Source organism: Frondihabitans sucicola (assembly GCF_030296615.1).
Lineage (GTDB): Bacteria > Actinomycetota > Actinomycetes > Actinomycetales > Microbacteriaceae > Frondihabitans > Frondihabitans sucicola.
On the sequence record NZ_AP027732.1, the window covers coordinates 2,031,504 to 2,257,037 of the forward strand.

Annotated in this window: 216 protein-coding genes, 5 tRNA genes, 26 pseudogenes and 1 riboswitch (1 of these 248 cut by a window edge); of the genes and pseudogenes, 164 read left to right on the forward strand and 83 right to left on the reverse strand. The window is 69.5% G+C overall.

From position 1 onward, the window contains the following. The 4 genes in view from QUE79_RS10480 to QUE79_RS10495 are tightly spaced (at most 23 nt apart) and all read left to right on the forward strand, a layout consistent with a single transcriptional unit that may run on beyond the window. On the forward strand, nt 1-409 hold the final stretch of the coding sequence (locus QUE79_RS10480; RefSeq protein ID WP_286346602.1) for a DUF4397 domain-containing protein. The gene continues 443 nt to the left of window position 1, outside the view; the window shows 409 of its 852 coding nt (coding positions 444-852); its start codon lies beyond the left edge, outside the window; its stop codon occupies nt 407-409. 7 nt (nt 410-416) lie between these two features. Next, nucleotides 417-1,910 (forward strand): family 8 glycosyl hydrolase, encoded by a 1,494-nt coding sequence (locus QUE79_RS10485; RefSeq protein ID WP_286346603.1) that lies wholly within the window; start codon nt 417-419, stop codon nt 1,908-1,910. Next, nucleotides 1,868-2,254: a sortase domain-containing protein gene (locus QUE79_RS10490; protein WP_286346690.1), complete on the forward strand. Its 387-nt coding sequence runs from the start codon at nt 1,868-1,870 to the stop codon at nt 2,252-2,254. Before QUE79_RS10485 ends, QUE79_RS10490 begins: the two co-directional genes overlap by 43 nt. Before the next feature lie 23 nt (nt 2,255-2,277). Beyond that, nucleotides 2,278-2,892 carry a lysophospholipid acyltransferase family protein gene (locus QUE79_RS10495; protein ID WP_286346604.1) on the forward strand — a complete coding sequence of 205 codons (615 nt, stop codon included), beginning with the start codon at nt 2,278-2,280 and terminating at the stop codon, nt 2,890-2,892. Nucleotides 2,893-3,029: 137 nt separating this feature from the next. On the opposite strand, the gene QUE79_RS10500 is transcribed toward QUE79_RS10495, so the two are convergent. Further along, entirely contained in the window at nt 3,030-3,278 is a 249-nt protein-coding gene (locus QUE79_RS10500; RefSeq protein ID WP_286346605.1) for a hypothetical protein, read from the reverse strand. Between the two features lie 144 nt (nt 3,279-3,422). Here QUE79_RS10500 and QUE79_RS10505 point away from each other — a divergent pair, with 144 nt between their 5' ends. Then, on the forward strand, nt 3,423-3,947 hold the full coding sequence (locus tag QUE79_RS10505; protein ID WP_286346606.1) for a hypothetical protein: 525 nt from the start codon (nt 3,423-3,425) through the stop codon (nt 3,945-3,947). Between the two features lie 61 nt (nt 3,948-4,008). Here QUE79_RS10505 and treZ read toward each other — a convergent pair. From treZ to glgX, 3 genes and pseudogenes are all read right to left on the reverse strand, one after another. Then, nucleotides 4,009-5,753: pseudogene (treZ, locus tag QUE79_RS10510) on the reverse strand (malto-oligosyltrehalose trehalohydrolase). Next, nucleotides 5,753-8,106, reverse strand: a pseudogene (gene treY, locus QUE79_RS10515) (malto-oligosyltrehalose synthase). The pseudogenes treZ and treY overlap by 1 nt, the downstream one beginning before the upstream one ends. Further along, on the reverse strand, nt 8,103-10,220 hold the full coding sequence (glgX, locus tag QUE79_RS10520) for a glycogen debranching protein GlgX (protein ID WP_286346607.1): 2,118 nt from the start codon (nt 10,218-10,220) through the stop codon (nt 8,103-8,105). Before glgX ends, treY begins: the two are co-directional and overlap by 4 nt. A gap of 94 nt (nt 10,221-10,314) precedes the next feature. Between glgX and QUE79_RS10525 the strand changes: the two genes are divergently transcribed. After that, the gene (locus tag QUE79_RS10525; protein WP_286346608.1) at nt 10,315-11,277 is read left to right on the forward strand and encodes an NAD-dependent epimerase/dehydratase family protein; all 963 of its coding nucleotides are present in this window, start codon (nt 10,315-10,317) and stop codon (nt 11,275-11,277) included. 39 nt (nt 11,278-11,316) lie between these two features. Beyond that, nucleotides 11,317-11,913, forward strand: a complete 597-nt coding sequence (locus QUE79_RS10530; RefSeq protein WP_286346609.1) for a DJ-1/PfpI family protein — start codon at nt 11,317-11,319, stop codon at nt 11,911-11,913. 30 nt (nt 11,914-11,943) lie between these two features. Here QUE79_RS10530 and QUE79_RS10535 read toward each other — a convergent pair whose 3' ends face one another. Continuing rightward, nucleotides 11,944-13,197: a BPSS1187 family protein gene (locus QUE79_RS10535; RefSeq protein WP_286346610.1), complete on the reverse strand. Its 1,254-nt coding sequence runs from the start codon at nt 13,195-13,197 to the stop codon at nt 11,944-11,946. A 61-nt stretch (nt 13,198-13,258) separates the two neighbouring features. Then, nucleotides 13,259-14,344, reverse strand: a complete 1,086-nt coding sequence (locus QUE79_RS10540) for a uroporphyrinogen decarboxylase/cobalamine-independent methonine synthase family protein (protein ID WP_286346611.1) — start codon at nt 14,342-14,344, stop codon at nt 13,259-13,261. Between the two features lie 98 nt (nt 14,345-14,442). Continuing rightward, a riboswitch (TPP riboswitch) is annotated at nt 14,443-14,551 on the forward strand. On the opposite strand from QUE79_RS10540, the gene QUE79_RS10545 reads away from it, so the two are divergent. The 4 genes and pseudogenes from QUE79_RS10545 (at nt 14,545) to QUE79_RS10560 (ending at nt 18,110) form a co-directional block, all read left to right on the forward strand. Beyond that, the gene (locus QUE79_RS10545) at nt 14,545-15,192 is read left to right on the forward strand and encodes an ECF transporter S component (protein ID WP_286346612.1); all 648 of its coding nucleotides are present in this window, start codon (nt 14,545-14,547) and stop codon (nt 15,190-15,192) included. Its footprint overlaps the riboswitch before it by 7 nt. A 102-nt stretch (nt 15,193-15,294) precedes the next feature. Beyond that, nucleotides 15,295-16,766: pseudogene (locus QUE79_RS10550) on the forward strand (ABC transporter ATP-binding protein). Continuing rightward, nucleotides 16,763-17,557 (forward strand): energy-coupling factor transporter transmembrane component T family protein, encoded by a 795-nt coding sequence (locus QUE79_RS10555; RefSeq protein WP_286346613.1) that lies wholly within the window; start codon nt 16,763-16,765, stop codon nt 17,555-17,557. The pseudogene QUE79_RS10550 and the gene QUE79_RS10555 overlap by 4 nt, the downstream one beginning before the upstream one ends. Next, a complete protein-coding gene (locus QUE79_RS10560) occupies nt 17,550-18,110 on the forward strand; it encodes a nucleoside/nucleotide kinase family protein (protein ID WP_286346614.1) in 561 nt (186 codons plus the stop codon). Before QUE79_RS10555 ends, QUE79_RS10560 begins: the two co-directional genes overlap by 8 nt. Here the strand turns inward: QUE79_RS10560 and QUE79_RS10565 are convergent. The 3 genes from QUE79_RS10565 to orn form a co-directional block, all read right to left on the reverse strand. Then, the gene (locus QUE79_RS10565; RefSeq protein WP_286346615.1) at nt 18,065-18,415 is read right to left on the reverse strand and encodes a metallopeptidase family protein; all 351 of its coding nucleotides are present in this window, start codon (nt 18,413-18,415) and stop codon (nt 18,065-18,067) included. The genes QUE79_RS10560 and QUE79_RS10565 overlap by 46 nt on opposite strands. Nucleotides 18,416-18,595: 180 nt before the next feature. Further along, a tRNA-His gene (locus QUE79_RS10570) sits at nt 18,596-18,668 on the reverse strand. Nucleotides 18,669-18,729: 61 nt separating this feature from the next. Further along, a complete protein-coding gene (gene orn / locus QUE79_RS10575; RefSeq protein WP_286346616.1) occupies nt 18,730-19,350 on the reverse strand; it encodes an oligoribonuclease in 621 nt (206 codons plus the stop codon). Between the two features lie 109 nt (nt 19,351-19,459). On the opposite strand from orn, the gene QUE79_RS10580 reads away from it, so the two are divergent. From QUE79_RS10580 to QUE79_RS26310, 5 genes are all read left to right on the forward strand, one after another. Then, nucleotides 19,460-19,741, forward strand: coding sequence for an oligoribonuclease (locus QUE79_RS10580; protein WP_286346617.1), 282 nt, complete (start codon nt 19,460-19,462; stop codon nt 19,739-19,741). A gap of 73 nt (nt 19,742-19,814) precedes the next feature. Next, entirely contained in the window at nt 19,815-20,081 is a 267-nt protein-coding gene (locus QUE79_RS10585; protein ID WP_286346618.1) for a thioredoxin domain-containing protein, read from the forward strand. A 104-nt stretch (nt 20,082-20,185) separates the two neighbouring features. Next, complete coding sequence (locus QUE79_RS10590; protein ID WP_286346619.1) at nt 20,186-21,427, forward strand: bifunctional glycosyltransferase family 2/GtrA family protein; 1,242 nt, start codon at nt 20,186-20,188, stop codon at nt 21,425-21,427. Between the two features lie 16 nt (nt 21,428-21,443). Next, nucleotides 21,444-22,328 (forward strand): ArnT family glycosyltransferase, encoded by an 885-nt coding sequence (locus QUE79_RS10595; protein ID WP_286346620.1) that lies wholly within the window; start codon nt 21,444-21,446, stop codon nt 22,326-22,328. A gap of 142 nt (nt 22,329-22,470) precedes the next feature. Then, entirely contained in the window at nt 22,471-23,538 is a 1,068-nt protein-coding gene (locus QUE79_RS26310) for a mannosyltransferase YkcB-related protein (protein ID WP_491018489.1), read from the forward strand. Nucleotides 23,539-23,638: 100 nt separating this feature from the next. On the opposite strand, the gene QUE79_RS10600 is transcribed toward QUE79_RS26310, so the two are convergent. Next, nucleotides 23,639-24,730: an acyltransferase family protein gene (locus QUE79_RS10600; RefSeq protein ID WP_286346621.1), complete on the reverse strand. Its 1,092-nt coding sequence runs from the start codon at nt 24,728-24,730 to the stop codon at nt 23,639-23,641. Nucleotides 24,731-24,802: 72 nt separating this feature from the next. On the opposite strand from QUE79_RS10600, the gene QUE79_RS10605 reads away from it, so the two are divergent. Further along, nucleotides 24,803-24,875, forward strand: a tRNA-Arg gene (locus tag QUE79_RS10605). Between the two features lie 459 nt (nt 24,876-25,334). On the opposite strand, the gene QUE79_RS10610 is transcribed toward QUE79_RS10605, so the two are convergent. The 3 genes from QUE79_RS10610 to QUE79_RS10620 form a co-directional block, all read right to left on the reverse strand. Continuing rightward, entirely contained in the window at nt 25,335-26,384 is a 1,050-nt protein-coding gene (locus tag QUE79_RS10610) for a hypothetical protein (protein ID WP_286346622.1), read from the reverse strand. Nucleotides 26,385-26,438: 54 nt separating this feature from the next. Further along, nucleotides 26,439-26,801, reverse strand: a complete 363-nt coding sequence (locus tag QUE79_RS10615; RefSeq protein WP_286346623.1) for a hypothetical protein — start codon at nt 26,799-26,801, stop codon at nt 26,439-26,441. Nucleotides 26,802-26,869: 68 nt separating this feature from the next. Further along, on the reverse strand, nt 26,870-27,316 hold the full coding sequence (locus QUE79_RS10620; RefSeq protein ID WP_286346624.1) for an Lrp/AsnC family transcriptional regulator: 447 nt from the start codon (nt 27,314-27,316) through the stop codon (nt 26,870-26,872). Nucleotides 27,317-27,423: 107 nt separating this feature from the next. On the opposite strand from QUE79_RS10620, the gene QUE79_RS10625 reads away from it, so the two are divergent. Further along, entirely contained in the window at nt 27,424-29,112 is a 1,689-nt protein-coding gene (locus tag QUE79_RS10625) for an alpha-keto acid decarboxylase family protein (protein WP_286346625.1), read from the forward strand. Nucleotides 29,113-29,231: 119 nt separating this feature from the next. Here QUE79_RS10625 and QUE79_RS10630 read toward each other — a convergent pair. After that, nucleotides 29,232-30,250 (reverse strand): annotated as a pseudogene (locus QUE79_RS10630) (aldo/keto reductase). Nucleotides 30,251-30,304: 54 nt separating this feature from the next. On the opposite strand from QUE79_RS10630, the gene msrA reads away from it, so the two are divergent. From msrA to QUE79_RS10660, 6 genes and pseudogenes are all read left to right on the forward strand, one after another. Next, on the forward strand, nt 30,305-30,832 hold the full coding sequence (gene msrA / locus QUE79_RS10635) for a peptide-methionine (S)-S-oxide reductase MsrA (protein WP_286346626.1): 528 nt from the start codon (nt 30,305-30,307) through the stop codon (nt 30,830-30,832). A 34-nt stretch (nt 30,833-30,866) separates the two neighbouring features. Continuing rightward, a complete protein-coding gene (locus QUE79_RS10640) occupies nt 30,867-31,079 on the forward strand; it encodes a methyltransferase (RefSeq protein ID WP_286346627.1) in 213 nt (70 codons plus the stop codon). Between the two features lie 102 nt (nt 31,080-31,181). Next, nucleotides 31,182-31,787 carry a single-stranded DNA-binding protein gene (locus tag QUE79_RS10645; RefSeq protein ID WP_286346628.1) on the forward strand — a complete coding sequence of 202 codons (606 nt, stop codon included), beginning with the start codon at nt 31,182-31,184 and terminating at the stop codon, nt 31,785-31,787. 43 nt (nt 31,788-31,830) lie between these two features. Further along, the gene (locus QUE79_RS10650) at nt 31,831-32,331 is read left to right on the forward strand and encodes a DUF6993 domain-containing protein (RefSeq protein ID WP_286346629.1); all 501 of its coding nucleotides are present in this window, start codon (nt 31,831-31,833) and stop codon (nt 32,329-32,331) included. A gap of 72 nt (nt 32,332-32,403) precedes the next feature. After that, nucleotides 32,404-34,085 (forward strand): annotated as a pseudogene (gene ettA / locus QUE79_RS10655) (energy-dependent translational throttle protein EttA). 3 nt (nt 34,086-34,088) lie between these two features. Then, on the forward strand, nt 34,089-34,562 hold the full coding sequence (locus tag QUE79_RS10660) for an acyl-CoA thioesterase (protein ID WP_286346630.1): 474 nt from the start codon (nt 34,089-34,091) through the stop codon (nt 34,560-34,562). Between the two features lie 185 nt (nt 34,563-34,747). Here the strand turns inward: QUE79_RS10660 and QUE79_RS10665 are convergent, their stop codons facing one another. Continuing rightward, complete coding sequence (locus tag QUE79_RS10665) at nt 34,748-35,644, reverse strand: acyl-CoA thioesterase (protein WP_286346631.1); 897 nt, start codon at nt 35,642-35,644, stop codon at nt 34,748-34,750. Between the two features lie 21 nt (nt 35,645-35,665). On the opposite strand from QUE79_RS10665, the gene QUE79_RS10670 reads away from it, so the two are divergent. Then, on the forward strand, nt 35,666-36,355 hold the full coding sequence (locus tag QUE79_RS10670) for a DUF8185 domain-containing protein (protein ID WP_286346632.1): 690 nt from the start codon (nt 35,666-35,668) through the stop codon (nt 36,353-36,355). Between the two features lie 44 nt (nt 36,356-36,399). Next, a complete protein-coding gene (locus tag QUE79_RS10675; RefSeq protein ID WP_286346633.1) occupies nt 36,400-37,266 on the forward strand; it encodes an NAD-dependent epimerase/dehydratase family protein in 867 nt (288 codons plus the stop codon). A 72-nt stretch (nt 37,267-37,338) separates the two neighbouring features. Here the strand turns inward: QUE79_RS10675 and QUE79_RS10680 are convergent, their stop codons facing one another. The 5 genes and pseudogenes from QUE79_RS10680 to QUE79_RS10700 all read right to left on the reverse strand — a co-directional run bounded on the left by QUE79_RS10680 (nt 37,339) and on the right by QUE79_RS10700 (nt 43,823). Continuing rightward, nucleotides 37,339-37,809: a globin gene (locus tag QUE79_RS10680; RefSeq protein ID WP_286346634.1), complete on the reverse strand. Its 471-nt coding sequence runs from the start codon at nt 37,807-37,809 to the stop codon at nt 37,339-37,341. Further along, entirely contained in the window at nt 37,806-38,909 is a 1,104-nt protein-coding gene (locus tag QUE79_RS10685; protein WP_286346635.1) for a mechanosensitive ion channel family protein, read from the reverse strand. The genes QUE79_RS10680 and QUE79_RS10685 overlap by 4 nt, the downstream gene beginning before the upstream one ends. 198 nt (nt 38,910-39,107) lie before the next feature. Next, nucleotides 39,108-41,659, reverse strand: a pseudogene (gene pepN / locus QUE79_RS10690) (aminopeptidase N). Nucleotides 41,660-41,772: 113 nt separating this feature from the next. Beyond that, on the reverse strand, nt 41,773-42,333 hold the full coding sequence (locus tag QUE79_RS10695) for a cysteine hydrolase family protein (protein ID WP_286346636.1): 561 nt from the start codon (nt 42,331-42,333) through the stop codon (nt 41,773-41,775). Continuing rightward, nucleotides 42,330-43,823 (reverse strand): purine-cytosine permease family protein, encoded by a 1,494-nt coding sequence (locus QUE79_RS10700; protein ID WP_286346637.1) that lies wholly within the window; start codon nt 43,821-43,823, stop codon nt 42,330-42,332. The genes QUE79_RS10695 and QUE79_RS10700 overlap by 4 nt, the downstream gene beginning before the upstream one ends. Before the next feature lie 57 nt (nt 43,824-43,880). On the opposite strand from QUE79_RS10700, the gene QUE79_RS10705 reads away from it, so the two are divergent. From QUE79_RS10705 to QUE79_RS10725, 5 genes and pseudogenes are all read left to right on the forward strand, one after another. Then, nucleotides 43,881-44,501, forward strand: coding sequence for a mycothiol-dependent nitroreductase Rv2466c family protein (locus tag QUE79_RS10705; protein ID WP_286346638.1), 621 nt, complete (start codon nt 43,881-43,883; stop codon nt 44,499-44,501). Between the two features lie 55 nt (nt 44,502-44,556). Next, a pseudogene (locus tag QUE79_RS10710) lies at nt 44,557-45,041 on the forward strand (ribose-5-phosphate isomerase). Further along, nucleotides 45,041-46,073 (forward strand): annotated as a pseudogene (locus QUE79_RS10715) (Fpg/Nei family DNA glycosylase). The pseudogenes QUE79_RS10710 and QUE79_RS10715 overlap by 1 nt, the downstream one beginning before the upstream one ends. A 49-nt stretch (nt 46,074-46,122) precedes the next feature. Then, nucleotides 46,123-46,737 (forward strand): FMN-binding negative transcriptional regulator, encoded by a 615-nt coding sequence (locus tag QUE79_RS10720; RefSeq protein WP_286346639.1) that lies wholly within the window; start codon nt 46,123-46,125, stop codon nt 46,735-46,737. Beyond that, the gene (locus QUE79_RS10725; protein ID WP_286346640.1) at nt 46,734-48,194 is read left to right on the forward strand and encodes an amidohydrolase; all 1,461 of its coding nucleotides are present in this window, start codon (nt 46,734-46,736) and stop codon (nt 48,192-48,194) included. Before QUE79_RS10720 ends, QUE79_RS10725 begins: the two co-directional genes overlap by 4 nt. Before the next feature lie 263 nt (nt 48,195-48,457). Here the strand turns inward: QUE79_RS10725 and QUE79_RS10730 are convergent, their stop codons facing one another. Next, on the reverse strand, nt 48,458-48,943 hold the full coding sequence (locus tag QUE79_RS10730) for a Dps family protein (RefSeq protein ID WP_286346641.1): 486 nt from the start codon (nt 48,941-48,943) through the stop codon (nt 48,458-48,460). Nucleotides 48,944-49,186: 243 nt separating this feature from the next. On the opposite strand from QUE79_RS10730, the gene QUE79_RS10735 reads away from it, so the two are divergent. Next, entirely contained in the window at nt 49,187-50,830 is a 1,644-nt protein-coding gene (locus QUE79_RS10735; protein WP_286346642.1) for a sensor histidine kinase, read from the forward strand. A 45-nt stretch (nt 50,831-50,875) separates the two neighbouring features. Next, a pseudogene (locus QUE79_RS10740) lies at nt 50,876-51,513 on the forward strand (response regulator transcription factor). 76 nt (nt 51,514-51,589) lie between these two features. Here the strand turns inward: QUE79_RS10740 and QUE79_RS10745 are convergent. Continuing rightward, nucleotides 51,590-52,315: an SGNH/GDSL hydrolase family protein gene (locus tag QUE79_RS10745; RefSeq protein WP_286346643.1), complete on the reverse strand. Its 726-nt coding sequence runs from the start codon at nt 52,313-52,315 to the stop codon at nt 51,590-51,592. A gap of 67 nt (nt 52,316-52,382) precedes the next feature. On the opposite strand from QUE79_RS10745, the gene QUE79_RS10750 reads away from it, so the two are divergent. Together QUE79_RS10750 and QUE79_RS10755 are read left to right on the forward strand one after the other, a co-directional pair. Beyond that, on the forward strand, nt 52,383-53,576 hold the full coding sequence (locus tag QUE79_RS10750; RefSeq protein WP_286346644.1) for a low temperature requirement protein A: 1,194 nt from the start codon (nt 52,383-52,385) through the stop codon (nt 53,574-53,576). 9 nt (nt 53,577-53,585) lie between these two features. Next, on the forward strand, nt 53,586-53,849 hold the full coding sequence (locus tag QUE79_RS10755; protein ID WP_286346645.1) for a hypothetical protein: 264 nt from the start codon (nt 53,586-53,588) through the stop codon (nt 53,847-53,849). A 172-nt stretch (nt 53,850-54,021) separates the two neighbouring features. Here the strand turns inward: QUE79_RS10755 and QUE79_RS10760 are convergent, their stop codons facing one another. After that, nucleotides 54,022-54,471 carry a hypothetical protein gene (locus QUE79_RS10760; protein ID WP_286346646.1) on the reverse strand — a complete coding sequence of 150 codons (450 nt, stop codon included), beginning with the start codon at nt 54,469-54,471 and terminating at the stop codon, nt 54,022-54,024. Between the two features lie 646 nt (nt 54,472-55,117). Further along, nucleotides 55,118-55,188: transfer RNA gene (locus tag QUE79_RS10765), tRNA-Gly, on the reverse strand. Nucleotides 55,189-55,348: 160 nt separating this feature from the next. Here QUE79_RS10765 and QUE79_RS10770 point away from each other — a divergent pair. The 9 genes and pseudogenes from QUE79_RS10770 to QUE79_RS10810 all read left to right on the forward strand — a co-directional run bounded on the left by QUE79_RS10770 (nt 55,349) and on the right by QUE79_RS10810 (nt 63,404). Continuing rightward, a tRNA-Pro gene (locus tag QUE79_RS10770) sits at nt 55,349-55,421 on the forward strand. A gap of 219 nt (nt 55,422-55,640) precedes the next feature. Further along, nucleotides 55,641-56,962, forward strand: a pseudogene (gene tig / locus QUE79_RS10775) (trigger factor). Nucleotides 56,963-57,317: 355 nt separating this feature from the next. After that, nucleotides 57,318-57,905, forward strand: a complete 588-nt coding sequence (locus QUE79_RS10780; protein ID WP_123506077.1) for an ATP-dependent Clp protease proteolytic subunit — start codon at nt 57,318-57,320, stop codon at nt 57,903-57,905. A 28-nt stretch (nt 57,906-57,933) separates the two neighbouring features. Continuing rightward, nucleotides 57,934-58,593 (forward strand): ATP-dependent Clp protease proteolytic subunit, encoded by a 660-nt coding sequence (locus tag QUE79_RS10785; RefSeq protein ID WP_286346647.1) that lies wholly within the window; start codon nt 57,934-57,936, stop codon nt 58,591-58,593. A 236-nt stretch (nt 58,594-58,829) separates the two neighbouring features. Further along, nucleotides 58,830-60,110: an ATP-dependent Clp protease ATP-binding subunit ClpX gene (gene clpX, locus QUE79_RS10790; protein WP_286346648.1), complete on the forward strand. Its 1,281-nt coding sequence runs from the start codon at nt 58,830-58,832 to the stop codon at nt 60,108-60,110. A gap of 222 nt (nt 60,111-60,332) precedes the next feature. Next, a complete protein-coding gene (locus QUE79_RS10795; RefSeq protein WP_286346649.1) occupies nt 60,333-60,779 on the forward strand; it encodes a hypothetical protein in 447 nt (148 codons plus the stop codon). Next, nucleotides 60,776-61,024 (forward strand): hypothetical protein, encoded by a 249-nt coding sequence (locus QUE79_RS10800; protein WP_286346650.1) that lies wholly within the window; start codon nt 60,776-60,778, stop codon nt 61,022-61,024. Before QUE79_RS10795 ends, QUE79_RS10800 begins: the two co-directional genes overlap by 4 nt. Next, on the forward strand, nt 61,021-62,997 hold the full coding sequence (locus QUE79_RS10805; protein ID WP_286346651.1) for a DUF5979 domain-containing protein: 1,977 nt from the start codon (nt 61,021-61,023) through the stop codon (nt 62,995-62,997). Before QUE79_RS10800 ends, QUE79_RS10805 begins: the two co-directional genes overlap by 4 nt. A gap of 14 nt (nt 62,998-63,011) precedes the next feature. Further along, nucleotides 63,012-63,404 carry a DUF5979 domain-containing protein gene (locus QUE79_RS10810; protein ID WP_286346691.1) on the forward strand — a complete coding sequence of 131 codons (393 nt, stop codon included), beginning with the start codon at nt 63,012-63,014 and terminating at the stop codon, nt 63,402-63,404. 105 nt (nt 63,405-63,509) lie between these two features. Here the strand turns inward: QUE79_RS10810 and QUE79_RS10815 are convergent. Then, nucleotides 63,510-65,572 (reverse strand): annotated as a pseudogene (locus tag QUE79_RS10815) (M3 family metallopeptidase). Between the two features lie 101 nt (nt 65,573-65,673). Between QUE79_RS10815 and QUE79_RS10820 the strand changes: the two are divergent. From QUE79_RS10820 to QUE79_RS10835, 4 genes are read left to right on the forward strand one after another with little or no spacing between them, the layout of a single operon-like run. Then, nucleotides 65,674-66,303, forward strand: coding sequence for an ArsR/SmtB family transcription factor (locus QUE79_RS10820; protein ID WP_286346652.1), 630 nt, complete (start codon nt 65,674-65,676; stop codon nt 66,301-66,303). A 1-nt stretch (nt 66,304) separates the two neighbouring features. Beyond that, nucleotides 66,305-66,529, forward strand: coding sequence for a hypothetical protein (locus QUE79_RS10825; RefSeq protein WP_286346653.1), 225 nt, complete (start codon nt 66,305-66,307; stop codon nt 66,527-66,529). A gap of 56 nt (nt 66,530-66,585) precedes the next feature. After that, nucleotides 66,586-67,410, forward strand: a complete 825-nt coding sequence (locus QUE79_RS10830; protein WP_286346654.1) for a methyltransferase domain-containing protein — start codon at nt 66,586-66,588, stop codon at nt 67,408-67,410. Nucleotides 67,411-67,436: 26 nt separating this feature from the next. Beyond that, nucleotides 67,437-67,838: a VOC family protein gene (locus QUE79_RS10835; RefSeq protein ID WP_286346655.1), complete on the forward strand. Its 402-nt coding sequence runs from the start codon at nt 67,437-67,439 to the stop codon at nt 67,836-67,838. Between the two features lie 8 nt (nt 67,839-67,846). Here QUE79_RS10835 and QUE79_RS10840 read toward each other — a convergent pair whose 3' ends face one another. Together QUE79_RS10840 and valS are read right to left on the reverse strand one after the other, a co-directional pair. Beyond that, nucleotides 67,847-67,975: a hypothetical protein gene (locus tag QUE79_RS10840; protein ID WP_286346656.1), complete on the reverse strand. Its 129-nt coding sequence runs from the start codon at nt 67,973-67,975 to the stop codon at nt 67,847-67,849. Between the two features lie 133 nt (nt 67,976-68,108). Beyond that, entirely contained in the window at nt 68,109-70,703 is a 2,595-nt protein-coding gene (gene valS, locus QUE79_RS10845; RefSeq protein WP_286346657.1) for a valine--tRNA ligase, read from the reverse strand. Between the two features lie 189 nt (nt 70,704-70,892). Here valS and QUE79_RS10850 point away from each other — a divergent pair, with 189 nt between their 5' ends. Next, entirely contained in the window at nt 70,893-71,243 is a 351-nt protein-coding gene (locus QUE79_RS10850) for a hypothetical protein (protein ID WP_286346658.1), read from the forward strand. A gap of 142 nt (nt 71,244-71,385) precedes the next feature. Continuing rightward, nucleotides 71,386-72,462, forward strand: a complete 1,077-nt coding sequence (locus QUE79_RS10855; protein WP_286346692.1) for an MFS transporter — start codon at nt 71,386-71,388, stop codon at nt 72,460-72,462. An 82-nt stretch (nt 72,463-72,544) separates the two neighbouring features. On the opposite strand, the gene QUE79_RS10860 is transcribed toward QUE79_RS10855, so the two are convergent. From QUE79_RS10860 to QUE79_RS26160, 6 genes and pseudogenes are all read right to left on the reverse strand, one after another. Then, nucleotides 72,545-74,125, reverse strand: coding sequence for a dipeptide ABC transporter ATP-binding protein (locus QUE79_RS10860; RefSeq protein WP_286346659.1), 1,581 nt, complete (start codon nt 74,123-74,125; stop codon nt 72,545-72,547). Between the two features lie 31 nt (nt 74,126-74,156). After that, nucleotides 74,157-75,008, reverse strand: coding sequence for an ABC transporter permease (locus tag QUE79_RS10865; protein WP_434011054.1), 852 nt, complete (start codon nt 75,006-75,008; stop codon nt 74,157-74,159). Nucleotides 75,009-75,099: 91 nt separating this feature from the next. Then, nucleotides 75,100-75,585 (reverse strand): annotated as a pseudogene (locus QUE79_RS25495) (ABC transporter permease); the annotation flags it as partial. After that, a complete protein-coding gene (locus QUE79_RS25500) occupies nt 75,489-75,959 on the reverse strand; it encodes an ABC transporter permease family protein (protein ID WP_350271683.1) in 471 nt (156 codons plus the stop codon). The pseudogene QUE79_RS25495 and the gene QUE79_RS25500, both read right to left, overlap by 97 nt. A gap of 13 nt (nt 75,960-75,972) precedes the next feature. Beyond that, nucleotides 75,973-77,040: an ABC transporter substrate-binding protein gene (locus tag QUE79_RS10875; protein WP_434011047.1), complete on the reverse strand. Its 1,068-nt coding sequence runs from the start codon at nt 77,038-77,040 to the stop codon at nt 75,973-75,975. Further along, the gene (locus QUE79_RS26160) at nt 76,992-77,615 is read right to left on the reverse strand and encodes an ABC transporter substrate-binding protein (protein ID WP_434011048.1); all 624 of its coding nucleotides are present in this window, start codon (nt 77,613-77,615) and stop codon (nt 76,992-76,994) included. Before QUE79_RS26160 ends, QUE79_RS10875 begins: the two co-directional genes overlap by 49 nt. Before the next feature lie 75 nt (nt 77,616-77,690). On the opposite strand from QUE79_RS26160, the gene QUE79_RS10880 reads away from it, so the two are divergent. Both QUE79_RS10880 and QUE79_RS10885 read left to right on the forward strand, forming a co-directional pair. Continuing rightward, the gene (locus tag QUE79_RS10880; protein WP_286346660.1) at nt 77,691-78,308 is read left to right on the forward strand and encodes a TetR/AcrR family transcriptional regulator; all 618 of its coding nucleotides are present in this window, start codon (nt 77,691-77,693) and stop codon (nt 78,306-78,308) included. Nucleotides 78,309-78,532: 224 nt separating this feature from the next. Continuing rightward, entirely contained in the window at nt 78,533-80,320 is a 1,788-nt protein-coding gene (locus tag QUE79_RS10885) for a hypothetical protein (RefSeq protein WP_286346661.1), read from the forward strand. A gap of 73 nt (nt 80,321-80,393) precedes the next feature. Here QUE79_RS10885 and QUE79_RS10890 read toward each other — a convergent pair whose 3' ends face one another. Continuing rightward, complete coding sequence (locus tag QUE79_RS10890) at nt 80,394-81,326, reverse strand: cation diffusion facilitator family transporter (protein ID WP_286346694.1); 933 nt, start codon at nt 81,324-81,326, stop codon at nt 80,394-80,396. Between the two features lie 313 nt (nt 81,327-81,639). Here QUE79_RS10890 and QUE79_RS25505 point away from each other — a divergent pair, with 313 nt between their 5' ends. Genes QUE79_RS25505 through ndk form a run of 5 tightly spaced genes read left to right on the forward strand, consistent with a single transcriptional unit; the run spans nt 81,640 to nt 87,261 of the window. Next, a complete protein-coding gene (locus QUE79_RS25505; protein ID WP_350271684.1) occupies nt 81,640-82,935 on the forward strand; it encodes a class I tRNA ligase family protein in 1,296 nt (431 codons plus the stop codon). Next, nucleotides 82,920-84,854 (forward strand): class I tRNA ligase family protein, encoded by a 1,935-nt coding sequence (locus QUE79_RS25510; protein ID WP_350271695.1) that lies wholly within the window; start codon nt 82,920-82,922, stop codon nt 84,852-84,854. Before QUE79_RS25505 ends, QUE79_RS25510 begins: the two co-directional genes overlap by 16 nt. Continuing rightward, complete coding sequence (locus QUE79_RS10900) at nt 84,847-86,373, forward strand: bifunctional folylpolyglutamate synthase/dihydrofolate synthase (RefSeq protein WP_286343147.1); 1,527 nt, start codon at nt 84,847-84,849, stop codon at nt 86,371-86,373. The genes QUE79_RS25510 and QUE79_RS10900 overlap by 8 nt, the downstream gene beginning before the upstream one ends. 5 nt (nt 86,374-86,378) lie before the next feature. Further along, nucleotides 86,379-86,801: a DUF4233 domain-containing protein gene (locus QUE79_RS10905; protein ID WP_286343148.1), complete on the forward strand. Its 423-nt coding sequence runs from the start codon at nt 86,379-86,381 to the stop codon at nt 86,799-86,801. 37 nt (nt 86,802-86,838) lie between these two features. Then, the gene (gene ndk / locus QUE79_RS10910; RefSeq protein ID WP_286346695.1) at nt 86,839-87,261 is read left to right on the forward strand and encodes a nucleoside-diphosphate kinase; all 423 of its coding nucleotides are present in this window, start codon (nt 86,839-86,841) and stop codon (nt 87,259-87,261) included. Between the two features lie 93 nt (nt 87,262-87,354). Here the strand turns inward: ndk and QUE79_RS10915 are convergent, their stop codons facing one another. Both QUE79_RS10915 and QUE79_RS10920 read right to left on the reverse strand, forming a co-directional pair. After that, nucleotides 87,355-88,227, reverse strand: a complete 873-nt coding sequence (locus QUE79_RS10915; RefSeq protein ID WP_286343149.1) for a DsbA family protein — start codon at nt 88,225-88,227, stop codon at nt 87,355-87,357. A 116-nt stretch (nt 88,228-88,343) separates the two neighbouring features. Then, nucleotides 88,344-88,985 carry a vitamin K epoxide reductase family protein gene (locus QUE79_RS10920; RefSeq protein ID WP_286343150.1) on the reverse strand — a complete coding sequence of 214 codons (642 nt, stop codon included), beginning with the start codon at nt 88,983-88,985 and terminating at the stop codon, nt 88,344-88,346. Between the two features lie 300 nt (nt 88,986-89,285). On the opposite strand from QUE79_RS10920, the gene QUE79_RS10925 reads away from it, so the two are divergent. Both QUE79_RS10925 and QUE79_RS10930 read left to right on the forward strand, forming a co-directional pair. Further along, complete coding sequence (locus tag QUE79_RS10925) at nt 89,286-92,042, forward strand: Rne/Rng family ribonuclease (protein WP_286343151.1); 2,757 nt, start codon at nt 89,286-89,288, stop codon at nt 92,040-92,042. Nucleotides 92,043-92,186: 144 nt separating this feature from the next. After that, the gene (locus tag QUE79_RS10930; RefSeq protein WP_286343152.1) at nt 92,187-92,807 is read left to right on the forward strand and encodes a hypothetical protein; all 621 of its coding nucleotides are present in this window, start codon (nt 92,187-92,189) and stop codon (nt 92,805-92,807) included. Nucleotides 92,808-92,820: 13 nt separating this feature from the next. On the opposite strand, the gene QUE79_RS10935 is transcribed toward QUE79_RS10930, so the two are convergent. After that, nucleotides 92,821-93,102, reverse strand: a complete 282-nt coding sequence (locus QUE79_RS10935) for a DUF4031 domain-containing protein (protein WP_286343153.1) — start codon at nt 93,100-93,102, stop codon at nt 92,821-92,823. A 224-nt stretch (nt 93,103-93,326) separates the two neighbouring features. On the opposite strand from QUE79_RS10935, the gene rplU reads away from it, so the two are divergent. The 13 genes and pseudogenes from rplU to QUE79_RS11000 all read left to right on the forward strand — a co-directional run bounded on the left by rplU (nt 93,327) and on the right by QUE79_RS11000 (nt 103,029). Further along, the gene (gene rplU, locus QUE79_RS10940) at nt 93,327-93,638 is read left to right on the forward strand and encodes a 50S ribosomal protein L21 (protein ID WP_286343154.1); all 312 of its coding nucleotides are present in this window, start codon (nt 93,327-93,329) and stop codon (nt 93,636-93,638) included. Between the two features lie 15 nt (nt 93,639-93,653). Further along, nucleotides 93,654-93,911, forward strand: a complete 258-nt coding sequence (rpmA, locus tag QUE79_RS10945) for a 50S ribosomal protein L27 (RefSeq protein ID WP_286343155.1) — start codon at nt 93,654-93,656, stop codon at nt 93,909-93,911. A gap of 73 nt (nt 93,912-93,984) precedes the next feature. Next, nucleotides 93,985-95,558, forward strand: a pseudogene (gene obgE, locus QUE79_RS10950) (GTPase ObgE). Nucleotides 95,559-95,617: 59 nt separating this feature from the next. Beyond that, a complete protein-coding gene (proB, locus tag QUE79_RS10955; RefSeq protein ID WP_286346696.1) occupies nt 95,618-96,421 on the forward strand; it encodes a glutamate 5-kinase in 804 nt (267 codons plus the stop codon). A gap of 139 nt (nt 96,422-96,560) precedes the next feature. Further along, nucleotides 96,561-97,849: pseudogene (locus tag QUE79_RS10960) on the forward strand (glutamate-5-semialdehyde dehydrogenase). Nucleotides 97,850-97,903: 54 nt separating this feature from the next. Further along, entirely contained in the window at nt 97,904-98,131 is a 228-nt protein-coding gene (locus QUE79_RS10965) for a hypothetical protein (RefSeq protein WP_286343156.1), read from the forward strand. A gap of 42 nt (nt 98,132-98,173) precedes the next feature. Further along, nucleotides 98,174-98,863: a nicotinate-nucleotide adenylyltransferase gene (nadD, locus tag QUE79_RS10970; protein ID WP_286346697.1), complete on the forward strand. Its 690-nt coding sequence runs from the start codon at nt 98,174-98,176 to the stop codon at nt 98,861-98,863. Then, on the forward strand, nt 98,860-100,515 hold the full coding sequence (locus tag QUE79_RS10975; RefSeq protein WP_286343157.1) for a hypothetical protein: 1,656 nt from the start codon (nt 98,860-98,862) through the stop codon (nt 100,513-100,515). Before nadD ends, QUE79_RS10975 begins: the two co-directional genes overlap by 4 nt. Before the next feature lie 63 nt (nt 100,516-100,578). Beyond that, the gene (gene rsfS / locus QUE79_RS10980; RefSeq protein ID WP_286343158.1) at nt 100,579-100,956 is read left to right on the forward strand and encodes a ribosome silencing factor; all 378 of its coding nucleotides are present in this window, start codon (nt 100,579-100,581) and stop codon (nt 100,954-100,956) included. A 122-nt stretch (nt 100,957-101,078) separates the two neighbouring features. Next, complete coding sequence (locus tag QUE79_RS10985) at nt 101,079-101,456, forward strand: TFIIB-type zinc ribbon-containing protein (RefSeq protein WP_286343159.1); 378 nt, start codon at nt 101,079-101,081, stop codon at nt 101,454-101,456. Between the two features lie 101 nt (nt 101,457-101,557). Further along, the gene (locus tag QUE79_RS10990) at nt 101,558-102,256 is read left to right on the forward strand and encodes an AAA family ATPase (protein ID WP_286343160.1); all 699 of its coding nucleotides are present in this window, start codon (nt 101,558-101,560) and stop codon (nt 102,254-102,256) included. A 104-nt stretch (nt 102,257-102,360) separates the two neighbouring features. Further along, nucleotides 102,361-102,433 (forward strand) — tRNA-Ala (locus QUE79_RS10995). A gap of 98 nt (nt 102,434-102,531) precedes the next feature. Continuing rightward, the gene (locus QUE79_RS11000; RefSeq protein ID WP_286343161.1) at nt 102,532-103,029 is read left to right on the forward strand and encodes a VanZ family protein; all 498 of its coding nucleotides are present in this window, start codon (nt 102,532-102,534) and stop codon (nt 103,027-103,029) included. Here the strand turns inward: QUE79_RS11000 and QUE79_RS11005 are convergent. Both QUE79_RS11005 and QUE79_RS11010 read right to left on the reverse strand, forming a co-directional pair. After that, nucleotides 103,022-103,441, reverse strand: coding sequence for a LytR C-terminal domain-containing protein (locus QUE79_RS11005; RefSeq protein WP_286343162.1), 420 nt, complete (start codon nt 103,439-103,441; stop codon nt 103,022-103,024). The genes QUE79_RS11000 and QUE79_RS11005 overlap by 8 nt on opposite strands. Further along, entirely contained in the window at nt 103,438-104,475 is a 1,038-nt protein-coding gene (locus QUE79_RS11010) for an LCP family protein (RefSeq protein WP_286343163.1), read from the reverse strand. Before QUE79_RS11010 ends, QUE79_RS11005 begins: the two co-directional genes overlap by 4 nt. 158 nt (nt 104,476-104,633) lie before the next feature. Between QUE79_RS11010 and QUE79_RS11015 the strand changes: the two genes are divergently transcribed. The 9 genes and pseudogenes from QUE79_RS11015 to QUE79_RS25515 form a co-directional block, all read left to right on the forward strand. After that, entirely contained in the window at nt 104,634-105,149 is a 516-nt protein-coding gene (locus tag QUE79_RS11015; protein ID WP_286343164.1) for a class I SAM-dependent methyltransferase, read from the forward strand. Beyond that, nucleotides 105,116-105,241, forward strand: coding sequence for a hypothetical protein (locus QUE79_RS11020; RefSeq protein ID WP_286343165.1), 126 nt, complete (start codon nt 105,116-105,118; stop codon nt 105,239-105,241). Before QUE79_RS11015 ends, QUE79_RS11020 begins: the two co-directional genes overlap by 34 nt. Continuing rightward, nucleotides 105,238-105,948 (forward strand): glycosyltransferase family 2 protein, encoded by a 711-nt coding sequence (locus QUE79_RS11025; protein WP_286343166.1) that lies wholly within the window; start codon nt 105,238-105,240, stop codon nt 105,946-105,948. Before QUE79_RS11020 ends, QUE79_RS11025 begins: the two co-directional genes overlap by 4 nt. Beyond that, a complete protein-coding gene (locus QUE79_RS11030; protein WP_286343167.1) occupies nt 105,945-106,964 on the forward strand; it encodes an acyl-CoA dehydrogenase family protein in 1,020 nt (339 codons plus the stop codon). Before QUE79_RS11025 ends, QUE79_RS11030 begins: the two co-directional genes overlap by 4 nt. Then, nucleotides 106,961-107,149 (forward strand): hypothetical protein, encoded by a 189-nt coding sequence (locus tag QUE79_RS11035; RefSeq protein ID WP_286343168.1) that lies wholly within the window; start codon nt 106,961-106,963, stop codon nt 107,147-107,149. Before QUE79_RS11030 ends, QUE79_RS11035 begins: the two co-directional genes overlap by 4 nt. Beyond that, nucleotides 107,146-107,697, forward strand: a complete 552-nt coding sequence (locus tag QUE79_RS11040) for a PIG-L deacetylase family protein (protein ID WP_286343169.1) — start codon at nt 107,146-107,148, stop codon at nt 107,695-107,697. The genes QUE79_RS11035 and QUE79_RS11040 overlap by 4 nt, the downstream gene beginning before the upstream one ends. 9 nt (nt 107,698-107,706) lie before the next feature. After that, nucleotides 107,707-109,062, forward strand: coding sequence for a phospholipase D-like domain-containing protein (locus QUE79_RS11045; protein ID WP_286343170.1), 1,356 nt, complete (start codon nt 107,707-107,709; stop codon nt 109,060-109,062). Beyond that, complete coding sequence (locus tag QUE79_RS11050; RefSeq protein ID WP_286343171.1) at nt 109,047-109,337, forward strand: phospholipase D-like domain-containing protein; 291 nt, start codon at nt 109,047-109,049, stop codon at nt 109,335-109,337. Before QUE79_RS11045 ends, QUE79_RS11050 begins: the two co-directional genes overlap by 16 nt. A gap of 162 nt (nt 109,338-109,499) precedes the next feature. Next, a pseudogene (locus QUE79_RS25515) lies at nt 109,500-109,637 on the forward strand (histidine phosphatase family protein); the annotation flags it as partial. 2 nt (nt 109,638-109,639) lie between these two features. Here the strand turns inward: QUE79_RS25515 and QUE79_RS25520 are convergent. Next, on the reverse strand, nt 109,640-109,789 hold the full coding sequence (locus tag QUE79_RS25520; protein WP_350271527.1) for a hypothetical protein: 150 nt from the start codon (nt 109,787-109,789) through the stop codon (nt 109,640-109,642). On the opposite strand from QUE79_RS25520, the gene QUE79_RS25525 reads away from it, so the two are divergent. Genes QUE79_RS25525 through QUE79_RS11065 form a run of 3 tightly spaced genes read left to right on the forward strand, consistent with a single transcriptional unit; the run spans nt 109,778 to nt 111,491 of the window. Then, nucleotides 109,778-110,047: a hypothetical protein gene (locus tag QUE79_RS25525; protein WP_350271528.1), complete on the forward strand. Its 270-nt coding sequence runs from the start codon at nt 109,778-109,780 to the stop codon at nt 110,045-110,047. The genes QUE79_RS25520 and QUE79_RS25525 overlap by 12 nt on opposite strands. Continuing rightward, nucleotides 110,044-111,093, forward strand: a complete 1,050-nt coding sequence (locus tag QUE79_RS11060) for an MFS transporter (RefSeq protein WP_286343172.1) — start codon at nt 110,044-110,046, stop codon at nt 111,091-111,093. The genes QUE79_RS25525 and QUE79_RS11060 overlap by 4 nt, the downstream gene beginning before the upstream one ends. Further along, nucleotides 111,090-111,491, forward strand: coding sequence for an MFS transporter (locus QUE79_RS11065; protein WP_286343173.1), 402 nt, complete (start codon nt 111,090-111,092; stop codon nt 111,489-111,491). The genes QUE79_RS11060 and QUE79_RS11065 overlap by 4 nt, the downstream gene beginning before the upstream one ends. Nucleotides 111,492-111,574: 83 nt before the next feature. Here the strand turns inward: QUE79_RS11065 and QUE79_RS11070 are convergent, their stop codons facing one another. After that, nucleotides 111,575-111,700, reverse strand: a complete 126-nt coding sequence (locus tag QUE79_RS11070) for a hypothetical protein (protein WP_286343174.1) — start codon at nt 111,698-111,700, stop codon at nt 111,575-111,577. A gap of 397 nt (nt 111,701-112,097) precedes the next feature. Between QUE79_RS11070 and QUE79_RS11075 the strand changes: the two genes are divergently transcribed. Then, nucleotides 112,098-112,325 carry a hypothetical protein gene (locus tag QUE79_RS11075; protein WP_286343175.1) on the forward strand — a complete coding sequence of 76 codons (228 nt, stop codon included), beginning with the start codon at nt 112,098-112,100 and terminating at the stop codon, nt 112,323-112,325. A gap of 117 nt (nt 112,326-112,442) precedes the next feature. On the opposite strand, the gene QUE79_RS11080 is transcribed toward QUE79_RS11075, so the two are convergent. Then, complete coding sequence (locus tag QUE79_RS11080) at nt 112,443-113,159, reverse strand: NmrA family NAD(P)-binding protein (protein ID WP_350271529.1); 717 nt, start codon at nt 113,157-113,159, stop codon at nt 112,443-112,445. Nucleotides 113,160-113,388: 229 nt separating this feature from the next. Here QUE79_RS11080 and QUE79_RS11085 point away from each other — a divergent pair, with 229 nt between their 5' ends. Further along, complete coding sequence (locus tag QUE79_RS11085; protein ID WP_286343176.1) at nt 113,389-113,763, forward strand: winged helix-turn-helix transcriptional regulator; 375 nt, start codon at nt 113,389-113,391, stop codon at nt 113,761-113,763. Between the two features lie 57 nt (nt 113,764-113,820). On the opposite strand, the gene QUE79_RS11090 is transcribed toward QUE79_RS11085, so the two are convergent. Both QUE79_RS11090 and QUE79_RS11095 read right to left on the reverse strand, forming a co-directional pair. Then, the gene (locus QUE79_RS11090; RefSeq protein WP_286343177.1) at nt 113,821-114,276 is read right to left on the reverse strand and encodes a MaoC/PaaZ C-terminal domain-containing protein; all 456 of its coding nucleotides are present in this window, start codon (nt 114,274-114,276) and stop codon (nt 113,821-113,823) included. Nucleotides 114,277-114,343: 67 nt separating this feature from the next. Continuing rightward, the gene (locus QUE79_RS11095) at nt 114,344-114,919 is read right to left on the reverse strand and encodes a phosphatase PAP2 family protein (protein WP_286343178.1); all 576 of its coding nucleotides are present in this window, start codon (nt 114,917-114,919) and stop codon (nt 114,344-114,346) included. A gap of 63 nt (nt 114,920-114,982) precedes the next feature. Here QUE79_RS11095 and QUE79_RS11100 point away from each other — a divergent pair, with 63 nt between their 5' ends. After that, nucleotides 114,983-116,125 (forward strand): TIGR03364 family FAD-dependent oxidoreductase, encoded by a 1,143-nt coding sequence (locus tag QUE79_RS11100; protein ID WP_286343179.1) that lies wholly within the window; start codon nt 114,983-114,985, stop codon nt 116,123-116,125. A gap of 181 nt (nt 116,126-116,306) precedes the next feature. Then, nucleotides 116,307-117,494 (forward strand): winged helix DNA-binding domain-containing protein, encoded by a 1,188-nt coding sequence (locus QUE79_RS11105; protein WP_286343180.1) that lies wholly within the window; start codon nt 116,307-116,309, stop codon nt 117,492-117,494. Between the two features lie 153 nt (nt 117,495-117,647). Here the strand turns inward: QUE79_RS11105 and QUE79_RS11110 are convergent, their stop codons facing one another. Further along, nucleotides 117,648-119,198, reverse strand: coding sequence for an MFS transporter (locus QUE79_RS11110; protein ID WP_286343181.1), 1,551 nt, complete (start codon nt 119,196-119,198; stop codon nt 117,648-117,650). 102 nt (nt 119,199-119,300) lie between these two features. Here QUE79_RS11110 and QUE79_RS11115 point away from each other — a divergent pair, with 102 nt between their 5' ends. The 4 genes from QUE79_RS11115 (at nt 119,301) to QUE79_RS11130 (ending at nt 121,710) form a co-directional block, all read left to right on the forward strand. Continuing rightward, nucleotides 119,301-119,948: a TetR/AcrR family transcriptional regulator gene (locus tag QUE79_RS11115; protein ID WP_286343182.1), complete on the forward strand. Its 648-nt coding sequence runs from the start codon at nt 119,301-119,303 to the stop codon at nt 119,946-119,948. Nucleotides 119,949-120,055: 107 nt separating this feature from the next. After that, nucleotides 120,056-120,733 (forward strand): VOC family protein, encoded by a 678-nt coding sequence (locus QUE79_RS11120; RefSeq protein WP_286343183.1) that lies wholly within the window; start codon nt 120,056-120,058, stop codon nt 120,731-120,733. Then, nucleotides 120,730-121,254: a GNAT family N-acetyltransferase gene (locus QUE79_RS11125; RefSeq protein ID WP_286343184.1), complete on the forward strand. Its 525-nt coding sequence runs from the start codon at nt 120,730-120,732 to the stop codon at nt 121,252-121,254. Before QUE79_RS11120 ends, QUE79_RS11125 begins: the two co-directional genes overlap by 4 nt. A gap of 318 nt (nt 121,255-121,572) precedes the next feature. After that, nucleotides 121,573-121,710, forward strand: coding sequence for a hypothetical protein (locus tag QUE79_RS11130; protein WP_286343185.1), 138 nt, complete (start codon nt 121,573-121,575; stop codon nt 121,708-121,710). Between the two features lie 139 nt (nt 121,711-121,849). On the opposite strand, the gene QUE79_RS11135 is transcribed toward QUE79_RS11130, so the two are convergent. After that, on the reverse strand, nt 121,850-122,959 hold the full coding sequence (locus QUE79_RS11135) for an ABC transporter permease (RefSeq protein WP_286343186.1): 1,110 nt from the start codon (nt 122,957-122,959) through the stop codon (nt 121,850-121,852). Nucleotides 122,960-123,162: 203 nt separating this feature from the next. Between QUE79_RS11135 and QUE79_RS25530 the strand changes: the two genes are divergently transcribed. Further along, a complete protein-coding gene (locus QUE79_RS25530; RefSeq protein WP_350271696.1) occupies nt 123,163-123,657 on the forward strand; it encodes a TetR/AcrR family transcriptional regulator in 495 nt (164 codons plus the stop codon). A gap of 453 nt (nt 123,658-124,110) precedes the next feature. Here QUE79_RS25530 and QUE79_RS25535 read toward each other — a convergent pair. The 3 genes and pseudogenes from QUE79_RS25535 to QUE79_RS11150 form a co-directional block, all read right to left on the reverse strand. Continuing rightward, nucleotides 124,111-125,430, reverse strand: a pseudogene (locus tag QUE79_RS25535) (MFS transporter); the annotation flags it as partial. An 88-nt stretch (nt 125,431-125,518) separates the two neighbouring features. Then, nucleotides 125,519-126,700: an NAD(P)/FAD-dependent oxidoreductase gene (locus QUE79_RS11145; protein ID WP_286343188.1), complete on the reverse strand. Its 1,182-nt coding sequence runs from the start codon at nt 126,698-126,700 to the stop codon at nt 125,519-125,521. Between the two features lie 26 nt (nt 126,701-126,726). Further along, on the reverse strand, nt 126,727-127,266 hold the full coding sequence (locus QUE79_RS11150) for a Dps family protein (RefSeq protein ID WP_286343189.1): 540 nt from the start codon (nt 127,264-127,266) through the stop codon (nt 126,727-126,729). 141 nt (nt 127,267-127,407) lie between these two features. On the opposite strand from QUE79_RS11150, the gene QUE79_RS11155 reads away from it, so the two are divergent. From QUE79_RS11155 to QUE79_RS11165, 3 genes are read left to right on the forward strand one after another with little or no spacing between them, the layout of a single operon-like run. Beyond that, nucleotides 127,408-127,749 (forward strand): hypothetical protein, encoded by a 342-nt coding sequence (locus tag QUE79_RS11155; RefSeq protein ID WP_286343190.1) that lies wholly within the window; start codon nt 127,408-127,410, stop codon nt 127,747-127,749. A gap of 35 nt (nt 127,750-127,784) precedes the next feature. Next, the gene (locus QUE79_RS11160) at nt 127,785-128,153 is read left to right on the forward strand and encodes a hypothetical protein (RefSeq protein ID WP_286343191.1); all 369 of its coding nucleotides are present in this window, start codon (nt 127,785-127,787) and stop codon (nt 128,151-128,153) included. Further along, nucleotides 128,150-128,515 carry a lipase family protein gene (locus tag QUE79_RS11165; protein WP_286343192.1) on the forward strand — a complete coding sequence of 122 codons (366 nt, stop codon included), beginning with the start codon at nt 128,150-128,152 and terminating at the stop codon, nt 128,513-128,515. The genes QUE79_RS11160 and QUE79_RS11165 overlap by 4 nt, the downstream gene beginning before the upstream one ends. Before the next feature lie 7 nt (nt 128,516-128,522). Here the strand turns inward: QUE79_RS11165 and QUE79_RS11170 are convergent, their stop codons facing one another. The 3 genes from QUE79_RS11170 to QUE79_RS11180 form a co-directional block, all read right to left on the reverse strand. Next, on the reverse strand, nt 128,523-129,011 hold the full coding sequence (locus tag QUE79_RS11170) for an SRPBCC family protein (RefSeq protein ID WP_286343193.1): 489 nt from the start codon (nt 129,009-129,011) through the stop codon (nt 128,523-128,525). Continuing rightward, nucleotides 129,008-129,358, reverse strand: a complete 351-nt coding sequence (locus QUE79_RS11175) for an ArsR/SmtB family transcription factor (protein ID WP_286343194.1) — start codon at nt 129,356-129,358, stop codon at nt 129,008-129,010. The genes QUE79_RS11170 and QUE79_RS11175 overlap by 4 nt, the downstream gene beginning before the upstream one ends. A gap of 68 nt (nt 129,359-129,426) precedes the next feature. Continuing rightward, the gene (locus QUE79_RS11180) at nt 129,427-130,491 is read right to left on the reverse strand and encodes an FUSC family protein (RefSeq protein ID WP_286343195.1); all 1,065 of its coding nucleotides are present in this window, start codon (nt 130,489-130,491) and stop codon (nt 129,427-129,429) included. 71 nt (nt 130,492-130,562) lie between these two features. Here QUE79_RS11180 and QUE79_RS11185 point away from each other — a divergent pair, with 71 nt between their 5' ends. The 4 genes from QUE79_RS11185 to QUE79_RS11200 all read left to right on the forward strand — a co-directional run bounded on the left by QUE79_RS11185 (nt 130,563) and on the right by QUE79_RS11200 (nt 135,896). Beyond that, a complete protein-coding gene (locus QUE79_RS11185; RefSeq protein ID WP_286343196.1) occupies nt 130,563-131,858 on the forward strand; it encodes an aminoglycoside phosphotransferase family protein in 1,296 nt (431 codons plus the stop codon). Nucleotides 131,859-131,879: 21 nt separating this feature from the next. Continuing rightward, complete coding sequence (locus QUE79_RS11190; protein WP_286343197.1) at nt 131,880-132,929, forward strand: NAD(P)/FAD-dependent oxidoreductase; 1,050 nt, start codon at nt 131,880-131,882, stop codon at nt 132,927-132,929. Then, nucleotides 132,926-133,360: a Rieske 2Fe-2S domain-containing protein gene (locus QUE79_RS11195; protein WP_286343198.1), complete on the forward strand. Its 435-nt coding sequence runs from the start codon at nt 132,926-132,928 to the stop codon at nt 133,358-133,360. The genes QUE79_RS11190 and QUE79_RS11195 overlap by 4 nt, the downstream gene beginning before the upstream one ends. 361 nt (nt 133,361-133,721) lie before the next feature. After that, nucleotides 133,722-135,896, forward strand: a complete 2,175-nt coding sequence (locus QUE79_RS11200) for a DEAD/DEAH box helicase (protein WP_434010989.1) — start codon at nt 133,722-133,724, stop codon at nt 135,894-135,896. Between the two features lie 42 nt (nt 135,897-135,938). Here QUE79_RS11200 and QUE79_RS11205 read toward each other — a convergent pair whose 3' ends face one another. Next, nucleotides 135,939-136,886 (reverse strand): type IV toxin-antitoxin system AbiEi family antitoxin, encoded by a 948-nt coding sequence (locus tag QUE79_RS11205; protein WP_286343200.1) that lies wholly within the window; start codon nt 136,884-136,886, stop codon nt 135,939-135,941. Between the two features lie 135 nt (nt 136,887-137,021). Here QUE79_RS11205 and QUE79_RS11210 point away from each other — a divergent pair, with 135 nt between their 5' ends. Genes QUE79_RS11210 through QUE79_RS11225 form a run of 4 tightly spaced genes read left to right on the forward strand, consistent with a single transcriptional unit; the run spans nt 137,022 to nt 138,411 of the window. Further along, nucleotides 137,022-137,414, forward strand: coding sequence for a VOC family protein (locus QUE79_RS11210; protein WP_286343201.1), 393 nt, complete (start codon nt 137,022-137,024; stop codon nt 137,412-137,414). Between the two features lie 34 nt (nt 137,415-137,448). Further along, nucleotides 137,449-137,721 (forward strand): hypothetical protein, encoded by a 273-nt coding sequence (locus tag QUE79_RS11215; RefSeq protein ID WP_286343202.1) that lies wholly within the window; start codon nt 137,449-137,451, stop codon nt 137,719-137,721. Beyond that, nucleotides 137,718-137,972 carry a hypothetical protein gene (locus QUE79_RS11220; protein ID WP_286343203.1) on the forward strand — a complete coding sequence of 85 codons (255 nt, stop codon included), beginning with the start codon at nt 137,718-137,720 and terminating at the stop codon, nt 137,970-137,972. The genes QUE79_RS11215 and QUE79_RS11220 overlap by 4 nt, the downstream gene beginning before the upstream one ends. A gap of 31 nt (nt 137,973-138,003) precedes the next feature. Next, nucleotides 138,004-138,411, forward strand: a complete 408-nt coding sequence (locus QUE79_RS11225) for a hypothetical protein (RefSeq protein ID WP_286343204.1) — start codon at nt 138,004-138,006, stop codon at nt 138,409-138,411. 4 nt (nt 138,412-138,415) lie between these two features. Here QUE79_RS11225 and QUE79_RS11230 read toward each other — a convergent pair whose 3' ends face one another. Beyond that, nucleotides 138,416-138,688, reverse strand: coding sequence for a mycoredoxin (locus tag QUE79_RS11230; RefSeq protein ID WP_286343205.1), 273 nt, complete (start codon nt 138,686-138,688; stop codon nt 138,416-138,418). Nucleotides 138,689-138,772: 84 nt separating this feature from the next. On the opposite strand from QUE79_RS11230, the gene QUE79_RS11235 reads away from it, so the two are divergent. After that, nucleotides 138,773-140,530, forward strand: a complete 1,758-nt coding sequence (locus QUE79_RS11235; protein WP_286343206.1) for a pyruvate dehydrogenase — start codon at nt 138,773-138,775, stop codon at nt 140,528-140,530. Between the two features lie 224 nt (nt 140,531-140,754). Here QUE79_RS11235 and QUE79_RS11240 read toward each other — a convergent pair whose 3' ends face one another. Further along, entirely contained in the window at nt 140,755-142,107 is a 1,353-nt protein-coding gene (locus QUE79_RS11240) for a maltokinase N-terminal cap-like domain-containing protein (protein ID WP_286343207.1), read from the reverse strand. 102 nt (nt 142,108-142,209) lie between these two features. On the opposite strand from QUE79_RS11240, the gene QUE79_RS11245 reads away from it, so the two are divergent. Continuing rightward, the gene (locus tag QUE79_RS11245) at nt 142,210-143,742 is read left to right on the forward strand and encodes a CYTH and CHAD domain-containing protein (protein WP_286343208.1); all 1,533 of its coding nucleotides are present in this window, start codon (nt 142,210-142,212) and stop codon (nt 143,740-143,742) included. A 1-nt stretch (nt 143,743) separates the two neighbouring features. Here the strand turns inward: QUE79_RS11245 and QUE79_RS11250 are convergent, their stop codons facing one another. The 5 genes and pseudogenes from QUE79_RS11250 to QUE79_RS11270 form a co-directional block, all read right to left on the reverse strand. Then, nucleotides 143,744-144,286, reverse strand: a complete 543-nt coding sequence (locus QUE79_RS11250; RefSeq protein WP_286343209.1) for a DUF1697 domain-containing protein — start codon at nt 144,284-144,286, stop codon at nt 143,744-143,746. Nucleotides 144,287-144,296: 10 nt separating this feature from the next. Further along, nucleotides 144,297-146,461, reverse strand: a pseudogene (locus QUE79_RS11255) (S9 family peptidase). A 43-nt stretch (nt 146,462-146,504) separates the two neighbouring features. Beyond that, entirely contained in the window at nt 146,505-146,756 is a 252-nt protein-coding gene (locus tag QUE79_RS11260; RefSeq protein ID WP_286343210.1) for a hypothetical protein, read from the reverse strand. A gap of 23 nt (nt 146,757-146,779) precedes the next feature. After that, nucleotides 146,780-147,313 (reverse strand): hypothetical protein, encoded by a 534-nt coding sequence (locus QUE79_RS11265; protein WP_286343211.1) that lies wholly within the window; start codon nt 147,311-147,313, stop codon nt 146,780-146,782. 116 nt (nt 147,314-147,429) lie between these two features. Further along, the gene (locus tag QUE79_RS11270) at nt 147,430-147,660 is read right to left on the reverse strand and encodes a hypothetical protein (RefSeq protein WP_434010990.1); all 231 of its coding nucleotides are present in this window, start codon (nt 147,658-147,660) and stop codon (nt 147,430-147,432) included. A gap of 81 nt (nt 147,661-147,741) precedes the next feature. Here QUE79_RS11270 and QUE79_RS11275 point away from each other — a divergent pair, with 81 nt between their 5' ends. From QUE79_RS11275 to QUE79_RS11285, 3 genes are all read left to right on the forward strand, one after another. Beyond that, complete coding sequence (locus tag QUE79_RS11275) at nt 147,742-148,029, forward strand: NUDIX domain-containing protein (RefSeq protein ID WP_286343212.1); 288 nt, start codon at nt 147,742-147,744, stop codon at nt 148,027-148,029. Beyond that, entirely contained in the window at nt 148,026-148,229 is a 204-nt protein-coding gene (locus tag QUE79_RS11280) for an NUDIX hydrolase (protein WP_286343213.1), read from the forward strand. The genes QUE79_RS11275 and QUE79_RS11280 overlap by 4 nt, the downstream gene beginning before the upstream one ends. Before the next feature lie 126 nt (nt 148,230-148,355). Further along, complete coding sequence (locus QUE79_RS11285; protein WP_286343214.1) at nt 148,356-148,661, forward strand: hypothetical protein; 306 nt, start codon at nt 148,356-148,358, stop codon at nt 148,659-148,661. 87 nt (nt 148,662-148,748) lie between these two features. Here the strand turns inward: QUE79_RS11285 and QUE79_RS11290 are convergent, their stop codons facing one another. Together QUE79_RS11290 and QUE79_RS11295 are read right to left on the reverse strand one after the other, a co-directional pair. After that, a complete protein-coding gene (locus QUE79_RS11290; protein WP_286343215.1) occupies nt 148,749-150,296 on the reverse strand; it encodes an ABC transporter permease in 1,548 nt (515 codons plus the stop codon). 73 nt (nt 150,297-150,369) lie between these two features. Beyond that, complete coding sequence (locus QUE79_RS11295) at nt 150,370-152,169, reverse strand: cation:proton antiporter (RefSeq protein WP_286343216.1); 1,800 nt, start codon at nt 152,167-152,169, stop codon at nt 150,370-150,372. Between the two features lie 98 nt (nt 152,170-152,267). Between QUE79_RS11295 and QUE79_RS11300 the strand changes: the two genes are divergently transcribed. The 4 genes and pseudogenes from QUE79_RS11300 to QUE79_RS11315 all read left to right on the forward strand — a co-directional run bounded on the left by QUE79_RS11300 (nt 152,268) and on the right by QUE79_RS11315 (nt 155,349). Continuing rightward, the gene (locus tag QUE79_RS11300; protein ID WP_286343217.1) at nt 152,268-152,660 is read left to right on the forward strand and encodes a carboxylesterase family protein; all 393 of its coding nucleotides are present in this window, start codon (nt 152,268-152,270) and stop codon (nt 152,658-152,660) included. After that, nucleotides 152,657-153,790, forward strand: coding sequence for a carboxylesterase family protein (locus QUE79_RS11305; RefSeq protein ID WP_286343218.1), 1,134 nt, complete (start codon nt 152,657-152,659; stop codon nt 153,788-153,790). Before QUE79_RS11300 ends, QUE79_RS11305 begins: the two co-directional genes overlap by 4 nt. A gap of 97 nt (nt 153,791-153,887) precedes the next feature. Beyond that, a pseudogene (locus tag QUE79_RS11310) lies at nt 153,888-155,140 on the forward strand (inorganic phosphate transporter). After that, nucleotides 155,137-155,349 carry a hypothetical protein gene (locus tag QUE79_RS11315; protein WP_286343219.1) on the forward strand — a complete coding sequence of 71 codons (213 nt, stop codon included), beginning with the start codon at nt 155,137-155,139 and terminating at the stop codon, nt 155,347-155,349. Before QUE79_RS11310 ends, QUE79_RS11315 begins: the two are co-directional and overlap by 4 nt. 10 nt (nt 155,350-155,359) lie before the next feature. On the opposite strand, the gene QUE79_RS11320 is transcribed toward QUE79_RS11315, so the two are convergent. Further along, complete coding sequence (locus QUE79_RS11320) at nt 155,360-156,199, reverse strand: hypothetical protein (protein WP_286343220.1); 840 nt, start codon at nt 156,197-156,199, stop codon at nt 155,360-155,362. A 93-nt stretch (nt 156,200-156,292) separates the two neighbouring features. On the opposite strand from QUE79_RS11320, the pseudogene QUE79_RS11325 reads away from it, so the two are divergent. Further along, nucleotides 156,293-157,129 (forward strand): annotated as a pseudogene (locus QUE79_RS11325) (diacylglycerol/lipid kinase family protein); the annotation flags it as partial. 99 nt (nt 157,130-157,228) lie between these two features. Here QUE79_RS11325 and QUE79_RS11330 read toward each other — a convergent pair. Beyond that, entirely contained in the window at nt 157,229-158,161 is a 933-nt protein-coding gene (locus tag QUE79_RS11330; RefSeq protein ID WP_286343221.1) for an aggregation-promoting factor C-terminal-like domain-containing protein, read from the reverse strand. 388 nt (nt 158,162-158,549) lie between these two features. Between QUE79_RS11330 and QUE79_RS11335 the strand changes: the two genes are divergently transcribed. Genes QUE79_RS11335 through QUE79_RS11345 form a run of 3 tightly spaced genes read left to right on the forward strand, consistent with a single transcriptional unit; the run spans nt 158,550 to nt 161,871 of the window. Continuing rightward, a complete protein-coding gene (locus tag QUE79_RS11335) occupies nt 158,550-159,203 on the forward strand; it encodes a PadR family transcriptional regulator (protein WP_286343222.1) in 654 nt (217 codons plus the stop codon). After that, on the forward strand, nt 159,200-159,997 hold the full coding sequence (locus QUE79_RS11340; protein ID WP_286343223.1) for an ABC transporter ATP-binding protein: 798 nt from the start codon (nt 159,200-159,202) through the stop codon (nt 159,995-159,997). Before QUE79_RS11335 ends, QUE79_RS11340 begins: the two co-directional genes overlap by 4 nt. Continuing rightward, complete coding sequence (locus QUE79_RS11345; protein ID WP_286343224.1) at nt 159,994-161,871, forward strand: ABC transporter permease; 1,878 nt, start codon at nt 159,994-159,996, stop codon at nt 161,869-161,871. Before QUE79_RS11340 ends, QUE79_RS11345 begins: the two co-directional genes overlap by 4 nt. Nucleotides 161,872-162,691: 820 nt before the next feature. On the opposite strand, the gene QUE79_RS11350 is transcribed toward QUE79_RS11345, so the two are convergent. From QUE79_RS11350 to QUE79_RS11360, 4 genes are all read right to left on the reverse strand, one after another. Next, nucleotides 162,692-163,279 carry a phosphotransferase gene (locus QUE79_RS11350; protein WP_350271530.1) on the reverse strand — a complete coding sequence of 196 codons (588 nt, stop codon included), beginning with the start codon at nt 163,277-163,279 and terminating at the stop codon, nt 162,692-162,694. 259 nt (nt 163,280-163,538) lie between these two features. Further along, the gene (locus QUE79_RS25540; protein WP_350271531.1) at nt 163,539-163,916 is read right to left on the reverse strand and encodes a hypothetical protein; all 378 of its coding nucleotides are present in this window, start codon (nt 163,914-163,916) and stop codon (nt 163,539-163,541) included. A 17-nt stretch (nt 163,917-163,933) separates the two neighbouring features. Beyond that, on the reverse strand, nt 163,934-164,923 hold the full coding sequence (locus QUE79_RS11355; RefSeq protein WP_286343226.1) for a 3-keto-alpha-glucoside-1,2-lyase-like domain-containing protein: 990 nt from the start codon (nt 164,921-164,923) through the stop codon (nt 163,934-163,936). 74 nt (nt 164,924-164,997) lie between these two features. After that, complete coding sequence (locus QUE79_RS11360; protein ID WP_286343227.1) at nt 164,998-165,480, reverse strand: GNAT family N-acetyltransferase; 483 nt, start codon at nt 165,478-165,480, stop codon at nt 164,998-165,000. Between the two features lie 70 nt (nt 165,481-165,550). Between QUE79_RS11360 and QUE79_RS11365 the strand changes: the two are divergent. Continuing rightward, nucleotides 165,551-167,097 (forward strand): annotated as a pseudogene (locus QUE79_RS11365) (aspartate ammonia-lyase). A gap of 30 nt (nt 167,098-167,127) precedes the next feature. Here QUE79_RS11365 and QUE79_RS11370 read toward each other — a convergent pair. Beyond that, on the reverse strand, nt 167,128-168,441 hold the full coding sequence (locus QUE79_RS11370) for a YihY/virulence factor BrkB family protein (RefSeq protein WP_286343228.1): 1,314 nt from the start codon (nt 168,439-168,441) through the stop codon (nt 167,128-167,130). Nucleotides 168,442-168,575: 134 nt separating this feature from the next. On the opposite strand from QUE79_RS11370, the gene QUE79_RS11375 reads away from it, so the two are divergent. After that, entirely contained in the window at nt 168,576-170,012 is a 1,437-nt protein-coding gene (locus QUE79_RS11375) for a PrsW family intramembrane metalloprotease (protein WP_286343229.1), read from the forward strand. A gap of 172 nt (nt 170,013-170,184) precedes the next feature. Here the strand turns inward: QUE79_RS11375 and QUE79_RS25545 are convergent, their stop codons facing one another. Both QUE79_RS25545 and QUE79_RS11380 read right to left on the reverse strand, forming a co-directional pair. Further along, nucleotides 170,185-170,589, reverse strand: a complete 405-nt coding sequence (locus tag QUE79_RS25545) for a hypothetical protein (protein ID WP_350271532.1) — start codon at nt 170,587-170,589, stop codon at nt 170,185-170,187. Further along, entirely contained in the window at nt 170,520-171,524 is a 1,005-nt protein-coding gene (locus QUE79_RS11380) for an MFS transporter (RefSeq protein WP_350271533.1), read from the reverse strand. The genes QUE79_RS25545 and QUE79_RS11380 overlap by 70 nt, the downstream gene beginning before the upstream one ends. Before the next feature lie 259 nt (nt 171,525-171,783). Between QUE79_RS11380 and QUE79_RS11385 the strand changes: the two genes are divergently transcribed. Beyond that, on the forward strand, nt 171,784-172,158 hold the full coding sequence (locus QUE79_RS11385) for an FKBP-type peptidyl-prolyl cis-trans isomerase (protein WP_286343230.1): 375 nt from the start codon (nt 171,784-171,786) through the stop codon (nt 172,156-172,158). Further along, a complete protein-coding gene (locus QUE79_RS11390; RefSeq protein WP_286343231.1) occupies nt 172,158-173,000 on the forward strand; it encodes an aldo/keto reductase in 843 nt (280 codons plus the stop codon). The genes QUE79_RS11385 and QUE79_RS11390 overlap by 1 nt, the downstream gene beginning before the upstream one ends. 119 nt (nt 173,001-173,119) lie before the next feature. Here QUE79_RS11390 and QUE79_RS11395 read toward each other — a convergent pair whose 3' ends face one another. Then, nucleotides 173,120-174,250, reverse strand: coding sequence for a phosphatase PAP2 family protein (locus QUE79_RS11395; protein ID WP_434011055.1), 1,131 nt, complete (start codon nt 174,248-174,250; stop codon nt 173,120-173,122). Further along, a complete protein-coding gene (locus QUE79_RS11400; protein ID WP_286343233.1) occupies nt 174,136-174,558 on the reverse strand; it encodes a hypothetical protein in 423 nt (140 codons plus the stop codon). Before QUE79_RS11400 ends, QUE79_RS11395 begins: the two co-directional genes overlap by 115 nt. 202 nt (nt 174,559-174,760) lie before the next feature. Between QUE79_RS11400 and QUE79_RS11405 the strand changes: the two are divergent. Next, nucleotides 174,761-177,053: pseudogene (locus tag QUE79_RS11405) on the forward strand (UvrD-helicase domain-containing protein). Between the two features lie 76 nt (nt 177,054-177,129). Beyond that, on the forward strand, nt 177,130-177,456 hold the full coding sequence (locus QUE79_RS11410; RefSeq protein ID WP_286343234.1) for a nuclear transport factor 2 family protein: 327 nt from the start codon (nt 177,130-177,132) through the stop codon (nt 177,454-177,456). A 67-nt stretch (nt 177,457-177,523) separates the two neighbouring features. Here QUE79_RS11410 and QUE79_RS11415 read toward each other — a convergent pair whose 3' ends face one another. Beyond that, entirely contained in the window at nt 177,524-178,558 is a 1,035-nt protein-coding gene (locus tag QUE79_RS11415) for a glycoside hydrolase family 6 protein (protein WP_286343235.1), read from the reverse strand. Nucleotides 178,559-178,742: 184 nt separating this feature from the next. Between QUE79_RS11415 and QUE79_RS11420 the strand changes: the two genes are divergently transcribed. After that, nucleotides 178,743-179,282, forward strand: a complete 540-nt coding sequence (locus tag QUE79_RS11420; protein WP_286343236.1) for an adenine phosphoribosyltransferase — start codon at nt 178,743-178,745, stop codon at nt 179,280-179,282. A 30-nt stretch (nt 179,283-179,312) separates the two neighbouring features. Here the strand turns inward: QUE79_RS11420 and QUE79_RS11425 are convergent, their stop codons facing one another. Further along, complete coding sequence (locus QUE79_RS11425) at nt 179,313-180,038, reverse strand: M50 family metallopeptidase (protein WP_286343237.1); 726 nt, start codon at nt 180,036-180,038, stop codon at nt 179,313-179,315. A gap of 172 nt (nt 180,039-180,210) precedes the next feature. Between QUE79_RS11425 and QUE79_RS11430 the strand changes: the two genes are divergently transcribed. The 5 genes from QUE79_RS11430 (at nt 180,211) to QUE79_RS11450 (ending at nt 183,416) form a co-directional block, all read left to right on the forward strand. Beyond that, on the forward strand, nt 180,211-180,642 hold the full coding sequence (locus tag QUE79_RS11430) for a nuclease-related domain-containing protein (RefSeq protein ID WP_286343238.1): 432 nt from the start codon (nt 180,211-180,213) through the stop codon (nt 180,640-180,642). Then, nucleotides 180,639-181,031, forward strand: a complete 393-nt coding sequence (locus QUE79_RS11435; protein WP_286343239.1) for a hypothetical protein — start codon at nt 180,639-180,641, stop codon at nt 181,029-181,031. Before QUE79_RS11430 ends, QUE79_RS11435 begins: the two co-directional genes overlap by 4 nt. Nucleotides 181,032-181,082: 51 nt before the next feature. After that, nucleotides 181,083-181,592 (forward strand): VanZ family protein, encoded by a 510-nt coding sequence (locus tag QUE79_RS11440; RefSeq protein WP_286343240.1) that lies wholly within the window; start codon nt 181,083-181,085, stop codon nt 181,590-181,592. 57 nt (nt 181,593-181,649) lie between these two features. Then, complete coding sequence (rpsO, locus tag QUE79_RS11445) at nt 181,650-181,919, forward strand: 30S ribosomal protein S15 (RefSeq protein ID WP_286343241.1); 270 nt, start codon at nt 181,650-181,652, stop codon at nt 181,917-181,919. 186 nt (nt 181,920-182,105) lie between these two features. Continuing rightward, nucleotides 182,106-183,416, forward strand: a complete 1,311-nt coding sequence (locus QUE79_RS11450) for an MFS transporter (protein WP_286343242.1) — start codon at nt 182,106-182,108, stop codon at nt 183,414-183,416. A gap of 6 nt (nt 183,417-183,422) precedes the next feature. Here the strand turns inward: QUE79_RS11450 and QUE79_RS11455 are convergent, their stop codons facing one another. Beyond that, on the reverse strand, nt 183,423-184,931 hold the full coding sequence (locus QUE79_RS11455; protein ID WP_286343243.1) for a class I adenylate-forming enzyme family protein: 1,509 nt from the start codon (nt 184,929-184,931) through the stop codon (nt 183,423-183,425). A gap of 68 nt (nt 184,932-184,999) precedes the next feature. Beyond that, nucleotides 185,000-186,244 (reverse strand): coiled-coil domain-containing protein, encoded by a 1,245-nt coding sequence (locus QUE79_RS11460; RefSeq protein ID WP_286343244.1) that lies wholly within the window; start codon nt 186,242-186,244, stop codon nt 185,000-185,002. Nucleotides 186,245-186,705: 461 nt separating this feature from the next. On the opposite strand from QUE79_RS11460, the gene QUE79_RS11465 reads away from it, so the two are divergent. The 4 genes and pseudogenes from QUE79_RS11465 (at nt 186,706) to QUE79_RS11480 (ending at nt 190,531) form a co-directional block, all read left to right on the forward strand. Beyond that, a complete protein-coding gene (locus QUE79_RS11465; protein ID WP_286343245.1) occupies nt 186,706-188,979 on the forward strand; it encodes a polyribonucleotide nucleotidyltransferase in 2,274 nt (757 codons plus the stop codon). A 75-nt stretch (nt 188,980-189,054) separates the two neighbouring features. Next, nucleotides 189,055-189,231 carry a hypothetical protein gene (locus QUE79_RS11470; RefSeq protein WP_286343246.1) on the forward strand — a complete coding sequence of 59 codons (177 nt, stop codon included), beginning with the start codon at nt 189,055-189,057 and terminating at the stop codon, nt 189,229-189,231. Between the two features lie 425 nt (nt 189,232-189,656). Continuing rightward, nucleotides 189,657-190,298: pseudogene (locus QUE79_RS11475) on the forward strand (aldo/keto reductase); the annotation flags it as partial. 83 nt (nt 190,299-190,381) lie between these two features. Next, entirely contained in the window at nt 190,382-190,531 is a 150-nt protein-coding gene (locus QUE79_RS11480; RefSeq protein ID WP_491018478.1) for an aldo/keto reductase, read from the forward strand. Nucleotides 190,532-190,573: 42 nt separating this feature from the next. On the opposite strand, the gene QUE79_RS11485 is transcribed toward QUE79_RS11480, so the two are convergent. Beyond that, nucleotides 190,574-191,257 carry a TetR/AcrR family transcriptional regulator gene (locus QUE79_RS11485; RefSeq protein ID WP_286343248.1) on the reverse strand — a complete coding sequence of 228 codons (684 nt, stop codon included), beginning with the start codon at nt 191,255-191,257 and terminating at the stop codon, nt 190,574-190,576. Between the two features lie 270 nt (nt 191,258-191,527). On the opposite strand from QUE79_RS11485, the gene QUE79_RS11490 reads away from it, so the two are divergent. Further along, entirely contained in the window at nt 191,528-192,778 is a 1,251-nt protein-coding gene (locus QUE79_RS11490; RefSeq protein WP_286343249.1) for a M16 family metallopeptidase, read from the forward strand. A gap of 17 nt (nt 192,779-192,795) precedes the next feature. Further along, on the forward strand, nt 192,796-193,398 hold the full coding sequence (locus QUE79_RS11495; protein WP_286343250.1) for a histidine phosphatase family protein: 603 nt from the start codon (nt 192,796-192,798) through the stop codon (nt 193,396-193,398). Here QUE79_RS11495 and QUE79_RS11500 read toward each other — a convergent pair. Next, nucleotides 193,395-193,883 (reverse strand): GNAT family N-acetyltransferase, encoded by a 489-nt coding sequence (locus QUE79_RS11500; protein WP_286343251.1) that lies wholly within the window; start codon nt 193,881-193,883, stop codon nt 193,395-193,397. The two genes, QUE79_RS11495 and QUE79_RS11500, sit on opposite strands and share 4 nt — an antisense overlap. A 37-nt stretch (nt 193,884-193,920) precedes the next feature. Between QUE79_RS11500 and dapB the strand changes: the two genes are divergently transcribed. Both dapB and QUE79_RS11510 read left to right on the forward strand, forming a co-directional pair. Beyond that, entirely contained in the window at nt 193,921-194,664 is a 744-nt protein-coding gene (dapB, locus tag QUE79_RS11505; RefSeq protein ID WP_350271534.1) for a 4-hydroxy-tetrahydrodipicolinate reductase, read from the forward strand. Beyond that, nucleotides 194,661-195,104, forward strand: a complete 444-nt coding sequence (locus tag QUE79_RS11510; protein WP_286343252.1) for a hypothetical protein — start codon at nt 194,661-194,663, stop codon at nt 195,102-195,104. Before dapB ends, QUE79_RS11510 begins: the two co-directional genes overlap by 4 nt. 6 nt (nt 195,105-195,110) lie before the next feature. On the opposite strand, the gene QUE79_RS11515 is transcribed toward QUE79_RS11510, so the two are convergent. Beyond that, nucleotides 195,111-196,019: a TIGR01777 family oxidoreductase gene (locus QUE79_RS11515; protein ID WP_286343253.1), complete on the reverse strand. Its 909-nt coding sequence runs from the start codon at nt 196,017-196,019 to the stop codon at nt 195,111-195,113. Between the two features lie 103 nt (nt 196,020-196,122). Between QUE79_RS11515 and thyX the strand changes: the two genes are divergently transcribed. From thyX to dapF, 14 genes and pseudogenes are all read left to right on the forward strand, one after another. Then, nucleotides 196,123-196,890: an FAD-dependent thymidylate synthase gene (gene thyX / locus QUE79_RS11520; RefSeq protein ID WP_286343254.1), complete on the forward strand. Its 768-nt coding sequence runs from the start codon at nt 196,123-196,125 to the stop codon at nt 196,888-196,890. Between the two features lie 51 nt (nt 196,891-196,941). Next, entirely contained in the window at nt 196,942-197,919 is a 978-nt protein-coding gene (gene dapA / locus QUE79_RS11525) for a 4-hydroxy-tetrahydrodipicolinate synthase (RefSeq protein ID WP_286343255.1), read from the forward strand. Nucleotides 197,920-197,996: 77 nt separating this feature from the next. Then, nucleotides 197,997-199,672, forward strand: a pseudogene (locus QUE79_RS11530) (ribonuclease J). Nucleotides 199,673-199,851: 179 nt separating this feature from the next. Next, nucleotides 199,852-202,761 (forward strand): FtsK/SpoIIIE family DNA translocase, encoded by a 2,910-nt coding sequence (locus QUE79_RS11535; RefSeq protein ID WP_286343256.1) that lies wholly within the window; start codon nt 199,852-199,854, stop codon nt 202,759-202,761. 4 nt (nt 202,762-202,765) lie between these two features. Next, nucleotides 202,766-203,422: a CDP-diacylglycerol--glycerol-3-phosphate 3-phosphatidyltransferase gene (gene pgsA / locus QUE79_RS11540; RefSeq protein WP_286343257.1), complete on the forward strand. Its 657-nt coding sequence runs from the start codon at nt 202,766-202,768 to the stop codon at nt 203,420-203,422. Beyond that, nucleotides 203,419-203,910 (forward strand): CinA family protein, encoded by a 492-nt coding sequence (locus tag QUE79_RS11545; protein ID WP_286343258.1) that lies wholly within the window; start codon nt 203,419-203,421, stop codon nt 203,908-203,910. The genes pgsA and QUE79_RS11545 overlap by 4 nt, the downstream gene beginning before the upstream one ends. Nucleotides 203,911-204,054: 144 nt before the next feature. Continuing rightward, nucleotides 204,055-204,363, forward strand: a complete 309-nt coding sequence (locus QUE79_RS11550) for a helix-turn-helix domain-containing protein (RefSeq protein ID WP_123505971.1) — start codon at nt 204,055-204,057, stop codon at nt 204,361-204,363. 98 nt (nt 204,364-204,461) lie between these two features. Continuing rightward, nucleotides 204,462-204,686, forward strand: a complete 225-nt coding sequence (locus QUE79_RS11555; RefSeq protein WP_286343259.1) for a DUF3046 domain-containing protein — start codon at nt 204,462-204,464, stop codon at nt 204,684-204,686. 283 nt (nt 204,687-204,969) lie between these two features. Continuing rightward, nucleotides 204,970-206,088, forward strand: coding sequence for a recombinase RecA (recA, locus tag QUE79_RS11560; RefSeq protein WP_286343260.1), 1,119 nt, complete (start codon nt 204,970-204,972; stop codon nt 206,086-206,088). Next, nucleotides 206,085-206,342, forward strand: a complete 258-nt coding sequence (locus tag QUE79_RS11565; RefSeq protein WP_286343261.1) for a hypothetical protein — start codon at nt 206,085-206,087, stop codon at nt 206,340-206,342. Before recA ends, QUE79_RS11565 begins: the two co-directional genes overlap by 4 nt. A gap of 92 nt (nt 206,343-206,434) precedes the next feature. Continuing rightward, nucleotides 206,435-207,049 (forward strand): regulatory protein RecX, encoded by a 615-nt coding sequence (locus QUE79_RS11570; protein ID WP_286343262.1) that lies wholly within the window; start codon nt 206,435-206,437, stop codon nt 207,047-207,049. Between the two features lie 127 nt (nt 207,050-207,176). Further along, entirely contained in the window at nt 207,177-208,745 is a 1,569-nt protein-coding gene (gene miaB / locus QUE79_RS11575; RefSeq protein ID WP_286343263.1) for a tRNA (N6-isopentenyl adenosine(37)-C2)-methylthiotransferase MiaB, read from the forward strand. Between the two features lie 3 nt (nt 208,746-208,748). Then, entirely contained in the window at nt 208,749-209,684 is a 936-nt protein-coding gene (gene miaA, locus QUE79_RS11580; RefSeq protein WP_286343264.1) for a tRNA (adenosine(37)-N6)-dimethylallyltransferase MiaA, read from the forward strand. Between the two features lie 23 nt (nt 209,685-209,707). Then, a pseudogene (dapF, locus tag QUE79_RS11585) lies at nt 209,708-210,572 on the forward strand (diaminopimelate epimerase). Between the two features lie 241 nt (nt 210,573-210,813). Here dapF and QUE79_RS11590 read toward each other — a convergent pair. After that, nucleotides 210,814-211,422, reverse strand: a complete 609-nt coding sequence (locus tag QUE79_RS11590; protein WP_286343265.1) for a class I SAM-dependent methyltransferase — start codon at nt 211,420-211,422, stop codon at nt 210,814-210,816. 41 nt (nt 211,423-211,463) lie between these two features. Here QUE79_RS11590 and hflX point away from each other — a divergent pair. From hflX to metE, 3 genes and pseudogenes are all read left to right on the forward strand, one after another. Then, nucleotides 211,464-212,994 (forward strand): annotated as a pseudogene (gene hflX, locus QUE79_RS11595) (GTPase HflX). A 317-nt stretch (nt 212,995-213,311) separates the two neighbouring features. Then, nucleotides 213,312-214,274 carry a methylenetetrahydrofolate reductase gene (locus QUE79_RS11600; RefSeq protein WP_286343266.1) on the forward strand — a complete coding sequence of 321 codons (963 nt, stop codon included), beginning with the start codon at nt 213,312-213,314 and terminating at the stop codon, nt 214,272-214,274. After that, nucleotides 214,271-216,594: pseudogene (gene metE, locus QUE79_RS11605) on the forward strand (5-methyltetrahydropteroyltriglutamate--homocysteine S-methyltransferase). The gene QUE79_RS11600 and the pseudogene metE overlap by 4 nt, the downstream one beginning before the upstream one ends. Before the next feature lie 76 nt (nt 216,595-216,670). Here metE and lexA read toward each other — a convergent pair. Continuing rightward, nucleotides 216,671-217,354, reverse strand: a complete 684-nt coding sequence (gene lexA / locus QUE79_RS11610) for a transcriptional repressor LexA (RefSeq protein WP_286343267.1) — start codon at nt 217,352-217,354, stop codon at nt 216,671-216,673. Between the two features lie 366 nt (nt 217,355-217,720). On the opposite strand from lexA, the gene QUE79_RS11615 reads away from it, so the two are divergent. The 6 genes from QUE79_RS11615 to QUE79_RS11640 all read left to right on the forward strand — a co-directional run bounded on the left by QUE79_RS11615 (nt 217,721) and on the right by QUE79_RS11640 (nt 222,351). After that, a complete protein-coding gene (locus QUE79_RS11615) occupies nt 217,721-218,134 on the forward strand; it encodes a LysM peptidoglycan-binding domain-containing protein (RefSeq protein ID WP_286343268.1) in 414 nt (137 codons plus the stop codon). Between the two features lie 160 nt (nt 218,135-218,294). After that, complete coding sequence (locus QUE79_RS11620) at nt 218,295-219,380, forward strand: histidinol-phosphate transaminase (protein WP_286343269.1); 1,086 nt, start codon at nt 218,295-218,297, stop codon at nt 219,378-219,380. Beyond that, entirely contained in the window at nt 219,377-220,009 is a 633-nt protein-coding gene (gene hisB / locus QUE79_RS11625) for an imidazoleglycerol-phosphate dehydratase HisB (RefSeq protein WP_286343270.1), read from the forward strand. The genes QUE79_RS11620 and hisB overlap by 4 nt, the downstream gene beginning before the upstream one ends. Continuing rightward, nucleotides 220,006-220,683, forward strand: coding sequence for an imidazole glycerol phosphate synthase subunit HisH (hisH, locus tag QUE79_RS11630; RefSeq protein ID WP_286343271.1), 678 nt, complete (start codon nt 220,006-220,008; stop codon nt 220,681-220,683). Before hisB ends, hisH begins: the two co-directional genes overlap by 4 nt. A 64-nt stretch (nt 220,684-220,747) precedes the next feature. Next, the gene (gene priA, locus QUE79_RS11635; RefSeq protein ID WP_286343272.1) at nt 220,748-221,494 is read left to right on the forward strand and encodes a bifunctional 1-(5-phosphoribosyl)-5-((5-phosphoribosylamino)methylideneamino)imidazole-4-carboxamide isomerase/phosphoribosylanthranilate isomerase PriA; all 747 of its coding nucleotides are present in this window, start codon (nt 220,748-220,750) and stop codon (nt 221,492-221,494) included. Further along, on the forward strand, nt 221,494-222,351 hold the full coding sequence (locus QUE79_RS11640; RefSeq protein ID WP_286343273.1) for an SseB family protein: 858 nt from the start codon (nt 221,494-221,496) through the stop codon (nt 222,349-222,351). The genes priA and QUE79_RS11640 overlap by 1 nt, the downstream gene beginning before the upstream one ends. Nucleotides 222,352-222,611: 260 nt before the next feature. Here the strand turns inward: QUE79_RS11640 and QUE79_RS11645 are convergent, their stop codons facing one another. Then, nucleotides 222,612-222,989 carry a DUF1844 domain-containing protein gene (locus QUE79_RS11645; RefSeq protein WP_434010991.1) on the reverse strand — a complete coding sequence of 126 codons (378 nt, stop codon included), beginning with the start codon at nt 222,987-222,989 and terminating at the stop codon, nt 222,612-222,614. Between the two features lie 237 nt (nt 222,990-223,226). Between QUE79_RS11645 and infC the strand changes: the two genes are divergently transcribed. The 4 genes from infC (at nt 223,227) to QUE79_RS11665 (ending at nt 225,437) form a co-directional block, all read left to right on the forward strand. Beyond that, nucleotides 223,227-223,880 carry a translation initiation factor IF-3 gene (gene infC / locus QUE79_RS11650; RefSeq protein ID WP_434010992.1) on the forward strand — a complete coding sequence of 218 codons (654 nt, stop codon included), beginning with the start codon at nt 223,227-223,229 and terminating at the stop codon, nt 223,878-223,880. Between the two features lie 69 nt (nt 223,881-223,949). Then, on the forward strand, nt 223,950-224,144 hold the full coding sequence (gene rpmI / locus QUE79_RS11655; RefSeq protein ID WP_286343274.1) for a 50S ribosomal protein L35: 195 nt from the start codon (nt 223,950-223,952) through the stop codon (nt 224,142-224,144). A gap of 45 nt (nt 224,145-224,189) precedes the next feature. Continuing rightward, nucleotides 224,190-224,579 (forward strand): 50S ribosomal protein L20, encoded by a 390-nt coding sequence (rplT, locus tag QUE79_RS11660; RefSeq protein ID WP_286343275.1) that lies wholly within the window; start codon nt 224,190-224,192, stop codon nt 224,577-224,579. A 45-nt stretch (nt 224,580-224,624) separates the two neighbouring features. Further along, nucleotides 224,625-225,437, forward strand: a complete 813-nt coding sequence (locus QUE79_RS11665) for a TrmH family RNA methyltransferase (RefSeq protein WP_286346700.1) — start codon at nt 224,625-224,627, stop codon at nt 225,435-225,437. The last annotated feature ends 97 nt before the right edge of the window (nt 225,438-225,534 follow it).

Below are 225,534 nucleotides of genomic sequence, written 5' to 3' on the forward strand. Positions count from 1 at the left end.
CACGAAGCCCGCGGCCGATACGGCGCGCATCCGACTCGTGCAGGCCGCCACCGTGTCGAAGTCGGTCAGCGTCGCCACCTCCACCGGCACCTGGGTCGCCCAGAACGCCCCCTACGGAAGCGCCTCCGGCTACGCGTCGGTCGGGGCCGGCAAGTGGACCCTCGACCTCACCGGCAAGAAGAAGGCCGCCACGGCGACCGCCAGCGTCAACCTCGCCTCGGGCAGCATCAACACCCTCTTCGTCCTCGACAACGCCAAGGGCGGCATCACGATCGTTCCGGCCGTCGACAGCGCCGCAACGACCACCACGCCCAAGGGCGGCGTCCAGACGGGCGGCGGCTACGAGGCCACTCACGAAGCACCGACGTTCTTCGGCGGATTCCGCACCTTCGCCGAGGCGAACCACTAGGGGCCGCGTGGCAGCCAGGACACGAGCCCTCGTCGCCTCCGGGGTGGTGCTGGCCGTCCTCGTGACGGCCGGCATCGCCACCCTGGCGGTCGGCGGCCTCCCGTCCGGATCGTCGGCGGAGACGCCCTCGACCAGTTCGGCGACGACCACCGCGGGAGCCACTTCGCCGCGATCGGCCACGACGATCGGGAAGGCTTTCCTCAGCGACTACGTCGACCACGACGGTGCCGACGCGGGACGCGTCATCCGGCGAGACCAGGGCGGCGACACCGTCAGCGAAGGGCAGGCCTACGGGCTGCTCGTCGCGGCCGGCGTCGGCGATCGGAAGACCTTCGCCGAGATCTGGTCGTGGACGAAGACGAACCTCGAGCGCCCCGACGGCCTCCTCGCCTGGCGCTGGGACAAGGGGAAGGTCGTCGACGACATGCCGGCGTCCGACGCCGACCTCGACACGGCACGGGCGCTCGTCCTGGCCGGCAAGACGTTCGACGATCCGGCCTACACGGCCGCCGGATCCACGCTGGGAGGCCACATCCTCGATCATCTGACCGAGGAGACCCCGGACGGCAGGATCCTGCTCCCGGGGCCGTGGGCGTCCGGGCCCGGCCCGTGGTCGTACAACCCGTCGTACGCGGCTCCCGCCACGTTCGCCCTGATGGCGAGCACGACGAAGGACTCCCGCTGGAAGGAGCTCGAGACCGGCTCGCGGGCCGTCACCCAGAAGATCCTGCAGGCGTCCGCTCTCCCGAGCGACTGGGCGCAGGTCAGGACCGACGGCTCGGTGGTGCCGCTCCCGAGTGCGACGGGCACGGCCGGAACCGTGCAGTACGGCTACGACGCCGGGCGCCTGGCCGTCCGCTACGCCGAATCGTGTTCAGCGAGCGACGTGGCCCTCGCCGCGAAGCTCGCCGCACCGCTCGCCGACAAGAACCCGCTGCCCATGCAGCTCGACCTGGGCGGGACTGCCATGAACACCGACCAGAGCCCGCTCGGCTACGTCGCGCGAGCCGCAGCCCGGGCGGCTGCCGGACAACAGGGGGCGCCACCTCCGACCTCCGGATCGCCGACGACCTGGCACGGTCGACTCCCACGTACTACGGGTCCGCCTGGGACGCCCTCGGCGCCCTGCACCTCGAGACGGGCGCCCTGGGATCCTGCTCGCCCCTCGCCTCGGCGTCGCCTTCGAAAGGACAGTGACATGGTCTCCCGCTTCAGGGCCGCCCTCGCGGTCACGGCCGTCGCCGCCCTCGCTGTGGCCGGGCTGGCCGGCTGCTCCGGCAGCTCGGGGACGGCGGCAGGGCCGACCGCGACGGCGACGGCCACGCCTCACCCCGGTGCAGCGGGGGCGATCCAGGATCCCGACACCGAATCGCTCTCGTACACGCCGGCGGCGGGGACTACCCCACGCGGATCGCGATCCCGGCGATCGACGTCGACAGCGGGCTCGAGCACCTCGCGATCGGCGCTCAGGGCGAGCTCGATCCGCCCGACGCGGCCATGAGCGCCGGCTGGTACGCCAAGGGCGTCGTACCCGGAGGCGTCGGACCGGCGATCATCGCGGGCCACATCGACTCCGCAACCGGCCCCGGCGTCTTCCTCCACCTCAACCGCCTGGCCGCCGGCGATCGGGTCACGGTCACGATGAAGTCGGGCGTCGTCGAGACCTGGCAGGTGACCGGCTCCGACCAGTCGCCGAAGAGCAACTTCCCGACCAGCAGCGTCTACGGGACCACCCCCACGCCGGCGCTGCGACTGATCACCTGCCAGGGCACCTTCAATCCGGCCATCGGCCACTACGACGACAACCTCATCGTCTTCGCCGACCTCGTGTCGGTGAAGGGCTGAGCGAGCGCCGTACTCTGGGTCTCGTGTATCGCTTTCTTCGCGCGCTCATCGTGCGTCCCGTCATCCTCGGCTGGTTTCGCGTTCGCGTGACGGGGCTGGAGAACGTGCCGCGCCGAGGCCCCGTGATCCTGGCCAGCAATCACCTGGCCTTCATCGACTCGATCTTCCTTCCCGCCGTCGTGAAGCGTCGCATGACCTACCTCGTCGCGAGCACGTACTACGAGAAATCAGGTGCGCTCGGCCGGTTGATGGGCTGGTTCCTCACGCAGGTCGGACAGCTGCCCCTCGATCGCTCGGGTGGCTCCGCCTCGAAGGTCGCTCTCGAGACCGGGCTCCAGGTGCTCTCGGAGAACGGCCTGATCGGCATCTACCCCGAGGGCACTCGCTCGAAGGACGGCAAGATGCATCGCGGCCGCACCGGCGTCGCCCGGCTGGTCCTGGCCTCCGGCGTGCCCGTCGTCCCCATCGCGCTCGCCGGAACGGATCACCTCTTCGGCCGGGGAAGCGCCTGCCGCGTCGATCGGTGGTCACGATCCACTTCGGCCGCCCGCTCACCTTCGAGACCGTCGAGGGCGATTACGACGCCCGCCGTCTCCGCGCCGTCACCGACGAGATCATGCACACGATCCGCGGCATGACCGACCAGGAGTACGTCGACGCCTACGCCGCGACACGCAACTAGCGTAAGGACCGGCCGGAGTAGGCGGGTGCGCGCAGGTGCCGGCGGGTCGGCGCCGACCCGCAGAGAGCCGCGACGACCCGCCCACGCTCCCGCTCAGGAAGGCGGCATGAACTTCGTCGACCCGCGCGCCGCCGACTCGTTGTCCTGGATCTGCTTCTGGACGCTCGCGGCGTCGCAGGCCGCCCGGCGCTGGTTCTCGAGGTCGTCGCGCGACTCGTCCGGTGCGGGCCGCGAGCTCCGTGTCAGGACGGTGCGTCGCAGGCGGGCATACGCGAATCCCGCCGCGACCAGGACGACGAGCGCGCCCACCGACCAGATCACGTTCAGTGCGGTCGGACTCATGATCTTCTTTCCCCCGGATGCAGTCGATCTCCACACGGCATCTCAGTGTGCACCCCCTGCCCCGGCGCCCGCCAGTGGTGGGCGACGCCCTTCCCTCCTGCGCGGGGCCTTCCCGAGGGAGGCCGAACGTGTCAGTCTCGGAGCATGACGAGCAGGAAGCCCCGGCCACCCGTGTGGCAGCAGGGTGCCTCGCGGTCGTACATCGAGAATCCGGACCAGGAACCGCGCGGGTTCGGGCCGGTCCGGCGGCGGACCCTGGTGCTCGTCCGAGTGGCTCAAGCCGTTCTCCTCGGCTGTTCCCTGACGGCTCTCGCAGTCGCCGGCATCGCGCGACAGGACATGCCGGTCCTCACCTTCGTCTTCCTCTGGGCGGCCGTGCTGCTGGACTATGCGGTGCGATCGCGAATCCGCCTGCAACCGTCGCCGTCGCCGTCCAGGCGGGTCCAGGCGGTGGTCGCCTGCGGAATCCTGATCCTGTGGCTCGCCTGGCTCGTCGTCCTCGAGGTCAGGGGCGCGCCGTCGGGACGGTCCGGGGTCACCTGGGTCGCCACCGGAGTGGTCGGTTACGTCGTCATCCTGGCCGCCGTGGCCGCAGCGCAGCGCGCGCGGTACTTCCAGTGGCGCGAGCCGAAGGCCCCGACAGGCGACACGAGGCCCCAGGAGGGCTAGTCGAAGCCCGCCCGGGTCGGCGCGCGACGCGTCGGCGCACGACGGGTCAGCGCACGACGGGTCAGCGCACGACAGCGACCGAGTGCGGCGGCAGCTCGAGCGACGCTCCCGCGGTGACCGAGGGGTCGCTCGCGAACAGCACCTCCGCCGACGAGACATCGAGGCTCCGGGCCGCGTCCGCGAAGTTGACCGCGACGCGGAGGGTTCCCCGGGTCAGGACGAGCCAGCGTTCCTCCTCGGAGTGGCTCACCGTCACCGACGAGAGCGCAGGATCGAGAAGCTCGGGCTCGCTCCGCCGAAGCGCGATCAGCCGGCGGTAGGCGTCGAGCAGCACCGCGTGGCGGCCCTCGGTCACCTCGCTCCAGTCGAGCTTCGACCGCGTGAAGGTCTCGGGGTCTTGCGGGTCGGGGACGACGGCAGGATCCCAGCCCATCTTGGCGAACTCGGCGATGCGCCCGGTGGCCGTCGCCTCGCCGAGTTCGGGCTCCGGATGCGAGGTGAAGAACTGCCAGGGGGTCGAGGCGGCCCACTCCTCACCCATGAAGAGCATCGGGGTGAACGGCGCCGTCAGCGTGAGCGCCGCGGCGATGGCCAGCTGACCGTCGTCGAGGGAGGCGGCCAGTCGGTCGCCGACTGCGCGGTTGCCGATCTGATCGTGGTTCTGGTTGGCGACCACGAGCCGCCAGCCGGGCATCCGGGCCGTGTCGATGGGCCGGCCGTGGTAGCGCTCGCGGAACGACGACCAGGTGCCGTCGTGGAAGAAACCGCGGGTGAGCACCTTCGCGAGGGCGTCCAGGTGGGCGAAGTCGGCGTAGTAGCCGCTGACCTCGCCGGTCAGCGCGACGTGCACCGAGTGGTGGAAGTCGTCGCTCCACTGCCCGTCGATTCCGAAGGCGCTTCCGCCGTGCGACGCTGCTTCTCGCGGGGTGACGAGGGAGGTGTCGTTCTTGTCGCTTTCGGCGATGAGCGTCTTGGGCAGACCGGCCGCGGCCGAGAGGCGAGCCGCTCGGATCGCCATCTCCTCGAGCAGGTGCACGGGAGAGTCGTCGACCAGGGCGTGCACCGCGTCGAGCCGGAGGGCGTCCACGTGGTACGAGTCGAGCCAGAGCAGGACGTTGTCGAGAATGAACGACCGCACCTCGCTCGATCCTGCGTCGTCGAGGTTCACCCCGGTGCCCCAGGTGCTGGCGTGCTTGTCGGTGAGGTAGGGCCCGAACCGGGGCAGGTAGTTGCCCGATGGTCCGAGGTGGTTGTAGACGACGTCCTGCACGATGGCGAGGCCGCGCGCGTGGCAGGCGTCGACGAAGCGCTGGTAGGCCCGGGGCCCGCCGTACTTGTCGGTGACCGTGAACCAGTCGACCCCGTCGTAGCCCCAGTTGTGCGTGCCGTTGACCCCGTTGACCGGCAGGATCTCGACGAAGTCGACGCCGAGGCCGACCAGGTGGTCGAGACGCTCGATGGCCGAGTCGAGGGTTCCGGTCGGCGTGAACGTTCCGATGTGCAGCTCGTAGATCACGGCGCCGGCCAGGGGCGGCCGCGCCAGGCGTCGTCGGTCCAGGCGAACTCCGCCGGGTCGTAGGTCTCGCTGAGCGCGTGGACGCCGTCCGGCTGCCGCAGGGACCGCGGGTCGGGAAGGGGAGTCGCGTCGTCGTCGAGCACGAAGCCGTACCGGTGACCTGGCCCGCGATCGAGCCCTTCGGGTGCCCGCCACCAGCCGTCGTGATCGCGTGTCAGCTCGTGGCGCTCGTCGTCGAGAACGAGTCGGACGCGCTCCGGGAGGGGAGCCCAGACGTCGTAGAGGGCCATCAGTCGCCTTCGGGGGAGAGGTGGTCGGGATCGGAGGTGGCCGGCACGAGCAGTGCCACCGGGTAGGTGTCGAGCAGGTCGGCCAGACGCAGTCGGGAGCCGTCGAACCGGCGCCCGGTCAGCACGTCGAGGCGTGCGCCGTCGCTGAGGTGGAGTTCGGTACCCCGCCAGCCGCCGGACTCGGCCAGCCCCACCGGCAGTCGCGTCGCGATGGCGATCGCGCCTCCGCGGTCGATGGCGACGGCTGAGACGGCCGCTTCGCCGAACACCGGCAGCGGCGCGTACCGGGTGAACAGCTCGGGCCGGTCGCGGCGGAGCGTGAGCGCGCGTTTCGTCAGGAGGAGTTTGGCCGCGCCCGTCTCGTCGACGTCGGGAACAGCGCCGTCCTGGATCGCGGACAGGTACAGGCGCCGCAGATCGAAATCGACCGGGCGACGATTGTCGGGATCGACCAGCGAGTAATCCCACAGGTCGGTGCCCTGGTAGACGTCGGGAGCGCCCGGACCGGTGAGCTGCAGGAGCGCGAGCGAGAGCGAGTTCGACCATCCGGCCGCGCGCACCACGTCGACGATGCGCTCGAGTTCGCTCGACACGGCGTCGTCGTCGAAGCAGGCGTCGACGAGGGCGTGCATCTTCGACTCGAAGGCCTCGTCGGGCTCGGTCCACGTCGTCGAGGTGCCGGCCTCGCGGGACGCTTTCTCGGCGTAGGCGTGCAGGCGCTCGCGGGAGGCCGGCCACGCGCCGACGATGCTCTGCCAGAGGAGGTTCTCGAACGGTCCGTCGCCCAGGGGCGCGAGCTCGCGGAGGCGACCCAGGGCCGCGGCCCACTCGTCCGCCACCTCGGACAGGACCGCGATGCGGGCTCGAACGTCGGAGGATCGCTTCGTGTCGTGCGTCGACAGGGTCGTCATGGCGTCCGGGAACGTCGCGAGGCGCCGCTGCTGCCGGGCGTGGAACTCGGCCGCGGTGAGGGAGAACTGACTGGGCTCCGCACCCACCTCGTTGAGCGACACGAGTCTGCTGGAGCGATAGAACGCCGTGTCTTCGACCCCTTTCGCCATCACCATCCCGCTGGTCTGCTGGAATCGGACAGCCGCAGGATTCTCCGGGTCGCCGAGCGCCGCGACGACGGTCGCGATCTCGTCCCTCAGTTCGGGGCGGGCTCCGTCTGCCGCGGCGGCAGCCCGGGCGAGCTGTTCACCGCCCTGCGGCAGATAGCTGCGGTACACGGGGAACGCCGTCAGGAGTTCGGCCAGGGCGTCGACGGTCTCGGCCCGCGGCTCGCCGCCGGACGGAGTGAGCAGCCGAGCCAGGCGACGGACCTCGCTGCCGAGGATCCCGTCGGCGATCCCCCGCTTGGTGCCGTGGATCATGCGTTGCCAGTCGAGGAGCTCGGCGCTGCCGCGGAGACGGGCGTCGAGGAGACCGAGCGCCTCGGCTCCGTCGGGGTCGACCAGCACGCGGTCGAACTCGCCGAGAGCGTCGTAGCCGGTCGTGCCGTCGGCCGCCCAGTCGTGGGGGAGCTCTTCATCGCCTTCGAGGATCTTCTCGACCAGGACGTGCGCCCCGCCGGTCAGGACGTGCAGACGATCGAGATAGCCGGCAGGATCGGCGAGCCCGTCGGGGTGGTCCACCCGCAGTCCGTCAGCGATTCCGTCTCGGAACCAGCGGCCGATCTCGGCGTGCGACTCGTCGAAGACCCACGGCTCTTCGACGCGGAGGCCGGCCAGGGTGTTCACGGCGAAGAAGCGCCGGTAGTTCAACTCGTGGTCGGCGCGTTGCCAGTGGACGAGCTCGTAGTGCTGTCGGGCGTGGACGTCGACGGCGGAGTCCCCGGGCGTCAGCGTCCCCGGAGCGATCGGGTACCGGTTGTCGAAGTACCGCAGCTCGGAGCCCTCGATCCGCAGGTCGTCGAACCGACCGTCGCCGTCGGAGCCGAGCACCGGGATCCTGATCTTGCCGCCGCCCGCCGCCCAGTCGACGTCGAAGGCCTCGGCGAACCGGGAGTCGCGGCCGTGCTGCAGAAGGTCCCACCACCAGGCGTTCGAGTGCGGCGACGCCACGCCCATGTGGTTCGGCACGATGTCGATGAGGACGCCGAGCCCGAACAGGTGCGCCCGGTCGGCCAAGGTCTGGAGGCCCACCGCACCGCCGCGCGCGGGATCCACGCGGGAGTGGTCGACGACGTCGTAGCCGTGGTCGCTTCCCGCCTCCGCCTCGAGGACGGGGAGAGGTAGACCCAGTCGACTCCGAGGTCGCGCAGATACTGCACGACGTCGGCGGCGGCGTTCAGATCGAAGGCCTGCCGGATCTGCAGGCGGTACGTGGAGCGGGGATGGTGTCGCTCGGTCATGATTCTTCTTCGGCCGCGGCGCGGAGGACGACCATCGAGCGGCCCGCCACGGGGAGGAGCTCTCCGGCATGAAGCACGTCAGCGGGCTTCGGCGCGTCGGTGGAGTCGATCACGACCTCCCAGCACTCGGCGTACTCGTCGGGCGGAAGGGTGAAGGTGACCGTGTCGTCGTGGGCGTTGAAGTAGAGGACGAAGTTGACGTCCGTGATCCGGCCGCCGCGAGCATCCCGCCCGTGGATGCCGTTGCCGTTGAGGAACATGCCGATCGAGCGGCCGAATCCCGAGTCCCACTCCTCTGGCGACATGGCGTCGCCCTCGGGCGTGAGCCAGACGATGTCGGGCAGCGGGTCGCCCTCGCCACGGCGGACGTTGCGGCCGTCGAAGTAGCGCTGACGCCGGAAGGTCGGGTGCTTGCGGCGAAGGTCGATCAGGGCCGTCGTGAACGCGATCAGCTCGGCGTCGGCTGTCGACCAGTCGATCCAGCTGATCTCGTTGTCTTGAGCGTACGTGTTGTTGTTGCCGCGCTGCGTGCGACCCAGTTCGTCGCCGTGCAGGATCATCGGCACGCCCTGGCTGAGGAGGAGCGTCGCGAGGAAGTTGCGCACCCGCTGCCGGCGGAGCTCCGTGATCGCCTTGTCTTTGGTCGGGCCTTCGGCGCCGGAGTTCCACGAGCGGTTGTGGCTCTCGCCGTCGTTGCCGTTCTCGCCGTTGGCCTGATTGCGCTTCTCGTTGTAGCTGACGAGGTCGCGCATCGTGAAGCCGTCGTGCGCCGTGACGAAGTTGATGCTGGCGACCGGGCGGCGGCCGTCGCGTTCGTAGAGGTCGGCGGACCCCGTGATCCTCGACGCGAACTCGCCCATGGTCGCGGGCTCGCCGCGCCAGAAGTCGCGGACCGTGTCGCGGTACTTGCCGTTCCACTCGGTCCACTGCGGCGGGAAGTTGCCGACCTGGTAGCCACCGGGGCCGACGTCCCACGGCTCGGCGATGAGCTTCACCTGGGACACGATCGGGTCTTGCTGGACGAGCTCGAAGAAGGTCGACAGTCGGTCGACCTCGTAGAACTCGCGAGCGAGGCTGGCCGCGAGGTCGAAGCGGAAGCCGTCGACGTGCATCTCGGTGACCCAGTAGCGCAGGGAGTCCATGAGCAGCTGAAGCGAGTGCGGGTGGCGGACGTTCAGCGAGTTGCCGGTGCCGGTGTAGTCCATGTAGTACTGCTGGTCGTCTTCGACGAGCCGGTAGTAGGCGGCGTTGTCGATGCCCTTGAACGACAGCGTCGGGCCGAGGTGGTTCCCTTCGGCGGTGTGGTTGTAGACCACGTCGATGATGACCTCGATGCCGGCTTCGTGCAGCACACGCACCATCGTCTTGAACTCCTGCACCTGCTGGCCGTGGTCGGTGACCGAGGCGTACTGCTGGTGGGGCGCGAAGAAGCCGATCGTGTTGTAGCCCCAGTAGTTGCGGAGGCCCTTCTCGAGCAGCGTGTTGTCTTGCACGAACTGGTGGACCGGCATCAGCTCGATCGCGGTCACCCCGAGGCCCTTGAGGTGCTCGATGATCGCCGGATGCGCCACCCCCGCGTAGGTGCCGCGCTCAACCTCGGGGATGTCGGGGTGCGTCTCGGTCAGACCCTTGACGTGGGCTTCGTAGATGATCGACTCGTCGTAGCTGTACTTCGGCGGCCGGTCGCCCTGCCAGTCGAAGAACGGGTTGATGACGACGCTCATCATCATGTGCGGCGCGGAGTCTTTGTCGTTGCGCGAATCGGGCGCGCCGAAGTTGTAGGCGAAGAGCGCTTCGTCCCAGTCGATCTCGCCGCTGGTGGCTTTCGCGTACGGATCGAGCAGCAGCTTGTTCGGGTTCGCGCGGCGGCCGGACGCCGGGTCGTAGGCGCCGTGCACGCGGTACCCGTAGCGCTGTCCGGGCTGCACGCTCGGGAGATACCCGTGCCACACGTAGGCGTCGACCTCGAGCAGGTCGACGCGGGTCTCGACTCCGGCGTCGTCGAACAGGCACAACTGCACGAGCTCGGCCGCCTCGCTGTAGATCGCGAAGTTCGTTCCGCTTCCGTCGTAGTTGGCTCCGAGGGGATACGGGTTGCCGGGCCAGGTGATCATCGAACCTCCGTCAAGACTCCGCCCAGCCTAGGGGCGAACGCCTGGGGGTGTCCGGCGTAGCGTGGGTGCCGTTCGCCCATCGAAGGAGAAGCCCGTGAAGATCGTCGTCATCGGAGCCACCGGACACGTGGGCGGATACCTCGTCCCGCGCCTGGTGAGAGCAGGCCACGAGGTCGTCGCCGTGACGCGTGGGGCGAGCGAGCCGTATCACTCGGATCCCGCCTGGAACCGCGTCGAAAGGGTCTTCCTCGACCGCGAGGCCGGAGACGCCGCCGGCACTTTCGCCGGGGCCGTCGCCGGGCTCGGAGCCGACGTCGTCGTCGACATGGTCTGCTTCACCCCCGAGTCCGCGAGCCAGCTGGTCGAGGCCCTGCGGGGTCGCGTCGAGTTGCTCGTGCACTGCGGCACGATCTGGGTGCACGGGCCGAGCGCCGAGGTCCCGATCACGGAGGACGTGGCTCGGACCCCCTTCGGGGAGTACGGGACCGGCAAAGCCGCGATCGAAGAGCTGCTGCTCCGCGAGGCGAGGCGCCCGGGCGGCCTGCGCTCCGTGATCCTGCACCCGGGTCACATCACCGGCCCGGGCTGGCCCATGATCAATCCGCAGGGCAACCTCGACCTGTCGGTGTGGGAGGCACTGGCCACCGGAGGCGAGGTGCTGCTACCGAACTCCGGGCTCGAGACGGTCCACCACGTGCACGCCGACGACGTCGCTCAGGCGTTCGAGCGGGCCATCGCCCGGCAGGCGGAAGCCGCGGGGAACAGCTTCCACGTGGTGTCGGAGCGGGCTATCACGCTGCGCGGTTTCGCGACGGCCATCGCGCGGCACTACTGCCAGGAGCCGAACCTGCGCTTCGTCCCGTTCGACGAGCTGCGCACGCTCATCCCCGCCGACAGCGCGGAGGCCTCGTTCCAGCACGCGTCGCGCAGTCACTCGGTCTCGATCGAGAGGGCGCGCCGGGTGCTCGGCTACGCCCCGCGGTTCACGACGCTCGAGGCGGTTCTCGACGGTCTGGCCTGGCTTCGCGCCGAAGGGCGTGTCGATCTGCCCGCCTGACCTTCCCACGGGCGCGGCCGACCCCCTAACGTTTCGACCATGACCACATCCAAGACCATCGGCATCCTCCTGTTCGACGGCGTCGAAGAGCTCGACGCCGTCGGCCCGTGGGAGGTGTTGGCCTGGTGGACCCTCCACCACCCCGAGGACGGGTACGAGGTCGTGACCCTGGCCGAGACCGACGCGCGCGTCACCTGCGCGAAGGGACTCCGGATCCTGCCGGATCTCGCCCTGGCCGACGCACCCCAGCTCGACGTCGTCGTCTACCCGGGTGGGCAGGGCACCCGCGCGCATCTGAACGACCCGACTCGTCTCGAGTGGGTGCGCCGCCAGCGCGACACCGCGAGCATCATGGCCAGCGTGTGCACCGGGGCGCTCGTCTACGCCGCCGCCGGGCTCCTCGCCGGGCGCCCGGCCACGACGCACTGGAGCGCCTTCGACGAACTGGCGGCGCAGGATCCGACCGTCGTCATCGAACGAGACGTCCGGTTCGTCGACGACGGCGACGTCATCACGTCCGCCGGCGTCTCGGCCGGGATCGACATGGCCCTCCACCTCGTCGACCGTCTCGCCGGGCGCGAGCGCGCCGTCGAGGTGCGGCGCGGCATCCAGTACGACCCGGAACCGCCGGTCTGAGCCGACCCGCGCTGGTCGCGGCGACCGGGCTCAGCCCTTGCCGGCCGCCTCGAGCGGAGTCGAGGGGCTCTTGTAGACCGCCTTCAGCATCCACTTCCACACCGGGCGGAAGAGCGGTTTTCCGTCTTTCGTCATCGGCGTCCGGTCGGTGATGGTTCGCAGGTGCGAAAGGCCCGGGCGACCCAGGTCGACGGTGGTGACCAGGGTGTGCTGGTTCGTGGACGTCGGAACGGGGACCCTGGCCATCAGGGCGTGCCGACCCATGCCCAACTCTCGCCAGGACGTGACGATGCGCGGGTAGTAGACGTCGTGGAGGTCGTCGAATCCGTACATCACGCTCGTCGGGGTCTGGCCCTTCTTGCGCAGCCAGGACGCCCGGGTGTCGTCGTCGGTGATGATCGGCGAGGCGAACGTCAGCTGCCCGAGGACGCGCGTGCGGTGCGCGATGTAGGCGGCCTCGCCGCCGCCCTGAGAGTGCCCCGCGACGACGATGTCGCGCCAGTTGATCGTCTCGTTCGACGTGTACTGGTTCCAGCCGCCGTCGGGGTCGTGCACGACGAGGTAGTCGAGGGCCGCGTGGAGACGGGCCAGCACCGAGTTGGCCTCGTCGACCTTGCTGAACCTCGAGGGGCGGGTGCCGTTGAAGCGGTTGCGCTGCACCTGCGTGTAGCAACGGGCGTCGACGCCGCAGGTCTTCGCGACGGACTTGCCCTGGTTCCAGAAGTCGAGGCCCAGAACGTGATAACCCGACTCGGCCGCGACCGTGAGGAACTTGCGGTAGTCGTTCGGCACGTGCCCGGTGGCGGGCAGGAACACCAGCAGCGGCCCTTTCTCGACCGTCCGCGCCGCCCAGTCGCGGGCGTCGGGCTTCACCACCGTGCCGTTGATGAGGCCGAGCCGGAAGTTGAACGGGTTCGCCGTGAGGTCGCGGGTCGCAGGATCACCGCCACCGGCTGCCACGCTGCCCTCCGAGCCGGTCGCGGCGTCCCCGGACGAGGTCGATCCCGACGTGCCCGCTCCCGAAGGCGTGGTGCCGGGCGGTGCTGACGGAGGCGCGGTCGCACTGCCCCTCGGAGTCGGGCTGCCGTGCCGGTGCCGCGCTCCCGGGCCCACGTCGTAGCCGGGACCGCGTGCCGGTTGGACCTCCAGCCCGCTCAGGGGACGGCTCGACGAGATCGCCGCCTCCCGCGTGGTGGAACCGGTCTCGACGGACACGAGGACGAGCACGCCGACGCACAGGGCGACGAGCGCGACGAGACCGTGCGGCCACCTCCGGAACTTCATGCGTCGTGCTTAGCACAGCGAAATCAACGATCCGCTCATCCGGCCCACACGGGGCCAGGCGTCACCAGGACTGCGAGACGGCCCCGTGCAGGTCGAGGAGGGGGCCGGTCCGCTCGGCGGGGCCGCGACCGAAGCCGCACTCGGTTGCGACGCCGAAGTGCGGCAGAGCCGTCGACGCCGCGCGGATGCGGCGCTCGGCGCCCTCGACGCCGTCCTCCGGGTGGATGAGGCCGAGGAAGATCTCGGTCGTCGCGGGGATCCTGCTCGCGATCCGGGCGAGCGGCGCGAAGTAGGCGTCGTCGTCGCGCTCGATCGGGACCGGCAGGTGCACGAAGTCGATGGCGCGCGGTGACCCCGTCACGATCCCGTCGAGCACGGCTGCGAGGTTGCCGGTGTCCTTCGGCTGCACGAAGTGCGCCTCCTCGACGTCGCCGTAGCAGAGGTGGAAGCCCACCTGGACATCGGTCGGGACCGCCGCGGCCTGCTGCACGGCGCGGTCGACGATGCCGCCGAGCACGTCGTCGAACCAGGCCCGCGCGCCGAACACGTTGTCGGGTTCGAGGAGCGCGAACTCCAGGGCCGTGTCCCACTGGATGGCGAGGTCGGCGTGCGGGATCGCCTCCAGGATGCGATCGAGCTCGGCGAACAGCGCCCGCGCGTACGACGGCTCCACGGTGGCGACGTCGGACGGCTGGATGAACGAGCCGACCACGGCGACGGGGGTCGGCAGCGACACCTGGAACCGGACGCCGTGGCCGATGACGCCCTCCTCGACCAGCCTGGCGAAGGTGGCGTACGACTCGATGGCGGCGTCGGCGTACCCGAGATCGGGATAGACCAGCTCCTCTGCGGCGACCGTCCCGTCGAGAGCGAAGGGGCGGACGTCGAAGGTGTCGCGGATCTTGAAGCCGGGGTCGCCCACGCGGACCAGACCCGGGGTCTCGTCGAAGCGGAAGCTCTGGAACTGGATCCAGTAGTAGCGCTCGCCGACCTCACCGTCGGGGATGCGCGACAGGTGGTCGCCGAGGTGCTTCGCGGCGATGCGGAAGACGGCCTCGGCGTCGGGTTGGTTGACGCTGCCCACCAGGTGCGCGCCCTGAACGACGGAGTCGGCGGCGGAAACGGGGGTCGTTGGTTCTTTACTCACCCGGAGAGCCTGACACGCGTGACCCCGGTGAGCCAGTGGCGCGTCACGCGACGTCACTCGGGTCGCGCCCGCCCCGCCGGGTCCGGGCTACAATCAACGCACAACACACGGGAGTCCGGTGAGCCGGGCTGAGAGGAAGCGAACCACGCTTCGACCGTCGAACCTGATCTGGGTCATGCCAGCGCAGGGAGGAGATCATCTTGTCCACGTCCGTCGACCACTCCGGAACCTCCACGTCGCCGCGATCGCGAACCAGCGACCGACCCGCTCCGCGGCGCTGGCGCGTCGTCGACATCGTCGTCGCCTCCGTGCTCGGTGTCGCGTCCGGAGTCATCTTCTGGCTCTGGGACGGCGCCTGGACGCCCCTGAGCGGCCTGCTCAGCTTCACGCCCGGCTTCGAGGGTCTCCTGACCGGAGGGTGGCTGTTCGCCGGCGTGCTCGGCGGACTCGTGATCCGGAAGCCCGGCGCCGCGCTCTACACCGAGATCCTCGCCGCGGTCGTCGAGATGCTCGCGGGCAACCAGTTCGGCTTCTCGTCGCTGCCCTGGGGCATCCTCGAGGGGCTCGGGGCAGAGATCGTCTTCGCGATCTTCCTCTACCGCCGGTTCAACCTCGGCGTGGCCCTCCTCGCCGGTGCCGTCGCGGGGCTGGCGGCCGGTCTCCTCGACACCAGCTTCTCCGGTCAGGCGGGCTACGCCGTCGAGTTCAAGCTCGTCTACATCGTGAGCGCCATCGTCTCGGGTGCGGTGATCGGCGGGCTGCTCTCCTGGCTGGCCGTCCGCGGCCTGGCCGGCACGGGCGCCCTGTCCCGGTTTGCGTCGGGGCGCGCCACCCAGAATCGAGTCTGACGTGGCCGCCCTGCAGCAGCGGGGGCTCGTGTCACGGCGCGGGGCTGGTCGTGGCGGCACGCCGGCCGTCTCCATCCGGCCGTCTCCGACCTCGACCTCGACATCGCCCCGGGCGAGCGCGTCCTGTTGCTCGGGGCCTCCGGCGCCGGCAAGTCGACCCTCCTGGCCGGCCTGGCCGGCGTGCTCGGCGGTGACGAAGAGGGCGACGACACCGGCGAACTCCTGGTCGACGGCGGGCACCCCGCCGACCAGCGAGGGCGCGTCGGCCTGGTGCTCCAAGACCCCGACTCCCAGGTGGTCCTCGCGCGCGTCGGGGACGACGTGGCATTCGGCCCGGAGAACCTCGGCGTGCCACGAGACGAGATCTGGGATCGCGTCGGATCGTCGCTCGAAGCGGTCGGCCTCCAGCTGCCCCTCGACGCCTCGACGTCCGAACTGAGCGGCGGGCAGAAGCAGCGGCTCGCACTCGCGGGAGCCCTCGCCATGCGGCCCGGCCTGCTGCTCCTCGACGAGCCGACAGCCAATCTCGATCCGGCGGGAGTCCAGGAGGTGCGCGACTCGGTGGCGCGTGTCGTCGACGAGACCGGCGCCACCCTCGTCGTCGTCGAGCATCGGGTGTCGGTCTGGCTTCCGCTCGTCGACCGGGTCATCGTCCTCGCCGCCTCGGGGGCGTCCTCGCCGACGGGAGTCCCGATCGCGTGCTCGCCCAGCAGGCCGACACGCTGTCGGAGGCAGGCGTCTGGGTTCCGGGGCGAGCACCCGTCCTGCCGGCCCGGGCCGGACGCACGGCTCGCGACGGAGCCCTTCTCGACGCGGTCGAGCTCGGCGTGGGTCGCCGTCGGGGCGTGCCGGTCGCTGACGGCATCGGCGCGCGGATCGTCGCGGGCCGGGCCCTCGCCGTCACCGGCCCGAACGGCGCGGGCAAGTCGACCCTGGCGCTGACGCTGGCCGGCCTCCTTCCCGAGGTCTCGGGCGAGCTCACGGCATCGAGGGTCCTGGCGGACGGCGCGGCGTCATCGCCGATCCGCTGGCGCTCGCGCGAACTGCTGACCAGGATCGGGACGGTCTTCCAAGATCCGGAGCATCAGTTCCTGGCGGGCACCGTCCGCGACGAACTCGCCGTCGGCCCGCGAGCACTTCGGCTCGGCAGCCGCGAGACCGCGGACCGCGTCGACGAGCTCCTGGAGAGGCTGCGCCTCGACCACCTCGCCGGAGCCAACCCGTTCACTCTCTCCGGCGGTGAGAAACGGCGTCTCTCCGTGGCGACAGTGCTCGTCGCCCGACCGAGCATCCTGGTGCTCGACGAACCCACGTTCGGGCAGGACGCCCGCACCTGGCGCGAGCTCGTGGCGCTCGCCGCTGAGCTGCTCGACGACGGCAGCGCCGTCGTCGCGGTGACGCACGACGCCGACTTCGTCGACGTGCTCGCGGACGACGTCCTCGAGCTGGGAACAGCACGGGCACACGTGGCCGCCCGGCGCCTCTCGGCTTCGCGGGCGGCGCGGAATCCCGCGACCCGGCTGCAGCAGACAGCGGCCTCGGCCGTCTCGGGCACGGCGGGAGCCAGATCGTGACGCTGCTCGTTCCGGTCGCCACGACTCGCGCGGTGGGCCGCGTCAACCCCGTCGCGAAACTGCTGGCGGCCGTGATCCTGAGCCTGAGTCTCCTGCTCTCGATCGACTGGGTGTCCGCCGGCGTCGCGCTCGTGCTCGAGGCCGTTCTGCTCGGCTGGGCCGGCCTGCCGTGGCGGGCCTTCTGGCGCAGGACACTGCCCCTCTGGATCGCCGCGCCGGTGTCGGTGATCGCGACGTCCCTCTATGGTCAGGACGCCGGTGCCGTGATCGGGCGAGCCGGGTTCATCACCGTCACGGAGGGGTCGGTGGCGCTGGCCTTCGCCATCGGGCTGCGCATCCTGGCGGTGGGAATCCCCGGCATCGTCCTGTTCGCCACCACCGACCCGACCGACCTCGCCGACGGCCTCGGCCAGGTCCTGCGCCTGCCGGCCCGATTCGTACTCGGCGGTCTCGCCGGGATCCGGCTCGTCGGCCTGTTCGTCGACGACTGGCGCCAGCTGGGCCTGGCGCGCCGCGCGCGTGGCGTCGCGGACGTGGGCGGCCCGATCGGCGCGCTGAAGCGCACAGCGGGAATGGCATTCGCCCTGCTCGTGCTCTCGGTGCGCCGAGGCAGCAAACTCGCCACGGCGATGGAGGCCAAGGGCTTCGGCGCCGACACCCCGCGGACGTGGGCTCGCCCGTCGACTTTCGGTCGGCCCGAGTATTTCCTCGTCGCACTCGGCACAGCGATCGCGGCCGTGTCGATCGCGACGGCGATCGCCGCCGGAACCTGGTCGTTCGTCCTTGCCTGATCAGCTCGTCGAACTCGCCCTCCGCGCTCGCGCGTCCGCCGAGCGACCGGTCGTCATCATCGACGGTCGCTCCGGCTCGGGCAAGACGACGCTCGCGGCTGCCCTCGCTCCGCTGATCGACGGGGCCCAGGTGGTCGGGCTCGACGACGTCTACCCGGGCTGGAGCGGGCTGGCGGCGGCATCGCAGATCGTGGTGGAGACCATCCTGCGGCCCGTCGACCCGGGCTACCATCGCTGGGACTGGGAGCTCTCGCGACCGTCGGCGTGGCGGCGTCTCGACCCTCATCGGCCTCTCGTCATCGAGGGCGCAGGATCGCTGACGCCCGCTTCGGCGGCGCAGGCCACGCTCCGGGTCTGGGTGGAACTCGACGAGGCGACGCGTCGCGCCCGCGTCGCCGGCCGCTCCGACGCCGTGGCCTACGCGCCCTGGTGGTCGATGTGGGCCCGGCAGGAAGCGGCCCACCTCGCAGCCGCCGATCCGCGATCGCTGGCCGACGTGGTGCTCGATCAGGCCCAGCCGAGCTCGTGGAGTTTCTCGTCGTCGAAGCCGTAGTAGTGACCGATCTCGTGGACGAGCGTCACGTGGATCTCGTCCCTGAGATCGTCCACGGTGTCGCAGGCTTCGAGGTGCGGCTCCCGGTAGAGGATGATCCGATCGGGGAGCTCGCCGAAGCCGTACTGACCGCGCTCCGTGAGGTTGACGCCGTCGTAGAGACCGAGGAGGTCGAGGGAGCCGTCCTCGGGGCGGTCCTCGGTGACGAACGCCACGTTCTCGAGGCCGTCGACCATCTCGTCCGGCAGGAGGTCGAGCTCGTCGATCACGAGCCGCTCGAACTCGTCTGCATCGACTCCGTCCATGCCCCACCCTCCCACAGCCTCGCCGGAGGCGCCCTGAGTCGCGCGCGACGATCCGTCCTGTCGACTCGCCGCCCCGGCATTTTCGCGTCAGAGGCGCACGCGCTTCGGACACAAAACAGGCACGACGAGCAAAAAGGCCTCGCCCCCGAAGGGGCGAGGCACAGTTCTTGCATTTGCGAGGGTGAGTAACGGGGCTTGAACCCGCGGCCTCCTAGACCACAACCAGGCGCTCTACCAGCTGAGCTATACCCACCATGCGACCCCGTGTGATTCTGCCCGGAAGCAGTTTCGAACGAAGCAACTCAAGAAGTGTATTACAGTCTGGGCGCCCACTTGTCCACGACGCTCTTCGAGATCTCCTGGACGTCTTCGGTGCTGGGCCCGGGCTCGGTCACGAAGCCGGCGTAGCGGTAGTACTCGAGCTCGCGGATGGACTCGAGGATGTCTGCGAGGGCGCGGTGACCGCCGTTCTTGGTCGGGGCGTTGTAGTACACGCGGGGGAACCATCGGCGGGCGAGCTCTTTGATGCTCGAGACGTCGACGCTGCGGTAGTGCAGGTGGCCGTCGACGCGCGGCATGTACTTCGCGAGGAAGGTGCGGTCGGTGCCGATGGTGTTGCCGGCGATCGGGGCCTGACCACCTTCCGGGACGTACTCGATGATGTAGTTGAGCACCTCGAATTCGGCTTCGGCGAGGCTCTTGCCGTGCGGGATCTCGGTGATGAGCCCGGAGTGCGTGTGCATCTGCGTGACGAACTCGCCCATGTTGTCGAGGGCGGCCTGGTCGGGCTTGATGACGATGTCGAAGCCGGGATGGACCGGAACGAGGTCGAAGTCGGTGATGACGACGGCCACTTCGACCAGTTCGTCGATGCCGAGATCGAGCCCGGTCATCTCGCAGTCGATCCAGACCAGTCTGTCAGCGCTTGATGCCATGCGGCGAGTCTAGCGATCGGAGGCGACAGCACCCCGCTTACTCGGTGCCGCGGGCCTCGCGGGGGACACCGCAGGGCATCGCCCATCGGCGACTGGTAGACATGGGCGCATGACTGACGAAAAACCCACCGTGGCCGAGGGCGCCGAGTACGTCGTGTTCTTCGAGGGCGGCCCGAGCGACGGCCGTACCGACAAGCGCGTGTCGACCGACGGCTCCTACGACGACGAGATCACCGACTTCGTTCTGATCGACGGAACCGAGACCGGCTTCGTCTACACGGCGACGAAGGCCCACCTCGTGAACGACCAGCTCCAGGTGCACTACTCGCTCGACGCGAAAGACAGCGACCCGGTCGAGGCGCCCGAAGACCGCCGCGAGAGCACCAACTAGCTTTTCCTCGGCGCAGGATGCCACGCGACCGCCTTCCGGGGAATGGCCGCGTGGCATCCTGCGTTTCCCCTCCATGAAGCTCGAGCTGTACACGTCGGCGTTCTGCGGAGCGTGCCACGCGGCCCGCCTCGCCGTCGAGGAGGCGACCCGCCTGGTTCCGCAGCTCGTGGCGACCGATCTCGACGTCGCCCGTCACGAGGCCGAAGCCGAGGCGCGCGACATCGTGTCGACCCCGACGATCGTCCTGACCGACGACGCGGGCCTCGAGCTGTTCCGGGCGGCGGGCGCGCCGAACGTTCCGCAGTTGCTCACCGCCGTGGCCGCACACCTCTCCGCGTAATCCGCGGCGCTCTCACGAGGCCCTCGCGTCCGGCCCGCCGAAGACATAGCCGGCTCATCGGAGTCGCCTCGAGCCCTCATTGATCGACGGCTCATCCTCGTTGCATGCCCGACCCGACCGACATCCTCGACCTCGACCTCGTCGTGCCCGTCTACAACGAGCAGGCGACTCTCGTGGCCAGCATCACGGCCCTGCACGACTTCCTCACCCGGTCGATGCGCGAGACCTGGCGCATCACCATCGCGGACAACGCCTCGACGGACGCCACCGCGGCACTCGCCGATCAGCTCTCCGCCGAGCTCGACGGCGTGCTGGCCGTGCACCTCGAGGAGAAGGGCCGCGGTCGCGCGCTGAAACAGGTCTGGTCGGCGTCGCCGGCTCGCGTGCTCGCGTACGTCGACGAGGACCTCTCCACGGATCTCTCAGCCCTGGGTCCCCTCGTCGCCCCGCTGTTCTCGGGGCACTCCGATCTCGCGATCGGAACCCGCCTCGACCGCTCGTCGCGGGTCACCCGCGGCGGCAAGCGCGAGTTCATCTCGCGCACGTACAACCTTCTGCTCCGTCGCACGATGGGGGTGTCGTTCAGCGACGCCCAGTGCGGCTTCAAGGCCCTTGGCCGTGACGTCGCCGACCGTCTGCTGCCTCTCGTCGAGGACACCGGCTGGTTCTTCGACACCGAGCTGTTGATCCTGGCCGAGCGGTCGGGTCTCCGTATCCACGAGGTGCCCGTCGACTGGGTCGACGACCCGCAGTCATCGGTCGACATCGTGGCCACGGCCCGCGCCGACCTGCGGGGAATGGTGCGAGTCGCCTCGGGGATCACCAGGGGCAGGATCCCGGTCGCCGCGATCTACGAGGAGATCGGGCGTCGGCCGTACGCGCCCGCGCCGAGCCCCACGTTCTTCGGCCAGGTCGTCCGCTTCGGTGGTGTCGGGGTTCTCTCGACGGCCGCCTTCGCACTCGTCTACCTGCTCTTCCAGCAGGTCGCACCCGCGCAGGTCGCGAACTTCCTCGCGCTCCTCCTCACGACGATCGCCAACACGGCCGCCAATCGCCGGTTCACCTTCGGGGTGCGCGGTTCCCGCGGCGCCGCGAAGCATCAGGCGAAGGGGCTGATCGTCTTCGGAATCGCCTGGCTGATCACGTCGGGGTCGCTCGTCGTGCTGCACGGGGTGTCGCCCGGAGCGGGAGCACACGTCGAACTGGTCGTCCTGACCGTCGCGAACCTCGTCGCGACGGTGGTGCGTTTCGTCCTCCTGCGCATCTGGGTGTTCCGGCGGCAGGCGCGCTCGGAATCGGTCACTCCCGGCGCCGGCGAGTCACACCCCCGACCACGGAGATCCTGACGAAAGCGAACTCGCGATGACCACTGCAACGATTCCCCGGTCCGCCTCGGACGCTGCCGACCCGGGCTCGCCCCTCCGCCGCGCCGTGCGCTGGCTGGTCCTCGGCCCGGCGAGAGCTCCCCGGTGGGAACGTCCCGCGCTGTGGGGCCTCCTGGTCCTCTCCGGGGTCCTCTACATCGCGAATCTGTCGATCTCCGGATACGCCAACTCGTTCTACTCGGCGGCGGTCCAGGCGGGTTCGACCAACTGGGAGGCGTTCTTCTTCGGGTCGTCCGACGCGGCGAACTCGATCACAGTCGACAAGCCGCCGGCATCGCTCTGGATCATGGAGCTGTCGGTGCGGCTCTTCGGCCTCTCGTCGTGGAGCATCCTGCTGCCGGAGGCGCTCATGGGCGTCGCCACGGTGTTCCTCGTCCACCGGATCGTCCGGCGTCACTTCTCGGCCGGAGCGGCTCTCCTCGCCGGCGGCGCGCTGGCCCTCACTCCCGTCGCCGTCATGATGTTCCGCTTCAACAACCCCGACGCCCTGCTGCTCCTCCTCATGACTCTGGCGGTCGCCTTCACGCTGCGGGGCATCGAGAGCGGCAGGATCCGCTGGGTGATCTGGGCCGGTGTGGCCGTCGGATTCGGATTCCTCACCAAGCAACTGCAGGCCTTCGTGATCCTGCCAGAACTCGCGGTCGTGTACTTCTTCTGCGCTCCTCCGCTGGCGCGCGCGCCTGGGCCACCTCCTCGCGGCGGTCGGCGGGGTCGTCGTGGGCGCCGGATGGTGGGTCGCGATCGTTTCGCTCTGGCCGGCGTCGTCGCGTCCCTACATCGGCGGCTCCCAGAACAACTCGTTCCTCGAACTCACCTTCGGGTACAACGGCTTCGGTCGGCTCACCGGCAACGAGACCGGTAGCGTCACGGGCGGGACGGGGACGGCGGGGGCAGGATCCTGGGGTTCGACCGGTCTGACACGCCTGTTCGGTTCCGAGATGGGCGGCCAGATCGCCTGGTTGCTGCCGGCCGCGCTCATCGTGATGATCGGCGCGTTCGTCCTGATGGGTCGGCGTCACCGCGTCGACCTCCGCCGCGCGACGCTGCTGCTCTTCTCGACCTGGCTCGTCGTCACGGGGCTCGTCTTCAGCTTCGCCGGTGGCATCTTCCACCCGTACTACACGGTCGCGCTCGCGGCCCCGCTGGCCGGAACGCTCGCGATCGGCGCTTCCGTGCTCTGGGAGGCCCGTGAGCGTCGGTGGCCGCGGATCGTTCTCGCCGCGGCCGTGCTCTTGACCGGGATCTGGGCGTGGGTGCTTCTGGACCGCGCCACCGACTGGCTGCCGTGGCTGAAGGTCGTCGTGGTGATCGTCGCCCTTGTCGCGGCCGGCCTGGTGCTCGCGCTGCCGCTGATCCCGTGGAGGTCACGCGCTCTGGCGGCGACGACCGTCGCCGTGCTCGTCGTCGCCGGGCTGCTCGCGCCGGCCGCGTACTCGATCGAAACGGCGGCGACAGCACACACCGGGTCGATCCCGTCGGCCGGACCCGCCGTCAGCAGCGGGACGAGCGGATTCGGTGGGGGCCGGGGCGGTGGGTTCGGCGGCGGGACTCGTCCGGGAGGGGCCGGGGCCGCGCAGGGCAGCGGCGGTGCTGGCGCCGGCTTCGGCGGCCAGGGCGGGTTCGGCGGGACGCGTCCCGGTGGCGCGGGGGCCGGGACGGGCGCGGGAACGGGCGCGCGCGGTGGTTTCGGTGGTGGCGGTAGTGGCCTTTTCGGCCGCACGTCCACGGTCAGCTCCGCGCTGAAGAAGCTCCTCCTGACCGACTCGAGCAAGTACACCTGGGTCGCAGCCGCTGTCGGCTCCGACACCGCGGCCACCTACCAGCTGGCCACGCTCGAGCCGGTCATGCCGGTGGGCGGGTTCAACGGGAGCGATCCCTCGCCCACCCTCGCGCAGTTCACGGCGGAGGCGAAGGCCGGCGAGATCCACTACTTCATCGGCGGGACCGTCGGAACGTCGAACGGCGGAAGCGACACCTCGTCGAAGATCGCCGCGTGGGTGACGGCGAACTACTCGTCACAGACCGTCGGCGGTGTCACCGTCTACGACCTGACGAGTCCGCTCACCAGCTAGGTTCGGCCGGCTCGGGGGCGGCCCGGTCCGCGGCGGCGAGAGCGCGGGTGTCGCGGCGGCGAACGCCCGGGCGACGCCGGGCGGCGGATGAAGCGTCAGGCTAGCGCGCCGCCTCGACCAGAGACGGCGTGCGGTTGCGCCGACCCAGGAGGCCACGGCCCCACCGCATCGCAGGGCGCTCGACGAGGAGCCAGCTCGCCCACGCACACGGAACCGTGATCACCAGAACGACGGCCAGGTAGACGGGCAGGGGCACGGGCGTCGCGATCAGAGCCGTGGCGACGAGTTGTTGCACAGGAAACCCGTAGATGTAGAGACCGTAGGAGACATCGTTACGCGAGCCGATTCGAGCCAGCGGCAAGCGCACCGCGAGGTACATCAGGAGGTAGGCGACGGGGATGCCCGCGACGATCTGGAAGATGCCGAGGAACATCGATGCGGCAAGGCAGGCCGCGGCGGCCAGGGCCAAGCCGGCGTGGAGCGGAACACGCTTCTGATAGACGTGGAGCACCGCGCCGGCGAAGAAGAACGTCAGGAGACGGACACCGCGGATGGCGAAGTGCCCATCACTCGCGAGATCGAAGACGACATGCGTGGTGGTCGCGGCCGTGCCGAGGAGACCGAGAACGATGAGCGTGCGCCCGAGGAAGCGTCGCGGCACGATCGACACGAGAACGCCGATCACGAGATAGCAGAGGGCCTCGTACGCGATGGTCCAGAGAGCTCCGTTCCAGCGCCCGGGGAGAGGAACGTCGGTCAGGGTGCCGGCGATGGAAGGCTGGGTGATGACGAGCCCGACGTTGTGGATCACGTAGCCGAATCCGCTGGCCCAGTCGTACGGTATGCCCGTCATTGCCGACGAAACGGGCGCGATCGCCACTGCGGTGACGAGCAGCACGGCGACGAAGCCGGGGACGATCCGAAGAAGGCGTTTCACGGCGAAGTCGGTCACCGTGGCAGAGTTCTGCCTGCTCGCCGAGATCAAATAGCCCGAAATCGCGAAGAACCCGGCTACAGCCCAAGCGCCCAGATTCTGGTCGCCGAGCTGGGGATCGTCGCCGTAGCCACCGATCGGCCAGCTGTGCGAGACGATGACGATGAGGGCCAGCATCAGCCGTATCGCGTTCAGGCTGTTGTGACGGCTGGAGAAGCTCGCGTCGAGGCGGGAGGACTCACGAGGACCAGCGGGCATAATACGAGTATGACATAACAGTATATCGAATGGAAGAGTGGATTGAAGCCGTCCCTGTATCCTGTTCGTGTCGCCCTCGTAGCTCAGCGGATAGAGCAGGAGCCTTCTAATCTCTTGGTCGCAGGTTCGATTCCTGCCGAGGGCACCCCTCCCAGATGTCCGGTCGTGCTCGTGACCCGCGAGCGCGCACCGCGCCAGTAGCTGTCGCAGCTGTGTTCCGTGTGAAACCGCACGCCACGGAGGGTGCCACGCGACGGTCCCGTGACCGCGCTGGCTGGCACGACACGCGTGCCCGGGATGACCACGACTGACTGCGCCTGACATCGACTGTGCCCGACACCGACTGCTCGTGACGCTGGCTGCGCGTGCACCGACTGCGCGTGCACCGACTGCGCGTGACGCTGGCTGCGCCCGACATCGACTGCGCGTGACGCTGGCTGCGCCCGACATCGACTGCGCCTGACATCGACCGCGCCCGACATCGACCGCGCCTGACATCGACCGCGCCTGACACGGGCTGCCCGCCACCGACACGGCCGTCGCTGGGGCTGTCACCGGCCCGCGTGAAGAGCGGCCAGCGCCCGCGTCTCCTCAGCGACCCCGTCTACTGCGAATCCGCCGCGTCGGGGCTCGTGCGGCGGCGCACCTGTTGAGCACTGACCGGAGCGCTGTAGGCGGGCTCGCGGTCGTCGTCGTCGCGAGCCTCGGAGTCGGGGGCGTCGGACGGGCTCGACGGCGCAATCGACGGTGACGGCTGGACGACCGGAGGCGTCACCATGCCGGTCTGCGCTCGTGCGGTGGGAGCCGCGGCGGCGGCTTCCGGGGCCGCGGTACCCGAGGCAGGCGACTCGGTGGTGCCGGCGTCGCTCGGCGCAGCGGCAGCGGCAGCGGCAGCGGCAGGCGCCGGCTCAGCGAGCCCGCCGGACAAGGTAGGCGTCGCCTCGCCGCTCGGAGCGCTCCCGCTGGCAGTCGCCGTCGGCACCGCCGCGGTCGTCGGAGTGGCAGTGGTCGTCTCGCTGACAACCGGGATGGCTGCTGACGCGGCGGCCGGAGCAGCCGTCGCCGAGCCGTCCTCGGCGACGAAAGCCGTCGGCGCGGGGCCACTCGGCCGAGAGATCGGCGCAGCACCGGCGGCGTCGGCGCTCTCGACCGCTGCGTCTCCCTCGACCTTCCAGCGGTCGAGGTCGTAACGGAACAGCTTTCTCGCGCGCGCCGGCTTGGCCTGCCATTCGACGAGGCGGTCGCGGACGTCGGAGAAGGTCTGCTCGGCCTGGAACCGGAACGTCGCGGAGTTCGCCTTGATCGTGCTGATCTCGTGCTCCGCCCATGATGCGGCCATGCCGGCGCCGGCGACGGGAAGGAGGCGCAGCCGGACGCTGGCCTCGTCGGCCAGGTGGGTCGCGTGTGCGCGTTCGTCGGCGTACAGCTCGCTCCAGTCCACGGCGCGCCGGGCGGACCCGATCAGTGACGTGACGGCCGAGGCCTTGGCCTCGCGCTCGCAGAGCTCGAGGACGCGAAGGATCATTCCGCGGGCGATGAGAGCGGCGAGGACACCGGCCAGGAGGACGGCGACGAACGGCAGGATCGCGTCGGTGACTATACGCGACCCTTCGCTCGACGAGAGCCAATCAACGAATGCGTTCCACCATTTCATGCGGCGCAGACTACCGGCGTGTACCCCGCTCGGGGGAACGACAGGCCGACGAACTCAGGCGAAGCGGAAGCAGTCGGTGGCATCGGACCTGCTCCAGAACTCGCCGATCTCGATGAATCGCCGCTGCCGGGGAAGGAAGCGTTTCGCGCGGAACCGCTCGCCCTGCGGGTCGTCGAAGCGCTCGACGTAGCCGAGCACTTCGCCGGAGGGAAGCGTCACCCGCGCGAGGTCGTCGTGGAGTTGTACGAGGCGGAGACCGCCGCGCACTTCGTCGACGGGCTGGGCCGTCGCGTAGGAGCCGGGAACGGTGGGGCTGAAGCGCACCGCCGTGGAGGTCGCCGCCGTGCGGGTGGCAGGCTCGGAGGGCGCGGCTCCCGAGGGCGCGTCTCCCGAAGTCGCAGTCGCGGACGTCGTCATGGTGGTCTCCTTTGCATCGCCGGCCGAACGGGTGGGAACGGTTCGAACATACGTGCGACCACCGACATTCAGAGGAGTTGGGCCACCCGGTACTCGAGCGGCTCCTCGAGGACGACCGAGGTCGAGGTGCGCTGGATGCCCGGGATCGCCAGGATCGCCAGGCCCACCTCGCGGAGGTGCTCGGTGTCGCGGGCGACCACGTGACAGAGCAGATCGTCGGACCCGGTCACGGCCAGGCACTCGACCACCTGCGGGATCGCGGCGAGGCCCGACATGGTTCGCAGCCGCTCCGACTGCAGGATCGTCGCGGTGACGACGGCGCGGAGCGGAAGCCCCAGCGCGGCGGGCCTGACCCGGGTCGAGTTCGCCCGGACATCGGGCGACTGCCCGAAGCGCTCGAGGCGGTGGTGAACGGTGCCGCGTGCCAACCCGACGAGGTCGGCGAGGGACGCGATCGCTGCACGCGGATTGACGTCGAGCGCGGTCAGCAGCCGGCGGTCTGTGGGATCGAGCACGTCGTTTCGTCCGTTTCTCGTGCATCCTGCACGTACGAAATGAGCATATCGACCAACGTGTCACGGCCGAATTGATCGAATCGGAATTGTCTGCTCTGCTTCAGAGCATGAATGAGATCGCGGACGTCGTCACCGTCGGGCAGTACCTCGCACACCGTCTGGTCGAGCTGGGTGGTCCGCACGTCTTCGGGCTTCCCGGCGACTTCAACCTCACCCTCCTCGATGAGATGCTCACGGTGCCCGGGATCGACTGGGTCGGCAACACCAACGAGCTGAACGCGGCCTACGCGACCGACGCCTACGCACGGACCTCGCGAGGCGTCGCCGGCCTCGTCACCACCTACGGCGTCGGCGAGTTGTCTGCCATCAACGGCATCGCCGGGAGCTTCGCGGAGGACGTCCCCGTGGTCCAGATCACCGGAATGCCGACGACCGCGGCCCGCAACTCGGGGGCGCTTTCGCACCACACGCTGGTGGACGGCGACTACGACCACTTCTTCCGCGCGTACAAGGAGGTCACGGTGGCGGGCGCGATCCTGCGCGCCGCCGACGCCTCGCGCGAGATCGACCGGGTGCTGCGGGCGGCGCTCGACGAGTCGAAGCCGGTCTATCTCGGGATCCCGATGGACGTCGCGGCGGCGCCGGTGTCGTCGGCCCCGCTGAAGCGGCCTCTACGCGCGACACCGAGCGACGCCGTGGCGCTCGACGACCTGCGCACCGCCCTGCGCGACGTCTTGTTCGGACTCGACACCGTGACGATCCTGGCCGGCCCGCGGATCCACCGTCGGCGAGCAGAGAGCCTGCTGGAGCGGATCGCGGGCCACGCGGGTGTCCGCGTCGCGACCCAGGCGAGCGCGAAGTCGATGCTGCCGGAGACCCACCCAGCGAGCATCGGCGTCTACATGGGGCAGATGACGCCGTCGCCTGCGACCCGGGCCGCCGTCGACGACGCGCCACTGGTGATCCTGGCCGGAACGGTCCTCAGCGACGTGCTGACCGGGTTCTACAGCCAGGGATTCGACCTGGAGAACGGCGTCGAGCTCGGGATCTCCAGCGCTCGAGTGGGTGCGGTCACCTTCCACGACGTCCGGCTGGAGGACAGCCTCACGGTTCTCGACGAGGTCGTCGCCGACCTCGCGCTGTCCTCCGCTGCTCCCGTCGAAGCCCGCTGGCCGTACCGGACACCGCTCGAAGCGACTGCCGCCGACGCGCCCCTCAGCCAGAACGAGCTCTGGACCATCGTTCAGGAGTGGCTGCCGACGAACGCCATCGCGATCGCCGACGCCGGCACGGCGATGTACGGAGCGCTCGAGCTGCAGATGCCCGTCGGCACCGACCTGCTCGCCTCACCGATCTGGTCGTCGATCGGCTACACGCTGCCCGCGACGCTGGGCACCTCGCTCGCGTCGGAGCGTCGCAGCATCCTGTTCATCGGAGACGGCGCCGCGCAGCTGACGGCGCAGGAGCTCAGCACGATCCTGCACCGGGGCCTGACACCGATCATCGTGCTCATCAACAACGACGGCTACACGATCGAACGGGTGATCCAGAGCCCGCGGGCCGTCTATCAAGACATCACGCGCTGGAACTGGGCCGCCCTGCCCGCAGCGCTCGCGCCGGACGTGCCGGTGCTGACAGCGCAGGTGCGCACGGCGGGTGATCTGCGCGACGCGCTCGGTCGAGCCGCGGCCGCCAGCGACCGCGCGGTGATCGTCGAAGCGCACCTGCACCCCGACGACGCCCCGCCGCTGCTCGCAAAGCTCGGCGCGATCGCCGGAGGCAAGCCGGCCGAGTGACGCGGTCGACCGGCTGGGTGATGCCGGTCGGCTCAGCAGGAAAACCCGTGATTCCGACCCGAAAAGGGGCAGGATCACGGGTTTCTCCTGACACAGCGACGTCGAGGGCCGCGTGACGGTCAGCGGGCCGTGCCGTCGACGGCGTGCGGTTCGATGGCTGCGAGCTCGTCGTCGCCGAGCGCGGCACCGTTCAGGGCATCGAGGTTGTCGTCGAGCTGCGCGACGCTGGAGGCGCCGATGAGAGCCGAGGTGACGGCCTCCTGCCGGAGCACCCACAGGAGGGACAGCTGGGCGAGCGACTGGCCACGCGCCGAGGCGATCTCGTTCAGGGCGTGCGCCCGAGACAGGTAGGTGTCGGAGAGGACGTCTTCGGTGAACCAGCGACCCTCGGCAGCGCGTGATCCTGCCGGAGCGGTGCCGTCGAGGTAGCGCCCGGTGAGGAGTCCGCCCGCGAGCGGTGAGAACACGATCGATCCGACGCCGTTCGCGAGCAACGTCTCGAAGAGGCCCTGCTCGGGCTTGCGGTCGAACATGTTGTAGCGCGGCTGGTGGATGAGCAGCGGTACGCCTTCGGCCGCCAGCGCCTCGATCGCGGCTTCGGTCTGCTCGGGGAGTAGTTGGAGATGCCCGCGTAGAGCGCCTTGCCCTGGCGCACGGCGGTGGCGAGTGCACCCATGGTCTCTTCGATCGGTGTCTCCGGATCGGGCCGGTGCGAGTAGAAGATGTCGACGTAGTCGAGGCCCATCCGCGACAGGGATGCGTCGAGCGACGACAGCAGGTACTTGCGCGACCCGCCGTCACCGTAGGGGCCCGGCCACATGTCGTAGCCCGCCTTCGAGGAGATCAGGATCTCGTTGCGGTACGGCTTCAGGTTCGCCGCGAACACGCGCCCGAACTGCTCTTCGGCGGAACCGTAGGGCGGGCCGTAGTTGTTGGCCAGGTCGAAGTGCGTGACACCGCGATCGAACGCGCGCAGGATGATGTCGCGCTGGGTCTCGAGGGGGCGGTCGGACCCGAAGTTGTTCCAGAGACCGAGAGAGATGCGGGGGAGTCGAAGTCCGCTGCGGCCGATCCTGTCGTAGGGGATCTTTTCGTACCGTGCGGCGTCGGCGACGTAGGGCGTGAAGGGCGAGGTCATGCATTCAGCGTAGCGTGAGCGTTCACGCGGAGGGGCCCGGCGTACAGTGATCGCATGACGACTTTCACGATCGCGGGCGGCTGTTTCTGGTGTCTCGACGCGGTGTATCGCACGCTTCAGGGTGTGTCCGAGGTCGTCTCCGGTTACACGGGCGGAACCGTGTCGAATCCGAGCTACGAAGCCGTCTGCACCGGCACGACCGGGCACGCTGAAGCCGTCCAGGTGACCTTCGACCCCGCGATCATTCCGGCCGAGGTCGTCCTCGACGTGTTCTTCACTCTTCACGACCCGCGCCAGCTCAACCGCCAGGGCGCAGACGTCGGCACGCAGTACCGCTCGGCGATGTTCTTCGCCGACGACGAACAGCGAGTCGCGTTCGAAGCGGCGCGTGATCGAGCCGCCGACTACTGGGACGGCACCATCGTCACCACGATCGAGCCGCTCGGAGCCTGGTTCGATGCCGAGGAGTACCACCAGGACTTCTTCGCGAAGAACCCCGGCCAGGGCTACTGCCTCGCCGTCGCCCTTCCGAAGGTCAACAAGATCCGGAAGTCGTACGCGAAGTACGTGCTCGCCTCCTGATCCACCGTTCCATCCACAAGTAAGGAGCTCGATGATGAGCAACCAGACAACTGTCAACAAGATCTGGGTCGCCAGCGGCCCCGCCGGCGTCGTCGGCGCCATTCACCGCACCGGTGAGGGATTCGCCATCCGCGTCGGCCACGAGGCCGACTACCACGGCGATTTCCCGACGCTCGACGTCGCGAAGAGCGCTTTGCACGCCGCCCTCGGGCCGGGCGCCGACCGTCCCGAGTTCACCGAGCACTAGAGAGACGCGGCTGTTCTCCCCAGGGAGGCCGGTGTCCGGATCCATCCACAGAGGGCAGGATCCCGGGCTCCGGCCTTTCGCTTTCGGCGGCACACTCGCCGCATGACAGACAACATCACCCTCGTCGGCGTCGTCGCCACGCCCCCGAAGAGCATGCAGACCGCCTCCGGCCTCTCGATCGTGAGCTTCCGTCTCGCGTCTTCGCAGCGCCGCTACGACCGCACCCGCAACGCCTGGGTCGACGCCGATACGAACTGGTATTCCGTGACCGCATTCCGGCAGCTGGCCGACAACGCGAGCGCCTCCCTCGCGAAGGGCGACCGAGTGATCGTTGCCGGGCGGCTCCGAGTGAGGTCGTGGGAGAACGGCGAGAAATCCGGCACGGCGGTCGAGGTCGACGCCGACGCGCTCGGTCCCGACCTGCTCTTCGGCACGACGAGCTTCACTCGTGTCGCCGGTCGCACCCCAGAACCCGACGCCGCAGGGGCGCAGGATCCCCAGGGGCCGGCCGACACCGGGTCGTCGCCTTCGCCCACCGCAGAGACGTCAGCGGCAGGCGCCCTCCCCGCGGAGCCGGCGCCCGCGGCAGATCCGGGCACCGTCCCATCCGTGGCCGCAGCCGCACCCGCGGCAGTCGGCAAGCCGGTGGCGGCGCCCGCCTCGGTCGCGCCGCAGTGGCATCCCGCCTCCGACGAAGCGCCGTTCTGAGCCGCCTGCCTGTCGTCTCGGCGACGGACCGTAGACTCGACCCGTGCTGCTCCGACCGCTCCGACCCCGCCGCGTGGTCGCTCTCACGCTCGTCGCGATCACGGGTGTCGTCGTCCTCGCCGGCTGCACGAACGCGTCGCCGACGCCCTCTCCCGCGGTGTCGAACAGTGCGTCCGCCGGCAGTCCCTCCGCCGCGGCGACGCCGACACCGGCGCCGTCGTACGACGCGAACGCCTCCACACCGGAGGCCCTCGCGGAGTTCACGGCGGTCGTCACCAAGAAGCTCGCCGGCGATCCGCAGCCGCACGGTCGTGACATCGTCGATGCTCTCGCAGCGGCCGGCTTCGACAAGAAGGCGATGCAGCTGACTCCCGACGACACCACGATCGGTCGCAACGTCGACTCCATCGAGTTCTCGGTGCTCTGGAAGAACAACGACTGCCTGATCGGGCAGGTCGGCAGTGCCGGATTCTCCAGCGAGTCGTCGCCGGTGCTCAGCACCGGCAAATGCCTCATCGGCACGACGCGCACGATCGACTGGTAACACCCACGGCTTCGGCCGACGGCCGTCGCCTCGCGCGCGATCCCCTTCCAACCCCCGAATAGACTGGTGCCCATGGCCGAATTCATTTACTCAATGGTCCGCGCGCGAAAGACGGTCGGCGACAAGCTGATCCTCGACGACGTGACCATGTCGTTCATTCCGGGCGCCAAGATCGGCGTCGTCGGGCCGAACGGCGCCGGCAAGTCCACGATCCTGAAGATCATGGCGGGGCTCGACACCCCGTCGAACGGTGAGGCCAAGCTCTCACCGGGCTACAGCGTCGGCATCCTGATGCAGGAGCCCGAGCTCGACGAGTCGAAGACGGTGCTCGAGAACGTCCAGGAGGAGTCGGCCCGATCAAGGGAAAGATCGACCGCTTCAACGAGATCTCCGCGGCGATGGCCGAGCCCGATGCCGACTTCGACGCGCTGCTCGAAGAGATGGGTGGTCTCCAGGAGGAGATCGACGCCGCCGACGCCTGGGATCTCGACTCCCAGCTCGAGCAGGCGATGGACGCCCTGCGCACGCCCCCGGGCGACGCCCAGATCGCGAACCTCTCCGGTGGTGAGAAGCGGCGCGTGGCACTCTGCAAGCTCCTCTTGCAGAAGCCCGACCTGCTCCTCCTCGACGAGCCCACCAACCACCTCGACGCCGAGAGCGTGCTCTGGCTCGAGCAGCACCTGAAGCAGTACCACGGCGCCGTGCTCGCCGTGACCCACGACCGGTACTTCCTCGACCACGTCGCCGAGTGGATCGCCGAGGTCGACCGCGGTCGCCTGTACCCGTACGAGGGCAACTACTCGACCTACCTCGAGAAGAAGGGCGAGCGCCTCAACATCCAGGGCAAGAAAGACGCCAAGCTGGCCAAGCGGCTCTCGTCCGAGCTCGACTGGGTCCGGAGCAACACGAAGGGTCGCCAGGCGAAGTCGAAGGCCCGCCTCGCGCGCTACGAAGAGATGGTCACCGAGGCGGAGCGCACCAAGAAGCTCGACTTCGAAGAGATCGTGATCCCGGTCGGCCCGCGCCTCGGCCAGCAGGTCATCGACGCGAAGAAACTCGAGAAGGGTTTCGACGGGCGCATGCTCATCGACAACCTGTCCTTCACCCTGCCGCGCAACGGCATCGTCGGCGTCATCGGGCCGAACGGCGTCGGTAAGACGACGCTGTTCAAGACGATCACGGGCCTCGAGCCGCTCGACGGCGGCGACCTCAAGGTCGGCGAGACGGTCGACATCTCGTACGTCGACCAGAACCGCGGCGGCATCGATCCCAACAAGAACCTCTGGGAGGTCGTCTCCGAGGGCCTCGACTACATCCAGGTCGGCAAGACCGAGATCCCGTCGCGCGCCTACGTGTCCCAGTTCGGATTCAAGGGCCCCGACCAGCAGAAGAAGGCCGGTGTCCTCTCCGGCGGGGAGCGCAACCGCCTCAACCTGGCGCTGACGCTCAAGCAGGGCGGCAACCTCCTTCTGCTCGACGAGCCCACGAACGACCTCGACGTCGAGACCCTCGGCAGCCTCGAGAACGCGCTCCTCGAGTTTCCCGGCTGCGCCGTGGTGATCACACACGACCGGTGGTTCCTCGACCGGATCGCGACGCACATCCTGGCCTACGAGGGCACTCCCGACAACCCGGCCAACTGGTACTGGTTCGAGGGCAACTTCGAAGCCTACGAAGAGAACAAGATCGAGCGCCTCGGTGCCGACGCGGCCAAGCCGAGCCGGGTCACCTACCGCAAGCTCACGAGAGACTAGGGCGTGGCCCGGCTGCACGTACCCACCGTCCTGCGGTGGGGCGATCTCGATGCCTACGGGCACGTGAACAACGCCGAGATGCTGCATCTCCTCGAAGAGGCGCGCATCCAGGCGTTCTGGTCGGCGGGCGAAGAGTCGGGCGACGCATCGACGACGGCCATCCTCGATTCGCGCCCCGACACGCAGACCTGGTCGCTCATCGCCCGCCAGGAGGTCGAGTACCTCGCCCCGATCGCCTACACGCGGCAGCCGCTCGACATTCAACTGTGGATCGGGCAGATGGGCGGAGCGAGCCTCGAGATCTTCTACGAGGTGTTCTCGCCGGTCGGGGTCGAGCCGCGCGTGCTCCACACGCGGGCCGCTTCGACGCTCGTGCTGGTCGACGCGACCACCCAGCGCCCCCGCCGCATCTCGGAGGCCGAGCGCGCCGCCTGGACCCCGTACGTCGACGAACCCCTGGCGTTCCGCCGCAGATAGCTCGCCTCGGGTGTCGGCCGGCTCACCCGCGCCGCGGAGCGGCTGCCTGCCCGGGCCCGTCGTCCCGCCGACGAACGACGTGCATCGGTCATCGTGCCGCGGCGCCGTGACGTCGGCCGCTCGGCCTCAGAGCGACACGCCGAACCTGCCCCGAGCCCACGACGACTGGCCAGGCCGGCAGCGCTCTACTCGCCCACCCCGGGAACGCGGGTCATGCCCTCCTGCGCGACGCTCGCGAGCAGACGTCCGTCGCGGTCGTAGAAACGGCCCGTGGCCAGACCGCGGCCACCCTGCGCCGACGGCGACTCCATCGCGTAGAGGAGCCACTCGTCGGCGCGCCCGGCACGGTGCCACCACATGGCGTGGTCCAGGCTGGCGATCTTCATTCCGGGTCGAGAGAGTTCGACACCGTGGCGCCGAAGGATCGGCTCCAGGATGCCGAGGTCGCTGGCATAGGCGAGCGCGGCCCGGTGGATCGCGGGGTCGTCCGGCAGGGGTCCGACGGTTTTCATCCACAGGGCCTGGTGCGCCACGCGGGCGCCGTCGACCCGGAGGAACAGCGAGGACGGCACGTGCCTGATGTCGAAGGGGCGCCCGTGCGCCCAGAACTGCGCGGCAGGATGCGGGATCCCGGCCAGCACGTCGGCCATCGTCGGCAGCGATTCGGGACTCGGCAGGTCGGCGGGCATGGCTGCCTGGTGATCGATTCCGTCGTCGGCGGTCTGGAACGACGCCATCGTCGTCATGATCGGCACGCCGTTCTGCAGCGCCTCCGTTCGGCGAGACGCGAACGAGCGACCGTCGTGGCTTCGATCGACGCGGATGTCGATGGGCAGCTCGATCTTCCCGGCTCGGAGGAAGTACGCGTGCATCGAGTGGACGGTCTTCTCGGAGGGCACCGTCCGCTCGGCGGCCACGAGCGACTGGGCGAGCACCTGGCCGCCGAAGACCCGACCGTTCGGCATCCACTGGCTCGGCCCCTCGAACTCGTCGGGGTCGGAACCGGGAGTCAGCGCGAGGGCACGCAGGAAGTCGTCGAGGGGATCTTCGGGGGCGGCGTCGCGAGCTGGGTCGTGGTTCATCAGCGGTAGTTTAGAGGGCCGATGACTACCGCATTCCGCCTCCCCGATTCCCTCTCGCTCGACGACCTCCACACGTTCCTCGGGCGCGCGGCCGCCGTCGACGACGGGGCCACCCGCCTCATCGGCAGCACCGGAGAAGGCGGGGGAGTCCTCGCGGCCTACGTGGGCGTCCTGTCTCCCGCCGGCATCCTCGACTCCACCCCGACCGTCCTCGGGCTCCGCACGTATGCGCTTGCGGAAGACGACGCTGCGACCAGCTTCGACGAGGTGGTTCCGCTCCGCGCCGTGATCGAACGCACGACGAAGCTGCGCAACGAGGTCGTCGACCCGACCGCCTCGGTGACGGTGCCGGTGCCGCCGGCCGTCGTCGCGGCGTCCTGGGCGGCCATCTCCCCTCCACGAGGTGGCTGGGTCGCGCGTCCGTCCCTCGACGCGTCGATGCTGGAGGCGGTTGCGAAAGCGGGCATCGCAGAAGTGGCCGAGGTGATTCCGAGCGGCACGGGCGAGCAGATCGTCCAGCGGGTGCGGTCCGGTGTCTGGTCACGGGAGGTCGACGGCGCGCCCGATGTCTCCTCCGGGGCCGCCTTCGCCGCGCTCACCCTGGGCTTCCTCACCCCCGACGAGCCCGTCCGCGTCTTCTCCGTGGGGGCGTGGACGAGGATCAGCACCAGTCGCGGCCACGTCCTCGTCAAACGTCGCGGTCTCCTGTAGGCCTCCTTCGAAGCGGGTGGGACCCGACGCGTAACGTCGAGGTCATGTCGATTCTTCTCACCGGTGCCACCGGCTTCATCGGTTCCCGCGTCCTCCGCTCACTCGTCGCGAAAGGGTACGACGTCACCGCCCTCGTCCGGACGGACGCCAAGGCGGCGGCCGTCTCCGAACTCGGAGCCCGTTCCGTGGTCGGTGACATCACCGACCTCGACCTCCTCGAGTCGCTCGTCGTGGGGGCCGACGGTGTCATCCACACCGCGTCGCCCGGTGACGAGACCAACGGGGCGGTCGATTCGGGGGTCGTCGACGTCGTCCTCAGAAGCCTCGACGGAACCGACACCCCCTACGTGCACACCGGCGGCGTCTGGATCTACGGCAGCGGTGCGGACCTGGTCGAGGACGGTCCGTTGCAGCCCCTCCCGATCACGGGCTGGCGGGTCGACATCGAGCGCCGCGTCCGCGAATCCGGTGTCCGGACGACCGTCATCGCTCCGGCCATCGTCTACGGGCACGGTGCCGGGATCCCCGCCGGGCTTCTGGGCGAGGGCGAGATCCTCCTCGTCGGCGACGGGTCGCAGCACTGGACCACCGTGCACGTCGACGACCTCGCCGACCTCTACGTCCTGGCCCTGCAGGCGGCGGCGGCCGACGAGTACTACCTCGGTGCCTCCGGCCAGAACCCGACGGTGCTCGAACTCGGCGAGGCGGCCGCACGAGGGCGAAGCTGGCCCGTCGTCGCCGAGACACCCGATTCGGCCCGGGACCGCCTCAGCGCGGCCTTTGCCGACGCCCTGCTGCTCGATCAGCAGGCGTCCGGGAAGCACGCGCGCGAAGCGCTCGGCTGGAATCCGTCGCAGCCGTCCCTGGTCGACGAGCTCGAGTCGGGGAGCTACCTCAGCCTGCGGGCCTAGCGGCGACCCCCACGTCACCACGGGCCTGGCGCGCCCCGGACCCTGTGACGTGCGGCCACGTGACAGCCTCGCTCAAGTGCCGAACGTGTTGACCATCGCGTGCGCTGCGCGGTCGAGATAGCCCCAGAGAGTCGCGTCGTCGAGCGGTGAGAGTTCGAGCGAGTCGACGGCGGTGCGCATGTGCCCGAGCCAGCGGTCGCGGGCATCGGGGGTGACCGCGAACGGCAGGTGACGCATGCGGAGCCGGGGGTGTCCACGTTGCTCGCTGTAGGTGCCCGGCCCGCCCCAATACTGCTCGAGGAACCCGGTCAGCCGCTGGATCGCGCCTTCGAGGTCGTCGGACGGATACATCGGCCAGAGCACAGGATCCGCCCGGACGCCCTCGTAGAAGCGGCGCACGAGGCGCTCGAAGGTTTCACGACCGCCCACCTGCTCCCAGAAGTTACCTTGAGCGGCGTCGTCACCCAGCCCGCGGCGCACCGTGATCGGCTGGAGGTTGCCGGCAGGCGCCGGCGCAGGATCTGGGGTGGGCGAGTCGGTCATGATCTATCCTCTCCCGAGTCGCCCGGTGTCGTTCCGCGGCTGGAGTCGCGCGGAGCCCGCGGCTGGCGCGGTGTGCGCGGCCCGGGAGCCCCGGGCGGCGGCACGTTGATGCGGCTTCCGGCTTCGGTGGCGTCTGCCGCGGGGGTGGCACCGGCGTCGGACTTTTTCGCCTTCGGCGCGCGCGGGGCGCGGTTCTTCGGCACGGGAACCGGCGCGGTCTCGACCGGGCGTGCTCCTTTGATCGAGTTGGCTTCGTCGAAGCCCTGGAGGACGACGCTGTTCAGCGACGGCAACGTGAGGCCCATCTCGTCGAGAGCCTTCTTGAGTCGCACGCGGAGTTCTCGCGACACGTTGTCTTTCTCCGCGGAACGGGTCCGGACCGCCAGACGGATCACCATGGCGGAGTCGGAGATCGACTGGAGACCCCAGACCTCGGGCTTTTCGAGCATGCGGGTGCGCCAGCGAGGTTGGGCCTGGAGATCGGACGCGACCTTCAAGATGGTCGCTTCGACGGCGTCGATGTCGGCCTCGTAGGGAACGGCCGTGTCGATGATGGCGCGCGCCCATCCCTGCGACATGTTTCCGACTCGGAGGATCTCGCCGTTTCGGACGAACCACAGGGTCCCGTTCACGTCGCGGACCTGCGTGACGCGGATGCCGACGTTCTCGACGACTCCGGTCGCGAGTTGGACGTCGACGATGTCTCCGACCCCGAGCTGATCTTCGAGGACGATGAACATGCCGCTCAGAATGTCTTTGACGATGTTCTGCGCGCCGAAGGCCAGACCGGCCGCGATCACGCTGGCACCGCTGACGATTCCGACGGTGTTGACGTCGAGGACGCTCAGGATGACAGCGGCGGCGATGACGATGATGACCACCGACGACACGTTGTTCAGGACGCTGCCGAGCGTTCGCGTTCTCTGGACGATGCGGACGGCCTGCAGTGGCGAATTGAGCGCCTGGGTGTCTTGGACGTTCTGCTTCTTCTTGACGCCGTTGACGATCTGATCGACGACGCGGCGGATGACGAAGTGGATGATGACCCGGAGCAGGATCGCACCGAGGATGACGGCGACGACTCCGATGGGCTTCCCCACATGCCCCAGAAGGCGTCAGCGCCCTTCGCGATGTCCGCTGCCGCACCCGTCGGGGCGGGAGTTGCTGCTGCGAGGAGGGTTGAGATCATCCGAGCCATGCTAGAGGCCGTGTCGCAGAGGTTTCTGAAGGCGCGGCGGCGAGCCCGAGGGGCCCGCCGCCGCCGGCTTCACGCCACGGCCGGGGCTGCGGCGGCCGGCTCAGGCGTCTGCGGCCTGAACGCGCAGCGCGCGCTCGGTGCCGGCCACGCTCTCGGACACGATGCGGCGCAGAGCCGGCGTCTCGGGGTTCGCCTCGAGCCAGGCCGTGGACGCGGAGACGAGCGAGGCGTCGGCGAGGCCGGCCGGGTAGAGGCCTGAGACGAGGGTGTCGGCGATGTGGTAGCTGCGCGACTCCCAGATACCGGTGAGGGAGGCGAAATAACGCTCGACGACCGGCGCCAGGATCGCGGGGTCGTTCGCGTGCTGGAAGCCCAGCGCCGTTGCCCGGACGATGGCGTTGGGCAGCTCGTCGGAGTCGACGACCGACGCGAACGCGGCGAGCTTGGCCTCGCTCGTCGGGATCGTCGCCCGTGCGCGCGCCGCCGCCTGGGCCCCGTTGGCGGTGTTGTCCGCCGCGAGCGCGGCGTCGATGTCGCTCGAGCCGGCGCGGCCGACGAGGACGAGCCCCTCGAGGATCTCCCAGCGCAGGTCGGTGTCGATCTCGAGCCCGGCCAGGGCGATGCTGCCGTCGACGAGCCCCTGGAGCGCGTCGCCGTGTGCTGCGCTCGAAGCGATGTTGGCGAAGAACTTCACGAACTGGAACTGCGCGTCGGCGCCGGCCTCGGCGGACTGGGCGAGCGACCAGAGCTCGTCGCCGACGCGCTCGATCGTCGCCGCGCGACGCTCGGGGGCGACGTACGACCGGGCAACCTGCGTGAGCTGCGTCAGCGTCGTGCGGATCGTGGTCGACTCGGTCTCGCTGGCGATGTTCGCCAGCACGAGGTCGACGTAGCTGGACGCAGGCGTCTCGGCGTCGCGCGTGGCGTCCCAGACCGAGCCCCAGACGATGGCGCGGGCCAGCGGGTCGTGGATCTTCGAGAGGTGCTCGATCGCGGTCGCGAGAGACGCGTCGTCGAGGCGCACCTTGGCGTAAGCGAGGTCGTCGTCGTTGGTCAGGACGAGCGCCGCCTTCTTCACGCCGACGAGCTCAGGCACCTCGGTGCGCTCGCCGTCGACATCGATCTCGACGCGGTGGACGCGAACGAGGTCGCCGCCGTCGAGGTCGTAGAACCCGATGGCGAGGCGGTGCGGGCGGATGGTCGGGTACTCGGCGACGGCCGTCTGCAGGATCGCGAACGACGTGATGACACCGTCGGCGTCGGTCTCGATCTCGGGGCGCAGCGTGTTGACGCCGGCCGTCTCGAGCCAGAGCTTCGACCAGCTGGTCAGCTCGCGGCCCGAGGTGATCTCGAGCTCGGCGAGGAGGTCGGCGAGCGTGGTGTTCGAGTGGTGGTGCTTCTTGAAGTAGGCCGCGACGCCGGCATAGAAGGCGTCGATGCCGACCCAGGCGACGAGCTGCTTGAGGACCGAGCCGCCCTTCGCGTAGGTGATGCCGTCGAAGTTGACCTGGACGTCTTCGAGGTCGTTGATCGTGGCCACGACCGGGTGGGTCGAAGGAAGCTGGTCTTGGCGGTAGGCCCAGCTCTTCTCCATCGCCTGGAAGGTGGTCCAGGCCTCGGTCCACTCGGTGGCCTCCGCCGTGGAGATGGTCGACGCCCACTCGGCGAACGACTCGTTCAGCCAGAGGTCGTTCCACCACTTCATGGTGACGAGGTCGCCGAACCACATGTGGGCGAGCTCGTGCAGGATCGTGACGACCCGGCGCTCCTTGATGGCGTCGGTCACCTTGCTGCGGAACACGTAGGTCTCGGTGAAGGTGACGGCGCCGGCGTTCTCCATCGCGCCCGCGTTGAACTCGGGGACGAACAGCTGGTCGTACTTGTCGAAGGGGTACGGGTAGTCGAACTTCTCTTCGTAGTAGGCGAAGCCCTGACGGGTCTTGTCTAAGATGTAGTCGGAGTCCATGTGCTCGGAAAGCGACTTGCGCGTGAAGATGCCCAGGGGGATCTCGCGGCCGTCGGAAGACGTGAGCGACGACCGGACGACGTCGTAGGGACCGGCGACGATCGCCGTGATGTAGCTCGACATGACGGCCGTCGGTGCGAAGGACCAGGTGGCGACCGCGGTGGAGGGGTCGGTGCCGTCGACGACGGGCGTCGGTGTGATCGAGTTGGAGACGACCTCCCAGCGGGCGGGCGCGGTGATCGTGAACTGGAAGGTCGCCTTGAGGTCGGGCTGCTCGAAGACGGCGAAGACGCGGCGGCTGTCTGGCACCTCGAACTGCGAGTAGAGGTAGACCTCGTCGTCGACCGGATCGACGAAGCGGTGCAGGCCCTCGCCCGTGTTGGTGTATTCGGCGTCGGCGACGACGGTCAGCACGTTGGAGGCGGCCAGGGAGTCGAGCTGGATGCGGACGCCGTCGCTGACAGCTGCGGGATCGAGCTCGGACCCGTTGAGCGTGACCGAGTGCACGGTGCGGGTGAACGCGTCGATGAAGGTCGAAGCCCCTTCGGTCGCGGTGAAGGTGACGGTCGTCGTGCTGCCGAAGATCTCGGCCCCCGAGTCAGGTCGAGATCGACCACGTACGACTGCACGTCGAGAATGTCTTTGCGCTCTTGCGCCTCGACTCGGGTGAGGTTCTCTCCTGGCACAACGGCTCCGTTCTTCGTTGACTGCGCGCTAGCTGAACGCTGCTGGGCTCGTGGCCCAAAGACACCCTACCGGCGCGCCAATCAGCGCTTCGAGTTATCCACAGGGAGCTCGCTCAGAGCGCGGCGAGCACCTCGTCGACCGTCGTGATCTCGATCAGCGGCGCGTACAGCGCCATGACGTCGAGGGCCCGCTGATGGTCGAGGTCGCTGAGCCCGGCGCACGCGTCGGCCACCACCCGCACCCGGACGCCCGCGTCCGCGGCGGCCAGTGCCGTCGACAGCACGCAGCAGTCGGTGGAGACCCCGCAGAGCACGATGTCGAGCGGGCCGCCGAGAGCGCTGGCGGTTGCCGCGTCCCACTTGCCGAACGTCTCTCGAGTCACGACGACGGCGTCGCCCACGGGAAAAGCGGGCACGAGGTCGTACAGCGGGTCGGTCTGGGGGACCAGCGCGAAGGGCCAGTCGCGGTAGTAGGGCACCCAGGCTCCGGTGGGCTCGATCGGGGCGACGAAGCGGGTGAGCGCGGTCCGCGAGCCGAACGCCTGCCTGAGGCGCTGTGATCCTGCGCTCGCCGTGTCGAAGTGGGGTGTGTACCAGTCGCTTCCCGGGTCGCCGAAGACGCTCTGCATGTCGATCACGACCAGCCACGGCGCCGAGTCGAAGTCGAGCGTCATACGACGTCGCGGTCGAGGAAGACCGCCCCCTCCTGCTGCCGGATGACGGGGCGCATGAACAGCAGCGTGCCGAGGTACCCGATGGCGAGCGAGGCGAGCACTCCGAGGTTGGCGCCTCCCCAGGTGGTGCGGAAGGCGCTCTTCGCGTCACCGAAGAAGTAGCCCTGCCAGCCGAGCCAACTGGCGTACGTGTTCGTCACGAGGCCCCAGCCGATCGCCGTGCCGAGCACGATCAGGCCGATGGTGATCCACTGCACGCTTCCGTAGCGCCCCTTCGGATCGAACAGATCAGCCGTGGAGTAGTCCTTCTTCCGGAGTTGGACGTCGGCGAGGAAGATCCCGGCCCAGGCCGCGATCGGCACTCCGAGCGTGATGAGGAAGCCCTGGAAGGGCACCACGAAGCTGGTTGCGAAGAAGGCGACGTAGATGGTGCCCAGGATCATGACGACGCCGTCGACCGACGCCGCCGCATAGCGCGGGACCTTCAGGCCCGCGTTCATCAGCGAGAACCCGGAGGAGTAGATGTTCATCACGGACCCGCCGACGAGGCCGAGGATCGCGACCACCGCGAACGGGATGAGGAACCAGGTCGGCACGATCTTCGCGAGGGCGCCGATCGGGTCGTTGTTGATGTCGGCGAACAGCTTCGTCGAGCTTCCCGCGAGGAGAAGACCGAAGACCAACAGGATCACCGGGGCCACCGCGGCCCCGAAGGTGGTCCACCAGATCACGCCGCCGCTCGACGAGTTGCGCGGGAGGTACCGCGAGTAGTCGGCGGCCGCATTGACCCAGCCCAGGCCGAAGCCGGTCATCATGAAGACGAAACCGCCGATGACGGCGGGCAGGGCGCCGGAGGGCAGCGCCGAGACGGCGTGGAAGTCGACGCGGTGGAAGGTCAGGACGATGTAGACGACGGTCAGGACGCCCGTGGCGATGGTGATCCACTTCTGGAGTCGCATGATGAAGTCGAAGCCGAGGATCCCGCCGAACACGACGAGCAGGGCCACCACGAGCAGCGCGACGATCTTCGTCACGACGCCGCCGTGGAAGCCGAGGGTCTCGAAGACCGTCGCGGTGGCCAGCACCGCGAGCGACGTCAGCGCCGTCTCCCAGCCGACGGTGAGCACCCAGGAGATGATCGACGGCACCTTGTTGCCGTTGACCCCGAAGGCAGCTCGACCGAGGGTCATCGTCGGGGCATTGCCGCGCTTGCCGGCGAGAGCGATGAAACCGCAGAACAGGAACGAGATGGTGATGCCCAGGATCCCGACGATCACCGCCTGCCAGAAGGACACGCCGAAGAAGAGCAAGTAGGCCCCGTAGCCGATGCCGAGCACCGACACGTTGGCCGCGAACCACGGCCAGAACAGCTGGCGCGGCGTGCCCTTGCGCTCGCTCTCGTCGATGGCGTTGACGCCGTTGAGCTCGACGCCGCGCGGGACGGCGTCGGCCGTGACGTACGACGGTTCGGAAGGAGCTTCGGTCGACATGACTTCTCTTCTCGCTCAGCTGGGTCGCGTGGGGCCGCGTGGTTCTAGGCTCAACCCATGACCGACACAGTAGCTTCCGGAGCGCCCACCCCCGTCGATTTCTGGTTCGACCCGTCCTGCCCCTGGGCGTGGATGACGAGTCGCTGGGTGGACGAGGTGTCAGCGCACCGAGACCTCGACGTCACGTTCCACGTGATGAGCCTCGCGCTCCTGAACGAGCACAACGAGGGGTTCTCCGAGGAGGCGTTCACGCGGCTTCGCCGCTACACGCGGCTCGTGACGGCCGCGAAGGAGCTCCACGGCCAGGAGGTGGTCAAACCTCTCTACGACGCTCTCGGCACGAGGATCCACGTGCAGGCGGAGAAAGACCAGGACGCCGTCATCGCCGGTGCGCTCGCAGAGGTCCTCCTCCCCGACGACTTCGCCGCGTACGCCGACAGCGACGAGTACGACGAGCAGATGAAGGCGAGCCACGAAAACGGCATCGGCCGGGTCGGGCAAGACGTCGGCACCCCGGTGATCGCCGTTCACGGCACCGCCTTCTTCGGCCCCGTGATCTCGCCGGCCCCCAAGGGCGAGATCGCGCTGACGCTCTGGGACGGCGTCGTCGCGGCGGCGTCGTACGACGGCTTCTTCGAACTCAAGCGCAGCCGCACCCGAGGCCCCGTCTTCGACTGATCGACGTGGGGCCGCAGGCGATCCGGTGTCGGTGGCCGTCCATAGAATGAGAGCCATGCGCATCCACGTTGCGACCGACCACGCCGGCCTCGAATTCGCCCAGACTCTCATCAAGCACCTCACCGACCAGGGGCACGACGTGACCGACCACGGTCCGAAGACGTACGAGCCGCTCGACGACTACCCGTCGTTCTGCATCTCGGCGGCGCGCGCCGTCGTCCGCGATCAGAGCGCAGGTCTCGCTAGCCTCGGAGTCGTCTTCGGCGGGTCCGGCAACGGCGAACAGATCGCTGCGAACAAGGTCGAGGGCGTTCGCGCCGCCCTCGCCTGGAACACCTCGACGGCGCAGCTCGCGCGTCAGCACAACGACGCCAACGTCGTCGCCATCGGTGCCCGCCAGCACACCGAAGACGAGGCGATCTCCTCATCGACGAATTCATCGCGACGCCGTTCTCCTTCGAAGAGCGTCACGAGCGCCGGATCGCCCAGCTCGCCGAGTACGAGACGACCGGCCAGATCAAGGGCCACCCGGTCGACTGATGCCTGAGGGTCATTCCGTCCACCGAATCGCCAACCAGTTCGAGGCCAGTTTCGTCGGCAAGGCCGTCGAGGTGTCGTCGCCGCAGGGCCGTTTCTCAACGGGCGCCTCCCGTCTCGACGGCGCCGTGCTCGTCGACGCGAAGGCCGTCGGCAAGCAGATGTTCCTCGAGTTCGACAACGGCCTCTTCCTGCAGGTCCACCTGGGCCTCTACGGCTCGTGGGACTTCGCGGGCGACTTCTCCCTCGACCCCACGACGAAGAGCGCGAACGGCCGCATGGGTCAGACGAACCAGCGGGGCACCGACCTGCACGACACCGAGCTGATCGATGCTGCTGGCGAAGACTCCTGGAAGAGCATCGGCGCACCGCGCAAGGCGCGCCTGATGCGGGTGGGCAAACCGATCAGTGCCGCCCGCCTGCGCATGGCTGAGTCGGAGAAGCGCGAAGACGACGTCGACCTCGAGGCGTTCCCGCCCGAGCCGGTCGGCGCCGTACGCGTCCGACTCCTGGCACCCGACGTCGTGGCCGACCTCCGCGGTCCGACCAAGTGCGAGGTGCGCGATGCGGCCGAGGTCGACGCCATCATCGCGAAGCTCGGCCCCGACCCGCTGGTCGATTCGCCGAAGAAGGAGCCGACCGCTTCTACGAGCGGGTCCACAAGACGAAGACCATGATCGGTCTCCTGCTGATGGATCAGTCCGTCGTGAGCGGCATCGGCAACGTCTACCGTGCTGAGATGCTGTTCCGCGCCAAGCTCGATCCGCACACTCCGGGGTCGAGGTGCCGGAGGAGACCGTGCGCGCCCTCTGGAAGGATTGGACCAAGCTGCTCAAGAGCGGTGTGCAGCTCGGCCAGATGATGACCATGGACGGCCTCTCGAAGAAGGCCTATGCCGAGGCGATGAAGAGCCGCGACGATCGTCACTGGGTCTACCACCGCGAGGGCCTGCCCTGCCGGGTCTGCGGCACCAACATCCTGATGGAGGAGGCTGCCGGCAGAAAGCTGTACTGGTGTCCGGTCTGCCAGGCGTGATCCTGCTGTTCCTCCGACGCGGCCGGTTCCTTTCTGGCAAGGTTGGGCAATGCGGTACACCCCTCACTTCCTTCTCGAAGACGTCGCCGAGGTCAAGCGCCTGATCGCCGAGAACCCGTGGGCGACGATCGTGTCGAACACGGCTGCCGGGCTGGTCGCCTCGCACTACCCGGTCGTTCTCGAACCCACCGCCGACGACGAGATCAGCATCGTCAGCCACGTCGGGCGCCCCGACGAAACCGCGCACGAACTGGGCGAACACGAGATCCTGGTCATCATCCAGGGGCCACACGGCTACATCTCGCCCAACTGGTACCCGGCCGAGCAGATCATCCCCACCTGGAACCATGTGACCGCCCACCTCTACGGCACTCCCGAGATCCTGGGCGACGACGAGAACTTCCGGGTGCTCGGCGACCTGGTCGACCATTTCGAGAAGCGCATGCCGGCACCGGTGTCCCTCGAGCTCGACGAAGAGGGATCCCGTCGGGTCGCTCGCGGGACGGTCGGGCTGCGACTTCGCGTGACCCGGTTCGACGCCCGCGCCAAGCTCAGCCAGAACAAGCCGCCCGAGGTTGTCGACCGCATCGTCGACGCTCTCGAGAACGGGCCGGAGTTCGCGAACCCCGCGCTCGCTGCCGAGATGCGGCGCGTCCGCGAGTGAGCACCGCGCTGCTCCTGCGCGATGCCCGCCTCGTGGGTCGCGACGGGACCCCCACCGATCTCCTCATCGAGGACGGCGTCGTCTCGGCGATCGTCGCGGGCGTCGCACCGGGGCGAGCCGAAGTCGTCGACCTCGACGGCCGCTGGGTCGCGCCCGGTCTCTGGGACAACCACGTGCACATGGAGCAGTGGGCCCTCGTCCGCCAACGTCTCGACGTCTCGCAGGCCTCGTCGGCCGCGTCGGCCGTAGAGCTGGTCAGGCGCAGGATCGCCGAGGGTCGCCCCGCAGATCGCGACCTGCTGGTCGGCTACGGCTTCCGCGACGCGCTCTGGCCGGACGAGCCCTCGGCGATCCTGCTCGACTCCGCCGGCGACATCCCCGTCGCGCTGGTCAGCGGTGACCTGCACGCCGTCTGGCTCAACAGCTCCGGCCTCGCGCTCGTGAATCAGCAGGATCACCCGACCGGGCTCCTCCGGGAACAGGCGGCCTTCGACGCGAACGGCATCATCACCGCGATCGACAGTTCGCGGATCGACGAGTGGGTCGTCGATGCCACGAGGGCTGCTGCTCAGCGCGGCGTCGTCGGAGTCGTCGACCTCGAGATGTCGCTGTCGCTCGACGCGTGGGTGGCGCGGGTCGAGCAGGGCGCCGACTCACTTCGTGTGCGGTGCGGCGTGTATCCGCGCGACCTCGATTCCGTCGTCGAGCGCGGCCTGGAGACCGGTCAGCCGATCCCCGGTGGCGCCGGGCTCGTCACGATGGGGCCGGCCAAGGTCATCACCGACGGGTCGCTCAACACCCGGACCGCCTACTGCCACGATCCCTACCCGGGCCACGGGGGTGTCGGCGTCGCGTCGTTCACGCCCGAGGAACTCGTCGGGCTGCTGCGGAAAGCGTCGGCGGCGGGCCTCGTTCCCGCGGTCCACGCGATCGGAGACCACGCCAACTCGCTCGCCCTCGACGCCTTCGAGGCGGTCGGCTGCGGAGGGTCCATCGAGCACGCCCAGCTGGTGCGATTCGCGGACATCGCCCGGTTCGCTCGCCTCGGCCTGATCGCCAGCGTCCAGCCCGAACACGCGATGGACGACCGCGACATCGCGGAGGTCTACTGGGAGGGACGGACCGATCGGGCCTTCCCGCTCGAGACGCTGTCGGCCGCCGGGGTGCAGCTCCGGCTCGGCTCGGACGCACCCGTCGCGCCGCTCGACCCGTGGATCGCGATGGCGGCAGCCGTGACGCGCTCGCGCGACGGGCGCGAGCCGTGGCATCCCGAGCAGCGCCTGCCGGCCGCGGTCGCCCTCGAGGCATCGGCAGACGGCCGCGCGTCGGTGGTCGCCGACAGCGTCGCCGACCTCGTCGTGCTCGACGCCGATCCACTCGCCCCCGGCGTCGACCTCCGGGCGATGCCCGTCGCCGCGACCCTGCTCGCCGGTCGCTTCACGCACCGCGGCTTCTGACCTGCGCGGGCTCGCGCGTGCCCGCTCGCGCGTGCGCGCTCGCGCGTGCCCGCTCGCGCGTGCCGTCGAGATCCTGCCCCTCTCCCGAAATCGAAGGGGATTTTCGGCCGACGCCCTGCGATCCCACTCAAGCTGCCCCGGGGGAAGAATCCCCTTCGATTTCGGGAGGAGAGGGCGGGCGCAGGCGGGCTGGGGGTCGGTGCGGAACGCAGCGAAGCCGCCACCCCGAGGGGCGGCGGCTTCGCGGCAGAGAAGACGGGCGACTACTGGCTGACGTGCGCGGAGAGGAACCAGCGGTCTTTGTCGAGGCCGCGGGCGATCTCGATTGCGACGTCCTGGCTGGAGGCGTCGATCTCGCCGAGCTCGTCGATGGCGGTCTGGACCGAGGCGCGAGCCGAGTCGATCTGCGCGACGATACCGGCGATGGTGGCGTCGACCTGCTGGAAGCCGGCCTTGAGCGGCGGGTTGGTGGTCGTGGCGGCGACGGTCTCGAGTCGGCCGTCGACGGGCAGGCCGAGGGCGACGATACGCTCCGCGGCGGTGTCGGCGTACTCCTGGGCGTGGTCCACGACCTCGTCGAGCAGCTCGTGCACGGCGATGAAGCTGATGCCACGGACGTGCCAGTGCGCTTGCTTGCCGTTGACGGCGAGGGCGGTGAGGTTGGTCACGACGGGGGTGAGGAACTGGGCGGTGGCGGCTGCGACGTCGGGGTCGACGGAGCTCTGGGTGACGGTGACTGTTTCGGACATGACGGTGGTCCTTTCCCTCTGCGAGGCCCCGAGGGGCGACTTGATGCACCCAACGCTAGACGTCTGGGAATATTCCGCAAGCAAGCTGAGGCTCGGCTAATTGAGGTGAGCCTGCGCTTGCTCGCCTCTTCTCCCCAGGCGTCGGTCGCAGGATCACGAGCTCCCGCGAGTGGGGATAACCCCCGTCCGCATCCGGTCGGTGGCACCATAGGCGTCGGCTGTCGGTCCCGGCACGCTGGAGTCATGATCACAGAAACGAGCCCCGTGCCAGACAAGTCGCGATCCCTCTACGGGCGGCTCTGGCGTGCGTTCCCTCGCGACTTCGGCTACCTGGCGCTGACCGGGGTGCTCGTCGTCGTGGCAGGGAGCCTCTACGGCGTCGCCGGAACGATCCTCAGCAGCTTCGGCGACGCGCTCGGGTCTCTCATCCTCTTCGCGATCCTCCTGCTCGCGGCCCTCTACTTCGCCAGACTGTTCGGGCGCCTCGAGCTGCTCCGGCTGCGCTGGGCGGGTGAACCCGCCGTTCAGCCCGTGGTGTGGCGGGGGCTGACCGCGAAGAACCGCTTCATCCGGCTGCTCGAGGTCGCCGCCGACCCGCACTACTGGCTCTACCTGCTGTACACGGCGGTCGTGTTTCCTCTCCTCGGGGGCGCAGTGGTCGCCTTCATCGGCTTCGTCATCGCTGCCGGCTTCGGGGGAGTGATCTTCGGCATCGTGCTCATGGTCATCCACCCGGTGGTCGGATCCGACCTCTGGTACTCGCTGGTCGGCGTGCACTGGTTCTACGACCACCTGCCCTGGTGGGGCGTCCTGAGCCTGGTCCTCGGGCTGGGGCTGCTGGCGCTCGTCCCCTTCCTCACCCGTGGGGGCGTGATCCTGATGAACGCTGTCGCGACGCCGCTTCTGGGCGGCTTCCGATCGGAGCAGCTCGAAGCCGAGGTCGCCGGGCTCCAGGTCTCGCGGAGCGCTGCCGTATCGGCCGAAGGCACGGCGCTGCGGCGGCTCGAGCGCGACATCCACGATGGTCCGCAGCAGCGTCTGATCCGGATCCAGATGGACCTCGCCGCGGCGGCGCGCGCCGTCGACACCGACACCGCCCGCGGCAAGCATCTCATCGACGAGGCTCTGCAGCAGTCGCGTGACGCCCTCGAAGAGCTGCGCGCCCTGTCTCGCGGCTTCGCTCCGCCCCTGCTCCTCGACCGCGGGCTCGCCGCCGCCCTCGACGCCGTCGTCGATCGCTCGACGACTCCGACGCGATTCACGAACGAGTTGCCTGAGGGGCTGGCTGTGCCCGTCGAGATCGAGCGCAACGCCTACTTCATCGCGGCGGAGCTCCTCACCAACGTCGCCAAGCATGCGGAGGCGTCACGAGCCGAGCTGATCCTGTCGGCGCCGTCGCCGCTCGGCGCACGAGAACTCCGCGTCGACGTGACCGACGACGGTCACGGCGGGGCGGCTCTCCAGACCGGGCACGGCCTCGCCGGCGTCGAGCAGCGGCTCGTCGGGCTCGGCGGCCGACTTTCGCTGCGCAGCCCCGCGGGAGGCCCGACGCACGTGTCGGTGCACATCCCCGTCGAGAGTCCCGTGGCAGATCCTGCCTCGTCCGCGGCCACCGCTTCCGCGACAGCGCCGGCCGCTTCGGCGCCGGCCGCCGATGCACCGGCACCGGCACAGGCAGCAGCGCCGCCGGCCGATAGAGCGGCACCGGCACCGGTACCACCTGTCGCCAACGACACGACGCCACTCCCGAAGGCCGACACGACGCCGACCCCGGAGGCGAACCCGACCCCGACGCTGGCCTACCCGACCGAGGAACTTCCTCGAGAGTCGGCTTCGCCGCAGAAGACCAAGCGACAGAAGCCGGATGCACCGCGGTCGGCGCCCTAGGCTCGACGCGTGACCTTCAGCCTCGACGCCGCGAACGGCGGGCGGATGCGGGTCGTCGTGGCCGACGACTCCGTCCTGCTCCGCGAGGGGCTGGTGCGCCTCCTCGACGAACTGGGTGCCGAGGTCGTCGGGTCGTACGGCGACGCCGACTCCCTGCTCGCAGAGGTCGAGGCCGTCCGCCCCGACCTGGCTGTGCTCGACGTGCGGATGCCACCGACGCATCGCGACGAGGAGTGCGCGCGGCGATCGAGTTGCGGCGTCGGGTGCCGGGAACCGGGATCCTGCTGCTCTCCCAGTACGTCGAGGTCGCCTACGCGCGCGAGTTGTTCAGCGCCGGATCCGACGGCGTCGGATACCTGCTGAAAGACCGGGTGACCTCACTCGACGAGCTGGGCGCCGCGCTGGCGCGGATCCGCGAGGGCGCGACCGTCCTCGACCCCGACGTCGTCGCCGCGTTGCTCGGGCGCCGCAGCGACCCGCTGGTCGCGCTGACGCCCCGCGAACGCGAGGTCCTCGCTCTGATGGCCGAGGGTCGCACGAACTCCGCGATCGCCGCAGAACTGTTCATCGGAACGGGCGCCGTCGAGAAGAACGTCACAGCCATCTTCCAGAAGCTCGGCCTGGACGACTCCGGCAGCGATCACCGCCGCGTGCTGGCGGTCCTGGCGTTCCTGCAGAGCTGAACCACTGCCGCCGGCGTGGCCGTTGCGACCCCGCCGGCGTGGGCACCGCCGACGGCGGTGCCGCTGCGCGCGCGACTCAGCCGGCGATCGGACGCGAGACGACGCGCAGAATGGCGGCGCGATAGTTCTCGCCCAACTGCTTGTACCCGGCCGTGGTCGGGTGCGTGCCGTCGAGCGAGACACCCGCCTTGTAGACGAGCCCGTGACGAGCGAACCCCCAGGGATCGATGAAGTCCCAGCCCTTGGTGGCCACGTAGGCCCGCAGCTGCTTCTCGTAGACGGCCGCGGCGCGCGGGTTGTGATCGTACGGCGGGATGGCTCCGACGATGACGTGCTTGGGGTGGATGGTGTCGACGATCGAGTCGTAGCTCGAGGCCGCCTGGGCGAACGGCAGGTGCAGTCGCACGTCGTTCGTGCCGGCCATCAGCACGAGCACGTCGACGTCTTTCACGGGCCGGACGTTGGCGGCCATGATCTGCACCGTCGTCCCGCCTTTCGCCCATCCTCCGACGTAGCGGATCCCGTTGCCTTTGGCGTAGGTGATCCAGGTGTCCGGCGTGAGACCCCACGAGAGCATGCGTCCGCCGCCCGCCGTCAGGGAGTCACCGACGACAGCGACGCGAGCAGGATCGGCCGTGGTGCCGAGCGCACCGTCGACGGGCGTGGACGTGCGGCTGGGCGCGCTGACCTGCGATCCGGAGACGGCCTCCGGCTGGGAACGGGGCGCCGTGGCGCACCCGGCGAGCGCGACGACGGCGGCGGCCGCGAGGCCACCCACGAGTGCTTTGACAACGGAGCGCATCCGAGAATTATCACTCGCGAAATCTGTGAGTACTCACCCCCGTTCGGGTGCTCGGTACTGTCGTCGCATGACCGAGACGATTCACCGCTCCGCTCTGCGGAGGATGACGATGCGAAGCCCGTCCGAGCCGCACCGCGCGGCGAGCTCGCTGGAGCTGTTGTTCGACCTCGTGTTCGTCGTCGCGGTCTCGTTCGCATCGGTCTCCCTGCACCACAACCTGCAGGAGGGCCACGTGTTCCTGGGGGTCGTCCACTACCTGATGGCGTTCTTCGCGATCTGGTGGGCCTGGATGAACTTCACCTGGTTCGGCACCTCCTTCGACACCGACGATTGGCTGTACCGGATCGCGACGGTGGTGCAGATGGGAGGCGCGCTCACGTTCGCGGCCGGTGTCTCGGGCATCTCGAACGTCGACCACCCCGACTTCACGCTCGGGGTGACCGGCTACATCATCATGCGGCTGGCGATGGCGTTCCAGTGGTTCCGGGCGGCGCACGACGAGCCGCGCACCCGGAAGACGACCCTGCGCTACGGCTTCGGGATCCTGGTGGTCCAGTGCTTCTGGCTCCTGCTCTACGTGCTGCCCGACGACCTGAAGCTGCCCGCCTTCCTGGTCGGCATCGTGCTCGAGATCTCGGTACCGATCTTCGCGGAGGCGGCCGGCACGACGTCCTGGCACCTGCACCACATGACCGAGCGCTACGGGCTCTTCACCCTGATCGTTCTGGGCGAGTCGATCCTGGCCTCCACGAACGCCGTGGTCGAGGTGGGCACGTCGACCGAACACCTCGCCGACCTGGTGCTGCTCGCCGCGTCGTCGCTCGTGATCATCGTGTGTTTCTGGTGGATCTACTTCGCCTTCCCGCAGCACGGACTCCTCACCTCGATCCGCACCGCGCTCGGCTGGGGCTACGGCCACTACGCGATCTTCGCCTCGGCCGCCGCGCTCTCCGCCGGCATCGAGATCTCCCTGAACGTGGAGTCCGGCGACCTGCACCTCTCGCACGTGGCCGCCGCAGCGACCCTCGCCGTCCCTTGTGCGGTGTACCTGTTCTTCGTCTGGTTCCTGGTACTACGTCGCCAGTCGTCGGGCCGGGTCAACGTCGTCGTCCCTCTCCTGGCGGTGCTCGTGGCACTCGCCTCGTTCGCGCCGTTCTCGCTGCAGGTGGTGGCGGTGCTGATGGTGCTGGCAGTCGTCGTCGTGGTCGCGGGACGCGACCGCTCCTTCCGGGCGCTGCAGGATCACGGCACCTGGGCCTAGTCTCACGGTATGAGCACGGGGCCATCGCGCAGGATCACGACGTTCCGGTCGTTCGCTCGCGTCGCGCGGGCGGAGGCCTGGCTAGCGCTCGTCGAGCCCGTGTGGCCTCGAGGCTTCGTGCGGCTCCTGGGCCTCGTCGGCATCGTGGAGGGCGTCTTCCTGCTGCTGATCTCGGGCACGGCTCCGGTTGGAGAGGTCGGCACGCTCACGCTTCTCGCGGGTGAGACCGCCTTCGTGGCGTCGTTCGCCCCTGCTGGTCGTCCGTCCGGCTGATCCTGCTTTCCTCGGCCTCGCTCGTCGGCCCTGCGCCGTGAACGGCGCTCGGTGCCGCTGCCGCTCGGCTCCGGAGGACGTCGTGCGAGATGGGCAGCATTATCGTTGCAGCCATTGGAAAGGTTCCGGGCTGGATTCGGGTGCTTGCAGGCGACCTCTCTGCCGCGGCCATCTACGATCTGATCAAAGGTCTCTTTTGATCGCGCATCGCCGCCGCTGCAGGAAGATCGCCTTCGAGATGAGGCTTCGTGGGGCCGACGAAAACACGATTGCGGCAGAGCTCCACCGAATCGAGAGGTCGCTCGAGAGCGGTGACTCGCGTGTCGAGCTCGCGTCGCCGTCGGACATCGCCGCGCAGTTCGCACCGTCGAAGCCTCACGGTCTGAGTCGCGGCCTGATCGTCGGTGGTGGCGTGCTCATGGCGGTCGCCGCTGCTGCGCAGCTCGTCGGGTTCGTCGTGTTCCATCTCGACTTCCGAATCGGGCCCGTCCCGATGTTCATCCTCGGCCTGCCGATGTTTCTGGTCCTGTTCGGGGTTGCCGTTGTCGTCGATTTCAGGCTTCCGGCAGGGTTCGCTCGGCGACAGCCGTCGACACAGCCTCGGTGACCTCACGCAGGTCATCGCCGTCTCCCTCACGAGCGGCGGCGATGCCTGTCGTTCTCGGCGAGTCGGTGTCGACCCGCCGTGTTCCCTCTCGTTCCGTCCCGTGCCGCGCGAAGCACCGGCCCCGGACGACGCGAGGTGCCGTCGAAACGTCTGTTCGCACGACCGATGGCGCAGGAGCAGACGCAGACGACCGAGTCCGCTGCGAGGCGAAGCCGATCACAGGTCCGGTGCGCCCGTTCCGTGCCGCGCGAAGCACCGGCCCCGGACGACGCGAGGTGCCGTCGAAACGTCTGTTCGCACGACCGATGGCGCAGGAGCAGACGCAGACGACCGATTGCCGGTGCGAGGGGAAGCAGAGCACAGGTCCGGTGCGCCCGTTCCGTGCCGCGCGAAGCGCCGGCCCCGGACGACGCGAGGTGCCGTCGAAACGTCTGTTCGCACGACCGATGGCGCAGGAGCAGACGCGGACGACCGATTCCGGTGCGAGGGGAAGGCGAGCACAGGTCCGGTGCGCCCGTTCCGTGCCGCGCGAAGCGCCGGCCCCGGACGACGCGAGGTGCCGTCGAAGCGTCTGTCCGCACGACCGATGGCGCAGGAGCAGACGCGGACGACCGAGTCCGCTGCGAGGCGAAGCCGAGCACAGGGAACGCCCGAGGAAGGGAGGGGATGACGGGAATCGAACCCGCGCCATCAGTTTGGAAAACTGAGGCTCTACCATTGAGCTACATCCCCGTGAGGATCAGGGCGAGGCCCCGAACGCGCAGAAATAAGCATAGGGCATTGTTTTGCCCGATCAGGTTCGGACGCCGCAGACGGGCTAGACTTCACGAGGCCATTTCGCCCCGACCTCAACGGGGAGCATCGTGATGGTCGCCAGCAAGACCAGCTTGACCGGGGCGTAGCGTAGTGGCTAGCGCGTCCGTTTTGGGGGCGGAAGATCGCAGGTTCGAGTCCTGTCGCCCCGACGCTGTGCTTGTCACACGACAGATGGCTTGTCAGACGACAGGTTGCTTGTCACACGACAGATGGCTTGTCAGACGACAGGTTGCTTGTCACACGACAGGTTGCCTGTCACACGACAGACGGCTTGTCGCACGGCGAGCGATGGTGAGCACCGGCCGCAGTCGCGGGTGCCGAACCAGGACGAAACCACCAAGATCCACCGACACAGGAGAAACACGACATTGGTCAAGACCACGGTTGAGCAGCTCAGCCCTACGCGCGTCAAGCTCAACATCGCGGTGAGCCCCGACGACCTCAAGCCCGGCATCACTCACGCCTACGGCCACATCGCCGAGCAGGTGCAGATCCCCGGGTTCCGCAAGGGCAAGGTTCCGCCGCCCATCATCGACCAGCGCGTCGGTCGCGAAGAGGTTCTGAACCACGCGGTCAACGAGAGCATGGACACCTTCTACCGTGCCGCGGTCGAAGAGGTCGAGCTTCGCCCCCTGGGTCGTCCCGAGGCCGACGTCGTCGAGTGGCCGGACGTGAAAGACTTTTCCGGTGACCTGCTGATCGCCGTCGAGGTCGACGTGCGCCCCGAGTTCACGCTCCCCGAGTACGACGGCCTCGAGCTCACGGTCGACTCGGTCGAGATCACCGACGACGAGGTCGAGGAGGAGCTCACCAACCTCCGCACCCGCTTCGGCACGCTGATCACTGTCGACCGCCCCGCCGCCACCGGCGACTTCGCGCAGATCGACCTGATCGCCACCATCGACGACACCGAGGTCGACAACGCCAAGGGCATCTCGTACGAGATCGGCTCCGGCGACCTCATCGAGGGCATCGACGAGGCCCTCGACTCCTCACCGCGGGCGAGTCGACCACCTTCGAGTCGAAGCTGCTCGGCGGCGACCGCGAGGGCGAGACCGCCCTCATCGCCGTCACGCTGACCGCCGTCAAGGAGCGCGAGCTTCCCGAGGCCGACGACGACTTCGCTCAGATCGCCAGCCAGTTCGACACTCTCGACGAGCTCAAGGCCGACCTGAAAGAGCAGCTCGCCAAGTCGAAGACCTTCGGTCAGGGCGCACAGGCGCGCGACCAGGTCGTCGAGAAGCTCCTCGAGGGCGTCGAGATCCCGATCCCCGAGAAGCTCGTCGAAGACGAGGTCCACCGTCACCTCGAGCAGGAGAACCGTCTCGAAGACGACGTCCACCGCGCCGAGGTCAAGGAGTCCAGCGAGGTCGCCTTCCGCAACCAGATCCTTCTCGACGCCATCGCCGAGAAAGAAGAGGTCAAGGTCGAGCAGGACGAACTGACTCAGTACCTCATTCAGGGCGCAGCCCAGTACGGCATGGAGCCTGGCGAGTTCATCAAGGTCCTCGACCAGAACGGTCAGATCCCCTCGATGGTCGGTGAGGTCGCTCGCTCGAAGGCTCTGGCGGTCGTGCTGTCCAAGGCCACGGTGAAAGACGACAAGGGCAACGACGTCGACCTCTCCGCTTTCACGGCCACGGCCGGAGTCGGCGACGAGGAAGACCACTCGGGGCACGACCACGCCTAAACAGCGTGAGAAACTCCCACGAGAGCGCAGGATCCGCGGATCCTGCGCTCTCGTTGCGTTTCGGGGCGCCCCGGCGGCCTTCCCTCCAGAAATCGAAGGGGATATTCGCCCGACGCCCCTCCGATCCCCCTGAAAACCGGGGGAGAGGCAAAATCCCCTTCGATTTCGGGAGGGACGCCTGGGCGTCGGCGGCACCGCGCCGATCCGCGTCGGAGCGACGGGTGGCCGAGCTCGTCGAGGTCCGGCGCCGCTACGCCGACCGGCGCCGAAAATACAGCCGTGGGCGAACAGCCCGGAAAGCGCGCGTTGCACCCTCTAAGTTCGTACTCAAGCGACAACTGAATGGGAGCACCACATGGCCGACGTAACACTGCCCAACAGTGTTTTTGACCGACTTCTCAAAGACCGCATCATCTGGCTCGGTTCCGAGGTGCGCGACGACAACGCCAACGAGATCGCTGCCAAGCTTCTCCTGCTTGCCGCCGAGGACTCCGAAAAAGACATCTACCTCTACATCAACTCGCCCGGCGGTTCGATCACCGCGGGCATGGCGATCTACGACGCCATGGAGTTCGTGCCGAACGACATCGTGACCGTCGGCATCGGCATGGCGGCCTCGATGGGCCAGCTGCTCCTCACCGCAGGCACCAAGGGCAAGCGCTACATCACGCCCAACGCCCGTGTGCTGCTCCACCAGCCGCACGGTGGCTTCGGCGGCACCTCGTCCGACATCCAGACGCAGGCTCAACTGATCCTGTCGATGAAGCAGCGCCTGGCCGAGATCACGGCCGCTCAGACGGGCAAGACCGTCGAGCAGGTCAACGAAGACGGCGACCGCGACCGCTGGTTCACCGCAGAAGAGGCCCTCGAGTACGGCTTCGTCGACCACATCCGTTCGTCGGCATCCGACGTCATCGGTGGCGCCGGAACCGACCAGGAATAACTCCACCTACTTACCAGAAGGAACAAAAATGGAATCGCCACTGATGGGTGGAGCCCCCAAGTTCGAGGCCCCGAGCTCCCGCTACGTCCTGCCCTCGTTCGAAGAGCGCACGGCCTACGGCTACAAGCGTCAAGACCCGTACGCCAAGCTGTTCGAAGACCGCATCATCTTCATGGGCGTGCAGGTCGACGACGCGTCGGCCGACGACGTCATGGCCCAGCTGCTCGTGCTCGAGAGCATGGATCCGGATCGCGACATCACGCTCTACATCAACTCGCCCGGTGGGTCGTTCACGGCCATGACGGCGATCTACGACACGATGCAGTACATCCGCCCCGACATCCAGACGGTCTGCCTCGGTCAGGCCGCTTCGGCCGCAGCGGTGCTGCTCGCCGCCGGAACCCCCGGCAAGCGTCTCGCCCTGCCGAACGCCCGCGTCCTCATCCACCAGCCGTCCACCGGTGGTCAGGGTGGCGGTCAGGCGTCCGACATCGAGATCCAGGCGCAGGAGGTCCTCCGCATGCGCACCTGGCTCGAGGAGACCCTCTCGAAGCACTCCAACAAGACGCCCGAGCAGGTCAACCGCGACATCGAGCGCGACAACATCCTCGGTGCCCAGGCCGCCCTCGAGTACGGCCTGATCGATCAGGTTCTCACCTCGCGCAAGAACCTGGCGCTCACGAAGTAGAGCCTTACCCCAGAAGCCCCGCGCCCGCCCGGTGCGGGGCTTCTGGCGTGCGAGGCGGCGCAGCCCGTGAGAAGCGCGCAGGATCATCGCCCAAGCGTTTCGTGCGTCGGGAACGAACCACGGGTGGGCACGCCACCGACGGCGATTCCCGAGTCACGATGCTCTGAGTGTCGGCGGTTCGGGTTAGGCTCGTTCAACGACGACCGTCAGGTCACAACGCCTTAGGGAGGCCGAGCATGGCACGCATTGGTGAAAGTGCCGACCTGCTCAAGTGCTCGTTCTGCGGTAAGAGCCAGAAGCAGGTTCAGCAACTGATCGCCGGCCCCGGCGTCTACATCTGCGACGAGTGCGTCGAGCTGTGCAACGAGATCATCGAAGAGCGCCTCGCCGAGGCGGGCGAAGAGCCCTCGAGCGAGTTCGACCTGCCGAAGCCGCGCGAGATCTACGACTTCCTCGAGGAGTACGTGATCGGTCAGGCGCCTGCGAAGCGCGCGCTGTCCGTTGCCGTGTACAACCACTACAAGCGCATCCGGTCGCTCAACACGCTGGCCTCGGCCGACTCGCTCGGTGACGACATCGAGATCGCCAAGTCCAACATCCTCCTGATCGGCCCGACCGGCTGCGGCAAGACCTATCTCGCGCAGACGCTGGCGAAGCGGCTCAATGTGCCGTTCGCGGTCGCCGACGCGACGGCCCTCACCGAGGCGGGCTACGTCGGCGAAGACGTCGAGAACATCCTGCTGAAGCTCATCCAGGCCGCCGACTACGACGTCAAGCGGGCCGAGACCGGCATCATCTACATCGACGAGGTCGACAAGATCGCCCGCAAGGCCGAGAACCCCTCCATCACGCGCGACGTCTCGGGCGAGGGCGTGCAACAGGCCCTGCTCAAGATCCTCGAAGGCACCGTGGCCTCCGTCCCGCCGCAGGGCGGCCGCAAGCATCCCCACCAGGAGTTCATCCAGATCGACACGACGAACGTCCTGTTCATCGTCGCCGGTGCTTTCGCCGGGCTCGAAGAGATCATCTCCTCGCGAGCCGGCAAGCGCGGCATCGGGTTCGGCGCCCCGCTCTACAACAAGGGCAACGACGCCAACCTGTTCAGCGAGGTCCTGCCCGAAGATCTCCACAAGTTCGGGCTCATCCCCGAGTTCATCGGTCGCCTCCCCGTCGTGACGACCGTCACGCAGCTCGACCAAGAGGCGCTGATGGAGATCCTCACCAAGCCGAAGAACGCCCTCGTGCGCCAGTACCAGCGCATGTTCGAGCTCGACGGCGTCGAACTCGAGTTCGAGGAGCCGGCGCTGGAGGCCATCGCCGACCTCGCGGTCCTGCGCCAGACCGGTGCGCGCGGCCTTCGCGCCATCATGGAGGAGGTGCTCGGCCCGATCATGTTCGACGTGCCCTCCAATGACGAGGTGGGGCGAGTAGTCGTCACCAAGGCCTCCGTCCTCGAGAACGCGGCGCCGACCATCGTGCCGCGCTCCATCACCGAGCGCACCGAGAAGTCCGCCTAGCCCCCGTTAGTCGGCGTTACGTCGAAGGTTTCGCGCTCTGCGCGAGGCCTTCGATGCCGTGCCGACAGCCTGGGCGACACGCCGTGGCTCGGCCGATGCGCCGGCGCCGCGGACACGGCAGCTCGGCCGAAACGCATCGTCTTGCTGCAGGCGGACACTCTCGGGTGCAGGATGTGAGGAGTGCGGCCGATCAGGCGGCCGGCACATCGGACGGGGAACTCCGTGGACAGAGCCGACGGTCGACGGTCGAAACCGGGGGCGTTCGCGCGCGGGCCACGGTGGGTGGCGGGCCTTGCGGCTGCGAGCAGCCTCGCGCTGATCGTCGGGGCCGTCGCGCTGCCGGCGTCGGCGGCGGAGGCGGCGGCGCGCGCGGCGGTCAGCCCTGCCGCGGTGGGTCCCGTGGCGTCGAGCCCGGCGGCAGCAGGACAGGCGGCGGCGGTGACCCCGCCGGCGGCTCCCGCAGGATCCTGCCCCGTCTATGGTTCTCCCGGCAGCGGCGAGATCGCCGGCACCGACGCGAACGTCAGTGTGTACGTCGGCGGCGACTACGCCGCGACGGCCGGCGCCGCCGAGAGCGAGGAATCCTCGCCGTCGGGGAGAACGCCAGGTTCGACAAGCGTCCGGGTGGCACGTTCAACGTGGGTGTGGTCGGTGTCGGTTCGCAGGTGACTCCGCCGCCCGGCAGCGACATGCTCGTGGCCGGCGGCGACGTCTCGGTCGGCGACGCGACGACGCTGGACGTCGGGCACGGCATCGGCGGCAACGTCGTCGCAGGCGGGACCGCCGCTCCGCTCGACCGCATCACCACCTCGGGTGGCAGCGTGGCATCCGATGCCGCCGATCCGCTGGGCGCCTTCTCGGGGTTCGGCTCCGTGATCGCCCAGCGGTCGGCTTCTACGCGGCACTGCCGGTGACCGGGACCACCAGTGAGCTCTACGGCACGCGCACCTTCCGCGGCGACGGCACCTCGTCGCCGCAGGTGTTCCACGTGTCCGGACGCGAGCTGGGCAGCCCGACGCAGGCCGTCGCGATCCGCTTCGCGAACATCCCCACCGGCGCGCCCGTCATCATCACCGTCGAGGGTGCGGCGCCCGAGGCGTATCCGGCGGGCTTCTTCACCGACGCCGAACCCGGCCAGATCGCGTTCGGCGATCCGCGCTTCGCCGAGGTCGCTACGCACACGATGTGGAACTTCGCCGACGCCGCCAGCCTCACGATCGGAACGGGCGACCAGTTCCTCGGCTCGGTCCTGGTGCCCAGGGCGACGGCCCACTCCACGATCACCGCGAGCACCAACGGGCGCGTCCTCATCGGCGGCGACCTCGACTTCTCCGGCGACGGCAACGAGGCGCACTCGTACCCGTTCCCCGATCCCGACTTCGAGTGCAAGCCCGAGATCCTCCCTCCTCCCGCGACGGGTCGTCTGGCGGTGCAGAAGGTGGTCGTCGATTCCGCGGGCGTCGTCGATCCTGCTCGAACGTACGCGGGCACGTATTCCTGCCGAAGCGCGCAGGGGGACCCCATTCCCGGCAGTTTCTGGACGGTTCGCTCGGGCGGAGCGCCCCAGATCATCGCCTCGAACCTCGCTGTCGGGTCGGTGTGCACGCTGGCCGAACTCCCGCCCCCTCCACCCGACGCCGACGACCCGTCGTCCGTGTGGCAGCCGGTGTCCATCACGCCGTCGACCGTGACGATCGGTACCGACACGACCTCCGTCGTCACCGTGACGAACACGGTGGCGCGCGCGACGGGATCGTTCCGGATCCAGAAGACGCTGTCCGACCCCGGATCAGCGGTGCCGCCCGGTCGGGTCTTCACCGGGACGTCCAGCTGTCAGTTGCTCGGCCGTGACGTCACGCCCGCCGACAACACCTGGTCGGTGACGGCGGGCGGGCCGGCTGCCGTCGTGGGGCCGGTTCCGGTCGGAGCGGTGTGCGAGGTCCGCGAAACCCTGGGCAGCGCGCCCGATCCCGCTGCTCCCGGGCTCGGGTGGGGACCGACGCTGGTGTCGCCCAGCAGCATCGTCGTCGGGAGCGGTGCCACGCCGACCGTGACGGTTCAGAACTCGGTCGTTCCGGTCGCGGGCAGCTTCAGCATCGTCAAGACGTTCTCCGGAGTCGGCTCCGGCTACGACCCGGCGGCGCTCTTCGATTTCAGCTACAGCTGCAAGGCGCCCGGTCAACCGGCCGGCGCCCCGGTCGACGTGCGACTCGCCGCGGGGCAGCAGCGGACCGTGTCCGGGGTGGCGGCGGGAAGCACCTGCGCGGTGACGGAGGGCATCGAGCCGCCGACGAGCGACCCGTCGTACGAGTGGCAGGACCCCGAGGTCTCCGTCTCCGATCCTGCAGCGACGGTGTCGGGTCGAACCGCGACGTTCACGGTGGCGCCCGGTACCAGCCCCGCCGTGCAGGTGTCTTTCGTCGACACCCTCCTTCGGCAGACGGGCGACTTCGCGGTGCAGAAAGTGACGATCGATCCGCGCAGGATCGTCGATCCGACGCGCGCGTTCACCGGAGACTGGAACTGCGAATACGCAGGATCGCAGGTGGCCGGCGGCCGCTGGACCGTGCGTGCCAACGAGGGGGCCGCCCTGCTCGCCACGCAGTTGCCGCTCGGCACCACGTGCGTCGCCAACGAAGACCTTCAGATCTCCCCACCAGACCCTGCTGAGCCGCGCTTCACGTGGGCCGCGTCGAGTTCGACGAGGTCGTCGACGCCGGTGGCACCAGGCGCCGTCGCCGTGGTGACCCTCACCAACGTCGTCACCGAGCGGCTCGCTGCGGCGTCCATCGTGAAGGTCGTCGACGATGCCGCCGGAACGGCGCCGGCCGGTGCCCGCTACAGCGGCACGGTCGTCTGCTCGCCCCCGGCGGCGGCCCTGCGCTGACGGCACCGTGGTCGATCGAGGCGGGCCGGGCGCCGTCGCTCCTGATCGACGGCGTCGCGGAGGGGAGCAGTTGCGTCGTGCACGAGAACCCGGCTCCCGCTCCGGGGGCCGGATCCCAGTGGTCGCCGCCCGTGATCAGCCCCGAGTCGTTCGTGGCCTACCAGGCCGACCCCGTGACCGTCACCGTGCGCAACATCATCGTGCCCTCCGGCGCCGTCGATCCGGGCGGCGTCGGCCCGGGCGGAGGAGGCCCTGTCGATCCGGGTGGCATCGCGCCTGCTGTCACGCCGCCCCAGCTCGCCTTCACCGGCTCTGCGCCTACGCCCCTCGGGTTGGCAGGCCTGGCGGCTCTGCTCGCGGGGTGGCTGGTCGTCTTCGCTTCCCGTCGTCGGCGGCGGGCCACCTGACCGACACGCCCGGCGACGCGACGCGGTTCGGACGACGGCGGAGGGTCGCCGCGCGTCAGGTCGGGCGATCCACGTCGGCGTGCGGCCGCAGAAGCGACGGCGCCCCTACGCCAGCCGCCGGCGTGCGAGCAGCGGCGCGACCTCGGCGTCGCGACCGCGGAAGTCGCGGTAGGCCTCGAGAGGGTCCTTCGAGCCGCCGACGCCGAGCAGGCGCTGCCGGAACCGCGAACCGCCCTCGCGCGACAGCCCACCGTTCGCTCCGAACCACTCGACGGTGTCGGCGTCGAGCACCTCGCTCCAGATGTACGAGTAGTAGCCCGCGTCGTAGCCGCCCGAGAAGGTGTGCGCGAAGTACGTGCTCGAGTAGCGGGTGGGGACGGCCGGGTGGTCGAGGCCGACGGCTGCCAGCGCCGACGCTTCGAACGCGGCCACGTCGTCCACCGACGTGAGCCCCGCTGCCTCGTCGAACGTGAGTGAGTGCCACGCCTGGTCGAGGAGCGCCGCGGCGAGGTACTCCGACGTCTCGAAGCCCTGGTTGAAGCCTTCGGCTGCGAGGAGCTTCTCGACCAGGGCGGCGGGCATCGGCTCACCGGTCGCGTAGTGCCGCGCGTAGTTCGACAGGACCGAGGGCCACAGGATCCACATCTCGTTCACCTGACTCGGGAACTCCACGAAGTCGCGGAACACGTTGGTCCCGGAGAAGTGCGGGTACTGAACGCGTGCGACGAGGCCGTGCAGGGCGTGCCCGAACTCGTGGAACATCGTGGTGACCTCGTCGAGCGTCAGGAGGGTCGGCGATCCTGCCGGAGGCTTGGCCACGTTGAGGTTGTTGACGACGACGGGCAGAGGCTCGAGCAGCGCGGACTGCGAGACGAGCGGATTCATCCACGCGCCGCCGCGCTTGGAGTCGGGCGTGTACAGGTCGAAGACGAACAGGCCGACCGGCGAGCCGTCTGCGTCGCTCACCTCGAAGACGCGGGCGTCCGGGTGGTAGGCGACGAGGTCGCCACGCTCTGCGAAGGTCAGGCCGTAGAGCGACGTGGCCGCGAAGAAGACGCCGTCGTGAAGCACGCGTTCGGACTCGAAGTACGGTCGCATCTCGGAGGCGTCGAAGTCGTACTTCTCCGCCCGGACCTTCTCGGTGTAGAAGGCCCAGTCGTGTGCTTGGATCTCGCCGTCGAACGCCGGATCGTCGGAGGCGACGGCCTGCAGATCGGCCCACTCGGCGCGTGCGTTCGACGCGGCGGGGGAGCGAGACGCTCGAGCAGCGCGCTCACGGCCTCGGGGGATCCTGCCGTCTCACCGGCCGTGACGTAGGCGGCGTGCGTGGCGAAGCCGAGCAGAGCGGCGCGCTCCGCCCTGAGGCGGACGATGTCGAGCAGCACCTGTCGGTTGTCGAACTCGCCGCCGTGACTGCCACGGGACTTCGAGGCCGTCATGATGCGTGCCCTCAGGTCGCGGTTCGTCAGTGACGCGAGCAGGGGGTGGCCCGTGAAGAGGGTGAGCGCGATCAGATAGCCGCCGTCGAGACCCCGCTCGGCGGCAGCCGCAGCCAGGGAGGCGATCGTGTCGTCGTCGAGGCCGTCGAGCTCGTCGACGTCGTCGACGACCACGGCCAGGGCGTTCGTGTCGGCGAGAAGGTTCTTCTCGAAGCGGGTGGTGAGCGTCGACAGGTCGCTGTTGAGTTCGCGGAGGTGCTCTTTGTCGACGTCGCCGAGACCGGCGCCGGCGCGGCTGAATTCGGAGTGGTATCGCTCGACGAGGTAGATCTCTTCCGGGGTGAGGTCTGCCGCCTCGGCGGTCCCGAGTGAGTCGTAGACCGCCTGGATCCGCGCGAAAAGGACGGGGTCGAGCCGGATCGCGTCCGCGTGCGCGGCGAACGCCGGGGCCAGCTCGAGTTCGAGCGCGTTCGTCTGATCGGACGAGTCGCTCGACGACTTGTTGCCGAAGACGTACTCGACGCGGGCGAGCAACTGGCCCGAGCGTTCGAGCGCCACGATGGTGTTCTCGAACGAGGCGGGGGCAGGATCACCGGTGATCGCGTCGATCTCGGCCCTCTGTGCCGCGAAGCCCGCTTCGAATCCCGGTAGGTAGTCGTCGTCGGCGATGTCGGCGAAGGGCGGCAGGGAGAACGGGAGAGTGCTCGGTTCGAAGAACGGATTCGTCATCGTGTCAGCCTATTCCCGGCCACGCGCAAAGAAATCTCTGCAAACGAACATGTGCAAAGAATCTGTTGCAAAGATTTCTTTGCACGCGTAGAGTCGTCATCATGGTCGACGACAGCAAGCAGACGAACTCCCGGATTCTCGAGGCAGGCGCTCTCCGCGCCATGGCCCACCCGGTCCGGGCCGACCTCTACGAAGCGCTGTCGGCCTTCGGCCCCGCGACGGCGACCCAGCTCGGCCAACGGCTGGGGGAGTCGAGCGGTTCGACGAGCTACCACCTGCGTCAGCTCGCCAAGCACGGCCTCGTCCGCGAGGTGGAGGGTCGCGGCACCACGCGCGAGCGCTGGTGGGAACGCGTGCCCGGCGGCATCGACGTCTCGTACTACGACCATGACGACGAAGCCTCTCGGGTCTCGGCCCAGATGGTCGCTCGCCTGTGGGAACGCAGTCGGGCCGCCCTCCTGGACGACTTCCAGAACAATCCGGAGACCGTCGGTCCCGAGTGGTACCGGGCCTCCACCCTCGATACGGCCAACTTCAACGCCACCGTCGACGAGCTCAGGAATGTCGTCCGTGCGTGGCACGATTTCGACCACACGTACCTGCAGCCTCTTCGCGGCCGCGAGGCAGAACCGGGTGCACGTCGCATCCAGGTTCACTTCAACGCCTTCCCCCTCATCGACACGCAAGCACCTGCTCCCGACACGCAGGCCACCGCCTCCCAAGGAGACTGACATGTCCGCCGCAACCATCGCCCGCACCCGCCGCCCCGCCGCCCGCGGCGTCGACCGCCTCACCCTCGTCGTCGGGCTGGCGCTCGTCGACTGGTCGCACGCCAGGGCCGCCCGCCGCGCCCTCGCCGACCGCACCCCGCGCCGTTCCCGCATCCAGATCGACGAAGCCCGGCTGCAGGCCGCGCGCCTCGAGCACGATGCGCTCGGCATGACGCGCTTCCGCTGAGGCACGGCGCTCCCGCTCGACATGACGCGCTTCCGCTGACGCGCTACGGTCGAGACATGGCCAGCGACGACGAGAACCCCGTGTCCGAGACGTACACCCACGGTCACCACGAGAGTGTGCTCCGCAGCCACAGCTGGCGCACGGTCGAGAACTCGGCGGCCTACCTGCTTCCACACCTGGTTCCCGGGCTCTCCCTGCTCGACGTCGGAGCCGGCCCGGGCACCATCACCGCCGACTTCGCCGCGCGGCTCGCCCCGGGGCGGGTCGTCGGGATCGACTCCTCGGCCGAGATCGTCGCGCAGGCCGCGGCGCTTGCCGAGTCGCAGGATCTCGACAACGTCGTCTTCGAGACGGCCGACGTCTACGCCCTCCCGTACCCCGACGACTCGTTCGACGTCGTCCACGCCCACCAGGTGCTGCAGCACCTCGCCGACCCCGTCGCGGCACTCGTCGAGATGCGCCGGGTCGCCAAGCCGGGCGGGCTCCTCGCCGTGCGTGACGTCGACTACCGGGGCACCATCTGGGCGCCCGAGAACGCCGGGCTCGACCACTGGATGACCGTCTACCAGCTCGTGCACCGCGGCAACGGCGGCGAGCCCGACGCCGGGCGCCACCTCAAGGGCTGGGCGCGAGAGGCCGGGTTGACCGACATCGCGTCGTCGGCGTCGATCTGGTGCTTCGCCTCCGACGCCGAGCGGGTCTGGTGGGGCGAGAGCTGGGCGACCCGGGCACTCGAGTCGAAGTTCTACGCCGACGCGATCGAGAAGCAGGCCGCCACCGACCTCGACCTGCACGCGATCTCCGACGCCTGGCTGGCGTGGCGAGACGCTCCGGACGGCTGGTTCGCGATGCCGCACGGCGAGCTGCTCGCTCGGGTCTGATCGCGCTCGGCTGCTACGGTCGAGCCATGGTCAGCAGGATCTCCCACACCACGATCGACTGCCGCGACGCGTATGCGCTCTCGGAGTGGTGGCGTCAGGTTCTCGGGTACGTCGACGATCCCGACGACCCGAATGAGCCGGGTCACGAAGAGTGCCTCATCCTCGATCCTGCCGGTCCGCATCGCGTGCTCTTCATCGAGGTTCCCGAAGCGAAGTCCGTGAAGAACCGGATCCACTTCGACCTTCGGCCGCAGGATCGCACGCAGGCGGAAGAGATCGAGCGTCTCGTCTCGATCGGCGCGACCGCCTTGGCCGACCTCCGCCGTGACGACGGCGGCTGGGTGACCCTCGCCGACCCCGAGGGCAACGAGTTCTGTGTGCTCATGTCGCCGGCCGAGCGCGACGCCGTCCTGGCGGCTCGGGCGTAGCGCCGGCGCTAGAAGTCGTCGTCGTCGGGCTCCGACTCGGACGGCTCCGAGACGTGAGCGGTGTCGGACGCCGGGTCGTAGCGGATGAGCGTGCCGTCGTCGAGTTCGACGACCGGGCGGCGCTCCAGCCAGGTCACGGTCCAGCGCCAGGTCGACGCGTCGACCCCTGCACCGCGAGCTCCTGTTCGACGCGCGCGACGGCGGACACGACGGCCGCGGGGAGACGGTCGGGGACTGCGCCGCCCACGGGCCAACGGGTTCCGAGCTGCATCAGACGGCCGGCTGTTCGGCGAGCACGATGTCGGTCACGGCGAGCTCGTCGCCCTCGACGAAGGTCAGCGTCTCGATGCGGCCGACGGCTGCGAGGTCGTCGCCGGCGGATCGAAGCAGGGCGAGCGCGGCGGCGGGGGCCGACACGACCGCCGAGGTGACGGGGGTCTTCTGCGAGGCCTTGGCGTCTGTCTTGGCGCGGCGGATACCGATCAGCGCCTGGCCGACGAGGTCGACCAGACCGGAGGCAGGATCGGAGACACCCAGCTCCGTGACGGTCGGCCAGGCCGCCGTGTGGACCGAGGAGTCGTGGGTCCACGACCAGACCTCCTCGGTGGCGAAGGGAAGGTAGGGCGCGAGCAGTCGCAGCAGGCCGTCGACCGCGGTCTGCAGCGTGAGCACCGCGCTCGCCTGACCCGCCGTCGATCCTGCGCCGTACGCCCGCTCTTTGACGAGTTCGAGGTAGTCGTCGCAGAAGGTCCAGAAGAACTTCTCGATGGTCTCGAGCGCCTTGGCGTGGTCGTAGCCGTCGAGCGAGGTCGTCGCCGACTCGATGACCGCCGCGAAGTTCGCCAGCAGATCGCGGTCGAGGGGAGCGGTCACGCCGGCGGCGTCGACCGAGACGCCCGCGGGCAGCTCGAACGAGTACACGAACTTGGCCGCGTTCAGCACTTTGATCGCCAGGCGGCGGCCGACCTTGATCTGCTTCGGGTTCTGCGGGTCGAAGGCCGCGTCGGTGCCGAGGCGCGACGAGGCCGCCCAGTAGCGCACCGCGTCGGAGCCGTGGTCGTCGAGCATGGCGGCCGGCGTGACCACGTTGCCCTTCGACTTCGACATCTTCTTGCGGTCGGGGTCGACGATGAAGCCGGAGATGGAGGCGTTCGTCCACGGCACCGTGTCGCCTTCGAGCTGCGCGCGGAGCATCGTCGAGAAGAGCCAGGTGCGAATGATGTCTTGACCCTGGGGGCGCAGCGAGTACGGGTACACGAGGTCGAAGAGCTCGGGGTCGGTCTCCCATTTGCCGGCGAGCTGCGGCGTCAGCGACGAGGTCGCCCAGGTGTCCATGACGTCGACCTCGCCCTGGAATCCGCCCGCGACGCCGCGCTGCGACTCGTCGTAGCCGGGAGCCGTGTCGGACGACGGGTCGACCGGCAGAGCGTCTTCGGACGGGACGATCGGCCGGTCGAAGACGGGGTTGCCATCGGCGTCGAGCGGGTACCAGACCGGGATCGGCACCCCGAAGAAGCGCTGGCGCGAGATGAGCCAGTCGCCCGAGAGGCCCTTGACCCAGTTCTCGTAGCGGACGCGCATGAAGTCGGGGTGGAAGGCCACCTCTTCGCCGCGCTTCAGCAGCGTCGCACGCAGCTCCTCGTCGCGAGCGCCGTTGACGATGTACCACTGGCGGGTCGACACGATCTCGAGGGGCTTGTCGCCCTTCTCGAAGAACTTGACGGGGTGGGTGATCTTCTCGATCTCGCCCACGAGCTCGCCGGTCTCCTGGAGCAGCGCGACGATCTCGGCCTTGGCGCTGAACACGGTCTTGCCGGCCAGCTTCGCGTAGGCCTCTCGGCCCGCTGACGACTCGATGGCGGCGGGGGCCTCGCTGATGAAGCGGCCGTCGAAGCCGAGGACGGAGCGGTTCGGGAGATCGAGCTCGCGCCACCAGATCACGTCGGTCGTGTCGCCGAACGTGCAGATCATCGCGATCCCGGAACCCTTGTCTTTCTGGGCCAGGTGGTGCGCCAGCACGGGCACCTCGACATCGAACAGCGGAGTCGTCACGGTGGTGCCGAAGAGGTGCTGGTAGCGCTCGTCGTCGGGGTGCGCGACGAGAGCCACGCAGGCGGGGAGGAGCTCGGGCCGCGTGGTCTTGATCAGGATGTCGTCGCCGTCGGGCACGTGGAAAGCCAGCGTGTGGTAGGCACCGGGCATGTCTTTGTCTTCGAGCTCGGCCTGGGCCACGGCGGTGCGAAACGTGATGTCCCACAGCGTCGGCGCCTGAGCCTGGTAGGCCTCGCCGCGGGCGACGTTGCGGAGGAACGCCTTCTGCGCGATGGCCTGCGAGTCGTCGCCGATCGTGCGGTACGACTGGGTCCAGTCGACGCTGAGTCCGAGCTTGCGCCAGACGTCTTCGAACTGCTTCTCGTCTTCGACGGTGAGGCGTTCGCAGAGCTCGACGAAGTTGCGGCGCGAGATCGGCAGCTGGTCGGCGGCCTTGGACGACTTGTTGTCGCCGCCTTCGAACGGCGGGGTGAAGTCGGGGTCGTAGGGGAGGGACGGGTCGCAGCGGACGCCGTAGAAGTTCTGCACGCGGCGCTCGGTGGGCAGGCCGTTGTCGTCCCAGCCCATCGGGTAGAAGACGCTCTTGCCGCGCATGCGCTCGAAGCGGGCCTTGACGTCGGTGTGGGTGTAGCTGAACACGTGGCCGATGTGGAGGCTGCCGGAGGCCGTCGGGGGCGGCGTGTCGATCGAGTAGATGTTGTCGCTGGTGGCGCCGGCGCGATCGAAGAGATAGGTGCCGTCGGTCTCCCACTGCGGGCCCCAGTGCGCTTCGAGCCCTTCGAGGGCCGGCTTCTCGGGCATGGGACGAGTCATGGCAGTACTCCTTCGGTATGGACGGCACCGTGTCGGTGGTGAGGTGCCTGAATGTTCTGTGCCGAGTTTACGCGCTGAGGCCAATCGACTGAAATTTTGCCGTCTGGTAGGCTTGACGGGTTTTGCCGCGGGATCCCTCGCGATCCTGCACCCCCGACCCTTGCCACGAAACCAGGAGTGAATGCGTATATGAGCGATCTTTCGTCACGTCCCACAGCACCGAAGAAAATCCGTACACCCCGGCAAGGACGCCGACGACTGACCACGGACGACGTCACCGTCGTCGAAGAATCACAGCTCAAGCGCGCGGTCGCCGCGGCCGCTCTCGGCAACGGCATGGAATGGTTCGACTTCGGCGTCTTCGCCTACCTCACCACCACCCTGGCGCGCGTCTTCTACCCCTCGCTCAGCCCGACGCTCAGCGTCATCCTCACCTTCGCGACCTTCACCGCAGCGTTCGTCGTCCGTCCCATCGGCGGCGCCGTGTTCGGCCCCTCGGCGACAGGATCGGCCGCCAGAAGGTGCTGGCCGTCACGATGATCATGATGGCCGCCGGCACCTTCGCCATCGGCTTCCTGCCCGACTTCAACACCATCGGCGTCTGGTCGCCGATGCTGCTCCTGCTGGCCCGCCTCGTCCAGGGCTTCTCGACGGGGGAGAATACGGCGGGGCGGCGACCTTCATCGCCGAGTACTCGCCCGACAAGCGCCGAGGCTTCATGGGCTCGTGGCTCGAGTTCGGCACGCTGGGCGGTTACGTCCTCGGTGCCTCGCTCGTCACGATCCTGCAGTTCGCCATGCCGGAGGACACGCTCCTCAGCTGGGGCTGGCGGATCCCGTTCCTCATCGCCGGGCCGCTCGGCATCGTCGGCCTCTACCTGCGCCTCAAGCTCGAAGAGACGCCGGCGTTCCAGAGGCAGCAGGAGGAGGCGTCCAAGCGCGAGGCGGTCAAGACGCCCGTCCTTCGCCTCTTCGGCGAGAACTGGCGCGCGCTGCTCATCTGCATCGGCCTCGTCCTGGTGTTCAACGTCACCGACTACATGCTGCTGTCGTACATGCCGACCTACCTGACGACGACGCTGGGCCGCGACGCGACCAACGGGCTCGTCCTGGTGATCGTCGTCATGGTGCTGATGATGGCCGTGATCGGCCTCGGCGGACGTCTCTCCGACCGCTTCGGCCGGCGTCCTGTCCTGTTCGCAGGATGCCTCGGATTCCTGTTCCTGTCGTGGCCGGCCCTCAAGCTGGTGCAGACCGACTCGGCCGTCCTCGTCTTCGTGGGCCTGCTGATCCTGGGCCTCGTCCTCGTCACGTTCACGTCGACGATGCCCTCGACGCTGCCGGCGCTCTTCCCGACGATCATCCGCTACGGCGCGCTGGCGATCGCCTTCAACGTGTCGGTCTCGCTCTTCGGAGGCACGACGCCGCTCGTCACCGAGTCGCTGGTCGCCTGGGCCACCAGGAGCGGCTTCGCGTGGGCGAACGACATCCCCGCGTTCTACCTCATGATCGCCGCCGTGATCGGCCTGATCGCGGTCTGGTTCACGAAGGAGACCGCGAACGCGCCCCTGCTCGGCTCCGGCCCTGCCGTGGCCAGCGAGGAGGAGGCTCGCGAGCTCGTCGAGGCGTACGCCGACGAGTCGAGCGAGGTGGCGCAGTCGGAGTGGGCCGTCGAGTACGCCCAGTCCGGGCCGATCGACATCGTGCCGCCCACCTCTTCGAAGCTCGCCCCGGAGCCCGAGCCCCTCGCCGCGAAGTAGCCAGCTGCTGCCGTAACGCGTTTTGCGGACATCCGGACCTGCCGCGGCAGGGTGAAATGTCCGCAAAACGCGTCGCGGCGAACTACGCCTCCGGCAGGGCGGCGGCGAGCAGGGCGCGCGTGTACGGGTGCGTCGGCTCGGTGAAGACCTGCTCCGTGTCGCCGTGCTCGACGATCCTGCCGCCCTGCATCACGGCCACGCGGTCGCTCTGGTGGCGCACGACGTCGAGATCGTGCGAGATGAACAGAGAGGCGAGTCCGCGCCGCCGTTGGAGGTCGTCGAGGAGGTCGAGCACCTGCGCCTGCACGGTCACGTCCAGCGACGACACCGGCTCGTCGCAGATCAGCACGCGTGGCCCGGGCGCGAGGGCTCGTGCGATCGCGACGCGCTGGCGCTGCCCGCCGCTCAGGGTCGCCGGGAAGCGCTCCGCCACGTCGGCCGGCAGATCGACTTCGTCGAGCAGACGAGCGACGTCGGCGGCACGACCGCCGCGCCCGGCACGGCGCCCTGCCCCCAGGGCGTCGTCGAGGATCCTGCCCACCGTCAAGCGGGGGTCGAACGAGCTGAGCGCGTCCTGGTAGATCGCGCCGAGGTCTTTGCGGCGCTGTCGACGCTCACGCTCGGGGAGCGGGTTCCACGGTTCGCCGAGGAGCTCCACGGTGCCGTCGTCGGGCGAATCGAGGCCGAGCAGGATCCGCGCCGTGGTCGTCTTGCCCGACCCCGACGCGCCGACGAGCCCCAGCGTCTCGCCGCCGCGGAGCTCGAGCGACACCCCGTCGACGGCGAGCGTGGCGCCGAATCGGCGGGTCAGGCCCTCTGCACGCAACAGGGGGTGCGACGTCAGGAGAATCTCGTCATCCGGTGCGGGCACCGGGGAGGACTCACGGGTTTCCCCTGATCTGTCGACTGCCGACAGGCGCGAGCCGCGCGGCTTGCCCGCGGGCAGCGCCGCGACCAACCGCCGCGTGTAGTCCTGCTCGGGCGTGTCCAGGATCTGCGCGACCGTGCCCTGCTCGACGACCCTCCCACCGCGCATCACGAGCACCCGGTCGGCCAGCCGTCGCACGGCGCCGAGGTCGTGGCTGATGGCGAGCACGGCCGTCCCGTCGTCTCGCAGGGCCGCCAGCCGGTCGATGACCACGCGCTGGACCTCCGCGTCGAGGGCCGTCGTCGGCTCGTCGGCGATGATCAGCCCCGGGTTCGCGACCAGGGCCGCCGCGATGAGGGCCCGCTGACGGAGCCCGCCCGAGAGTTCACCGGACCGCTGTGCCCTCCGGGCCGCAGGATCGGGCATACCCACCTGCGCGAGGACCTCCAGCACGCGTGCACGACGCTCACGGGCGGTGAGCTTCGTGTGCAGGCGCAGCACGTCGTCGATCTCGCGGCCGATCGGGCGAAGCGGGTCGAGGGAGACGAGGGCATCCTGCAGGATCAGGCCGAGCCGCGCACCGCGCAGGCGCCGAAGGGCCCGCTCCGAGAGCCCGAGCAGAGACGCGCCGTCGAGCTCGAGGCGATCTGCGGTGACCGTGCCGCCGGTGAGCCCGAGGAGTGCGCGCGCGGTGACGCTCTTGCCTGAGCCCGACTCGCCGACGAGCGCGACGCACTCGCCGGGGGCCAGGGTGAACGAGACGTCGTCGACGACGCCTACCCCGCCGAACGCCACGCGGAGCCCTCGACCGCGAGCCCAGTGGAGTTCATCGCCGACCTCGGCGCGACAGGCGGCGGCCGAGCACCGTCGTCGAGGCGGCGGTCGCGACGATGGCGAGGCCCGGGAAGACCGTCATCCACCACGCCACCGAGAGGTACGTTCGGCCGGCCTCCAGCATGGCACCCCACTCGGGCGCGGGTGGTGGGGAGCCGAGGCCGAGATAGCTCAGCGACGAGGCCCAGACGACCGCCTGCCCGACGCCGAGGGTCGCCAGGACCAGGACGGGGGCCAGCGCGTTGGGCAGGACGTGCCGAGTCAGGACGAAGGACGGCGAGCGCCCCAGGACCCGCGCCGCCTCGACCATCTCGGACGACCGAACGCGCCGGATCTGCGTGCGGAAGATCCGCGCGTAACCCGGAGCCGTCGCGAGCCCGACGGCGAGGGTCGCCGGGATCGGCCCCGGGCCGGTGAATGCGATGATCACGAGGGCGAGGAGGAGCCCCGGCAGGGCGAAGAGGACCTCGAGCAGCCGCGAGACGGCGGCGTCGGTCGCGCGAGAGCCGATCCCCGCGGCGACACCGAGGACGAGCCCCAAGGCCGTGCCGATCGCCGTCGCCGCGAGTCCGATCAGCAGCGAGGCCCCGGCACCGTGCACGACGCGCGAGAAGAGGTCGCGCCCCGAGTCGTCGGTGCCGAAGGGGTGCGCGAGAGAGGGCGCCGCGAACGCGTCGGCGGGGGAGATGGCGAGCGGATCGCGCGGGGCGAGCAGGCCGGGCGCCGTGGCGGCCACGACGACGAGCAGCAGGATCACGGCGGCGACGGTCTCGGCTGCGGTCAGTGGCCGGCGACGCTTCCGGCTGCGCCGCGGGAGAGTGACCGTGCTCGGCAGCTCGGGCAGGACGGTCACGACGCCGCCGCCCGGGTGCCTCGGGGTCCACCAGGCGTTCCGCCAGATCGCCGAGCGCGACCACGACGACGTACGCGAGCGCCGAGACCAGGGCGACGCCGGTGACGAGCGGGATGTCGCGCAGCGTCACGGCGTCGAGCAGGGTGCGTCCGAGGCCGGGGCGCGCGAAGACCGACTCGACGACGACGGCACCGCTCAGGAGGGAGCCGAAGGCCCATCCCGACAGGGCCAGTCCGGGCAGGGCGGCGTGCCGCAGCAGGTGCCGGCCGAAGACGCCGGAGGGCCCTTCGCCGCGAGCCCGCGCCGAGAGGGCGAACGGCGCCGACGCCGCGTCGAGCAGCGATTCGCGGGTCACCTGGCCGAGGAAACCCGCCACCGGCACCGCCAGGGTGACGACCGGAAGCACCAGCCCGGCGGGAGTTCCCGAGCTCACCGGCGGGAACCAGTCGAGCTGCACGGCGAAGACGACGATCAGGATGCTCGCGAGCAGGAAGTGGGGAACGGCCGAGGCGACGACTTCGAGGGCCGAAGCGAGGAGTTCGCGATCCTGCCGCCGCCGGAACTCCACCAGGCCACGGCGATCGCGAGCAGCCAGGCGACCACCAGCGAGACCGCTGCCAGCAGCATCGTCGGCGGCAGCTGGGCCCCGAGCACAGACGCGACGCTCTGCTTGAGCGAGTACGACGTGCCGAGGTTTCCGGTGGCGAGGCGCCCCAGCTGCTGGCCGTACTGCACGACGAGCGGCTGGTCGAGGCCGTACTGCTCGCGGACCAGCGCCAGGGCCGCCGCGCTGGCCTGCGATCCGGGGCCGCCCAGGATCGCCTCCGCCGGATCACCGGGCACCAGCCGGATCGCGAAGAAGATCAGCGTCGCCACGGCCCAGAGCACGATGACCGCGCCCACGACCCGGCCGGCCAGCCAGCGGAGAGCGGCGAGTGTCATGCCCTGAAGGATGTCACTTCGACAGCCACGTGTCGTAGAGCGTCGGCGTCGACACGGTCGGCGTCGCTCGCAGCCCGTGCACCGAGGTCCGGTACAGGTAGTGGTTCTGCTGGTCGTAGAGCGGCAGGACGTAGTAGCCGGCAAGCACGATCTTCTGCGCCTGGTCGTAGAGGTCCTTGCGTTTCGACTGGTTCGACTCCTCGCCCGCCTGCTTCAGGAGCGCGTCGAGCTTCGGGTCGTTCACCTGCGCGTTGTTGGCGAAGTAGCCGGACGGCGCGGGCTTGATGCTCGAGGAGTCGTAGAGGATGTCGAGGACGCCCGGGCCGACCTTCGTGTACGGCGCGCTCACGATCTCGTACTTATGGGCGGCGAGGGCGCCGTACCAGCTCGACAGGTCGAGCTGCGAGATCTCGACGTCGAAGCCGAGGGTCTTGGCCTCCGCCTGGATCTGCTCGAAGAGGGAACGCTCGGCGGGGATCGACTGGTTGGTGCTCACCGGGAAGCGGACGGTGAGGCGCTTGCCGTCTTTGGTGCGGTAGCCGCTCGAGTCGCGTGTCGTCCAGCCGGCCTCATTCAGGAGGTCGTTCGAGCGCTTCTTGTCGATCGAGAAGAGGCTCTTGTCGCTGTAGCCGTCTTTCTCGATGCTGGAGAGCAGGGAGTACGACCGCTTGGCGGTACCGAAGAACAGGCTCGTGATCCCCGCGTTGACGTCGACACCCGTGATGAAGGCCTCGCGGACGCGTTCGTCGTTGAACGGCGCCTGCGAGGAGTTGAGTTCGAGCCGGTCCGAGGCGCCGGGCCTCGGGGCGTCGATGGCTTTGAGCTGGCTGCTCTTCGCCGCGGCGACGAGAGTGTCGGGCTGCGCGTTGTCGATCACGTCGACCTGCCCGGCCTGGAGTGCGGCGTAGCGCGACGCCGAGTCGGGGATGAAGCGCCAGGTGATCTTCGACAGGTAAGCGGTGCCCTTGTGAGCGGCGTCCTGCGGAGGCGAGGTGTATTTCGTGTTGCGCACCATCGTGATGGCGCTCTGCTTCACCCACTTGGTGACCTTGAACGGCCCGGTGCCGACGGGGACTCGCAATTCACGGCCTGGCTGCGCTTCAGCGCCGTGGGCGACTCGATCGCGAGCCAGGGCATCGACAGGGAATCGAGCAGCGACGAGTCGGGGCTCGACAGGTCGATCTTCACGGTGTGGGCGTCGACGGCCTCGGCCTTCGTCACCTTGCCGAGCGCGAGGTACCCGGTGGACGAGAGCGTCGCGGGGTCTTTCACGTGGTCGATGTTCGCGACGACGGCCGACGCGTCGAACGGCGTTCCGTCGGTGAACGTGACGCCCTTCTTCAGCGTGAAGGTCCAGCTGAGGCCGTCGGCGGCCTGCTTCCACGAGGTTGCGAGCCACGGGATGACGTCGCCACGGACGTTCTTCGAGACGAGCTCCTCCAGATACTGCGATGCGACCAGAGCCTGCGGGTAGTTGCCTCCGACGTGCGGGTCGAGGCAGGTCGGCTCGGCGTCGCCGGAGGCGTAGGTCACGGTTCCGCCGCGCTGCGGCGACGCACTGTCGCCGCCGTTCGAACGGGACCCGGACGTGCATCCGGAGAGGACGAGGGCGGACGCGACGGCGAGGCCGAGGACAGCGAGAAGCGGGGTGCGCATGAGGCTCCGAGGGAGGGGATGTTTTTGGACCCGGTACAATAACGAGCCTGACGAGTCTAGCGGGAGAATGCTGACGTGACATCCACTTCCAGCAGAGCGGGCAGGCCCCGGCGCTCGTCCGCCGAGATCCTGGCCGACGCCGCCTCCGAGCTCTTTCTCGAGAACGGCTACTCGGGCACCACCGTCGACCAGATCGCTCAGCGGGCCGGCGTCAGCCGGGCCACCTTCTTCAACTACTTCCAGGGAAAGGCCGATCTGCTGTGGCTCGACCTGGATCGCAGCCTGGAGCTTCTGCCCGAGGCGCTGCGTCACGTGGCCGCGGAGCCGGGCGGCCGTGATCCTGCGTCGCTCGTCGCGGCCGCTCTGACAGCGGTGGCCGATGCGCACGACGACGCCCGCGTGCCCTGGGCGCTCTCGCAGGGCGAAGCGATGCGCATCGGTGACGACCTCACCGCGTCCGCGGCCAGCAGGTTCGTCGCGCAGCAGACGCGCGTCGCGGCGTACGTCGCCGAGTGCCGCGGAGAGCGGCACGACGCCCCGTGGCCCCAGGTGGTCGCCGCGGCGCTCCTCGCGGCTGCGGGCGCCGCGACCGTGGCCTGGGCGCGCGCCGGAATCGGCCGCGGTCGCCTCGCGGACTACGTGGGGCCCGCCGTCGATCCGGTGGCGCGCGGCCTGGCTTCTTCCGTGCAGTAGATCGTCGCGTCGGTCGCGCGTCCGATCGTCGCGTCGGCCTGTCCCTCGGGCGAGGATCCCGAGGCGCCCGAATCGCCCCGATCGGGGGCCGCGGGCGCATGGTCTCGGGCCCGCGGCGATGCTAGCGTCATCGGACCACCCGAGATCACCGGGTGGATTCCTCGCTCGGGGGTGGGTCGGAGCGCTGGACAACCCGAAGACTCACGCCGAAAGACCGTTCACCTGTGAAGAACTCTGCCTTGCGTCGGGCCCTCGTGGTTCCGGCCGTACTCTTGCTGGGTCTGGGCGGCACCGCCCTCGTCGCGACGCCCGCTTTCGCGGCGCCTGCGGCGACTCCCGCGCCGATCGCCACGCCCGGCCCGACCGGAGCGCCCGCGGTTGCGCCGACCGCGAAGCCCACCGCCACTCCGAGCCCGACGGACGCGCCCACTCCCCAGCCCGCGGTCAGGGCTGCTGAGCCGCGCGACCTCACGATCACGTCGCCGAACCTCACCTCGGGCAGCGTCACCATTAGGGGAACGCGGACTCTCACTCTCAAGGGCACGGCCCCGGCCGGTTCGACGCTCGAGCTCGCCGACGAGTGGAACGGGACCCGTCTCACCACCGTCCACACGACGGGCACCACGTTCACCCTCTCGTACACGTTCGCCGATGACGCGCCCTACGACCAGTGGCTCGAGGTCACCGGCACCCACGGCACGACCGTGCTCAGCGAGTACGACTTCGACGCCGTCTTCGACCACGACACGAGCGCGACTCCGACTCTCGACACGCCCGTCGACGGCACGACGTTCGAGACCGCCCCGCTGCCCCTCGGCCTCTCGACGCTGGCCAAGCCCGTGACCTTCTCGGGCACCGGAACCCCGGGCGACGACATCACGCTCTCGTTCTCGACCCCTGGATCGACGCCCGACCCGGACGCCTTCGGCCTCGACGACTTCGGCGGGTTCCAAGCCGACGAGATCGTCGTCGACGACGACAACTCGTGGACCGGCAGCGCGTACGTCTTCTACGGCGACGTCTCCGTCTCCGCCTCGCAGGTGCAGCTCGGCGGGAAGGACTCCGACCAGGAGGTCACGCAGGAGTCCGACCTCACCGACCCGATCGACATCACGATGAAGGCCCCGAAGGGAACCGTGCTGCCTCCGGAGATCACGAAGCCGGCCTACCCGGTCGACGACTCCTTCGGCTTCTCGATCGGTGCCGGTGTGACGCAGTCGTCCTCGACGACCGCGGGCTCAGCGACGTCCTTCGAGAACAGCTCGCGCGTCGCCGCCCGGCTCCTCGGCCGCACGACGGCCACCTCGGCGAACCCGGCGGCGTCCGGCCTGGTGCACACCAACGAGCTCCGCGCCAGGGTGCAGGCCAAGGCCGCTCCGAGCGACGACGCCGTCGTGGCGACCGACGACTCCGACGACGGCGACATCACTGACGATCAGGCCGTGAAGCTGTACGGGATCCAGGTGAAGGGCACCGCCAGCGCGGACGCCCCCGGCTCCCTGACGACGACGGTCTCCGGCACCGGCACGCCCGGCGACGGCGTCGTCCTGTACCTCGACAGCCCGACGGCCTCGCAGGCCTACTTCGAGAAGCTCTACCCGAAGCTCTTCGCAGGGCTCTCCGCCGAACCGACCGACGACTCCGTGCTCTTCCCGGGGCTGTCCGACGACCCCGGAACCGTCGCCTCGCTGCTCCCGGCCGACGACCACAGCATCACGGTCGGCGCCGACGGCACGTGGACGACGACGGTGACGCTCAAGCCCGGCCCGTACTACTTCGCGGCGTTCCAGACCTCGACGGTCGGCGCGGCGAAGCCGGTGTACTCGGTGGCGAGCGGTCTCCTGCCCGTCAACCTGACGGGCACGCCGCTCGCCGCCGCGACGGTCGACCCTGCGAACCAGCTGGCCTTCACCGGTTCGAACTCGGGCCCGGCGCTCGCGCTCGGTCTCTCCGTCCTCGCAGCCGGAGGCGCACTCCTGGTGATCGCCCGCCGTCGCCGCCCGACCGTGTAGCGCTCGACGAGACGGCGCAGACGGCTCCGCCCACCGGTTCTCACCGGTGGGCGAAGCCGTCTGCCGTCACACCTCAGCCGAGAGCGTCCGGTTTCACGTCGGAGTGCGTCGGGGCGAGGCTCACCTCGTCGGGCGTCGACAGGGTGAGCACGGCCTCCTCGACCAGGTCGTTCTCCTCGATCTCCCGCTCGACCCGGCGCAGGGCGACCGCGACATGCTCCTCGTCCGCGTTGCCCTGCATGTCGACGGCCGCGACGAGATAGATGCGCCCCGGCCCGACGAACTCGGTGTGCAGGTACGTGACGCGGGCGATGTCGTCGCGCGCGAGCAGTCGGCGAAGCACCGTCGACTCCACCTCGTCGGAGGGGCTCTCGCCGATGAGGAACCTCCGGTTGCGGTCGATGAGCACCAGCGCCACCAGGGCGAGCAGGATCCCGACCAGGATCGACCCGATCGCATCGAACACGGCGAGACCGGTGATCTCGTGCAGCAGGATCCCGAGGAAGGCGATGACGAGGCCGACGAGAGCCGCGCTGTCTTCCGCGAAGACCGCGCGAAGCGTCGAGTTCGACGAGCCGAGCACCGACTTGAGGAGCGGGATCCTGCGTTTCTTCGCTGTTCCGCGCGCCTGTCGGAACGCCTGCAGGAACGAGGTCCCCTCGAGCACGAACGACAGGGCGAGGACGATGTAGTTGACCAGGTAGTCGGTGTCTTCGGCGGTCGAGGAGAGCTCCTGGATGCCGTGGTAGATCGACACCACCGCACCGACGGTGAACAGCCCGAAGGCGGCGAACATCGACCACACGTAGGTCTCTTTGCCGTAGCCGAGCGGGTGGTCGGTGTCGCGCGTGCGGTTGCCCCGGCGGTCGGCGACGAACAGGAAGATCTCGTTCCCGGTGTCCGCCCACGAGTGCGCCGACTCGGCGACCATCGACGCCGAACCGGTCAGGAAGGCCGCGATCGTCTTCGCGAGGGCGACGAGGAGGTTAGCGCTGAAGGCGACGATGACGGTGAGCGAGCTCTCGGGTTTGGCGGGAGCTGCGGGGAGTCAGACGTCATGACTCCAGTCTGCTCCACGCCGGTTAGGATGGGGACTGCATCGATCCGGCCATCACCGGGGAGCACCCGGAAGAACGCAGTCGCCCCCGCGGGTGATCGCCAGTAGAACCGGGCGGGGCAGGCCCGACACAGCCGCAGAAGAAGAGAGGTCCTCCGGCAACGAGGGAGGACAAGCGGGGTGGTACCGCGACTCCCGAAGACATTCGGTGGCCGTCCTCGTGCAAGAAGCGTGCGATAGCGGCACCTGCACTGGAGAACTGATGGTCACTCGAAGCGTTCCCGCCTCACCGAATTTTCCCGACGTCGAGACGGGCATCCTCGCGTTCTGGAGGGGCGACGACACCTTCCGCGAGTCGATCCGCAACCGCGAGGGCTGCGACGAGTGGGTCTTCTACGACGGCCCGCCCTTCGCGAACGGCCTGCCGCACTACGGTCATCTGCTGACCGGCTACGCCAAAGACGTCTTCCCGCGCTTCCAGACGATGCGGGGCAAGCAGGTGCACCGCCGCTTCGGCTGGGACACCCACGGCCTTCCCGCCGAGCTCGAGGCGATGCGCCAGCTCGGCATCACCGAGAAGCACGAGATCGACGACATGGGCATCGCCGAGTTCAACGCGGCGGCCCGGAAGTCGGTGCTGGAGTACACCGGCGAGTGGCAGGAGTACGTCACCCGCCAGGCGCGCTGGGTCGACTTCGAGAACGACTACAAGACGCTCGACACGACCTTCATGGAGAGCGTCCTCTGGGCCTTCAAGACGCTCTACGACAAGGGCCTCGCCTACGAGGGGTTCCGCGTGCTGCCCTACTGCTGGCACGACGAGACACCGCTGTCGAACCATGAGCTCCGCATGGACGACGACGTCTACAAGATGCGCCAAGACCAGACGGTGACCGTCACCTTCCCGCTCGACGGGGCGAAGGCCGAGGCGCTCGGCCTCACCGCCGTCAAGGCGCTGGCCTGGACGACGACGCCGTGGACCCTTCCGACGAACCTCGCGCTCGCCGTCGGACCCGACATCGAGTACTCCGTCGTGCCGTCCGGCCCGCTCGGCGCCTCGGACGGCTCCGAAGAGGGCGTCGCGTCGTACCTGCTGGCCACCGACACCCTCGCGGCCTACGCGAAAGACCTGGGCTACGCCGATCCTGCCGAGGCTCTTGCCGCGGTGACCTCGACGATCACAGGCCGCGAGCTGGAGGGCGTCGAGTACGCCCGCCTCTGGGACCACTACGCCGACACCGAGAAGTGGGGCACCGAGAACGCCTGGCGCCTGCTCGTCGCCGAGTACGTCGCCACCGGCGAGGGCACCGGCATCGTGCACCAGGCTCCCGCCTACGGCGAGGACGACCAACTGGTCTGCGCCGCGGCCGGCATCCCGGTGCTGATCTCCGTCGACGACGGCGGCCGGTTCCTGCCGATGTTCGGAGACGTCGCCGGCCTGCAGGTCTTCGACGCCAACAAGCCGCTCACGCAGAAGCTCCGCGACGACGGACGCCTCCTGCGCCAGGCGAGCTACGAGCACAGCTACCCGCACTGCTGGCGCTGCCGGAACCCCTGATCTACAAGGCCGTGTCGAGCTGGTTCGTCCGCGTCACCGAGTACCGCGACCGCATGGTCGAGCTGAACCAGGAGATCACCTGGGTCCCCGAGAACGTGAAGGACGGCCAGTTCGGCAAGTGGGTCCAGAACGCCCGCGACTGGTCTGTCTCGCGCAACCGGTACTGGGGATCGCCGATCCCGGTCTGGCGGAGCGACGACCCCGAGTACCCGCGTGTCGACGTGTACGGCTCCCTGGCCGAACTCGAGCGTGACTTCGGCCGCCTCCCCGTGAACGCCGACGGCGAGACCGACCTGCATCGCCCGTTCATCGACGAGCTCACACGCCCGAACCCGGACGACCCGACCGGGCGCTCGACCATGAAGCGGATCGAAGACGTGTTCGACGTCTGGTTCGACTCCGGGTCGATGCCGTTCGCTCAGGTCCACTACCCGTTCGAGAACGAGGAGTGGTTCGACAGTCACAGCCCCGCCGACTTCATCGTCGAGTACATCGGTCAGACACGCGGCTGGTTCTATGTGATGCACGCCCTCTCGACGCCGCTCTTCGACCGGCCGGCCTTCTCGAACGTCATCAGTCACGGCATCGTCCTGGGCTCCGACGGCCAGAAGATGTCGAAGAGCCTGCGTAACTACCCGAACGTCAACGAGGTCTTCGACCGCGACGGCGCCGACGCGATGCGCTGGTTCCTGATGTCGTCCAGCGTGATCCGCGGCGGCAATCTCATCGTCACCGAGGAGGGTATCCGCGAGTCGGTGCGCCAGTTCCTGCTGCCTCTGTGGAGCACGTACTACTTCTTCACGCTGTACAGCAAGGGCTACGAGGCCACCTGGCGCACCGACTCGGCCGACGTCCTCGACCGCTACCTGCTCGCCAGGACGCGTCAGCTGGTCGACGACGTCGCCGCCGACCTCGAGGCGCTCGACTCGCCGCTCGCCACCGCGAAGCTCCGCGACTTCGCCGACGTGCTGACGAACTGGTACGTCCGTCGGTCGCGCGACCGCTTCTGGGAAGGCTCCGACCGCGACGCCTTCGACACGCTGTACACGGTGCTCGAGACCGTGACGCGCGTCGCAGCGCCGCTGGCGCCGCTCGTCACCGAAGAGGTCTGGCAGGGCCTCACGGGCGGCCGCAGCGTGCACCTGACCGACTGGCCCGACGCGCAGGCCTTCCCGGCCGACGACGCGCTCGTCGACGCCATGGACCGCGTGCGCGACATCGCGTCGTCCGGCCTCGCCCTGCGCAAGGCCACCGGCAACCGGGTGCGGCTGCCGCTCGCCTCGATCACGGTCGTGTCCGCGGATCCTGCCGGCCTGGTTCCGTTCCAGGGCATCCTGCGCGACGAGCTCAACGTGAAAGACGTGACGTTCGCCGAGCTCACCGAGGAGAGCCTCGGAGACTACGGCGTGACCCGCAAGCTGACCGTCAACGCGCGCGCCGCCGGCCCGCGCATCGGCAAGCAGGTCCAGCAGGTCATCCCCGCCTCGAAGAAGGGCGACTGGACCGCGGCGGGCGACAACGTGATCGTCGGCGGCATCGAGCTGCTGCCCGGTGAGTTCTCGCTCGAATTGACCGTGGCCGACGACACCAGCGCCATCGCGTTCGTCGGCGACGGCGGCTTCGTGCTGCTCGATACGGCGACCACGCCCGAGCTCGAGGCGGAGGGTCTGGCCCGCGACGTGATCCGCGCCGTCCAGCAGGCTCGCAAGACAGCCGATCTCGACGTCAGCGACCGGATCCGACTCGCCCTGGGCGTCGACCCCGTGGCCGAGGCCGCCGTCGAGACCCACCGCGACCTCATCATGAGCGAGACGCTCACCACCCACCTCGAGGTGGACCTCGCGACCGAAGCGGCGGCCGACGCCGTCGCGGTCGGCTCCGGGTCCGCCGTGACAGTTCAGGTACAGCGCCATGAGTGACCCCACCGACAACCGGCCCGACAACGACGGCGACGACGACTTCGACCCGGGCGCCCTGCCCGACGTCTTCGGAACCCGTGACGACTTCGGCGACTTCGCCGCGATGGGCGACGACGACGAGCGCGATCGCGACGACCGCGACGACGAGAAGCCGGTCGCCCGAGAAGACCTCTCCGCGGACGCCCTCGCCGCGCGCACGGTCTACGAGGAGCTCTTGAGCAGGATCGGCGAGAACGCCCCTCAGCCGCGCCTCGGGGCGACCCGTCGGGCCGTCGAGCTCCTCGGCGACCCGCACCACAGCTACCCCGTGATCCACATCACCGGCACGAACGGCAAGACGTCGACGAGCCGCATGATCGAGAGCATCCTGCGCGCCTACGGGCTCCGCACCGGCCTCATGACCAGCCCGCACCTCGTCACGGTCAACGAGCGGATCGTCATCGACGGGGCGCCGATCTCCGACGCCGCGCTCGCCGCCAACTGGGCCGACATCCAGCCGTACCTGCTGATGGTCGACACCGAACTGCTGGCCGCAGCCGAAGAGCCCCTCACCTACTTCGAGGCGCTCACGGTGCTGGCGTTCGCGTCGTTCGCCGACGCTCCCGTCGACGTCGTGGTCCTCGAGGTGGGCATGGGCGGTGAATGGGACTCGACGAACGTCGCCGACGGTCAGGTCGCCGTCTTCACTCCGATCGCGCTCGATCACACCAAGCGCCTCGGCTCGACCGTGCAAGAGATCGCGAAGACCAAGTCGGGCATCATCAAGCCCGCGGCCAACGTCGTCTCGGCGAAGCAGGTGCCCGAGGCGCTGACCGAACTGCGGCGCGCCGCCGAGCTCACCGAGTCGACTCTGGTCGTCGAGGGGGAGGGCTTCAGCGTCACCGAGTACGCCGTGGCGGTCGGCGGGCAGCTCATCTCCGTGCGCGGCATCGCCGGCCAGTACGACGATCTCCCGCTTCCGCTGTTCGGCCGCCACCAGGCGGAGAACGCCGCTGTCGCGATCGCCGCCGTCGAGTCGTTCCTCGGCAACGGCAGCCAGACGCTCGACGTCGACATCCTGACGGCAGGGCTCGCCGATGCCTCGTCACCTGGCCGCCTGCAGATCCTGAGCACCGATCCCACGATCCTGGTCGATGCCGCGCACAACCCGCACGGAGCCCACTCGCTGGCGACGGCCCTCGGCGAGTTCTTCGACTTCGACCGCGTCGTCGCCGTGATCGCGATTCTCGCCGACAAAGACGCGGCCGGGATCATCCGGGCGCTCGCCGGCTCGGTGGAGCAGTTCGTCATCACGCAGTCCGACTCCGAGCGCGCCATCGACGCCGACGAGCTCGCAGCCATCGCCGTCGGTCTCGTGGGGCCCGATCGGGTCACCGTCGAGACCAATGTCGTCTCCGCGCTGTCGATCGCTCGCGATCTGGCCGACGAGGCCGAGAAGGGTGCCGTCGTCGTGACGGGCTCCATCACGCTCGTGGGCGAGGTCATCGCCCTCGGCCGCGAGAACGACGAAGAGGAATGAACAGCATGTCCACCGCCGCGCCGCGCACGCGCAGGCCCCGACGTCAGCGTGGCCTGACCGAGAGCCTGCTGTCGATCATGCTGCTGCTCGAGGCCTGCGTCCTGTTCTTCGTGGTCCTCAACGTGGCCGGCGCGCACATCGTCTCCTGGCCCGTCGCGCTGATCGGCGGGGCCGGATTCGTCGTGCTCATGGTCATCGCCGCCCTGGGGCTCGGCAAGCGCTGGGGCGTCGTCCTCGGCTGCGCCATCCAGGTGCTGCTGGCCCTGACCGGGATCCTCGTCGTCCTCATGTACGTCGTCGCAGCCATCTTCATCGCCATCTGGATCTTCTGCCTGTACAAGGGCGTCACGATCGACCGCCGCAACGCGGCGATCCGCGCCTGGATGGACGAGAACCCGGGGCTCGATCCCCGCGACTACCAGTCCTGAACCCCTTCCGAACGACCCTCACCCCCACAAAGGAGCCATCGTGTCCGAACTCGAAGAAACCCTGGTCCTCGTCAAGCCCGACGGCGTCGCCCGCAACCTGACCGGCGAGATCCTGCGCCGCATCGAGGCCAAAGGGTACGGCCTCGTCGACATCAAGCTCGTCGAAGCCGATCGCGCCCTGCTCGCCGCTCACTACGAGGAGCACGCGGGCAAGCCGTTCTACGAGCCGCTCGTCGAGTTCATGGAGTCGGGCCCGATCGTCGCCATCCGCGTCGAGGGCAACGGCGTGATCGCCGGATTCCGCTCCTTGGCCGGCGCCACCGACCCGACGGCCGCCGCGCCCGGCACCATCCGCGGCGACCTCGGCCGCGACTGGGGGCTCAAGGTGCAGCAGAACCTCGTGCACGGAAGCGACTCGGTCGAGAGCGCGACCCGCGAGCTGGGTCTCTGGTTCAGCTGACGCTGACGCCGCACGGTTCGATCCGCGCCTGACGTGAATTCGCCGCCCACCTTCGACGGTGGGCGGCGATTTCGTCTTGTCCAGAAAGACGGGTCAGCTGCTGGCCTGGCTGGCGACGAACGACTGGAAAGCCGTGGCGTCGGTGGGAGCACCGGTGAACTGCTTGCCGTTGACGATCACCGTGGGCGTGCTGCTGAGTTTGCCGATCGTCGAGTTCGGCAGCTTCGAGGAGAGCGCCCTGCTCGTCTCGCTGCTCACGAACGACTCGAACTTCTTGTCGGTGATGCACGACGGGATCTTCGAGTTCGTCGCACCGGCCGCCTTGACCAGGCTGATGAGTTTCTGGTCGGTCAGGCCGTCCGTGCCCTCCGCCGGTTGGTTCTTGTAGAACGAGGCGTTCACGGCGAGGAAGGCGGTCGGCTGGTAGTTCGCCACGCACATGGCGGCGTTGGCCGAGCGAGTCGAATACTTCTTTCCGTTCGACGACCTGTCGAGGATCGCGATCGGGTGCACCTCGAGCGTGACGGCGCCCTTTTCGAGCCATGTCTTGATCTGCGCCTCGTTCGTGGTCTCGAACTGGTTGCAGTACGGGCACTGGTAGTCGATGTAGGTGGTGATGTTGACGGTTTTCGTCAGCTTCTTCTGGTCGGTCGCCTTCGGCGTCCCGCCGGCCTTGACCGCAGCGGTCTTCACCGCGGTGATCTTGCTCGTGGTGGCGTTGCCCTGGAGCAGGATCCCGCCGCTGGCCATGTTCTTGGGGCCGGGAGCCGCCGGTGCGATCGACGAGACGATCACGAGGACGACCACGGCCGCGACGGCGAGGATGCCGACACCGATCCCGCCCTGGATCAGGAACCTGTTGCGGCGGTGCTTGCGGGCAGCCGCCTCGCGCGCGATTCTGGCCTTCTCACGGGCTTCCTCGCGCCGGTCGCGCTTGCTCTGGCCGTTGTCTGGGGGCGGGGTCATTTGTCCTCGGATCTGCTGGGCATCGACTGTCGTCTACGAGCGTAGCCGCGGCCCCGCTCCGGCTGGACCCTACGATGACGTGTCATGGATTTCCTGGGAAGACACCCCGGTGACCTTCAGGATCGCCGCGCCGGGCTTCGTCGGTCGGGATCAGCCGAAGAGGGCCGAGATGAGCAGGGGAAGTGCTTCAGGATGATGATCACGATGATCAGGTAGTTGATCAACACGATCACCCAGGAATAGGGAAGGAACGCGCGCATGCGCCGCTGGAGCGTCGCGTTGCGCGTGACGTGGCCGTTGGCCAGGTTCCACACGGTGAAGATCCAGAACAGCGGGATCGTGGCCGACCACACGAGCATGCACCAGGGGCAGAGCGCGCCGATGGCGAACACGGTCTGGGTGAACAGCCAGGTGACGAACACCCAGGCCAGGAACAGGCCGGCGTTGAAGGCGATCCAGTACCAGCGGGCGAAGCGCGCACCGGCCAGGATCGAGATGCCCACCGCGATCGGGGCAACGAAACCCGCGACGCCGAGGATCGGGTTCGGGAAGCCGAACAGGTGCGACTGCCAGCTGTCGATGACGGTCGAGCAGGACACGAACGGGTTGATGTCGCAGCTCAGAGCCTTCGTCGGGTGCTCGAGCAGATCGTACTTCTCGACCACGAGCTTGAACGAACCGTAGAAGCCGATCACTCCCGCCACAATCAGCAGGACCGCGGTGAGGACAGGCTTCTTACCGGTGGTTTGTAACGACACCCCCGGATTATGACACGCTCCGAATCAGCGTCCGGGGGCAACCCGTGCGATAATCGGAACAGTCCCAGGGTGAGAGCCGGGCAAGCTTTCCGGACGAAGCGCATACAAGGCGCTGCGGATCGGTGATCGGACAGATTTTCCACGGGGCCAGACGGCCGCACGTGGCAGCACAGATTTCGCGAGTCGGCGAGGTCGCGCAGGCAGGGCCTGCGCACCCGTGATCCGCGCACATGATTTCCCGGCGGTGGCCCGGTTTCTTAGGGGCCCAGCCGCAGGCCGGGGCGAGGAGTTGCACCAGCGATGGTGGAGAAGAACGAAAACAGTCCCAAGAGAAGAAGCCGCTTGTTCGCCGGATTCCGGTCGCGTCAGCAGGCACCGCAGCCCGAGGCCGCAGCTTCTCCCATCCTTCCGCGAGCCGAAGAGGCGCCTGCCGCCCCGGCCGCCGAACCAGTCGTGCCTCAGGAGGCCCCCGCCGTGACGAACGAGAACGGCACCCCGGTGCCCGCTTCAACCACCCCCGAAAGCTTGATCGACACGGAGGCGCTCGAGCGCGACGAGGCCGATTCGACGCCCGTCGCCCCGTCGGCTCCGACATCGCCGTTCGAGTCGCCCCTCACGACGACGAGCCTGATCTTCCACGCACCCGAGATCGCACCCCTGCCGGCCCGCTCCGAGCGCGACGACGACGACGAAGACGGCGATCACGACGGCGGCTCGCAGCGCCGTCGCTCGCGTCAGCGCTCCGGCCGCTCCGACGACTCCTCGGGCGAGGTCACCTCGTCGCGCACGCGGAGCCGAGCCGGTCGCGAGCCGCGCGAGCGCCCCGAGCCCGAACTCATCACCGAGCCGCAGAGGGTCAAGGGCTCCACGCGCCTCGAGGCGAAGAAGCAGCGCCGCCGCGACGGCCGCGACGCGGGGCGCCGTCGTCCCGTCGTCACCGAGGCCGAGTTCCTGGCCCGCCGTGAGAGCGTCGACCGCAAGATGATCGTCCGCTCGCAGGGCGACAGCATCCAGATCGGTGTCCTCGAAGACGGAATCCTCGCAGAGCACTACGTCGCCAAGTCGCAGAACGTCTCGCTGATCGGCAACGTCTACCTCGGTCGCGTGCAGAACGTCCTTCCCTCGATGGAGGCCGCCTTCGTCGACATCGGGCGCGGGCGAAACGCCGTCCTCTACTCCGGCGAGGTCGACTGGGACAACGTCGAGCACGGCAACCAGCCGCGCCGCATCGAGCTGGCGCTGAAGCCGGGCGACCGCGTGCTGGTCCAGGTCACCAAAGATCCGGTCGGCCACAAGGGCGCCCGCCTCACCAGCCAGATCTCGCTCCCCGGCCGCTTCCTCGTCTACGTGCCGAACGGTTCGATGAACGGCATCAGTCGCAAGCTCCCCGACACCGAGCGCGCGCGCCTGAAGAAGATCCTCAAAGAGGCTCTGCCCGAGAACACCGGCGTGATCGTCCGCACCGCGGCCGAGGGCGCCACCGAAGAGCAGCTGACCCTCGACGTCAAGCGCCTGCTCAACCAGTGGGCCGACATCTCGAAGAAGGTCGAGGCGTGCAACGCCCCGGCGCTGCTCCACTCGGAGCCCGACCTGCTCATCAAGATCGTCCGCGACGTCTTCAACGAAGACTTCCACCAGCTGGTCATCGACGGCGACGAGGCTCGCGAGACCATCGAGCAGTACCTCACCGCCGTCGCCCCCGACCTCCTCGACCGCGTCAGCGCGTACGAGGGCGACAAAGACTCGTTCGACGAATTCCGTCTCAACGAACAGATCGACAAAGCGCTCGACCGCAAGGTCTGGCTGCCGTCGGGCGGTTCGCTGATCATCGACCGCACCGAGGCGATGACGGTCGTCGACGTCAACACGGGCAAGTTCGTCGGCTCGGGCGGAAACCTCGAAGAGACGGTCACCAAGAACAACCTCGAGGCGGCCGAAGAACTGGTCCGTCAGCTCCGCCTCCGCGACATCGGCGGCATCATCGTCGTCGACTTCATCGACATGGTGCTCGAGTCGAACCGCGACCTCGTGCTCCGCCGCCTCGTCGAGTGCCTGAGTCGCGACCGCACCAAGCACCAGGTCGCCGAGGTCACCTCGCTCGGCCTGATCCAGATGACCCGCAAGAAGCTCGGCCTCGGCCTCATGGAATCCTTCCAAGAGATCGGTGTCGACCGTCAGCAGGCGCAAGAGCAGCAGCAGCAGAACCGCCAGAAGTCGCAGGAGCGCCGCCGCGCCAAGGCGTCGAACGGCAACGGGGGCGGCAACGGTCGACCTCAGTCGCCGCGCAGCAACGAGGCGCACCCCGCCACCGGCACGATCCACGCGATCACCGACGACGTCAAGAACGCCCTGGCCAAGATCGCGGCCTCGACGGTCCCGCACGCCGACGGCACCGCGCCCAACGCGTCCGAGACCGCCGCCGCCGTCGAGGCCGCCATCGACGCGGTCGCCGCGTCCGCCGACTCCGCGCCGGCTTCCGCCGAGACCGCCTCCCCGTCCGACGACGCTCCGGCGTCCGGGCGCTCGCGTCGAGGTCGCGGTCGCCGCGCGTCGGCCTCGACGGCCTCGACGGCCGCCGAGAACGTCACGGAGGCGCCCGACACCGTCACGCTGATCGACATCCCGGTGTCGGCACCCGCGAAGGCCACGGCGAAGACTCCGGCCGAGAAGCGCGCCGCTTCGGCTGCAGAGGCTCCGGCCGCCGCAGAGTCCGCGGCCGTCGCCCCGGCGGAGGCGCCTGCCGAGGCCGCGTCGTCGAAGACCTCCCGCCGGTCGCAGGCCACCGTGACGCAGCCCGAGGCCACCGTCGCGATCCTCGACATCCCCGTCGCCAAGGTCGAGCGCGCTCCGCGCCGGCTGAGCACCCACGACGCCGAGCAGATCCTCGACTCCGTGCTGGGGGCGCTCCCCGAACCCAAGCAGCCCGGTCAAGGACGCAATCGGTCCCGCCGCGCCTCGTCCACCGGGACGGCCTCGGCTCCCGCCGCTGCGACCGACGGCGATGCCGAGGCGGGCCCCTTCATCCTCGGCGTGGGAGTATCGTCCGACGACCTCTAGCCACGAGGACGCCCCGCGGGGCCAGCGACAGAGAAGAGCAGCCGTGACGACGAAGACGCCGCCCGCGGGGTCTTCCGTGCCGCACGCCCCGCGTGGGCCGAAGAAACCCCGAGGTTCTTCTCCGCCCGGCCGAGTCGCGACACCGTGGTCACCGCCGCGATCGCGGTCGGCGGACTCATCGTCGTGAAGTTCGCTGTCGCATTCGTCCAACTGCTCGGCAACGCGATCGACTACGACCCGGCGTTCTACTCCAACGGATTCCTGTCGTCGCCGATCGGCCTCTTCGTCGGCTCGCTGGTGCTGTACCCGTTCCCGTTCTATCTGGCCGCGTTCGTCGCGCTGGCGCTGGTGTTCCCGATCCTGCGCCAGTCGCCGCTGTCGACGATCCTGGGGCGGGCAGCGCTCGCCGGGGCCGCCGCCACCGTCGTGCTCGCACTCGTCGGAATCGTGACGGGCACGGCGAACGCCATGTCGAGCGGCGACGGCGTCGTGATCCTGCTCTGGGTGGTCTTCATCCCGCTGGCCGCAGGAGTGCAGCTCACCGCGGTCCTCGTCGCGGGATCCGTCGTGGCGTGGCTCTGGCTCGGTCGGCAGAGCCCTTCGGGCGACCAGGATCGCGCGGTCGACGCGCCCGCGGGCGATCCGGTCGCCGAGACTCCCGCCGAAACCACCCCGACGGTACCGGAAGACGACCCCGTCGCGCCCGTCGTGCCACCGCTGGAACCACCGATCTCGATCTACGCACCGCCTGGCGAGCGCGACTAGGGTGTGTCTCCCGTCAGGGGGCGGTGGGAGAGCGTTTGCGCCACTGCGGGACGCGGAGTCCGCTCGCCTCGAGGCGAACGGCCAGCTCCTTGCCGCCGACCGGCGTCGCCCCCGCGGCCACGAGCTCGTCGTAGCGGGCTGCCGGGACGTCGTAGTGGTCGTGGTCGAATGCGCGACGGGGGAGACCCTGCCGGGCTGCGAACGCATGGAGCTCGTCGTAGGACGAATCGCTGACGAGGTGCGACCACACGGTGTCGTGAGCCGGCCAGATGGGCTCGTCGATGAGGACAGTCACGGGCGAAGCCTACCCGCAGACGTTTGACTGGGCTCGAGCGGCCCGGTAGTCTCGTGCTTTGGTGCGCGCACATTCGGCGCGCGATCCAGACTTCCCTCTCGGGCTGCGAACAGCGGCCGGGAGAGCATTCACACCAGGCAGTGCATTCACACCAGGCAGAGCATTCACACCAGTCAGGCCCTTTCCGTCGAGAAGTCGCGAGCAGGCCACCGAAGGAGTTACCCATGGCATTCGCAATCGTGCGCGCCGGTGGGCGTCAAGAGCGCGTCGAGGTCGGCACTGTCCTGACCGTCGATCGTCTCAAGGCGTCCGAGTCCGACACCGTTTCGTTCGTTCCCGTCCTGCACGTCGACGGCGACACGATCCTGTCCGGTGCCGACCTCGCCAAGGTCACCGTCGAGGGTGAGGTCCTGAACGACCTCCGCGGCCCGAAGATCGTGATCCAGAACTACAAGAACAAGACCGGGTACAAGCGTCGCATGGGGTTCCGTGCCGACCTGACCCGCGTCAAGATCACCTCGATCACGACCAAGTAAGAGAGCTGACGACTAATGGCACACAAGAAGGGCGCAAGCTCCACTCGTAACGGCCGCGACTCGAACGCGCAGCGCCTCGGCGTGAAGCGGTTCGGCGGTCAGGTCGTTCTCGCGGGCGAGATCCTCGTCCGCCAGCGCGGCACCCACTTCCACCCCGGCGTGAACGTCGGTCGTGGTGGCGACGACACCCTGTTCGCCCTCGCCGCGGGCGCGGTCGAGTTCGGTGCGAAAGGCGGCCGCAAGGTCGTCAACATCGTCTCCGCCGACGCGTAACACTTTTTCGAGGCGGGCGGCTCTTCGGAGCCGCCCGCTTTTTGATCCACCAACAGTCTGAGAAAATCTCCCCATGGCCACATTCGTCGACCAAGTGTCGCTCCACCTCAAGGCGGGCAACGGCGGCAACGGCTGCGTCTCGGTCAAGCGGGAGAAGTTCAAACCCCTCGCCGGCCCCGATGGCGGCAACGGCGGTCACGGCGGCGACATCGTCCTCGTCAGCGACACCGGTGTCACGACCCTTCTCGGGTTCCATCGCAATCCGCACCGCACCAGCCCCAACGGCGGCCCCGGCATGGGCGACCACCGCTCGGGCAACAACGGCGACGAGATCGAGCTCCAGGTCCCGGTCGGCACCGTCGTCTCCGACGAAGACGGCAACGAACTCATCGACATGAACGAGCCCGGTCTCCGCTACGTCGTCGCCGAGGGAGGCATCGGCGGCCTCGGCAATGCGGCGCTCTCCAGCACCAAGCGCAAGGCTCCCGGATTCGCCCTGCTCGGCACGCCCGGATGGCAGGGCGACGTGCAACTCGAGCTCAAAGTCGTCGCCGATGTCGCTCTGGTCGGCTACCCGTCGGCCGGAAAATCCAGCCTCGTCGCCGCGATCTCGGCCGCCAAGCCGAAGATCGCCGACTACCCCTTCACGACGCTGCACCCGAACCTCGGCGTCGTCGAGTCGGGGGCGACCCGCTTCACCGTCGCCGACGTGCCCGGCCTCATCGAGGGCGCGAGCGAGGAAAGGGTCTCGGCCTCGAGTTCCTGCGCCACGTCGAGCGCTGCACAGCGCTGCTGCACGTCCTCGACTGCGCCACGCTCGAGCCGGGCCGCGACCCCCTCACCGATCTCGAGGTCATCCAAGCCGAGCTGGCCGCCTACCCGGTCCCCGCCGGGCAGCTGCCGCTGCTCGAGCGCCCGCAGCTGATCGTGCTCAACAAGATCGACGTCCCCGAGGCGCGCGACCTGGCCGATTTCGTCCGCGCCGATCTCGAGGGCCGCGGCTACCGCGTCTTCGAGATCTCCGCCGTCTCGCACGAGGGCCTTCGCGAACTGTCGTTCGCCCTCGCCGAGGTCGTCGAGGCCGACCGTGCCGCCAAAGCGGCAGAAGAGCTGGTCCGCCCGCGCATCGTCATCCGCCCCCGGGCCGTCAACGAGTCGAAGTTCGAGGTGCTCGTCGAAGGCGGCACCTACGGCAACGTCTACCGCATCCGGGGCGCCAAGCCGGAGCGCTGGGTGCTCCAGACCGACTTCAACAACGAAGAGGCCGTCGGCTACCTGGCCGACCGGCTCAACAAGCTCGGCGTCGAAGACCGTCTGTTCAAGGCGGGGGCCGTCGCCGGCTCCACGGTGGTCATCGGCGGTGCCGGCGGCATCGTCTTCGACTGGGAGCCCACGCTCACCTCGACCGCCGAGCTGATGACCTCCGCGCGCGGCACCGACCCGCGCCTGCACCAGTCGTCGCGCCAGACCCGCAACGAACGCCGCGAAGACTACTTCGCCCGCATGGACGCCAAGGCCGATGCCCGCGCCGAGCTCATGCGCGAGCGCGCAGCCGGCCTCTGGACCGACGACGACGGCTTCGAGGTCGACCCCGCTGTGCGCGAGGGCGCCGCGTCCGACGCGGGAGAGGACGACGAGAAAGAGTGAGCAGCGCCGACGCCGAGATCGAGACCGACACGGCACATCCTCGGACGAGGCCCGTGACCCTGGCCGGCGGGGCCGTCCAGTCGCGCGCCGACATCCCGCGGGCTCGGCGCGTGGTCGTCAAGGTGGGTTCGTCGTCGATCTCCGGCCCCAACGCCGACCAGATCGGCCCGCTCGTCGATGCGCTGGCAGCGACCTATGCTCGCGGCGCCGAGGTGATCCTGGTCTCCTCGGGGGCGATCGCGACCGGCATGCCCTATCTCAAGCTCGACTCCCGCCCGACCGACCTCGCCACCCAGCAGGCGGCGGCCGCCGTCGGCCAGAACCTCCTCGTCTACCGCTACCAGGAGAGCCTTCGCCGCTTCCACATCGTGGCCGGGCAGGTGCTTCTCACAGCGAGCGACATCGACAACCCGACGCATCGCTCGAACGCCCAGCGCGCGATGGAACGCCTGCTCAAGCTGCGCATCCTGCCGATCGTCAACGAGAACGACACCGTGGCGACGCACGAGATCCGGTTCGGAGACAACGACCGGCTTGCGGCCCTGGTATCGCAGCTCGTCGAGGCCGACCTCCTCGTGCTGCTGTCCGACGTCGACGCGCTCTACACGCGGCCGCCGCACGAGGCGGGCGCCATCAAGATCTCCGAGGTGCCCTTCGGCGACGAGCTGGAGGGCGTGACGTTCGGCGAGGCCGGCGTCGCCGGCGTCGGCACAGGGGGAGCCGGCACCAAGGTCGCCGCCGCCCGGCTCGCGACGGAGGCCGGCACGCCGGTGCTCGTCACGTCGACGCCTCAGGTGGCCGCGGCGCTCTCCGGCGCCGACATCGGCACCTGGTTCGAGGCCCGGGTGGCGCTCCGCGGCTGAGCTGGGCTGCCCGCGCCCTGCCCGCAGGCCCCCACCGGAAATCGAAGGGGATTCTCGGGAGGTGCGGCCTGCATCCGCCTCACGTGTGCAGGCACGAGAGAATCCCCTTCGATTTCGGGCGCGCGACTACAATCGGTGCATGTCGATCACCGATGTGGCCACGCCAGACACCGATGCCCTGCAGCCGGATCTCGTCGCGAAGTTCGAGCGTTCGGGCGCCGCATCGCGACAGCTCGCCACCGTCACCGCCGACGCCAAGAATCGCGGTCTGCACGCGATCGCCGAGGCTCTCCGATCGAACACCAGCCGCATCATCGCGGCCAACGCTCTCGACCTGACCCGGGGCGCGAGAACGCCCTGAGCGATGGTCTGCTCGATCGGTTGCGCCTCGACGAGTCGCGCCTCGAGGGGCTCGCCACGGCGACGGAACTCATCTCCACGCTCGTCGACCCGGTCGGCGAATCCCTGCGCGGCAAGATCCTGCCCAACGGGCTGCACCTGACGCAGGTGCGCGTGCCGTTCGGCGTGGTCGGAGCGATCTACGAGGCCCGCCCCAACGTGACCGTCGACATCGCCGCGCTCGCCCTCAAGAGCGGCAACGCCGTCGTGCTCCGGGGCGGCAGCGCGGCCGAACAGACCAACGCGGTGCTGGTCGAGATCCTGCAGGATGCTCTGGCGAGCGTCGGTCTCCCACGCGACGCCGTCCAGACCATCGACGAGTTCGGCCGACGCGGCGCGACCGAGCTGATGCGGGCGCGCGGCCTCGTCGACGTGCTCATCCCTCGCGGCAGTGCCCAGCTCATCGACACGGTCGTCCGCGAGTCGAAGGTGCCCGTGATCGAGACCGGTGCCGGCGTGGTCCACGTCTTCCTCGACGAGTCGGCGGACGCCCAGTGGGCCGTCGACATCGTCCACAACGCCAAGGTGCAGCGCCCGAGCGTCTGCAACGCCCTCGAGACCCTCCTCGTCCACGAGAGGGCGGCCGAGCGACTCCTGCCGAGCGTGCTGGCCGACCTGCGCGAGGCGGGGGTCACGATCCACGCCGACGAACGCGCCCGGGCGCTCTTCGCCGACGCCGTCCCGGCGACGGAAGACGACTGGGCGACCGAGTACATGTCGCTCGACATCTCGGTGAGGGTCGTCGACGACCTCGACGCCGCCCTGGAGCACATCCACCGGTACTCCACCCACCACACCGAGTCGATCATCACCAACGACCTCGGCAACACCGAGCGGTTCCTGGCGGAGGTCGACAGCGCGGTGGTCATGGTGAACGCCTCCACCCGCTTCACCGACGGCGGCGAGTTCGGCTTCGGCGCCGAGGTCGGAATCTCGACCCAGAAGCTGCACGCGCGCGGCCCCATGGGGTTGCCGGAGTTGACGAGCAGCAAGTGGGTCGTCCGGGGCGCGGGTCAGGTGCGCGGCTAGCCTTCGAGGCGCGACTAGACTCGACACGTCGTACTGCCCCGGAACGGAGAATTCATGCTGATGGTCACGGCCCTCGCCACCACCCTCATCGCCGCCGAAGAGAAGCTCGCGCCCGTGTTCGCACCGGCTCCCGTCATCGCTCTCATCGCGGGCGCCGTCTTCACCATCCTCGGCTTCGTCGTCTTCAGCTACAAAGACGTCGCCAACCGCAACCTCGATCCTCAGGGCCCGACGCACCACGACAAGCCGATCGACGAGTTCGGCCACGCCGAAGACCACTAGCCGACACCCCTCCTGGCAACGTCAGTGACGACTTCCAACGGCGTGCGGCGTCCCCGCATCGGGGTGATGGGCGGCACCTTCGACCCCATTCACCACGGTCACCTCGTGGCCGCGAGCGAGGTGTCGACCGAGTTCGATCTCGACGAGGTCATCTTCGTCCCGACCGGCCAGCCGTACATGAAGAACACGGTCACCCCCGGTGAGCACCGCTACCTCATGACCGTGATCGCGACGGCTGCCAACCCGACCTTCACGGTCAGCCGGGTCGACATCGACCGCGAGGGCGTGACGTACACGATCGACACACTCCGCGACATCCGGGCCGAGCGCCCCGACGCCGACCTGTTCTTCATCACGGGGGCCGACGCCGTCGCGCAGATCCTCGAGTGGAAAGACGTCCAAGAGCTGTGGGATCTCGCGCATTTCGTGGCAGTTTCCCGGCCGGGTCACGACCTTTCCGTCAGCGGTCTTCCAGAGAGCGAAGTAAGCTTGCTCGAAGTTCCCGCACTGGCGATATCGTCCACCGACTGTCGCAGCCGCGTCGGCCGAGGTTCCCCTGTCTGGTACTTGGTTCCCGACGGTGTCGTTCAGTACATCTCGAAGCACCATCTGTACCGAGCCACCGACCCGGTCACGAGCACAGAGCCGATTACGAGCACAGAGCCGATTACGAGAACAGAGCCGGTCGCGACAGAGCCGGTCGATAATCACCGCGTTTCGGAGACACCATGACTTCCAACGGCCAGCCGCCCCTCACCAGGCGACAGGTGCGCGAGCTCGAACGGGCACGCGAAGCAGGCGAAGCGATCACCGGCAGCATCTCGGTCGTCTCGGGGAGCCCCGTCCCCTCTGCCATGCCCGTCACCTCGCCGGCGCCCGCCGCTCCCGCGTCGTCGTCCGAGCCGACGTCCGCCTCCGGGGCCACGTCCTCGGCTCCCGGGTCCGTTCAGGCACCAGGATCAGCCCACACGGCCACCCGGCGCGAGCTCCGGGCCCAGCGTGAGGCGGCTGTCCCCACCGACGCCAGCCCCGTGCCTCTGCGGGCTCCCAAGCCCGAGCACGAGCGCGATCTCTCCGAGGCGCTGAGTCATGTCGCCGACATCGAGAACGGCCGGCCCACCGCCATCGTTCCGCCGCGGGAGGCTCCGCGCACCGTGTCGCCCGCCTCCGCCGATCCCGCCGCTGAGCCTGCGCCGACACCCGGCCAGGCCGAGACGCCGTCGCTCACCCCGCCGCCGCTCAGCACGCCGACGCCGGCCGCGGCGAGGCCCACCTCGGTGCCGCCGTCCGAGGACGACGACGACGAGTCGCCCGCCGCTGAAGGGCTGCCGACCCCGGTGTCCGCCGGGCGCGACACCCGTGAGACGATCGGCGGCCCCGCCGTATCGTCCCTGCCGTCGACGGCTGCCGATTCCGCGGTTCCCGGGCCCCGCCGACACGGAACCGTGGCGCCGCCCGAGCACGACGCCACCGTCGGGCAGCGCATCGCCGCGTCGACCCCGCCGCCGTCGTCGACGCCGACCGTGTTCCCGTTCGCGCTGAACTCCGCGTCGGCACCCGAACCCGAGACCTCCGCACCGCGCGGCACTCCGCCGGCTGCCTCCGATCCTGCGCCCCTCACGAGCACCGGCGACGAGGCCCGCCCGAGCGTGCCGGTTGCGGCCCCGGCCCCCGCCGGAGAAGATCCGGTCTCCGCTCGACCGACGCCGTCCGAGGGTGAGTCCACCGCTGCGGACGCGACCGCTTCCCCTGCGGGTGCTCCTGAGACGCCCGAGGCTGCTCCCGCGCCGCAGGCTGCTGCCGGCTCACAGGCTGCGCCACGCGCGCAGGCTCCTGCCGGCCCGCAGGCTGCCCCGCGTCAGCAGGCCTCGATCCCCGCCTCCGTTCCCGAGCCGAGCGGGTACGTGCCCCCGACCGGGCACTGGTCGACGCAGGCCGACCTCGAAGACGACACGATCGAGAGCGTCGGCTCGCACTTCGGTTCGATGACCTCCACGGGTCAGCACAACGCGCTGATCATCGGCGATGACCAGCTCCCCGACGTCACCGGCGCCCTCAACGCCACGGGCGAGGTCATCATCACCGGTTCGATCGACCTTCCTCGCAGCCTGGCCGCCACGGGATCGCACCACGCCCAGCGAATCGACGGCTCCGACATCGATCGGATGCTCGAGGAGGGCGACCGCGAGCAGCCCGACTCCGACGCCACCCCGGTGCGCGCGAGCCGAGCCGTGAGCGCCAACACGTCCACCCGGGCGGTTGTGCTCGCCGCCGGCAAGCCGAAGACCAATCGCCTGCCAATCATCGCCAGCATCTGTGTTGGCATCGTGGTTGTTGTTATCGTTGGTCTGGTCGTCGTGGGTTTCGCCACCCACGTCCTGTAACTTCACCTCCTCTCTTCGACGTCCTCCATCAGGGCGCCTTCTCTCTTTTCCCCAAAGGAATCCGTGACAGCCACTCCCCGTGCCATCGAGCTGCTCCAGCTCGCCGCCCGCGCCGCCGACTCGAAGCAGGCCGAAGACATGGTCGCTCTCGACGTGTCCGAGCCCCTCGCACTCACCGACATCTTCCTGCTGGCCTCCGGCCGCAACGAGCGCAACGTGATCGCCATCGCCGGTGAGATCGAAGACCAGATGATCGAGGCGGGCGTCAAGCCGCTCCGACGCGAGGGTCGTTCCGAGGGGCGCTGGGTTCTGCTCGATTTCGGCGACATCGTGGTGCACGTCTTCCACGACGAAGACCGTCAGTTCTACTCGCTCGAGCGCCTCTGGAGCGACTGCCCCGCAATCGCCCTCGAGCTCGAGACGACGTCCCAGGAGGCGTGATCCTGAGCGCGCCCGATCCGTCGTGATCCTGCGCGCCGTGCGCTTTTTCCGAGCGCGAAGCAATTCAGGTGCCTCTGTGGGGTGCGTGGTGGGCTGAGTGTCCGCCCACCCCTGGAGGAACCATGAAGTGCCCCCTCGACCAGACGCTCCTGGTGATCAGCGAACGCAGCGGCATCGAGATCGACTACTGCCCCGAGTGCCGCGGCGTCTGGCTCGACCGCGGCGAACTCGACAAGATCGTCGATCGTGCCGGGTCGGTCGGCCCCCCACCGGCCGAGCCGTCTGCCGCCTTCTCCGGCCAGCCGTCGACGAACGGCGCAGGATCACCCGACCAGTCCCGTTACGACCGCGAACACGCCCAGTGGCAGCGCGAGGAGCACCGGCGGCGGTCGGGCGGGTACGACCAGGGCCCGGGCTTCTTCGCACCGCGCTCCGGTGACGGCTACGGAGCCCCTCGCCGCAAGAAGAAGGAGAACTGGCTCAGCGAGCTGTTCGACTGACCGGGTGGTGAGGCTGGCGCCTGCGAGCGTGGCGCGGCCGGCCCGCGGGACGCCCGTCAGGTCGTCCGCCCGCTGTCGGAGGGGCCTGGCAGAGTGTCGGCATGATCATCGACCGGATCCGCGTCGCCGAGGCCGTGGCGCCGCGCGACCAGTGGCCCTTCACGGTGCCCGCCGTCGCGGCGCTCATCGGCGAGGGCCTCGCCTTCGACGAGCAGATCACCTTCCTCGTCGGCGAGAACGGCAGCGGCAAGTCGACGGTCGTCGAGGCTCTCGCCGAGTCGTACGGGCTCGATGTCCGTGGTGGTCCCAATCAGCGCTACGGCTCCGAGCTGCCGAAGTCGAAGCTCGGCGAGGTCCTGCAGATCGACCGCGGTGCGGGCGGCTCCCGCATGGTCAAGCGTGCCGTCGGGTTCTTCCTCCGCGCCGAGACCGCACTCGACGTGTTCGACGGCCTGAGCCGATTCGACCGCCCCGAGTTCAACGAGGCCAGCCACGTCGAGAGCTTCCTCGCGGCGTTCGAGGGCTTCGGCGAGAAGGGCGTCTACGTGCTCGACGAGCCGGAGGCGGCCCTGTCCTTCACCGCCTGCCTCAGCCTGATGGCCACGTTGCACGAGGCCCGGGCGGCGGGCAGCCAGGTCGTGTGCGCGACTCACTCGCCGATCCTGACCGCTCTGCCCGGTGCTGCGATCATCGAGTTCGGCGACCACGGCGTCCGCCGCTCGGCCTGGGCCGACCTCGAGGTCGTACGGCACTGGCAGCGGTTCCTCGGCGATCCCGAGCGGTACCTCCGCTACCTCTGAGCGGCGGCTCGGTGTTCTTGACGCTCCCGTTTCTGTAGTACGCTGTACAGGTTGCTCCGCGAGGGGCGGCACACGAAAAACGAAGATGGGTCAAAAACGAAGACGGGTCTGTGGCGCAGCTGGTAGCGCACCTGCATGGCATGCAGGGGGTCAGGGGTTCGAGTCCCCTCAGATCCACGTCGAAATGGCTTCTCCCTCTGGGAGAAGCCATTTTTCGTTCGGCTGCTTCAGCGCGCTGCGCGGGCGCCGGACGGCGTCCGGCGACGAGCTGGCCGATGGCGCACGGGCAACACGGGGTGGGCGGATTCTGGGCGGCGATCCGCTACCGTCGAGCGATGGACAGACGGCTGCGGCGCGCGGAGTGGATCGCCGTCGGGGTCGTGCTCGTCGCGATCCTGCTCGTCACTCTGTGGCCCTCGCGGGTCGATGCGCCGGTCGACGGTTCCCTGCAGCGGACGCTGTTGCGCTGGCACGGGCTGGGACTACCCTCGTTCGTCGACTACTCGTTCGTGCAGACCGCGGCGAACGTCGCGATGTTCGTGCCGCTCGGCGCGCTGATCGCGTCGGTCACGGTGCGGCCGCTCTGGTGGGTGTCCGGCGTGCTCGGCCTGACGCTGTCGCTGTGCGTCGAGTTCGCGCAGTACACGCTCCTCCCGGCGAGACTCGCGTCGGCCGGCGATCTGGCGTCGAACACGGCGGGCGCGCTCGTCGGAGGAGCAGCCGTCGCCATCCTGCGCACCGTGCTCGCCCGCCGGCGCCGCAGACCTAGTTGACGCAGGGAATGCCGTCCGTCGTCGCGGCCGCGGCGCTCGAGCTCGAGGACGACCCAGCACCGGACGACCCCGACCCGGACCCGCCGGACGACGACCCGCCGGACGACCCAGACCCGGACGCGGACGACGAGGCCGTCGCCTTCGCGACACTGCCATCCGTCCCGAGCACGAGCGTCACGCCGGACACGCCCGTCACCGATTCGAGCGTCGCGCCGGGAACGTACGTCGCGAGCAGTTTGGCCTGAGCGGCCTGCGAGGCCGGGTACTGGATCGTGGTCGCCGAGCGGGCGACGACCGTGGTCGGCGTACCGGTCCGGAAGCCGGCCTTCGCCAGCGTCGAGGAGTTGGTCGCCGCCGCTCCCGCGACACCGCTGCCGTTGTACACGGTCACGCTGACGTCGCCCGGCTTCACGCTGCTGGGCGCCGCGGCCGACGACGACTCGGTCTTCTGATCGAGGAGGCGACGAACGCCGGCATCTTCGCGGTGTCGACCTGGACGATCGAGACGGCCGACCCGTTGTAGTAGATGGTCGGCGTGCCCGTGATCGGGATCGTCGACGAGTTGAGGTTGCCTCCGGCGATGTTCTTGAGCTGGGCGGCGAGAGAGAGCCAGTTCAGGCCCTTGTCGGTCTGGATGGCGCCGCTGACGGCCGTGAGGGCGGAGTTGAGCTTGCCGGGGTTCAGCAGCGTGGACGCCGTGAGGAAGTTCTTCGCCTCGGCGCTCAGGAAGTACCGCTGGCGGGCCTCGCGGTCGATGTCGCCGTTCGGCAGGCCGTGGCGTTGGCGGACGAACGCGAGGGCCTGCTGCGCGTTCAGCGTCGAGACGCCTGCGGGCGCGACGAAGGTCGAGTAGGAGTCGTTCACGGCGCTGACCAGGCAGACCTTCAGCGGCCCGAGGGCCTTGGCGACGTCGTAGAAGCCGATCATCGAGATCCGGACGAAGTGGTCGATGTGCAGGCTGGTGAGGTTCTGGACCGTCTTGACGAGCAGTTGCGCGCCCCCGGCGTCGCCACCCGAGTCGCTGCCGTAGGCGAAGGCGGCGTTCAGCTTGCCCATGCCGTGGCCGGGGATGTCCACCCAGGAGTCGCGGGGGAGCGAGATGAGGGTCGCTTTGCCGCCACCGTCCGGGATGTGCAGAATCAGCATCGAGTCGGTGTTCGTCCCGCCGCCGTCGGCGGTCGTGCCGAGCTGCGCCAATTCTTCGGCCGACGCGTTCGCGGGTCGGTGGTCGTCGCCCACGAGCAGGATGTTCTCGCCCTTCGACGAGGACGACGAGGACGACGCTGCGGGGATCGCGTCGATGTGCGTGACGCCGTTCACGAAGTGCTGGTAGTTGTACACGGCGTACACGATCGTCGCGACCAGGATCAGGACGACGACGACGGCGACCCAGCGCACGACGTGACGCGGGCGGACCCGGAGACGGGATCGGGGCGATTCGGACATTCCGGAACCCAATCATTGAAAACAGTGACGGACCCGAAGAATAGCTGAGCGCGGGCGAACCTCAGCCCCGCGTCCGGCGGATGTCATCCCCGAGGACGAGATGTCAAGCCCGTCCCCGATCCAGGCCCGGATCGGTCGCGTGCGCCTAGTGTCCAGGCATGATCGACCACGGTGCTGCGGAAGCCCACTTCGACGCGCGCCACGCCGCCCGCGACGACCCCTGGGGTCTCGCGAGCCGCTGGTACGAGATCCGGAAGCGCAGGATCCTGCTCGCCGCCCTTCCTGACGAGGCCCTGGGGCACGTGCTCGAGATCGGCAGCTCCGTGGGGATCACGACCCAGGATCTGGCCGCGCGAGCCGAGTCGGTCCTCGCGCTGGACGTCTCCGGCGAGGCCGTCCGGCGAGCCCGGGCACGCCTTCAGGGGCTGTCGAACGTGCGGGTCGAGCAGGCCGATGCGACCCTCGGGCTGCCGGGCGGCGACTACGACCTCGTGGTGCTGTCCGAGGTCGGCTACTACCTCTCTCCATCAGAGTTGGGCGCGGTCCTCGACGACGTCGAAGCGTCGCTGTCGTCGAGGGGGTGTTCGCGGCGTGCCACTGGAGGCACGACGAGAGCGACTTCGTGCAGTCGGGAGACGCCGTGCACGAGGCCATCGCGTCCCGGTCGGGCCTGATCGGCCTGGTGCACCACGAGGAGGCCGATTTCGTCCTCGACGTCCTGGCCGTCGACGGGCGTCCGGTCTCGGAGCGGACGGGTCTGCGATGAGCGCGCGGATCCCCGGTCGCCTCAGCCACGTGCTCGTCGTCGTCCCGGCGCGCGACGAGGAACGCCTGATCGGCCGGTGCCTCGGCGCTCTGCGCGAGGCCGTCGCGTTTGCGGCCATCAGCCACCCCTCCGTCGTCGTCCGGACGGTCGTCGTCGCGGACGCGTGCGTCGACGACACCGAGCAGCTCGCCCTCTCCGAGGGCACGGCCGACGTCGTGGTGTCGCGCGCCGGCCGGGTCGGCCATGCCCGCGAGCACGGCATCACGCACGGGCTCGCCGCGTTCGCCGGTGCCGACCTCGAGCGCACCTGGATCGGCAACACCGATGCGGATTCTGCCGTTCCGGCCAACTGGATCGCGCACCAGATCGAGGCGGCCGACGGCGGCGCGGACGTCCTGGTCGGCACCGTCCGGCCGGATCCCCTCGACCTCACCGACGAGCAGGACGCCGCGTGGCGGGCGAGCCACCAGCGCGGCCGCCCGAATGGTCACGTCCACGGCGCCAATCTCGGGTTGCGGGCCTCGGCCCACCGCGCCGTCGGCGGCTTCGAGCCGGTCGACGAGCACGAGGACAACCTCCTGGTCGCACGGCTCCGTCGGCTCGGTCTCGTCATCCTGGCGTCAGATCGGGCAGAGGTCCTCACGTCGGGCCGGTTCGTCGGCCGCACTCCCGGCGGCTACGCGGCACACCTGGCAGGCTCGCTGTGAACCGCGTCGCGCTCGCCGCGGGCGATCCGGGTCCGGTCACGCGGGAGACCCTCGCCGCCGATCCACACAGCGTCAGGGAGGCGCTCGATCTGGGCGTCGCGCTGGGCCCCCTCCGTCCCTTCGTCGGGCACGGCGCCACCCGCGACGTCTGGGAGGCTCTCGCCAGCCTGGCCGCTTCCGACCTGGCGCTGGCCCGCACTCTCGAACCGCACCTCGACGCCCTGACGATCCTCGATCAGGCGGGGATCACGCACGTGCGCGGCGGAACCTGGGGCGTGTACGCGGCCGAGGCGCCCGGGCTACGGCTCGAAGCGGTCGAGACGCGGGCGGGCTGGAGGCTCACGGGCACGAAACCGTGGTGCTCCCTGGCCGGGTCGCTCTCCGACGCGCTCGTCACGGCCTGGGTCGACGACACCCGGCGACAGCTGTTCCGCGTCTCGCTCCAGGGCCCCACGATCGGCGTTCCCGACTCCGGCTGGCACGCCCGTGGCCTGTCCGAGATCCCGAGCGGCGACGTCACGTTCGACGGCGCAGCCTGCCAGCCGGTCGGCGCCCCCGGCTGGTACCTCGAGCGCGCCGGGTTCGCCTGGGGCAGCATGAGCGTCGCAGCCTGCTGGTTCGGGGGAGCGGTGGGAGTTGCCAGGGCCCTCCTCGACGCCTCGCGAACCCCCGGTCGGGACACCGACGCGATCCTGCTCATGCACGTCGGAACCGTGGACGCGCGGCTGACCGAGGCGCGAACGGCGCTGGAGGCGGCAGCACGGACGGTCGATGCCGGAGAAGCGGCAGGATCCCGAGGCGGTCTGCTGGCCAAACGCGTCCGGTCGACCGTCGCCCGGTGCGCGGAGGCCGTGATCCGCGAGGTGGGGCACGCCCTCGGGCCCGGCCCGCTGGCCAAGGACGCCGAGCACGGCAAGCGCGTCGCCGATCTCGACCTGTACGTGCGTCAGCACCACGGCGAGCGGGACGACCTCTCGCTCGGCAAGAGCGTCCGGGACTCCGACGACACGTGGTGAGCTTCGACGCCGCAGCTCCCGGGACGTCCAGGGCCGTGTGGGCCGGCGACCCGCGACTGGCCGCGCTGCCCGCCCGCGACCTGCGAGGTTTCGGAGCGGTCGTGGTGCTGGCCGCCCATCCCGACGACGAGACGCTCGGCGCCGGCGGGCTGATGGCGCGCGCGGCGCAGGAGGGTGCGACGTGACCGTGCTCTGCGTGACCGACGGGGGTGGGGCCGAGGTCGGCGCAGCGCGCGCGGACACGGTGCGGCGGCGCGAGGCCGAACTCCGACACGCGCTCGACCAGCTCGGGATCCTGCGCCCTCCCGTCCTGCTCGGGCTCGCCGACGGAACGATCCGGGAGCAGCGGGACGTCGTCGCGGCTCGGCTCCGGACGACGCTGCCCGGGCTGGCGAAGGACACGCTCGTCGTCGCGCCCTGGGTCGGCGACGGCCATCGAGACCACCGCGTCCTCGGTGAGGTCTGCGTCGAGTTCGCCGCCGACGAGCAGTTGACGCTGTGGCAGTACCCGGTCTGGATGTGGCACTGGGGTTCGCCGGACCACCCGGACGTGCCGTGGCCGCTCCTCGTGTCGGTGGCGCTCGATCGGGAGCAGCGCGAGGTCGTCGCGAGGGCCCTCGAGGCCTTCGCCTCGCAGCGTTCCGGTTCGCCGCCGATGCTGCACGCGCGGTTCCTGGAACACTTCGACCGCAATCGCGAGTACTTCGTCGCGGATGTCGGTGGAGCGGCCTAGCGTGAGCTCATGGCGAACCACGGCGGGGCAGGCGGGATCGACGGCATCATCGAGCGCAACGCGGCGCTGTTGGCGGTCCCGGGCGTCCTGAGCGTGCGCCCGGGGTTCCTGTTCCGCGACGGCTGGATCACGCGCGAGCCGGCCCTCGTCGTGACCGTCGTCGGCGACGTCCCCGATCTTCCCGACACCGTCGACGGCGTCCCCGTCGACGTCCGGCCGGCGTCCGAGAGCAAGGCGCTCCAGGTGCAGGATCCCGTGGCGTACGCGCGCGTAACCGGGCCGAGCCCCGACCTGGGCGCCGTGCCGTCGTTCCCCGGCGAACGGCGGCTCACGGTCGGTGTCGACCCCCGGCCGGCTCCGATCGACGCGCCGGCCGAGCACGGCGCGTCGGGATTCGCCGAGCCCGAGGCCTCGAAACCGCAGCTACCCTACGAGCCGCCCACCGGCGCGAGCCTCGCACCGGTCGACCTCGCGCCCGGTACCCGGATCGAGCTCAGCGCCAGCCCCGACTCCGGCTGGCCGACGCTCTCGGCCTTCCTCGCCGGCACGCAACGCTCGCTGACGGTCGGTCTCTACGACTTCACCTCGGCCCACGTCCTCCAGGCGGTCGGGCGCGACCTCGCCGGCAAGGAGTTCCGGCTGGTCCTCGACCATCCCGCGAAGAACCCGACCGCAGACCAGACCGACGAGGCGACCGTCGCCGACCTCGCCGGCTCCCTCGGCGACGGGCTCGAACAGGCGTGGGCCCTCGACCGGATGGATCCCCTGGCCGCCGCCTGGATCTTTCCCACGGCCTACCACATCAAGGTCGCCGTGCGAGACTCCGCCAGCGTCTGGCTGTCGAGCGGCAACTGGAACAACTCGAACCAGCCCGACATCGACCCGGTCACGACTCCGGGCGATGCGGCAGAAGCGCGCACCCGCGACCGCGACTGGCACGTGGTCATCCATGACCCGGGGGTCGCTTCGACCTTCGAGGCGTTCCTCGAGAACGACCTGGCGGTGGCCGAGGCGCACGACGCGCCCGCGCCCGGGTCGCCCCCTCGGGCCCGGTCGGCGCCGGCCGAGTCCCTCCCGGCCCCCGAACTCCTCGTGCCGCTGGCGTCGACCCCACCGTTCGAGAGGTTCTTCGCATCGACGACGGTGACCGACACCACCCGAGTCACACCGGTCCTGACGCCCGACGCGGGAGTCTACGTCGGGGCGGTCGGCGCCCTGATCGCCTCGGCCCAGAAGACCCTGCACCTGCAGTTCCAGTACATCGAGCTGCCGAAGGCGGCGACTGCCGCATCAAGCCGTTCGCCGACCTCGTGGCGGCGGTCGTCGAGCGGCAGGAGGCAGGCGTCGACGTGCGCATCATCCTGAGCCAGTTCGAAACGGCAGGGTTCCTCGAGCAGCTGCAAGACGCGGGCCTCGACGTGGTCACCCGAGTCCGGCTCCAGGCCAACGTGCACAACAAGGGCCTCGTGGTCGACGGCGCCCGCGTCCTGGTGAGCAGCCAGAACTGGTCGACGGCCGGCGTGCTGAGCAACCGCGACGCGGGCGTCATCCTCGACAGCGTCACGGCGGCGTCCTACTTCGATACGCTTTTCGAGCACGACTGGGCACATCTCGCCAGTCAGAAAGCGAGAAACGACTGATGCGCCTGCTGCTCCTCCGCCACGGTCAGACTCCGGCGAACGTCCTCGGGCAGCTCGACACCGGGGTGCCCGGAGCACCGCTGACCGAGCTCAGCCGGCAGCAGGCGGCGGCGATCCCCCGGGTCTGCAGGCACGAGAACTCCTCTGCCCGGTCGTGTCGTCGTGTCGACGCTCCTCCGCACGCAACTCACCGCCGCGCCGCTCGCTGCCGCTCTCGGCGAGACGCCCGAGATCCTCGACGGACTCAAAGAGATCCAGGCCGGCGATCTCGAGCTGCTGTCCGACAAGCATTCGCAGGGGCTCTACAACGCGACCACGCTCGCCTGGGCTCGAGGAGACCTCGACGTCCGCATGCCCGGGGTGAGACCGGGCACGACTTCTTCGGCCGATTCGACGACGGGATCCTGCGGGCCACGCGCGCCGGAGCCGAGACCGTCGCAGTGGTCAGTCACGGCGCTGCCATCCGCGTCTGGGTGGCCGCCCGAGCGGCCGGGGCGACCCACGACTTCGCCGCGACGCACCAGCTGCTCAACACCGGGGTGGCGTTCCTCGAGAGTCTCCACCAGAACGACGAGCTGGGGCACCGCTGGCGGTTGCTCGAGTGGGTCCGCGAACCCACGGGTGGCGAGTTCCTCGAAGACGACACCGCCGACGACCCCACCGGGCGTGACACCGCCGACCCGGCCACGGCGCCGGGGGCCGGGGCGTGAGCGCAGGATCGACGAGCGGTTCCGCTGCCGGTGCCGCCGTCGCGCCCGCCCGCGGGCACCAGGCACTCGCCCTCCTCGTCGCCGGATGCTTCTTCATGGAGAACCTCGACTCCACCATCGTCACGACGGCGGTGCCGAGCATCGCCCGCGACCTCCACGTCGACGCGGCCAGCGTCGGTGTGGCCATCACCGCCTACGTCATGACGGTCGCCGTGCTGATCCCGGTCAGCGGGTGGCTCGCCGACCGGTTCGGCAGCCGTACGATCCTGCTCACCGCCATCGCTCTCTTCACCCTCGCGTCGATCGCCTGCGCGCTGAGCCCGACACTGCCGGTGCTGGTCGTCGGCCGGATCGTCCAGGGCGTCGGCGGGGCCATGATGGTGCCGGTCGGGCGGATGACCGTCCTGCGCGTCACCGCGAAAGAGAACCTCATCCGCGCCGTGGCACTCCTCACCTGGCCCGCTCTCGCGGCTCCGATCCTGGCGCCGTTCGTCGGCGGACTGCTCACCACCTATGCCTCCTGGCACTGGATCTTCCTCGTCAACGTGCCGCTCGGGCTCATCGGGTTCGTGGCCGCCGTGCGGATCGTCCCGGGCCGCGCCGCCGACGTCGACCCCGACCGGGTGCCGACTCCGCCCGACTGGCTCGGCCTGTCGCTCACGTCCGTCGGCATCGCCTCGCTCGTCTGGGCCGCGACCCTTCTCACGGTCACGCCGGTCGACGTGCCGCAGACGATCCTGGCTGCCGTCGTCGGCCTCGTCCTGATCGGCCTGGCCGTCCGGCATCTGCTCCGCACCCCGAAGCCGTTCGTCGACCTGCGGCTGCTGCGAATCACGACGTACAAGGTGGCGATGGGCGGTGGTTCCGTCTACCGGTTCGTCATCAGCGCGATCCCGTTCGTGCTGCCGCTCCTCTTCCAGGGGCCTTCGGCTGGACCCCGGTGCAGGCGGGAAGCGCCGTGCTGTTCCTGTTCGCGGGCAATCTCGCAGTCAAACCGACGACGACCTGGCTGCTGCGCACTTTCGGCTTCCGACGGCTGCTGGTGACGGCGCACCTGGTGGGCGTCGCGTGCCTCGTGGGGATGGCGTTCTTCCGGGCCGACACGCCGTTCTGGCTGATGCTCGTCGTGCTGGTCGTCTCGGGCGCCGCGCGCTCGGTCGGCTTCACGGCCTACAACACGATCACCTACGCCGACATCGAGAAGCCGCAGATGACCGGGGCCAACGTGCTCGACTCGACGATCCAGCAGATCGCGATCGGCAGTGGCATCGCCCTGGGGGCCGTGGCCATCTCGGCGGGGCTCTTCCTGGGGGAGCGGGTCGAGGCCGGCGGGGCGTACGCCTACGACTTCGCGTTCCTGGTGATCGCGGCGATCCTGCTCGTCGCCCTGGTCCCCGCGTGGCGGTTGCCCGCGACGGCGGGTGGTGCGCTCACGCGGCGGTAGCGCGCGGCGGTCCGGGCAAGCGCGACGTCGGTGGCGCCATCGGCCGCCGGGAGGGTGTCGCCGTGTCGCCGTGTCGCCCGCTGTCAGGTCCGGTCGGCGAAGAGACGGATCTCGATGGGGAGTCCGGTGATGCCGGCCAGCCGCGCCGCCACCTCGCGGGCGGCGTCGGCGTCGGCCACGTCGACGACGGTGAAGCCACCGAGCTGCACCTCGGAGAGCAGGACGGATCCGGGCTGCTCTTCGATCGACGTACCGTCGGACGTGACGACGACCGGGGAGTCGACTGGTCGAAGCCGTTCGAGAAGACGAGCTGACCGCCGGCCTCGAGCTCACCCATGAAGGCACCCATCTGCGCCATCACCGGCCCGAGCACCTCGGGGCCGGGCACGACGCCTTCCGGCTGGTACATGCCGATGAAGTAGCGGGGCATCGTCGCCTCCTCGTTGCGTTTGCCTGCACGTTACTCGGCAGCGCCCGGCGGCGTAACACGGCGCAGCGTTCGTCGCACGGAGTCGTTTGGGTGAATTCCTCTTCGGGGGATTCCCGGCGTCGTCTCCGAAGCCTAGGGTTTCGGAAGGGTAACGATTCCGACGGACGGGGTACGACATGAGCACGGTGACACACCGCTGGACGAAGAGCGCCGTTCTCGCTCGCCTGGCCGCTTCCGACGCCATCGACCACGACACGGCCGCCACACCGCGCGAGCGGGCGGAGCGCCGCATCGACCTGCTGCGGGTGGCCGGCGCCGTCGAAGACGGACGTCTCGACGCGGACAGCGCGGAGGCGGAGTTTCGGCACATTCGCGAGCTGCTGCAGTCGCGCACTGCCGCCTGAGCGCTGTATCCCGCGCCGCTCGGCGGAGAACGCACCGCGCCCCACCGCGTCCTGTCGCGGGGAGCTGCGATGCGTTCCGCGCCGCGCTTGGTGAGCGCTTGCGCCCGCCCTCGTGGCCTAGGCCTGCGTGGCGGCGAGTCCCTCGGCGAGGGGAACGGTCGGGTGACCGATCAGCGTCGCCAGATCACCGGACGTCCCGGCCAGGAGGCCGTCGCGGATGTTCCCGTCGAGGCCGACGACGAAGCCGACCATCCCCTCGTCGAGACCCGCTGCGGTGAGCTGGGCCGCGTGCTCCTCGGGCGTGAGGGCGCGGTAGGTCACCGGCTTGCCGACGATGCCGGAGACGGCGGCGGCCAGCTCGTCGAAGTTCCAGGCGTCGTCTCCCGACAGCTCGTAGGTCTTGCCGGTCGTCGCCTCGTCGAGGGCGGCCGCCGCGGCCGCCTCGGCGTAGTCGGAGCGACTGGCGCTGGCGACTCGACCGTCACCGACGCTCGCCGTGATCTCGCCGGTGTCGCGGCCGGTCGCGATCTGGCCCGCGTAGTTCTCGGTGTACCAGCCGTTGCGGAGGATCGTCGCCGGAAGTCCGGAGGCCGCGATGTACTCCTCCGTCGCCTTGTGCTCGGGGGCCAGGATCAGCTCGGACGTGGTCGCGGCAGGGGCGCTCGTGTAGATGATCCTGGCGGCCCCCGCTCCGACGGCGGCGTCGACGACGGCCGAGTGCTGGGGGAAGCGCTGGCCGACGGCATCGCTCGAGATCAGGATCACGGTGTCGCCCGATCCGATGACGGCCGAGATCGTCTCGGGCTTCGTGAAGTCGAGGGCGGCCGTCGTCACCCTGCGAGGCGAAGGCGGAGAGCTTGGACACGTCGCGGGACGTGGCGACGATGGTCTCGGGCGAGGCGCCTCGAGCCAGGAGGGACTCGACGACGAGGTGGCCGAGCTGGCCGGAGGCGGCGGTGACGATGATGGACATGGGATCCTTTCGGTTGCGTGTCGGTGCCAACACTGCGCAGAGGCAGGTACTTCCCTGTTGCAGGTACGCACCTTTTTGTAAGGTGGTGACATGAGCGTCAGTTTTGAAGTAACCCGGGCCCGGCCCGGAGTCAGCGGCGGAAAATACCCGGCCGACTGCCCGACCCGCGTGGTGCTCAACCATGTCACGAGTCGCTGGGGCGTGTTGATCCTGCTGGCCCTCGAGCAGGGCTCTCGGCGCTGGGGCGAACTGCACCGCGAGATCGAGGGCATCAGCGAGAAAATGCTCGCGTCGACCCTGCGCACGTTCGAGGCCGACGGGATCGTGCACCGCGAAGCGCAACCGACGATCCCGCCGCGGGTCGACTACTCGTTGACCCCGCGCGGGCAGGAGATCGCCGCGCGGCTGCTCCCGCTGATGGACTGGATCACCGACAACGCCGACGACATCGTCTCGGGTCGCTGAGGCGCCAGGCCCTGTCTCTCACTTCGCCGCGGGCTCCGGCCACGTGGGACGTGCTCCCTAGGCCAGGGCCGCGGCGCGGGTCAGCACCATGAGGTCCATGCGACCCGACTGCACCGTCTCGCCGCGCTGGTTCTGCAGGACGACGCGTCGCTCGACGATTCCGGTCGTGCCCTTCGACGTGAGCCTGGTCGAGAGGATCTCGACCGTGCAGGTCAGCGTGTCGCCGATGAAGACCGGCAGCGGGAACGTCCAGTCGTCGATGCCGAGCAGCGCGACGGCCGACCCCTCGAACACGCCGGTGCGCGCGATCAGCCCGAGGCAGAGCGACGCGCCGAGCATGCCGTGCACCACGCGTTGACCGTAGCGGGTCGATTTCGCGAACTCCACGTCGGTGTGGACCTGGTTGTTGTCGCCGGTCCACGCCGCGAACGACATGACGTCGGTTTCGGTGATGGTGCGGCCGGGGCTGACGAACGTCTGACCGGCCTCGAGGTCTTCGAGATAGTGAGGCACGACCTCAGTCTGCCAGGCCCCGCTGTCGACCGCGGCGGCTTCGCACCGCGCGAGAGCGGGCGCAGGATCAGCGGCGACGCCGCCCGACCCGTCGCCCGAGCGCCGCGACACCGATGCCGATCAGCGCCCCGCCGGCCACGTCGGACAACCAGTGCGCCCCGACGTGCAGCCGCGAATAGCCGAGCGCGACGGCGAGCGGTGCGACCGCTGCTCCGCGCACGGGGCTCTCCAGGGCCACCCCGGTCAGGAAGGCGAAGGCGCTCGCCGTGTGCCCGGAGGGGAACGACGCCGACTGCGGGAACACCTTGAGCTGGCGCCGCCCCGGAACGTCGGCGGCGAGCGGCCGCGGACCGCCGAAGATCGGCTTGGCGACGAGGTTCGCTACGGCGCTGGCACCACCGAGCGACAGCAGCCCGCGAACGGCCGCCCGGCGCCCGGTAGGGCCGGTCAGGGACAGCAGGCCCGCCACTCCGTACCAGATCGCCCCGTTGTTGGCGGAGGTGGAGAGGGCCAGCAGCACGGAGTCCGCTCTCTCGGAGGAGACGAGGGCGTTGATCCTGCGCCCTGCCCGTCGATCGAGATCGACGATCGAGGCAGGCAGGATGCTCGGGCTGGTTGACGAGGACGGCGGGCGTAAAGGCACGGCCACACTCAATCACGACCGGCTGTTCACTTGCAGGCAACCGCGCCCGTCTACCGTCAGCGCATGGCAAAGGATCTCGATCAGACCGTCGACGTGGCCATCGTCGGCGCGGGCATCGTCGGCCTCGGACACGCGCTCGCCGCCGTCGACCGCGGGCTGCGCGTGCTCGTCATCGACCGCGGCAGCCGGCAGACCGGCTCCTCGGTGCGGAACTTCGGTCACGCCTGCATCACCGTGCAGTCGGGCGCCGCCCAGGTGCACGCCGACCGGACGCGCCAGCTCTGGCTCCGGCTGCGCGACGAGGCCGGTCTCTGGCTGCGCGACGGCGGCGGGTTCGTCGTCGCCCGGCACGAGGACGAGCTCGCCGCCCTCGGCGAGTTCGCAGCGCGGCGCCGGGGGAGCGTCGCCCTCCTGGACGCCGACACCGTCACGGCGCAGACCGGAGTCGCCCCCGGTCTGGCCGTCGGCGGAGCGCACCTGCTCGACGACATCCAGGTCGATCCTCGCGAGGCCGTGGCGGCGATCACGGCCTATCTCGCATCGCGCGGCGTCGAGTTCCAGTTCTCGACGGCGGTCCGCACGATCCGATCCGGTCGCCTGCACACCACGCGCGGCCGCATCGGGGCCGACCAGATCGTCGTCGCGGTCAACTACGACGTCGACCACCTGTTCCCGGAGCTGGCCGCCGCCTACGAGGTGCGCCGCTGCGGGCTCGACATGATGCGCGTGGCCATGCCGGGCCTCGCGGTTCCGCTGGCGGGCCCCGTGCTGACCGGCTGGTCGATGCTGCGGTACTCCGGCTTCGCGTCGGCTCCGTCGATCGGCGCCGTCCGGGCGCGCCTGCACGGGTCGCAGCCGGAACTCGCCGCCCTCGACGTCAACCAGATGTACACGCAGCTGCCGGACGGCACCGTGATCGTCGGCGACACCCACTACCGCGACGACGCCGTCACGCCGTTCCAACAGGAGAGCGCGTTCGAGGCTCTGCTCGAGACGACGGCGGACTTCTTCGGACAGGAGCGATCCGCGCTCCAGGTGCTCGAGCGCTGGCAGGGCGTCTACGCGACGGCTCCCGCCGAGTTCCTCGTCGAGGAGCCGCTCGACGGCGTCCACCTCGTCTCGGTGACCACCGGCATCGGCATGACGACCGGCCTGGGCCTCGCCGACCGGGTCATCAGCGAGATCTACGAGCCGGTCGGCGCGTAGTCCTCCGGTCCTGCCCCACCCACCCACAGGCCGGAAATCGAAGGGGAATCTGCTCCCGGAAGCGCAGGCATGCGGTTCGCCGGGGCACGTGGTGAAAATCCCCTTCGATTTCGGGAGGGGTGGGCGGGGCGAGAAGTGCGGGCGGGGCGGCAGGGACGGGGGTCGCTGTTACCGTCGGGGCATGAGGTCGATCTCCGACGAAGAGCGGCGCCGGCTGACCGCGCGCCGCCACCACCTGGGCGGCGACGCGACCAGCACCGAGCAGGTCGCACGGTCGATGATCGGGCTCCACGCGACCGATCCGGCGACCGTGTACCTGTCGACGCTGGTCCGGGCCAGAGACCTCACGATCCCCGAGATCCAGGCCGACTTCTATGAGCGCCGCAGCCTGGTGCGGTGGATGGCCATGCGGCGCACCCTGTTCGTCTTCCCCGTCGACGCGGTCCCGCTGGTGCAGGCCGCGATCAGTACACCGCTCGCCGAGAGACTGCGCCGCCAGTTGCTGCGACGACTCGAGGTGAACGGCACCGAGCCGCCGATCGACGGCGACCTCGACGCCTGGCTGAGCGACGTCGAGGCCGGGGCTCACGCGGCGCTGGCGGCCCGGGGCGACGCGACCGGGCTGCAGCTCAGCGCCGACGAGCCGCGGCTCCGCACGACCATCAAGCCGCGGGCGAAGTCCGACCTGCCCCAGGGCGTGACGAGCACCCTGCTCGTCGTGATGAGCGCCGAGGGCCAGATCGTCCGGGGCCGGTCGAGCGGCGCGTGGACGACGCGCCAGCACCGCTGGGAGCCCGTCGAGCGGTGGTACCCGGGCGGTGTGCCGGCCCTGTCGACCGAGGCCGCTCAAGTCGAGCTGGCGCGAGTGTGGCTGAAAGCGTTCGGGCCGGCCCCTGTGTCCGACCTGGAGTGGTACATGGGCTGGACGAAATCCGTGGTGCGCCGGGCGCTCGCCGGGTTGAGCGTCGTCGACGTCGACCTGGGCGGGGTGCCGGGAGTGGTGCTCGACGATCCTGCGGCTCTCGCCGAGCTCGATCTGCCGCCCGAGCCGCCCGTCGCGACGCTGCTGCCGACGCTCGACCCGACCCCGATGGGCTGGAAGTCGCGCGACTGGTTCTTCGGCATCGACCCGGCCGACGTGTTCGACACCAACGGCAACATCGGCCCCACGCTCTGGTGGGGCGGCGAGATCGTCGGCGGCTGGGCGATCGCCCCGAGCGGAGAGGTGCGCGTGTCGATGGTCGCGGATCGCGGCTCCGAGGCGCTGGCGGCCTGTGAGCGGGCGGCTTCCGAGCTGCAGGATCGCCTCGGGGGCACCGTCGTGACGCCGGTGTTCCGCACGCGACTGGAGAAGTCGCTCGCGGTCTGACCCCCCAGGCAGACGACATGGTCCGCACCGCCGCGTCGCTTAAGGGCGAGGCAGTGGCACGGACCATGTCGGTGTGACCGGACGGAGCCGGCCGCGGTGAGGCGAGCTAGGGTGTGTCTCCCACGTGGGCCGCGGCGACGTGGGAGACAGGCCCTAGTGTGCGACGACCGGCTCGGCAGGCTCCGACGGCGCGTCGGTCGGCGCCGAAGCCGCGACGGCGGCTGCGCGAGCCTGGGTGTCGGCCTTGGTGCGGAAGACCAGGGCGGCCAGGATCGCGCCGAAGGCGAAGAACGCCGCCCCGTACCAGTACGCCGTGGCGTAGCTGTGGACGGCAGCCTCGGCAGCGACGGACGCCCTGCCGGCCGCGGTCGTCGCGGAGCCGATGTGCGACGTCACGTAGCCGGCGGCAGCGGTCGCCGCCAGCGTGTTGAGCAGAGCCGTCCCGATCGAACCACCGACCTGCTGGCTCGTGTTGACCATGGCCGATGCGACACCGGCGTGGCCGCGGTCGACCCCGAGGGTCGCCGTCTGGATCGACGCGGGCATGATCGAGCCCATGCCGAATCCGAGGACGAGCAGAGCGGGCAGGACGTTCGCGGCGTAGTGGCTGTCCACTCCGAGGTGGGTCAGGATGAACATGCCGATCGCCCCGAGCGCCATACCGAACGGCACCATGATCTTCGGACCGAAGCGCGGCACGAAGATGTTGGTCGAGAGCTGCGCGGCGAGCACCAGCATGCCGATCATCGGCAGGAACGACAGGCCGGTCTTGATCGGCGTGTAGTCGAGCGACGTCTGCAGGTAGTAGGTGACGAACAGGAAGATGCCGAACATGCCGGCGCCGGCGATGGTCACCGAGGCGTACGCGGCGCCCCGGTTGCGGTCGAGCACGATGTGCAGCGGCAACAGCGGGTGTGCAGCGCGGCGCTGCCAGAGGACGAAGGCGACCAGCAGGACGCCGGCGGCAGCCAGGAAGCCCCAGGTGAGGCCGGAGCCCCAGCCGTCGGTCTCGGCGTTCGAGAAACCGTAGACGAGCGAGAAGAGCGCGGCGGACACCAGGATCGTGCCGGGGACGTCGAGCTTCGGGCGCGGACCCTGGCGAGGCACCGACTTGACGAAGACGATGGCGCCGATGACGGCGACGACTGCGATGACGACGTTGATGTAGAGGTTCCAGCGCCAGTCGAACTTCTCCGTGAGGAAGCCGCCGAGCAGGAGGCCGATGGCGCCGCCGGCGCCGGCGATGGCACCGAAGACACCGAACGCGCGGGCGCGCTCCTTCGGGATGGTGAAGGTCGTCGTGAGGACGGCCAGGGCGGTCGGTGCCAAGAGCGCGCCGAAGGCGCCCTGCAGGGCCCGGGCGAACACGAGCATGCCGAAGCTGCCGGCCGCGCCACCGAGGGCGGATGCGAGGGCGAAGCCGATCAGGCCGATGATGAACGTGCGTTTGCGGCCGATGAGGTCGGAGAGGCGGCCGCCCAGCAGGAGGAGGCTGCCGAAGGCGAGGGAGTAGGCCGTGACGATCCACTGACGCTCGCCGTTGGTGAAGTCGAGGTCGCGTTGAGCGGCGGGGAGGGCGATGTTGACGACCGTGGAATCGAGGACGACCATCAGCTGCGCGAGAGCGACGGTCGTGAGGGTCCACCAGCGGCGCGAGTCCGCGACGGCGCCCACGGCGCCGGAAAGGGAGGAGGTTTGTGACATGCGATGGACTCTATACGGTTCTGGCCAGTTTCGGAACTGTTGAGTTTCAGAACGTCGAGTCGTAGAATGAGGATCGTCCAATTCGAAAGGGGCTCGGCTGCAATGACGCTCGCTGAACCCGAGGCACCGTCCCACACATCAGCCGAGCCGACCAAGCTCGGTCGCAAGCGCGATCACACGCGAGATCCCGAGATCCTGCAGTGCGCCGTCGACGTCCTCGCCGAAGAGGGCTACGACGGCATGACCATCGAGATGGTCGCCGCCCGAGCCAAAGCCGGCAAGGCCACGCTCTACCGCCGCTGGGCGTCGAAGAGCGAGCTCGTCATCGACGCGGTCGCCTGCATGAAAAAGGGCGACACCGATCCTCGGAAGCTGCCAGACACCGGCACGCTTCGCGGTGACCTGGTCGCGATGATCAAGCCGCACTCGATCGAAGACGGCGAGAAGAAGCTCAAGGTGATGACGGGCCTCGCCTCGCTGCTGGCGCGCTCGCCCGAACTCGCCGACGCCGTCAATGCCGCGATCGTCGACCCCCGTGCCAAGGTCAACCGGCTCTTCTTCGAGCGTGCCATCGCGCGCGGCGAGATTCCGGCCGACTGCGACGTCGACACCCTCTCGATGGTCAGCCCGTCGATGACGGCGTACCGCACGCTGATCCTGAAGAAGTCGGTCGACCGGCCGTTCCTCATTTCGCTGATCGACGGCGTGATCCTGCCGGCCGTCGGGCTGAGGGCCCCCGCCGCCGTCTGACGTCGGACGCGCGTCTGCGTCCGACGCTGCCTCCCGTCCCCTGACCTCCGGTCTACTGTCCTCCCGTCCGCTGGCACCCGGCGGGACGCCTGCGTCATCATGGGGGCATGCGTATCACCCGAGTCGTCCTCGACACCTCGTCGCTCGAGGAAGCCGCCGCGTACTATTCCGGCGTCCTCGAGCTGCCGGTCGACCGCACCGACCGAATCGTCTCGATCCGGCTCGGAGACGGCCTGCTGGAGTTCGTCGAAGGAGAGAAGGGCGCCGCCGGCGCCCACCACCTCGCGTTCCTCGTCGCGGCGGATGCGTTCGACGACGCCACCCGCTGGCTCAGGCAGCGCGTCCCGCTGCTGAGCCTCGACGGCACCGACGAGTTCGAGGGCTCTGCGGCCTGGAACTCGCAGTCCGTCTATTTCGACGGCCCCGACGGCTCGATCCTCGAACTCATCGCTCGGCGTGAACTCGCCTCGCAGCCCCGTGCCGCGCGTGCCTTCTCGGCGGCGGACATCCTCGGCGTCAGCGAGGTGGGAGTCGCCGTCGCGGGTCTCCCGGTGGTGGCCGGGCGTCTCGCTGATGCGGGGGTCCCGCCCTTCCGCGACACCAGCGAGACCTTCGCCCCGACGGGCGGCGCAGACGGCATGTTGATCCTCGTCGCGCCGGGACGCGCGTGGTTCCCGACCACGGATCGCGTGGCCGCCGAGCGCCCCATCACGGTGTATGCCACGGGCGGCATGGTCGGGCGGCATTCGCTGGGCGAGCATGCCGAACTGGTGATCGAGGCGTGACCGCCGCGACGCCCGCGCCCCTGCCCGGGTCGTCGCCCGCGCTGATGCTCCAGCGGGGGACCGACGCGGACATCGACGGGTGCGTCGCGCTCTGGCTGGCGGCGCTCACACGGCGGGACGAGGTCGCGCCAGGCGAGGCGGCCGCCGACCGCTGCCGCACCAAATTCGCCCACGCCCGCGTCGCGTTCGAAGTCCTTCGGGGGCCGAGCGGTGCGATCCTGGGCTTCGGGCTCGTGACCGCCCCAGGGACGGGGCGTCCCGACGATCCTGCCGATGCCGCCTATCTCTCATTGCTGGCCGTGTCGCCCGAGCTGCAGGGTTCAGGCTGGGGCGGTCGACTGCTCGAAGCGCTTCACGATGCCATCCGTCGGTCGGGGCTCGCGCGCGCCGTCCTTCACGTGATCGAAGACAACGGCGCCGCGGTACGCCTTTACGAGCGACACGGGTGGGCGCCGATCGCCGACCCGTTCGACCACCCTCTCGTCGGCCGACCCACCCTGGCGATGGGCGTCGAGGTGTGACCGACGAAGCGGTCGGTCTGCGCGCGCGAAGCGGAGCGCGAGTACGACCTGTCGCGAGAGCGACGAAAGTCGGTAGCGTCGCCGCGAGCGCGAAGGCCGACGCGATGGTGATCGCGGCGATCGCCCCCGTGGCCTGGAGCGCCGGGTGCCGCGCGCTGCGCAAGAAGGACAGGGAGAGACCCTGGACGACCGGGCGGACCGCGCGGTCCACCCGCAGGCTGGGGCATTCGAGGGTGTCTGCCCCCGAAGGAGCGCTCCCCGAAGGTGGGCTCGTAACGGGCTCCGCATCGTCCTAGCTTCGGCTCAGGAGGTTCACCGATGGACAACGACCAGCTCCACGACCAGACCGGATACGGCACGACGACCGGCCAGGATCGCGAGGCCCGCGACTACGGACTGTCCCTCGTGAGCGACGCCTGGCTCGAGGAACACCTCCGCCAGCAGGGCTCCGACTGACTCATCCGGCGAGACGCCGTGCGGCGGTCACCCCTACTGGCCGTCGCACGGCTTCGACTGCCCCACCGCGATCGGCTGTCGCTCTCGTGGGCAGAGGGGAGCGACAGCCGGGTGGTTACGGTTCACCGCGCGAACGCGGCTACGCGACGTGGGCCGGGTGGCGGTCATGTGCCGGCTCGGTGGAGTGCGCCGGGTGCGAGTGCCGCGCCTCGGCCGCGGGCAGCTGCTCCTGCACGAGATCGACCTTGATTCCCTGGCGGAAGTGCCCGATCAGCGCGAGGGCCACGCCGAGGGCGGACCACCCCGCCACGACGAGCCAGGGGAAGACCGTGCCGGCGTCCGGGAAGTAGGACAGATCGCGCAGCAACGTGTTGCCGGCCCCCGGCGGGAACCACTGGCCGACCTGGCCCCACGGCTGCGGAAGGAACTGCAGTGGCTGCGTGGCGGACGAGATCGGGTTGGCGATGAGGAGGAACACGACCGGGCCCACCAGCGACCCGATGCGCCCCACCAGCGAGGTGACCCCGACGATCGTGGCGCTGATGGCGAGCAGGGTGAGGGTGATCGCGGCGGCGTTGACGAAGTAGTTCCCCTGGAGCACTCCGAACCACCCCTGGAGGATTCCGCCGAGGGCGAGACCTGCCACCACCACGTACGCGGACACGGCCGCGACACGTCGCCACGCGCCGACGATGAGCAGCGACGCGGCGAGTCCGCCCAACATGCCGCCGAGGGTGAGCGGGAACGCTGCCGCCGTCAGTCCGGAGCCGCGAGGGTCGGTCGACGCGAGCGGGACGACGTCCGTCAGTTTCACCTCGACGACCTGTGTCGCCGGGACTCCCGCAGCGTGGGCGGCCTGGGTGAGCTGGGCCTGCAGCTTCGGAGCGATGGAGGTGAGCAGCTGGTTGGTGATCGTGCTCGCCGCCGACGAGGTGAGGACCTCGGGGGAGTCGCCGAGGACGACGGCGCCGTACGTCGTCCGATCCTTGATCTGGGCGACGGCATCACCGCGGTCGTCGGCCGAGACGAAGGAGAAGCTGCCGGGAGCGGACGCATCGAGGGCCTTCTCGACCTGCGAGACCTGGGCCGCCGGCCCGGAGATCGAGAGCGGGAGATCCTGCACCTTCGCCGTGGTGGACGGCCAGGAGAAGGCGAGCACGACGACCGCCACGATCGCGGCCAGGCCGACCCCGATCGCCATGATGCGCCTCCACGGCGTGGGGGCGGGGGGAACACTGACGGTGCTCATGGGAGATCCTCCAAAAAGGGAATGTTCGTTCTTTTTCAGGGTGGAACGGGATATGCTCCTTGTCAAGAACGAATGTTCTTTTTGACGGATCTCGAGGGTGGACCATGCCGAAGGTGACCGAGCAGTACCGCGAGGCGAGGCGGGACGAGATCACGGCAGCCGCGCTGCGCAGTTTCGCGGCGAAGGGGTTCGCCGGAACGTCGATGGCCGACATCATCGCGGAGTCGGGGCTGTCGGCGGGCGCCATCTACGGCCACTTCGAGGGCAAGCACGACATCATGATGGCCGTGGCGCAGCAGGTGATCGGCTCGCGCGTGAGCGACCTCCGCGACTACGCGGCGGGCGGCCCCGCGCCGTCTCCGGCCGAGGTCATGGCGCACATGCTTCCCGGAATGACGAGAGATCTCGCGCAGCCGCCCCTGCTCCTCCAGGTCTGGGGTCAGGCGATGGTCGAGGGTGAGATGCGTGAACTCCTCTGGCACGTGTTCGGTGATCTCCGCGACACCTACACGTATTTCTTCGTCGCCTGGGCCCAGGAGTACGAGGGGCTCGACGAGGCGGCCGCTCACGAGTGGGCCGCCCGGCTCCTGCCGATGGCGATCGGGCTCGGGCAGGGATTCATCGTGCAGTCGGCGGTCTTCGACGACTTCGACGCGGAGGCGTATCTCGCCTCGATGCGCGAGTTCCTGCCGCACTAGGCTCCCTGGCCAAGCCTGGCCAAGCCTGGCCCAGCCTCCCCCGAACGAGCGCGCCCCGAACGAGCGCGCCCCGAAGACGGGCTCGTGACGACGTCGGCCGCGACCTACTTTCGGAGCATGAACGAACCTCGACCCGGCCTCTTCGACGACTTCGGCGCCGAGTCGTTCGACGACGCGTTTCTCGACGGCGCTGTCGTCGACGGCGCGGCTCCCGCCTGACCCACCCGGCCCGTCCGTCCCCCTCCCGTCCCTCCTCCTCCTCCAGAAATCGAAGGGGAATCGCGTCTCGCCGGCGGGTTCAGTGCGATCGGGGGCGTCTTCCGCAGAATCCCCTTCGATTTCCGGAGGGAGGGCGGCGGGGGAGGGGGCGGCGGGCGCGGAGGGAGCGAGGCCGGCGGGCACGGGATCGCGCCCGGCGGCCACCCCGCGCGGCAGCCCCACGAGCGAGACGACCGCGCTCACGACCAGCAGCACCACGACCACGACGATCACCCGGTGGAACCCGGCCACGTCGAGAACGCTGCCGGTGATGACGCCGACGAAGGCCACGGCGACCAGCCCCGCCACGCGCGAGATCGCGTTGTTCACGGCGGACGCGATGCCCGCCTCGTCGGGAGCGATCTGCGCCAGCACGGTCGAGGTCAACGGCGTCACCGTGACCGTCATCCCGAGGCCGAAGAGCAGGACACCGGGCAGGATCTGCCACCAGACGTCGAGGGGATCGCGCGTCAGCAGCATCCAGGCGAATCCGGCGGCGGTGATCAGGGGTCCGACGGTCATGAACGGCCGCGGGCCGAATCGGCCGGCCAGACCGCCGACGGTGCTGGAGAGCAGCAGAGACACGACCGTCGTCGGCAGAGTGATCAGGCCGGAGACGGTGGCGGGCAGGTGGCCGACCTCTTGGACGACGAGCGGGATGAGGAGCGTGCCCAGGCTGACCGAGGCGTAGATGCCGATCGTGGCGAGGTTCCCGACGGAGAAGGCGCGGACGGAGAAGAGCCGCAGAGGCATCATCGGGTGCGCTGCCCGGCGCTCCCAGACGACGAACGCGACCAGGCAGAGCACACCGCCGATGAGTGCCGCCAGGATGAACGGGTCGTCGAACCCGATCCGCTGCCCTTCGATCAGGGCGAAGACCGGCCCCGCGAGTCCGAGCGCGCCGAGCACGGCCCCGAGGACGTCCACGTGGGCCCCTGCGGACGCCGTCCCACGGTGGGCGTCGGCGGGGAGCCGGGCCAGGAGCACGAGGGTGACCACGACGGGCAGGACGACGATGCCGAACACCCAGCGCCACCCGGCGGTGTCGACGAGTGCCCCGCCGGCGAGCGGACCGATGAGGAACGCGACGCCGGTCCACGCGGTCCAGGTGCCGATCGCCTTGGCCATGGCGGTGCCCGTGAAGGTCGCGGTGATGATCGCCAGACTCGACGGTACGAGCAGGGCCCCGGCGACCCCCTGCAGGGCCCGAGCCGCGATGAGGAGCTCGGCGTTCGGGGCGATCGCGGCGAGCAGCGACGTCGCGCCGAACCCGATCAGCCCGGCGCGCAGGATCCTGACCCGCCCGAACGTGTCGGAGAGGGACCCCGCCACCAGCATGAGGGAGCCCAGGGTGAGCAGGTACCCGTCGACGACCCACTGCTGGAGAGTGACCCCGCCACCCAGATCGCGCGCCAGCGCGGGCAGCGCGACCGTGACGATCGACCCGTCGAGGAACGCCACGAACGAGGCCAGGATCGCCACGACGAGCACGATGCGCCTGCCACTGGAAGCCATGGCCTCACCCTACGGCCGCCGCCCCTCGGCGGCGTCCCCGTGACGGAGAGATCATGTCGGCGAGATCATGCCGGCGAGAGTATGCCGACTAGATCATGCCGACCAGGTTGTCGGGGGTGAGCGCCTTCGCCTCGGCGAGCACCTGGCGCGCCTTGTCGGTGGAGTCCCACACGTTCCAGAGCAGCACGCCCACCGGCACTCCGCCGTCGAGGTAGTAGACGACGACGCTCGAGTCGTCCTTCCAGTCCTCCACCGTCTCGAGCGAGGCGTCGAGCTTGCCGACGGCTTCGTAGGAGAGGTCGAAGACGTCGGAGTAGTAGCTCGGCGTGTGCGTGTACTTCTCGTCGGAGCCGGCCATGATCCGGCCGACCGCGCCGCCCTGCTCGTTCGCATTGTCGACGTGCTCGACTCGCCGGCGGCCCAGGATCGGATCGGGGTAGGACGCCACGTCACCTGCCGCGTAGACGAAGGGGTCGTCGGTCGCGAGGCGCACGTCGACGAGGATGCCGTCGTCGGTCGACAGCCCGGATCGCTGAGCCAGTTCGATGTTGGGCTCGATGCCGAGACCGATCACGACCGAGTCGGCGTCGATCTCGGAGCCGTCGTCGAGGGTGAGGTGGATTCCGGAGGGATCGGCGCGGCCGGAGGCGAGCCTGCGGCCCGGCCGGAACGCGACCCCGTGGTCGCGGAACGCCGCCTCGAAGCGGTCGTCGACCGACTTCGGGAACGTCGACGCGCCGAGTTCCCGGTCGGGGAAGACGATCGTGACGCGGGTGTCGTTCTGCACCAGCGCCGCCGCCAGCTCGGATCCGATGTAGCCGCCGCCGACGACCGCGACGTGGTGCCCTTTGCCGGCCAGCTCGCGCAGGCGCCGGTAGTCGGACGCGCTGCGGAAGTAGACGATCCTGCTGTCGTCGGGGAGGTCCAGACGCTTCGGACGCCCGCCTGTCGCGAGCAGGAGTCGGCCGTAGCCGATGGTGTCGCCGGAGGAGGTCGTGACGCTTCGGTTCGAGCGGTCGATGCTCTCGACCCGCGTCGACAGGCGCACCTCGGCGCCGGTCGCGTCGGTCGTCTTGAGGTCGTTGTCGTCGGGCGAGAAGTCGGGATCCGTCCAGAGCTTCTTGGAGAGCGCGGGCCGCGTGTACGGGGCGTCCACGTCTTCGCTCAGGATCACGATGCTGCCGCTCTTGTCGCGCTCGCGGATGCCTTTCGCGGCCGCGTCGGCGACCATCCCGCCGCCGACGATGACGTACTCGTAGTTCTCTGGCATGTTCGGCTCCCTTCGACGTCCTCGGGTCAGTTGGCGACGGCTCCGACGCGGTCCAGCCCGGCGGCTTCGGCCTTGGCGTCGCGTTCGCGGGTCGCCTTGGCGCGATTGTCCTTCTCGGGGTGGCGGTTCTCCGCACCGGTCATCCAGGCGAGCTGCTCGAGGCGCTCGAGGATGCTGTGCAGCACGTCGGCCGTCGTCGGGTCCTCCTCGTCGATCGAGTCGTGGACTTTTCGCATCGTGTCGGTCGCCGCGTACATGCGCTCGACGATGAGGTCGACGACGTCGACCGTCTCGACCGGACCCTCGGGGAACTCGGGCAGGCTCGTGGTCTTCGCGATCGTGCTGCTGCGCCCGTCGGGGACCAGGTAGACCGCGCGCATGCGCTCGGCCACCTCGTCGGAGAACTCGCGGGCGGCGTCGACGATCTCGTCGAGCTGCAGGTGGAGGTCGCGGAAGTTCGAGCCGAGGAGGTTCCAGTGGGCCTGCTTGCCCTGGATGTGCAACTCGATGAGGTCGACAAGCACCTTCTGCAGGCTGTCGTGGAGTTTCTCGGATCCTTGGAACATGGTGTCTCCTTCTGTGCTCGGGGGCGACGACAGGGTCGGCGCGATGCGGTGGACGGTACGCCCGACGCCTCAACTGGGGCTAAGGATGTGTACCCCGCCTGCGGTAGGGTTCGAGAACTGATGGCCTTGAGGGGGCGGACCATGACCGACACCGACGCGACGGCACTCGGCGAAGCCTCGTGGGGAGACGCGCTGCCGGCCGAGATCAAGTCACTCGAGTTCTGCCTGACCACCGCCTTCCACGCCTTCGACGACATCGACCGGATGACGATGGAGCACCGGGTCCGCGTCGTGAACGACGTCACCGGCACCGTGCCGGACACCGCCAGCGCCGCCGCGCGAGCCGGGCACGCCGAGTGGGCCGTCAGCGTCGTGCGGGCTGCGTCCGAACGGCGACCGGCCTGGTCGTCCCTCTGCTCCCGCTGGGACGCCATGATCGCCTCGAGCCTCGACGCGATCTCGGCTTCCGCCCTCGTCACCTGAGCGACGCCTCGGCGCGCGAGCCTACGATCGGCAGAGTGGCATCAGCTCCCGAGGCTCCCGAGGTACCGGCGATCAGCCGTGTGCGCGCCGTCCCCGGCGGGGTCGCGCACTACCTCCGCGTCCTGCCCTTCGACTACGCGTTCGTGTGGCGCGCGCATCTCCGCAGCCTGCTCGGGAACGCCTCCGTGCCGAAGCGGTACCGGGAGGGCGACCGGGCGCCGATCCTGCTCCTCCCGGGCGTGTACGAGTCCTGGCGTTACCTCCGCTGGTTCGGCGACCGCCTCAACGAACTCGGACATCCCGTGGTGGTGGTGCCAGGACTCGCGCACAATCGCAAGCCCATCGCCGCGACCGCGGTCGTCGCGCAGGCGATCCTGGACGCCCACGATCTCCGGGGGTCGTGATCCTGGGGCATTCCAAGGGCGGCATCATCGGCAAGACGATGATGCTCGACACCGACACCGGGGGCAGGATCGACCGGATGGTCACCGTGAATTCGCCGTTCTCCGGTTCGCGCTGGGCCAGGTTCGCTCCGAACCCGAGCATTCGGGTGTTCCGGACCACAGATCGACATCTGCTCCGCCTGGCGGATCGACTCGACGTCAACTCCAGGATCACGTCGCTCGGAGCGCGTGCCGACCTGCACGTTCCCGAGGGGAGCCACCTGCCGGGCGCCCGCAACGTGACGCTCCCGGTGGACGGGCATTTCCGGCCGCTCGGGCACCCGGCGAGTCGCGCGGCGATCCTCGCTGCGCTCCTCGACTGACTGTCTCCTAGAGGGTCTCGAGCAGGTCGTCGAGCCGCTGGTAGCCCTCGCGGACGCCGCCCTCCATTCCGGCGGCCAGATGGCCGTCGCGCGCCTCCTGCGTGAGGTGCACGCTGCGGCTCATGATGCGGGTGCCGCCTTCGGCGTCCGGCGCGAAGCGGACCTTCTCGAGGCTCGCGTGCCCCGGCGCACCGAGGAACTCGAACGTCTGCGTGATGCTCTCGAGCGGCTGTACGTCGTGGAACACACCGCGGAATTCGTAGGCGTCGCCGTTCGGAGATCGGTGGACGAAGTTCCAGGAGCCACCGACTCGGACGTCGTATTCGAGGACCTCCATGGTGTAGCCGATCGGGCCGAGCCACTGGGCGACCAGGGCAGGCTCGGTGTAGGCGCGCCAGATGGCTTCGACAGGCGCGTGGACGACCCGCTCGAGATCGATGGAGAGGACGCCGTCGGGCGCCGTGATGATCGTGGGGTCGGGGGAGGTGGTGCTCATGGTGTTCCAGCCTTTCGCGAAGGGGGAGCCGCACGATCGGCGACGATGCCGTCGAGGGCCCGGAACCGACGTTCGGCAGCGAGCCGATAGCCGTCGATCCACGACGTGAGGGTTTCGAGGGCGGCCGGGTCGAGGTGACACGGCCGGCGCTGCCCGTCGCGGGAGCGCGTGATGAGACCGGCCTGCTCGAGCACCTGGATGTGACGCGAGACGGCCTGCTTGGTGATGGCGAACGGCTCGGCGAGCTCGTTGACCGTGAGAGGCCCTCGAGACAGCCGGGCGACCAGGGCGCGACGCACGGGATCGGCCAGAGCGAGGAACGCTCGGTCGAGTCCGTTGTCGTCCATGATCAACCAATCGCTTTATCAACTGTTGTGTTGATTAAGATACGCGCAGGATCACGCTGCCGCAAGCCCTACGATTCCTGCAGCTCCTCGCGCACCCGCCGCAGGTCCTCCAGCATCGAGCCGATCAGGATCCAGTGCTCCGGGTCGGGCCTCACGACCAGGAGAGGTGCGGTCAGCGCCGGAAGCTCGTCGGTGGTGAGCGGGACGGCTTCACCCGCGGCGGCCTCCTCCTCGCGTTCGTGCACGAGGAGGCGAACGTCGTGCGCGGCCCGGCGCAACTCGTCGGCGATGCCGGCGACGACCGGGTCGTCGATCAGACGTTCCTCGTAGTTGTCGCGGAGCGTCCTGGTCATGGCGACGACCCGGTGCACGAGATTCGACAGGGTCCGAAGGAGCTCGCGGTCGGCCTCGAGGATCCGGCGCTGCCGCTTCGCGCGCGGGTTGAGCGTCAGACTCTCCTCACCGGTCTTGACGGCGGTCGCCGCCTTGGCCCTGAGCTCGCGGAGCTCGCGCGCTCGGAACAGGGCGGCATCGAGCTCGGCGACAGGCGTCGGGGCCTCGAGCGCGGAGGCCAGGGAGTCGAGAGCCGTACCGACATCGCGGGCGAGGCGCCCGACAGCCAGGTGAGCCGGGCCGAGCAGGACGGGCGGCGCGAGGAGGACGTTGACCGCCAGCGCGACGACGGCCCCGATCACGGTTTCGATGATCCGGTCGAAGGCGTAGTGCGGGGTGACGATTCCGACGGAGAGCACGAGCATCGCCGAGATCGGCACCTGGGTCGTCGACGTCGGCGTCAGCTTGAACGCCCAGGCGAGTAGGAGCGCCAGGACCACGGCGAGCAGCACGATCCAGGTGTGGTCGTGGCCGAGGACCGCTCCGACGACGTAGGCGAGCGCGACGCCCATCACGACGCCCGCGCTGCGCTCGAGGCCGCGGCCGAACGACTGGTTGATGCTCGGCTGGACCACCAGCAATGCTGCGATCGCCGCGAAGATCGGCAGCCCCTGGCCGAGCAGGAGGAAGGCGACGATCCACGCGAGAACGACGGCGAGCGAGGTCTTGACGACCTGCAGCAGCGGGAGGCGCGAAGGCTGCCGCAGGCGCGAGAAGACGCGAACTCCGGACGGCGGCACGACCCCAAGGGTACGGCGCGCCGAAGAGTGAAGAAACGTCGAACTCCGGCGAGACCTAGTTGACTGTGGCTGTGTGGCCTAACTCCGGTGAGATCCTCCCCGCGGCCTTCGCCGACAGCGGGGCGCGAGTGGTGTCGTTCCGGCCTCACTCGGTGGAGCCCTCCGGCGGCGGCTACCTCTTCGGCTACGAGGTCGACACGGTCGGCGCCGACGGAATCGCCTCGACGGTCCTCACGTTCATCGACACCGACCCGGCCTCGGTGGAGGCCTCCCGCGCGAGCGGAGGCACGGTGGTCACCGACCCCGCGACCTCCCGGCCCGTCCGCGTGTGGGCCTACCCCTCCGATCCTGCGCTCCCCGCTCTGGCCACCGTGACCTACCCGGAGCGCGTGGCCGAGGTCCTGGGCGCGCTGGGCATCGAGGCATCGGAGGCGGAGCTCACCGTCGCCGCCTATCGCCCCGGCAAGCGGGCCGTCGTCAAGATGCGCAGCGGGCGGACGACGCTGTTCCTCAAGGTGGTGCGCCCCTCGCGGGCCGAGCCGATCGCCGCGCAGCACGCCGCGTTCCAGGCGGCCGGGCTGCCGGTGCCGCGGGTGCTCGCGGCGCAACCCGACGGACTCCTCGTGCTCGAAGCCGTCCGCGGAGTCGCCGCCGGCACGCGCGTCGTCGAGCTCGCCGAGGGGCACGCCTTCGTCGACAACCTCGTGGCCCTCTCACAGGCCGTGGCGTCGGTCCACCTGACGCAGCGCGCTCAGGCGGACGCCCTGGACAACGGCGCCTGGCACCGCACCAGCCTCGCGGCGTCCCTGCCCGATCGGGCGCGCGAGATCCACGGCGTGTACGACGAGATCGAGGCCCGCGTCGCACGGTGGTCGCCCGACGAACGCCAGGTGGTCCACGGAGACCTGCACCTCGAGCAGCTCTTCGTCGATCCGGACGAAGCGGGCAGGATCACCGGGCTCCTCGACATCGACACCGCGGGCTGGGGTCATCCGGCGCGCGACGCCGGTGCGCTCGTGGCGCACCTGGTCGTCACCGCGCAGTGGCACCGGGGCAACGGCGACCAGGCGCAGGCGCAAGCCTGCGAGGTGATCGCCGACCACGTCGTCGAGGGCTGGACGCAGCGGAACCCCGCGCTCGCCGACCGCCTTCCGCCGACCATCGCCTCTCAGCTGCTCGCCCACGCCGGCGGCCAGGCCACTCTCGGCACGGAGGTCGGCCGCACGAAGGCGTTGCAGCTGGTCGACGCCGCCGAGGGGACTCTCTGGCCCCGACGGTCGGAGCCCGCCCCTGCCTCCACGCCTCCGACGCACGACGGCGACACAGGCAGCGCGCCTAGCGTGGTGGACAGCACCTCTCCCGCCTGACCCGCCGCCCAGGAGGCACCGATGACGTCGCTGTGGCTCGATACGATCCGCACCATCCCCACCGACGAGTTCGAACCGCTCGCGACCTACGACGACGTGATCGTCGGGGCCGGGCTCACCGGGCTCGTCACGGCGCTCCTGTTCGCTCGCCGGGGCCACACGGTCGCCGTCCTCGAGGCGCGCACCGTCGGCGGCCTGGCGACCGGCAGCTCTTCGGCGATGGTGAGCCTCCTCCAGGGCGCCCAGCTGCAGAAGATCCACGGGCGCACGTACCAGGGGGTCGTCGACGCCTACACCGAGGGCAACACGGAGGCGTTCGACTGGCTGCTCGACTACGCCGACGGCGCCGGGGTCGACGTGGAACGCCGCGACGCCTTCAGCTACGCGACGACGCGCCGAGGTCTGGCCCGGGTCGACGCCGAGTACCTGGTCGGCCGCCGCGCCGGACTCGACCTCGTCAAGACCGTCGACGTCGACGTGCCGTTCGCGACCCTGGGGGCCGTGCGACTTCGCGACCAGGCGCAGCTCGACCCGCTCGAGCTCGTCGCCTCGCTCGCGGCCGACGTGCGAGCCCTCGGCGGCATCATCGTCGAGAACGCGCACGTGACCGGGGTCGACGCCGGCGACCCTGCGACGACTCACACGTCGCTCGGCGATGTCCGCTCCGAGCGGGTGCACCTCACCACGGGGGCTCCGATCCTCGATCGCGGTCTCTACTTCGCCAAGATCAAGCCGCGGCGCTCCTCGGCATGGCGTTCGCCGACGTCGATCCTGCAGATCTTCCCTCCGCCATGTACCGCTCCGTCGACGCGCCCTCGCGGTCGGTCCGGCGCTACCGCGACCAACTCGTCGTCGGTGGCAACACCCACGGCGTGGGGCGCGCAGCCTCCGAGGAGGAGCTGGTGCACGATTTGGACGACTGGACCCGCGCCCACTGGCCCACGGCTCGCAGGCGCCGCGTCTGGAGCGGGCAGGACTACGCGACCCCTCACGGCGTCCCGTTCGTCGGCTACCTGCCGCGGGGCCGTGGCCGGATCTTCCTGGCGACCGGCTACGACTCCTGGGGAATGACGAACGCCGTGTCGGCCGCGCGCATGCTGGTGTCTGACGTCGTCGGCGACAACACCCCGTGGATGTCCGCTCTGCACCACCGGATCACGACGCCGGCGGCCATCGGAGCGGGACTCGGCGAGAACGCGGCGGTCGCCTGGTGGTTCGCGCGCGGCTGGGCGCGGGCCCTGACGAACCCGCTGCTGCCGGGGGAGGAGCCCGTCGACGGAACCGGCGTCGTGGGATCCGACGGCTTCCGGCCGGTGGCCCGCTCCACGGTGAACGGCGAGACCTGCTCCCTGTCGGCCGTGTGCCCGCACCTGGGCGGTGTCGTGTCGTGGAACGATCAGGAGCTCAGCTGGGACTGCCCGCTGCACGGCTCGCGCTTCACCGCGGCAGGCGGCGTGATCGAGGGGCCGGCGAAGCGCGGCCTGACGCCGCGCGCCTCGTGACACGCCCGGGTTGCGGCGCGCCGCCTCGCGTGGTGGCGCGTGCCTTGAGCGGGGCGTAAACTACAGCCAGCATCAAAACGTCTGCAGACTCCAATCGGCTGTCTCCAGAAGAGTTTTGATCCAGCGGTGCTCGAACCCCGCGACCGCCGACACGACCGCGTGCCGGCGACGCGAGTCGAGCAGGGGTTCTTCACAACTCCGTTCTGCCGCACCCGGATCGCCACCGAATGCTGATCCTGCCCGTAGTTCTCCAGCAACACAGCCGTATCCGGTCGTCTCCACCGACCCGATGCAGTCCCTCCCGCCTCGAGCCGCGCGACGATCACGTCGCAGGCCGCGGCGGCACCACTTAGGAGGAGCCTTGGCTCGACCAGGCCAGCGCCAGTCCGGCGGTACTCGAACCGCCTCCCGTTCCACCCACCGTCGCGTGCGCGACCTCGACAACGACGGCATCATCCCCGTCCTCGCCAAAGCCGTCCGCGAAGTCGAGGCCGGCGCCCAGCGAGGGCCGGTCAAGCCCTCGGGTCGAACGAAGTTCCAGGTGGTCGCTCTCCTGATGCGCGAGGAGCGCGCTCGGGTGAAGGCCGACAAGACTCTCGGCGACGCCGACCGCGCCGAGCAGCTCAAGCGCCTCGACGGCGTCGCCACCATCCTGGCGAAGGCTGCGGCGCGCGACACGTCGCTCATCGCGCTGCTCGCCGAGGAGGCCGTCGTCTCCGAGACCGCGCGCGCCCTCAAGCGCGACATGCTGATGGCCGCGGGCACCGAGCTGAGCCCCGACGACCTCATCATCACGACCGAGGCCCCCGCCTCCGCTCCGACGACGGAGCGTCAAGTCGTGCCGCAGTCGGTCGTCTCGCGCCAGCTCGCGAACCCGTTCCTCGCCCCCGACTTCGCACTGGCGGAGCACCGCGAGGTGCACCCGAGGCGTCTCGCCAACTGGGAGCTCTTCGGGCCGCTGTTCAAGTCGTTCGAGTACGGCGCCGGCGGGGCGTCCGCCTGCATGGAGCTGCCCGAGCCCACCGCGCTGCGCGCCCCAGGCGGCGCCGAGATGATGCGGCACCAGGCGCAGGTCGTCGAAGCCGCGGCCGAGGGCCACCGCACCTTCTTGCTCGCCGACGAGCCGGGCCTCGGCAAGACCGCGCAGTCTCTCCTCGCCGCCCAGGCCGCGAACGCGTATCCGCTGCTCGTGGTCGTGCCGAACGTCGTCAAGACGAACTGGGCTCGTGAGGTCGGTCTCTGGACACCGACCCGCACCGCGACGGTCATCCACGGCGACGGCGACACGATCGACGGTTTCGCCGACATCGTGATCGTCAACTACGAGGTCCTCGATCGCCACGTCGGCTGGCTGGGCGACCTCGGCTTCCGAGGCATGGTCGTCGACGAGGCGCACTTCATCAAGAACAAGGAGTCGCAGCGTTCGCGGAACGTCCTTCAGCTCTCGGCTCGCATCCGGGCGCGCACGGCGAACCCGCTGCTGATGGCGCTGACCGGTACCCCGCTCATCAACGACATCGAAGACTTCCGCGCGATCTGGCAGTTCCTCGGCTGGATCGACGAGAAGAAGCCCGGCCCCGAGCTCATGGAGGCCCTCGAAGAGACCGGCCTCACCCCGGCCGAACCCGGGTTCTTCGCGTCGGCACGCGCCTCCGTCATCGACCTCGGGATCGTGCGCCGCCGCAAGGTCGACGTGGCGGCCGACATCCCGGCTCGCCGCATCGCCGACCTGCCCGTCGAGCTCGACGACGAGGTGGGCCGCTCGATCCGCGAGGCCGAGCGCGAGCTCGCCCGCAAGCTCGTCACCCGCTACCAGACCGCTCTCGCCACTCGCACCTCCGGCGTCCGCGTCGAGGGGATCGACCACGACCTGGTGCGCCAGGTCGCCAAATGGGAGCTGGAAGACGGCGACACGGCCAAGACCGGTGAGAACGTCTTCAGCATGGTGCGCCGGATCGGCCAGGCCAAGGCCGGCCTCGCCGCCGACTACACCGCGCAGCTCGCCCGCAACGTCGGCAAGGTCGTCTTCTTCGCCAAGCACATCGACGTCATGGACACCGCGTCCGAGACGTTCGAGAAGCGCGGCATCACGTACGCCTCGATCCGCGGCGACCAGACCCCGACCGTTCGCCAGAAGAACATCGACGCTTTCGTCAACGACCCGTCGGTCTCGATCGTGGTCTGCTCGCTGACCGCCGCCGGGGTGGGCCTCAACCTGCAGGTCGCCTCCAACGTCGTGCTCGCCGAGCTGTCGTGGACCGACGCCGAGCAGACGCAGGCCATCGACCGCGTGCACCGCATCGGCCAGGAAGAGCCCGTCACGGCGTGGCGCGTCATCGCGGCTCAGACCATCGACACCAAGATCGCCGAGCTCATCGACTCGAAGGCCGGGCTCGCCGCTCGGGCCCTCGACGGCTCGGACGCCGAGATCGTCGCGTCGTCCGACGTCCAGCTCGGCGCGCTGGTGGCGCTGCTCACCGACGCCCTTGCCGCGTCGCCGTCGGCGCGCAAGGCCGCTCCTCAGCGTCGCCGCTGACCTCTCCCCGAGAAACAGGCGCTTTTACGCGGAACAGGCGAACTAGTTCGCCCGCTTCACATAAAGGCGCCTGTTCGTCTGCGGTACACCCGCAGCGCGCAGCAGGCGCTCCAGGGCTCCGGGCGTGACGGCGTCTCGCCAGGTCCACCGCATGAAGCCGCGGACCTCCGGCCGCGCCCGGATCCGGTTCTCGCGGTTCTTCTCGTCGATCACGACCTGTTCCGCGCTCCTGTCGCCGCGCAGGGAGCGGTCGCGGTACTTGACCTCCCCGTCGAACTCTCCGACGATGCCGACGCCGGGCCACCAGAAGTCGACGTCGGCCCGCCCTCCGCGGCTCCGGAAGGACCACTGCAGCTCGGGGGATTCGAAGCCGGTCTCCTGCATGACGACTCGGCTCAACGACTCGCCGGGGCTGTCGGCCCGCGGGTCGGCGAAGTCGACGGCGCGCCTCGCCTTGACCCGCCGAGAGTCGGCTGGATCTGCAACCAGGCGCGCGACGAGGTCGTCGCGGGTGAACAGACCGACCCGGAGACCGTGATCGAGCCCGGTGACGGCACTTCGGAAGGTTGCCTGCCGGGCGACGTCGATCGCCGTCCGGGCGGGAGCGGTGACGTCGAGACCGTATCGGCTTCGGACATCGTGCTCGGGGAGCTCTCCACGGTGGTGCCTGACGTAGCGGCCGTTCCACGCGGCCGTCGCCGCCGGGTCGATGACGTCGACCAGCTTCGGCGCCGGACCGAGGCGGGGCAGGCCCCACAGGGCGGCGGCACTGGCGTGCGAGACCACGACCGGTGTGCGCAGGCACGAGACCACTGCGACGATGCGCAGGATCTCGCGGTCGGCGGCACCGAGCGACGACCAGACGTCGGCTCGCACGTAGCGGCCGGGGGCGAGGCGGACGAGCTCGCCTCGGGAGTGGGCGCGGCGCACGGCCGTGTCGTCGAACGCGGAGTGGACGAGCAGCTCGGGGCCGAGGGGAGGAAGGGACACCGTGGCATCCTGCGATCGCGTCGGCGGCCCGCGCATCGCGGAGGGCTCGACCGGGGAGAACTGCGCGCCGCGACGAACTGGGGAGGAGAGGCGAGTGCGGGTGTTGACTGGCGGGACCCGAGAGAAAGTTGTGCCATGCCCGAGTTCAACGGATACGCCCACGTGGCGATCACGGTCAGCGACCATGCGGCGAGCCTGCCGTTCTACGAGAAGGTCTTCGAGTCGGCGCCGGTCGGCGAGTTGGTGACCGACGACTTCAACCGGCAGATCTTCCCGGCGGGCGACGGTCAGGTGTTCGGCGTCACCGAGTACGCGGAGAAGCGGCCGGGAGGCTTCGACTTCCTGCTCCCGGGCCTCGACCACGTGAGCTTCGCGGTCTCCACGGGAACCGACGTGATCCGGCTGCAGAATCGGCTCGCGGACGCCGGGATCGCAGGCGACCTCGTCGAGGTCGACTACGGGACCGTTCTCAACATCAAGGATCCCGACGGCAACGCGATCGAATTCTTCGGCCCGCCCGCCGCCTGACCGATCCGCACCGAAGCCACCCGAAGGGCGATCGATGAAGATCTTCGTGAGGCCGTTCCAGCGTGCTCAGCAGCTGTTGCTGTTCAGCGCCCTCTTCGCCCAGCGCGGGGTGACGATCGCCGACGGCGACGACATCTTTCCCGGGTCCTTGGTGTTCTTCGGACTCGTCCTGGTCGTCCTGCTCCCGCGGAGCTTCGCAAACCTCCCGCGGAGCTTCGCAAACCTCCCGCGGAGCTTCGCAAACCTCGCGCGCGTGCGTCGCTCTGCCGACGCCCATCCTGTTCGTTTCGCGGAGGCCGTGCCGTGAGTTACCGTTCCGAGCTGCGCGACGGGTGGCGCATGTTCCTCCCGTACGCTCGCGAGGTCGTCACCCGACGACGCCTCGTGATTCTGCTGACTCTGGCTCCGGCGGTATCGATCGTCGTGGCGGCCGGGATCGACGTCGTCGTCATCTCGACCGACGCGGACCTCGACCCGGTGCTCACCGCCCTCGCGGGGGACTCCTCGCCGGGTGCCTGTTCTCCTGGATCCTGCTGGCGGTGTGGCGGCCGCGTCTGACCGAGGAGCAGAAGTTCCGGGGACTTCCTCGATGTACGCGGTGCAGCCGGCCGGAGCCGACCGGGAGATCCGCGCCGCCTACCTCGAAGGGCGAGAACCCCGCCTGACCGTGCCGCAGCGGCTGGCCGCGGCCGACGCCGCGCGGCGAGCCCGGCGGCTGTGGCCGCACTGGGTGTTGGGAAGCATCGGCGGAGCGACGATCGTCGTGCCCTACGCCCTGTTCGCTGTGGCCGCGTGGCCGACGATCGCGGTCTTCGGGGGTGCTTTCTCGCTGATCGTTGTCTGGTGGAGTGTTCCGGCGGGCCTCGTCGGTCTTGCGCGCACGACGGCGCCCATCGAGACCGCTCCCGAGGTGCCGGCCGACCTCCGCGAGGACGGCCGGAAGCGACCCCAAGCGAGGAAGTCGCTCGGCACCGACCACCCCGACGACTACACGTGAACGGCTACAGGCGCGCCTTGACCTCGGCGAGCGAGGGGTTGGTAGCCGACGAGCCGTCGGGGAAGATCACCGTGGGCACGGTCTGATTGCCGTCGTTGACGCTCTCGACGATCTCGGCGGTGCCGGGGACCTCTTCGATGTTGACCTCGGTGAAGGCGATGCCGTCTTTGGTGAGCTGCTGCTTGAGGCGGGCGCAGTAGCCGCACCAGCCGGTCGAGAACATGGTGATCGTTCCTTCGGCGGGAACGTACGCGGCAGCCGTGGAAGTCGTAGTCATGTCACCAGAATACGTCGGGCCCCCGAGAGAAAACAGGGGAGTTGACTGGTCGTGGACACGATCCGCCGACCGAGAGGCCCACCCGTGGCAGAGACCATCGCCGACCAGCTCATCTCCCAACTCCAGCAGGCGGGGGTGAAACGCATCTACGGGATCGTGGGCGACAGCCTCAACCCCGTGGTCGATGCCGTCCGCCGGACCGGCGGCTCCGCCAAGGGCGGGATCGACTGGGTGCACGTGAGGCACGAGGAGGCCGCGGCCTTCATGGCCTCCGCCGACGCCCAGCTGACCGGCGAGTTGGCGGTGTGCGCGGGATCCTGCGGGCCGGGCAATCTCCATCTCATCAACGGTCTCTACGATGCCCACCGCTCCGGTGGGCCCGTGCTGGCGATCGCCAGCCACATCCCGGCCAAGCAGATCGGCATGTCGTACTTTCAAGAGACCCACCCCGACCGGCTGTTCACCGAGTGCTCCGGCTACTCCGAGTTGATCTCGACGGCCGAGCAGGCGCCGCGCGTCGTCGCGAGCGCGATCCGCCACACGTTGGCCGGCGACGGCGTCAGCGTCATCACGCTCCCGGGCGACATCGCCGAGTTCGAGGCGGCCGGACACGTGCCCGCCTACGTCGCCACGCGGCCCGCGAGTCTCGAACCCGACCCCGGGGCGGTGCAGGATCTCGCGAAAGCCCTCAACGACGCGAAGACCGTCGCGCTGTTCGTCGGAGCCGGGGCACACGGCTCGCACGATCTCGTCGTCGAGCTCGCCGACGTGCTCAAGGCGCCGGTGGGGCACTCGATGCGCGGCAAGGACATCGTCCAGTACGACAATCCCTTCGACGTCGGCATGACCGGCCTGCTCGGCTACGGCGCCGCGCATGCCGGCATCCACGACGCCGACGTCATGCTCATGCTCGGCACCGACTTCCCGTACGAGCAGTTCCTGCCCGACGGCAAGAAAGTCGTCATCGCCCAGGTCGACGCGAACGCCGCCAACATCGGGCGACGGGCCGACGTGCACGTTCCGGTGCACGGCGAGGTGGGCCCGACGATCCGGGCGCTGCTGCCGCTGCTCTCGCCGAAGAAGAGCCGCCGCTTTCTGGACGGGCTGCTCAAGAAGCACGAGAAACTGATGAACGGCGTGGTCGGGTCGTACACGAAGGACGCCACGAAGATCGTGCCGATCCACCCCGAGTTCGCGGCGTCGCTTCTCGACCAGGTCGCGTCCGACGACGCCGTGTTCACGGCCGACACCGGCATGTCGAACGTCTGGAGCGCCCGCTACATCACCCCGAACGGCAAGAGACGGATCATCGGCTCCTACCTCCACGGGTCGATGGCCAACGCTCTGCCGCAGGCGATGGGCGCCGCCTACGCCTACCCCGGACGCCAGATCGTGTCGATGTCGGGCGACGGAGGCCTGTCGATGCTGCTCGGCGAGCTCGTCACCGTGGCCGCTTACCAGATCCCGGTCAAGATCGTCGTTTTCAACAACTCGACGCTCGGACTGGTGAAGGTGGAGATGCTGGTCGCCGGGCTTCCCGACTTCGGGGTCGACGTGCCGAAGACCGACTACGCAGCGGTGGCCGCGGCCCTCGGGATCCACGCCGTCCACGTCTCCGACCCTGCGAAGCTCGAGGAGTCCCTGCGCGAGGCGTTCGCCCACGACGGGCCGGCGTTGATCGACATCGAGACCGACCCGCGGGCGCTGTCCCTGCCGCCGACCATCACCGGTGCACAGGTCAAGGGGTTCGCGCTCGCGATGTCGAAGGTGGTCATGAACGGCGGGGCAGGGGAGGCCGTCGCCATGGCGCGGTCGAACCTGCGGAACGTGCCGCGCCCGTAGGGCTGCGCCCCTCCTGCGCCCTGCCCGCGTTCTGCCCGCCTCTGCCCGCCTCTTTCGCCCCGCCTGCGCTCCGCCTGCGCTCCGCCTACGCTCCGCTCTGCCTCCGCCGAAATCGAAGGGGATTCTCCGCCGCGCGACGACTTCATGCCGATCGGCGGGTGGTCGCGCGAAAATCCCCTTCGATTTCGGGAGGGTAGGCGGCAGGAGGGGAAGAGACGGCAGGATCACGCCACGCGGGGCGCACTCCGAGCCACGAGCCGCCCGATCGCCCCGAGCGGGATGCCGATCCAGTCCGGGCGGTTGCGCGACTCGTAGATCGCCTCGTACACGGCCTTGTCGATCTCGAACGCGTCGAGCAACGCGCGGTGCGCCCGCACGTCGACCCCCGAGACGTCGATGTAGCCGTCCACGAAGGCGTGCCGCGCCGCGGTGGCCCAGGCGGACGCGTCGACGCGCGGGTGCTCCTGCGCCAGCGACCCGGCGACGTAGTCGAACGAGCGCAGCATGCCGGCGACGTCGCGCAGCGGGACGTCGGGTCGGGAGCGCTCGGGCATCGGCCGCAGCGGCTCGCCCTCGAAGTCGAGCAGCACCCAGCCGCGCACCGGCGACTGGAGGGCCTGCCCCAGGTGCAGGTCGCCGTGGATCCGCTGCAGGTTCGGCCACGGCAGGTCCGCGACGACGTCGTACACGGCGCGGATCGCGGACTCGTAGTCGGCGACCTCCGGGACCTCGCGCGCCGCCGTCGTGATCCTGCGCCTCATGCTGACGAGAGCCGCGTCGACCTCGCTCGGCCCCGCGGCGACGCTGCCGAGCTCGGAGGCGAGGGTCGCGTGCACCTCGGCGGTCGCCCGGCCGAGGTCGCGCGCCTCGGAGGTGAAGTCGTGGCCGCCGCGCGCCTGCTGGAGCGCGACGCGCCAGGCGTCTTCGCTGCCGGCCAGGAACTCCTGGGCGAACGCCAGGTGCCCGTGCGCGGTCCCCTCGGGGCGGCCGGGGTCGTGCCAGGTCGCGGTCAGGAAGCCGAGCGAGCTCGGAACCCGGGCGGAGTGTCCGTGCGTCAGCGCCGCCTGCGACGTGACGTCGGGGTTGTCTCCGTGGTGCAGCACGCGGAACACCTTCGCGATCACCTTGGGAGAGTCGCCGTCGACGTCGTACACGATCGACGTGTTCGACTGCTCTCCCTCGAGCACCTTCGAGCGCAGCACCCGGCCCGGGTCGCTGACGAGGTGCCCGTCGGCCACGATGTCGGACCCCTCGACGTGGCGCTCGGCCGTCAGGGTGTTCAGCAGGCCGCGGGCGTACGCAGGATCGTGGGGCCCGTCGTAGAGGTACAGCCCGTCGCTCGACCCGATGAAGGCTCCGTCGCCCCCGGGCAGCGGAGACGTGCGTGCGACGACCGGTACCTGGTAGAGAACGGGTTTGTCCGGTGCCTCGTCGATCACGAGGAGTGTCATGACGAGACCTTCGTCGATCGCGGTCTCCATGCTGCCGATGACTCGGATGGCGGGTGTTCTGCCCTTCGTCGCGTACCAGCGCTGACGCGCCATCCAACCGGCCAACGAGGGGGCGACAGTGCTCATAGACGCACCCTACGCTTCGAGTCCACGGGGAGACGCGCCTCGACCCTGATCATTCTCCTTCCGTTTGCACGGTGGTCCCTGTGCTCCCGGTAGAACAGACGTATGAGCCCTGCCGAGAAGTCGAGCCGCACCGAACAGATCGAGATCGAGCGGAAGTACGACGTCGACGGGCTCGCGCAGGTGCCCGATCTCGCCGGGGTCGGCACCGTGGCCTCCTGCTCGCTGGCGGAGCCCGTCGCGTTGCGCGCCGTGTACTTCGACACCGCCGAGCAGGTGCTCCTCGCGAATCGCATCACGGTGAGGCGCCGCGAGGGTGGGCACGACGAGGGTTGGCACGTGAAGCTGCCGGGTGGCTCCGGCGCTCGCCGCGAGGTGCACGCGCCCCTCGGCGCCGACCCCGGCGAGCCGCTCCCCGCCGCCCTTCGCCGGGTGGTCGAGGTCGTGCTGCGCGGTCGGCCCCTCCACCCGGTGCTGGTGCTCGCGACGAAGCGCACCGTGACGCGGCTGCTCGACGTCGACGGCGACGAGCTGGCCGAGCTCGCCGATGACGAGGTGACGGCGACGGCACCCGCGGCCGAGTCGTCGCACTCCTGGCGCGAGTGGGAGGTGGAGCTGGCGCCGGGCGTCGCCCGATCCGACGGCGAAGCGCTCCTCGACGAGGTCGGCGATCGGCTGGAGCGCGCCGGGGCGTCCGCGTCCGCGTCGAAGTCGAAGCTGGCACGCGGGCTCGGCGAGCCGCTCCCGGGCGCGTTGACCCTTGTGCCCGCCGAGGTCGAGCCCGGGTCCGCGGCGGAGTTCGTCCTCGGCGGCGTGGGGCGCCTGGTCGACGATCTCAAAGCTCTCGACGCCGGGGTGCGCGACGGCGAAGCCGAGGCCGTGCACCGGTTCCGGACAACGATCCGGCGGCTCCGGAGCATCCTGCGGGTCTATCGCGGCGTCGTCGACTCGGAGTCGTCCGCCCTCCTCGGCGACGCGCTCGCCCGGGTCGGGCGTGCCGCCGGGTCGACCCGTGATCTCCAGGTGGCCGGCGACGAGCTCGACCTCGATCTGAACGCCGCGCCCGAGGGCTTCGTGGCCCACGAGACCGTCGGTCGACTCCGGGCGGGACTTCGCGAAGCCTCTCGCGAGGCCGGGCGCGACCTCGAGCGCGATCTCGACGACGCGAGCTACTTCGAGTTGCTCGACCGCCTCGACGTCCTGCTCGCCACCGAGCCGACCGGGCCGGCCGCCTCCGACGGGGCGACGAAATTCGCGGCAGCGCGTTTGGCGAAGGAGGCGAAGCGGGCTCGCCGGCGCGCCGAAGTCGCCACGGTCGCCTATCGCGAAACCGGCGACTGCGACCCGGCCGTGGTGCACTCCGCCCGCAAGGCCGCCAGGCGCCTGCGATACGCGATCGAGGCGCAGCGCGCGGCCGGCCTCAAGGGGGCGCTGTCGCCCAAGGCCTCACACGCGCTGCAGGACGCCCTCGGAGCAGCTCTCGACGCCGGCGCGGCTGCCGAGCGCTTCGTGGCGGCCGCCCACACGGCCCGCTGGGCCGGCGAGGACACCTTCGGCTACGGCGTGCTGGCCACTCTCGCGTCGGCCCGCCGCGACGCGGCACTGGCACGCCTGCCCAAGCTCGCCGAGAAGCTCTAGCTCAGTCGGCGCGACGCTCCAGCAGCGCGACGATCTTCTGCACGGTGGCGTCGTTCCGGGCGGTGACGGGCGTTCCGAGCGTCTTCCAGAAAGACGCGGGAACGGGGCTCGCCAGCACACCGTTCGGGAGCCACTGGTAGACGGCGCGCGGGACGACCTCGAGCTCTTCCTCGCCGAGCAGGTCGGCGTCGGGAACGGCGACGAGCGCAGGATCGAGGTCTTCCCCGGCGAACGCCACCCCGATGCGCTTCGGTTCGCGACCCTCGCCCCGCAGCGGGTTGGCGTCGGCCACCGAGCGGAACGTGGCCGCGTCGAGCAGCACGACCTCGCTGTCGACGCCCGTGGCTCCGTGCACCGCTCGGCGGATCGTCGCCGCGTCGGGCTGGGCGTCCGCCCCCGCGGCGAAGACCACGTTGCCGCTGTTCAGCAGTGTCGCGACGTCGGTGAACCCGAGTCTGTCGAACACCGCTCGGAGGTCGGCCATCGCGATGCGTTTCGCCGGCCCGACGTTGATCCCGCGCAGCAACGCGACCCAGTCGCCCACGGCGCGACCGTCAGCTCTCGACCGGTGCCGGCGCGGCAGTCGTCTCGGCGTTCTCGGCGTCGGAGAGCCGGAGCACCTCGAGGATCCAGGCGATCTCGAAAGCCCGTTCGCGCCACGACTCGTAACGGCCCGAGACGCCGCCGTGGCCGGCCTGCATCTCGATCTTCAGTCGGACGGGAGCGCCGGCGTCGCGAAGGCGCGCGACCCACTTCGCCGGCTCGACGTAGAGCACCCGCGTGTCGTTGAGGCTGGTCACCGCCAGGATCTTCGGGTATGCCGACGCATCGTCGGCGACGTTCTCGTAGGGGGTGTAGGTCGCCATGTAGTCGTAGACCTCGGGATCGTGAAGAGGGTCGCCCCATTCGTCCCACTCGATGACGGTCAGCGGCAGGTCGGGATCGAGGATGCTGGTGAGCGCATCCACGAACGGCACGGCCGCCAGGATCCCGGCGAACCGGTCGGGCGCGAGATTGGTGATCGCGCCCATCAGCAGCCCGCCCGCGCTGCCGCCCTCCGCGACCAACCGCTGCGGCGTCGTCCGCCCGGACGCGATGAGGTGATCGGCCACCGCGACGAAGTCGGTGAAGGTGTTGCGCTTGGAGAGCGTCTTGCCGTTCTCGTACCAGTCGCGGCCCATTTCGCCACCGCCGCGCACGTGGGCCACGGCGAACACGACGCCGCGGTCGAGCAGCGACAGGCGCGCGACGCTGAAACCCGGGTCGATGCTGTGCTCGTAGGAGCCGTAGCCGTAGAGGTGGACGGGCGCAGGAGACCCCGGAGTCGCGAGCGACTTCTTCCAGACCAGCGACACGGGCACGCGCGTGCCGTCTGGGGCTGTGGCCCACTCGCGGCTCTGGTCGTAGTCGGCGGGGAGTAGTCGCCGAGCACCGTCTGCTGCTTGAGCACGCGGCGCTCGCGGCTCGCGACGTCGAGATCGAGCACCGTCGACGGGGTGACGAACGACGTGAAGCCGAAGCGCGCGGTGGCCTGCGTGAACTCGGGGTTCGACGACCAGCCCGCGGTGAACAGGGCTTCGTCGAAGCCGAGGATCTCGAGGTCGCCGAAGCCGGAACCGTCGCCCGGCAGCGCGATGAGGCCGATCTGCGAGAGGCCGTCGGCCCGGAAGTCGACCAGCAGGTGGCCGGCGAACGCCTCGACCGATTCGAGTCGGCGGTCGTCTCGGTGGGCGATGACGACGCGACGGTCGTCGCTGGCCTCGGGGCGGTCGGCCGGGACGTCGACGAGCTCGAACCCGGTCGCGCCCTCGTTGTGCAGGATCAGCAGGCGGTCGCTGCCATCGACGATCGCGTGGTCGATCTCGTATTCGACGCCGTCGCGGCGCGGCCAGACGACGCGGAACTCGCCGGTCGGGTCGGACGAGTCGAGCAGCCACGTCTCGCTGGTGATCTTCGAGCCGACCTCGATCAGAAGGTACTGCCGGCTGCGGGTGAGCCCCACTCCGATCCAGTAGCGGTCGTCGTCTTCGTGGAAGATGCTGACGTCGTCTGTCGACGTGCCGACCTCGTGGCGCCAGATGGTGTCGGGACGCCAGGACTCGTCGACGGTCGGGTAGAAGAGGAACCGACCGGACGCATCGAACGTCGCGCCGGGGGCGGTCTCGGTGATGACGTCTCCCAGGTCGGAGCCCGTCGACAGGTCGCGGACGCGGAGGGTGTAGCGCTCGGCGCCCTCGAGGTCGACCGCGTAGGCGAGGAGCCGGCCGTCGGCCGAGACGTCGAAGCTGCCGAGCGAGAAGAAGTCGTGGCCCGCGGACTCGACGTTGCCGTCGAAGATGACCTGTTCGCCGGGAGCCTCGACTCCGGCCTCGATGGTGGGCGGGGTCCAGTCGTCGGCGCTCGTGATCGGCAACCGGCACTGGATGCCGTACTGCTTGCCCTCGGCCGTGCGCGAGTAGTACCAGTAACCGCCCTCGCGGGTCGGGACCCCGAGATCGGTCTCTTGGACACGACCCTTGATCTCTTCGAAGACCGTCTCGCGGAGGCCTTCGAGGTGCCGCGCCGTCAACTCGGTGTACGCGTTCTCCGCCTCGAGGTGGGCGATGACCTCGGGGTTCTCCTTCTCGCGGAGCCACTCGTAATCGTCGATGAACTCGCGGCCGTGGTGCGACCTGATCGAGGGTTTCTTCGCAGCGCGGGGTGCTTCCGGTAGTGCCATGCGCCAAGCCTAGTGACGCCGACCGACAGGCGGGCTGGACGGATCAGCGGTGACGCGACGGGGGTCCGCCGAAGGTGGGGTGCCTCGGGTACTCGTCGGAGGCGAGGTGCGTATCGTCGCCCTCGGCGTCGCGTTCGTCGTCGTCGCTCTCTCCGGTGCCGGCCTTCTCCACGCCGCTGACGGAGTGCACACCGGGCAGCGTGATGAGCCCGTCGACGTCCTTCCCCGAGAACGGCCCGGTGCCGTCTGCCCGGGCGGGGGCTGGGCCGGGGGCTGCTTCGTCACGCTCGGTCATGCCGCAACGATACCGGCGAAGCGCTAGAGCCGCGGCTCGCCGATCTCGGTCGGCACCGCGAGGCCCGGGACGGTCGGGGCGAGCTCGGCGTTGCCGGGCTCGAGGTCGTCGACGCCGGTCGACCGGGCGGCCACGCGAGCGACCGCGGCGCTGAGCCGGGCCTGCAACTGCATGAGGAAGAGCTGGTACCGGGCAGGATCCGCCTCGCTCGCGTCGAGGAACGCGTTGCAGGCCAGGGTCATCGCGTCGAGGTCGGGCTGGGCGCCGGATCGCGGTACGAGGGCTCGTCTGGCCCGACGGATCTCGCCGCGCAGCGTCGAAGCGGAGTGTCTCGCCTTCTCGTACCCGGGGTCGAGGACGTCGGCTCGCGGCGACAGGCGAGGTTCGACGCGCCGCAGGATGCGACGGAAGTGGATCTCGTGAACGAGCTCGTTGAGAGCGGCGGCCTCGCGTCGGCGGTCGCCGATCCGCCCGGCGAGGAGGTTGCTGGCGAACGCCGCGCCCGAACCGAGGAAGGCGCCGACGGCGACGGTGACGAGCGTGCTCCAGAGGGTCATGCCGACAGGCTAGAGCCGCCCGCCGACATCCTCCAGACGCGCCATCAACGACCACACGGCGCGCGACAGCTCAGGATGCCAGAGGGCGATCTCGCGCAGGAAGGCCAGCTCGTCCGTCAGCGATAGGCCGGTCGACAGCCCGGCGCCGGCATGACCGAAGAAGTCGGCCCGGAGGAGATGACGACCTGCTCGTCGACGCTGGGGAGCTCGGGAATGACCTCCCACGGGTCCTCGCCGCCGCGACAGCGCAGCTCGATCAGGGTGCGGAGCTCGTCGTGGGCCTCGGCGCGCAGCACCTCGAGGCTGCGCCCGGCACCGCGGAACGACGGCCGGCGGGTCTCAGCCACGGAAGAGGGGTCCGTTCGTCATTCCGAGAAGGGTACGCCTGGCATCCTGGACTCGTCGTTCATCGACACGAAGGAGCACACGTGCACGAGAACCTCCGCCGCGTCTGCGTGGCCTACCTCTGCCGCGACCACGAGGGGCGCCGGCAGGTGCTGCTGGGTCGCAAGAAGCGCGGCCTCGGAACCGGGCGCTTCGTCGGCCTCGGGGGCAAGTTCGAGGACGGCGAGAGCGAGAGGGAGGCCGTCCTGCGCGAGATCGAGGAGGAGTCCGGCCTCGTGGTCGCGGAGGGGGACCTGGACCGCCGCGGCGATCTCTACTATCTCTTCCCCTTCGACCGGACTGGAGCCAGCGCTCGACGGTGTTCGTCGTGACTCGCTGGTCGGGCGAGCCGTCCCCCAGTGACGAACTCGACCCGGTCTGGTTCGACCTCGAGAGCCTGCCGCTCGACGAGATGTGGGACGACGCGCGCCGATGGCTGCCCGGCGTGCTCGATGGGGGACAGGTCTCGCACGAGTTCGTTTTCGGCAGTGATCTGGCCACCGTCGAGGACGACCGCCCGATACCCTCCTGACCTGCATTTACCCGCGCTTGTACCCCGAACGGGTGGCACCACGAAAGGGGACGCGTCCAACCGATCTGATCGGTAGTTTTGTGGCATGTCACCCGACGGGTGACAAAGATCACTGCCGTAGGGAGCATGATGACCGTCTTCGAGAGCCGCCTGTCGGACAATGTCCGCATGATGGGGGATACGCGACGTACCCCGGGTATCTCGACCAATCAGGTCGGTTGGGTGGCCGCATTCGTCTGGCCCGCCGTGCTGACGGCGGTCGTCGCCGGCGCCCTCCTGGGGCCCTCCGGTCGCGTCCTGCTCTGGGTCGGCGTGGCCGGTGTCGTCGCCATGCTCATCCGTCAGGGAGGCAAGGTCGTCGCACGCCGCGTCCGCCAGGCCAACCTCATCATCGACAACGCACCCGGTTATCGCGAGAGCGTCGACGCCTGAGCCCAGGTCGCCGACCCGTCCGCACCGACGAACGCACCGCCCGGTTTCCCTGCCGGAGGCGGTGCGTTCGTCTTTGGGCGTGTCGGCTCAGCCGTTGAGCGGGTGCTCGACGTCGCGCGATCCGTCGGAGGTGGCCCTCATCACGGGCCGGACGAAGAAGTCGATGATGCCGAACAGCACGGCACCCATGAACGTGTAGATGGCGTACTGATCGAAGTGACGAGCGGTGTCGCCGCCCCGCTCGGCCAGCGCGATGGACAGCACGTAGAGCACGACGGCGCCGACGATGAACACGACGACGAGCACGAGGAAGAGGCGGTGAAGAGCGAGGCGGGTCACGACCTCAGGATACGCCGCCGCCCGAGGCCCCTCGTCGTGCTCCGGTGACACCACCCTGGTCGGCCGGGTGCGAGGGGCGGTCGCCTCGAGGCCGTTCAAGGAACCGAGGAACATGTCGCTCGTCGAGGGATCTTCGAAGTCGTCGTCGCGCTCCTCCTCGGGGATGGTCGAGATCGTTCCGGTCTCCGTCTGGGAGAGACGGTGCCGCGCGAGGACGGCGTCCCGTTCGGAGATCAGGAAATCGCGGTTGGCGGCCTGGGCGTCCTGGAACATGGTGGTGCGCCCGGTCGTGATGGCGCGGATCCGACGCCTCTCCCAGACCTGCTTGCCGACCAGCATGAGGATGATCCCGGCTACGGCGTAGCCGGCCATCATCGTGACGCCGCGACCGAACCCGGGGCCCACGCCGTAGAGCTCACGCTTGAGCATCTCGGTGATCCCGCTGCCGACGACGACGTTGTTGAGCCAGGCGAACGGTTCGCGCATGAACCAGGCCGGGTAGGCCGCACCCGACGACGGCATCGACAGGAAGATGAAGACGACCATGGCGGGCAGCGCGATGAACCGCCCGGCGAAGTAGCTGAATCCGTTCACAGCGAGGCCGATGGCCACGATCCAGCCCCAGGCGATCAGGAAGAGCATTCCGAAGTGGCCGTGGACGGCGCCGATCACGGGGCCGGCGAGGACGTTCGTGACGAACGCGATGACGACCCCGCCGCCCAGGATCACGAGGACTCTCGTCCGGTGACGCAGCGGAGCCCCCATCAGTCCGATGAACATGGCCACCATGTAGCCGCCGATGCACCACGAGAGCATCAGGTACAGCGATACCGTGCCGTATTCGTCCCAGGCCGGCAGCGGGGCGAGGTCGGTCACCGTCGCGGTGACGCCTGCGGCGGCGAGGATCGGTGTGAGCATGGCCGGGATGAGGGCAGCGACCTGGTACTGGTGCGCGGTCGCCTTGAAGATCTCGTGCGACGACCCGTCGTAGGCGATCGCCATGTGTCCGTGCAGCACGGCCGACTTCGCAGCGGACAGCGAGGAGTAGTTCTCCAGGTGGAGCACGCCGGGAAGGGCCTTGTCGATGGCCTGCCGGACGGAGTCCGGGACGCCCACCAGCGCGACGGGGACCTCGTGGGGGTGCGGCGCGTGGAAGGCCGCGACGTAGCAGAGGCAGAACATCACGATGAAGAACAGCGGCAGCCACAGCTGCAGGCCGATCAGCTGGAGCGACGGGTGCAGCCGTCCGTACCAGAGCCGGAACGCCGACTTGCGTTGGCTGCCGCTCGCCCTCACGATCCGAACGCCTCGACTGGCCACTCCGCCTCTTTCTCTCGACCTGCAGAATACCCGGGGCTCGCGGACCTCGTCAGGAGCGCGTGCGCGAGACCGCCGAGGTGTCCATCGCCAGCTCCTCGGCGTCGAGCCCGAGGAGGACGCGTCGCATGACCTCCTCGTCGAGGTTTCCGGCGTCGCGCTCGCGGAGGACGACGTCGCGCCGCTTCTGCAGCAGTTCGCGCCGGATGCTCGCAAGCGCGCGGGCGTTGTTGCGGGAGGGCTTCGCGAGTTGCGGGTCCGGCGTGATGTCGGGGATCGCGACGTGCGGGGTGCTCCGCATGTCGGAACCGCGCTCGGCGGGGGCCGGTTCGACCTCTTCGGCCTGGGACTCCTCGACCTGGTCGGCGTCTTCGCGCAGACCCTGCCGGAAGGCCTGGTCCTGCCGCTGGAGGCGCTCCTTGAGGATCGTGATGCCGCGGTCGATCGACTCCTCGCCCCACTCGGCGGCCCACGCGTCGCGCCGCTTGTCGAGGTACTCGACGGCCTCCTGCGTGCTGTCCGAGACGAGTTGCAGTTCGGCCTGCACGTCTCGTTCGGCCTGCGTGAGGTCTTGCACGCCGAGGCGGCGGATCACCCAGGGCAGGGTCAAGCCCTGCAGGAGGAGGGTGCCGACGGTCACGACGAACGCGATGAGGAACATCGTGTCGCGGGCGGGGACCTCTCGACCGCTGGTCGTCAGCAGCGGGATCGACACGGCGGCGGCGAGGGTCACCACGCCGCGCATGCCCGTCCAGGACAGGACGACGAGCTGCTGCCAGCTCAGCTTGGGATCTCGCCTGCCCCACATCAACCGGGCAACCCGCGCTCTTCGGAACTTTCGGAAGCGCGAGTAGACGAGCCGTCGCATCCCGCGCGACCAGTAGTAGGTGACGAAGATGAATGCCGGTCTCACCAGGATCACGACTCCGAGCACGATGAACGCGACCCCCACGCTCTGCCCCAGGCCGCGACTCGACTCGGCCACGTCGCGCACGACGGTCGAGAGCTGCAGGCCGATGAGCGCGAACACGAACCCCTCGAGCGTGACGTCGGCGGCAGCCCAGATCGGGCGCTCTTGCAGTCGCGACGCATACCCCTGCTTGGGCGAGTTGTAACCGACGTAGAGCCCGGCCGCGACCACCGCGAGAACCCCGGACCCCTCGAGCTGCTCGGCCGTGATGTAGGCGAGGAACGGCAGGATCAGCCCGATCACGATCTCGACGACCGGGTCTTTGACGCGCATCCGGAGGAAGTGCGCCAGGACTCCGAGGACGAGGCCGACGGCGACGCCCACCCCGATCGCGAGGCCGAAGATCCCGAGATCCTGCCCGATCGAGAGCGATGCTCCGCCGACGATCGCCAGGAACACCTTCACCAGGGTCAGCGAGGCGGCATCGTTGATGAGGCTCTCGCCGGAGATGACCGCCATCATCTTGCGGGGGAGCCCGAGCTTGCGACCGATCGAGGCCGCGGACACCGCGTCGGGCGGAGCGACCACGGCTCCGACGAGGACGGCGGCGGGCAGCGTCATGTCGGGGATCAGCGTGTAGGCGACGAATCCTACGATCAGAGCGGTCACGATCACGAGCCCGATGCCGAGGCGGCGGATCTGCACGAGGCTCTCGCGGAAGTTCTGGAACGAGACGTCGAGCGACGCCGAGTAGAGCAGCGGCGGCAGGATCACCGTCAGGATCACTTCGGAGTCGATCTGGATCTCTGGCAGGCCCGGGATGAACGACACCAGAAGGGCGACAGCCACGACGAGCAGCGGCGCGGGCAGGCCGCGCCAGCGGGCGAACGCCGTGACGGCGAGTGATCCCGCGAGCAGAAGGAGGAGTTCGAGAAGTTCCATGGCGGATCCGTCCGTCGTGTTCTGGCCTCCCATTCTGTCAGGTGCAGTTCAGGAAGTTCCTGGGGACGGTGTTCACATGCGCCTCGTAGCATGCGGGCGTGACGAGGCGGACGACGACCAGCGGCGAGGTCCGCGGCAGAACGGAACGCGGAATCCTGGCGTGGAGGGGCATCCCGTACGCGAGCCCGCCGGTCGGCGCCCTGCGCCTGCGGGCACCCCTGTCACCTCGACCGTGGCGCGGCGTCAGGGACGCCGGCCGCTTCGGGCCGGCGGCTCCGCAGGACCGGGGCCAGTTCGTCGGGATCGACGCGACGACACCGCAGAGCGAGGACTGTCTCACGATCAACGTGCTGGCGCCTCTCGGCTCGACGCCCGGGCAGGGGCTCCCGGTGCTGGTCTACATCCACGGCGGCGCCTACGCCGTCGGCTCGTCACGAGAATTCCCGACGCAGGGGAGTCCCTCGTCCGCGAGGGCGGCGTCGTCTACGTGAGCTTCAACTACCGCCTCGGCGGCCTCGGCTACGTCGACTTCACGGCCTGGTCGACGCCGTCCCGCCCCGTCGAGTCGAACCTCGGGCTGCGCGACCAGGTGCTCGCCCTCGAGTGGATCCGCGACAACATCGCCGAGTTCGGCGGGGACCCTCGGCTGGTCACGCTCTGCGGGGAGTCGTCCGGGGCCAACGCGGTCACCACCCTGATGACCGTGCCGAGAGCGGAGGGGCTGTTCGCGCGGGCGATCGCGCAGTCGTCGCCGACCAACGCCGTCTACCCCAAGGAGGTCGCCGAGCGCTGGGCGGGTGACTTCCTCGAGATCCTGAGCCGTGTCGTGCGGGACGACGACCTCGAGTCGACGTCGCACGAGGATGCCGTCGGGCTTCTCGCGGGAGCATCGACCCGCGCGATGGTCCGGGCCACCGCTCGACTGTTCCTGCGGACACCGGACGACCAGCCCGGGTCGATCTTCCTGTCGCCGGTGATCGACGGCGACTTCCTGCCGGAACGGCCGCTCGACGCCTTCAAGGCGGGACGCGCGCACCGGGTGCCGCTCATCATCGGCACCAACGACCGAGAGGGCTCCGTCTTCACGGGTCGGCGCGACATCCTGGCGACGACCCCGCTGCGGATCCGAGCCATCTTCGCCAACACGAAGAAGAAGGCCCGAAAGGCGATCACAGCTCAGTACCCGGGACTTCCGTCGAAGCGGCCGGCCCTCGACTTCGGTGGCGACTTCTCGTTCTGGTTCCCGACCGTCAAGGTGGCCGAGCGGCACGCTCGCTTCGCGAAGGTCTACTTCTACCGTTTCGACGCCGCGCCCCGGATCCTGCGGCTGGCCGGCGTCGGCGCGTTCCACGGGCTCGACCTGTGGGCGCTGTTCGACCGGATGGACTCCCCGTTCGGCTACACGATGAGCCTCCTCGGCGGCCGGCGGCGTTTCCTCAGGGCGGCCGGCAGGATGCGACGGCGCTGGCTCGGGTTCGTCCGGACAGGTGCGGTCGCCGACTGGCCGTCGTACGACCCGTATCGTCGCCGCACTCTGATCATCGACGGGGTCGATCGCGTCGAGTTCGATCCGCGAGGCGAAAGACGCCGCGTCTGGCAGGACTTCGTGCCGCACTTATAGTCTTTTCGCGCACGATTCGCGCCTTGTCGGCCGGTTTGTACCCCGTTGGACATCTCCAGGTTGACCCGGGTTCATCCGGCCTGGAAGACTCGCCGCGGTGGATCTCACACTCATAGTCGTCCTGGTCATCGCGTTGGCCATCTTCTTCGACTTCACAAACGGTTTTCACGACACCGCCAACGCGATGGCGACACCGATCGCAACCGGGGCGATGAGGCCCAAGGTGGCGGTCACCGTCGCCGCGCTCCTCAACCTGGTCGGTGCGTTCCTGTCGACGGAGGTCGCGAAGACGATCTCCGGCGGCATCATCCGAGAGGGGCCGGGCGGCGTCGAGATCACACCGACGATGATCTTCGCCGGGCTCATCGGCGCCGTGATCTGGAACATGATCACCTGGCTTCGCGGGCTCCCGTCCTCGTCGTCCCACGCGCTCTTCGGGGGCTCATCGGAGCGGCTCTCGTCGGGGCAGGCACCGGGTCGGTCGACTTCGGCGTGGTCCTGTCGAAAGTGGTGCTTCCCGCCGTGCTGGCGCCGCTGGTCGCGGGCCTGGTCGCTTTCGTCGCGACCCGGGTGGCCTACCGGATCACGAGGCGTCCGGTCGGCAAGAACCAGCGCGGCGGGTTCCGGGTCGGCCAGATCTTCACCTCGTCGATGGTGGCGCTCGCTCACGGCACCAACGACGCGCAGAAGACGATGGGGGTCATCACCCTGACGCTGATCGCAGGCGGGTTCCTCTCGACGAACGCCGATCCGCCGTTCTGGGTGATCCTGGTCTGCGCCTGCGCGATCGCGGCGGGCACCTACACGGGCGGTTGGCGCATCATCCAGACCATGGGCGGCGGCCTCACCGACATCAAGGCGACGCAGGGCTTCTCCGCCGAGGCGTCGACGGCGGCGACCGTGCTGGCCTCGAGCCACCTGGGCTTCGCGCTGTCGACGACCCAGGTGTCCTCCGGGTCGATCATCGGCGCTGGGCTGGGACGCCGCGGGGCGAAGATCCAGTGGGGGACGGCCGGCAAGATCGTGATCGCGTGGTTCATCACGCTGCCCGCAGCGGGAGCCGTCGGGGCTCTCTGCGAACTGATCGCGCGGATCGGCGTGGTCGGTCTCATCATCGACGCGGTGATCGGCGCCGTCGTGATCGTCAGCATCTTCGCCGCGTCCCGGCGCAAGCCCGCCGAGCAGTCGAACGCCCTCGAGGTCGACGTGGCCATGAACTCCGTGCTCAACCGTCGCGATCGTCGCGCCCTCCTGAAGAAGCGGAGCGATGAGATGTTGATGGAACGTCGCCGGATGAGCGACGAGTCGTCGCTGTTCGAGCTCGGTGCCGAAGAAGAGGTGATCCGATGATCGACTGGGGTGCCTTCCTCGTCGTCGCGCTGGTGTCGCTGGTGTCGGCCGGCCTGCTGGTCAGCGTGTACGCCTGCGGGCTTCGCCTGCTCGCCATCGACGCCCGACCGGCCGTCGCGACGGTGGGGGCCTACGCCTGCTTCGTGCTCTGCGCCCTCGGTGCGCTGTTCGGCATCTACCTGATCGTTCCGGCCCTGCACGGCGGCTGACCGGCCGCCACTATCCCACCTGCACGGCGACGGCCCCGTCGTCGATGAGGGCCTCGAACGAGCCGTGCTCGGTGCGCTGGGACAGGATGAAGCGCTGGCTGAACGCGCGGTCGCTCGGAACACACGACACGGTGTCGGTCACGTTGTCGAACGACGACACGAAACAGAGCTGTCTCGGATTCTCGCCGGTGCCGATCCAGAGGCGCCAGCGCTGCTCGGCGTCGCCACCGGACGGATCGTCGTCGTAGAGCAGACGGCTCGACCGCGGGTCGATGTCGGCCCGGAACGGAGTCGGCACCGCGTCGGTCGGCACCTGCACGCGCGACAGGGCGCGGCTGAGGACGGAGGGGGATGCGGGGAGCTCCGCCGCGGTCGTCGCAACGGGTGTCTCCGTGCTCCGCAGCGAGGTGGTCGTCGTCGTCGCGACAGCGCCGAGAGCGGCGGCCGCGACGAGGGCCGTGACCGACAGGAGGACCGGGTGCCGCCGGGCGGCGGCGAGCGGGCGGGAGCTCGCCGCGCCCGGCTTCCGCCCGCGGCGCTGCGCGGTGAGGGCGAGCGCCGCATCGAGAGCGTCCTCCTGACGGCGGCGGCGCGTCTCGAACGCACGCAGCCTGGCCGCAGCGTCTCTGGCATCCTGCTCGCTGCCGGCCTCGGAGTAGGTCGCCTCGACCAGCGCCTCCCTTTCGGACGCAGGATCGCGGAGCCCGGCCGGGTGCGGCCGCTGGGCGCGCTCTCGCCACCACAGCTCGTCGACGACTGCGCCCTCACCACCTGCCTCGGTGAACGCGGCTTCGAGGCGGGCGCGGAAGTCGGGGTCGCGCGCGGCTGCGTCGTAGCGTCCGGCGTCCATGGCGGCCTCTCGATCGGCCGGCGTTCTGCTCCCGGCTCGTGGCCCCGAGCGTAGCGCCGCGTCGGGTGAGTCGGCGTCTGGCATGATCGGGACATGACGACGACGAAGCCGCAGCGGATCGTCGTCGCCGTGAATCCGAGTGCCTCGTTCGGTCGCCATCGCCCGGTGGGCCCGGTCGCGGTCGCCGCTCTCCGTGGCGCCGGGCACGACGTCGTGCCCCTCACCCGGTCGTCTCAGGCGGATCTCCACGAGGCGACGCGGGCCGCCCTCGCCACCGGCGCCGACGCGCTCGTCGTGGTCGGCGGCGATGGCATGGTGAGTCTGGGCACGGGGCTCGTCGCGACGACCGGCATCCCGCTCGGGTTGGTGCCCTCAGGCACCGGGAACGACTTCGCCCGCGCTCTCGGCCTGCCCCACGACGATCCGGCGGCCGCGATCGACCTTCTGGTGGATCTCCTCGAGGCCCCACCGCGTCCGGTCGATGCTCTGCTCACCCGCGGCGCTGCGGGCGACGTCTGGGTCGCGGGAGGAGTGTCGGCCGGTTTCGACGCGTTCGTCAACGAGCGGGCGAACAGGATGCGTCGGCCGCGCGGGCGCGCACGCTACGACATCGCCCTCGCTCTCGAACTCCTTCGGCTGCGACAGGTCGACTACGAGATCGTCGTCGACGGTGCGGAGCACACGGTGGCAGGCACACTCGTCTCGGTCGGCAACGCGCGCTCGGTCGGCGGCGGAATCACCCTGCTGCCCGACGCCGTCGTGGACGACGGTCTCCTGGACGTCCTGGTGGTCGACCGGCTCTCGCGGCGGTCGTTCCTGCGACTGTTCCCTCGGGTCGCGAAGGGGACGCACGGCGACGACCCGCGCGTCCGGTTGTCGCGCGCCCGCCGGGTCCGCATCGACGCCCCGGGTGTCATCGCCTACGGAGACGGCGAACGCCTCGGGTCGCTCCCGATCGAGATCGAGGTCGTACCCGAGGCGTTGCGCCTTTCGCGCCGGCTCGGAGACCGAGCCGGGCAGCTCCTGTGGTCAGTACCAGTTGACCGACTGCGAGTGACTCCACGCCGCGCACGGCGTGCCGTAGGAGCCGGAGATGTAGGTGAGGCCCCAGATCACCTGGGTCGTCGCGTTGGTGGACCAGTCGGAGGCGACGCTGGCCATCTTGCTGCCGGGGAGTGCCTGGGGGATGCCGGTGGCGCCCGAAGGGTTGTAGGCCTTGTAGTTCCAGCCGGACTCCTTGCTCCAGAGCGAGACGAGGCAGCCGTACTGGTCGGAGCCCCACCCGTACTGCGACGCCATCAGAGCCTTGGCGGTGGCCTGAGCCCCCGCGGGGGTGTTCGCGGCTGCTTGCCGCGCTGCGTCGGCCTTGGCCTGGGCGGCGGCCCTGTCGGCGGCCGCCTTCTTCTGCGCGGCTTGGAGCGCGACGGCGGCGCGCTGGTCGGCGGCGATCGACGCTGCTCCGACCGTCTCGGCCGCGTGCTGGGTCGTGGCGACACGGGCGAGCACCGTGTCGGGGTTCAGGGACCGGTAGTCCTTGAGCGAGGCCAGGGACGTCGTGAGCGACGTCGTGGCGACCTTTCCGCTCGCCTCGTCGGCGATCTCCCTGCCGGAGGAGAGGGCGACTTTCGCGACCCGGTCGGCGGTGTCGCGGGGGATGGCTGAACCGGCGTGAACCGACAGGCGATTGCCGCCCGCCTTCGTCACGGTGATGTCGTGACTGGCGGTCGGGGTCGGTGCGGGCAGGCCGAAAGCGGTGCTGCCGCTGAGTCCGGCGCCGACGAAGCCGGTGCAGGCGACGACAGCCGTCGCGGCCATTCCGGTGACTCCGACGATCCGCGCGCGGCGGGAGCGACGCCTGCGGGCGGTCACGCTGTGGCGCGTCTCGCCCGTGGGGCCGGTGGAGCTGGTGGTGCTGGTGGAGCTGGATCTGTCTGCGGGCGTGAAGAACGAGGGGAAGCGCATTCTGTCCAATGGGTCGACCGGTGTCCATTCACCTCGACGAAGGCAGGGCGACGTCGAGCCAGGCGGGGCGACCCCGCTGCAGAGGTCGAGGCGCTCGTGGCCGTGCCCGGGGCAGGATCGAGCGTGGCTCGAAACGGCCCGCACGGGCGGGTGATGGGCCGGTGGCGAATCAATCGAGGTGACCGGCACCTTCTGACGCACTCCGGGCCGTGAGGCCGCGTGGAGGCGAAGTGGCGAGTATGCAGGGCGTTTCTGGGCGTGTCCGGCCAAAAACCTGGCAGAACAATCTGTTCGGGGCAGTACCGGGTATGCAATACTGAGTACGCAGTACCGAGTAGGCATCACGCGACCGCGACGTCGCCGGTGTCGCCGAGCAGGGGTTCACACCGTGTCCATCCGTCAGAGTTTTCTCGCGATCCTCGATCAGGGGCCGTGCTACGGCTATCAGCTCCGCTCCGAGTTCGAGCGCCGCACCGGCTCCACCTGGCCGCTGAACATCGGCCAGATCTACTCCACGCTCGACCGCCTCGTCCGCGACGGCCTCGTCTCGCGCGACGACTCCGGCGACGGCGACCAGATCTACTATGCGATCACGGCCGAGGGCAGCGCCGAGGTGGCCGCCTGGCTGACCGCTCCGGTGATCCGCTCCGCCGCTCACACCCGTGACGAGCTCGCCATGAAGCTCGCGATCGCGGTCACACTGCCCGGAGTCGACATCGTCCGGATCATCCAAGCGCAGCGCGCGGCGACCTTCCGCACCCTGCAAGAGCTGACCCGGACGAAGAATGCCGGAGGAGAGATCCAGACGGCCGAAGACCTCGCCTGGCAGCTCGTGGTCGACTCGCTCCTCTTCCAGGCCGAGGCCGAGATCCGCTGGCTCGACCACTCCGAGACCCGACTCGTCCGCGCAGCGGCCGCGGGGCTCGCCGAGCCCGTGCCGATCGACGACACGCCGGTTCGGCGCGGCCGACCCGCGAAGGGGCGCGCAGGCGATCCGGCAGGCGCTTCGGCGGCCGCGTCCGAGCCGGGGGCATTCGCATGAAGGGCGACGACCTGCTCCGGCTCGACGGCGTCTCCGTGCAGTACGGGCGCGGCGAGACGAGCGTCACGGCTCTGTCCGGAGTCGACCTCACCGTCGCGCGCGGCGAGCTCGTCGCGGTGATGGGCGCCTCCGGCTCGGGCAAGTCGACGCTCCTCACCGTGGCCGGCGGCCTCCGGCCGCCGACGAGTGGCGAGGTGATCGTCGAGGGGCACTGGCTCAGTCAGCTCTCGGCGCGGCAGATCGCCACCCTGCGCCGCCGGAGCCTCGGCTTCGTCTTCCAAGACTTCAACCTCATCCCGTCGCTGACCGCGCTCGAGAACGTCTCGCTGCCTCTCGAGCTCGACGGGTTCCCGCAGCGTCGAGCCCGCCGCCCCGCGCTCGACGCGCTCGCCGTCGTCGAACTCGAGGGCAAGGGCGACCGCTTCCCGGCCGACCTCTCCGGCGGCCAGCAGCAGCGCGTCGCCATCGCTCGGGCCGTCGTCGGCGGGCGCTCGCTGATCCTGGCCGACGAGCCCACCGGCGCGCTCGACTCCACGACCGGCGAGGTCGTCCTGCGCATGCTCCGCGGCCGCGTCGACGCCGGAGCAGGCGGGATCCTGGTCACCCACGACGCGCGCCACGCCGCGTGGGCCGATCGCATCGTCTTCCTGCGCGACGGCCGCATCGTCGATCAGGCGGAGCCGGCACCGATCGCGACGCTCTTCGAGGAGCGGATCGGTGAAGGCCTCCGGGGAGGGCTACCGGAGACGAGTCGCGGGGAGCCCGGCTCGCCTTCCGGATGGCCCGGAGAATGACCGTGCAGTCGACCGGCAGAAGCATCCTGGTGGCGCTTCTCATCGCGGTACCGATCCTCGGCGTCGTCGGTGTCGACACCGTCGAGGCCAGCCACACCGCGACCGTCGACGAGCGGATCCGTCTCGACCTGGGCCGGACCGAAGCGAAGGTCTCCGTCGTGTCGGCGCCCGACAAGACCCTGAGACAGGATCCACTCCAGCCCGACGGCGGCACGTCCAGCAAGGGCACCGACATCGCGACCTCGGGGCCGACCCTGCGCGATCCACGCGACGTCCTCCCGGCCGGCACCCGTGTGCTCACCACGCGCTACGCGCAGATCGTCGCCCGGACAGCGACCGGCCTCGGGTCGTTCACGGCCATCGAGGGGCAGCCCTGGGATCGCGCGTTGGCGGGCTCGTACGACCTCCTCGACGGGAGGCGTCCGACGTCGTCGAAGGAGGTCATGGTCAGCCCCGCCGGTCTGGAGCGATTCGGCATCGGGGTCGGAGGACACCTTCGCGTGACCAAGCCGACTCCGGGCGACTTCACCGTCGTCGGCACGCTCAAGGGCGCCGACGACAGCGACGACACCGTCGTCGTGTACGGGGCCGACGGCGCGTTCGACGGCGTCACGGCCGCCGACGACCTCAGCTCGTCGTCGTTCTACGTCGTCGACCGGTCCCTGCCGTGGTCGAGTGTGCGGGCCCTCAACGGGCAGGGCATGACGGCGCTCTCCCGCAGCGTCCTCCTCGACCCGCCGTCCGCCGAGGTGGCACCGCGGATCTCCGGTCTCGTCGGCGGGAACACGCTCGGCGTGCTGATGATCGCGCTGCTGGGCGCGTTCGGCATGTTCGAGGTCTGCCTCCTCGCCGGAGCCGCCTTCGCCGTCAGCGCCAAGCGCCGGCAGCGCGAGCTCGCGATCCTCTCCAGCGTCGGAGCCAGGAGACGCACGATCTTCGCCGTCATGTCGTTCGAGGGCATCCTGCTCGGCTTCGTCGGCGGAGTCATCGGTACCGGCCTCGGCATTCTCGGCGCCTTCTTCGCCGAGCCCATCCTCGCGAACGGCAACGCGTCCGAATACCCCGGGTTCCACGTCGACTGGCCGGTCCTCGCGCTGATCGTCCTGGCGTCGACGGCCTCGGGTTGGATCGCGGCCGCCGTCCCCGCGCGCGCGGCCTCCCGCGTCGACGTGGTCGCTGCGCTCCGGGGTGCCCGCCGCCCGCCGCGGGCCAGCATCCGCCGACCGATCGTCGGGCTCTTCACCGCCGTGGGCGGCTCGATCATCGCCCTCATGGGAGGCCTCGTCGTCATCGCCTCGCACCAGGGAGAACAGACCCAGCAGAAGGCCTACACGGGCGGTGTGGTCCTTCTCGTCGCCGGCCCGATCATCATGCAGATCGGGGCCCTCCTGATCGCCCCGCAGCTCCTTCGCTGGGCCACGACCGTCCTCGCGCGCTGGGGTGCCGGCGCCCGCCTCGGGTCGCGCGATGCGGCCAGGAACCCCTCTCGGACGGTACCGGCGCTCGCCGCGATCATGAGCTGCGTGTTCGTGTCGGCATTCGCCATGTGCATGATCTCGGGCGGCCAGGCGATCTCCGTCCGCGACCACGAGTGGCAGTCGCCGCCCGACACGGCGTCGGTCAGTCTCTACCGGTACGGCGACCAGACCGATCGATCCGGTGGCTCGGTCGCTTCCTGGTCGAGCCGGGAGCCATTCCCGGTGCCCTCGAGCGGGCCTTCCCGGGCTCGACGGCCCGCGTGCTCTCCGGCCTGCCCGACTTCGGTGTGCTCGGCGACTCCGCCGTGTCGTCGTACGTCGTGCCGCACCTTCCCGACGAGCCGAACACGCAGCGTCCGATCTATCTCGACTCGGGTCTCGGCGACGATCACGTGACCGTCGGTTCCGAGGCCGACCTCGCCGCGATCCTGGGCGAGAAGGTCTCGGCGCAGTCGTCCGCGACCCTGCGGTCGGGCGGCATCGTCTCGCTCTATCCGCAGTACGTGAAGAACGGCGCCGTCACGCTCGACACGGTGCCCGCGCAGCTCACCGCGAGCGACGACCGCAGGCCGCCGACGAAGTCGGTGCAGGTGCCTGCCACCGTCCAGCGGCCTCCGCACGACATGGATTTCGGGATGTTCCTCCTCCCGACGACCGCCTCTCGGCTCGGCCTGGAGCCGCATCCGTCGCAGGTCTTCCTGCAGCTGAAGGAGACTCCGACGTCCGCCCAGCGAGACAAGGCCGACGCCGACCTCGCCGTCATCGACTCCTCGCTCACTCTCTCGATCGAGACCGGCCCCGAACTCTTCGCGCAGCAGTGGGCGTGGGCTCTCCTCGCGCTGACGACGCTGATCGCCGTCGGGGCCGCCGCCGTCGCGCTGGCTCTCGCCCGCGCCGATGCGCGGCGCGACGACGAGGTCCTCGAGTCGATCGGAGCACCGCCGCGCCTGCAGCGCTCCTACGGCTTCTGGCAGGCGGTGCTCATCGCGGGTCTCGGGGCCGTGATCGGGGTGGGCCTGGGGCTCGTCCCCGCGTTCGCGCTCGGTCTGAAGGGTGGCGGCGTGACCCACGGGTTCCTCCCGTTCGATCCGCCCTGGCTTCAGCTGGCCCTGACCGCGTTCGGGATGCCGCTGCTGATCGCCGCCGGAGCCTGGCTGACGGCCCGTCGCAGTCGCCGCGCACGCCGCGCTGTCGCCCGGGTCGGCTGACCCACGGCTCAGGGGCGCACGCAGCGCTCCAAGGCGGGCGCGTTCTCGGCGAGCCAGCCCTGCCGGCGCAGGATCTTGTCGCCGACCCCCTCGTCCCACATCCGCGCCCAGCCACCGCCGAGGGTCTCGGCGCGGCGCCGCATCGAGAACCACGAGCGCTCGGCGACGTTCTGCGACACTTCGACCAGGCGTGCGCGCCCGGCCGCCTCCAGCCCGTACTCTTCGACGATCATCCACCCGCGCTCGAACGGATCGACCCCGCGCAGGGCCTCCTCGCGGTCGTCGTCCGGCATCCACGGGGACCACCAGAGCAGAACGTTCGCGAGTTCCTCGACGCGCGTGGCCGGTCTGGCCAGGTCGAAGTCGATCAGAGCCGCAGCGCTCCCGTCGCGGAACACCACGTTCTCCGGGGTGACATCGAGGTGCGCGACGAGTTCGGGGGAGCCTGCAGCGGAGGGGGAGAACCAGCAGGATCCGCGGGCACCAGACCGCGCGCCCACGCGGGCACCCCGAGGCGCTCGGCCGCGTCGTCGTACCGGCGGACCAGGCGGGCGACGCTGGCTGCGCGCGCGGGGTCGCCGACCCACGCCGGCCACGGGCGGATCGCGACCTGGCCGGGAAGGAAGTCGAGGACGTCCCGTCCCGCGGAGTCGACACCCAGGTGGCGGGGCGCACCGTCGAAGCCCGTTCCCGCGAGCTCGTCGAGCAACCGCGCGATCGCCTCCGACGCCGGGCCATGGGGGCGCCGGACGGTGTCGCCCTTCTGGACGACTCCCTCGGTGACGTCGCCGCCGAGCAGCGGGATCTCGGGGGCGGCGGGATTCGGCTCGACGTAGGGCACCCGTCCATGGTGCACTACCGCGGTGTCACCGCCACGTCGCGCCAGGTGGCCGTCGTCCCGACCGTCCGCACGCCGATCTGCCCCGTCGTCGCCGTGCACCCGGTGTCGGCGAACGAGGCGATGGTGAGCGCGCTCCCGGACTTGAGCTGCGCCGTGGCCGTGATCGTGCAGCCGACCGCCTCGACCGTCAGGTGGTACCAGGTGTTCACTCCGAGCGTCGCCGGCAGAGCCCGGGTGGCGAGTGTCGTCGCCGTCCCCGAGTTGATCCGCACGAGACTCAGCGCCGACGACGACACCCCGGCGTAGTACCCGTTCATGCCGTTGACCGCGCTCGACGGATTCGACACCCGCACGACGAACCCGGCGCTCGTCGCCGTGGTGGCGCTCGACACGAGCTGCACGTCGCCGGTCAGCGAGTAGTTGCCCCACGTCGAGACGCCCGCGATCGACTTCTCGCCGCTGCCGCCGGTGATGTTGCTGTACGTCTCGTTGGCGCTGGAGGCCGTCCAGAGCCCGCCATAGCTCGTCCAGCCGCCCGTGGGCAGCAGGACGTTCGCGAAGGGCGCCAGGTAGGTGGCGACCGCGGTCGAGGTCGTCCCGCCGGCCGTCGCCGTGATGTTGCGGAAGCTGGCCGTGCTGCCGAAGTCGCGCACGCCGATCGCGCCGGCGGGGGACAGCCGGTGTCGGTGTAGGCCAGGGTCGTCGGCACGGTGCCCGACGACGAGCCGACCTGGAGCGCCGAAGCGGTGATGACGCAGCCGACCACCTGGACGGTCAGGTGGTACCAGGTGCCAGCCGACGTCGGGTAGGCGACGCTCTTCAGGGCTGCGTAGCCGTTGTTCTGCCGCCCGAGCGTGAGAGTTCCCGACGTGTAGAGCCCGAGGTAGTAGCCGTTCAGGGCGTCGGCGCCGACGGTCGGATTCTGGACGCGGAATACGAGTCCCGCCTGCGTCCCCGACGTGATCTTGACGTCGCCCTGCACCGTGTAGTCGGTCCAGCTCGCCTGGCCCGAGACGGCCTTGTTGCCCGAGGCGCCGCCGGCGGTCTCGGTGTAGGTCGCACCCGACGCGGCGGTCGCCGTGGTCCAGCTCCCGCCGTAGTCGTTCCAGCCGGAGTCCCCTCCGGCCCAGGAGTCGTCGAACGGCAGCACCCCGCCCGAAGGGCTGAAGTTCGGCGCCGTGCCGGCCGAGTTCGACGAGCTGCCGATGACGGCGTCGAAACCGGACGAGGTGCCCGGAGCCAACGCGGCCGTGGCGACCACGGCGAGCAGCAGCAGCACGCCGACGAGGGCGACCGTGCGACGCTTGGCCAGCTGCCCCGCGACCAGGGCGCGCGCTCGAGAACGGCCGGAGCGTCGCCCCGGTGTGCCTCCGTCGGGCACCGGCATCTGATCCGTCACGGTGAACTCGTTCCTGGGCGGTTGGTTATTCAGGCCAGGTCAGGTTCACTCTAACGGTGGTGAGGAACTCCGGGTCAGCCCCGTGCGGGCTGAAGATCGTAGGTCACCCAGGGCGTCGCCGTGGCGTGGGCGTCGTAGACCGAGCGGGCGGTGTTGTTGTCGGCAGCCGTGATCCAGCGCACGACCGACGCCCCGTCTTCGGCCGCGAGGGTGGCCAGCCGAGCGAGCAGCGCTGATCCTGCGCCCCTGCCACGGCTCTCGGGCGACGTGAAGAGATCGTCGAGGTACAAGCCCACCGTCCCGCTGGACGGCCTGGCGAACGTGCGCACGGTCGCGAGGCCGATCGGGCCGTCCGCCTCGTCGACGGCGACCAGACCGCGCAGACCGTTCTCTCGGCGCAGGATCCAGCCCCAGACCCGCTCGACCACGTCGTCGTCGGGCGCCAGCCGGTAGAAGTCGCGGTAGCCGGCGTACAGCCTCTTCCAGGTCGACTCGTCGGCCTCCTCGACGAAGCGGACCGTCACGGACACGTCAGGGGCCGGAGTGGCAGAAGTCATGCCACGACGGTAGCGTGACCGCGGCGACGCGGCGGTTAGGCTCGGTGCGGACGATCAACGAGGAGGTTCCATGGGGCACGAGCACGCCACCACGCACGGCGACCAGGCGCAGGATCACGCGAATGGCACGGTTCCCGAGACGAGGCGCGAGACCGACTCGCTCGGCTCGCGCGACGTCCCGACGTCGGCGTACTGGGGCATCCACACCCTTCGCGCCCTCGAGAACTTCCCGATCGCCAACCGGCCGATCTCGGTCTACTCCGACCTCGTCGTGGCGCTCGCGGTCGTGAAGCAAGCGGCCGCGCGGGCCAACGTCGAGATCGGCGTCCTCGACCCCGCGAAGGCGAAAGCCATCGAGCAGGCCTGCGAGGAGATCCGGGCCGGCGCGCTGCACGACGAGTTCCGGGTCGGTGTCATGCAGGGGGTGCCGGAACGAGCACCAACATGAACAGCAACGAGGTCATCGCGAACCGGGCCCTCGAGATCCTGGGCCACCACCGCGGGGAGTACGAGTACCTGCACCCGATCGACGACGTCAACCGCAGCCAGTCGACGAACGACACCTATCCGACCGCCATCAAACTCGCCATGTCGTTCACCCTGGCGACCCTTGTCGACGAGCTCGGACTCGTCGCCGACGCCTTCGCGGCCAAAGGGCGCGAGTTCCGCGACGTGCTGAAGGTCGGTCGCACCCAACTGCAAGACGCGGTGCCGATGACCCTGGGCCAGGAGTTCACCGGCTTCGCCCACACGCTCGGCGAAGACCAGCAGCGGCTCCGCGACACCCTGCCCCTCCTGGCCGAGATCAACCTCGGCGCGACGGCGATCGGCACCGGGATCACGGCCGACCCCAACTACGCGGAGGCCGTCCGCCGCCACCTCAGCGACCTCTCCGGCATCGAGATGGTGACGGCACCCGACCTGATCGAGGCGACCAGCGACGCGGGCGTCTACATGACGGTGTCCGGCGCCCTCAAACGCAGCGCCATCAAGCTCTCGAAGATCTGCAACGACCTCCGTCTGCTCTCGTCCGGGCCGCAGGCCGGGCTCGGCGAGATCACACTGCCGCCGCGCCAGGCGGGATCGTCCATCATGCCGGGCAAGGTGAACCCGGTGATCCCCGAAGTCGTGAACCAGGTGGCGTTCGCCGTGGCGGGCGCCGACGTGACCGTGACCATGGCGGCCGAGGCAGGACAACTGCAGCTGAACGCCTTCGAGCCGGTGATCGCCAACTCGGTGCTGCAGAGCCTGCAGTGGCTGACACGCGCCTGCGCGACGCTGCGGGTGAACTGCATCGACGGCATCCAGGCCAACACCGCCCGCCTCGCCCAGCAGGTCGAGACGAACATCGGCGTCGTCACCGCACTCACGCCGTACATCGGCTACGCGGCGGCCGCATCCATCGCCCACACGGCGCTGGCGACCGAGACGTCGATCGCGACGCTCGTCGTCGCGGCGGGGCTGATGTCGAAAGACCAGGTCGAACACGTCCTGTCGCCGGCGCGCCTCTCGGGGCTCGAAGCGATCACCTCGTCGATCCCGGTCATCACGGCCGAGCAGATCACGAAGCACCTCGCATCCCTCGACGCCGCGCACGCCGACGAGACGACCGGCTGACTCGCGCGGCACCACTCCGCGCGTGCCGGGTCAGGTCTCGGGCGGGGCGTCCTTCTTCTCGCGACCGGACATCGTCTGGAACCGGGGCCGCACGTGCGGCCGACCCTGCTCGTCGAGCGTCGGTTCGCCGTAGAGGCGCACCGCCTTCAGCCGCATCGTCCGCCCGTCGACCTGGTCGAGCGACTGGTGCCTCGCCAGGGCGAGAAGACGCTTGCTCGATCGGACCGGAAGCGGGATGACGCCCTCGGCCGCGACGCCCGACTGCAGGTAGCGCACCCGGATGATCTGCGAGTCGAGCTCGCCGCCGAGCACGAGGACGAAGTTCGAGATGAACGCGTAGATGAGCAGGACGACGGCGCCGCCCAAGATGCCATACACCCGGTCGTAGTGCGAGAAGGTCACCACGTAGATCGCGAAGCCCACTGTCGCGAGCGCCCAGCCGCCGATGGCGAAGAGTGCCCCGTACGACACCCAGCGCACCTCGGGGTGCTGGATGTTGGGCGTGAAGTAGTAGAGCAACCCGATGCCGAGCACGACGAGCCCGACGAGCACCGGCCACTTCAGCACGTTCCAGAGGACGACGAACAGCTCGCCGAACCGGAACTGGTCACCGATGGCCTGCGCGATCGACGGGGTGATGAGCAGGATCGCCGCCATGGCCGCGAAGACCACCATCATGACGAGCGAGAGCAGCAGCATCGACGACCGGAAGCGGACGAAGCGCCGCCCCTCCTGGATGTCGTAGATCGTGTTCATCGCGCGGCCGAACGCCGAGGTGTAGCCCGAGAGCGACCAGAGCGTCAACGCCAGCCCGACGCCCAGCGTGACGCCGGGGCTCGACAGGCTGAGCAGCGACTCGAGCGGGGAGCGCAGGATCGCGGCGGTGTTCGGCCCCACGGCGATGGTGGCGATGCTCAGGATGTCGTTCACCGCGTCGCCGTCGCTCTCCCCGAGGGCCACGGCGGAGACCACCGCCAGGGCGCCCGGGAACAGCGCCAGCGTCGAGAAGAAAGCGAGCGTCGCACCGGCGTCGACGGTGCGGTGGCGGAGGAAGCCGTGGTACGTGCGGCGCAGCGCGTAGCGCCAGGGGATCGGGTCGTCGGCCCCGACCACGAGCCACGTCCGCCAGACCCAGACGAAGGGGGCGGCGGCGAGCAGCCCGATGAACTTGAGCGTCGGCCAGAACAGCTTGGTGGCCAGGCGCGCGACGGCCCGGAAGAACCGCCACATCGGGCGCCAGACGACCAGGATCACCAGCCACGCCGGGTGCCAGATCGGGTACACGGCCCGGGTCACCCCGACGCCGACGGGCCTGGCGACGCGCTCGATGCGGTTGGCGACCATTTCTCGCCGGGTCATCGACGAGGGACGCGCGGCAGGATCAGCGCTCTCCCGGTCATGCCGTCGAGACTACCGGCCCGTTCCCGGTGCGGCACCCTCCCCGATCCGCGCGGTCTCCTCCCCGGTACAGTCGTGGCATGACGTGGGGTGGAGCACCGGGCCCAGGGCAGGGTCCCGACGGCCCTCACTACTATCCGGTCGCGCCGGCCGGGCCGCCCGCGCGCCGTCCGGCAGCGAATTTCGCCGCGGTGGCGGTCGGCTTCGTCGTGATCGCCTGTTTCGCGGTCGCCGTCGTGGTGTACTTCCTGCTGGTGCTGCCCCCTCAGGTGCTCGTGATCGGGATCCTGCTCGCCGTCGTCCCCCTGTGCATCGTCCTCTTCGGCATCTGGCTCGTCGACCGGTGGGAGCCCGAGCCGCGCGTCGCCCTCGTCTTCGCCTTCTTCTGGGGCGCCGGCGTCTCGATCGGCGCGGCCCTCCTCTTCGACTTCGCCGTCCAGACCGTCCAGAGCGTGTTCGGTGGCGGCAAGGGCGAGTTGAGCGACGTGCTCGGCGCCGTCGTCCAGGCGCCGATCGTCGAAGAGGGCGCGAAGGGCTTCGGGGTCCTCCTGGTGCTCTGGATCTTCCGCAAGCACTTCGACGGCCCGGTCGACGGCATCGTCTACGCGGCGACCGTCGCGGCGGGCTTCGCCTTCGTCGAGAACGTCCAGTACTTCTCCGTGCAGGTGGTCCACCAGGTCACCTACGGGGGAGGAGGTCTCGGCGGCGTCTTCCTGGTGCGGGCGCTGATGGCGCCGTTCGGGCACATCATCTACACGTCCTGCACCGGCTTCGCGCTCGGTCTCGCAGCTCGGCGCACCGGGCCGTTCGGAGCGATCGGCTACTTCTTCGTCGGGCTGATCCCCGCGATGCTCCTGCACGCCCTCTGGAACGGCGCCCTCGTCGTCGTTGGAGATCGGTTCCTGGCCTACTACGTCCTGGTGCAGGTGCCGATCTTCGCCGCCTGCGTCGTCGGCGTGTTCGTCCTGCGGTACCTCGAACGGCGAGTGACCCGCATCCGGCTCGGCGAGTACGCGAGTGTCGGCTGGTTCGACGCCGACGAGGTCAGGATGCTGTCGAAGGGGTCGACGCGGCACCGCGCGCTGCGCTGGGCGCGCCACAACGGGCTCGGAGCGGTGATGCGCACGTTCATCTCCGACTCGACGCGGCTCGCGTCGACCCGTCAGAAGATCGTCTCGAGTCGGCACTCCGAGGCGGCCCGCGCCGCCGCCACCCGAGACGAGGCGGAGTTGCTCTCCGCCGTCAGCGCGGGGCGTGCCCTCCTGCAGAACCCGCGGCCCCGGTTCCCGATGGCACCCACGGCGTCCGGCTACCCGCCCGCCGGAGCCACCGCTCCGGGCGCGCAGCCGTGGCCGTCCCTGCAGCAGGCGTGGCCCGCACCCTCCGGCTCTGCCTCCCCTCCCCAGCCGCCCGTGCAGCCGCAGCCGCGTTACGACGCGAACGGGGCGCCCGCCTGGCCCGACCCCGAGGCGCCGGACGCTCCGCCGCCCGCGCCTCCGCGTCGCCCCCGGCACTGAGCCGTGCGTCCCGTCGCCTGTCCCTCCACCTGTCCCTCCAGAAATCGAAGGGGATTTCGCCTCCCGCTGCCCTGCGACGCGGAAGCAGGGCGCATACCCGCAAAATCCCCTTCGATTTCGGGAAGAGGGTCGGGAAGAGGGTCGGGGCAGAGGAGCCGAGGCGGGCGGAAGCTCAGGGCACGGGATGGAGCGCGTCGTACTTCCGGAACGACGGCTGCAGGCGCGCGAGGAGCCCGACCAGCGCGATGATCAGCGCCCCGCCGAGCAGGGGCGGCCAGATGGTCCCGGCGGCGGCGAGGAGCCCCACGAACAGGTCGCCGAGACGTGGCCCGCCGGTCACCACCACGGTGAAGATGCCCTGCAGGCGGCCGCGCATCGCGTCGGGTGCTGCCGCCTGGAGGATCGTGTTGCGGAAGATCGACGAGACGTTGTCGGCGGCTCCGCCGGCGGCGAGGGCGATCGCCGCGCCGACCAGGGCGGGCAGGTTGGCCGAGGCGATGCCCTCGGTCAGAGTGCCGAGCCCCGGCTGCCGCCGGCCTGCGCCAGGGCCAGCACGACGCCGAAGGCCACGATGCACGCACCGTAGGCGACGATGGCCCAGTTGACGGCGGCACCCTGCCGTCGGACGTGGCCGAGCCGCCCCGAGAACAGGCTGCAGAGCAGGGCGCCGACGGCGTACGCCGCCGTCAGGACGCCGACCGTCACCGCGCCGCCGCCGATGAGCACGGCTCCGACGACGGGGTACAGCACGCGCGGCTGCCCGAAGGTCATGGCGATGATGTCGACGATGAACGTCATCCGGATGTTCGGCGAGCGCCGGAGGAACCGCACTCCGAACATCAGCGACGCGAGTCCTGGTCGCTGCGTCTCGCCCTCCGGGCGGATCGCGGGAAGGGTCAGGATGCCGAGGAACGCGGCCGTGAAGAGGACGACGTCGACCGTGTACGTGGCGGAGAAGCCCACGGAGGCGACCAGCACGCCGGCGAGCGCCGGACCGACGGTGAGTTGCACGCCGCCGGAGATGCCGTTGAGGGCCGATGCCGCGGGGAGCAGGCGGGTCGGGATGAGCCGGGGGATGATCGCCGAACGAGAGGTGTTGATGATCGTCGCGGCGACGGCGTCGACCGTCGTGAGGACGTAGAGCAGGATCACGTTGTCGAGACCCAGGTACGAGTGCAGCGCGATGAGGGCGGTGGTCACCCAGGCGACGACGGCGGCCAGGATCGCGACGATGCGCCGATCGAATGCGTCCGCCAGCATGCCGCCGTAGAGGCCGGCGATGATCATCGGCACCAGCGAGACGACGCCGACCAGCGCCACGGCGAAGGTCGAGTGCGTGATGTCGTAGATCTCGAGACCCACGGCGACGAGCGTGAGCTGCGCTCCGATCCCGGAGACGGCGGATCCGATCCACATGCGCGCGAAGGCGGGGCTGGCTCGCAGCGGGGTGAGATCGACGAAGAGCCCGCGCTTGCTTCGGGTGCTCGAATCTGTGCCGTGTGGAGTGGTCAAGGAACCATTGTCGCGCGTTTCGTGTGAGCGATCACACGGCGTTTGCGGAACAGCCACCTGCGGGCGTAGCCTTCGATGCGTTCGTATTGATGACTCGACTCTCGGTGCGGGCGAACGATGGGCCGGACACTCGATTCCTTCGCAGGGAGGACGCGAGCGTTCGGCCCATCGCATCTCGCGTGATCCTGCGCTCTTCGCGCTCCGCGAACGACGCCCGGTGGGCTTGGCTCGGCGGGGCAAAACACGCTTGACTGGGCGGATGACACACGACGCATCCACCAAGCCCGAGATCGACGCGCCGGAGGGCCCCGCCCCCGCCGACCTGCAGATCACCGACATCACCGTCGGCGACGGCGCCGAGGCGCTCGCCGGCTCGACCGTCAACGTCCACTACGTGGGCGTCGAGTACGACTCCGGCGAAGAGTTCGACTCGTCGTGGGGTCGCGGCGAATCCATCAACTTCCCTCTCGCGGCACTCGTCCGCGGCTGGCAGGAGGGCATTCCGGGCATGAAGGTCGGTGGTCGTCGCACGCTCGTGCTTCCGCCCCACCTCGCCTACGGTCCCGCCGGCGGGGGCCACCCGCTCAGCGGCAAGACGCTGATCTTCGTCATCGACCTCCTGGGCGTCAGTTGATGGCCGACGCCATCGGCGTTCCCACCCTCACCCTCAACGACGGCACCGCCTTCCCGGCGGTGGGCCTCGGCACGTACAAGCTGAACGGTGACGACGGCACCGCGGCCGTGAAGGGCGCCCTCGACACCGGGTACCGTCTTCTCGACACGGCGCTCAACTACGAGAACGAAGATGCCGTGGGTCGCGCCGTCCGTGAGACGGACGTTCCGCGGAGCGAGATCCTGGTGACCTCGAAGCTGCCCGGTCGTCACCACGGTTACGACGAGGCGCTGCGCAGCTTCGACGAGACCCGGGCGAACCTCGGTCTCGACCACGTCGACCTGTACCTGATCCACTGGCCGCTGCCGCGCGTCGACAAATACGTCGAGTCGTTCCGCGCCTTCAAGAAGCTGCAGGACGACGGTCTGGTGACCAGCATCGGCGTCTCGAACTTCACCGAGGAGCACCTCCGCCGCGTGATCGATGAGACCGGGGTCGTCCCGGCCGTGAACCAGGTCGAGCTGCACCCGTACTTCCCGCAGGCCGCTCTTCGCGCCGTGCACCGCGAACTCGGCATCGTCACCGAGAGTTGGAGCCCGATCGGAAAGCAGAGCGAGCTGCTCACCGAGGGCGTGATCGGCGACGTCGCGGCCTCGCACGGCGTCACGCCGACCCAGGTCGTCGTGCGCTGGCACGTGCAGCTCGGTGCCGTCCCGCTGCCCAAGTCTGCCGACTCCGGCCGGCAGCGCGAGAACCTCGACGTGTTCGGCTTCGAGCTGGCCGACGACGAGGTCTCGGCCATCTCCGGTCTCGAGCGCGGCCGCCTCTGGGGAGCCGACCCCGAGACCCACGAAGAGTTCTAGGCGCTTCCGCCACGAAAAGGGCCCCCGACCACGCACAGTCGCGGTCGGGGGCCGTCTTTCGTGGCCGGCACTCGATCAGTGGTGCCCGGGTCCTCCGTGGCCGGGCCGGCTCGGAGCCTTCACGACGCGGGCCTGGCCCCCGTGGAGACGACCCGAGCCGATCCGTCGTGCGAGACGAGCACGGTGGCGCTGGTGGCCGCGGCGAGATTGAGCCGCTCCCACGAGCCCTGGGCGGTGCCACTCCGGTCGAGGGGCGAGCCGGACGCGATCTCGGTCTGGGCGAGAACGGCCGTGCGCTGCGCCGCGTTCAGCGTCGGGAAGGTCGACAGCAGCAGGTTTTCGGCGCCTTTCGGAACCGACGCCGCGAGGTGCGTCTTGCCGGTCGTCGGGAAGCCGTACGTGAGTCGCTCCGTGTAGACGTTCACGGCCGACCGGCGGTCGTGCACGATCTGCGCGGTGCCGCCGGGGATGGCTCGTCCGCCGTACGGGTCGTCCCGGTAGGGCGTCTCGTGGGCGATGGCGCGGGCGAGGGTCGTGTGGGTCTGCTTCTCGAGGTACGAGACGAGCTCCTTGCGCGCCGGTTCCAGGACGCCCTTCACGTAGGCGGGGTCCGACCAGCGCGCGGCGAGGGCCGCTTCGCCGTCGATCCGCCCGCCGACGATGTCGAGCGGATAGTGGACGCCGAGCACGATGCGGTTGTTGCCCGCTTCGGAGGCGCGAGTCAGGATCTCGGGAGCGAGCTCGGGCAGGAGGGTCGCGAGTGTGATGCCCGCCTGGTAGGCCGTCGTGGTGTGACCGGATGGATACGACCCTCCGGTGCAGATGCCGGTCGTGGTGTAGCCGGGGGAGAGGGCGACGTCGCTCGAGGAGTACTGGTGCGTGGTGTCGACGGTGTCCGCGACGCGGACGATCTTGAGGTTGCCCCTGCGGTCGGTGTACGACCTGTTCACGCGGTCGCCCAGCAGCGACGACGCGTTCACGATGCTGGGCGCGCACCCGGCGGCGTCGCCTTTGACGGGCTTCGCGGCGGCGTCGGTGGGCAGGTAGGGCCTCGGGTAGCTGTAGGCGGCCTTGGCGGCGCCGGTCGAGACGTAGGCGCCGCTGGTGCCGTTCGACGAGTTGATGAGGGCCGTCGTCAGGGGAGGGCGCCGGAGTTGCGGCCCGCGACGTAGATCGCGGAGAGCTTCGAGCCCAGCGCGCCGGCGATGGTGACCGACTGGTCGTACGCGGTGCCGTCGGCCGTCTGGTATTCGGAGTCCTGCAGCGCGCGGAACTTCTGCGACGACGTCGCACTGTTGTTGATCCAGACGGCGAGCTTGTCGTTCAGGCTGAGGGTCTTTGCATTCAAGACCTTCCCGTGGAGGTCGTTCACGCCGTCGGAGGTCCAGTACTGGTCGTAGCCGGACAGCAGCGGGACGAGGTCCGGAGCGGTGGTGTCGCTCGGATACGCGGTGGTGGCGGCGTTCGCCGCGAGCGGCGTCGCGACGAGGAACGACGCCGCGAAGGCAGTGATCGCGACGTTCCGGATCGCGGTCCGACGAGAGGTGCTCGTGAGCATGGGGAGGGTTTCTCGCTTTCTGTCGGGGCGGCCGAACGCGCGGACCGCTGGCTGGGAGGGCCACGGGGCAGAGTAGGAAGCCCGGGTGAAGCGCCTGCCACGCTCGGGCAGACGGGAGGTGAACTCACCTGTGTGCGGACGCAGTTTCGGCTCTTCCGGGAGTGATTAGAATTGTGTGCTGTCTTTCCCGAGGGGTACCCGCCTGTTGCCATCTGAACTCGATCGCGAACGTGACTACGTTTCGACACTCTACGAGCGCCTCGACACGCTGAAAAGCGAAGCGCGGCAGAGGTTGGTCGAGGTCCGGCGCGAGACGGTCGGCGGCAATCATCAGAGCCGCAGCGAGCGCGACTCGTACGCCCGACTCTACGAAGACACCCTCGCGCAGCTGTCCGAGGTCGACGATCGCCTGGCGTTCGGTCGGCTGGAGCTCGAGAAGCCCGACGAGACGACGTCCCCGCGCGCCCTGGTCGACGGGGCGAACCCGGCGTCCGGCGCCTACCGCTACATCGGGCGCATCGGTCTGCGCGATACCGACCACCATCCGATCCTGCTCGACTGGCGGGTTCCCGGAGCCAGCGCGTTCTACCAGGCCACCGCCGCGACCCCGATGGGGGCCCGCGCGAGACGTCATCTGACGCTCGACGGACGCACCGTCACCCGCATCGAAGACGAGGTGTTCGACGCGTCGTTGCTCGACCGGGGCGACGCTCAACTTCAGGGCGAGGGCGCTCTGATGGCGGCGCTCACCGCTCAGCGCACCGGCCGCATGACCGACATCGTCGCCACGATCCAGGCCGAGCAAGACCGGATCATCCGCTCCCAGCTCGACGGCATCCTGGTGGTGCAGGGCGGCCCGGGCACGGGCAAGACCGCCGTCGCTCTGCACCGCGCCGCCTACCTGCTCTACTCGCACCGCGAGCGCCTCCGCGGCTCCGGTGTCCTCGTCGTCGGGCCGTCGCGCTCCTTCCTGAGGTACATCGAGCAGGTGCTGCCGTCGCTCGGCGAGTCGGGGGTGGTCCTGTCCAGCCTGGGCGGGCTGTATCCGGGTGTCGAGGCGACGGTCGACGACGCTCCCGACGTCGCGGCGCTCAAGGGGTCCGCTCGGATGGCCGACCTCCTGCGACGCGCCGTGCGCTCCCGCCAGATCGTGCCGACCGAGGTCACCGAGGTCGACGTCGACGGTGAGCGCATGACCGTGCAGCCCCAGCTCGTCGCCGACGCGATGAAGAAGGCTCAGGATCGCGGCAAGACTCACAACGAGGGTCGCGTCACGTTCAACAAGAACGCCCTCTCGGCCCTCACCCGCCAGCTCGTGCAGCAGCTCAAGGATCGCGGCACGACCGTCGACGATGCCGACGAACTGGTGCTCCGCGAAGACATCCGCCAGTCGTACGACGTCCGCGTGCTGCTCAATACCGCGTGGTTGCCGCTGACTCCGCAGAAGCTCCTCGAAGACCTGTACGCCAGGCCGAACTGGCTCGCCACCATCACCCCGCAGTGGTCCGAGGCCGAGCGTGCCCTGCTCCGGCGTGTCCGAGGAGGCGATGACGATCAGCGACGTCCCGCTCCTCGACGAGGCCGCCGAACTGCTCGGCGAGTTCGACGTCGCGGTCGACGCCGACAAGCGCGCCCGAAAGCAGCAGCAGAAGCGCGACATCGAGAATGCCGAGCGCGCCATCGAGAACATGCAGGTCGAGGGTATGGTGACGGCCTCCGACATCGCCGGCAACTTCGCCGAGCGTGCCGCGTCGATGACGACCGCCGAGCGAGCCGCCGGAGATCGGTCCTGGGCCTACGGCCACGTCGTGGTCGACGAGGCGCAAGAGCTGTCGCCGATGCAGTGGCGCCTGCTGGCCCGCCGCTGCCCGCTGCGCTCGTTCACCGTCGTCGGCGACATCGCCCAGGCCTCGTCGCCGGCGTCCGCCGACTCCTGGGACCGCGCGCTGCAGAGCCTCCTCGGCCGTCGTCGCCGAGCCGCCTCCAGCGAGACGGGGCCGTGGCGCCTCGAAGAGCTCACCGTCAACTACCGCACCCCGAGTCAGATCGTCGACTACGCCGAGCGGGTGGCCCGCGACTCGGGGCTGCGCATCACACCGTCGCGGTCGGTCCGGGCGAGCGAGTGGCCCGTGCGGGAGGTCGCCGCTCCCGTCGGCGAGCGCGGCGCCGCGACGGTCGTGGTCGAGGCCGTGGCGTTCGACCGCGACATCGACTCCACCGGAACCCTCGCCGTCATCGCCCCCGACGCCCTCGTCCCCGCCCTGGCCCGAGCCCTCGGCGACCGCTTCCCGGGCGACGTCGCCCTCGGCACGAGTTCCCTCACGGCGCCGATCAGCGTGCTCAGCCCCGCCACCTCGAAGGGGCTCGAGTTCGACGCGGTCGTCGTCGTCGGCCCCCACCAGATCCGGGCGCTCTCGTCGCGAGGCAACGCCAGCCTCTACGTGGCGATGACGCGCCCCACGCAGCGACTCACCGTCGTCGACGTGCGCGAGTGAGCGCGTCGCTCGCGCGAGCAGCCGGGGAGAACGCGGCTGCGGGCTGCTAGCGAGACGGCTGTGGTTCGATGGGCGCATGCCCACGCCGACGCCCGCTGCCATCCTCTCGTTCATCGACACGACCAACGCCGAAGACACGGACGGCTTCCTGGCGTCGTTCACGGCCGACGCCTCGATCGACGACGGGGGCCGGACCTTCCACGGGGTCGAGGGAATCGCCGACTGGAACGAGTCCGACAACATCGGCAAGCACTCGCGATTCGACGTCGTCGAGATCGCGGAGGGCACCTCCGCGGACGAGTTCGTCGTGACGATGGACGTCACCGGCGACGGCTACAACGGCATCGGCACGATGACCTTCGTGGTCGACGGCGACCTGGTGCGCTCGCTGGTCATCACCTGATCCTGCTTGCGGAGCGCCACGTCGCGTGGGGGCTCACGTCGCTCGGAGCACCACGTCGCGCGGAGCATCACCTCGCGCGGAGCTTGACGAGCGCGAGCGCGTACGCCTCCCACCAGGCGCCGGCCGCGGGTCCGCCGTTGCAGGTCCCGTCGCTCGCGCCGGGGGTCTTCACCCAGAGGGTCGCGTCCAGGCGCGTGCTTCCGCTGGCCACCGCAGGGTCCTTTCCGAGTCCCGCGCCCTTCGGGTTGCACCAGGTGCCTTTCCAGCCCTGTCCGTTGCGCGAGACGTCGACGACGTAGTGCGCCCCGGAGGTGAGCGCCGAGACGCGGTCGGCGAAGGCCGTCTCGTCGTTCACCGGGTAGAAGTTCGACACATTCGTGAAGAAGCCGCGGGCAGACGCGATGCCGGCCGCCTTCAAGCGCGGCGCGATGACGTTGGGGGCGACCCAGTGGGAGTTGCCCGCGTCGAGGTAGGCGGTCACCCCGGCGCCGGCGAGTGCCGTCACGGCGGACTTGATCAGCGGGAGACGCGTCGAGGCCACGGACGGACACGAGCTGATCATGGCGAGCGAGTCCGGCTCGACGAGCACCGCGGCGCGATGTCCGCGCAGGGTGTCGGCGATGGTCGTGTTCCAGGCGAGGTACTGGGCCGAGGTGAGTCCGCCCTTCGAGTACCCGCCGCAGTCGCGATCCGGGATCGCGTAGGTCACGAAGGTCGGTGTCTTCCCGGCCTTGTCGGCCTGAGCCACGGCGGTGTCGATCACTTTCACCACCTGGGTCTTCGTGAACCAGTCGCCGAGCCAGATGGCGACCGGTTGCGACGCGATCCGGGTGATGGCCTTCGCCTCGGACGTCTCGTGCCGTGCGGTCAGGTCGAAGGCGACCGAAGCGGCCTTCGAGTCCTTCTGCACGGCGAGGCCGCCCGCGAACAGCTGCGTGGCCGACGAAGCCTGGATCTGTGAGGGGGTGAGAACCTTGGGCTTCGCGGTGGACGTCGTCGCGGCGCCGGCGGACATCCCCTGCACGACCGCCGTTCCGATCAGGAGAACGGCGGCCGCGACAGAGACGACGCGGACGACACGGCGGGCGCGACTGGCAGACATCGTGGCCTTTCGGGTCGGCTGCGTGTGTCGGGATGGTTCGACAATTCCAGCAGGCCGCGGCGCCCGGCAGCAGCGCCCGTTAGGGGGACAACCCGGCCCCAGTCCGGGGTACGCGGCCACGAGCGAGCAGGATCCGGCAGCCCGCCCACGCCCCGCGCAGGTGCCGCCCGCTAGCGTTGATCGCATGACCGCCGCAGACGCCTCCGCCCTCGTCGACCGACTCACCGCCGTCGTGGCCGACTTCCCGCAGCCGGGCATCCTGTTCCGCGACATCACACCCGTCTTCGCCGACGCCGAAGCGTTCAGCGTCGTGTGCGCGGCCCTCTCCGAGCCGTTCGACGGCTCGTTCGCGGCGGTCGCAGGAATCGAGGCCCGCGGCTTCGCGCTCGCGGGCGGCATCGGCGCCCAGACCGGAACGGGTGTGCTCACCGTGCGCAAGGCCGGCAAGCTGCCCGGTGAGGTGCTCAGCGAGAGTTACGCGCTCGAATACGGCGAGGCCACGATCGAGTTGCGCCCGGGTCAGCTGCCGCGCGGGTCGCGCGTCCTCGTCGTCGACGACGTCCTCGCCACGGGCGGCACCGCGGAGGCGTCCATCACGCTCCTCGAACGTGCCGGCTACGAGGTGGTCGGCGTCGCAGTCCTCCTCGAACTCGACGGCCTGGCCGGCCGGGACCGCCTGGCCTCCCGCGTGCCGGTCCACGCGCTCGCATCCGCTCCCGCCTGACGCCGGGCACCGGTGCGTCGGGGCAGGGCCTCACGCGCGAGTGAGCAGCCCCTGCGGCACCAGCATCCACGCGTCGGCGATCGCGCACACGAGTGCGACCAGCACGAAGACGAACACCCAGACGAGGCCCGGAACGTGCGTCAGCCGCGCCAGCTGATCGGCGTCGGATTGTCCCGACCGCGTCCGGCGCCGGCTCGACTGCAGTTCGATGCTGGCGCGCAGCGCGCCGAGTGCCAGGATCACCGTGACGACGTGCCCGAACACGAGCTGCCACTGCGGGGTGGCCAGCCAGGTGACGCCGACCACGATCGCCGCGCCGATCAGGATCACCCAGAGCCCGAACCAGTTGCGGATCTGGATCAGCATGAGGGCGAGAACGAGCAGCAGCGCCCAGAGCAGCCCTGCCGAATAGCCGCGGCTGAGCATCCACGCGGCGCCCAGAGCCGCGAGGGCGGGTGCCGTGTAGCCGGCGAGCAGGGTGAGCACCATGCCGAACCCGGTGCGCGGCCCCTTCGAGACCGTGAGCCCCGAGGTGTCGGAGTGCAGACGGATGCCGGTGAGCCGTCGGCCGCTGATCACGGCGGCGACCCCGTGGCCGCCCTCGTGGACGACGGTCACCGCGTGCCTGACCGTGTGCCAGGTGCCGGGAAGCAGCACCAGGAGCGCCCCCACCACGAGGGAGCCCACGAGCATCGGGATGGTGAGCGCCTCGGAGGTCTGGGTGACTCGCGACCAGAGCGCAGTGAGGGTGTCCACCCGGACAGCCTAGACAGCAGGACTGACAGCACCGCTTCCAGCGCGCGTCTCATTGGACACCGGGCGTTCAGCGGACGTACGGCCCCCGTTCGGGATTTCACCCCCGATCGGGCGCTGCCGGACAACGGCGGCCACTCGATACCGTTCGAGGACCGCACCGGAAAGGCCGTGAATGACGACCCCAAGCCCCAGCGACGACCGCGCGTCGATGCCGCTCCTCGACGACCGCACGACGGGCCGGACCGTGATCGAGGCCTTCTGGGCGACCCAGAACGATCAGGCTCCGCGGGGCAGGATGGCGCGAGTGTTCGGGCGCAGCCCGCTCTCGAACGCCTCCCGTCCGTGGTTCGTCGATGCGCTCGGCGAGATCGAGGTGGCCGAGCGGCTCCGCGCCCTCGGCACCCGGGGCGAGGCCTGGCGCGTGCTCCACTCCGTGCCCATCGGCGCGGGCACGAGCGACATCGACCACGTCGTGATCGGCCCCGCCGGGGTCTTCACGCTCCTGATGCACGGGCGAATGCCCCCGAGCGAGGCCGAGCCCGTGACGAAGCCGAGCTGGCGTCGATCCTGCTCGAATCGGCTCTGGGGAGCCCGGTCCCCGTGAAGCCGCTCGTGGTCGTCGTCGGAGCGGCAGGCGCCCGCGTGCGAGGTCGGGCAGCCGACGTCGAGACGGTGACGGCGGCGCGCGTCGACCGCTACCTCCGGCACCTGCGCCCGGTCTATTCGGTCGAAGAGGTCCGCGAACTCACCCGCGCCGCGCTCAAGCCGCGCACCTGGTATCCGCGAGCGCCGAAGGCTCTGAAGACCCCGGAGGAGCGCGCAGGATCCTCGGCCCTCCCGACCCAGCACGAACTCCGGACGTGGTTCGCGAGGGTGCGCTCCGAGGTCGACGCCGCCCGCCGCGTCCAGTCGTTCTGGGCCGCCGGAGCCGCCGCCGTGCTGGTGGCCGCCGTGCTCGGTGCTCCGGCGCTTGTTCAGGGACTGATCGGCTGACACCAAGGTGTTGCCAGGGGTTTCACCCGACGCATGGGTGAAGATTGCTGGATGCGATTCCGCCCCTGGCTCCTCGTGGTCACCGTCCTCTACCTGTTGTTCGTCGCCTGGATGACGCTGCGTCCCTCCGTGTACGACAGTCAGACCGGTGAGCTCCTCTGGCGCGCCCTCGGCTTCTTCGGGCGGCACTCCTCGACCAGTTGGCTGACCTTCGACGTCGTCGAGTCGATCGCGAACGCCGCGATGTTCGTGCCGCTCGGCTTCTTCCTCGCCCTGTTCTTCCCGAAGCGCCTGTTCCTGGCGGCCGTCGCTCTCTGCGTCCTGCTCTCGCTCGGGATCGAGACCTACCAGGGCACGGTCCTCTCGGCCACCCGCGTCGAAGACTACGGCGACGTGATCCACAACGGCATCGGCGGATTGATCGGGGTGCTCGTCGCCCTCTTCCTCCGGCTCCTCTTCCTGCCGTTCGCGAACGCCGGCCGTCGGCCCGCCCGCTCGACTCGTGCCGAACGGTCTCGGGCTGCTAGCATGGGTAGGTTGCCGTCCAACGGCCGCGGATAAAGAGAGCCCCCACATCAGGTGAGGGGCACCGCGCAACGACAGAGAGGGGATCCAGCTATGGCACTTGCACCCGAAGTGAAGACTGCGATCATCGAAGAGTACGCGACCCACCCGGGCGACACGGGATCCCCCGAAGTCCAGGTTGCTGTCATGACTCAGCGCATCAAAGACCTGACCGAGCACCTCAAAGAGCACAAGCACGACCACCACTCGCGTCGTGGTCTGCTGCTCCTCGTGGGCCAGCGTCGTCGTCTGCTCGGTTACCTTTCCGACGTCGACATCAACCGCTACCGTGCGCTGATCGAGCGTCTCGGTCTGCGCCGCTAGCCTTCGAGCTCAGCGACGTCGCGTCCAGCGTTTCGCATCTTCGAGAACGGCCCCTCCCGCTTCGGGAGGGGCCGTTCTCCTTGTCGGACAGAGCGTCGTCATAGGCGGTTGGGGCAAACTCCATGCGAGGGCGTAGACACGCTCGCAGGAGTAGAACTGACTTTCGACCCGAAGGTGCCCGATCACATGAGCCTGACCGAAGAGAAGCCCGCCAAGGTGAAGGCGACGCCCATGCGGCATCGCGTTCGGGGCAACGTCGTCCTGATCCTCTGCGTCATGTACGCGATCTCCTACATCGATCGCACCAACATCTCGACCGCCCTTCCGAGCATCAAGGCGAGTCTGTCGCTGACCGACACGCAGCTCGGCATCGTCGTAGCCGCGTTCTCCATTCCCTACGCCCTGCTGCAGGTCGTCGGCGGCAACATCGGCGAGCGGTTCGGCGCCCGCAAGGCGCTCTTCGTGATCGCCCTGCTCTGGGGTGTCGCCACGCTCGCCACCGGACTCTCGATCGGTTTCTGGTCGCTGTTCGCCGCGCGGATCCTGCTCGGTCTGACGGAGGCGGCTGCGTTCCCGACGGCGACCTCCGCAATGACGAGGTGGGTGCCTGCCGATCGCAACGGCTTCGTGCAGGGCGTCGTCCACTCCGCGTCGCGGCTGGGCAACGCCGCGGCGCCCCTGATCGTCGCCGCTCTCATCGTCTGGGCGGGCTGGCGCGAGTCGTTCCTCATCCTCGGCGTCGTCAGCATCATCTGGGGGATCATCTGGGTCCTCTACTTCCGCAACCGCCCCGACGAGCACAAGAAGGTCACGCAGGTCGAGCTCGCCGAGATGCCCGACCGTCCGAAAGACGCCGTGCGGCCGCCGGTCCCGTGGAAGCGCCTCATCCCCACGATCCTGCCGGTCGCCTTCGTCGACTTCGGCTACGGCTGGACCCTCTGGGTGTTCCTGACCTGGCTGCCGTCCTTCCTCGGCGACAGCTACGGCCTCCAACTCACGACCTTCGCCGCCTTCACGTCGCTCGTGCTGCTGGGTGGAGTCGTCGGCGACACCGCCGGAGGAATGATCAGCGACGCGTTCTTCCGCCGCACGCGCGACATGCGCACGGCCCGCCGCAACACGCTGATGATCGGCCTGATCGGCTCCGGGGTCTGCCTGGTTCCCGTGTTCCTGTTCCACAGCCTGCCGGTGGCCATCGTGTCGCTGACCCTGTCGTTCTTCTTCCTCGAGCTGTGCAACGCGACGCTCTGGGCGATCCCGATGGATGCCGCCCCCGAGTGGGCGGGCACCGCCAGCGGCATGATGAACACCGGCTTCGGCATCGCCGGCATCTTCTCGCCCATCGTCTTCGGTGCGCTCGTCGACGCGACCGGCTGGCAGTGGCCCTTCGTCGCATCGATCGTGCTGCTGGGCGTGGCCGCGGTGGTCGCCTGGCGGATGAACCCGCAGCGCATCACCTCGACCGACGGCCTGGCGGCGGCGCCGCGGCTGTCGTAGTTCGACTCAGGAGGGCGACTGCTCCGCGAGCATCTCGCGAGTGCGGTTTCGCTGCACCTTGCCAGTCGGCGTGCGCGGCAGGTCGTCGACCACGGTGATGTCGAGCGGCCGCTTGAAGCGCGGCAGCTCGGCTTCGCAGCGCGCCGCGAGGTCGGAGACGAGCGAACGCCGATCGGCGTCGGGCCGAGCAGGATCAGCGAGGTCGAGATCGGCCGGGATCACGTACGCCACGGGCACCGAACCGAGGATCTGATCGGGCCGAGCGACGACGACCGCCTCCCGCACCCGCGGGTCTTCGAGCAGGACGTCTTCGACCTCGGCGGGGTAGACCTTCTCGCCGCCGCGGTTGATGACGTCGTCGGTCCGGCCGGCGAGGTACACCCAGCCGTCGGCGTCGAGATGGCCGAGGTCGCCCGTGCGAAGCCAGCCGTCGGCGTCGAACCGGTCGGCCGCGCGGCCCTGGAAGTAGCTCGTCACGACACCGGGCCCGCGGATCCACAGTTCGCCGATCTCGCCCGTGGGAAGCACCGCGCCCGCGGCGTCGCGCGGCTCGACCTCGTCGCCGACCGGCAGGCCGACCGAGCCGGCTCGCGGCTCTTCGCCGAGCGGCGTCGCCGTGATCTGACTGGCCCCCTCCGTCATGCCGTAGCTGATGATCATGGGGATTCCGGCGAAGGCGGTGCGCACGGCTTCGGGGAGCGCCGAGGAGGCGCTGCGCACGAAGCGGAGCCCCTCGGGCGGTCTGGCGGGGCCGGACTTCGCCAGGACGGCGAGGACGGCCGGCACGGCATTGAGCCAGGTGATGCGGCGCTCGCCGAGCAACTCCCAGAAGCCGGTGCGGTGGAATCCGCGGTCGAGCACGAGGGCGGCGCCGGCGACCAGAGTCGAGAGCAGGCCCACGACCTCGGCGTTCACGTGGAACAGCGGCAGCGAGTTGAAGCCCCGGTCGTCGGCGGTGAGCCCGTTGTGCTCCGCGATGGCTCGAGCAACGTGGAGCAGCTGCGCCTCGGAGAGCTCGACCCCCTTCGGCTGGCCGGTCGAACCCGACGTGAAGAGGATGACCGAGCCGGACGGTTTGGCCGACCCGCTGACCGGGGGAGCCGCGGGATCGTGATCGCTCTCGCCGGCGGGCCCGAACGACACCGAATCTGGCCGGAGGATCGGCACGCTCGACCCACCCGGCTCCTCGCGGTCGCTCACGATCGCCTGCGACGACCCGAGCTCGACGGTACGCAGCGTCTCGGCCCACGTGCCCTGGGGGTTCACCGGGACGCTTCGACGACCGGAAGCCACGACGGCGAGGTGCGCGACCGCGAAGGAGAGCGGGTCGCCGACGTCGAGGACGACGGTGGCGTCGGCGTCGATGCCGCGCTCGTCGAGCGCCGTCGCCCAGGCCAGGGTCTGGTGCTCGAGATCGGAGTAGGTGACGAGGCGCTCGCTGCGCGCGTCTTCGAGGTAGACGGCGGACGGCGCGGAGCCCGACCGGTCGGCGATCAGGCCTGCGAGGGTGTCCATTCGTTCAGAGTAGCCATCGTCACTCTGTATCGTCTCTGTCGATGCGGCCCTGGGGACAACTCGTGCGTTCAGTACCAGTTGTGAGCGACTTCGTGAGCCCAGGCGCCGCACGGCGACGAGTAGACGGCCTTGATGTAGCCGAGGCCCCACGAGATCTGGGTCCGATAGTTCGTCTGCCAGTCGAAGCCGGCGCTCGACATCTTGTTGGCGGGGAGCGCCTGCGGGATGCCGTAGGCCAGACTCGACGGATTGAGAGCCGAGGTGCGCCAGCCGGATTCCTGGTTCCAGAGCAGCACGAGGCACGACATCTGCGACGAGGCCCAGCCGTAGTTGCCGAGGACGCTTCGCGCGTAGGCCTGGGCGCCGGCAGGATCGTCGACCGCTCCCGACCCCAGGGAACCACCCGAGGGCGTCCCCGTCGAACCCTGCGAGGGAGTCGTCGCGGGTGTACTCGGCTGTGACTGCTGCGCGTGGGCTCTCTGATCCGCGAGCACCTGGGCCGCGTGGGCTGCCTTCGCTCTGGCGACCTGAGCCTCGTACGCGGCCTTGGCCGCCTCGCCCTGTCGGTACTGAGCCTCGAGGGTCGCCGACGTGTTGTTCAGCGATGCCAGCTGCGCGTAGAGGGTCTGTTGGTGAGTCGTGGCCGAGCTGACCTCGGCGTCCGCCCTCTGCTGCGCCGACTTGGCCGCGGCCAGGGTCGTCGCGGCCTTGGTCGCGAGGCGGTCTCGCTCCTTCGCGGCGACACCGGCCTGTGCGCTCAGCGACGACACCGACTTGCTGGCCACCGTCGCCTCGTCGAGGACGGTCTGCCACTGCGTGGTCAGCTGCGACAGGGCGCCGAGCTTGTAGAGGGTGCCGCTCGCGTCGCGGCCGGAGAAAAGCTGACCGTCGAGGGACGTGCTGTTGCCGATCCGGTAGAGGTGCGCCGCGAGCTGGCCCGCTTCCTGGTGCGCGAGCGCTGCCTTCTTCTTCTCGGCCGTGACCTGCGCTGCGAGCGCATCGGCCTGTGTCGTGGCCGCCTGGAGCTTGGACTGCGCCTCGGAATTGCTCGCGTCGGCCTTGACGGCGGCATCGCTGCTCGCGGCGGCGGTCTTCTCGAGCCCGTCGAGAGCCGACGTGATCTGCTGCACCTGCGTCTTCGTTGCGGCGGCATTGCCCTTCGCGGCCTGCACCTCGCTCCAGGACGGGTAAGCCGACGCCGACTGGGGCGCCACGAGCACCGTGGTGGCCACGAGTCCGGAGAGAAGCAGGATGCTCGCGGCCGGGAGCACGAGGCGCCTGGACGCGCGCGATCGCGATTCGACGGAGGGCATGGACTCGACTGTAACGCCATCCACACGAGTAACACCAGTAACACGGGTCACATGGCCCGTGTTCCGGGGTGCCGAAACGGGCCGGGTGGTACCATCACCCTGGTTGTCAGTATCGTCCGTCAGGTCGGCTGATCGCCGCACAACCGAATACAGAGCACCTACGGAGCAGGCCGGCACGAAGCTGGTCACCGGTGGTGACGCGCGGAACCCCTCGGGTTCGATCGAATTCTCCCTGATCGAATTCCTCCTGATCGAATTCACTCAGGCCGAGGCGCGGCTCCGATCGTTTCTACTGTTGACCAGGCACACGCCACCGCCCCAGTGCGGTTTCGTCTGCGCGCGTTCGCGCGTGCCCTCGGATCCTGCTTGCTCTCCCGTGTTTTCGCACGACAGGTGCTCTTTGTACGACATCGCTCCTCACAAGGAGGCGCGATGCAAAACAAAGAGGAGAAAACCCCCATATGGAGGGTCCAGAAATCAAGTTCGCCGAAGCCGTCATCGACAATGGCAAGTTCGGCACCAGGACGGTCCGGTTCGAGACCGGCCGTCTCGCGCAGCAGGCTCAGGGAGCCGTCGCCGCGTACCTCGACGAAGAGACCATGCTTCTCTCCGCCACGTCCGCTTCGAAGAACCCGAAAGACAACTTCGACTTCTTCCCGTTGACGGTGGACGTCGAAGAGCGTTCCTACGCCGCCGGCAAGATCCCCGGCTCGTTCTTCCGCCGTGAGGGTCGCCCCTCCACCGAGGCGATCCTGGTCTGCCGACTGATCGACCGGCCCCTGCGCCCGTCCTTCGTCGACGGCCTCCGCAACGAGGTGCAGATCGTCATCACGGTCCTCAGCATCGCGCCCGACGAGTTCTACGACGCTCTGGCCATCAACGCGGCCAGCGCATCGACCCAGATCTCGGGCCTGCCCTTCTCCGGTCCCATCGCCGGTGTGCGCCTCGCGCTCATCAAGGGCCAGTGGGTCGCCTTCCCGAAGGCGTCGCAGCTCGAGGACGCCGTCTTCGACCTGACCGTCGCCGGTCGCGTCGTCACCGACGCTGCGGGTAACGAGGACGTCGCCATCATGATGGTCGAGGCCGAGGCCACCGAGCACGCCTGGGGCCTCATCCAGGGCGGCGACGTCAAGCCCGACGAGGCCATCGTCGCGCAGGGTCTCGAGGCGGCCAAGCCGTTCCTCAAGGTCCTCGTCGAGGCGCAGGCCAAGCTGGCCGCCCAATCCGCCAAAGAGATCGCCGACTACCCCGTCTTCCCGCCGTACACCGACGAGGTCTACTCGGCCGTCGCAGCCATCGCCGAGGAAGACCTCAAGGGCGTCTACCAGATCGCCGCCAAGGTCGAGCGCCAGGACGCCGACGATGCTCTCAAGAGCCGTGTGAAGGCCGCCATCGCCGAGCAGGTCGAGGCCGGCACGCTGCCCGCCACTGCGAACGGCCAGGTCTCCGGCGCCTACAAGTCGGTCACCAAGAAGGTCGTCCGCAGTCGCATCCTGACCGAGCAGATCCGCATGGACGGCCGCGGCCTCGCCGACATCCGCCCGCTCGACGCCGAGGTGCAGGTCATCCCGCGCGTGCACGGCTCCGCCATCTTCCAGCGCGGCGAGACCCAGATCCTGGGTGTGACCACGCTGAACATGCTCAAGATGGAGCAGCAGATCGACTCGCTGAGCCCGATCACGAAGAAGCGCTACCTGCACCACTACAACTTCCCGCCCTACTCCACCGGTGAGACCGGTCGAGTCGGGTCGCCGAAGCGTCGCGAGATCGGGCACGGCTTCCTGGCCGAGCGCGCCCTCGTCCCCGTCCTGCCGTCGCGCGAGGAGTTCCCCTACGCGATCCGCCAGGTCTCCGAGGCGCTGTCCTCCAACGGCTCCACCTCGATGGGCTCCGTCTGCGCCTCGACGCTGTCGCTGCTCAACGCCGGTGTCCCGCTGAGGGCTCCGGTCGCCGGCATCGCGATGGGTCTCGTCTCCGACGAGGTCGACGGCCAGACCCGCTACGCGGCTCTCACCGACATCCTCGGTGCGGAAGACGCGCTGGGCGACATGGACTTCAAGGTCGCCGGCACGAGCGAGTTCGTCACGGCGATCCAGCTCGACACGAAGCTCGACGGCATCCCCTCGGCAGTGCTCGACGCCGCTCTCAAGCAGGCGAAGGAGGCCCGCACGGCCATCCTGAACGTGCTGAACAGCGCCATCGACGCTCCCGACGAGATGGCCCCGACGGCTCCTCGCGTCATCAGTGTCCAGATCCCGCAGGACAAGATCGGCGAGCTGATCGGCCCGAAGGGCAAGACGATCAACGCCATCCAGGACGAGACCGGCGCCGACATCTCCATCGAGGAAGACGGCACCGTGTACATCGGCGCCGTCGACGGTCCGTCGGCCGAGGCTGCGCGCGCGCAGGTCAACGCCATCGCGAACCCGACCAACCCCGAGATCGGCGAGCAGTTCCTGGGCACGGTCGTCAAGATCGCGACCTTCGGTGCCTTCGTCTCGCTCCTCCCGGGCAAGGACGGCCTCCTGCACATCAGCGAGGTCCGCAAGCTCGCCGGTGGCAAGCGCGTCGAGAACGTCGAAGACGTCCTCGGAGTGGGCCAGAAGATCCTGGTCGAGATCACCAAGATCGACGACCGCGGCAAGCTCTCGCTCGCCCCGGTCATCGCCGAGGAGGCCGACACCGATTCGTCCGGTGCCGCCGAGGTGTCGATCGACACGTCGGTCGAGGTCTAGACCTCACCAGCTCGAGCAGAACGCCCGCCCCGACTCCGGTCGCGGCGGGCGTTCCGCGTTCCGTCCCGGCCCGCGGTGGTCGTGCTCAACCCGCCGCTCACCTTCGCCGACCGCCGTCGTCTGCGCACGACGAACGAGATTCCGATCGGCAGAGCGGAGAATTGGCGAAGGGCCGATGCGATCCCCACCGCAACGGCCCTCCTGGTGCCGGATCTCACCGGCAATCGTGACGGCAACGCTCCCCACCACTGAGAACGTCGCCCCGGAACCCTCCCAGGAACCGCACAACCACGACGCTACGGACGCCTCCTGTGCGCTTCGCCTCGTCCCGCCCAGAGCACGCTGAGCGCTCTCGATGAACCACCTGGCAGCCGTGCGGCCCCTCGCCCCCGCAACTGGGGTAACGAATTTGGTAACGAGATGGTGCGTCGCGCTGTTAACACATGAAACGGGACGTAACCTCGTTTTAGACAGTGATCAGGAGGCACCGGGTGACCGAACCGACCATACGCGTCGATTCGACTTCCGTCGTGCAGTCGACACAGCCGCTTGCCCACCAGGCCGCCTCGCACGGTCGCCACAGCGCGCCGCTCACCGGCGCGACGACCCTACCCGTCGACCTCGGCGTGATTCAGCCGCGCCGACGCCTCGGCGTCTCCGACCTCCGCGTGTTCCCGGTGGCCCTCAGCGGAAACGTCTTCGGCTGGACCACCGACGAGGCCCAGACGTTCGACGTCCTCGACACCTACTTCCACGTCGGCGGCAACTTCATCGACACGGCCGACTCCTACACCGGCGGCGACAGCGAGTCGCTGATCGGCCAGTGGATGAGCTCGCGACGCACCCGCGACGACGTCGTGCTGGCGACGAAGGTCGGCAAGAGTACCGACAATCCCGGCCTGACACCGTGGGCCATGGAACGCGCCGTCGAAGCGTCCCTCAAGCGCCTCGGGACCGACCGCATCGACCTGCTGTACCTGCACATCGACGACACCGAGGTCGCCTTCGAGCGCACCCTGCTCGGCGTCGATCGCCTCATCCGCGCGGGCAAAGTCCGCTACTTCGGCGGGTCCGACCACTCCGGCAACCGTCTCTACGAGGCCAGGATCGCGGCGGGCATGCTCGGCGTCGCGCCGATGGTCGCGCTGCAGAACCAGTACAGCCTGGTCCGCCGGGCGGAATACGAGCGCGATCTGGCCAAGGTCGCCGCTCAACAGCACCTCGCCGTCATGCCGCGGTTCGCTCTGGCCAGCGGATTCCTGTCCGGCAAATACCGGACGAAGGCCGACATCAAGGGCTACCGCCGGGGGAGCGAGGTGGCGGGGCTCCTCTCCAAGCGCAACCGAGCGATCCTGGCCGAACTCGACCGGATCGCCTCCTCCACGCCGCACCCGTGGCTGCGGTGTCGCTGGCCTGGCTGCTCGCCAAGCCGAACGTCGTCGCTCCCGTGGCCAGCGCGACCTCGCCGCACCAGGTTGTCGAACTCGCCGAAGCCGCGCGGGTCCAGCTGACGCGCCACGAGGTCGCCGAACTCGACCGCGTCAGCTCGTAGCAGGCGCGTCGACGCGCGCCTCCGAGACGGGGACGCGCAGGATCAGCGGCAGTCGGCGAAGAGCGCGGTCGTCACGCGGGTGAAGGCGGCGACCGCGGCGATCGTGTCGCCGGCGTAGGCGCCGACCATGGCGCCGTCGCGCGCGAGGTAGAACTCGTCGGCGGCGTCGCCGGGCATCGGGTGGCCCGCGTCGCGGAACAGCTCGTCGAGTGTCTCGGTGTACCACTCGCGATGCGCCACGACGACGAGTCGGACAGGGTGCGTCTCGTCGGCGAACTCGGAAGCCGCGTTGATGAACGGGCAGCCGCGGAAGCTGGTCGACTGGATGCCGCGCACGATGGAGTCGGCGACGCCCGTCAGCGTGGCGAGAGGCCCGTCGCTGTCGGCGCGGATGGACTCCAGGATCTCGCGCGCCTGGTCGCGACGGCGACCGATGTAGTCGAGCACGAGATTGTCCTTCGCACCGAAGTGCTTGTAGAACGTGGCCTTCGTCACCGACGACTCGGCGATGAGGCGGTCGACGCCGACGGTGCGGATGCCCTCGTGGTAGAAGAGCCTGTCGGCTGTGACGAGGACCCGCTGCTTCGCGCCGGGGCCCGGCTGGTGCAGCGGGGAGTCAGGGGAACGCTGGACGGCCGATGGGGGAATTCGACCGTCACAGCGTGGCTCCTTGAGGACAATTCGGCTGAAAAAGACCGTCGCCGGGGGAGCGACGGCTGCAGACAACGAACGTCCGACTAGCCGCCGAGCGAGTCAGGCTAGGGGACCGACCCGATCGGTGACACCACTGTAGCACAATAGAGGACAAACAGACGAGTCTGTCTGTCCACATTCGCCGTACCCCAGTTCGGGTGTCATCGATCCCGTAGGCTCGTTGGCGATGAACGGACCAGTCCTCTTACCCTCGACTCGGTCGAGCTGACCTTCCGAGCATCCGGTGACGAACTCGTCAGGCGAAGCATTCTGCCGACCGGCGTCCGGGTCCTCTCCGAGCGGATGCCGGGTGCCCGGAGCGCGACCGTCGGTTTCTGGGTGGCGGTCGGCTCCCGCGACGAAACCGAGGGCGAGCGCGGATCCACCCACTTCCTCGAGCACCTGCTGTTCAAGGGCACCGAGACGCGCAGCGCGTTCGACATCTCGGTCGCCTTCGAGAGCGTCGGCGGCGAGCACAACGCCGCCACCGCCAAGGAATACACCTGCTACTACGCCAAGGTCCGCGACGTCGACCTCGACATGGCGGTCGACGTCCTGGCCGACATGGTGATCTCGTCGACGATCGACGAGGCCGAGTTCGAGATCGAGCGCGGCGTGATCCTGGACGAACTCGCCATGGCCGACGACGATGCCGCCGACATCGGCAGCGAGCGCCTGTTCGAGTCCGTGTTCGGCGACCATCCCCTGGGGCTCTCGATCGGCGGCTCGCCCGACAGCATCCGCGCCGCGAAGCGCGACGACGTGGTCCGGCACTACCGGGCCAACTACCGGCCGCAAGACCTCGTCGTCACGGTCGCCGGCGCCGTCGACCACGACGAACTGGTGGGCAGGATCGAGAGGGCCCTGACGCGAGCGGGCTGGCCCGAGACCCCCGGCACGCCGGTTCCGCGCCGGGCCACCTCGGCCTCGTCCTTCGAGCAGGGCGCTCCCGTCCTGGTCCTGCCTCGCCCGCTCGAACAGGTCACCGTCCTGCTCGGCGTGCCCGGGCTCGCTCTGACCGACCCGCGCCGGCCCACTTTGAGCGTCCTCAACGCCGTGCTCGGGGGCGGGATGTCGTCGCGCCTCTTCCAGGAGATCCGCGAGAAGCGGGGGTTGGCGTACTCCGTGTACTCCTTCACGCCCAGCTACTCGGACGGAGGCGTGTTCGGCCTCTACGCCGGTTGCGCGCCGCGAAACGCTCGCGACGTCTCCGATCTGATGCTCGACGAATTCGACCGGCTCGCCCGCGACGGCATCACCGACGAGGAGCTCGCCCGGTCGCTCGGGATGCTCGGCGGAGCCGCCGCGCTGGCCCTCGAAGACAGCGACACCCGGATGAACCGCCTCGGGCGAGCCGAGATCTCGACCGGCGAGTTCGTCGACCTCGACGAGTCGCTGTCGCGTCTCGGCGCGGTCACGGCAGACGACGTGCAGAGCCTCGCCGCCGAGTTGCGCGCGGGCGTACTGTCCACGGTGGTCGTCGGCGACGTGGATCCTGCGCTCTTCGATCCGACCGATGTCCGGCCCGCGGCAACGACGCCCCTGGCCCTGTAGTGAATCAGGAGGCGACAGTGTCGCACTACCTCTATCTCGTCCGGCACGGTGAGCAGCAAGACGCCGAGTACGGCCTTCCCGACGGCCCGCTGTCCGAACGCGGAAAGCGGCAGGCGCGTGCCATCGCCCAGCGCCTCGGCGGGGTGCCGTTCGACGCCGCGTGGCACTCGCCCCTCGAACGCGCCTCCGAAACCGCGACGATCATGACCGAGATGATGCCGGCGCTCACGCCCGAGCCGTCGACGCTGCTGTTCGACTGCATCCCGTCCGGTCCGACGCCGGACATGCCGCACGCGTACAAGCCGTTCTTCGGAGGGGTCACCGAAGAAGAGATCGAGGCGGGCGAAGCGCAGATGTCCGACGCCGTCGCCGAGTGGCTGACTCCGGCCAGAGAAGACCGGCACGACCTGCTCATCACGCACAACTTCGTGATCGGCTGGTTCGTGCGCGAGGTCTTCGGCGCGCCGTCCTGGCGCTGGATGGGCGTCAACCAGGCGAACTGCGGGCTCACGATCATTCGGGTGCGCAGCGCCAAGCCACCGGAGCTGGTCACGCACAACGACCTCGGGCACCTCCCCGTCGAACTTCGTACGGGGCTGCCGGTCGAGCAACCGCTCTAGACGTCGCTCGACTTCAGGGTCTTCCCGAACCAGTGGGTCGCGTTGGGGTTGTCGTTGTACGGCTCGACCGCGACGTAGCCGGTCGAGCGATAGAGGCTTCCGGCCGCCGTCAGGCTGGCGTTCGTGTCGAGGACGGCCTCGTCGGCGCCGAACCGCACGGCCCGGCGTTCGAGCTCGGCCAGGAGCGCCTTGCCGAGCCCGTGGCCGCGCCCCTCCGGAGAGACGTAGAGGTGCTTGACCTCGTACCGCGTCGTGCCGGCCGGACCGCTCGGGATCCTGCGAATGCCGCCGCAGGCGACGGCCTCGGCTCCGTCGACGTCGACCACCAGGAAGACGCCGCGCGGGGCGATGAACGCCGCGGGGTCGGGAAAGGTCGTCCTGTAGCCGGCAGGATCGGGGAAGGTCGCGGTCCGTTCGGCGAAATACGCCTCGAGAAGCGCATGCGCTGCGGGGTCGTCGACAGGGATCTCACGAAAAGGTGCCACGAGAACCGATGCTAGCGATCCCGGTACCCTTGACCCCATGACAACTCGCGTCGCCGTGGTCGGAGCAACCGGAAAGATGGGGCGGCTGTTCCTCCGGCTGATCGAAGAGGACGCCGCCTACGAACTCCACGCCGGGCTGTCGTCGAGAGACGACCTCGAAGACGTGGTCGGTGCCGATCTGGTGGTCGACGTGACGGTTCCCGCGGTCAGCCCGGGCATCGTCGAGAAGGCCGTCCGGGCCGGCATCCCCGTCCTCGTCGGCACGTCGGGCTGGTCCGAACCGCGACTCGCCGACCTTCGCCGGGTCGTCGCCGAGGTCGACGGCCCCGGCGTGCTGGTCGTCCCCAACTTCTCGGTCGGATCGGTGCTCGCGACCGCGTTCGCGACCATGGCCGCCCGATTCTACGAATCGGTCGAGATCGTCGAGACCCATCACCCCGGCAAGGTCGATTCGCCCTCCGGCACCGCGATCCGCACGGCCGAGCTGATCGCCGAGGCCCGCCGCGACCTCGGGCCGGTGCGCGCCCCGCACGTCGACCAGCGCGCCCGCGGGCAGCAGGTCGCCAGCGTTCCCGTGCACAGCCTGCGCCTCCCCGGCATCGAGGCGCGCCAGGAGGTCATCTTCGGTGGCACCGGAGAGACCCTGTCTCTGGTGCACGACACCACCTCGCAGGCCGCCTACGAGCAGGGCATCCGCGTCTCCCTGGCGGCCGTGACGACCGTCACCGGCGTCGTGGTCGGTCTCGACAAGCTCCTGCCGCTCGGGGCGCCGGGCGCATGAAGGGCCGCATCGCCGCCATCGTGATGTGCGCGCTCCTGGTGCTCTACCTGGTGCTGGTCGGTCAGCGGGCCGTCCTGTTCGTCCAGACCGGTGTGCCGATCGCCATCGTGCTCGGTATCGCTCTCATCGTCCTGCCGATCATCGGCGTCTTCGCGCTGGTCGCCGAGATCCGCTTCGGCATCGTCACCGAGAGCATCGTGAAACAGCTGGAGGCCGAGGGCGAACTGCCGGTGGACGACGTTCCGCGGCGCGCCAGCGGACGGTACGAGCGGGAGGCCGCAGACGCCGCGTTTCCGCAGTACGCGACCGCGGTGAAGGAGGCCCCGGACGACTGGCGGGCCTGGTTCCGGCTGGGCCTCGCCTACGATGCGTGCGGCGACCGCCGACGTGCGCGCGGCGCGATCCGGCGCTCGTTCCGTCTGCGCACGCGAGCGTCCTGAGAGGTCTCAGCCGAGGAGGGCGTCGAGGGCTTCCTCGACCGTCCGGTGACGGAACACGAAACCGTCGTCGAGCAGCCTCTGCGGTGTCACCTGCTGGCTCGACAGGAGCATCTCCTGACCGGCGTCGCCGAGCAGCCCGCGGATGACGAACTCGGGCACGGCGAGGCGGTACGGACGGCCGAGGTCTTTCGCGGTGCGAGCCGTGAGGCGGTCGCTCGTGGCCGACACCGGCCCGGCCAGGTTGACCGGCCCCTCGAGCTCGCTCGACAGGAGGTGGACGATGGCGGCGGCCTCGTCGTGAAGGCTGATCCACGGCCAGATCTGCGACCCGTTGCCGAGTCGGGAACCGAGGAACGCCTTGGTCAGAGCGAGCAGGGGCTTCATCGCTCCGCCGGGGCCCACGACGATGCCGGTCCGGAACGTGACGACCCTCGTGCCCGCGGGCGCCGTGTGCGCCTCCGCCTCCCAGTCGCCGACGACGTCGGCCAGGAACCCCTCGCCGCGGGGCGACTCCTCCGTCAGGACGTCGAGCGGGCGGTCTCCGTAGATGCCGACCGCCGAGCCGCTGAGGAAGACTCCGGGCGGCGTCTCCGCGTGGTGCATCGCTTCGGCGAGGGTTCGGGTGGCACTCACGCGCGACTCGCGGATCTCGCGCTTGTACGACGCGGTCCAGGGCAGCTTGGAGAGGGACGCGCCCGAGAGGTTGATCACGGCGTCGGCGCGGTCGAGCAGGTTGTAGTCGAGGATGCCCGCCGCGGGTGACCAGGTGAACTCGCCCGGGTCGGTGGTCGGCCGTCGCACCAGCTTCAGGACGGTGTGACCGCCCTCGCGCAACTGCCGGCTGACCTCGGTGCCGATGAGCCCCGAGGCTCCGGCGATCAGAACGGTGGATCGGGTCGTGTCCCGCGGCGTCATGTACGTCTGCCCTTCGTCGACTCCTCACAGTAGACGGGAGCTCTGGGGGTCCGCCCGGTCGTTCCGGCCACCAATGTCCGAGGCTCCCGGTAGTGTCGTTGCCGTGCCAGAAGATGCCTCGAAGCCCCTGCCCACCGACAACAAGACGCCGCAGTTCCGCAGCGACGTCACCGTTGAGCTCGTCCGCTCCAGCGCTCACGACTCCGACGTCCTGTTCGCTGCCCGCGTGTCGACGATGGGCGAGCAGACCCTCGAGGGCGCTCAAGCCTCCGCCGAGAGCGAGGGGGCCACAAAGGGCGCCGGCCTCATCAACTACCTCATGCGCGACCGTCACGGTTCCCCGTTCGAGCACAACTCGATGACCTTCTACGTGCAGGCCCCGATCTTCGTGTTCCGCGAGTTCATGCGACACCGCATGGCCTCCTACAACGAAGAGAGCGGTCGTTACCGCGAGCTCAACCCCGTCTTCTACGTTCCCGGCAAGGAGCGCAACCTCGTTCAGGTGGGCAAGCCGGGGGCGTACGACTTCGTGCCCGGCACCGCTGAGCAGTTCGAGCTCGTCGACACGGCCACGCGCGAGGCGTCGACGCAGGCCTTCGAGGCGTATCAGACGATGCTCGAGGCCGGTGTGGCCCGCGAGGTCGCCCGTATCGTCCTCCCCCTCAACATCTACTCGTCGATGTACGTCACCGTGAACGCCCGCTCGCTGATGAACTTCCTCAGCCTCCGCACGAAGCGCGAGGGCACGCACTTCCCGTCGTTCCCACAGCGCGAGATCGAGATGTGCGCCGAGAAGATGGAAGACATCTGGGCCGAGCTCATGCCGCTCACCTACTCCGCCTTCGGCAAGAACGGTCGCGTTGCCCCGTAACGGCGAGAGCCACTGGTGTGGGGGCGTAGCTCCTGCCGATACTCTGTAGGGGTGTCGAACATCGCAAACCCCTTCGGGCAGGTCCTCGTCGCTCTCGTCACCCCTTTCACCGCAGACGGTGAAGTCGACTGGCCGGGCGTCGAGAAGCACATCGACGACTGCATCACCGCGGGTGCCGACGGCATCGTGGTCACCGGCACCACCGGCGAGACCTCGACGCTGACCGACCCCGAGAAGCTGAAGCTCGTCGAGGTCGGCAAGTCCGTCGCGGCCGGCCGCGCGAAGATCATCACCGGTGGCGGCTCGAACGAGACCGCTCACGCCATCCAGCTCTACAAGGCCAGCGAGAAGGCCGGGGCCGACGGCGTCATGATCGTCACTCCCTACTACAACAAGCCCACGCAAGCGGGCGTCCTCACGCACTTCCGCATGATCGCCGACGCGACCGACCTGCCCGTGCTGCTGTACGACATTCCCGGCCGCACCGGCATCCCGATCACGTACGAGACGATCCTGCGCGCCGCGAAGCACCCGAACATCGTCGGCGTGAAAGACGCCAAGGGCGACTTCGCCGAGGTCAGCCGGGTGCTCAACCAGACCGACCTCCTCTACTTCTCCGGCGACGACACGAACGTGCTGCCGCACCTGGCGATCGGGGCCACCGGTCTGATCGGCGTCACCGCGAACATCGCGGCAGCGCCGTATCGCACCATCGTCGACGCGGTCAACGCCGGCGACCTCCACACCGCGACGGCTGCCCACAAGCAGCTCGAACCCCTGGTCCGCGCCGTGATGACGCACGTTCCGGGGACCGTGGCGGCGAAGTACATCCTGCACGGCCTCGGCCGGATCTCGAGCCCCAGGGTTCGCCTGCCGCTCGTCGGTCCCGAAGACACCGAGGCCGCCCTCATCGAAGACGAGCTGTCGCACGTCGGGGAGATCCCCGGCGTCGACTTCTCGAAGTTCCGCCCCGACCGCAACGCGGCCGCCGGCGGAGCGCTGCCCAAGGTTCACGGCACCACGCGCTAGTCGCGTCGGCCGACCGGCCAGGGCACCCCGACCTACACCGGAGGTTCACGACCTCGCACCAGAACACCAAGGAACAGATGCCCACGACAATCCAGACTCCCCGCGCCCTCGAAAAGGGCACCCTGCGGATCATCCCGATCGGCGGCCTCGGCGAGATCGGCCGCAACATGACCGTCTACGAGCTCGACGGCAAGCTCCTCATCGTCGACGCCGGCGTCCTCTTCCCCGAAGAGCACCAGCCGGGCGTCGACCTGATCCTGCCCGACTTCTCGCCGATCAAAGACCGACTCGACGACGTCCTCGGCGTCGTCCTCACGCACGGTCACGAAGACCACATCGGCGCGGTGCCCTACCTGCTGCGCCTCCGCAAAGACATCCCGCTGATCGGCTCGACCCTCACACTGGCGCTGGTCGAGGCGAAGCTGAAAGAGCACCGGATCCAGCCCTACTCGCTGGCCGTCAAAGAGGGCCGGATCGAGAAGCTCGGCCCGTTCGAGCTCGAATTCGTCGCCGTCAACCACTCCATCCCCGACGCGCTCGCCGTGGCGATCCGCACCTCCGCGGGCCTCGTCCTCCACACCGGCGACTTCAAGATGGACCAGTTGCCGCTCGACGACCGAATCACCGACCTTCGCGCGTTCGCCCGCCTCGGTGAAGAGGGCGTCGATCTCTTCCTGCCCGACTCGACGAACGCCGACGTGCCGGGCTTCACTGCCCTCGAGCGCGACATCGGGCCGGTCCTCGACGACATCATCGCCCGGGCCCCCGCCGCGTCGTCGTCGCGAGCTTCTCCAGCCACGTCCACCGCGTGCAGCAGGTGCTCGACGCCGCGCACGCCAACGGCCGCCGCGTCGCCTTCATGGGCCGCTCGATGATCCGCAACATGACCATCGCCGCCGACCTCGGCTACCTCAAGGTGCCCGAGAACGTCCTCATCGACTCGAAGAAGGCCAAAGACCTCCCCGACGACCGGATCGTCTACATGTCGACCGGGTCGCAGGGCGAGCCGATGGCCGTCCTCGCCCGCATGGCCAACCTCGAACACCAGATCGAGATCGGCGAGGGCGACACCGTCATCCTCGCGTCGAGCCTCATCCCCGGCAACGAGAACGCCGTCTACCGCGTCATCGACGGGCTGACGAAGCTCGGCGCCCACGTGGTGCACAAGGGCAACGCGAAGGTGCACGTCTCGGGCCACGCGTCCGCCGGCGAACTGCTCTACTGCTACAACATCCTCCGCCCGAAGAACGTCCTCCCCGTCCACGGCGAGCACCGTCACCTCTACGCCAACGCGGCGCTGGCCGTCCGCACCGGCGTGCCGCAGAAGAACACGATCCTGGGGCAGGACGGCATCGTCGTCGACCTCAGAGGCGGAGTCGCGACGGTCGTCGGCCAGCTCGACCTCAGCTACGTCTACGTCGACGGCTCCACGGTGGGCGAGATCACCGACGCCGACCTCAAAGACCGCCGGGTGCTCGCCGAGGAGGGCTTCATCAGCGTCTTCCTGGCGATCGACCCCTCGACCGGTCGCGTCGTGGTCGGCCCCGAGATCCAGTCGCGCGGTTTCGCCGAAGACGAGTCCGTCTTCGACGACGTCCGCCCGAAGATCCTCGCGGCCCTCACGGAGGCCGCCGAGAACGGGACGCGCGACACGCACGCGTTCAGCCAGGTCGTCCGCCGCACGGTCGGTCGCTGGGTGAACAGTCAGCACCGTCGTCGCCCGATGATCGTCCCGGTCGTCATCAGCGCTTAGCGGTTCTCACCAAACCCTCGCCTCGGGTGAGTCGCTCTGGTCTGTGGACGAGAGCGGTGCCCGAGAGCGAGGGTTTTGGTGATTTTCCGGGGAAGTCGTGTGACTCGTGTGGCTCGTGTGACTCGTGACACGCGCTCGTCTAGGAGGCGGCTGACGGTGGCGGGCTGTAGCTTTGCCGCATGGCTACGAGCACGAAACCGTCGCCGCGCCCTCGCGCGGCCTCGAAGACCCCCGCGTCGGCGAAGGCTCCTGCGCGCGGTTCGTCGCGCTCCGGGGCCGCTCCGACCAAGCGACTGCCCGCCTCGAAAGCACCGGTTCCGGTCGCCGAGGGGCCGGGTCTCGGCACGCGCGCGTGGCTCGGGCTGGCGCACATGGTCGGTGCCGGGTTCCGGGTCCTGGGGCGCGAGTCCCTCGATCCTGCCGAGCGTCGCGACGGTGTCCCGTTCTTCCTCGTGCTGCTGGCCATCGCCGGCGCCGTCGTCGAATGGCTGAACCCGGCCGACCCGATCGCCCTGGCCCTCGACCACTACACGTTCGGCGGGCTGTTCGGCCGCGTGGCCTACGCTCTGCCGGTCATCATGGTCGTGTTCGCCGGGTGGCTGTTCCGGCATCCGTCGTCCGTCCACGACAACACGCGCATCGGCATCGGGCTGGGCCTGATGGTCGTGTCGATCAGCGGCCTCTGCCACATCTACGGCGGTCGCCCGGTCGCCGCCGACGGGATGGTCGGCCTCGCGGCCGGTGGCGGCATCCTCGGCTGGGTCGTGGCCTCGTGGATGGTCAATCTGCTCACCGCGTGGGTCGCCGTCCCGATCGTCTGCATCGTGCTCGCCCTGTCGATCCTGATCATCACCAAGACGCCGCCCAATCACATCGGGCGGCGCGTCCACGAGCTCTACGCCTACCTCTTCGGCGCTCCCGGGCCGGAGGAGCTCGCCGAGACGCCTCGAGACAAGACCACTCGGGTGCTCCCCGCCGACGACGAGGCGGAGGCCGACGACGACGGCGACTCGCTTCCCTGGTGGCGCCGCAACAAGAGCGGGCGCGAAGAAGACCCCTACGACTCGCCCGTCGTCGCCGAGACGGCGCAGACGGAAGCCCTCGCGTCGTCGCGCAAGCGCCGCGGGCGCAAGAACGAGGTCGCCTCGTTCACCGACATCATCGAGGGCCAGACCGACACCGACTCGGCCGCGGCCGCCACGGGCGAGACCGACCTGCTCAGCGATCTCGGCTTCGCCGAAGAGGCCGTCCGTCACCTGTCGCCGGCCGACGACTCGCCCACGACCGTGATTCCCTCGGACGGCGTCCCGTCCGCAGGCCTCGCACCCGCCGCTCCGGTCGTGCCCGCTGCGGCCCTCGGGCCCTCCGACGCCGCGGCCGACTTCTTCGAGCCCGACGAGGCCGAAGCCCTGCCGCGCTTCGATCTCGACGAGGCCGACGCAGACGCCGAGCCCTACCGGCTGCCGGCCGTCTCGACCCTGAGCGTCGGCGATCCGGCCAAGACCCGGTCCGAGGCCAACGACACCATCGTCGCGGCGATCACCGAGGTGCTCACCCAGTTCAACGTCGATGCCCGCGTGATCGGTTTCAGCCGTGGCCCGACGGTCACGCGCTACGAGATCGAGCTCGGCCCGGGCGTCAAGGTCGAGAAGGTCACGGCTCTGTCGAAGAACCTCTCGTACGCCGTCGCGTCGAACGAGGTCCGCATCCTCTCGCCGATCCCCGGCAAGAGCGCCATCGGCGTCGAGATCCCGAACACCGATCGCGAGATCGTCTCCCTCGGCGACGTCCTGCGCTCCTCGGCGGCGACGAAGAGCACGCACCCGATGACCATCGGCGTCGGCAAAGACGTCGAGGGCGGGTACGTCGTGGCGAACCTCGCCAAGATGCCTCACCTCCTGGTCGCCGGGTCGACCGGGTCCGGCAAGTCGATCTTCATCAACACCCTGATCACCTCGCTCCTGATGCGCGCCAAGCCCAGCGACGTGCGCATGGTGCTCATCGACCCGAAGCGCGTCGAGCTCTCCATCTACTCGGGCATCCCGCATCTCATCACGCCGATCATCACGAACGCCAAGAAGGCCGCCGAGGCGCTCCAGTGGGTCGTGAAAGAGATGGACATGCGGTACGACGACCTCGCGTCGTTCGGCTTCCGTCACATCGACGACTTCAACCGCGCCGTCGTGAACAACGAGATCGTCCTGCCGCAGGGCAGTGAGCGGTCGCTCAAGCCGTACCCGTATCTCCTGGTCGTCGTCGACGAGCTCGCCGACCTCATGATGGTGGCCCCGCGCGACGTCGAAGACTCGATCGTCCGGATCACGCAGCTGGCGCGCGCCTCGGGCATCCACCTCGTGCTCGCAACGCAGCGGCCCTCGGTCGACGTGGTCACCGGTCTGATCAAGGCCAACGTGCCGTCGAGGCTCGCGTTCGCCGTCGCCAGCGTCACCGACTCCCGCGTCATCCTCGACCAGCCGGGGGCCGATAAGCTCATCGGACAGGGCGACGGGCTCTTCCTGCCGATGGGCGCGTCCAAGGCCATGCGGGTCCAGGGCGCTTGGGTGCAAGAGAGCGAGATCAACGACGTGGTCGCCCACGTCACCCGTCAGGCTCGTCCCGACTACCGCGCCGACGTGGCCCAGGTCGTCGAGAAGAAAGAGATCGACGGCGACATCGGCGACGACCTCGAGCTGCTCCTCGCCGCCGCCGAGCTCGTCGTGTCGACGCAGTTCGGGTCGACCTCGATGCTCCAGCGCAAACTCCGGGTCGGCTTCGCCAAGGCCGGCCGTCTGATGGACCTCATGGAGTCACGCGACATCGTCGGCCCCTCCGAAGGGTCGAAGGCCCGCGACGTCCTCGTCACCGTCGAGCAGCTGCCCGGCGTCCTGGCGAAGCTTCGCGGCATGGACGGCCCTTCGGGAGCCGCTCCCGCGACGCCGACCGTCGACGACCCGCGGTATGCGTCGTCGGGCGGCTCGGGTGACAACCGCTACGGTTCCGATCCCGTCGGTGACATGACCCGCGGCTACCAGGAGGTCGACGGTGACGACGAGTCTGAAGACGCCTGGGGCCTGACAGGACGAGACTGAGTCCATGAGCACCCCACCGACGCCCGACGCGTCGCCCAGCAAGGCCTTCCCGTTCACCGGGAGGATCGTCAGCCGCGGCGACGGTCCGGCGAACACGGCCAACATCGCCAACATCATCACCGTGGTGCGCATCCTCATGGCACCGCTGTTCTTCGTGCTCTTGATCGCCGACGACCACGCGTACGGGCCGCTGCGCGTCTGGGCCGCCGTGATCTTCGTCGTCGCGATTCTCACCGACAGCCTCGACGGATTCCTGGCCCGGCGACAGAATCTGGTGTCCGACTTCGGCAAGATCGTCGATCCGCTGGCCGACAAGGTGCTCACCGGTGGGGCGTTCATCGTGCTCTCCGTTCTGGGCGAGCTCCCCTGGTGGGTGACCATCCTCATCCTGATCCGCGAGGTCGGCATCACGGTCTATCGCTTCGTGGCCCTGCGCGACCGCGTCATCGCCGCGTCGCGCGGCGGAAAGCTCAAGACGCTGCTCCAGGGCATCGCTCTCACTCTGGCGCTCTTCCCCTTCGTGCACTGGTTCGGCGACTGGTTCAACTACGTCAACATCGTCCTGATGTCTGCGGCGTTCCTGGCGACGATCCTGTCCGGGCTCGACTACATGCGGGTCGCGCTCCAGCACTCCCGAGGCAGCGCGCAGGATCACGCGTGACCTCGGCCTCGTCGCTCGTCTCCGAGCTTCGACAGGCCGGTCTCACCATTGCGGTCGCCGAGTCGCTCACGGGCGGCCTGGTCGTGGCCGAACTGGTCTCGGTGCCGGGAGCGTCCACCGTGGTGGCCGGGGGAGTGGTGGCCTACCAGACCGAGTTGAAGCACTCGCTGCTCGGGGTGTCCTCGACCCTGCTCGACGCCGAGGGCGCGGTCCATCCCGACGTCGCCGCTCAGATGGCCCGCGGGGTCCGCTCGCGTCTGGCGGTCGGTGGTCGTGACGCCGACATCGGTGTCGCGACGACAGGTGTCGCCGGGCCTGATCCGCAGGACGGTCAACCGGTCGGCACCGTGTTCGTCGGCGTGGCGTGGGGATCCCGCACCGACGTGACGGCGCTCCACCTCGAGGGCGACCGCGAGGCAATCCGAAGGGCGACCGTGTACGAATCACTGGTGGCAGTCGAGCGAATGCTCAGGCAACCTCGGGAATAGCGCGGGTTTCGGTCTCGTTACATCTCACAGGTACACACGGCGCATTCAAAGTCTGCTGGCTACAGTTACAGCAGCGGTGGCATTAGTGTTACTCACCCACCTGGTACTTCGATCACGGTGGGTCGTCCTCAGGAGGAGGGTCCTATGGTTCTCGTACGTCAAGAAATCGGTGACGTCCTTCGTGACTTCCGCCTGCAAAAAGGTCGTACGCTGCGTCAGGTCGCTTCCAAGGCCAGCGTGGCGCTCGGATATCTGAGCGAGGTCGAGCGTGGCCAGAAAGAGGCCAGTTCCGAGATCCTCGCCTCGGTGGCGGATGCTCTCGAGACGCCGATTTCCACCATCATGCGTGAGGTCGGAGACCGCATGGCGGTCCTCGAGGGGCTCAGCCCCGTCCCCGACACGCTCCCCGACGACCTCGTCGCCGAGTTCGACGCTGACCTCGCGGTCCGCTGACACTCCGCCACGAGCTTCGCTCGTCATGAGCGGCGAACGCCCCGGCCTCGGCCGGGGCGTTCGTTTTCTTCGGTCCCTGTGGAAGGTAGTTTCGATCCGTGCGCAAGAGCGAGTTCACCCGAGCCATCGTCGACGAGTTCGGCGAGGGGTATGGCCGCGTCCTGACCCGCGACGTCGTCCTGCCGACCCTCGGCAACGTGTCGGCCGACGAGGCCATCGCCCGCGGTGCGGAGCCCCGAGACGTCTGGCTGGCCCTCTGCGAAGCGCAGGACGTCCCCGTGGCGCGCCGCCACGGAGTGGGGCTTCCGAAGCCGCGCGCGTAGCCGCTCGACACGCCGTCTTCTCCACTCGAACGTGTGTTCGGTTCGGTGCTAGCCTCTCCCTCACAGGGGCTCGCGAGAGCCCGGTTCTGCACAGTTCGCCACCCGACGCTCCCGAGTGTCGGTGGCCTTCCGTAACGTTCCGGTCAACAGCGCTCCCCACAGCCTTGTCGTAGACCTGGCGGCCTTGCTCCACCGGCCGACTGAGACGCGACAGCCTATAGGCGCACCGCTTGTTACCGTCTCGGTCTCGACCGCGCAGGTGACCAACCACTAGGAGAACACCATGCCCTCAGTTGCTGATCGCGAGAAGGCTCTCGAGACCGCTCTCGCCCAGATCGACCGCCAGTTCGGCAAGGGTGCCGTGATGAGGCTCGGCAGCGACGAGCGCGCGCCCGTCGCCGTCATCCCTACCGGCTCGATCGCCCTCGACGTCGCCCTCGGCATCGGTGGCCTTCCGCGCGGCCGCATCGTCGAGATCTACGGCCCCGAGTCGTCGGGTAAGACGACGCTCACTCTGCACGCCATCGCCAACGCCCAGGCTGCCGGTGGCATCGCCGCCTTCATCGACGCCGAGCACGCGCTCGACCCCGAGTACGCCAAGAAGCTCGGCGTCGACATCGACGCCCTCCTGGTCTCGCAGCCCGACACCGGCGAGCAGGCCCTCGAGATCGCCGACATGCTCGTCCGCTCGGGCTCGATCGATCTCGTGGTCATCGACTCGGTGGCCGCGCTGGTTCCCCGGGCCGAGATCGAAGGCGAGATGGGCGACTCCCACGTGGGTCTGCAGGCCCGCCTCATGTCGCAGGCCCTGCGCAAGCTCACCGGTGGCCTCAACCAGACCGGCACGACCATGATCTTCATCAACCAGCTCCGCGAAAAGATCGGTGTCTTCTTCGGCAGCCCCGAGACCACGGCCGGGGGTAAAGCGCTCAAGTTCTACGCCTCGGTCCGACTCGACATCCGACGCATCGAGACTCTGAAAGACGGCAGCGACGCGGTCGGCAACCGAACGCGTGTCAAGGTCGTCAAGAACAAGATGGCGCCGCCCTTCAAGCAGGCCGAATTCGACATCCTCTACGGGGTCGGCATCTCCCGCGAGGGCAGTCTGATCGACTTCGGCGTCGAGCACAGCATCGTTCGCAAATCGGGTGCCTGGTACACCTACGAGGGCGATCAGCTGGGCCAGGGCAAAGAGAACTCGCGCAACTTCCTGCTCCAGAACGCTGCCATCGCCGACGAGATCGAGCAGAAGATCCTCGCCAAGCTCGGTGTCGGCGCTGACGGCAAGGCAGCGAAGGCTGCCACCGACGCCGCTGCCACCGCTGCTGCTGCGGTCGCCGCAGAGCTGGCGGCCCCTGTCGAGCCCCTCCAGCGCAAACTGGCCGAGCGCAAGGGCGCATGACCCCCGCCGACGACCACCTGGCCCCGGTCACACCGCTGTTCGGGGCCAGGGGGCCGGTCGAAGTGCCGGGTCGGCGCACGATGCTGCCACTGCCGGCCGCGGCGCGGCCGGGTGGTCGTCCGACGACGAATGGGCCACGGCTGATCGGCCTGGTGCCGACGAGCCTGGTGCCGACGAGCCGGGTGCCGACGAGCCGGGTGCCGACGAGCCCGATCTCGACGCGCCGCGCGCTGACGCGCGCGGAGAAGGCCTGAGCGGGGACGACGAGGCGGGAAAGGGGCCGAGGGCAGCCGAGGCCGACGCCGGCGCGAGCCGTCCCTCGTCCGGCTCCGGCCTCCGCGGGCTCGTGAGCGCTCTTCCCACGTACGCCGCCTTCGCCGCGAAGAGTGAGAGCCCGCCGACCCCGGCCGTATCGTTCTCCGAGACCGTAGACGACGCCGACGAGGCCGAGCCCGAAGAGACCCTCGAAGCGGCTCAGCGACGAGCAGAGAACATCAGCCTGCACGCGCTCAGTCGTCGCGGAGTCTCGTCCAGCGAAATGGCTAAGACCCTGCTGTCGCGCGACCTCCCCGAGCAGGTTGTTGCGGCCGAGGTCGAGCGCCTGGAGCGCGTCGGCCTTCTCGATGACGCCGAACTCGCCGAGAACCTCGTGCGCTCCAAGCAGGAGCGAAAGGGCCTGGGCAAGGGCGCCATCACGTCCGAGCTGCGGCAGCGCGGCCTCGCGCAGGAGGCGATCGACGCAGCCATCGCCGACATCGATGACGACGAAGAGCAGAGTCGCGCCGACGACTGGGCTCTCAAACGCGCCGGGCAGCTCCGCGGCCTCGACCAGGCGACGGCCGAGCGCCGGCTCAACGGCTTCCTCATGCGCCGCGGCTACCGCTCCGAGGTCATCCGCCGGGCCGTCGAGCGCGCCCTGCCGCGCGGGGGTTCCGGTCGCGGTGGCGTCCGCTTCGAGTAGCTGCGCGCAGACCCGCCCTGCCAGCACGCCCTGCCAGCACGCGAAGCCAGCCCGCGAAACCGGGCTGCCAACTCCGCACCCCGCAACAGCACTCGCACATCCCCTCGACGATTTACACTGGAGCACTATGTCGACGGTCCTCGAAACCAGCGCGCCGCGCAGCGACGCCCCTGCACCTCGCACCTACGAGGTGCGCACGTTCGGGTGCCAGATGAACGTGCACGACTCCGAGCGCCTCAGCGGCTCGCTCGAAGCCGCTGGGTACGTGCCGGCCGACGGCGCAGAGGCCGACATCGTCGTGATCAACACCTGCGCCGTGCGCGAGAACGCCGACAACAAGCTGTACGGCACTCTCGGGCACCTGGCGTCCGTCAAGCGGGGCCACGAGGGCATGCAGATCGCGGTCGGCGGCTGCCTGGCGCAGAAAGACAAATCGGTCATCCTCGACAAGGCCCCCTGGGTCGACGTCGTCTTCGGCACGCACAACATGGGAGCCCTGCCGACCCTCCTCGAGCGCGCGCGGCACAACGACGAGGCACAACTCGAGATCCTGGAATCGCTCGACGTCTTCCCCTCGACCCTTCCGACCAAACGCGACTCGACCTACAGCGGCTGGGTCTCGATCTCGGTCGGCTGCAACAACACCTGCACGTTCTGCATCGTGCCGTCGCTGCGCGGCAAGGAGAAAGACCGCAGACCGGGCGACATCCTGTCGGAGATCCGTTCGCTGGTCGACGACGGCGCCATCGAGGTGACGCTGCTCGGGCAGAACGTCAACTCCTACGGCGTCGAGTTCGGCGACCGCGGTGCCTTCGCCAAGCTCCTGCGCGCCGCCGGTCAGATCGAGGGCCTCGAGCGCGTGCGCTTCACGAGCCCGCATCCGGCAGCCTTCACCGACGACGTCATCGACGCGATGGCCGAGACGCCGAACGTGATGCCGCAGCTGCACATGCCGTTGCAGTCCGGGTCCGATCGCATCCTCAAGGCGATGCGGCGCAGCTACCGCAGCGAGAAGTTCCTCGGCATCCTCGATCGGGTCCGCGCCAAGATCCCGGGCGCGGCGATCAGCACCGACATCATCGTGGGCTTCCCCGGCGAGACCGAAGACGACTTCCGCGAGACCCTTCGCGTCGTCGAAGCGGCTCGGTTCGCCAGCGCCTTCACCTTCCAGTATTCGATTCGCCCCGGAACACCCGCAGCCGATCTTCCCGACCAGATCCCGAAAGAGGTCGTCCAGGAGCGCTACGAGCGGCTGATCGCCCTCCAAGACCGGATCTCCTTCGAAGAGAACCAGAAGCAGGTCGGCAGCAGGGTCGAACTCCTGGTCGCGACCGGTGAGGGGCGCAAAGACAGCGCGACCCATCGGCTCTCGGGCCGCTCTCAAGACTCCCGGCTCGTGCACTTCGAGGTTCCGGCCGGCGCCGACGTACCGCGCCCGGGCGACGTGGTCACGACCGTCGTCACCGACGCCAAGCCGTTCTACCTCATCGCCGACGCAACGCTCGGCGCGCCGTTCGAGGTGCGGCGCACCCGAGCCGGTGACGCGTGGGACAACGCCGAAAGCGCCTCCTGTGCCGTCCCTCCGGGCCACGGGGGTGCTGCCGCGGGCGAGGCGGGGGCGAAGGTGTCCCTGGGACTGCCGACGCTGCGCGTCGCCACGACGCCGATCTACGATCCGTCCGACGGGCAACGCTAGGCGGTGCCGCGCCCCGACCAGGCTCCACGGTTCGCCGCGATCGTCGGCGCCACGGGTACCGGCAAGTCCGGCTTCGCCCTCGACCTCGCAGACGAACTCGCTCGGCGCGGGCGCACCGCCGAAGTGGTCAACGCCGACGCCATGCAGCTGTACCAGGGGATGGACATCGGCACGGCCAAACTCCTGCCGGGTGAGCGCCGCGGCATCCCGCACCACCTCTTCGATGTGCTCGAGGTGACCGACGAGGCCAGTGTCGAGTGGTACCAGCGGCGCGCGCGCGACGTGGTCGACGAGATCCTGGGGCGCGAAGCGATCCCTCTCCTCGTCGGGGGCTCCGGTCTGTACGTGAGCGGAGTGGTCTTCGACTTCCGGTTTCCGGGCACCGATCCCGAGGTCCGTCGTCGCTACGAGCAGCTTCTCGACGACGGCGGGAGCCGAGCCCTCTACGATCTCCTGCACGACCGTGATCCTGCTGCAGCCGTGGCCATCGGCCGTTTCAACGGGCGCCGTCTCGTGCGCGCCCTCGAGGTCGGCGAGATCACCGGGGAGCCGTTCGCGGTCGGGCTTCCCGACGACGCTCCGCTCTGGCGTCCTGTCTCTCTCATCGGCCTCGACGAAGAGCGAGCCGTCCTGGTCGATCGCCTCGACCGACGAGTCGAAGCCATGTGGAGTGCCGGGCTCGTCTCCGAGGTCGAGCACCTGCTGCCGCTCGGGCTCGACCGCGGCGTCACCGCGAGCCGAGCGATCGGCTACGCGCAGGCGATCGGTCAGGTGCGTGGCCTCCTCGGCGAAGAAGAGGCGCAGGATGCCACGAAGCAGCTCACCAGACGCTACGCACGCCGTCAGGTGAGCTGGTTCAAGCGCTACCCGCGGGTCGCGTGGTCGCGTTCCGGCGACCCGACCGCGGTGTCGGCCGCCGCCGATACACTTCTCGGGTGAGCACCTCCACCACCCCCACGACCGTGCGCTTCACGAAGGGCCAGGGCACCGGCAACGACTTCGTGCTGTTCTCCGACCCCGAGGGGAGTTCGATCTCACCCCCGAGCGCATCCGCGCCCTGGCCGACCGGCGCTTCGGCGTCGGGGGCGACGGCGTGATTCGGGCAGTCCGCTCGGAGAAGCACCCCGAAGGGGCGGCCGTCCTGGCCGAAGACTCCAGCGCCGAGTGGTTCATGGATTACCACAATGCCGACGGCAGCGTCGCCGAGATGTGCGGTAACGGCATCCGAGTGTTCGCGGCCTATCTCATCGAGCAGGGCCTGACCACGCTCGCGGCGGGCGACACCCTGGCGGTCGGCACGCGCGCCGGCGTCCGCGACGTGCAGCTGAACAGTCGGGGCTTCCAGGTCGATCTCGGGCGCTGGCGCCTCGACGACGAGCACCCCGAGGTGCGCGCGCGCGACCTCCACGCCGTCCGTCCGGGTCTCGGCCTGAACGTCGGCAACCCGCACGTCGTCGTGGCGATCGCGTCGGCCGACGAGCTCGCCGCGATCGATCTCACCGTCATCCCGATCGTCGAGCCGACGCCGGTCGACGGGGCGAACGTCGAATTCGTGGTCCCCTCCGACCCGCTGGTCGCCGACGGTGTCGGGCGCATCACGATGCGTGTCCACGAGCGCGGCTCGGGCGAGACCCTCTCGTGCGGCACCGGTGCTGCGGCTGCCGCCCTGGCCACCCGTTACTGGGCAGGCCAGGGGCTCCCGACCAGTGGCGCGTCGATGTTCCCGGCGGCACCGTCGGCGTCCGCATGTTCGCGACCGAAGACGGCGAGCACGTGTCGCTCAGTGGCCCGGCCGAACTGGTCTTCACGGGCGAGCTCGCGATCTGACCCGAGCGCCGGTGCACGGTGCGCCCTCGTGCTCGTGCTCGTGCTCGTGCTGGGTGCCCGTCGTGTCCGCTGCCGCCCTCGTGCTCCAGGCACCCCGCTCACATCGCCCCGCTGTTCCCGCCGAGCGATCCGCGAACGAACAGCACCTGGCGCCCAGCCCCCGAGCCCGGCTATGCTCGATCCATGAAGCTTTTCACCTGGATCTAGTCCGCCTGCTGCGCCGCGGCGGTGTCCTGTACGCCTACAGCCGCGTTGCGCGCAAGACGCGATACCCCTTCGACGTCGACGTTCGCTCTACTTCGACGACACCGTCCAGATGCTCGTTCAGCCATTTCTGAAGCGAGTCGGCTCCGAGATTCTTCGCCACCACGAGGTACGCCTCGTAGTCGACGCCGAGTCGCGGCAACCAGGTCGACAGGATCTCGTGGAGAACCGCCTTTCCGACTCGGATGGGCGGGTTCGACCAGATTCCGTCGAACACGACGTCGGAGGGAACATCGCCGGGCAGCACCGCGTTGATATTGGTGATGCCCGCCCGCTTCGCATTCTCGCGAAGCAACTCGAGCACGCGCTCGTTCACGTCGACCGCCCAGACGGTGGCGTCGGGGGAGAGCAGCGCGAGCGTCAGAGCGATGGGCCCCCAACCGCATCCCACATCCAAGAAAATGCCGTCGCGCGGTGGCGTCGGCATCTCGGCCAGGAGCACCTCGGTGCCCGGGTCGATCCGCCCCGGTGAGAAGACGCCGGCGGCGGTCGCCAGAGAGAGTTCGCGGCCTGCGATCCGGACCGTGATCTCTCGCGGTCGGAGCTCGCTCGACGGCTGCGACGAGAAGTAGTGCTCGCTGGCCATCCCCACAGATTATCGAACCTGAAAGGTCTAATGTGACTGCAATGACTGAACATGGCCCCGGCACGGAGCGCCAGGAGAGCGACGACGTCGTCGACCGCATCCTGCGCGGTTCCGAGAGCCGCGCCGGCCTCTCGGTCTTCTCGCCCGCCCAGGCGATCCAGACCCAGGGCCTCGGCGGCAGCGGACTCGGCGACAGCAACGACATCGGCTCGGACGGCGACCAGTACGACCTCGAAGACCGGCAGGCGCTCCGGCGCGTGGCCGGCCTGTCGACCGAACTTCAGGACGTCACCGAGGTCGAGTACCGGCAGCTGCGCCTCGAGAACGTGGTGCTGATCGGCGTCTACTCGCAGGAAGCCTGCAGGACGCCGAGAACTCCTCCGCGAACTCGCGGCGCTCGCCGAGACGGCCGGCGCGGTCGTTCTCGACGGGCTGCTCCAGCGGCGCCCGCACCCCGATCCGAGCACGTATCTCGGAAGCGGCAAGGCGATCGAACTCAAGAACACCGTGCTGGCGCTCGGCGCCGACACGGTGATCGCCGACACGGAGCTGGCCCCGAGCCAGCGGCGCGCGCTCGAAGACGTGGTGAAGGTGAAGGTGATCGACCGCACGGCCGTGATCCTCGACATCTTCAGCCAGCACGCCAAGAGCCGTGAGGGCAAGGCACAGGTCGAACTCGCCCAGCTCGAGTACCTCCTCCCGCGGTTGCGCGGTTGGGGCGAGTCGATGTCCCGTCAGGCCGGTGGCCAGGTGGGTGCCGGAAACGGCATGGGTTCGCGTGGCCCCGGTGAGACCAAGATCGAACTCGACCGGCGTCGTATCCACACGCGGATGGCGATCCTGCGAAAGAAGATCAAGGAGATGAAGCCGGCGCGCGAGGCGAAGCGGGCGAACCGTGTGCGCAACGTCGTTCCGAGCGTCGCCATCGCCGGCTACACGAACGCGGGCAAGTCGAGTCTGCTCAACCGTCTCACCAGGGCGGGAGTGCTCGTCGAGAATGCCCTGTTCGCGACTCTCGACGCGACGGTCCGGAAGAGCATGACCGACGACGGGCGGCCGTTCACGTACGCCGACACCGTCGGTTTCGTGCGCAACCTGCCGCACCAGCTCGTCGAGGCGTTCCGCTCCACGCTCGAGGAGGTCAGTGGCAGCGACATCATCGTCCACGTGGTCGACGGGTCGCACCCCGACCCGGCCGCACAGTTGGCGACGGTTCGCGAGGTGATCTCCGAGGTCGACGGCCGCGAGATCCCCGAGGTGGTCGTCTTCAACAAGAGCGACCTCGTCGACGAGAGCCAGCGCCTCGTCCTGCGGGGAATGGTGCCCGACGCGATCTTCGTCTCGGCTCGCACCGGCGAGGGCATCGACGAGCTGCGCGCGCGGCTGGCCGAGTTCCTGCCGCGTCCCGAGGTCGAGCTCGACCTCCTCGTGCCCTACGACCGCGGCGAGGTGATCGCTCGGATCCACGAGATCGGTCGCGTCGTCGACGTCGAGTACCTCGAGGCCGGGACGCGCGTGACCGCCAAGGTCTACCCGCAAGACGCATCGGCCCTCGGCGAGTTCGCTCACTGATCCACCTGAGACCGCCCCTTCCCGCTCGGGAGGGGGCGGTTTCCGTGTGGCGGCCACGATGCTGGTGATGCCAACTCCCACGCCCATGCGTCCGCATGCTGCTGTCACACGGCGTCACACACCGCGTCGCGCGCTTTCGTCTTCCACCGCCCTCGCGTAGTTTGGCCTGCACGTCGTCAGCGGTCAGGGCGACAGCGACAAGCCGAGCCCGGCACTCGCACCGAGACCCTCGTGGTCAGTCATTCGGTGTGCCGGGCCTCCCTCGTGGCGGCTTCGCTCCGCACACCGGTTCGTCTCCTTTCGAAAAGAGACCCACCGTGGTTGCATCAGCAGTTCCCCCGAGCGGTAGCGTGCCGCCGGGATCGGTCCCGTTCTCCGTCGAGGTGTTCCCCGCGCGGACCTCGGCGGCGGCCCTCGCCCTGGGGCACACCGTGCAGCGGCTGTCCCAGCGCGGTGCCGCCTTCGTCGCGGTCACCTGCGGTGCGGCGGGCACCGGCGCATCGGCCTCGGCGGATCTCGTCGGCTACGTCCAGACGCATGTCGCGGCGCCCGTCCTGGCCCACGTCACCACCTGGGGCGCCGACCCCGACGAACTGCGCGATCGGGTCCGGACCCTTCGCGATCAGGGTGTCCGCCGCGTCCTGGCCGTCCGAGGCGACCCGCCGCGCGTCGAGCCGGGCCTCGCCGGACCCGTCACGGCGTCCGACCTCGTGGCGATCGCGCGAGAGACGTTCGCGGAGGCGGGCATCGACGACCCCGACATCGCCGTCGCCGCCTTCCCGCTCGGACATCCGGCGGGCGCACGATCCCACGCCACAGCGATCGACCACGACCTGGCCCTCCTCGCCGCGAAGCAGCGCGCCGGGGCGACTCGGGCACTGACGCAGGTGCAGTTCGAGCCGGAAGGCTACGCGGCGTACGTCGAGCGGGCGCGAGCCGCCGGCGTGACGATCCCGATCGTCCCGGGCGTTCTGGCCGTGACGAGCGCCGACCGCCTTCGCCGAGTCGTCGAACTGACCGGGGGACCGGTACCGACAGAGCTCGCCGAAGCCCTCGACGCCGCCGGCAGTCCCGAAGACGCCGAGGCCGTCGGAGTGGCCTTCGCGTCTCGTCTGAGCCGCGCCCTTCTCGAGGTCGGGGCTCCGGCCATCCACTTCTACACGCTGAACGCGGCCGAGCCCGTCCTGCGGATCCTCGACAGCCTCGAATCCTCTGACCCCACCACCCCCACCACACACCGCGACGCAGCAGTCGCCCGCACCGAACGGACCTTCGCATGACCACCACCTCGTCCTCCTTCCCGACCGCGAGCATCCTGGGCTATCCGCGAGTCGGCGCCCGACGCGAACTGAAGCGCGCCATCGAGAGCCACTGGGCCGGTACGTCGTCCCTCGACGAGCTCGAGACGGCCGCTCGGGCGCTCCGCTCCACGCGCCGCGCGCGCCTCGCCGAGCTCGGCCTCTCGAAGACCGACTCGAGCATCCCGGAGGACTTCTCCTTCTACGATCAGGTGCTCGACACCGCGCTGGCGGTCGGCGCCATCCCCACGCGGTTCGCTGACGTCGCCGAGGGTGCCGGTCGCGAGACCGAGTTCCTGCTCGCCCGGGGGACGAGACCCACCCGCCGCTCGAGATGACCAAGTGGTTCGACACCAACTACCACCACCTCGTCCCGGAGATCGGCGCAGACGCGTCCTTCGACCTGGCCCGCACCGAGTTCGCCGACCGCGTCCGCGAAGCCGCGGCAGACGGGTACGTCACTCGCCCGGTCGTGGTGGGACCGGTGACGCTGCTGGCGCTCAGCGTCGCGGCGCAGGACGCCCCGGAGGGCTTCGCGCCGCTCGACGTGATCGACCGTCTCGTGCCCGTCTACGTCTCCCTCCTGGCCGAACTGAAGGCGGCCGGGGCCGAGTGGGTTCAGCTCGACGAGCCCGGGCTCGTCAGTGACAACCTCGCCGTCGATCGCGACACCCTGGTCGCAACGGCGGGGCGCGTCTACGAGGCCCTCGCGGCGGCGACGGACCGCCCGGAGATCTTCGTCGCGCTCTCGTACGGCGATTCGCGCTCTGCGGCGGCCACGCTCGCTGCGACGGGCGTCGAGGCCGTGGGGCTGGACCTGGTCCGCGGGATCCTGCCCGACCTCTCCTCCGTGCCCGCTGACGTCACTGTCGTCGGCGGCGTGGTCGACGGGCGTAGCATCTGGCGCACCGACCTCGATCGCGCGCTGGCCTCGCTCGAGACGCTCGCCGCCGGGGTCCCCGGCGCGGTCGCGGTCACCACGACGACGTCCCTGCAGCACCTGCCGCACGACACCGCCCTCGAGACCGAGCTCGACCCGGAGCTCGTCTCCTGGCTCGCCTTCGCCGACCAGCGCGTCGACGAGGTGCGCGTCCTCGCAGCAGGCCTCACCCAGGGCCGAGCCACCGTGTCCGCGGAGATCCAGGCGGCGCAGGATGCTCGCGCTCGCCGGGCAGCGCACGCCGGCGTGGTCGACGACACGATCCGCGCCCGGGTGGCTCGGGTCACGACCGATGACACGACCCGCGTCGCATCCGGAGTGCGCGACGAGGCGCAGCGCGAGTCGCTGGGACTGCCGCTGCTGCCGACGACGACGATCGGCTCGTTCCCGCAGACGACCGAGGTCCGTCGGGCCCGGGCCGCGAACGTCCGCGGAGAGCTCTCCGACGCCGAGTACGAGGCGGCCCTGCGCGCAGAGATCGCGCGCGTCATCGAGGTTCAGGAGACAGCGGGCCTGGACGTGCTCGTCCACGGCGAGCCCGAACGCAACGACATGGTCCAGTACTTCGCCGAGCTCCTCGACGGGTTCTCGGTGACCGAGCAGGGCTGGGTCCAGTCGTACGGCACCCGGTGCACCAGGCCCTCCATCCTCTGGGGCGACGTCTCGCGCCCAAAGCCGATGACGGTCGCCCTCTCGTCCTACGCGGCCTCGCTCACCTCGAAGCCGGTCAAGGGCATGCTCACCGGCCCCGTCACGATCCTGGCCTGGTCGTTCGTGCGTGACGACCTGCCCCTCGGTCAGGTCGCCGACCAGGTCGCCCTGGCGCTTCGCGACGAGGTGCAGGATCTCGAGGCGGCCGGAATCGGCATCATCCAGGTCGACGAGCCCGCCCTCCGCGAGCTGCTGCCTCTCGCGTCCGACGACCACTCGGCGTACCTGGCCTGGTCGACGCGTTCCTTCCGCTTGGCGACGTCCGGCGTGCGTCCGTCCACGCAGATCCACACGCACCTCTGCTACTCGGAGTTCGGCACCGTCATCCGGGCGATCGACGATCTCGATGCCGACGTGACGAGCATCGAGGCGGCGCGCTCGCGCATGGAGGTCGTCGACGACCTCGCCCGCGTCGGCTTCTCCCGCGGCGTCGGACCGGGCGTCTACGACATCCACTCGCCGCGCGTGCCGTCCGCCGCCGAACTGGCTTCGTCGGTCTCCGTCGCCGCTGCGTCCGTGCCGCTGGACAAGCTGTGGATCAACCCCGACTGCGGTCTGAAGACCCGCGGCTACGCCGAGGTGGTCCCTGCGCTGACCCGCATGGTCGATGCCGCGCGGGAAGTCCGCTCGAGCGTCGGGCAGCCGGCGTAACCGGTCGTCGCCGAAGGCACGAAATCCGCCCCTGGCCAGCTGGCCAGGGGCGGATTTCGTGCATTCGGCGGTCTCGCTAGAGCGAGCGGAGGACCGCCACGACCTTGCCGAGGATCTGCGCGTGATCGCCGACGATGGGCTCGAAGTTGGAGTTGCGGGGGAGGAGCCAGGTGTGGCCGTCGCGCTGGCGGAAGACCTTGACCGTGGCCTCGTCGTCGAGCATCGCCGCGACGATCTCGCCGTTCTCGGCGTCGTTCTGCTGCCGCACGACGACCCAGTCGCCGTCGCAGATCGCAGCGTCGATCATGGACTCGCCGATGACCTTGAGCATGAACAGATCGCCCTTGCCGACCAGGGTGCGCGGGAGCGGCATGACGTCTTCGACCTGCTGCTCGGCCGTGATCGGGATTCCGGCCGCGATGCGGCCGACGAGCGGCACTCGGGCGGTCACGTTGTCGTCGTCGTCGTAGCGGGCGATCGTGGGCTCGGGAACGAGCTTCGCAGGATCTTCCAGCAGCACCTCGAGCGCCCGCGGCCGGTTCGGGTCTCGGCGGATCGCCCCGGCGAGCTCGAGCTGATTCAGCTGATGGGTGACGCTCGACAGCGACGCCAGCCCCACCGCGTCGCCGATCTCGCGCATGCTCGGCGGGTAACCCCTATCGGCGATGGAGTCGCGGATCGCGGTCAGGATCAGCGTCTGCTTGGCCGTCAACGGCTTCCGCGCCCGCGGGTCCGTCTCGGTCGTGCGCGCTTCGCTCATCGTTCTCCCGCCGTCGTGTTCGAGCACTGTTGGTTCGAATGTCGGTGGCTCCTGTTCTACTGGGGCCATCGATCGAAACTGTATCCGGTCACTCCTGCTCCGACAAACACATGTTCGAGTGTGTCGCCCTGTTTTTTGGCGAAAAGTGGTCGAATCCTCTTGAAATCGTCGCAATTCGAAGATATGTTCGGAACACGTCTTCGCGTCAGTGAAACAGAACGGGCAGTCCCGGCCGAGTGTTCGGTCTCGATCACCCGGCGCGAAGACCCAGGTTTCAAGCCGTGCTTTGTGCGGCCGTGCTCGTTGCACGGCCGTGCTTGTAGAACGGCCGTGCTTGTAGAACGACACGCTAGAGAGGACCACCCCATGAGCGCCACGATCACAGCCTTCCCCCGCTCCGCCGGTACCCACGGCATCCTGCCCGCCGAGGCCGTCCGTCCGGTGACCCCGGCGCGGCCCGCCGAGCACGCGCACCTGCACATCACCCGTCGCGGTCGCGTGGTGCTGACCGCCGCGGTCGTCGTCGCCGTCCTCGCCACGGTGCTCGGATTCGTCTTGAGCGGCGGTGGCGCCGTTGCCACGAGCACTTCGGGTCACGTCCAGTTCCAGCACGTCACGGTGAGCGCCGGCGAGACCCTCTGGGGCGTCGCCGAAGACGTCGCCCCGAATGCCGACCCGCGCGACGTCATCGCCGACATCCAGCAGCTCAACAACCTCGGCTCCACCGAGGTCATGCCCGGTCAATCGCTCGCCATTCCGACGAAGTACACGCAGAAGTAGACCGCAGCGCGGCTCGCGCCGCGCCGGTCGACTCGACCGCTCGCCGGATCACACCTGAGGCGCCCCTGCTGGGGCGCCTTTCGTGTCTGCGTCCGTCAGGTCCGCGCGGCCACCTGTGGACAACGCGGTAACGTGCCGCGGGCCACCGTAAAATGGCGTCGTGGCCATTTCCCTCGACGACCTACCCATTCGCGACGACCTCCGCGGTCAGTCGCCCTACGGCGCACCGCAGAAGAAGGTGCCCGTCGCGCTCAACGTCAACGAGAACACGCATCCCATCCCCGAAGACGTCGCGCGCGACATCGTCGAGTCCCTCGCCGCCGCGGTCCTCGACGTCAATCGCTACCCCGACCGCGAGTTCACCCCGCTGCGCGAGGCGCTCGCGCGCTACATCGGGCACGGCGTCCAGGCCGATCAGATCTGGGCGGCCAACGGGTCGAACGAGGTGATCCAGCAGATCCTGCAGGCCTTCGGCGGGCCGGGTCGCAGTGTGCTCGGGTTCCCTCCCACCTATTCCATGCACTCGATCATCACTCGCGGCACCGGCACCGAGTGGCTCGAGGGCCGCCGCGACGCGGGCTTCGACATCTCGCCCGACACCGTTCGCGCCGAGATCGAGCGCACCGATCCCGACATCGTCTTCCTCTGCGCCCCGAACAACCCGACCGGCACTCCGCTCGAGCTCGACACCATCGAGGCCGCCTACGAGGCCAGCCGCGGCATCGTCCTCGTCGACGAGGCCTACTTCGAGTTCATGCCGGCCGACCGTCCGAGCGCCGTCACGCTCCTCGACGGGCGTCCGCGGCTCCTGGTCTCCCGCACGATGAGCAAGGCGTTCGCCTTCGCCGGAGCCCGCGTCGGCTACCTCGCCGCCGATCCCGCCGTGATCGACGCCCTTCGCCTGGTGCGGCTGCCGTACCACCTGTCGTCGCTCACTCAGGCCGCCGCGGTGGCAGCCCTCCGTCACGCCGACGAGATGCTCGCGATGGTCGACGACATCAAAGCGCAGCGCGACCGGATCGTGCACGAGCTCACCGAGCTGGGCTACAAGCCCTGGCCGACCTGGTCGAACTTCGTCCTGTTCGGCGGTGTCGACGACCCACACGCCGTCTTCGAGGCGTTGCTCGCGCGCGGCATCATCGTGCGCGACCTCTCCATCCCAGGCCACCTGCGAGTCAGCGCCGGCACCGAGGCCGAGACGACCGCGTTCTTGAACGCGCTCCGCGACATTAGGCTCGGGGCATGAGCACAGTGCCCACGCCCTCGGGTGGCGCAGCCGCGCGCACCTCCCGCGTCTCCCGCACCACCAGCGAGTCGAGCATCGAGCTGTCGATCGACCTCGACGGAACGGGTGCGTCGTCGATCGACACGTCCGTTCCCTTTTACGACCACCTGCTGACGGCGCTCTCGAAGCACTCGCTCATCGACCTCGAGGTGAAGGCCACCGGCGACACGCACATCGACGTCCACCACACCGTCGAAGACATCGGCATCGCGTTCGGCACCGCGCTCAAGGAGGCGCTCGGCGACAAGCGGGGCATCCGCCGCTACGGCGACGCTCTCGTCCCTCTCGACGAGGCCCTGGTCCAGGCCGTGGTCGATGTCTCCGGCCGTCCCTATCTGGTCCACTCCGGTGAGCCCGCCGGCTTCGAGTTCCACCTCATCGGCGGTCACTTCACCGGCTCGATGGTTCGCCACGTGTTCGAGGCGATCACCTTCCACGCCGGCTTGACCGTGCACGTCACCGTGCAGGGTGGTCGCGATCCGCACCACATCGCCGAGGCCGAGTTCAAGGCGTTCGCTCGGGCGCTTCGCGCTGCCGTCGAGCTCGACCCGCGCGTGACCGGCATCCCCTCCACCAAGGGCGCCCTGTGACGGACCGCTCCGACGGTCGCGCTCCGGGCTCCGACACCGGCGGCGCCAAGCCCACGGTCGTCGTGCTCGACTACGGCAGCGGCAATGTCCACTCGGCCATCAAAGCCCTCGAACTCGCCGGCGCCGACGTCGAGCTCACCGCCGACAGCGGGCGAGTCGCCGCAGCCGACGGACTCTTCGTCCCGGGTGTCGGCGCGTTCTCGGCCGTCATGAGCCAGCTCCAGTCGGTCCGCGGCGCCGAGAAGATCGATCGCCGCCTCGCCGGCGGGCGGCCCGTGCTGGGAATCTGCGTCGGCATGCAGATCCTTTTCGACCGCGGCGTCGAGCGCGACCACGAGACCGAGGGTCTGGGTGAGTGGCCGGGCACCGTCGAACCTCTCAAGGCCGATGTCCTGCCCCACATGGGCTGGAACACCGTGCAGGCGCCCGACGACTCCCTCCTCTTCGACGGCGTCCGTGACGAGCGCTTCTACTTCGTCCACTCCTACGCGGCGCAAGACTGGGCGCTCGAAGGGTACGGCGCCCGCAAGTCGCCGAAGGTCACCTGGGCCGACCACGGTGGCCCATTCGTCGCCGCCGTCGAGAACGGTCCGCTGTGGGCCACGCAGTTCCACCCCGAGAAGTCCGGCCGGCCCGGCATCCGCCTGCTGACCAACTGGCTCGCGACCCTGTAGGCCTGCGCGTCCTGCGCGATCCGACCTTCGGCCATCCCCGACAGCACCACCACCAGGAAGCCCCATGAGCGAGTTCACGTCCATCCCGTCCCTCACCCTGCTCCCGGCCGTCGACGTCGCCGACGGCAAAGCCGTGCGTCTGACCCAGGGTGAGGCCGGCACCGAGACCACCTACGGCGACCCCGTCGATGCGGCGGCCGACTGGCAGGAGCAGGGCGCCGAGTGGCTGCACCTGGTCGACCTCGACGCCGCGTTCGGTCGCGGCGACAATCGCGCTCTCATCCGCCGAGTCATCCACCAGGTCAAGGGGCTGAACGTCGAACTCTCCGGCGGCATCCGCGACGACGCCTCTCTCGCCGCGGCGCTCGAGACCGGCGTCAGGAGAATCAACCTCGGTACGGCGGCCCTCGAGAACCCGGAGTGGGCGGCCCACGCCATCGCCGAGTACGGCGACGCAATCGCCGTCGGCCTCGACGTCCGTGGCACGACCCTGGCCGCCCGCGGCTGGACCGAAGAGGGCGGCGACCTGTGGGAGGTTCTCGACCGCCTCGAAGAGGCCGGTTGCCCCCGCTACGTCGTGACGGATGTGACGAAGGACGGCACCCTCCAGGGTCCGAACGTCGACCTCCTGCGGCAGGTCATGGAGCGCACCGACCGCCCCGTCGTCGCCTCCGGCGGCATCTCGAGCCTCGACGACCTCGCGGTGCTCCGTGAACTCGTTCCGGCTGGCCTCGAAGGCGCCATCGTCGGCAAAGCCCTCTACTCGGGCGCGTTCACTCTCGCCGCGGCGCTGGACGTCGCCGGCCGCTGATGGCCGTCGACCCGTCCGACAACGCGCAGGATCCCGTGTCGTCGACCAGCCCCACACCAGGTGTTCCTCCCCACCTGCGATCGGCGACACCCGGGGGAGCCGGCAGCGACAGCGCAGGCACCCCCTGGGAGGGCCGGACGTTTCAGGCGCACGACACGACGTACGCGGCCGACGACGGGTCTGCGGATCCTGCGCTGCTCCACGCACTGACCAGGTTCCACGCGCGCGAGGTCGGCGAAGCCGCCGTCATCGACGCCCTGCGAACGGCTCGCCTTCTGATTCCCCTCGTGGCGCACGCCGGCGACGAGGGCTTCAACGAGCACGGAATCCGTGTCGACAAGACTCAGGAACTCGCGATCGTGACCGTCGCGGGCCCCGACGGGCGAACCGTCCTCCCGGCGTTCAGCAGCGTGCAGGCGCTTCAGGCCTGGGATCCTGCGGCTCGTCCGGTCCCGGCCGAATCGCGCCGCATCGCCATCGCTGCGGCAGCCGAGGCGACCGAGCTTCTCGTGCTCGACCCGGTGTCCGCCACCGAGTTCGGTGTGCGGCGCCCAGCACTGTGGGCGCTCGCGCAAGACCTGCCGTGGCAGCCGTCGTACGCTGACGACGCCGTGGCCGACGCCTTCCTGCGACCGGCTCTCGTCGAACCGTCGGTCGCGAGCGTCACCGTCGCCGCAGGTTCGCCCGACGCACGACTCGGTGGCCCCGAGCTCGTCGTCGAGCTCGGCCTTCGGCCGGGTCTCGACCGCGATACCCTCTCCACTCTCCTGCAGAGACTTCAAGAAGCATGGGCCCTCGACGAGCTGATCGCCACACGGGTCGACAGCATGGGCGTCCGCGTGGTCCCGGCCACCTGAGATCCTGCGCGTTTCCTCGCGCTCCCCAAGCCGCCCGCGCTCCCCGAACCGCCCGCGCTCCCCGAACCACCCGCGCTCCCCAAGCCACCCGCGCTCCCCGAATCACCCGCGCTCCCCGAACCACCCGCGTCTCCCGAAATCGAAGGGGATTTTCGGGTCGCGGGTCGCGGATCGGCCTCACTTTCGCCGTGCCCGGCGAATCCCCTTCGATTTCGGGCGGGGCGGGGCGGGGTGCGGGCGAGGGGCGGGGCGGGGCGCCGCTAGTTGACCGGGCCGGTGTACTTCTCGCCGGGGCCCTTGCCGACCGGGTCGGGGATCGGCGATGCCTCGCGGAAGGCCAACTGCAGGGTGCGGAGGCCGTCGCGCAGCGCTCGCGCGTGGGCGTCGCCGATCTCGGGAGCGGCTGCCGTGACGAGTCCGGCGAGGGCCGTGATCAGCTTGCGCGCCTCGTCGAGGTCGGTCTGCGTCTCGGGAGAGTCGGCCAGGCCGAGTTTGACCGCGCCCGCGCTGAGCAGGTGCACGGCGACGGTGTTGATCACCTCGACGGCCGGAACATCGGCGATGTCGCGCTCGGCACCGACGGCATCGACGCCGTCACCGTGGGCGTCGTAGGGGGATTCGTGCTGGGTGTGGCTCACGTACATTCTCTCTGCTAAGCTTCTTCCGGCTACGGGGACTTGTGCCCCGTTACGAAAGTGGAGATTCTCCCACCCGCGCTGATCCTGTATCAGGTCTTAACCGTCACATTAGGTTACCGGGTTGTTGTGCCCCGGCGGTGCCCGTCCCATGACGAGCAACGCTAGCCAGGGCGCGGTGCTTGCTTGTCTTGCACCTGATTTCCTCTTTTTCAGCCCGCCCGGCCATCCACCGGAGCGTTGAAGAAAGAAATAGAGGAGTCCCGCATCAGCGATCCCCGTACCAACGACCGCATCCGCGTCCCTGAGGTCCGACTCGTCGGTCCCGCCGGCGAGCAGGTGGGCGTTGTCCCCATCGCCATGGCCCTGCGTCTTGCGCAAGAGGCCGACCTGGATCTGGTCGAAGTTGCACCGAACTCGAAGCCGCCCGTGGCAAAGATCATGGACTACGGCAAGTTCAAGTACGAGGCGGCCCAGAAGGCCAAAGAAGCGCGTCGCAACCAGGCCAACACGATCCTCAAAGAGGTCCGTTTTCGCCTGAAGATCGACACCCACGACTACCAGACCAAGCTCAAGCGCGCTGAAGGCTTCCTCCAGTCGGGCGACAAGGTCAAGGCCATGATCCTGTTCCGCGGCCGCGAGCAGTCGCGCCCCGAGCAGGGCGTCCGTCTTCTCCAGCGCTTCGCCGAAGACGTCGCCGAGTGGGGCACCGTCGAGAACAACCCCACGATCGACGGCCGAAACATGGTCATGGTCATCGGCCCGCTGAAGAACAAGGCCGAGGCGAAAGCCGAATCAGAAGCTCGCAAGGCGGCCAACAAGCCGCCGAAGCACCCCACGACCTCGGAGGCTCCCGCAGCCGAGTCGAAGTCCGCCGAAGCAACCGCCGAGTAGTTCCACCTCTCGTCGCACGCCTCGCACCGTTCGTCTCCACGCGCGGTTCCGAAGAAGAAAGTAACGACTATGCCCAAGATGAAGACCCACTCCGGCACCAAGAAGCGATTCAAGGTCACCGGCACCGGCAAGATCATGAAGCAGCAGGCCGGCATGCGTCACAACCTCGAGGTCAAGTCCTCCAAGCGCAAGGCCCGCCTCAACACCGACCAGGTGCTGTCCAAGGCCGACAGCAAGGTCATCAAGAAGCTTCTCGGTCGCTGAGCCTCGCTCAGTCAGCGCCGTCCAACACGTTAAGGAACTAGAAAAATGGCAAGAGTAAAGAGGGCCGTCAACGCCCACAAGAAGCGTCGCGTCATCCTCGAGCGCGCCGAGGGCTACCGCGGTCAGCGTTCACGCCTCTACCGCAAGGCCAAGGAGCAGGTCACCCACTCCCTCGTCTACTCGTACCGCGACCGCCGTGCCAAGAAGGGCGAGTTCCGCCGTCTCTGGATCCAGCGCATCAACGCCGCTTCGCGTGCCAACGGCCTGACCTACAACCGCCTCATCCAGGGTCTCGCCCTGGCCGGCATCGAGGTCGACCGTCGCATCCTCGCCGACCTCGCCGTCAACGAGCCCGCCACCTTCGCGGGCCTCGTCGCCTCGGCGAAGGCGGCCCTTCCGGCCGACACGTCGGCGCCGAAGGTCAACGCTGCGTAGTTCTTCTCGTCACTCGGGCATAGTTGCACCGTGCCCAGTAACCAGATGATCGACAACCCGCGCTCACCCAGGGTGCGCGCGGTGGCCAAACTGGCCAAGAGAGACGCCCGGTCGCAGACCGGGCTCTTTCTGTTGGAAGGCCCGCAGGCCGTCACAGAAGCCCTGACCTTCCGCCCCGAGCTGGTGGTCGAGCTGTTCGCGACCCCGACGGCTCTCGAGCGCTACACCGAGCTGGCACAGGCGGCGGTCGACGCGGGCGTCGACATCGAATTCGTCACCGAGGACGTCCTTCAGGCGATGGCCGACACGGTCACGCCCCAGGGGCTCGTGGCGGTGTGCCGTCAGTTCCCGACGAGCGTGAAAGACATCTTCGGGTCGACCCCCGACGACGCACCGCGGCTGATCGCCATCCTGGAAGAGGTCCGAGACCCGGGCAACGCCGGCACGATCATCCGTGCCGCCGACGCGGCGGGAGCCGACGCCGTCATCATGACCGGCCGCAGCGTCGACCTCTACAACCCCAAGGTCGTCCGGGCCACGACCGGCTCGCTGTTCCACGTGCCGGTCGCCGTCGGTATCGAACTCGCCACCGTGCTCAAGCGGTGCGGGGAATCGGGCCTCCAGGTGCTCGCGGCCGATGTCAAGGGCGGCGACCTCCTCGAGGCGCGACAGGAGGGCGTCCTGGCAGCCCCGACGGCCTGGCTCTTCGGCAACGAGGCACGCGGTCTCGCCGACGAGAATCTGGCCCTGGCCGACCGCGCCGTCGTGGTCCCGATCTATGGGCACGCCGAGAGCATGAACCTCGCCACGGCGGCTTCGGTCTGCCTCTACGAGAGCGCCTTCGCGCAGCGCTCCTAGAGCACGCGGGCGACCACCATCGCATCGACGCGGCGATCTTCCGGCAGGACATCCGGCGCCGCGAGAGGTTCGAGGACGACGAGTGGCGAATGATCCG

Coding starts and splice junctions, on each gene's coding strand:
- QUE79_RS10500 (WP_286346605.1), bottom strand. CDS start 3,278: ATGAGTCCGACCGCACTGAACGTGATCTGGTCGGTGGGCGCGCTCGTC.
- QUE79_RS10505 (WP_286346606.1), top strand. CDS start 3,423: ATGACGAGCAGGAAGCCCCGGCCACCCGTGTGGCAGCAGGGTGCCTCG.
- glgX (WP_286346607.1), bottom strand. CDS start 10,220: ATGATCACCTGGCCCGGCAACCCGTATCCCCTCGGAGCCAACTACGAC.
- QUE79_RS10530 (WP_286346609.1), top strand. CDS start 11,317: ATGACCACATCCAAGACCATCGGCATCCTCCTGTTCGACGGCGTCGAA.
- QUE79_RS10535 (WP_286346610.1), bottom strand. CDS start 13,197: ATGAAGTTCCGGAGGTGGCCGCACGGTCTCGTCGCGCTCGTCGCCCTG.
- QUE79_RS10565 (WP_286346615.1), bottom strand. CDS start 18,415: ATGGACGGAGTCGATGCAGACGAGTTCGAGCGGCTCGTGATCGACGAG.
- orn (WP_286346616.1), bottom strand. CDS start 19,350: ATGGCATCAAGCGCTGACAGACTGGTCTGGATCGACTGCGAGATGACC.
- QUE79_RS10580 (WP_286346617.1), top strand. CDS start 19,460: ATGACTGACGAAAAACCCACCGTGGCCGAGGGCGCCGAGTACGTCGTG.
- QUE79_RS10585 (WP_286346618.1), top strand. CDS start 19,815: ATGAAGCTCGAGCTGTACACGTCGGCGTTCTGCGGAGCGTGCCACGCG.
- QUE79_RS10590 (WP_286346619.1), top strand. CDS start 20,186: ATGCCCGACCCGACCGACATCCTCGACCTCGACCTCGTCGTGCCCGTC.
- QUE79_RS10595 (WP_286346620.1), top strand. CDS start 21,444: ATGACCACTGCAACGATTCCCCGGTCCGCCTCGGACGCTGCCGACCCG.
- QUE79_RS26310 (WP_491018489.1), top strand. CDS start 22,471: ATGGGTCGGCGTCACCGCGTCGACCTCCGCCGCGCGACGCTGCTGCTC.
- QUE79_RS10600 (WP_286346621.1), bottom strand. CDS start 24,730: ATGCCCGCTGGTCCTCGTGAGTCCTCCCGCCTCGACGCGAGCTTCTCC.
- QUE79_RS10610 (WP_286346622.1), bottom strand. CDS start 26,384: ATGAAATGGTGGAACGCATTCGTTGATTGGCTCTCGTCGAGCGAAGGG.
- QUE79_RS10615 (WP_286346623.1), bottom strand. CDS start 26,801: ATGACGACGTCCGCGACTGCGACTTCGGGAGACGCGCCCTCGGGAGCC.
- QUE79_RS10625 (WP_286346625.1), top strand. CDS start 27,424: ATGAATGAGATCGCGGACGTCGTCACCGTCGGGCAGTACCTCGCACAC.
- msrA (WP_286346626.1), top strand. CDS start 30,305: ATGACGACTTTCACGATCGCGGGCGGCTGTTTCTGGTGTCTCGACGCG.
- QUE79_RS10640 (WP_286346627.1), top strand. CDS start 30,867: ATGAGCAACCAGACAACTGTCAACAAGATCTGGGTCGCCAGCGGCCCC.
- QUE79_RS10645 (WP_286346628.1), top strand. CDS start 31,182: ATGACAGACAACATCACCCTCGTCGGCGTCGTCGCCACGCCCCCGAAG.
- QUE79_RS10665 (WP_286346631.1), bottom strand. CDS start 35,644: ATGAACCACGACCCAGCTCGCGACGCCGCCCCCGAAGATCCCCTCGAC.
- QUE79_RS10670 (WP_286346632.1), top strand. CDS start 35,666: ATGACTACCGCATTCCGCCTCCCCGATTCCCTCTCGCTCGACGACCTC.
- QUE79_RS10675 (WP_286346633.1), top strand. CDS start 36,400: ATGTCGATTCTTCTCACCGGTGCCACCGGCTTCATCGGTTCCCGCGTC.
- QUE79_RS10680 (WP_286346634.1), bottom strand. CDS start 37,809: ATGACCGACTCGCCCACCCCAGATCCTGCGCCGGCGCCTGCCGGCAAC.
- QUE79_RS10695 (WP_286346636.1), bottom strand. CDS start 42,333: ATGACGCTCGACTTCGACTCGGCGCCGTGGCTGGTCGTGATCGACATG.
- QUE79_RS10700 (WP_286346637.1), bottom strand. CDS start 43,823: ATGTCGACCGAAGCTCCTTCCGAACCGTCGTACGTCACGGCCGACGCC.
- QUE79_RS10705 (WP_286346638.1), top strand. CDS start 43,881: ATGACCGACACAGTAGCTTCCGGAGCGCCCACCCCCGTCGATTTCTGG.
- QUE79_RS10720 (WP_286346639.1), top strand. CDS start 46,123: ATGCGGTACACCCCTCACTTCCTTCTCGAAGACGTCGCCGAGGTCAAG.
- QUE79_RS10730 (WP_286346641.1), bottom strand. CDS start 48,943: ATGTCCGAAACAGTCACCGTCACCCAGAGCTCCGTCGACCCCGACGTC.
- QUE79_RS10735 (WP_286346642.1), top strand. CDS start 49,187: ATGATCACAGAAACGAGCCCCGTGCCAGACAAGTCGCGATCCCTCTAC.
- QUE79_RS10745 (WP_286346643.1), bottom strand. CDS start 52,315: ATGCGCTCCGTTGTCAAAGCACTCGTGGGTGGCCTCGCGGCCGCCGCC.
- QUE79_RS10750 (WP_286346644.1), top strand. CDS start 52,383: ATGACCGAGACGATTCACCGCTCCGCTCTGCGGAGGATGACGATGCGA.
- QUE79_RS10755 (WP_286346645.1), top strand. CDS start 53,586: ATGAGCACGGGGCCATCGCGCAGGATCACGACGTTCCGGTCGTTCGCT.
- QUE79_RS10760 (WP_286346646.1), bottom strand. CDS start 54,471: ATGACCTGCGTGAGGTCACCGAGGCTGTGTCGACGGCTGTCGCCGAGC.
- QUE79_RS10780 (WP_123506077.1), top strand. CDS start 57,318: ATGGCCGACGTAACACTGCCCAACAGTGTTTTTGACCGACTTCTCAAA.
- QUE79_RS10785 (WP_286346647.1), top strand. CDS start 57,934: ATGGAATCGCCACTGATGGGTGGAGCCCCCAAGTTCGAGGCCCCGAGC.
- clpX (WP_286346648.1), top strand. CDS start 58,830: ATGGCACGCATTGGTGAAAGTGCCGACCTGCTCAAGTGCTCGTTCTGC.
- QUE79_RS10820 (WP_286346652.1), top strand. CDS start 65,674: ATGGTCGACGACAGCAAGCAGACGAACTCCCGGATTCTCGAGGCAGGC.
- QUE79_RS10825 (WP_286346653.1), top strand. CDS start 66,305: ATGTCCGCCGCAACCATCGCCCGCACCCGCCGCCCCGCCGCCCGCGGC.
- QUE79_RS10830 (WP_286346654.1), top strand. CDS start 66,586: ATGGCCAGCGACGACGAGAACCCCGTGTCCGAGACGTACACCCACGGT.
- QUE79_RS10835 (WP_286346655.1), top strand. CDS start 67,437: ATGGTCAGCAGGATCTCCCACACCACGATCGACTGCCGCGACGCGTAT.
- valS (WP_286346657.1), bottom strand. CDS start 70,703: ATGACTCGTCCCATGCCCGAGAAGCCGGCCCTCGAAGGGCTCGAAGCG.
- QUE79_RS10850 (WP_286346658.1), top strand. CDS start 70,893: ATGAGCGATCTTTCGTCACGTCCCACAGCACCGAAGAAAATCCGTACA.
- QUE79_RS25500 (WP_350271683.1), bottom strand. CDS start 75,959: ATGACACTCGCCGCTCTCCGCTGGCTGGCCGGCCGGGTCGTGGGCGCG.
- QUE79_RS26160 (WP_434011048.1), bottom strand. CDS start 77,615: ATGCGCACCCCGCTTCTCGCTGTCCTCGGCCTCGCCGTCGCGTCCGCC.
- QUE79_RS25505 (WP_350271684.1), top strand. CDS start 81,640: ATGGTCACTCGAAGCGTTCCCGCCTCACCGAATTTTCCCGACGTCGAG.
- QUE79_RS10900 (WP_286343147.1), top strand. CDS start 84,847: ATGAGTGACCCCACCGACAACCGGCCCGACAACGACGGCGACGACGAC.
- QUE79_RS10905 (WP_286343148.1), top strand. CDS start 86,379: ATGTCCACCGCCGCGCCGCGCACGCGCAGGCCCCGACGTCAGCGTGGC.
- QUE79_RS10915 (WP_286343149.1), bottom strand. CDS start 88,227: ATGACCCCGCCCCCAGACAACGGCCAGAGCAAGCGCGACCGGCGCGAG.
- QUE79_RS10925 (WP_286343151.1), top strand. CDS start 89,286: ATGGTGGAGAAGAACGAAAACAGTCCCAAGAGAAGAAGCCGCTTGTTC.
- rplU (WP_286343154.1), top strand. CDS start 93,327: ATGGCATTCGCAATCGTGCGCGCCGGTGGGCGTCAAGAGCGCGTCGAG.
- rpmA (WP_286343155.1), top strand. CDS start 93,654: ATGGCACACAAGAAGGGCGCAAGCTCCACTCGTAACGGCCGCGACTCG.
- QUE79_RS10965 (WP_286343156.1), top strand. CDS start 97,904: ATGCTGATGGTCACGGCCCTCGCCACCACCCTCATCGCCGCCGAAGAG.
- QUE79_RS10975 (WP_286343157.1), top strand. CDS start 98,860: ATGACTTCCAACGGCCAGCCGCCCCTCACCAGGCGACAGGTGCGCGAG.
- QUE79_RS10985 (WP_286343159.1), top strand. CDS start 101,079: ATGAAGTGCCCCCTCGACCAGACGCTCCTGGTGATCAGCGAACGCAGC.
- QUE79_RS10990 (WP_286343160.1), top strand. CDS start 101,558: ATGATCATCGACCGGATCCGCGTCGCCGAGGCCGTGGCGCCGCGCGAC.
- QUE79_RS11000 (WP_286343161.1), top strand. CDS start 102,532: ATGGCGCACGGGCAACACGGGGTGGGCGGATTCTGGGCGGCGATCCGC.
- QUE79_RS11010 (WP_286343163.1), bottom strand. CDS start 104,475: ATGTCCGAATCGCCCCGATCCCGTCTCCGGGTCCGCCCGCGTCACGTC.
- QUE79_RS11015 (WP_286343164.1), top strand. CDS start 104,634: ATGATCGACCACGGTGCTGCGGAAGCCCACTTCGACGCGCGCCACGCC.
- QUE79_RS11025 (WP_286343166.1), top strand. CDS start 105,238: ATGAGCGCGCGGATCCCCGGTCGCCTCAGCCACGTGCTCGTCGTCGTC.
- QUE79_RS11045 (WP_286343170.1), top strand. CDS start 107,707: ATGGCGAACCACGGCGGGGCAGGCGGGATCGACGGCATCATCGAGCGC.
- QUE79_RS11075 (WP_286343175.1), top strand. CDS start 112,098: ATGAGCACGGTGACACACCGCTGGACGAAGAGCGCCGTTCTCGCTCGC.
- QUE79_RS11085 (WP_286343176.1), top strand. CDS start 113,389: ATGAGCGTCAGTTTTGAAGTAACCCGGGCCCGGCCCGGAGTCAGCGGC.
- QUE79_RS11100 (WP_286343179.1), top strand. CDS start 114,983: ATGGCAAAGGATCTCGATCAGACCGTCGACGTGGCCATCGTCGGCGCG.
- QUE79_RS11105 (WP_286343180.1), top strand. CDS start 116,307: ATGAGGTCGATCTCCGACGAAGAGCGGCGCCGGCTGACCGCGCGCCGC.
- QUE79_RS11110 (WP_286343181.1), bottom strand. CDS start 119,198: ATGTCACAAACCTCCTCCCTTTCCGGCGCCGTGGGCGCCGTCGCGGAC.
- QUE79_RS11115 (WP_286343182.1), top strand. CDS start 119,301: ATGACGCTCGCTGAACCCGAGGCACCGTCCCACACATCAGCCGAGCCG.
- QUE79_RS11120 (WP_286343183.1), top strand. CDS start 120,056: ATGCGTATCACCCGAGTCGTCCTCGACACCTCGTCGCTCGAGGAAGCC.
- QUE79_RS11130 (WP_286343185.1), top strand. CDS start 121,573: ATGGACAACGACCAGCTCCACGACCAGACCGGATACGGCACGACGACC.
- QUE79_RS11135 (WP_286343186.1), bottom strand. CDS start 122,959: ATGAGCACCGTCAGTGTTCCCCCCGCCCCCACGCCGTGGAGGCGCATC.
- QUE79_RS25530 (WP_350271696.1), top strand. CDS start 123,163: ATGGCCGACATCATCGCGGAGTCGGGGCTGTCGGCGGGCGCCATCTAC.
- QUE79_RS11145 (WP_286343188.1), bottom strand. CDS start 126,700: ATGCCAGAGAACTACGAGTACGTCATCGTCGGCGGCGGGATGGTCGCC.
- QUE79_RS11150 (WP_286343189.1), bottom strand. CDS start 127,266: ATGTTCCAAGGATCCGAGAAACTCCACGACAGCCTGCAGAAGGTGCTT.
- QUE79_RS11155 (WP_286343190.1), top strand. CDS start 127,408: ATGACCGACACCGACGCGACGGCACTCGGCGAAGCCTCGTGGGGAGAC.
- QUE79_RS11170 (WP_286343193.1), bottom strand. CDS start 129,011: ATGAGCACCACCTCCCCCGACCCCACGATCATCACGGCGCCCGACGGC.
- QUE79_RS11175 (WP_286343194.1), bottom strand. CDS start 129,358: ATGGACGACAACGGACTCGACCGAGCGTTCCTCGCTCTGGCCGATCCC.
- QUE79_RS11190 (WP_286343197.1), top strand. CDS start 131,880: ATGACGTCGCTGTGGCTCGATACGATCCGCACCATCCCCACCGACGAG.
- QUE79_RS11195 (WP_286343198.1), top strand. CDS start 132,926: ATGACGAACGCCGTGTCGGCCGCGCGCATGCTGGTGTCTGACGTCGTC.
- QUE79_RS11210 (WP_286343201.1), top strand. CDS start 137,022: ATGCCCGAGTTCAACGGATACGCCCACGTGGCGATCACGGTCAGCGAC.
- QUE79_RS11215 (WP_286343202.1), top strand. CDS start 137,449: ATGAAGATCTTCGTGAGGCCGTTCCAGCGTGCTCAGCAGCTGTTGCTG.
- QUE79_RS11225 (WP_286343204.1), top strand. CDS start 138,004: ATGTACGCGGTGCAGCCGGCCGGAGCCGACCGGGAGATCCGCGCCGCC.
- QUE79_RS11230 (WP_286343205.1), bottom strand. CDS start 138,688: ATGACTACGACTTCCACGGCTGCCGCGTACGTTCCCGCCGAAGGAACG.
- QUE79_RS11240 (WP_286343207.1), bottom strand. CDS start 142,107: ATGAGCACTGTCGCCCCCTCGTTGGCCGGTTGGATGGCGCGTCAGCGC.
- QUE79_RS11245 (WP_286343208.1), top strand. CDS start 142,210: ATGAGCCCTGCCGAGAAGTCGAGCCGCACCGAACAGATCGAGATCGAG.
- QUE79_RS11260 (WP_286343210.1), bottom strand. CDS start 146,756: ATGACCGAGCGTGACGAAGCAGCCCCCGGCCCAGCCCCCGCCCGGGCA.
- QUE79_RS11265 (WP_286343211.1), bottom strand. CDS start 147,313: ATGACCCTCTGGAGCACGCTCGTCACCGTCGCCGTCGGCGCCTTCCTC.
- QUE79_RS11285 (WP_286343214.1), top strand. CDS start 148,356: ATGATGACCGTCTTCGAGAGCCGCCTGTCGGACAATGTCCGCATGATG.
- QUE79_RS11295 (WP_286343216.1), bottom strand. CDS start 152,169: ATGGAACTTCTCGAACTCCTCCTTCTGCTCGCGGGATCACTCGCCGTC.
- QUE79_RS11315 (WP_286343219.1), top strand. CDS start 155,137: ATGATCGACTGGGGTGCCTTCCTCGTCGTCGCGCTGGTGTCGCTGGTG.
- QUE79_RS11320 (WP_286343220.1), bottom strand. CDS start 156,199: ATGGACGCCGGACGCTACGACGCAGCCGCGCGCGACCCCGACTTCCGC.
- QUE79_RS11330 (WP_286343221.1), bottom strand. CDS start 158,161: ATGCGCTTCCCCTCGTTCTTCACGCCCGCAGACAGATCCAGCTCCACC.
- QUE79_RS11340 (WP_286343223.1), top strand. CDS start 159,200: ATGAAGGGCGACGACCTGCTCCGGCTCGACGGCGTCTCCGTGCAGTAC.
- QUE79_RS11345 (WP_286343224.1), top strand. CDS start 159,994: ATGACCGTGCAGTCGACCGGCAGAAGCATCCTGGTGGCGCTTCTCATC.
- QUE79_RS11360 (WP_286343227.1), bottom strand. CDS start 165,480: ATGACTTCTGCCACTCCGGCCCCTGACGTGTCCGTGACGGTCCGCTTC.
- QUE79_RS11370 (WP_286343228.1), bottom strand. CDS start 168,441: ATGGTCGCCAACCGCATCGAGCGCGTCGCCAGGCCCGTCGGCGTCGGG.
- QUE79_RS11375 (WP_286343229.1), top strand. CDS start 168,576: ATGACGTGGGGTGGAGCACCGGGCCCAGGGCAGGGTCCCGACGGCCCT.
- QUE79_RS11385 (WP_286343230.1), top strand. CDS start 171,784: ATGACACACGACGCATCCACCAAGCCCGAGATCGACGCGCCGGAGGGC.
- QUE79_RS11390 (WP_286343231.1), top strand. CDS start 172,158: ATGGCCGACGCCATCGGCGTTCCCACCCTCACCCTCAACGACGGCACC.
- QUE79_RS11400 (WP_286343233.1), bottom strand. CDS start 174,558: ATGCTCACGAGCACCTCTCGTCGGACCGCGATCCGGAACGTCGCGATC.
- QUE79_RS11410 (WP_286343234.1), top strand. CDS start 177,130: ATGCCCACGCCGACGCCCGCTGCCATCCTCTCGTTCATCGACACGACC.
- QUE79_RS11415 (WP_286343235.1), bottom strand. CDS start 178,558: ATGTCTGCCAGTCGCGCCCGCCGTGTCGTCCGCGTCGTCTCTGTCGCG.
- QUE79_RS11420 (WP_286343236.1), top strand. CDS start 178,743: ATGACCGCCGCAGACGCCTCCGCCCTCGTCGACCGACTCACCGCCGTC.
- QUE79_RS11430 (WP_286343238.1), top strand. CDS start 180,211: ATGACGACCCCAAGCCCCAGCGACGACCGCGCGTCGATGCCGCTCCTC.
- QUE79_RS11440 (WP_286343240.1), top strand. CDS start 181,083: ATGCGATTCCGCCCCTGGCTCCTCGTGGTCACCGTCCTCTACCTGTTG.
- rpsO (WP_286343241.1), top strand. CDS start 181,650: ATGGCACTTGCACCCGAAGTGAAGACTGCGATCATCGAAGAGTACGCG.
- QUE79_RS11450 (WP_286343242.1), top strand. CDS start 182,106: ATGAGCCTGACCGAAGAGAAGCCCGCCAAGGTGAAGGCGACGCCCATG.
- QUE79_RS11455 (WP_286343243.1), bottom strand. CDS start 184,931: ATGGACACCCTCGCAGGCCTGATCGCCGACCGGTCGGGCTCCGCGCCG.
- QUE79_RS11460 (WP_286343244.1), bottom strand. CDS start 186,244: ATGCCCTCCGTCGAATCGCGATCGCGCGCGTCCAGGCGCCTCGTGCTC.
- QUE79_RS11465 (WP_286343245.1), top strand. CDS start 186,706: ATGGAGGGTCCAGAAATCAAGTTCGCCGAAGCCGTCATCGACAATGGC.
- QUE79_RS11490 (WP_286343249.1), top strand. CDS start 191,528: ATGCCGGGTGCCCGGAGCGCGACCGTCGGTTTCTGGGTGGCGGTCGGC.
- dapB (WP_350271534.1), top strand. CDS start 193,921: ATGACAACTCGCGTCGCCGTGGTCGGAGCAACCGGAAAGATGGGGCGG.
- QUE79_RS11510 (WP_286343252.1), top strand. CDS start 194,661: ATGAAGGGCCGCATCGCCGCCATCGTGATGTGCGCGCTCCTGGTGCTC.
- QUE79_RS11515 (WP_286343253.1), bottom strand. CDS start 196,019: ATGACGCCGCGGGACACGACCCGATCCACCGTTCTGATCGCCGGAGCC.
- QUE79_RS11535 (WP_286343256.1), top strand. CDS start 199,852: ATGGCTACGAGCACGAAACCGTCGCCGCGCCCTCGCGCGGCCTCGAAG.
- pgsA (WP_286343257.1), top strand. CDS start 202,766: ATGAGCACCCCACCGACGCCCGACGCGTCGCCCAGCAAGGCCTTCCCG.
- QUE79_RS11550 (WP_123505971.1), top strand. CDS start 204,055: ATGGTTCTCGTACGTCAAGAAATCGGTGACGTCCTTCGTGACTTCCGC.
- recA (WP_286343260.1), top strand. CDS start 204,970: ATGCCCTCAGTTGCTGATCGCGAGAAGGCTCTCGAGACCGCTCTCGCC.
- QUE79_RS11565 (WP_286343261.1), top strand. CDS start 206,085: ATGACCCCCGCCGACGACCACCTGGCCCCGGTCACACCGCTGTTCGGG.
- miaB (WP_286343263.1), top strand. CDS start 207,177: ATGTCGACGGTCCTCGAAACCAGCGCGCCGCGCAGCGACGCCCCTGCA.
- QUE79_RS11590 (WP_286343265.1), bottom strand. CDS start 211,422: ATGGCCAGCGAGCACTACTTCTCGTCGCAGCCGTCGAGCGAGCTCCGA.
- lexA (WP_286343267.1), bottom strand. CDS start 217,354: ATGAGCGAAGCGCGCACGACCGAGACGGACCCGCGGGCGCGGAAGCCG.
- QUE79_RS11615 (WP_286343268.1), top strand. CDS start 217,721: ATGAGCGCCACGATCACAGCCTTCCCCCGCTCCGCCGGTACCCACGGC.
- hisB (WP_286343270.1), top strand. CDS start 219,377: ATGAGCACAGTGCCCACGCCCTCGGGTGGCGCAGCCGCGCGCACCTCC.
- priA (WP_286343272.1), top strand. CDS start 220,748: ATGAGCGAGTTCACGTCCATCCCGTCCCTCACCCTGCTCCCGGCCGTC.
- QUE79_RS11640 (WP_286343273.1), top strand. CDS start 221,494: ATGGCCGTCGACCCGTCCGACAACGCGCAGGATCCCGTGTCGTCGACC.
- rpmI (WP_286343274.1), top strand. CDS start 223,950: ATGCCCAAGATGAAGACCCACTCCGGCACCAAGAAGCGATTCAAGGTC.
- rplT (WP_286343275.1), top strand. CDS start 224,190: ATGGCAAGAGTAAAGAGGGCCGTCAACGCCCACAAGAAGCGTCGCGTC.
- QUE79_RS11665 (WP_286346700.1), top strand. CDS start 224,625: ATGATCGACAACCCGCGCTCACCCAGGGTGCGCGCGGTGGCCAAACTG.